Origin of the sequence: Devosia lucknowensis (genome assembly GCF_900177655.1) — a bacterium.
GTDB classification, from domain to species: Bacteria; Pseudomonadota; Alphaproteobacteria; order Rhizobiales; family Devosiaceae; genus Devosia; species Devosia lucknowensis.
This window is the reverse complement of record NZ_FXWK01000001.1, coordinates 452,820-681,200: the sequence shown is the minus strand read 5'-3', so window position 1 is coordinate 681,200 and position 228,381 is coordinate 452,820. Positions and strand designations below refer to the sequence as shown.

The following is a 228,381-nucleotide window of genomic DNA, read 5'->3' as shown; positions in this document are numbered from 1 at the left end:
GCCGGGATTGGCGATGGGCGTCGGCGGCAGCCGGTCAATCTGGTAGGTGTTGTAGGGCGTGGCCTGCTCGATCTCGGAGCGGCGAATGCCGCGGTCGAGCGTCGACTGGCCGTTGGTGATCCCGTAGATGATGGTCGGATCGGACTGCAGGCGCATGCCTTCGCGCAGGCGATTGACGAAGACCGCGGCCACCTGCGGGCGTTCGCTGGCGACGCCGGTTTCCTTTTCGACGATGGAGGCGAGGATCAGCATTTCGGCCGGCGATTCGAGCGGCAGATCGGGCTCACGGCCCTCCCAGACTTCGGCGAGCGCCTCGGTCATGGCGAGCTGCATCTTATCGAGCACGGACTGACGGGTATCGCCGGGCATGTAGTCGTAGCTGCCGGGCAGGATGGAGCCTTCGGGCGGGAGCTGGCCGATGGAGCCGGTCAGGCGGTCATCGGCATTGATGCGCTGGATGGCCTGCCAGACGGTCCAGCCCTCGGGGATGGTGACGGCGTAGCGCAGCGGATTGCCCTGGGTCAGCTCCTTGAGGATGTCGGACATGCTGGCGCCGGCGGGGATATTGAAATCGCCCGCCTTGACCACCGCGCGCTCTTCGACGCGGCTGCCGAACTGGCTGAAGATGAAGGAATTGCTGATGAAGCCCTGCTCTTCCAGGCGGCCCGCAGTGGTGGACAGGGTATTGCCCGATTCGACGCGGAAGACGCGGTCCTCGCGGGTCGGACCATCGCCGTAATATTGCGAGGCGACGAAGAAAACGCCGCCCCCAATGACGACGAGACCGATGACCAGAAGGGTCAGCAGGCCATTGAGAACGTCGATCAAGCCATTGCCCGAGCGGCGGCGGCGCTTGTTCCTGCGGTCGTTCATCTCATCCCTGTCAGTCGTCAGTGGCCCACTGGCCTACGCATCGACGCGCCGGCCGGGGCCTTGTTGTCATTGTTGTCGTGCCAAACTGTGGCGGGGCGCCGGCATTGTTCGCAATGGCAGCCGGCAAAAACAAGAGGCACATCGCATCGGTATGCGATGTGCCCCCTAGAATTTTCATCAAATGCTCAGCCGGGCCCATCGCTGACGCGACGGTCAGCTGACCTTGCGCATCACCAGCGTGGCATTGGTCCCGCCGAAGCCGAAGCTGTTGGAGAGGGCCACGTTGATTTCCTTTTCGAACGCCTTGTGGGGCACGAGATTGATCTCGGTTTCCACGGAGGGGTTGTCGAGGTTGAGCGTGGGCGGCGCGATATTGTCGCGCATGGCGAGCAGGCAGAAGATCGCTTCCACCGAGCCTGCGGCACCCAGGAGGTGACCGACGGCCGACTTGGTCGAGCTCATCACGGCCTTGGGGGCCGCATCGCCCAGAACGCGGGTGACCGCGCCCAGTTCGATCTCGTCGCCGAGGGGCGTCGAGGTGCCGTGGGCGTTGATATAGTCGATCTCGGACGCGGAAATGCCCGCACGCTTGATCGCCGCGCTCATGGCCCGGAAACCACCATCGCCATCGGGCGCGGGTGCGGTGATGTGATAGGCATCGCCCGAAAGGCCATAGCCGATCACTTCGCCATAGATCTTGGCGCCACGGGCCTTGGCCCGCTCGTAATCTTCGAGGACAACGATGCCAGCGCCCTCGCCCATGACGAAACCATCGCGGTCCTTGTCATAGGGACGGGAGGCGGCGACGGGATTGTCGTTGAAGCCGGTCGACATGGCGCGGGCTGCGGAGAAACCGGCCATGGACAGGCGGTTGATGCAGCTTTCTGAACCACCAGCCACCATCACGTCCGCGTCGCCCAGGGCGATGAGACGAGCCGCGTCACCGATGGCATGGGCGCCCGTGGAACAGGCGGTGACCACGGAGTGGTTCGGACCCTTGAGGCCGAAGCGGATCGAGACCTGGCCCGAGGCCAGGTTGATCAGCCGACCCGGAATGAAGAAGGGGCTGATGCGACGTGGCCCCTTTTCATGCAGGGTCACCGACGCATCGTAGATGCCGCCGACGCCGCCAATACCCGAACCGATCAGGACGCCAGTGCGCTCCTGTTCTTCCTGGGTCTTGGGTTCGACGCCCGCGTCCTGGATCGCCTGGGTAGCCGCAGCCATGGCGTAGACGATGAAAGGATCAACCTTGCGCTGCTCCTTCACCTCCATCCATTCGTCGGGGTTGTACTTGCCTTCGGCATAGTCCCCGAGCGGAATACGATGGGCGATCTGGCACGCAATATCGTCGATCTCGAAATCGTCGATACGCTTGGCGCCACTCTTGCCGGCAAGGATGTTTGCCCAGGTGGTTTCAACACCACAACCCAGGGGCGTGACTAGTCCCAGTCCGGTTACGACGACTCGGCGCAATTCCATGGTCAGCGGCCTAGCCCCCAGTCTTAGCTGGTGGCCTTGGTCAGGAAGGCGACCGCATCACCAAAGGTCTGGATCGACTCGGCGGCATCGTCGGGAATCTCGACCGAGAATTCTTCCTCGAAAGCCATGACCAGTTCGACCTGATCCAGGGAGTCAGCACCCAGATCGTCGATGAAGCTGGCCTTTTCAGTGACCTTCTCGGCATCCACATTGAGGTGTTCCACAACGATCTTGCGGACCCGATCAGCGACATCGCTCATATTTGACTTCCCTTTTTAGAAATCGAAGTTTCGTTTCGCTTCTTATTGGCGCAGAGCCAAATCATCAAGCGCAGTGTTGGTTTGTCCGGGCAATGTAAGCGGCCAGTTGGTCGCTCGCAAGGCAGCCCGGTCAGGTTAAACGCGGCGCGAGGTAACACGTTTCGTCACCGTTCGCCAAGGCGCTTTGCCCGGTTTCCAAGGCTTTTGCCCTGGCCTCGCCACTCGAGCACAGCTCTCGTGGCCTTCTCACCTCAAATCTCTCTACTGGAGAGATTCGCCCTACGGGACGGTTCGAAGTCAAATCATGGCCATACCGCCGTTGACGTTGAGGGTATGGCCCGTGATGTAGGCGGCGGCGTCGCTGGCAAGGAACACCGCGCAACCGGCGATCTCGCCCGCCGTTCCGAGGCGACCGGCAGGGACGGTGGAAAGGATCGACTCGCGCTGCTTGTCATTGAGTTCATCGGTCATGGCCGAGGAAATGAAGCCGGGCGCGATGGAATTGACCGTGATGTTGCGGCTGGCAACTTCATAGGCCAGGGCCTTGTTCATGCCGATCAGACCGGCCTTGGAGGCGGCGTAGTTGCCCTGCCCCGGATTGCCCATTACGCCAACGACCGAGGAAATACCGATGATGCGGCCCCAGCGGGCCTTCATCATGCCGCGCAGCACGGCACGATTGAGATGGAAGGCGGCGGTCAGGTTGACGGCGATGACCTCGTCCCATTCCTCATCCTTCATGCGCATGAAGAGATTGTCGCGCGTCATTCCGGCATTGTTCACGAGGATATCGACACCACCCATCGCGGCCTCGGCCGCCGGAACAAGCTTGTCGACTTCGTCGAGCCTGGAAAGATTGGCTGGCAGGATCGGACAATCCTTGCCGATTTCCCTGGCAGTATCCTCAAGGGCGGCGACGCGGGTACCCGAAAGCGCCACAGTGGCGCCGGCAGCGGCCAGTGCCTTGGCGATTTCGCGCCCGATGCCTCCGCTGGCACCCGTTACAAGGGCGCGTTTACCAGACAGATCAAACATTTAGGTCTCCTCCGGGGAGAAAGTGATTCAAGCGCTTAAGGTTCTGAATCAGGCGTTCAGTTGCGCGACGAAGGCGTCGATATCAGCGGGAGAGCCCACAGCCTGTGCGGATGCATCGGACGCAATGCGCTTGGCAAGCCCGGTCAGGACCTTGCCCGTCCCCAGCTCCACAAGATTGGTGACGCCGCCTGATGTGGTGAGCCAGGTGACGCTTTCAGTCCAGCGCACGACGCCGGTGACCTGCTCGACAAGGCGCTGGCGGATTTCGGCCGGCTCAGAGATCGGCGCGGCAAGGACATTGGCCACCAGCGGCACGACCGGAGCCTGCATCTGCACTTCCGCAAGGGCCGCGGCCATGGCATCGGCAGCAGGCTGCATGAGCGAGCAGTGGAAGGGCGCACTCACCGGGAGCAGCAGCGCGCGTTTGGCGCCCCTGCCCTTGGCAATCTCCACGGCGCGCTCGACGGCTGCGGTCGCCCCGGACACCACGACCTGCCCGGGCGCGTTATCATTGGCCACGTCGCAGACTTCACCCTGTCCGGCTTCCGCAGCAACGGCACGGGCGGTCTCGAGGTCGAGCCCCAGCAGCGCCGCCATGGTCCCGTGGCCCACAGGAACGGCCTTCTGCATGGCCTGACCACGGGTGCGCAACAGGCGCGCGGCGTCGGTGAGACTGAACGTACCTGCGGCACAGAGAGCCGAATATTCGCCGAGCGAATGGCCGGCCACGAACCCGGCGTGATCCTTGATCGATACGCCCCTGGCCTCGAGCACGCGGACAACGGCCACCGAGACGGCCATCAGGGCGGGCTGGGCGTTCTCGGTCAGGCGCAGGATGTCCTCGGGCCCTTCGAACATGGTGGCCGAGAGGCGCTCGCCCAAGGCTTCATCGACTTCCTGGAAGACCGCGCGCGCCTCGGGATAGGCGGACGCAAGGTCCTTGCCCATGCCGACGGCCTGGCTGCCCTGTCCGGGAAAGGTGAAAGCGAAATTGGACATGAGTGCCCCCTTTTCAAGCCAATGTGGCAAACCCGGAAGGGCGTGTCCACTTGCGGCGGGTTTGAGCGGGAGTGTGTGGCAGAGTCAAGGCGGGAGGGGCGCATCCTTGGGTCATGCGCCCCGTTTCCCAGACCTTATTGGAGGCCGAGTGCCTCCCTGGCGCGGCGTTCGGCATCGTCGCCAGCCTGCCGGACCTCGGCATCGGTGCGCCCCAGAACGCGCGCCGCTTCCTCGGCCACGGTGCGGGCGCTGGCCACGGCCTGGACCTTGGCGTCTTCGCTCATCTGACCGGCCTGCTGACGCAGGTTTTCAATGGCTGCATCGGGATTGGCGATAGCGTCCGCGGCCCCGGACATGGATTCGGGCACCTGGATCTGGAGCGTGGAGGAGCCATCGGGGTTGTTCTCCACCGTCACCGCATCATCGGGGGCGTCACCGCATGCGGCCAAGACAAATACAGGCAGAAGGGCCAGCGGGTAAAACAGGGTCTTGATGGTCATATCCGTTCCTCACGAGGTCGAGATCGCCATGTGGTGAGGAGATTGGGCAAAGATGTGGCGCGCGTTGAAAGGCGTCCTGCGCAGTGCGATATTTGGGGGACGTTGGAGGTCGAAATGCGGACAACTGTTACGCTGGATGACGAACTGCTCGCGCGGGCCAAGGAAACCACCGGCATAACCGAGACCAGCGCACTTTTGAAGGAGGCACTGAGGGAGCTTCTGCATCGTGAAGCGTCGCGGCGCCTCGCTCGACTGGGTGGTACGGAGCCTGATCTGAAAGCGTCGCCCCGTCGACGCTTCGAATGATCACGCTCGATACCTCTGTGTGGATTGACCACCTCAACAACGTCAATGAGCAGGTGTCAGAGTATCCGGACGCCAGCGAGGTCCTGATACCCCATGTCATTGGAGAAATCGCGTTGGGCACCATTCGTGACCGACGCAGGGTCCTGGATAGTCTGAACGGGCTCTCTCAGCTGATTGTCGCCAATACCGAGGAGGTCATGACGACAATAGAGAGGCATGGGCTTGCAGGATCGGGCATCGGATTCGTCGATGCCAATCTCATCGCTTCCTGCCTGCTTACTCAGGACTGCCTGCTGTGGACGAGAGACAGGCGCCTTGCTGCGGTTGCCGACAGGCTCGGGTTGGGTGTCAGGATGCACTAGCCTTGCCTTCCCGTGCCCTTTCCCCTATAGAGCCGCCAGCAATTCGTTTGGCCGGGGGCTGAACGGAGGGTTTTCCGTTTGGAAGATAGGGCTTTTCGAGTCCGGCCTCCCGTGTTCCCGCTCTTTGCAAGACTGCTTTGACGCCTTTCCGGCTTCGAAGGGGCTCCGCGCCAAGCATTGCTGAGTTGAACTCGAAAGGAAGGCGCATCCATGGCCCTTTACGAACACATCTACCTGGCCCGCCAGGACGTTTCCCAGCAGCAGGTCGAAGAACTGACTGCACAGCTGACCGAAGTTCTCGGCCAGGGCGGCGGCAAGGTCACCAAGAACGAATACTGGGGCCTCAAGGGTCTCTCCTACCGCATTCGCAAGAACCGCAAGGCTCACTACACCCTGCTCAACATCGACGCTTCCCCGGCAGCCGTTGCCGAAATGGAACGCCAGATGCGCATCAACGAAGACATCCTGCGCTTCATGACCGTGCGCGTCGACGAGCTGGAAGAAGGCCCATCGGCAATGATGCAGAAGCGCGATCGCGATGATCGCGATGGTGGCGGCCGTCCCGGCGGCGACCGTGGTGGCTTCTCCGGCGAACGCCGTCCGCGCCGCTTCTAAGAACAAGGAACGTTAGCAAATGGCAATCAAAGACCTTACCACTTCCCAGGCTCGCCGCCCGTTCCAGCGTCGTCGCAAGACCTGCCCGTTCTCGGGCGAAGGCGCACCAAAGATCGACTTCAAGGACGTTCGCCTGCTCTCGCGCTACGTCTCCGAGCGCGGCAAGATCGTGCCGAGCCGCATCACCGCCGTTTCGGCCAAGAAGCAGCGCGAACTGGCTCGTGCCATCAAGCGCGCCCGCTTCATCGGCCTCATGCCGTATGCCGTCCAGTAAGCTCGCTGGGCTGGCGATCTAGCGGCGGTCCGCTGCGCTTCCGGTGCTCACGTACTCATGTACGCTCCGCTCCGGTTCTATCGGACCACCACTATCTCATCCAGCTCAACGGCTTCCTGTTTGGCCTACTCGTGCCCGTCAAAGGCACACCCGCTGGGGTCGCGAATGGTTCGCGGCTCCTAACCGTCCGACAGGGCGGGACAGCCAAAGGATTAGAAATATGAAAGTCATTCTGCTCGAGCGCGTTGGTCGCACCGGCACCATCGGCGACGAAGTCAACGTCAAGGCAGGCTTTGCCCGCAACTTCCTCCTGCCCCAGGGCAAGGCGTTGCGCGCAACGGAAGCCAACCGCAAGAAGTTCGAGAACGAGCGCGCTCACATCGAACAGCGCAATGAAGAGCGCCGCAATGCCGCCGCCGGTATTGCCGAAGGCCTCAACGGCCACACCTTGACCATGATCCGCCAGGCGGGTGAAACCGGTCAGCTCTATGGTTCGGTCGCCTCGCGCGATATCGTGGAAGCCCTCGCTGCCGACGGTTTCACCGTGCAGCGCAATCAGGTCGACCTGCCCGACGCGATCAAGACCGTCGGCGTGCACACCGTGTCGCTGAACCTGCATGCCGAAGTCGCCGTCACGATCACCGTGAACGTCGCCCGCTCGCCGGACGAAGCCGAGCGCCAGGCTGCCGGTGAAGACGTCACCGTGCACACGTTCGAAGCCGACGAAGCTGGCGACTTTGCCGCCGGCCAGGCCGACGCTGCCCAGGACGACCGTTACGAAGAGTAGTCTTCGTACCGTTCCAGACTTACGAAAGGGCCGGGTTTTCCCGGCCCTTTTTGTTTGCGCCGAGGCCGAAGCAACCTGCAAACAGCGGTGGCCGCCGGGCGCGACTCGCCCATAATGCCACCACAAGAGCGCTGTAGCTCAATCCCCGTTGTCCACAGAGTTCACAAGGCGGTTAGGGCAATCTTCAGCTCCGCGCCGGTAGCTCAAGACTCACGCGCGAGATGCGTGATTAAGAAAGGTTAACCGCCTCAGGAACTGCCATGGCCCAGCTCGCACTCGTGCCTTCCCAAGACGACAAATCCTTCCGCGTCGCGCCGCACAATGTGGACGTGGAGCAGGCGCTGCTGGGCGCGATCCTGATCAACAACGACGCCTTCTACCGCGTCGCCGATTTCCTGATGCCCGAGCATTTCTACGAGCCGATCCACCGGGAAATCTACGAACTGGCGGGCAAGATCATCCGTGCCGGCAAGGCAGCGGAACCGGCGACGCTCAAGACCCACCTGCCCGACCAGCTGCTGCCCGAAGTCACGATGATGCAGTACCTGTCGCGGCTGGCGGCCGAAGCAACCACCGTGCTCAATGCCGCCGACTATGGGCAGGCCATCTATGACCTCGCCATTCGTCGCAACCTGATCCTCGTGGGCGAGGAAATGGTGTCGACGGCCTATGAATCCGATGTCGAGATGACGCCGGTCAAGCAGATCGAAAAGGTCGAGGGCGAGCTGTTCCAGCTGGCGGAAAAAGGCCGTTATGACGGCGGCTTCCAGGCCTTCGGCGCGGCGCTCAGTGCCTCGATCCAGATGGCGGGCGAAGCCTTCCAGCGCGATGGCGGGCTTTCGGGCGTCGCCACGGACCTGCATGACCTCGACCGGCAGATGGGCGGACTGCAGCGAAGCGACCTTATCGTGCTCGCCGGCCGTCCCGCCATGGGCAAGACCTCGCTCGTGACCAATATCGCCTACAATGTCGCCAAGAACTGGCGCGGCGAGGTGACGCCGGACGGGCACAACAAAACCGTCAACGGCGGCGTCGTGGGGTTCTTCAGCCTCGAAATGAGTTCCGAGCAGCTCGCCACCCGTATTCTGGCGGAGCAGGCGGAAATCTCCTCGTCCGACATCCGCCGCGGCCGCATCCACGACAATCAGTTCGCCAAGCTGGTCGACGTCTCGAACATGATGAGCAAGGTGCCGCTCTATATCGACGATACCGGCGGTATCTCGGTGGCGCAGCTGGCGGCGCGGGCACGGCGCCTGAAGCGGCAGAAGGGTTTGGATCTCCTCATCGTCGACTACCTGCAGCTGCTCTCGGGCTCGAGCAAGGCATCGAGCCAGAACCGCGTGCAGGAGCTGACGGAAATCACCACCACGCTCAAGGCGCTGGCCAAGGAACTGGAAGTGCCTGTCATTGCGCTCAGCCAGCTGTCGCGCCAGGTGGAACAGCGCGACGACAAGCATCCGCAACTGGCGGACCTTCGCGAATCGGGCTCTATCGAGCAGGACGCGGACGTGGTTCTGTTCGTTTATCGCGAAGAATATTATCTCAAGAACAAGGAACCCAAAGAGGGCACGCCCGAGCATCTGACCTGGCAGGGAGAGATGGAGCAAGTGCACGGCAAGGCGGAAGTCATCATCGCCAAGCAGCGTCACGGCCCCACCGGCACAGTGCAGCTGAGCTTCGAGGCGCAGTTTACCCGCTTTGGTAACCTTGCTCGGGCAGACTACCTGCCTGAACGCATGGAATAGGCATGGCGCTGACTTCAGGCCTGGGCGGCCAATTGAGTATCGATCTGGGGGCTCTCGCCCGCAACTGGCGCGCCCTGGACAAGGTGAGCGCCGGAGCGCTGACGGCCGCCGTGGTCAAGGCCGATGCCTATGGCACGGGCATCGAAATGGCATCGAAGGCCCTGCATGCCGCGGGCGCCCGGTTCTTCTTCGTGGCGACGCCCGACGAAGGCATGGCCGTCCGCGCGGCCCTACCCGACGCGCATATCTTCGTGCTCTACGGGCTATATCCCGGAGCGGCCAATCTCTACATCCGGCAAAACCTGATGCCGGTGCTGTCGTCGATGACGATGCTGGAAGAGTGGCTGGCCAAGTGCGTCGAGCGCAACGAGGCCTATCCCAGCGCCTTTCATTTCGACACCGGCATCAACCGCATCGGTTTCCGGCTCAATGAAGCGAGCCAGGTGCGCGAGCGTATCGAGCGCCTGGGATATGCGCCGCAGATGGTGATGAGCCACCTTGCCTGCGCCGATATCCCGAACCACGAGAAAAATCGCACGCAGCTGGCCCTGTTCGGATCGGTGATGGCGCAGTTTCCGGGCATTCCGGCGTCGCTGGCCAATTCGGCGGCGCTGATGAGCGGCCGGGATTATCATTTCCAGATGGTGCGGCCCGGCATCGCGCTTTATGGCGGGCGCGCCGTTTCCGGGCGCAAGAACCCGATGCAGCCGGTGGTGACGCTGCATGTGCCCATCCTGCAGGTGACGGAAGGGCGGACCGGCGAGACCGTGGGCTATGGCGCCACCTATACGCTCAACCGGAATTCCCGGCTGGCGATCCTCGGCTACGGTTATGCCGACGGGTATTTCCGCTCGATGTCGGGCACCAATGCGCGACCGGGCGGGAAAGTGGTGATCCGCGGCAAGGTCTGTCCGGTCATCGGCAAGATTTCGATGGACCTCACCGTGGTCGACGTCACCGAGCTGGGCGCTGACCTGCCCTCACCCGGCGAGGGCGCGGAAGTGCTCGGACCGCAGCTGGGCGTCGACGACCAGGCCGATGCCGGCGGCACGATCGGCTACGAGGTGCTGACCAGCCTCAAGGGCCGCTACAACCGCATCTATGTCGGGGACGGCCGCCTGCCGAAGTAGTGGCAGCTCCGACCTTATGGTCACAGTGCCTCCCCCATCCGAGTTCCGCGCTCGGGCTTGAAACGAGGGCCTGTCGAACCGACAGCGAACGTTGAGAGCGGTCCTCGGGTCAGGCCCGAGGACGGCACGGTGGGTGTTTTGAACAGCGCGCCCATCACCCCCCTTCTGGTTTTTATCGCGGCGGCGGTCTTTCTGCTAAGTTTCCTGGCGCTCATAGACGAGGAATCGCCATGGCCAATTCTCCTGACCTCTACGTTATCCTCCTTCGCGCCATCGGACCGGTGACGCACAAGCTGATGGGCATGGCGCAATGGCGCGAGGCGGCGGAGAAGGCCGGGTTCACGGAGCCGGTGACGGTGCTCAATACCGGCAACATGATTGCAGGCTTTCCGGGCAGCATGGGCGAGGCGACACGCGACATGACCGCGGTGCTGCGCCGCTTCGGGCTCGGCGAGAATGTCGTGCCCGTTCTGCGCAGTCCCGACCTGCTGCAACGGCTGCTGAAGGCCGACCCGGTTCCCGACGCCGCGCGGGAGCGCCCGAGCCAGACCGGCGTCTATTTTTTCGCCGACGCTTCCCCGGATTTTGGCTGGCTCGAGGGCTATGACGGGCCCGAGGATGTGCATGTGGTGGAAAAGCATCTGGTGGTGGATTTCACCCGTGACGTCGCGGAGTCTGGAAGACTGATCCGATTGATCGACAAGAGTTGCGGGACGAATACGTCCCGGAGCTGGAGCAGCGTGACGAAGATTGCAGCGGCGGCGGCTGAGCACCCCCACCCGGCCTCCCCCTGAAGAAGGGGGGGAGAGGAGCATCGGCGTTTGGCTCGATAGCGCGGCACGCACGGCGCATCCCTTCCCGGTCTTCGTGGGCAGGTGGAGAGTAGGCTGGTTCTCTTTTTGTTCTTGCCACATCCGCCCTGCCCCACTACATGTTTTCCGCTCAACACGGTGGATCTCTTGGCCAAGAATCGATCTCAATTCATCTGTCAGTCCTGCGGCGCGGTTTCGACACGCTGGACCGGACGCTGCGATGCTTGCGGCGAATGGAACACCATCGTCGAGGAGTTGGTCGATTCCGGCGTTGGCGCTGGGCCCAAGGCGGCAAAATCCAACGGACGGCCGGCCAATCTGGTGCCGCTGTCCGGCGAGACCGAGAGCGCGGCGCGGGTCGTGACTGGCATTGCCGAGCTCGATCGCGTGACCGGTGGCGGCTTCGTCAAGGGTTCGGCACTGCTGGTGGGCGGCGACCCCGGTATCGGCAAGTCGACGCTGCTGCTGCAATCGGCGGCGGCGCTGGCGGCAAAGGGCAAACGCGTCATCTATGTTTCGGGCGAAGAGGCGGTGGCGCAAGTGCGCCTGCGTGCGCAAAGGCTGGGGCTGGGGGATGCGGGGGTGCTTCTCGCCGCCGAAACCAATGTCGAGATCATTCTTGCGACGCTGGAAAGCGGGCCTCCGCCCGATCTCGTCATCATCGACTCCATCCAGACGCTCTGGACGGACCGCGTGGACTCGGCGCCCGGCACGGTGACGCAGGTGCGCACCTCGGCCCAGGCGCTCACGCGCCTTGCCAAGAAGAGCGGCGCGGCCATCGTGCTCGTCGGGCACGTCACCAAGGACGGGCAAATCGCCGGGCCGCGCGTGGTCGAACACATGGTCGACGCCGTGCTCTATTTCGAGGGCGACAGCAGCCATACGTTCCGCATCCTGCGCGGCGTGAAGAACCGCTACGGCGCGACCGACGAGATCGGCGTCTTCGCCATGACCGAGCGCGGGCTCGAACAGGTCGCCAATCCTTCGGCGCTGTTTCTCGACCAGCGCGACAAGGATGCGGCCGGCTCGGCGGTGTTCGCGGGCATGGAAGGCACGCGTCCGCTGCTCATCGAGATCCAGGCGCTGGTCGCCCCTTCCCCACTGGGCACGCCGCGGCGCGCGGTGGTCGGCTGGGACAGTTCGCGGCTATCCATGGTGCTCGCCGTGCTCGAGACGCGATGCGGGGTGCGGATCGGCGCCAACGATATCTACCTCAATGTGGCGGGCGGTCTGAAGATCAACGAGCCTGCGGCCGACCTCGCCGTTGCAGCGGCGCTGATTTCGTCGCTGACGGGGGCCGCGCTGCCCGCCGATGCGGTGTATTTCGGCGAAATATCGCTGGCAGGTGGCGTCCGTCCCGTGGTGCATGGCGCCCTGCGGTTGCGAGAGGCAGCCAAGCTGGGATTCGGTTCGGTGGTGACCGGCAAACTGGGGAGCGCGGATCGCAACGGCGAGCTCGAGGTTACCGAATATGCGCAGTTGACCGACATGGTCAGCCGTATCGCGGCCCAGGGCAAGCGAGCGATGCCCGAACCGGAGCCGGAAGGCTGGTAAACGAAGTGTTTCCGGGGAGATCGTGGCCCATGGGGCCGGCTAGGCTTGGCAGGGCGCGGCAAAGCCGCTAAAGGTCCAGCAAAAGTCAGGGAAGCTCCCAGGCCATCCGTGACGGAAAGACAAACAGGGCAAGACATATGCTGACTGCGTTCGACGTTGGTGTGGGTGTGCTGGTGCTGATCTCGGCAATCCTGGCCACAGCGCGAGGCTTGACCCGTGAAGTGCTGTCGCTGGCGACCTGGGCCGGTTCGGCAGCGATCGCTGTCTATATGTGGCAGTACCATCCCGAAATCGCCCGGCAATATGTCGCCGAGCCTGTTATCGCCGACATCGCGACCGTGGTCGTGACGTTCATCGTGTCGCTGATCGTGCTGCACCTGCTCACCATGCGCATCGCCGATTTCGTGGTCGACAGCCGCATCGGGCCGATCGACCGCACGCTCGGCTTCGTCTTCGGTGTCCTGCGCGGTGTGCTGATCGCCATCGTCGTGACCATTTTCGGCCTGTGGCTCTTGCCCAACAACCTGCCCGACTGGGCGGCCAACTCTCAGTCGCTGCCTTATCTGCGCGACATGGGCAACACGTTGATCTCCATGCTGCCGGAAGGTCTCGAGCAGCAGGTGACGGACATCCTGCAGGGCGGCGGCGCCAACCTGACGGATGATCCGCAGGCTCCGGAAGCACCTCTGGACGGCGCCACTGATCCCAATGACGGCACGGTGGATCCGACCGATCCGGTTGCGGACCCTGCCCCGGCCCCTGCGGTCTGACCCCTTAAGGGGCGGAGCCTAGCAGCCGCCTCAACCCTGCCGACCCCAGATGTCATTGGTGGCCGGCGGGAAAAAGCGCTATCTGGCAACCACGCGTTTCTCACACGGAGCCCCCCGGTGACCCATCCCAGCGATGATGCTTTCGATATCGATGGAGACACGCTGCATGAAGAGTGCGGCGTGTTTGGCATTTTAGGGCATGACGACGCCGCGACGTTGACGGCGCTCGGCCTGCATGCCCTGCAGCATCGTGGCCAGGAGGCAGCGGGTATCGTCAGCTTCGACGGCCGCCAGTTTCACCAGGAAAAGCGCATGGGCCTGGTGGGTGACCACTACACCGACCCCGCCGTGCTCGCGAAACTGCCGGGCAATATCGCCATCGGCCACACGCGGTATTCGACCACGGGCGAAGTGGCGCTGCGCAACGTGCAGCCGCTGTTCGCGGAGCTGGAGGCGGGCGGCATCGCCATCGCCCATAACGGTAATTTCACCAATGGCCTGACGCTGCGCCGCCAGATCATCGCCACCGGCGCCATCTGCCAGTCGACCTCGGACAGCGAGGTGGTGCTGCACCTGATCGCCCGGTCGCGCCACTCATCGACCACGGACCGCTTCATCGACGCCATCCGGCAGATGGAAGGCGGCTATGCGATGCTGGCGATGACCCGCACCAAGCTGATCGCGGCGCGCGATCCGGTGGGCATCCGCCCGCTGGTCATGGGTGAACTCGACGGCAAGCCGATCTTCTGCTCGGAAACCTGCGCGCTCGACATCGTCGGGGCCAAATATGTCCGCGACGTCGAAAACGGCGAAGTGATCATCTGCGAAATCCAGCCCGACGGATCGATTTCGATCGATGCGCGCAAGCCGGCGCGCAAGGTGGCCGAACGGCCGTGCCTGTTCGAATATGTCTACTTCGCCCGCCCCGACAGCGTCGTTTCGGGCCGCAGTGTCTACAAGGCGCGCAAGAACATGGGCATCAACCTGGCCAAGGAAGCGCCGGTGGAAGCGGACGTGGTGGTTCCGGTGCCCGATGGCGGCACGCCGGCGGCCATCGGCTATGCGCAACAGAGCGGCATTCCGTTCGAGCTGGGCATTATCCGCAACCACTATGTGGGCCGCACCTTCATCGAGCCGACCCAGCAAATCCGCGCCTTCGGCGTGCGCCTCAAGCATTCGGCCAACCGGGCCGAAATCGCCGGCAAGCGCGTGGTGCTGATCGACGATTCCATCGTGCGCGGCACGACGTCGGTCAAGATCGTACAGATGATCCGCGATGCCGGCGCGACCGAAGTCCATATCCGCGTCGCCAGCCCGATGATCTTCCACTCGGATTATTATGGGATCGACACACCCGACCCGGACAAGCTGCTGGCCAACCAGTATGGCGACCTCAAAGCCATGTGCGAGTTCATTGGCGCCGATTCCCTGGCCTTCCTGTCGATCGACGGGCTTTACGAAGCGGTGGGCGGCGAGAAGCGCAATGCGCAGTCGCCGCAGTTTACCGACCACTATTTCACCGGTGACTATCCGACGCAGTTGACCGATCTGCATGGCCGCCCCATGAGCGATCCCAAGCAGATTTCGCTGCTCAAGGAAGCGGGTTAATGACTGACACAACCGAACTGGCCGGCAAGGTCGTCCTCGTCACCGGCGCATCGCGCGGCATCGGCTATGCGGCCGGCATCGAGGCGGCGCGGCGCGGGGCGCATGTGATCGCGGTGGCCCGCACGGTGGGCGGGCTCGAAGAGCTCGACGACACGATCCAGGCCAATGGCGGTTCGGCCACTCTGGTGCCGCTCGACCTGCGCGATGGCGACGCCATCGACCGTCTCGGCGCAGCCATCTTCGAGCGTTGGGGACACCTGGACGGGCTCGTCGCCAATGCGGGGCAGCTGGGCGTCCTCAGCCCTGTCGCGCATATCAAGCCCGACGAGTTCGACAAGGTGCTGGCGGTGAACGTCACCGCCAACTATCGCCTACTCCGTTCGCTCGACGTGCTCCTGCGCCAGTCGGAAGCGGGACGCGCGGTGTTCGTGTCTTCGGGCGCGGCCCGCTCGGCACGGCCGTTCTGGGGCCTTTACGCGGCGAGCAAGGCGGCGCTCGACGCGCTGGTGAAATCCTATGCCGGCGAGATCGCTACCACCAAGGCGCGCGTCAACGTGTTCTATCCCGGCATCGTGCGCACGGCGATGCGGGCAAAGGCGATGCCCGGCGAGGATCCCGAGACGCTGCCGACGCCGGCCGAGGTCGCGCCCAAGCTGATCGACATGCTCAGCCCCAAGCTGCAGGAAAACGGCCGGCTGTTCGACGTCGACACCGGTGCATTCGAAGACATCTGAGCCATGGTGAGCTTGCGCCGGTATCGCCCCGCCGATCTCGATGCGCTCTATCGCATCTGTCTCGAGACCGGGCAGGCCGGCGCGGACGCCACGGCGCTGCACCATGACGGGCATCTGGTGGGCCATATCTACTCCGCACCATACGGCGTGCTGGAGCCGGACAAGGTGTTCGTGGCCGAGGACAGCGCTGGTGTCGCCGGCTATATCGTGGGCACGCATGACACGGACGGGTTCGACGAGCGGCTCGAGCGGGAGTGGTGGCCGGCGCTGCGCGAACGCTATGCGGATGCCGAGAACCTGACGGAGGCCGATCGCATCCGCGTGGCGGCGATCATGGAGCCGCACCATCCGCCGGCCGAACTCGTGGCCGCCTACCCTGCCCATATCCACATGAACCTGCTGCCGCGGCTGCGGGGGCAGCGCGTGGGGACGCGCCTGCTCGACATGTGGATCGAGGAGGCGCGCGCGGCCGGTGTCAGCGGCATCCACCTGGGGGCCAGCGCGACGAATACGGGCGGGATCGCCTTCTGGACGCGCAGCGGGTTCGCGCCCTTGATCGAGGCGCCGGGTGTGGTCTGGTTCGGGATGCCGCTTCGGGGTCGGAGCGCGTGACGTTTCACCACGCGATGCCGGTGGCGGTCGGACATTCCGTATCAGACAACCAAACAAATATCCCGGCCAATGGCCGGGATTTCAATTGGCGGGAATGTCAGCCGGGGCGTCAGCTCGGGACGACGACCGGCGAGATCAGCACCTTGTCGATGCGGTGGCCGTCGAGATCCACGACTTCGAAATGCCAGCCTTCATGCGTAAAGCTCTCGCCCACCGCGGGGACGCGATTGAGCTGGGAGAGGATGAAGCCGGCGAGGGTCTCGTAGCGCGCATCCTTGGGGACGGCCACCTTGAAACGCTCCGAGAAATCGTCGGCCGGCATCCAGCCAGCCACGAGCCAGGAACCGTCCTTGCGCTGGGTCACGGCCGGTTCGTCGCCCGGCTCCTCGTTGTAGACGCCAGTGATGACCTCGAGCACGTCGCCATAGGTGACGATACCTTCGAAGTGGCCGTATTCGTCGACGACGAGAGCCATCTGGGCGCGACCGCCGCGCATGGTCTCGACCACGCTCAGTGCATCGGCATGTTCCATGACAACCGGCACGGGCTTGACGAGGCTGCGCAGGTCGGGTTGCTGGCCGGCGACGAGGCTGGGCAACAGATCAGACTGCGACAGGACGCCGATGATGGAATCGGCGTCGCCATCCTGCACCAGCACCTTGGTGTGGGTGGTTTCGAGGATTGCCTTGAGGCTTTCCTCGTAGCTGTCCTGAAGATCGATGCTGATCACATCGGGACGCGGGGTCATGATGCCGCGAGCCGAACGGTCGGCAAGGCGCATCACGCCCGAGATCATCGAGTGTTCCTCGGTCTCGAAGATGCCGGCTGTGGTTGCCTCGGCAATGATGGTGCGGACTTCCTCCTCGGTCACCGATTCCTCGGACTGGCCGGACTGCCCCAGAACGCGCAGCACCAGCTTGCCGGAAATGTCGAGCACCCAGACGATGGGCGTGCCGACGCGGGCGAGGATGGCCATGGGCTGGGCGACGCGGGAAGCGACCGTCTCCGGATTGCGCAGCGCCACCTGCTTGGGCACGAGTTCGCCCAGGATCAGCGTCGCGTAGGTGATGGCAACGACGACGAGGCCAGTACCACCGATATCGGCAACATTGGCCGGGATACCGATTTCGCGCAGCCACTCCGACAGGCGCAGGCCCAGCGTGGCGCCGGAGAAGGCGCCGGACAGGACGCCGACGAGGGTGATACCGATCTGGACGGAGGAGAGGAACTTACCCGGATCCTCGGCCAGTTTCATGGCCGTGGCGGCACCCTTGTTGCCTTGGTCGGCAAGAACTTTCAAGCGGGCTGAGCGGGAAGAGACGACGGCCAGTTCGGACATGGCCAGGGCGCCGTTCACGAGGATCAGAACGACGACGATGATGATTTCTGTAAGCAACAAAGTGCAATGTTGGCACGCCGCGACCGATGGCGGGGTGTTACGACGCGCGCACTATAGGGGAAGTTTGCGACATTTGAATAGGCCAGCGGCCCGGAGCTCTCGATCCGGACGCGCCGCCAGAAGGTTTCCCACAGGCGCAGGCAGACAAAAAGGCGGGCGAGCCGCCGATCGCTACGACTTCTTGTCGGCGTAAGGATTTTTGCCGCCGCGCAGCCAGAGGCGGATTGGCGTGCCCTTGATGTCGAACGCTTCGCGCAGCCCGTTGACCAGGTAGCGCTGGTAGGAGGCAGGGACGGCATCGGGACGCGAGGCGAAGATGATGAAGCTGGGCGGCCGCGTCTTGGCCTGCGTCATGTAGCGCATCTTGAGGCGGCGGCCAGAGACAGCCGGAGGCGGATGGCTCTCGGTCATGCCGGCGAGCCAGCGGTTGAGCCGCGAAGTCGAGACGTGGGCGTTCCAGCTGCGCTCGATCTCGAAGATGGCCTCCATCAGGCGATCAATATTGCGCCCGGTGAGGCCGGACAGGGTAACGAGCGGAATACCCCGCAGCTGCGGCAGCAGACGCTCGCAGGCCTCGCGCAATTCAGAGAGAGTCTTGTTCTTGTCCTCGATCAGGTCCCACTTGTTGAGCGCGATGACCATGGCGCGGCCCTCGCGCTCGACCAGATCGGCCAAAGCGAGATCCTGCTTTTCGAACGGGATGGTGGCGTCGAGGAGAAGAACGACCACCTCGGCATACTGAAGCGAACGCAGGCTGTCGCCGACGGCCAGCTTCTCGAGCTTCTCGGTGACGCGCGAGCGGCGGCGAATGCCGGCTGTATCGACGAGGTTGATCGTCCGGCCTTCCCATTCCCAGGGCACGAGAATCGAGTCGCGGGTGATGCCGGCCTCGGGCCCGACGAGAACCCGGTCCTCGCCCACCATACGGTTCACCAGGGTGGACTTGCCGGCATTGGGACGGCCAACGATGGCGACGTTGAGATAGCGGCGCGGGTTCCAGCGGAGCGTGGCATCGTCACCCTCGCCTTCAAGCATGTCGGGCGTGATGTCGACATCGACTTCCGGCATCAGATCGAGGTCGCCGGACAAGGCGTCTTCCTCGGCCTGCTGCGCCTTCTTTTCCTCGGCCTTGTCGATAGCGGCGGAGACGATGGAATAGAGTTCGGAAAGGCCAAGTCCGTGTTCGGCCGACAGCGGTATCGGCTCGCCGAAGCCGAGCTTGAACGCTTCCACCAGGCCAGCCTCGGCCGAGCTGCTCTCGGCCTTGTTGCCGACGAGGTGTACATGCTTGCCAGCCTTGCGCAGGACCTGAGCAAAGCGCTGGTCGAGCGGGACAACACCGGCGCGGGCGTCGATCATGAACAGGATGATATCAGCTTCGCGGATCGCCAGCTCGGTCTGCTGGCGCATGCGATCCTCGAGCGAACCATCACGCACGTCTTCATAGCCGGCCGTGTCGAGCACCTTGAAGGTGAGGTCAGCAATGCGACCCTCTGCCTCGCGGCGGTCGCGGGTCACACCGGGCGTATCATCGACGAGCGCGATCTTGCGACCGACGAGGCGATTGAACAGGGTCGACTTGCCGACATTTGGACGGCCAACAATGGCCAGCGTGACCGTCATGGCGGTGTTCCTTCTCTTGCCGGCCTATTGCTCGGCGGCTGGCTCTGCTGCGGGCTCGGCGGCCGGGGTGGCAGCCGGCTCGGCGGCGGGAGCCGCATCACCCTCAACGATGCTGTCGATGGCTTCCGCAGCGGCCTGTGCCGGCTCGGCGGGCGTGGTGGCGCCTTCGGACAGCATCTGTGCGAGGTAATAGGCCATGCGATTGCGGATGCCCGACTGGGCCAGCGGATCGTTGAGAACGGCCTCGAAGCTGGCTTCGGCGGCGGCATAGTCGCCGGCCTTGTACTGAGCGAGACCGATCAGCTCGCGCGCAACACGGCGCAGCGGGGCGTCGTCGGTCGCGAGGGTCGAAATGCGCGCCTCGACATCGGCAAGCGTGCCGCTGTCGACGAGAATGTTTGCCGCGAGCAGCAAGGCCAGTTCGCGCAGGCGCGGATTGGACTGCGCATTGGCTAGAGCGTCATAGGCGGCAACGGCACCGGCGGCATCGCCTTCTTCGGCCAGCAGTGCGGCCTTGCGGAATTCGGCGAGCACCGGATAGCCGCCCGAGCCATCGGCCGCCAGCGTATCGAGCTGCGCCTGCGCACCGGCGAGGTCACCGGCTTCGGCAGCATCGAGTGCCGCGTAGAGCTCGGTAGACGAGGCGGAGGACTGGCTGTTGGAGTACCAGGACCAGCCTTCGTTGACCGCAACCAGCGCCACAATGGCGAAAGCCCCGCCAATGACGAAGGGCGCCAGACGGCGCCACAGGGCGCGCATGCGATCGGTGCGCAGTTCCTCGTCGATTTCCTTGAAGATATTCTCGTTGGACATGGCCGGCCTAGCGTCGAAAATCAGTTGGGGGGAGCATTATCACGCGTCCTCGCGAATGCAAACCGGCTCGCCTTGGCGAGCCGGAGATTGAGCGATCGTTCGGGAGGATGTCCGGCCGGAGACCGGTCGCCCCGCCCTGCGAGCATAGCTCTCATGGCATAGCTCTCCGGGCGTAGCCGCCTAAAATCGGTCCACTGGACCGATTTTGCCGCGCGACGCGCAGATCGTACCCGTTGATGAGCCGGGCCCTGCGAGCATAGCTCTCCGGGCGTAGCTGCCTAAAATCGGCCCACTGGACCGATTTTGCCGCGCGACGCGCGGCCCGGCAGCTACTCCCATTCAATCGTCCCGGGCGGCTTGGAGGTCACGTCATAAACGACCCGATTGATGCCACGCACTTCGTTGATGATGCGGGTGGCCGTCTTGCCCAGGAAGTTCATGTCGAACTGATAGAAATCGGCCGTCATGCCGTCGACCGAGGTGACGGCGCGCAGGGCGCAGACGAATTCATAGGTGCGGCCATCGCCCATGACGCCGACGGTCTGGACCGGAAGCAGCACGGCAAAGGCCTGCCAGATCTTGTCGTATTGGCCGGACTTGCGGATTTCATCGAGATAGATGGCATCGGCCTGGCGCAGGATATCGAGCTTTTCGGGCGTGATACCGCCCGGGCAGCGGATGGCAAGGCCGGGTCCCGGGAAGGGATGGCGACCGATGAAGCTTTCGGGAATACCAAGCTCGCGGCCGAGCACACGCACCTCGTCCTTGAACAGCTCGCGCAGAGGCTCGACAAGCTGCATGTTCATGCGCTCGGGCAAGCCGCCCACGTTGTGGTGCGACTTGATGGTGACGGAAGGACCGCCGGTGAAGGATACGCTTTCGATGACGTCCGGGTAAAGCGTACCCTGGGCCAGGAATTCGGCGCCGCCAAGCTTCTTTGCCTCCTCCTCGAACACTTCGATGAACAGGCGCCCGATGATCTTGCGCTTGGTTTCCGGATCGGACTGGCCTTCGAGCTCGCCCAGAAACAGCTTTGCGGCATCCACATGGACGAGGGGGATGTTGAACTGATCGCGGAACATGGTCACGACCTGCTCGCTCTCATTGAGGCGCATCAGGCCATGGTCGACATAGATGCAGGTCAGCTGGTCGCCGATGGCTTCGTGGATCAGCACGGCTGCCACGGATGAATCCACGCCACCGGAGAGACCGCAGATGACCCGGCCGGAGCCGACCTGGTCGCGGATCTTCTCGATCATCTTCTGCCGGTAGGCCGACATGGTCCAGTTGCTGGCGATGCCGCAGATCTGATGGACGAAGTTGGCGTAAAGCTTGCCGCCGTCGGGCGTGTGAACCACTTCGGGGTGGAACTGCACCGCCCAGATGCGGCGCGCCTCGTTGGCGATCATGGCGAAGGGCGCATTGGGCGAGGTGCCGACGACCTCGAAGCCTTCGGGCAGCGCGACGACCCGGTCCCCGTGGCTCATCCAGACCTGATGGTCAGTACCGATGCCCCAGACACCTTCGGACAGCGAGTTGGCTTTTTGCAGCGTCAGCTCGGCACGGCCGAATTCCCGGTGATGTCCCGCCTCGACCTTGCCGCCCAGCGCCATGCAAAGGGCCTGCTGGCCATAGCAGATGCCCAGGATCGGCACATCGGCGGACAGAATGGCCGGATCGATCGTGGGCGCATTGGCATCGAGCGTCGATGCCGGGCTGCCGGACAGCACCACGCCCTTGGGACGAAGCGCCAGCATCGCTGCGCCTGCCGACTGGAACGGGTGGATTTCGCAATAAACGCCGGTTTCACGGATGCGCCGGGCGATCAGCTGCGTAACCTGCGAGCCGAAATCGACGATCAGGATGGTGTCGTTGAGGGGGGCGGTATCTGGGTGCTGCATGGCGAGGCTTTAGCCTCGCCAACCGATTAACGCAAGCATGGCGTTCGGGATGAATGCCATGCTCCAGAGCGGGGGCTCGGGCCTCTGACGACGCTAGTTCAGCAGGGCGATCGACAGGTTCAGGTAAGTGGCAAAACTCACCCAAGCGAGATAGGGCACGAAGAGCCATGCCGAAAGGGCGTCGCGGTGGCGGACCGACATGATGAAGCCCACTATCGACAGCCAGAGCGCGATGATGATGGCGAAAGCGAGCCAGGGCATGTTGGCGCCGAACCAGACCGGGGACCAGGCCCAGTTCAGCAACATCTGCGCGCCCCAGAATTTCATGGCGGTCGACTTGGGCTCGTCAATCCAGACGCGCCAGCCAGCGACGGCGATCAACACATAAAGAGCGAACCAGACCGGGCCGAACACCCAGTTGGGGGGATTGAGCGGCGGCTTCTGGAGCTGTTCATACCAGGCGCCGGGTGCAGTCTGCGTGCCGATAAGGGCACCCACGCCGACCACGAGCGCCAGAAAGATGGCCAGGGTTATCCAGGATTGAGGGCTGCGGTATGCGCTTGTCGCCGCGGACATGTCGGGTCTCCGTTTCAACGGTGTCGAAAGGGAGAACGTGGGCGGCGCCCGGTGGTTCACCGAGGCGTCAAAATCCTCAGGGACAGGCGGCGCAATGCGCGCACTAGGCCTTGCGGAGCAAGTGGCAGTAAAACCCGTCGGTTCCGGTGCGATGGGGCGTCAGACAGATGCCACCACCTGGTGTGGCGAGGCCCGGCGGGATTTCGGTGATCAGCGCCTGGCGCCAGGCGGAAGTGATATCGACGCTGGAAAAGCCGGGCGTGGACGCGAGGAAAGCGGCGACCTGGTCATCGTTCTCCTCAGGCAAGATCGAGCACGTGATGTAGACGAGCGTTCCGCCGGACTTCAGGTAGCGCGCCGCTTCCACCAGAAGCGCGGCCTGCTCGGCCTGGCGTTGCGCAAGCAGTTCCGGGGTCAGCTTCCACTTGGTATCGGGGCGGCGACGCCAGGTGCCAGTACCTGTGCAGGGCGCATCGACGACCACGCGGTCGAGCTTGCCCACCAGATCGTCCAGTGCGCCCGGGTGTGGCGCGCGGACCTGGGCATTGCGGACGCCGTTGCGCTTCAGGCGATCGTAGATGGGCGCAAGACGCGACCGATCGCTGTCATAGGCGAAGATCTGGCCCTTGTTTCCCATGGTGGCGGCCAGCGCCAGGGTCTTGCCCCCTGCCCCGGCACAGAGGTCGAGCACCTGGTCGCCTTCACGCGCACCAGCAAGCGCGGCAACGATCTGGCTGCCCTGGTCCTGCACTTCAAACCAGCCCTTGAGGTATCCCTCATCGGTCGTGACATTGGGCGTTCGCGCATCGCGCGGGCCGGCCGGCATGGTCACGCCGAACGGGGCTATGGCGGCGGGCTGGGGCGAGAAGCGGGCGAGAGACTTCATGACCTTTTCAGGCGCGGCCTTCAGGGCATTGGCGCGCAGGTCGAGCGAGGGGCGACCGGCCATGGCCTGTCCCTCAGCGACCCAGTCGGCACCGAAGGCGCGCTGGAGCGAGGGCGCCAGCCAGTCGGGGAAATCGGACTGGACCACGGGCGACGCGCCGCCAAGGTCGGCGGTGGCGCCGGCGGCTTCTTCGGGCGACAGCGCGGCAGGCGCGTGGTTGTCTTCGGCGAAGGCGGCGTCGAGCGCTGCAGGCGTTTCGCCCCAGTCGCGCATGGCGACGCCGAGCACAAGCGCGCGCGGACTGTCGCTGCCCATGGCGAAGGCGTGCGAGGCCCGTCGGCGAAGGGCGTCATAGACGAGGTTGCCGATCGCAGCCCGGTCGCCAGCGCCGGCGAAACGGTTGTTCAACCCCCAGGATTTGAGGGCCTCCGACACCGGACGCTTGCGCTGCTTGACATCGGCGAGGACTTCAATGGCGGCGGCAAGTCGGCCGGGAAGGCGCATGGGTCAGATACTCGGGGCGAGGAGAATACGGATGAGCAGCCATAGCCAGAGAACGGCAAGGACTGCAAGGCCGGCTGCATAGGCTGCAAAACGGCGATGCACGCGATTGGTGGTGACGTGAATGCCGGCGTGGAGAATGCGGAGGCCGACGAAAAGCCAGGCCAGGACAACCTCGATCCAGCCGACGAGCCCGACATGAAGCGCCAGCAGTGCCGCCACGAAAAACAGCACAGGCAGCTGGAACTGGTTGTCGAAGCTGTTCGACAGAAGACGGGCTTTCAGCGGATAGGCGGTGCGTTCCACGGCAATGTCGGCCACGCGAATTTCGCCGCTCATGACCCGCGGCACGCGCTCGCGACCCATCAGAACCAGAATGACAAGCGTGAGCATGACCTGCGCGCCGATGGCGAGGATGAACAGCTTTTCGACCAGTGGCATCATATCCTCGCTCGAATGGCGCGCTCTGGACGCCTTATGGGCGCGTCAGGCCTTGTCAGACCCGGACCGCCACACCGTTTCGGTCGACGTTTCGGAGTCCTGGACGATCACCTCGGCCGAGGCATCGCCGGATTGGCGGGCTTCCTCGATAGCCGCCTCGATCGCCGTTTCCCGGCTGCTGAACGGCGCCGAAGTGGTGCCACGATTTGAATGCTGCCAGGACCCGTTGCGCAGATAAACCAGGAAGTGACTTTCGCTCATCCCGTCCTCCTCTATGCGACCTACAACGTGGCACCGGCGCGCCGCGTTGCAGGCCGCATGGAGCATGGGTCAGCGTCCGCTGCGGTAGTTGGGGGCTTCGCGGGTGATGGTCACGTCGTGCACGTGGCTTTCACTGAGCGCGGCGCCCGAGATTTTCACGAAGACCGAGTTCTCGCGGAAGTCCTTGAGGGTGTGCGCGCCGGTATAGCCCATGGAGGCGCGGAGGCCACCGGCGAGCTGGTGCAGCACGGCATTGACCGGGCCCTTGTAAGGCACCTGGCCCTCGATGCCCTCGGGCACGAGCTTCATCTGATCGCGCACGTCCTGCTGGAAATAGCGATCGGCCGAACCGGCGCCCATGGCCCCGACCGAGCCCATGCCGCGATACGACTTGTAGGAGCGACCCTGATAGAGGAAGACCTCGCCCGGCGCTTCGTCGGTGCCGGCCAGCAGCGAACCGACCATCACGCAGGAAGCGCCGCCCGCCAAGGCCTTAGCCATATCGCCTGAGAATTTGATTCCGCCGTCGGCGATGACCGGAATGCCCGACTTGGAGGCTTCCTCGGCGCATCCCATGACGGCAGCCAGCTGCGGAACGCCCACACCGGCGACGATACGTGTGGTGCAGATCGAGCCCGGGCCGATACCGACCTTGACCGCATCCGCACCGGCATCGATCAGGGCCCGGGTGGCTTCTGCGGTGGCGACATTGCCGGCAACGATGCGGGTGGAATTGCTTTCGCGCTTCACTCGCTCGACGGCCTCGGCGACGCGAACCGAGTGTCCGTGGGCGGTATCGATGACGAGGAGATCGACTCCGGCGTCGATCAGTGCCAGGGAACGCTCGAAGCCGTTGTCACCCACCGTCGACGCCGCCGCGACGCGAAGGCGCCCCTGCTCGTCCTTGACAGCATTGGGGTGCAACTGTGCCTTCTCGATATCCTTGACGGTGATGAGACCGATGCAGCGATAGTCCTCATCGACGACGAGGAGCTTCTCGATGCGATGCTTGTGCAGCAGCACCTTGGCCTCGTCCTTGCTGACGCCATCGCGCACGGTGATGAGGTTCTGGTGCGTCATCAGCTCGCGGATCGGCTGCGCGGGGTGGGAGGCGAAGCGCACGTCGCGGTTGGTGAGGATGCCGACCAGCTTGCCGATGGCGCGGCCGCCTGTGCCGCCGTTTTCGACCACGGGAATGCCGGAGATACGGCTCTTCTGCATGAGCGCCAGCGCGTCGGCCAGGGTGGCCTCGGGTCCGATGGTGATCGGATTGACGACCATGCCGCTTTCGAAGGACTTGACCATGCGGACCTGCTCGGCCTGTTCGGCGGAGGTCAGGTTCTTATGGATCACGCCCATGCCGCCGGCCTGGGCCATGGCGATGGCCATATTGGCTTCGGTGACGGTGTCCATGGCAGAAGACAGGATGGGAAGATTGAGCGCTATGTCCTTGGTGACATAGGTGGAAACATCGGTTTCGGTGGGCAGGATGTCGGAACGGGCCGGCTGCAGCAGCACGTCGTCGAATGTCAGTGCCGCGTCGCCGGTGATGGTAGTAATAATCTTCGCCAAGGCCAGACCCTTCCTGCCTTCTGATAAAATACAGAACTGTTGGAATGTGAACCGGCGCCGAGGAGTCGCGGGTTCAGGTTGGCGAGGGTCAATAGCACCGGCGCAGGGCTTTGCCTAGGGGCCGGATTGCGGCATGTTCGGCATGAGGAGATCGATGATGCAGCGACTGGCTTTTTCCGTGGCAGGCCTGATTTTGCTGGTCTCGCCAGTGTCGGCCCAGGACCCGTTCGAGCTGGTGCCACAGCAAGACGGCGCGACCGCCTGTTGGCAGCGGGTATACGACGAGGGGCATCTCGCCGCGCACCCCAGGCAGAGCGTCACCACCATGACCTTTGCCGCCGGCTTCTATGCGCACGATGAGCCGGAGCCGGAGGATGCGGGGCTTACCTTGTTCGGCATGACCGTCACGTTGCGCGACGGCACGAAGGGCTATACGTCCGGCGGGTGCTGGCCGGGCGAAGGCGGCCTCCTCAGATGCGGCGTCGACTGTGACGGTGGTGGCGTGGCTGTCAGTGCCGCGAGAAACGGTGGCTTGCTGATCGACCTCGAAGCCACTGGCTACATCCGCATGGAAGGAGAATGCGGCAGCGACGGCGAAGCAGAGAGTTTCTCCCTCGAACCGGGCGCGGACGATCGACAGTTCCGGCTACCGGTCGCAGACGCCAAGGCCTGCAAGGGACTGCTGCCCGTGTGGTAGCCGCATGCGTCTAAAGAACGGGCATTTTGGGGCTAGGCGTGGCGGAGCGAGGAGCCCATAGTGGTGGGGTCGCATCTCGCGGCCACACCCCGACTCATTCCGGTTCCTCGCCTTGATCCGCGTTACCCCGCTCATCCTGGCGGTCGCCCTGTTCATGGAACAGATGGATTCGACCGTCATCGCCACGTCGTTGCCGGCCATTGCGACCGATATCGGCACCGAGCCGATTGCGCTGAAGCTGGCGCTGACGGCCTATTTCGTGGCGTTGGCGATCTTTATTCCGATCAGCGGCTGGATGGCGGACCGGTTCGGCGCCAAGAACATCTTCCGGCTGGCGATCTTCGTGTTCATGCTGGGATCGCTCGCCTGCTCTTTCGCCTATTCGCTGGAGACGTTCGTAGCCTCGCGATTCTTCCAGGGGATCGGCAGTTCGATGATGACGCCGGTCGGGCGCCTCCTTCTGGTCCGCTCGACGCCGCGCAACGAGCTGGTTTCGGCCATGGCCTGGCTCACCGTCCCTGCCCTCGTCGCGCCCGTCACAGGACCGCTGATCGGCGGATTTCTCACGACTTATCTCAGCTGGCACTGGATTTTCTGGATCAACATCCCGATCGGCATTGCCGGCATCATCCTTTCCGGCATCTACCTGCAAGTGCCCGATGAACGCACGCCGAGACCCGTCGACCTCGTCGGCTTTTTCATTGCAGCGGTGGCCTTTTCGGGCACGGTTTTCGGCCTCTCGGTGGTCAGCTTGCCGGCGCTGCCGATCATTTACGGTTACATGACCCTGGCCATCGGCGTGACGGCGGCACTGCTCTATCTGCTGCACGCGCAGAAAGTGCCGTATCCGCTGCTCGATCCCAGATTGTTCCGGCATCCGCTGTTCCGCTCCTCGATCACCGGCGGTTCGCTGTTCCGCATCGGTGTCGGCGCGGTGCCGTTCCTGCTGCCATTGATGCTGCAACTGGGATTCGGCCTCAACCCGTTCCAGTCCGGCGCGATCACCTTCGTCTCGGCCCTCGGCGCCATCGGCAGCAAGTTCATCGCCGAGCGCGTGTTCGCGCGGTTCGGCTTCCCGCGCGTACTTGGTTTCGCGGCCATTTTCGGCGGCCTGCTGATCGCCGCCCAGGGCGCCTTTACGGCCGAGACATCGGTGCCGGTCATGATGACGGTGCTGATCGTGGGCGGCGTGCTGCGCTCGATGTTCTTCACCGGATCCAACGCCATCGGCTATGCCGATATTTCCGATGAAGAAGCCAGCCAGGCGACTGCCATCGTGGCCGTGGCCCAGCAATTGTCGGTGGCGTTCGGCGTTGCCGTCGCAGGCGGCATCCTCGAAGTCACGACCCATTTCAGTGGCGGCGAGCTGACCCTGTTCAATTTTCAACTCGCCTTTTTCGTGGTCGGCGGCCTCAGCGCGCTGGCCGGTTTCGTTTATTTCGTGCTTCCACCCGATGCGGGCAGCAATGTTTCAGGCCACAGGGCCATCAAAGAGTGAGCGGCCCGTTGGGGCCGGATGATATGTGTCGCGTACTGTTCCGCTGATCCTCGCCACCGCGCTGTTCATGGAAAACATGGACTCCACGGTCATCGCCACATCGCTGGCGGCCATTGCCGCCGATATCGGTACCGACCCGATTTCGCTCAAGCTGGCGCTGACGGCCTATCTCGTGGCGCTCGCCATCTTCATTCCCATTTCGAGCTGGATGGCAGACCGCTTCGGCGCCCGTCGCGTGTTTCGAATCGCCATGCTGGTGTTCATGGCCGGCTCCATCGCCTGTGCGTTCTCGGGCTCGCTGGCGCAGTTCGTGGGCGCCCGCTTCCTGCAGGGCATGGGCGGCGCCATGATGGGGCCGGTGGCGCGGCTGGTGCTGGTGCGCATGACGCCGCGTCACCAGCTGGTCGACGCCATGGCCTGGCTGACGATCCCCGCCCTGATCGGCCCGATCGTCGGACCGCCCTTCGGCGGCTTCCTGACGACGTATTTTTCCTGGCACTGGATTTTCATCATCAACGTCCCGATCGGCGTGCTGGGCATCGTGCTGGTCGGCTTCGCGCTGCCCAACGAACAGCGCAACCGGCCGCGCAGTATCGATGGCAAGGGCTTCGTGCTTGCGGGGCTGGCCTTTGCGCTCTTCGCCTTCGGCTGCTCGGTGGTGAGCCTGCCCGCCCTGCCCCCGGCAATCGGCATGGTCGCGGCGGTGGCCGGCATGGTGCTGGGTTATTTCTACACGCGGCACGCGCTGGCGAGCGAATATCCGCTGCTCGATCTGCGGTTGCTCCGGGTGCGGAATTTCCGCATCACCATCGTGGCCGGTACCTTCTTTCGACTGGGCCAGGGGGCGACGCCGTTCCTGTTTCCACTGATGCTGCAGCTCAGCTTCGGCCTGTCACCGTTCGAGAGCGGGATGGTGACCTTTGCCGGCGCCATCGGCGCGCTGGTCGCCAAGTTCGTCGCCAACTGGATGTTCGCGCATTGGGGCTTCAAGTATCCGCTGGTGATCTCGAGCGGCATCGGGGCGGCGGGCATCCTGGTCATGGGCTTTTATGACCCGTCGACGCCCATTCCGCTGATCCTCGCCATCCTGGTCTTCACCGGCTTCTGGCAATCGACATTCTGGACCGGCTCCAACGCCTTCACCTTCGCCGACGTGGAGGACAAGGACGCCGGACAGGCCAATGTGATGAGCCAGGTCTGGGGCCAGTTGATGTTCGCCATGGGCGTGGCGCTGGGCGGCGGCGTGCTGGAACTGGCGCACCGCCTGCGCGGCGGAGGCGAGCTGGCGCTGGCCGATTTCCATGTCGCCTTCTACGTGGTGGCCGCGGTCGGCTTCGTCGCGACCGTGCTGTTCGCGCGCCTGCCCCGCAATGCCGGACACCAGCTTCTGGGCGGGCCACACGTGCATTGAGTTTAACCACTAAAGCAGAGCGAGGCTTGTGACATCGCGGCTCAGATCGCAGATAAAGCGCATGACGATGCGACGAGCGATTTGGGTGGTGTTGTGCGCAGCCTGTGGTGCCGGTGCGGGCGCCTGGTTCGGCTTGCAGTACAATCTGGCCGGTGCCGCGATCCTCGGCAGTCTTGGCCTCGCCTTCGGCGCCGGCATCGGATTTTCCAATCGGTGCCAGTTGATCGACGGGGTACTACAATTCCTCAACTGACTCGGGCTGAACCGCCTTGAACCCCTTCGCCACAAGATAGGCCTCCGCCGAATCCTTCCGGCTCGAGGGCGGCTTGATGTGGAACGTGGTGTTGAAGTGGCGCTTGAGCATGTGCAGCAGCTCATGCTCGGTGCCGCCCTGGAACACCTTGGCGACGAAGGAACCGCCGGGATTGAGCACCTGGATGGCGAAATCTGCCGCGATTTCGATGAGGTGGACGATGCGCAGGTGATCGGTGGCGCGGTGGCCGGTTGTGGGCCAGGCCATGTCGCTCATCACCACATCGGCCTTGTGCCCGCCCAGCGCCTCGATCAGCAAGGCAGGGGCGTCGTCCTCGGTGAAATCCTTCTTGAACAGGATGACCCCCGGAATGGGGTCCATGTCGAGGTAGTCGATGCCCACGACCAGCGGATTCTCGATGGTCGAGCCGACCGCCTTGGCCGCCACCTGCGACCAACCACCGGGCGCAGCGCCCAGGTCGACGACCCGCATGCCCTTCTTGAAGAACTTCTGCTTTTCGTCCATCTCCTTGATCTTGAAGGCGGCGCGCGAGCGATATCCTTCGGCGCGGGCCCGCGCCACATAGGGATCGTTGAGCTGGCGCTCGAGCCACTTGGTCGAAGCGACCTTGCGACCCTTGGCGGTCTTCACCCGGATCTTGAGGTCCTTGTCGGACTTGCGGCCGCCGGTACCCAGTGCCTTGTTATTGGCCATTGCCCGGCCTCCTCGGATAGCGATTGGGACGCTTTTGCGCGCGATCGGCATCCATCAGCGAAATCAGGATGCCTTCGCGCAGGCCGCGATCGGCGACGCGCACGCGCTCGGTGGGCCATTCACGCCGGATCGCCTCGAAGATGGCGCAGCCGGGCAGGACCAGATCGGCGCGGTCCTTGCCGATGCAGGGGTGGGCGACGCGACGCTCGAACGGCATGCCAAGCAGAGCACGCATGGTCTCGTCGACCTGTTCGCGCCGCATCCAGAGCCCGTCGACCTTCTGGCGCTCGTAGCGTTCGAGACCGAGATGGAGGCCCGCCAGCGTCGTGACGGTGCCGGAGGTGCCGATCAGGTGGACGGGATGGGTGCCGATCATCTGCCGCAGCTTTTCACGCCCGCGGAACTGGCGAAGGTGGGTGCCGACGAAGTCCACCATGGCTTCGAAGACATCGGCGGTGACATCGACGCCGCCGAATTTCTCGGCGATCGAGACGACACCCACCGGCATGGATTGCCAGGAGCGGATCGAAGCCGACATGCGCCCCTGCGCCCGCGGCCGGCCGCCCCTGAAATCGAGCCAGGCCAGCTCCGATGAACCGCCGCCGATGTCGAACATCAGCGCGCCCTGGGCTTCGCCATCGATGAGGTCGGCGCAGCCGGTGACGGCGAGTTCGGCTTCCGTGCGGCGATCGACGATCTCAAGCTCGAGGCCGATCTCGTTCCGGACGCGATCGAGGAAGGCGGGACCATTCTCGGCGGCCCGGCAGGCCTCGGTGGCGATCAGCCGCATGCGCGTCGGCTGGTGGTCGCGCAGCTTGTTGCGGCACTGGCGCAGCGCATCCATGGTGCGCTCCATGGCGGCGTCGCCGAGCCGGCCGGTGACCGACACGCCCTCGCCCAGCCGGACGATGCGCGTAAAACCGTCGAGGACACGGAAACCGCGATCATGCGGGCGGGCGATGAGGAGACGGCAATTGTTGGTGCCCAGGTCGAGCGCCGCGTAGAGCGGACCGCGGCCGCGCCGCGGATGGGAGGGGGCATGCGTCCGCTGATCCGTCGCGTGAGCAGACGGCGGCGAACCGCCCCGCTCCTTCCGGCCATTGCCGGAAGATGCGCCAGACCCTGCCTCGTCCACGAGGGACGAAGCAGCGGCGGACCGAAGGGAATCGGTCACTGAAGGCTCCTTCGTGCGCGGTCGCAAAAGACCGGTCACCCGGCCGCGCCCGAACGCACATCATTGTTGCGTTGTCGGGGACGACGGTAGAGCAAGGGGGGCCAAAGCGCAATGGAGTGGTTGTCCCCCAAGTCGCTGCCGCCGCTCAAGGAGTTTTCGCCGCGGGCGTTGAGCCCGCGCGGCAGGGCGACACCCCTGCCCCAATTTTGCACCTCATGCCGGCAGTGGCACGGTGCCCGCCCGGCACTGAGACCCGACGCCGACCGATCTTTCCACATTTCCGCGGCGCACCCTGTCCCAGACGCTTGCAATCTCTCCAAGCTTTGTCTAATGGAGACCCCGCGCCGCCACCGCAGCCCCGCTGCACCGCGCCGCCAGCCAGCAGGCACCTGCTGGGGAATAGTTCAATGGTAGAACAGCGGACTCTGACTCCGTCGATCTTGGTTCGAATCCAGGTTCCCCAGCCAATTTTTCCACCGCAGCAAGCTCGCCCGCACCTCGCGGCTTTCGGCGGATGGCTGCGGCGGACGCTGGAACGGGTGCAATCGCGTTAAGTTCTGGCTACCCTGACCTAGCTTCAAACCTCAGGCCGCGGGACATTTCATTTTCAAACCAGCGACGGACGGTTTGCATCGTGCGGTGGGAGCGGTCTTCGCGCCAGGCCAGAAACCAGTGGCCTTGGCGGGTGACCATGCCGAGCGGCGCGATGAGTCGGTTCTGCTCAAGGGCGTCCCAGATGGCCGGGCCAGGGCCGATGGCTACGCCCTGCCCGGCTTCGGCGGCCTGCACGCTGAAGGAAAGGCTGTCATACCAGACGCTTTCCTTGGGCGGTAGGTCGATGCCGGCTTCGCGCGCCCAGTTGGTCCACATGTCAGGCGGCCAGCGGATATCGAGGCGCGGCATCTCCCAGAGGGCCGCTGCGCCGATTTGCCGCCCGCGGGCAATCATGGGGCTGATCACCGGCCCGAAGGTTTCCGGCGCCACCGGACTGACCACCATGCCCGGGATGTCGAGCAGCTTGCCGACGCCGACATAGATATCGATGGAGCGGTCGGCGGGATTGATCTCGCGCGACCAGGTGGTGATCCGCACCGACACTCCGCCCAGTGCCTTTTCGAGGCCCTGCAAGCGAGGCACAAGCCAGCGCAGCAGGAAGGTGTCGGGCGCCGTCAGCATGATCGTCGACTGGTCATGCAGGGCCTTGAGGTGCTCGGTGCCACGATTGATCGAGGCCAGGGCTTCGCTCAGCGTCGCGGCGAAGGTCGCGGCGGCGGGCGTCAAGCGCAGCGAACGATTGCCGCGTTCGAAGAGCGGCACGCCCAGTTCGTCCTCGAGGTTCTTGATATGGCGGCTGACGGCGCCGTCCGAAACGCGCAGCTCCTCGGCCGCGCGCTTGATGCTGCCGAGCCGGGCAGCGACCTCGAAAGCTCTCATGGCGTTGAGCAGATGCAGCACGGCTTGCCTCAGGAAAAGTCAACTGAAAGCCAAAATAGTCTGCTGTCGCACTTCTGTCATCTGGCCTAGCCTCACATGCATATTTCGAGGCGCCAAAGGGTTGGGCAGCGTTTCAAGCCTTGGCCCCCGCGCCTCAGCAAAACTGCGCCATGGAAAGAGTTTGCCGCCTTGAGTGACATTCACCGCATCATCATCGACTGCGACCCCGGCCACGACGACATGGCGGCGATCCTACTCGCGGCATGGCATCCCTCGATCAAGCTCGAAGCGATCACGACCGTGTGCGGCAACGCGCCGCTCAATCACACCACCAACAATGCCCTGCGGATCGTCGACGCATTCGGGCTCGACGTTCCGGTTTACGCAGGCGCCGAGCAGCCATTGCTGCATCGCTATGCTTTTCCCGCCGAGTTCCACGGCCCGAGCGGCCTCGACAGTGCCGGCGAAGACCTGCCGCCGGCCCGCGGCACGGTGCAGACGCAGCATGCGGTCGATACCATCATCGAACGTGTGGAAGCGGCCCCCGGCGAGATCACGCTCGTCGTAATCGGCCCGATGACCAATCTGGCGCTGGCGCTGGCCCTGCGACCGAGCCTGGCGCAAAAGCTCAGGCAAGTGGTGTTCATGGGTGGCTCGGCGACCGAGGGGAATGTCACCCCTGCGGCGGAATTCAATGTCTGGGCCGATGCGGAAGCGGCGCGGATCGTCTTCCGCTCGGGCGTGAGGCTCGTCATGTTCGGGCTCAACGCGACGCACCAGACTCTGATGCGTCGGGAAGACGTCGCCAAAATCCGCGCCGCGCAGCCGGGCAGCAATCCGGTGGCCGATATCATGGATTTCTATTGCGGCACCTATTTCCGGTTTGCCGGTGCGGACAAGCCGGGCGCGCCCATGCACGACCCCTGCGCCATCGCCTACCTGATCGAGCCAACGATCTTCGAGCTCACCGAGCGCCCCGGCGAGGTCCTGGTGAGTGCCGACGGCGGCTACGGCCAGACCCTGATCGACATGCGTCCGCAAGATCCCGCACACGACACGCGGGTCAAGAATGTCGCCGTGGCCATCAAGGCCGATCCAATTCGCTTTGCCGCGCTGGTCACAGAAGCCCTAAGCTGGGCGGCCGGCCGAATTTCCTCAACCAGATAAAGGGTGCCTAAGATGAAGACCATGACCTTCGCCATCGCTGCCGGCCTTGCCGCCAGCCTTCTCGCCGGCACCGCGCTGGCTCAGGACAAGACGCTCAACATGATCGTCATCGAGGGCGGCGACACCACCGCCATGCAGGCCGTGGTCGATGCCTACAAGGCCGACCATCCCGGCATCGCCATTAATCTGCAGTCCTACCCCTTCGCGCAGTTCTTCCAGGTTGCCGAACTGCGCCTGCGTTCGGCCGATACCGGCATCGACCTCGTCTATGTCGATGCCCCGCTGCTCGCGAGCTATGCCTCGCGCGGCTTCCTCTCGCCCATCGATCCGGCCATCAGCACGGGCGAGCTCGTGCCTGCCGCCGTACAGGCCGGCCAGTATGACGGCACCCAGTATGCGCTGCCGATCAACAACTCGGCCCAGGTGCTCTATTTCAACAAGGCGCTGTTCGAGGCCGCCGGCATCACCCCGCCAGCCGGCCTGACCAAGGGCGAAACCGCCACCCAGGCGGAAGTCGACACGCTCGCCTCGTCCGAACGCTGGACCTGGGAGCAGGTGGCCGACGCCGCGCAGAAGCTCACGGTCAAGGACAATGGCCGCACCACGACCTACGGCTTCACCGTCGAGCAGTTCGGCGAACTCTACCAGCTGCAGCCCTTCGGCGAGTCCCTCGGGAGCCCGGTGATCGGCCCGGATGGGTATACCGCCAAGGGCTATCTCGACAGCGAAGCCTGGACCAAGGCCGCCACGTTCTGGAGCGACCTCTACAACACATGGGCGGTGAGCCCGAAGAGCCTCGGCTATGGCGAGGCTGCCTCGCTCTTTGGCAATGGCCAGCTGGCCATGTTTGCCGGCGGCACCTGGAACCTGCCGATCCTGTCGGCCACCGACATCGACTTCGGCGTCGCGCCCTACCCCTATTTCGAAGGCGGCTCCGTCGTTACCCCGACAGGCTCCTGGTATGTCGGCGTCAATGCCGCCTCGGCCAATCAGGCCGAGGCCATGGATTTCGCCAGCTACCTGACCACAAGCGACGCGGGCACCAAGGCCTGGTTCGACAGTCTCCAGCAATTGCCGACCTATAAGCCGCTGCTCGATACCATCAGCACCTCTGCCGACTACGACGCTTTCCCGCAGAACGTCTTCCGCCTCGGCGTCTATGACTCGCTCAACACCGCGGTCGCGCGGCCGGTGACGGCTGCCTATGGCCAGTTGCAGGATGCGTTCCGCACAGCTTTCGTCGACATCGCCAATGGCGTGCCAGTTGCCGATGCGCTGGCGAGCGCCGTACAAAAGTTCGAGTCCGCCGCGGCGCGCGTGGCACAGTAAAGTCAAAGAGCGCCCGACCTCCCGCGGGCGCTCCGAGGGAAAACGACATGTCCAGATCGCGCACCCCGGTCCTGCTGATTGCAGCTCTCCTGGCCCCCGCAATCATCGGGCTTGTCGTTTTCCGCCTTTATCCCGTCGCCCTCGCCGTCAGCGACAGCTTCTTCAACATGGTGCGGGGCCAGCAGGTCTTTGTCGGACTCGACAACTACCTGTCCCTGCTCGCCGATCAAACGTTCTGGAAATCCATGCAGGTGACCTTCTGGTTCAACCTGCTGATCAATCCCATCCAGATCGCCCTGGCGCTTGGCCTTGCGCTGCTCTACGTGCAGAATTTCAAGGGCGTGACGCTCTATCGCGTCCTTTTCCTCATCCCCATCGGCGTATCGCTGCCGACAGCTGTCATCATCTGGCGCATCATGCTGACGCAGGACGGCCTCGTGAACGGCCTCATCGGCATTGCCGGCGTACCGGCGCAGCCCTGGCTCACCTCCGAGAGCCTGGCGCTCTATTCCATCATCGCCATCGCGACCTGGAAGGGCATTTCCTACTGGATGATCTTCATCATCGGCGGGCTGCAGACCATCTCTCCGGAGATATACGACGCCGCCCGCATCGATGGCGTCAAGGCGTGGCAGCGGCTGATTTTCATCACCATTCCCCTGCTCCGCCCGACCCTGCTGTTCGTTTTGGTCGCTGACGTCTCGATCAACTTCCTGCTGTTCGCACCGATCTTCATGCTGACCCAGGGCGGTCCTGCCGACAGCACCAATGTGCTGATGTACGAGGCCTACAAGTCCGGCTTCATCTTTGGCGACATGGGCCGCGCAATGGCCATCATCGTCGTGGTGGTGGCCATCCTCCTTGTCATCGTCGCCGCCCAGTTCAGGCTCCTCTCGGGCCGGGAGGCACGCTCATGACCGCGCGCACGGCAAAGCCCGGCAAGGTGCTCAGTTTTGGGCTGAAACACCTCGCCTATCTCCTCATCGCCTTCATCTTCGTGCTGCCGCTCTGGTGGGCGATCGTCTCATCGCTGCGCCCCAATGGCGCGATCTTTGCCGATATTTTTCCGTTCACGCCCAAGGCGCTTCTGCCGACGCCATTCACGACCGAGGCCTATACCGGCATTTTCGAGCGTGGCTTCGGCCTTATCATCGCCAACACCATGCTGGTGGCCTTCGTCACGATGATCGCGGGGCTAATCGTCAATGGCGCAGCCGGCTTTGCCTTCGCCATGTTTGATTTCAAGGGCAAGAAGATTGTGCTCTCGGCCATCATCATCAGCTTCATGCTGCCTTTCGAGGCCATCGCCCTGCCGCTCTACACGGTAACGCAGCAGCTCGGCTGGCTCGACAATATCGCGGCGCTGATCGTGCCGAGCATCGCCAACGGCCTTGCGGTTTTCCTGTTCTACCAATTCTTCAGCCAGGTGCCGAAAGACTATGCCGAAGCGGCCCGTCTCGATGGCGTCAGCTGGCTGAATATCCTCCTCCGCATCTACGTGCCGCTGTCGCTGCCGACCTGCATCAGCGCCGCGCTGCTGCTGTTCATCTTCCAGTGGGAAGCCTTCCTCTGGCCGCTGCTCACCATGCCGAGCCAGCAGTTCAAGGTGATCCAGGTCGGCATGGCCGCTTTCCAGCAGCAGTACCAAACCATCTGGAACCAGCTCTTTGCGGTTTCCGTCATCACTGCCCTGATCCCCATCGCCCTGCTGCTGCCGCTGCAACGCTATTACGTGCAGGGTCTCGCTGGCGCCGGCATCAAGGGCTGAAGGAGTTTTCCGTGGCGAGTCTCACGCTTTCAGATGTTCGCAAATCCTTCGGCGATACCGACATCATCCATGGTGTCGATCTTGCGATCGAGAACGGTGAGTTCGCGGTCTTCGTCGGGCCTTCGGGCTGTGGCAAGTCGACACTATTGCGCATGATCGCGGGCCTTGAGACTGTCAGCGCCGGCACAATCACGATCGGCGAGCGCGACGTGACCGATCTCGACCCATCCGATCGCCGCGTGGCGATGGTCTTTCAGTCCTACGCGCTTTATCCGCATATGAGCGTACGCGACAATATCGGCTTTGGCCTCCGCATGAATGGCGTGCCGCGCGCCGAAGTCGATCGCAAGGTCGCTGACGCCGCCGCGGCGCTGCACCTGACGGAACTGCTCGATCGCAAGCCCAAACAACTCTCGGGCGGCCAGCGCCAGCGTGTCGCCATTGGCCGCGCCATCGTCCGGCAGCCGGAAATCTTCCTCTTCGACGAACCCCTCAGCAATCTTGATGCCGAACTGCGCGTCCAGATGCGGCTTGAAATCGCCCGGCTGCATGCCGACCTTGCCGCTACCATGATCTACGTCACCCATGATCAGGTTGAGGCCATGACCCTTGCCGACAAGATTGTGGTTCTCCGCGCCGGCCGTGTCGAACAGGCCGGCACGCCGCTCAGCCTCTACGATGATCCGGCAAACCTGTTCGTCGCCGGTTTCATCGGCTCGCCGCGCATGAATTTCCTGCGTGCCGAACGCGGCGCCGATGGCCAGATCCGCTTGCCTGACCATGGCAATGTCGTCGTGCCCCTCGCGATCACTGCCGCGGCACAACAGGGTCAGGATCTGCTCATCGGCGTCCGTCCCGAACATTTCGGTCCCGACCTGCCGGTGCGCCTCTCGGTCACCGTCGATCTCGTCGAACATCTCGGCGGCGCTTCATACGCCTATATTGGCTCTGGCTCTGCTCATCCGCTGACCATCGAGATGCGCGACGCCCGCACTGTGGGCCGCGGCACCACGCTTGCGACCGGCTTCGACCCCGCCCGCGCCTTTCTCTTCGATGCGACGACTGGAGCACGCGTGCGATGACGGCCCCTGCTCCCTCCCCAGTCGCGGACCTGCCAAAGGTCGAGTTGCACCTGCATCTCGATTGCTCGACGAGCTTCCAATCCGTCAGCGCTCTCGTGCCCGGCATGACGCTGGAACGCTATCGCGCCGACTTTCTGGCACCGAAGAAGTGCGTCAATCTTGTTGACTACTTCCGTTACCTGGCGGCGCCGCTAGCCCTGTTACAGACAGAACGAGCTCTGCGCATCGCGACCATTGACCTCCTACGCCAGCTTGCCGACGACAATGTCGTCTATGCCGAAATCCGTTTCGCGCCGCACCTGCACCAGCTGGAGGGGCTGCGAACCGAACAGGTTGTCGAGATCGTTCTTGCCGCGCTCAACGAGGGAAAGCGGCTGCACCCCGTCGAAGCGCGGCTGATCCTTTGCACCCTGCGCCCGGACGACACCGCGCAAGGCTTCGAGATCCTGGCTTTGGCGGAAAAGTACGCTGAGCAAGGCGTGGGCGGCATCGACCTTGCCGGCGACGAGGCGGGCTACGGTCTTGCTCAGCACATCCCGGTTTTTCGCCGCGCAGCCGACCGGGGCATCCGGATGACGGCGCATGCTGGCGAGGCGACAGGCGCCCAGAGCGTCCGGGAAGTGATCAGCGAACTTGGCGTCCGCCGCGTTGGCCACGGCGTGCGCAGCATCGAAGATCCTGCCGTCATCGACCTGATCCTCGAACACGAAGTCCACCTCGAAGTCTGCCCATCGTGCAACATCCAGATCGACGTGTTTCCAACCTACCCCGATCACCCCATCGATCGCCTCCGCCGAGCCGGCGTCTCGCTCTCGGTCAACACCGACGCGCGCGGGCCGACAGACCTGACGTTGCGAGCAGAATACCAGCGCATGCACGGCGTCTTCGGCTGGGAGGCGGACGATTTCCGCAGCGCTAATCTGGACGCCCTTGCGGTCAGCTTTCTCGAGCCACCGCAGCGCCGGCAGATCGAAGGCTTCCTCAAGTAAAGAGGCCAGGTGCTTTGCAGCACACCCAGCCTCCTGCGTTACCTTATGGCCTCAAGGATTGAGGCGGAGGCCCTGGGCGTCGAACAGGTGGGCCTTGGTGGGGGCGAAACCGACTGACAGGGTTTGGCCGAGCGAGCATGGTGTGTCGCCGTCGAGTGCCACGATGAGCCCCTGTCCGTCGCTCAGCGTCAGATTGACGATGGTTTCATTGCCCAGATGTTCGACCAGCGAAACCTTGCCCGTGAAGGCGCCTTCCGGCAGGGGCTTGAGTTCGTGGGGACGGACACCGAGCGTGAGCGTCGAGCCGACCGAGGGAGGCTGACCATCGAGCGGCAGGGTCTGAGCCGCCATTGTCGGGCCGGAGACGCGAACCGAGGTCGCATCGCTTGCCTCGACGGTGACCGTCGCCAGGTTCATCTTGGGTGAACCGATGAAGCCGGCGACGAAAAGGTTGGCCGGGCGATGATAGAGATCGAGCGGCGAGCCGACCTGCTGCACGATGCCGCCGTTCAGCACGACGATCTTGTCGGCCAGGGTCATGGCCTCCACCTGGTCGTGCGTCACGTAGATCATGGTGGCGCCAAGGTCTTGATGAAGCTTGGAGATCTCCATTCGCATATCCATGCGCAGCGCCGCATCCAGGTTGGATAGCGGCTCATCGAACAGGAAAACTTCCGGCTGGCGCACGATGGCGCGACCGATGGCGACGCGCTGGCGCTGGCCGCCCGAGAGCTGGGCCGGCTTGCGTTCGAGCAGGTGTTCCATCTGCAGGATGCGCGCCGCCTCGCGGATCTTGGCATCGCGCTCGGCCTTGGGCGTGCGATTGATCCGAAGGCCGAAACCGACATTGTCGTAGACGGTCATATGCGGATAGAGCGCGTAGGACTGGAACACCATTGCCACGCGCCGGTCTCGCGGCTGCACGCCATTGACCACGCGATCGCCAATCCTGAGTTCGCCATCGGTGATGTCCTCGAGGCCCGCGATCATGCGCAAGAGCGTAGACTTGCCGCAGCCGGAAGGGCCGACGAAGACCACGAACTCGCCATGCTCGATTTCGAGATCGACGCCCTTGATGACCTCGACCTTGCCGTAGGTCTTTCGGATTTGGGACAGGCTCAGACCAGCCATGATGTTCTCCTCGATCCCTAGACTTTGGCGCCCGGGGGAAGCTTGTCGAGTTCGGTGTGCAACAGGCGTTCGGCATCCACCCGGACCGGAATGGGATCGGACACCTGGCCAATGAACGAGCCATCGGCGGCGTCATGGAGGAAGCCCATGAACATCAGCCCGGCATCGGTTTCGACGATCTTGCCGGCATAGCGACTGCCCTGAGCGCCGTCGAAAAACGGGCCGGGCGCGACGTCCCACGGGCCCTGCGGGTCATCGGCGATGAGATAGTGAGTGCCGCGAACCGGCTTTTCCGGATTGAAGCGCTTATACGCCTCGGACCAGTGAGAGCCATCTGTGCAGAACAGCATGTACCACTTGCCGTTCACTTCGAAGACCTGCGGCACTTCCATCTGGCCGAACATTTCGCCGGCATAGACCGGTGGCTGCAGCGTCCATGTATAGAGATCGGGCGAGGTGGCGAAGCCAACCGTGCCGCCGGCATTGGGCTCTGCGGTGCCGGGCTTGCGGGCGACCATATACATGATCCAGCCCTCGCCCTTCGGGTTCTTCATCACCCACGGATCGCGGAAGGCACGGTCGTGCCAGTGGCCGGGCGTGTATTCTTCGTAGTCCGGGCCCGAGATATCGAGCGCGAGGCCATTGCCGACGCGGGTCCAGTTGTGACCATCGGTCGAGGTGGCGTGGCCGATGCGCTGCTTCATGCCCTCTTCGGCATGTTCCGTGCCGGTATAGAAGAGGTGCCAGAGCCCGTCGTCGTCACGCAGGGTCGAGCCGGTCCAAGTGGTCCAGTCGTCCCAGGCGGTCGGGGCGGAAGGCGCAAAGGTCGTGCCGAGATGGGTCCAGTTGATCAGGTCTTTCGAGACCGCGTGGCCCTGGGTGACATTGCGATGGCGCATGTCGGGGTGAGCCAGGGTGTTGTCGGCCTGAAGGAAATAGATGTGGTAGTCATCGCCATCGCGATAAATCCAAAAATCCCAGATCCATTTGTCTTTAAGTGCGAGAACCAAAATCGTGTCTTTCTAGATGGAAACGCTCTAGCCCTTGATGCCCGTGGAGGCGATCGAGGTAATGAAGGCGCGCTGGAGGAAAAGGTAGAAGGCGAGGACCGGCAGGGTGATCATGGAAAGGTAGGCCATGACTTCGCCCCAGGCGGTGTTGAGCTGGAAGAAATATTGCAGGCCCACCATAACGGGCCGGAACTGCTCGGACTGCGTGACCATGAGCGGCCAGAGATACTGGTTGTACATGGCGAGGAATTTCAGGATCGCCGCGGTCGCAAAGACCGGGCCGGCGATCGGCACGATCACCATGCGATAGACCTGGAACCAGCTGGCGCCATCGAGGCGCGCGGCCTCGATCAGTTCCCTGGGCAGATCGCGGAAGAACTGGACGAAGAGGAAAATGGTGAGGGCATCGGCCAGGAACGGCACGATCTGCACGTGATAGGTGTTGAGCCAACCCCAGGTGATGCCGTTGCCCCCGATCCATGGCAGCGAATTGACCACCATCAGCATCGGCACGGCGATGGTTTCGAAGGGCACGATGAGCGTTGCGATGATGATCGAAAGCAGAACGCTCTTGCCCCGGAATTCCATGAATACGAACGCAAACGCTGCCATCGAGCACAGCAACAGCGAGCCGATCACCGTGATTACGGTGACGAAGATGGAGTTGAAGACGAACAGCCCGACCGGTGCGCGCCGAAATGCGGCGAAGTAGTTGTCGAGCGAAACGTCGCCAACCGGCAGGAAGGCGTTGAACGAGGAGGTGTCCCGCAGCAGCTGCGCGTCGGGCTTGAGTGAACTCATCACCATGAACACGATGGGGAACACGAAGACCAGCGCGACAAGGATCAGCAGCAGGTATTTGAGACCGGTCTTGAGGTTCTGATTTGGCGACATGACTGCAGCCATGATCAACGCTCCCTGGTGACGTAGCGCTGGAACAGCGAAATGACGAGGACGATGAGGAAGAGCAACACCGATATGGCAGAGCCGCCGGCAATGTTCTGTTGTTCGTAACCGCGCTGGACAGCCTGGAAAACGAGAGTCTGCGTGGAGTCGAGCGGACCGCCATTGGTCATGACGTCGATCTGCGCGAACAGCGCGAAGGCCTGCATGGTGATGACGACGAGGATGAGAACCGCCGTATTGCGCAGGCCCGGCCAGGTGACGAAGCGGAACTTCTGCCAGGTGCTTGCGCCCTCGATATCGGCCGCTTCGTAAAGCGAGGTCGGAATGTTCTGGAGGCCTGCGAGCCAGATCACCATGTGGAAACCCACCGCCTGCCAGATGGACATGACGATGATGGCCAGCATGGCCGTGTCGGGATTTCCGAGCCAGTCGACCGGCCTGAACTGACCGAACGAGATGAACTGCAGCAGGTTGTTGAGCAGGCCGCTACGGCCGTCATAGATGAAGCGCCAGAGCAGCGACACGACCACGATCGACACGACCACTGGCATGAAATAGACGGTGCGGAATATGTTTATGCCGCGCAGCTTCTGATTGATCATCAGAGCCAGGAGCAGAGCCAATGCCGACTGGACCGGCGCCACCACGGCAACGAAGAAAAGCGTATTTGTGAGCGCCTTGACGAAGACGAGGTCGCGCGCCAGCACCATCGTGCGGTTCTCCCCCCAGTCCCAGCTGAACCATTCGCGCATGCCGTTGAGATGGGGATAGTCTGGATTGTTGCGGGTGTAATCGCGGGTGCGCGGATAGGTCAGGGCGCCGTCGGCGCTCACGACCAGGCTGCCATCGTCGGCACGCTCCGGCTCAAGCGTCAGCACGCCGACGCCAAGGAGCTGCTCGTAATTGGTGAGGCCCACCAACTGCGTCGGATTGGGGGAAATCAGGCGCTGATTGGTGAAGGAGAACCAGAAGGCCAGGAGGAATGGCACGATCAGGAACAGGGTGATCAACGCAAAGGCGGGACCGCTCATCAGCCATCCGGCCAGCGTGTGCGATTCCAGAGATTTCGATTTCGTTTTGCGCATGACTGACCCGATTGGCTCGCACTGGTTCGGGCCGGTCCGAAGGTCATCCGGGCCGGCCCTGTTCGTCAGGGGAGGACGTTACCGCGCCGCGTAATTGTTGTTGCGGCTGATATCGTTATTGATGGCGTCGGTGGCCGCATCCAGCGCGTCGACGACGTCGGCACCATTGGCGATATCGGCCAGTGCCTTGCGGAATTCGAGCGCTTCGAACACGTAGCCAGGGGTCACCGGACGCAGCATGGCCTGGGCTTCCGAGAGACCGTAGAAGACTTCCAGAGCGCCGCCGGGCTTGTAGTTTTCGGTGAGCGCAGCGGCTTCGGCCGTGGCCGGAACGAGGCCAATCGCGTCGGAGAATGCGGCCAGGTATTCGGGCTTGAGCGCGAATTCGATAAAGGCGCTGGCGCCCTCAGGATGCTCGGAGGTTGCCGCAACGCCGAACTGCCAGGATGCGCCGCCGATCTTGGGACCGTTGCCGAAATCCGGTGCGGGCAGGAACAGCACGTCGTCACCCAGGGCTTCGAGCGTCTTCACGGCGACCCAGTTGCCATTCCACTGCAGGGCATACTTGCCGTCGATGAAGCCGGTCTCATGGTCAGCCATGTCCTGGCTGGTGCCCGGGGCATATTCGTTGGTGAACAAGCTCTGCCACCACTCGCCGAACGCTACCGCTGCATCGCCATTGAGCGCGCCCTCGGCGGTTTCGTAGGTGGTGCGATCCACCATGTCGCCACCGAAGCTCCAGAGGAACGGGCCAAAGGCATAGGGATACCATTCGCCCTGATCGGCCATGCCCAGGTTCAGCGGATATTCAAACTCGCCGGAATCCTTGAGCGTTGCCAGGATGTCGTCGAATTCCTCGCGGGTCCACGGCTCCTCAAGGGTCGGCACACGAATGTCGAACTTCTCGAGCGTCGACTTGCGGGCGTACATTGCGATCGCCGCGTCCCAGAGGCCCACCGAATAGACTTCGCCGTCATATTCGCCGATGGCGCCCGGCAGGAAACCGTCGAGAGCGCCTTCCGAGAGCTGCAGGGGCTGCATGTAGCCGGCCCAGGCCCAGTTCGGCATGTTGGGGCCGTCAACGTCGAGAATGTCGGGCAGATTGCCGGCGACAGCGGCGGCAACGACGGAATCGTTGTAGGCGGCCTGCGGGAATTCCTGCAGCACGACCTTCCACTCACTCTGCGAGGTGTTGAAGTCATCGATGATGCCGACGACGATGTCGCGCTCAACCGGCTGGCCGGCACCGTGGTACCAGAAGCTGAGCTCGGTCTGTGCGAATGCTGCCGTGCTCATCGCGGTGGTCAGGGTCAGGCTTGTGGCCAGAATGCGCAGGGACGTCATGGATCTTTCCTCCTTGAGTGTAATTGCGTGACGACGCCGTCACGTGTTTGGACGCTTTCGCGCCAGGCGACCGGAGCCGAGACCACTTCCCGGTTCGGCTCGTTTGGTTTGACGGTGCCGCCAATCAGACGCAGCAGCTTGTCCGCCGCGAGCGCGCCCATGGCGGCATAGGGCAGCTCGGCGCTGGTCAGGCGGGGATGGAGGTGTTCCGCAATCATGCGGTAGTCGTCGTAGCCGGCGACCGAAATCTGCTGTGGAATGGCGATGCCCCGCTCGCGCAACAGCCCGTAGACCCGCATCGCCATCTTGTCGTTGGCGCAGCAGATTACCGTAGGTTCGGCGCGCAACACGCGATCGAGAGCGTCCCAGAGCAGGTCGAATTCGTTGACGATGCTGGGCAGAGCGCCGATCTGTACGAGGCCTTCATCGTAGTCGATGCCATTCGCGGCCAGCGCGCGCGCATAGCCATCGACGCGAAGTCCGGAGGCGATCTGCGACTGGGGCAAGGTCAGATAGCCGATGCGCCGGTGCCCCCGCTTGACCAACCCGTCGACCAGCGCGAACTGACCGCCTTCGTCGTCCGGCAGGATGGCCGGAGTGTCTGCGGCGTCGAAGCAGTTCACCAGCACGACCGGCCGATCGCGCACATTGAGCGGAAGGCTGACTTCGCGGTGATACTCGGCAACGTAGAGGATACCCTCGACGCGATGCTCCAGAAAGGTCTGGAGCAGCGCCGGAATGCGTTCGGCGGAACCGCCGCTGTCGGCGATCAGCAAGGTACGGTTGCTCTGGTCGATGACGCGCTGGGCGCCCTGCACCAGGTAAATTTCCGGCAGGCCGGTATCTTCGAAATGATGGCTCGTGCTAATGGCGCCGGTGATCATGCCGATAAGACCGGAACGCTGCGAGCGCATAGTGCGCGCGGCACTGGAGGGGACATAATTGAGATCGAGCATGGCCCGCTCGACGGACTCGCGTGTCTGCTGGTTGACCGGCGCGTCGCCGTTCATCACCCGGCTGACCGTCTTGGGCGAAACGCCTGCGGCTTTGGCGACATCGTAAATCGTGGCCACTCATTCCTCCTCCGGATCGATCCGCGGCCACTATGCGATTCCGCTGCGGCTTCTGGGACCATCCGACATGCACAACCCGATGACATCGGTGTCATGACATCGGTGTCATTTATGAGACGGCGAACTGACATGTCAAGCGATGCAGTGGAAAACCTCGTCGGCGAGCGTGGTCGTTGCAGGCGAAAAACCGGAATTCGCAGTCAGTTCATACAAACTACAGCATGCCGGAAGGTCGGCTGCGCGTGGCGCTTGCTCCGGCCTGCGCACGATGCTAGACGGGCAGCGTCGCCGGTATAGCTCAGTTGGTAGAGCACCTGATTTGTAATCAGGGGGTCGCGGGTTCGAACCCTGCTGCCGGCACCAATGAATTCAAGGGCTTAGCAGTCTAATTGGCCGCTAAGCCCTTTCTTTTTGGTTGCAATGAATGCAATCAGACAAACTTATCTAAGTGGCTGTAAGTGCTTGCAAATCCCGGCTGTGGACCGCGAGGGACAGGCAGGGAGTTTCTGCCAATTGCAACGAAAAATGCAACTAAGAGACTCAAGCGCCCGATGCTAGAAATGCACTGTGTGCATCAAAAATGTTGGACCACGTATTCATGTTGCCATCCGAAGCGATAAATGGATTTTTCGCGGAGATTGCCCCGTTCTCTAGTGCATATGGATCGGCCACCGTATCCATGCTGTGTCGCACCAAATACGATGGCTCACTGGTGGTTCTTAAGGTCGTTGTGAGACTCGACCCTCTCGCGAAGCCGCCTGTTAAGGCTCCAATGCGTTTTGCCGGAAAACTCGCTGCAATTTTTTCCATTAATGACGTTGGAGCGTTTGTCCGGCATCTAGCCGAGGGCTCGCCCGTCCAAACTCCCTATGGAATGGCCGTTTTTGATCCCAGCGTCGGCGACGCAAATGCTGCTGAGATGCAAGCATTAGATAGCCGTGGCCTGACAAGCGCCAGTCGCTTGACCACCCTACGGCTACGGGGTTCGGGGTGGGCCAACATACATCAGCCAGACACTGATTGGGCACTAAGGGCACAGGAAATTCCCTACAGCGACTTAGCTGATCTTTCCAGCGAATATGGGTTCGGTGAAGTAATTGACGGGCCGAACGTCATGGAGGTGGAGGCGTATAATGTTGCCGTTGTTGACCCCACATCTACGGTGAAAGGGGAGCAATCGAACATTCGCGTCCGTATGGCCCGTGGCTTAGACCCTTCCAAAATCACCGTCGGTGTAAAGGTCATGGCTGATGGTCAGACATTCGAGCGATTGCTCTTCAAGGGAGGGTCTATGGATTGGTCTGTGGCCGAGGACAATCCGGACATTCGGGTTGGAAATGGGTATCACACAGTACCGGAAAACGCGCTGTTACATTGTTATGTCAGCTATGCCGGAGCCCCCCTTCACTCCTATTGGGTAAGAGATGAAGCGGTTATCCCGAACAGTTTGCGGCTCGTTATGGAAAGCTTTGATCCTGGCCTAGAAAAAACTAAGCGCGGATTTGCGACAGTCCCGATCACTAGTAGAAACAGCAAAGTTCAAGACGACTTAGAGCACGCTGTCGGTGCCATCCTTTGGATGCTGGGATTCGCTGTCTATCGGCTAGGCGCGAGCACGATGACTGACGCCGTCGATTTGATCGCCCGCTCACCGGCTGGCCATTATCTGATGATCGAATGCACAACTGGCCCGCTGAAAGCGGAGAAGCGTGCAAACCTGAAAAAGCGGACGGCTGAAGTTCAGGCGAGCTTGGCTCAAAGTTGGCATGGTTGGGCTAAGGCTATACCCGTCTTAGTAACGTCAGAGGCAACTGCTGTTGCTGATACAAGTGTGGCTGAAGCAAGAAAGGAGGGCATAGCGACGTTCACTGTAGAGGAAATGCAGTTTATTGTTGAGAATAGAACCCTGCTGCCACAAAGCGCCGACGCATTGATGCAAGAGTTGCAGGCGCAGATAGAGAAGGGTCGCTTGGCGATCCAGTGATAGCCACGGCGGGGGCCGCTGCTAATGATTGCGCGCTAGGCCAAGGACCGGCGGCGGTCCCACAACTTTGAGTCCCGGTGACTTTTCGAGCAAAAAATGCTCTGTTTTGGAGCAAAAATACCTAGTGAGAACGTGCCAGTTTCCTGCGGCTTTCTGCGATTTCTTCGGGAGTCATCCCGAATTCCCAAGGCTTTTCCTTGGTTTCAACCGTCTTGGGTCCGCCCCGATATCCGACTGTAGCGCTCGGGGTGGCCTTTAGCTTCACCAATAGGCTTGTCATGGTGGAAGTGCTGACCGATTGCGCCCGCAAAAACTTCAAAAGCTCGCCTGACTTGGTTGGATCAAGCTTAAGCTCTTCAATGCGGTCATTGAGATAGTCACTGTTGAGTTTTTCGCGGACGTACTGGACTAGCAGCGGCTCCACGGTTTTCGTCATGGCGTGAGCGCTTGGATTGTCGAGATAGAAAGTCCGGTAGAGGGCCTTTTCTCGCTCACTGGTTAGCTCGTGCGGGATATCAACGTGGATGTAGTCGCTTAAATCCCTCAACCGCTTTTCGGTATCCTCGTTGATGAAGGCTGACATGTCTTTTTCGGCCTGACTTTTTGGTCCTGATTTTCTAGGCATTAGTTTCCTCTGTTTCTGAATTGATAGTCTTCTCCGCGCTTGTTTTTTTGCGTTTGCGTTGACCCATGAGTGGCGCTTCTCGATCTGGGTTTTCGTCGTCTCTGGATCGCCGGAAAAAGTATGGTGCTGGCGTTATCGTCGCCCGGACGACTTCGGGGCTCCATGCTGGCAAAAGGCCAGCTAGGAGATAGGGCATGTCGTCCCTGTAGCGAACGTCGCCAAACCATTGGCCGGTGCGTTGATCGCGAACTTGACCGCCCGGATTGGCCTCAAGCCATGTGCCCGGAATTTCCATCCAGTCGCCAATTGGCGAGGCAATGAATCGGTAGATTTCTGGGGTCATAGGTCATGCCGCTTCTGCGCGGCGACGATCTGCCCATAGTACGCCGGGATTGTTGGTCCGCTGAATCACGCCTTTCATGGTGAAAGGCGTATGACCTTCAACTAGGCCGAGCAAATCGGCCTTATAGACAACCCGGCCATACCAGCCGGAGCCATCGGCATAGCGAATGCGGGCGAAGTTTGAGATTTCTAGCTCTGGGTTTTCGGGCAGAGGGCGAAAGACTTCCTTATCGCACTCGAAGAATTCTTTGATTTCCATTATAATTATTTCCTTTTTGATTATTACTTATCTTCCCCCTCTCCCTGCTTGTCCTCCCCCCCGCCGGGGAGAGCAAGAAGCCTGTTTTTCTTGGTCTTTTTTGTATCTCCCCCCTCTCCCCCCCTAAACTAGTAGGAGGAACAGACAGGGAAATGCGCTAGGCCAACGTTGGGCAGTTAAAGGGGCTCTGTATGATTGGGGGGGATTTGGGGGGAGAGGGGGGAGTTGGAGTATGAAACCCCTGTTTTCCGGGCTTTGCATTCTTCCCCCTCTCGAAATGTCCTCCCCCCTCGGTTCGGTTTAAAACGCGGCCTCTGCATCAATGACCGCTGAACTTTGACCGCGCTGATATCCCCAGCTTGTAGATTTGCCGAAGTAGAGTTTCTTCCGCTCAAATCCGAGTTGCCTCATGACCGAACCAAGCCTTGCATTTTGGTCTTGTGTTCGCCGTTCGACCTCGACACCCAAGGCACTCCACAAGTCGAGAGTGCGTATCTTGCCTTCTTGGTCGCCAAGGCGCTCTTGCAGAACTTCAACGAATGGATCGTCTATCCGTCGTTCTTCCTGCTCTGCCGCTGCGGCGTCCCAAAGCTTCTTTTCTAGACGGATGCTTTCGCCTGCCGCCTCGCGCTTGGAAGCTTCGGCCCAAAGCTGGTCAACGTCGCGGGTCAGGGCCACTAGGTCGAATTGCTCGATCCTAACAGGCCAGATGCGGCGATTGCCGGTGCTGTCTCTGAGATAGTTGCCGCTATTGTCAGTGCCTATGAAAACACACTGCCGGGGATGCTCTAGCGGAACCCTGCCATATGCCATTCTCGCCCGATCAATGCGCCGGGAGAGAAACGACTTCATGTGCTCCACTTCGCCTTTCCGCATGCCTGCCAATTCGGCGGCTTCCACGATCCAGCGCCCGGCGATACGCTCAATGACTTTCTGACTGTCAGCATTCAGCGGCAAATCGTCAGAGAACCAATCTTCACGCTTGGCGAGGATGGCTAGGGCGCTGGACTTGTTTTTGCCCTGGTCGCTTTCCAGCACCAGCATTTCATCAAACTTGCATCCCGGCTTCCTGATACGGCGCACGGCGGCAATGAGAACCAAAGCGCCAATGGCCTTGGTGTAGTCGTCGTCCTTTGCGCCGCCGTATCGATGAAGCCAGCCGTCGAGGCGGGGAACTCCATCCCAATCTAAGCCGTCGAGGTAGTCCCTCACCGGATGGAAGCTGTTCTGATGCGCAATGTCGAAAACAACATCAGTGAAGAAGTCTTTGGCCGCTGACAGATGATATTTTTCATCGATCTGCATACGCATCCGATTGAGCGCCGCATCAGATAGCGCCGGGCCGAAGCCTTCTAACCCTTCGATCAAGAGCCTGTCTTGAAACTCATCACGGCTGAGGCGGACACCTAGAAGGCCAATCGCCAATTTGATGTTGCGCTGGCTGGCAATCACCTTGCCATTCTTGTCCCGCTCAATCTCATCTGGCCGATAGGCCGGGCCGATCCTTGCAATCAACCCTTCTTTTGTGCCGCCAGCTTCAATAAAATCAGTGGCATCGGACTTGGGAGCCATGTCCTCAAATCTGACGACCTGGACACTTTTCGCCACCTTGCTAATGCTGCGCCGAATGACGCTAGTGCGGTGACGACTGGCGTCGTCATTGTCTTCCACGACGACAACTCGTTTATCCTTGAAGGCCTCAGCAAAGTCATCGCTCCAACCTTCATATCCGTTTGGGTTGGTGGTGGAGACTAAACCGAGTGCCGCCAGAGTATCTGAGTCCTTTTCGCCTTCAGGAACCCAAACCGCCTCATCCTTGGGGGCGGCTTTCAGCTGAGGGAGACGGTAGAGTAGTCGTCCAGAAGGGCCAAAACCATCTTCCCAACCGTCGCTTCCCGGCTCTGCATTGCCGAAGCCGACGAAGTGCTTAATTCGAAAAGCCTTGTCGTCACCCGTGCCCCATTTTTCGACCACATAGGCCGTGATGCCGGGCTCCGTCTCGTAATTATAAGTCTCGTCTGGCTCCGTATTCGCTGGTGGCCTTTTTGCCATCCTTTTGTATGATTTGATTGCGTCGATAGTCATTGTGTTCTGCCATAGAACCTTTCTTTTGTTTTGTTGCTGTGTTCCGTTTGTTTGTCTGAGGCCGTGGCCTCAGACAGTTTCGACCTTCACCGGTTTGGCGCGGGTCGCTTTCTTGATCTGGGACTTCTGAATGGTGCCGTCCCATCGCTCAATCATCAGCGTGTCACCCTCGAACCAGACCTTTTCGATGCCGTTGACCACCGGTCGCCACTTTTTTTCCGCTGTCCACTGCAAGAGGCTACCGCCTCCGACCGTACAAAGCTGACCAACGCGGTAATTGGTCTGATCCTCATCGAAGCCTTCCAACACTTTCACCCCGGCTAGGGCTTCTAGGTCGGCAAGCCGGTCGTTGAAGTCGGTCGCCATGGTTTCGAGCGTGTCTGTGATGTGATCGATCAGCATCGCTGAGCTATTTTCGTCTAACTGCATCTTTGATTTTTCCTAATTTATCTATTGTTTTAAAATACTTATCGACTGCCTCGGAACTGAGGGTGTCGTTATCATTGGTAGCTGCGCTGTTACCGAATGGGTCCGGGCCGTTGTCCCTACGCGACAGGGCGGCAACCGAATAATCCTGGTGCTGGAGGTAGACGCTCTCACCGCCCTCAATGGGCGGTAGGTTCAACACACGGCGTTGCTCATTGATCGTGAGTTTGCCTTTTGACCTGTCGAGCCATTCCATTTGGGCCAGTGGATCAAGCCGGTGGATCGCCTCAAGGTCGAACTCTGTACGCAGGAACGATGGAAGGCGTAGGCCCTCATCTAGGAGGGCTTCAATCGCTTCGACTTTGTGACCCACACAGGTCGAGTAAAAAAGTTGGTCTAGCGCCAGAACGTTTGCGTTGCTCTGCTTCTCGCCAATGCCAATCATGTGTGGCGGGACGCCCATGATCGAGCAAACTGTGGTCGAGGTCCAGCCTAGCTGCTCCAGCACTTGGCTATCGCCATGTGTGGCTTGAGGAATGGCCTGAAAAGTTAGCCCATCTGCCAGCACGGCCACCTTGCCACTATTATGACCTGAGTAGTTCTCAACCCAATATGAGCGAAGTTGCTCCACGGTAGAGTCTGCCACCGAGCCAACCGCCGTTAGCACCCCACCGGGCCTTGCCGAGTTGGCAAAGAACGACACCGAGTTATCCATGATCTTGCGCGACTGGAGGACAGGCAACGCCGCAGCAACGAGTGGCGAAATGCCAACCAGTGGATGGATACAATTTACCCGATCATGAATGATCTCGCTGGCTGGAACCGTGATGGTCTTATGAACGGTTGCTAGGTCATCGACCTGTAGTTCGTAAAAGACCTCACCACTTTCAGAAATCAGCGGACGAACCCGGCGAGGGTCTAAGACATACATTTCAACCACGATTGATCTGCGGTCACGGCGCTTGATCACGTAGGTATTTCCGTGATGCAGCAGGCTCAACACCCATCGAGATATGAACTGCTGGCGCGTCTCGAAACGGTTGGGCTTCTTCAGAACCGGCGAAAAGCTCGGATGGTTTTCAACCTTGGTCCAAACGCCGTCTTTCCGCTCATGCAGATTGATCGCCATTTTTGCGACGGTATTGCTGATCAAGCTGGTGCAAGCGAACACTGCCGGATGGTTCAAAAGGTCATCTGGCGACAGTTCCATGTTGCGCTGCCAAGCGCCTGCGAAGGGCTCCCGGACGACCATCCCAGCGGCGCTATAACCGCTGGGCGTGGATGGCGGGCTAAGCCGCTTTTTGATTTCTTGAATGAGGCCCATTATGAAAAGACCTCTTCACCCCAGGTCACGCCAGATAGGTAGGCGACAGCCTGCGGGCGGCGCTTTTCCCATGAAATATAGCGCTCTGCGCGGATACCGACTGAGTTGGTGGCCCATAGGCTCACTAGCTGGGCCGGAGTCGGTGTGGTGCTATTCCCAATTGGGGTATCCGACATTTCCAAGGAAGCTTCGCGGGAAACGTCAACTGTCGCCTGACCTTCATCCGCGACCATAATATCTTCGGCAGAGGCAAAAATAATGAGGCCGGGGTCTACGTGGTCCGAAACAATAACCGGTCGCTTGAAGAAAAATCCTCCATCGAGGTCTAAATCTGGGAATTCCAAATCGCCCATGACGTTGGTCATCATGGTCAGGCGCAGCACGGTCATGGAGTCCATTATCCATACGCCCTTCTTGGGGCTCAACTTGGCCGCAAGGAAGGTGCCCATGATGTTGGAAACATCCTGGCGGATCGCGCTGATATCGCCACCCACTGAAGGGATCGCGGTCACGCCCGATGTAATCGAAGCAGGGCGGACGCCTTCGATTGCCGTGCTAGCTGGATTCACGAATGACTCGTCAATCGTCTCGGCAATTGCAGCAACTAGCTGATCACGAATTAGCAAATCTGCGGCAGGATCGCTCCAGCGCAAAAGTTCCTCTGTAATTACAGCGATGTTCGCCACCTTGTTCCAGCCAAGGCTTGCAGTTCCAAAGTCGAATTTGGTTAGTGGCTTGGCCGCACCCTGACCGACCCAATAACCCTTGCCCCCTGACACCTGAGTCGGAACCTTGATATTGAAAGGTACGGCTCGTAGCGCCGGGATATTTCCAGTTCCGAAGCGGCCTAGAATGGTAGCGTCTCGCAAGTAGTCTACGAAGCCAGCGGCGTAATGCTCATAGGCAGGAACAAGGGGCGAGCCGTATGTTGGGTGGGTCGTTGTGCCAGCACCTACAGCCGCCTTGAAAAAAGTCTCAAACTCTTTTGGGTACTGGTTTTCGGCAATCTGCATGGCATGCGGAATATTGCCGCCAGCTAAACCAAGCACTCTGGCGAGACTGCCGAATTCCTTGCCGCGAGTATCAACCTTCTTTCGCGAAGTGATGAGTGAAACAGGCCGATTGCGGGCCTTTTCGCGCTGATTATGCTCTGCAATAGGCGCTAATTTGTCGTCGTGAAATGTCATTAAAAAATATTCTCCAGTAATTTTTGGTCAGTAGCGGCCTCCTGTTTTGTGAGCCGGTTGTGATCTTGAAATTGGGGATTTGACCGCTGTCAGGGGACAGCGAAAAGAGGGACGATAACGATGTTATCGACGGTGCAATTTGAGGGGTCTGTGTCACGAAAACGGAGGTCATGAACTGCCTTGTCATAGCTCTCGTCTATGAAGGTCTTTGCGACCATTTCCGAGAGCAAGACGCGCTTGCATCTGCCGTCTACGGTAATCGACAGGTACGGCCCGCGAGACTTGCGATAAAACCTAGCGCCGGTTCCCATGTGGACGGGCTTGAGGTGAATTTCTGGTCGTCGCCGTCCAGATTGGTCGATGTATGGGAGCCGCTTAACGCGTCCCGATGAGCTAACGTAATAGGGCGGGTAGCCAACCGCTTTTTTCCATACTTCTTCGGTCATCAGATGATTGTCTGGTCCTTTCTATATTTGTGATGGTTAGGGGCGAAAAGTTCGCGCTTGGATCGAGCCGGTAGCTTAGGGAGGCAAACCGGCCCGGTCGAAGCGCAAAAGCGCCCCCGCAAAGGCCTGTTAGGCAATATCGCGAGGGCTTGGGAAACACAGTAAAATTGAGAATAGAATACTAAAACTATTCAAGCTAAGTTGGCGAACAAAAGACAAAACCACTTGCTATGTTTGTAATACTATCACATTTATAGCCAAATGTCAAGCACAATCGACGGTTCGGCGCAATAATATTCTATTTATACTGTTTAGGGGTGGTTTGGGGTGTGGTTGGCTTGGAGCTAGAGGGGGACTTCATGCCGCTAGCCTCTGGTCTGCGTTATCATTCATAGCGGCAAGTTGCGCCTGCTCTTGCGCCTCAATGAACCCCAGCAAGGTTGAAACGCGCACGTATCGATTATTCCCCAGCTTAAAAGTCGGAATTCGTTTCCGCTGGATTAGCTTCTTTGTCCCCTCTACAGACATTCCTAGAAATTCTGCAATTTCCTTTGCCCCCTTGAGTAGTTCGGCTTCCTTCATAAATTCATTCTCCTAATTATTTTGAATAATGGCTTGACTTTCTATCGCTGATGCAATATTTTCACTTTAATAGCCGCTCACTGTGTCTATATGAATATTTTGACATGAGCGCGAATACTTTCACACTTCATTGAAAATTGCAAGGCCCTTCTGGGGTCTTTTGGCGCTCGTTCGGGACATTCGTAATTGCAGTCTAATTAGGTGATCGTTAGTCTGCTGCCAGACAAAGGAGTCTGGTCATGGAAAAGGTCCGTAAACTGAAGGCTGGTGAAGGCGGTCGCAAAACCGACAAATGGATCGCCGCCTATTACGATGCGAATGGCAAGCGTCGGCACAAGCAGTTCAACACTAGGGATGAGGCCGAAGACTTTCAGGGCGAAGTCAGAGGCGAGGTAAAGAAGGGCAAGCATGTTCCTGACAGTCAGAGCCTCACAGTCGAGGCTGCGAACACAGCTTGGCTCAAGGCGCACAAGTCGTCTTGGGAACCCGCGACCTATCAGGACTACGAGCGAACTATGAAACTTCATGTCCTGCCGTTTCTACAGGACAAGAAACTAACTCAGCTTGAGAACAAGGACGTTCTCGCCTTGGTCGCCTCTTTGCAGGAGGGTAAGCGCTCGACCTTTACAATCCGCCGCGCTCTGGTGACGCTCCGGTCAATGCTTTCTTTTTCAATGGACAGCGGCACAGTTAGCCGGAACGTGGTTTCGGAATCCTCGCGAGCTACTGGCAAAATCCTGTCTGGTAAGGCGCGGATGGACGGCGACGAAGAAGACGGAAATTCTGCCCTGATAGCTGGCGTTGATTTTCCTAGCACTGGCGAAATTGGTACCCTCGCCAAATGGCTCCGCGCCCCCATCGCTCCTGTTGGCGTCAAGTACGTTTCAATGACCGTTGCTGGCGTTGTCCGCTGGCGTCCGATGATCCTGACCATCATCGGCACCGGATTGCGTATTTCGGAGGCCCTTGGCCTGCGCTGGAAAGATTGCGAGCTAACCGGCGATCATCTGCAAATCCATGTTCGACAAAAGATCGACCGCTTTGGCAAAGCTGGTGCGGTTAAGTCAAAGGCGGGAAAGAGAACCATCCCGATCAATTCGGAGCTTGCCCGAACGCTTCTGGATCATAAGAAAGCTTGCCCAGCTAGCGAACTTGATCTTGTTTTTCCAACTGCCAGCGGTCAGCCGCAGAGCAAGAGCAACTTCCTAGCGCGAGGCCTAAAGCCTGCATGGAAATTGGCAGGGATCACCAATGGTGATGGCGAGGCAAAATACACCGGGGCGCATTGCCTACGGCATTTCTATGCGTCCTGGCTGATCAACCCGGTTGAGAATGGCGGAAGAGGGATGGAGCCGTTTATGGCAATCAAGCGGCTTGGTCATTCGGACGTTGCCATTCTTACCAAGGTCTATGGTCATGCTTTCGGCCAAACGAAAGCCAGCCGTAACGAGGAAGAAGAGGCGGCGGCAAGGCTCTTTGGCTAGTTGCAACTAGGCTGTCCCTTACCGCCCCTTGCAACGAAAAATGCAATTAATGTCATCTGACAGTTGCCAGTTGTCAGTATTTCCGGACCTCTTAAGGCGAACCGAAGACTGATTTGTAATCAGGGGGTCGCGGGTTCGAACCCTGCTGCCGGCACCACAGAACCCAGCAATGAGAATCGCTTGGCGCTCACCGCTGTGGTGACGATTCAACTTTGCGCTCAGTCTTGGTAGGCGACGCCGACTTCCTTGAGCGCACGCCAGACGACACGACAAAGCTGCGGGCGGTGACCGGGCGCGTTGAGCGTGAAACGGTCCGGCACGGCATTGACCTTGGCGACTTCAAGCTTGGCCCCCGAATCCGACACGTTGCGGATGATACAGGGCATTTTCGAGAAACCGATGGAGATCGTGGCTTCGATATACGTATCGCGACGCGGGGCGATTCGACGTTCCAGCAGGAGCGGCGATGCGTTGGCGCCGGGGGACTTTCCGAAAGGCATGTGCGGTCTTTTTGGTGGTCTTTGCTCGAGGCTAGTGCAGCGGCGTTGCGCTGGATTTAAAGCAATCGCGACAATGCAAGGCATTGCCGCCCTGCTCCCGCGTAAACCATCCGAAGGGAAGCTGTGGGACAAGGGCGTGTCGATCCGTTAAGGTTTCATCAACCATACGGAGGCGGCGATGCGCGTACCCAATGCAGGACAGGACCTGGTCGAGCGCCGCATCGTTCGCGAGGGCAAGCGCCTCGCCGAAATCATGCTGGCCAATTATCGCGATCCACCCCGGCTGACGCTCGCAGGAGCCACCGCCGCCGTGGCCTCTCTGGTGCAACGGACGGCGACGGTACTTCGTGGGCACCACGCGCGGTTCTGAGACGCAAAACCGTTTCCAGTTTCGCCGGGAGCGCTCTAGTGTCCCGGCGGAGGAGATCGCATGCGCATTCTGCTGGTTGAGGACAACGAAGACCTGGGCGAGGCGATAGAAAAGCGCCTGCGTTCGGCCGGTCATTCGGTTGAATGGGTTCGAGACGGCAATGACGTCGTGCCGGCGGCAGATGCAGAGCCGTTCGATGCGGTAGCCCTCGACCTGATGCTTCCCAACCGCGACGGCATCAGCCTCATTGCCGAATTGCGCAAGCGCAAGTTCAACGCGCCGATCCTCGTCATCACTGCGCGTTCAGAAATCGACGACAAGGTGAGTCTGCTCGATCTTGGGGCCGACGATTACCTCGTGAAGCCCTTCGACCTGCGCGAACTCGAGGCCCGGCTGCGAGCGCTGTTGCGGCGGACCGGAGGGCAAGCGTCGAATACGGTCAGCGTAGGCAATTTGGAACTGGACCTCACGGGCCTCAACGCAGCCGTGGATGGCAGAGCAATTGAACTCGGGCGACGGGAATTCCGGTTGCTCGAAATCCTCGTGGCCCATGCCGGAAGGGTCGTGGCCAAGGAACGGCTGATGAACCAGCTCTTCAATTTCGACGAGAGCGTTTCGGTCAACGCGCTGGAACTGCATATCTCGCGCCTCCGCAAGAAACTCGAACACGCCAATGTCGAGATTGGTACGGTGCGCGGCGTCGGCTATGTCGTGCGGGTAAGCGAGTAGCGGCGTGGGCGGCAAACCCTTTTCCATCCGCCGGCGCATCTTCGTGCTGGCGCTGGCGCTGCTGCTGGCGGCATCGGTCGTTCTGATCGTCTTCATCCGAGACTACGCGGAGCGCGCCTCGGACCGGGCCTTCGATCGCCTGCTTGCGGCGTCGGCACTGACCATCGCCGGTGCGGTGCAGGTCGAGGGCGATGCGGTGGTCGTGGAAATTCCCTTTGCCGCCTTCGCCATGTTCTCGGGGCAGGACCGGGTTTTCTATGCGGTCGAGGATCCCGATGCGCAAACCGTGACCGGATACCAGGACCTGGCCATGCAGATGGGGGAGACAGTTTCGGCCGAGCCGAGCTTTCTCGATACGGTTTATCGCGGTGAAACGGTGCGCGTGGCGAGCGTGGGACGCCTGATTTCGACACCCACCGACACGGGTTGGGTGACCATCCACGTGGCGGAGACGCAGAACCAGCGTGAGGCTTTGTCCGCGGAAATCCTCTCCAATGCTGTGCTTCCCGTGCTGGCGCTCACCGCGCTTGCCGTCGGTCTCGTCTGGTTCGGCATTTCCCGCATGTTCGCGCCATTGACGGAGCTGGAGCATGAACTGCGCGCGCGGGCACCCGATGACCTGTCGCCGATCACGGTCCCCGTCCCCGAAGAAGTCGGTCACCTGGTGATCGCACTCAACGGCTTCATGGCGCGGCTGCGCAATTCCATGGAGCGCGTGACCGGGCTCGTTGCTGAAGCGGCGCACGAGGTTCGCACGCCGCTCGCCTCGCTGCGGGCACAAGCCGAAGTGGCGATGGACGAACACGACCCCGAGGCGCTGCGCCGTCGCGTAGGTCGCATCCATACCGGGGCGGTGCAGGCCAGCCAGCTGGTCAGTCAGCTGCTGATGGAGGCCACCATCTCGCACCGCCTGGAAAACCGGGAAATCGACATGACGACAGTATCGGCGGCAATCGACGAGGTGCGACAACGCCTCGATCCGGAACAGGTTGGGCGCCTGCATGTGGATGTGAGCGATGAGGCTGCCGTCGCCACGATCCGCGGCGACCGCGTGGCTCTGCGCGAGATGATGCGCAATGTGGTGGACAATGCCCTCGTCTATTCGGACGGCATGGTCGACATATCCGGGCGGGTGCGGAACGGGATGCTCGTCGTGGCCGTCAGCGACCGTGGACCGGGCATCGACAACTCGGAAAAACCGCTGGTGATGGAGCGGTTCAAGCGCGGCAAGGCCAGCAGCGGCAAGGTGGGATCGGGCCTCGGCCTCTCCATCGTCGCCCGGGTGGCCGAGGCGCATGGCGGCACCATGGCGCTGGTCGACCGGGACGGCGGTGGGCTTACAGTGGCGATATCGCTCCCCCTACCCCGGCGCTCGGCACCCAACGGCACCGCGGCGCTTGTCGTCGCCACGATGCTGGCCGGGGTGATGCTCGCCCCCTCCCCCAGCGAGGCGGCAACGACGGTCTATCCGGCGCCCGATGGCGGTGAGGAACAAGTCCTCAATATTCTGGGCGTGACCGACACGCCGCTGTTCGCGCATTTCGTCGCCGCCTTCCAGGCGGAGCACGAAGGCGTCACGGTGGTCTATGAAGAAACCGATTCAAGACCCCTGTTCGAAGGTTTCCTCGACGGCACGCTCGAAATTCATCCGGACCTGTTGATCAGCTCGGCTTCGGATCTCCAGCTCAAGCTGGCCAATGATGGCCATGCCCTTGCCTATGAGAGCCCATACCTCGGCGACCTGCCGGATTGGGCGCATTGGCGCAACGAGGTTTTCGGTTTCACGTTCGAGCCGGCAGTCATCATCTACAACCGCGATCTGATCAGCGACGCCGAGGTGCCGCGCACCCATCTCACGCTGGCGGAAATGCTCGAGACCCAGACGGAGCGCTTCCGCGGCAAGATCGCCACGTATGACATCGGCATTTCAGGCGTCGGCTATCTGCTTGCGGCGCAGGACCAGACGATCTCCTCGACCTTCTGGCGGCTTGCCAGTGCCTTCGGACGCGTCAATGCCCGCTTCTCGGGGTCGAGCCCGGCCATTCTCAATGGCGTGGCCGACGGTAGCCTGGCTCTCGGCTACAATGTCCTGGGCTCCTACGCCTTTGCACGCCAGGCCGAGGGTGCGCCGATCGAAATCGTCGTGCCTGACGACTACGTGCTAGTGCTCACGCGCTCGATGCTGATCCCGAGGGATGCGCCGGATGCAGAACTGGCCAAGGCATTCGTGGACTTCGCGCTGTCACCAGCCGGACAGGAAGTGGCATCGGGCCCGACGGCCCTGGGCTCCGTGATCCCGGAAGGCTCGGGCGAGTGGACGAGCGAAGCCATAGCGGCGCGCGGGCGTGGCGTCATCCAGCCTATTCCCTTGGGTCCCGGGCTGCTCGTGGCGCTCGACACGCTTCGGCGGCAGAGGTTTCTGGACACTTGGCAGGAAATCGTCTCGCCCAAGCCCTGATCTCGCAACGCCGCAGGATGTAACTTTCGATTAACTCATGATTTCAGGGCAAGACCCGGTGAGCATTTGAGAAGATGTTCCGCAGGCGCATGGCTGGCGTGATCAATCAGGCTCTACCGAAGAGCGGGCACGAGGCCCATCTTCAGATCATGAAAACGAACCGGATCGTCCGGGTTCGACAGGAAGGATTGGAAAATGAGCACCCCCCGCAAGAACAAGTTCTTTGCGACCCTCGACACTTTCGTCACCGTATTCGGCAGCGCCGCTGCTGTTTCGACGGCGGTTGAGGCCGGACGGGCGCCCAAGGCCAAGCACCTGAACAACCTGGGTATCGACCCGGTCGCGTTTCGCAATATCGGCCGCATCTGAGCTCCGCTTCACGCGTCGTAGCGAGGCGGGCGTGGAACCAGCCCCCGGTTAAACGCCCGGATGCCGATAAGACAAAGCCCGGCTACCAGTGATTGGTAGCCGGGCTTTTGTTTGTCCTCTTGGGAAGGATCAATCCTCGTCTGTGGCCAGTTGGCCGAGGACGGCGCCCTTGCCGCGCATGCGCATGTAGAATGGCAGAGCCACGGCGATGATCGCCACCACATAGAGCACGATGGAAATCGGCGAGGTGAAGAGGATCATCGGATCGCCCTGGCTGATGGCCAAGGCGCGGCGCAGCTGCTGCTCAGCCATCGGGCCGAGGATCAGGCCCACGACCACGGGCGCGATCGGGTAGCCGAAGCGCCGCAGCAAGTAGCCCAGGATGCCGAAGGCCAGCAGCAAGACCAGTTCGAACGAGATCCGGACCGGACCAATGCCCGTCGACATGGCGCCATTTGCACCCAGAGTGCCGAGGGTGGCGAACACCAGGATACCGGCATAGAGCCACGGCTTGGGAATGGTCAGCAGTCGCACCCAGAGCCCGATCAGCGGCAGGTTGAGAACCAGCAGCATGAAATTGGCGACCAGCAGGCTGGCGATGAGGGCCCAGACCAGCGAGGCATTGTTGGTGAACAGCAGTGGCCCGGGCTGCAGGCCGAACTGCTGGAAACCGGCCAGCATGATCGCCGCCGTGGCCGTCGTGGGCAGGCCGAGCGTCAGCAGCGGCACCAGCGTGCCCGCAGCCGAAGCGTTGTTGGCAGCTTCAGGACCCGCAACGCCCTCGATGGCACCATGGCCGAATTCTTCGGGCCTCTTGGTGAAGCTGCGCTCGGCGCTATAGGAGAGGAAACTGGCGACGTCGGCACCGCCGGCGGGCATGGCGCCGATCGGGAAGCCGATGAACGTTCCGCGCAGCCACGCCGCCCAGGAGCGTTTCCAGTCCTCGATTGTCATCCACACCGATCCCTTCACGGCCACGACCTCGGCATTGGTCTGGTCGCGGTCGGACGCGGTCTTGAGAGTTTCGCCGATGGCGAAGAGCGCGACGGCCAGAGTGGTGACTTCGATGCCGTCGAGCAGATCCATGACGCCAAAGGCCAGACGGGTCTGACCGGTCTGGAGATCGATGCCGATGAGCCCCAGCCCGAGGCCGATGAACAGGGCGGTCAATCCACGCAGGGCGGAGTCGCCGAAGGCCGCCGAAACGGTGACGAAGGCGAGAACCATCAGCGCAAAGTAGTCCCACGGGCCGAAGGACAGCGCGAAGCGGACGACGAAGGGGGCGATGAAGGCGAGCCCGAGGGTCGCGATCAGTCCCGCAACGAAAGACCCGATGGCGGCAGTTGCGAGCGCCGGTCCGCCGCGCCCCTTGCGGGCCATCTTGTTGCCCTCGAGCGCCGTCACGATCGAGGCGCTTTCGCCGGGCGTGTTGAGCAGGATGGATGTGGTGGAGCCACCATACATGCCGCCGTAGTAGATGCCGGCGAACATGATCAGCGAGCCAGCCGGATCGAGCTTGTAGGTGACGGGCAGCAGGAGCGCCACGGTCAGCGCCGGACCGATGCCGGGCAAGACGCCCACGGCCGTGCCCAGGGTCACGCCAATCAGCGCATAGATGAGATTGTGGACCTGGAGAGCGGCGATGAGGCCCTGGCCGAGAAGTTCGAAGGTACCCATCACAAGCTCCCCGTGGTCAGGAGGCGCTCAAGCACGCCTGCCGGCAAGGACAGCTGCAAGCCCTTGGCGAAGATGAACCAGACGATGAAGGAGAAGACGACGCCGATGGGAATGGTCTGCCACAGCGGACCGCGGCCGAAGGCCTTTGCGGTGAAGGCGAAGAGCACGCCCGTCGCGATCGAGAAACCGGCGGTCGAGAGCAGCAGGATCTGCGCGACAAGGCCAGCGACGATCCAGAAAATGGGCCTGTAATCGTCCTTGGTGCGCTCTGGAAAGCCGTTGCGCAGGGCCGAAAAAACGGTGCCGATGGCGAGGAGCGCGAGGCCGGAGGCAATCACATAGGGAAACACGGTCGGGCCGACGCGCTGCTGCACGGGTGGCAGGCGCATCTGGCTGGTCTGCCAGAAAATGATGACGGCCAGGCCGGCGAGGATGGCCGCTATGACAAGCGCCGCCCCATCGGGGCGGCGCGAGCGGCTGGAGGAGCCAGTTGTCATTGGACGAGGCCGATGTCTTTCAGGATGGTCTGGGTCGCCTCGGTGTCAGCAGCAAGCTGAGCGGCAAAAGCGTCGCCATCGAGATAGGTGTCGACCCAACCCTTGGTCGCAAGGGCGGACTTCCAGGCTTCGGATTCGGCCATCTTTTTGATGTCGGCCGTAATCGCCGCCTTCTGCTCGTCGGTGATGCCGGGAGCAGCGGCGACCATGCGCCAGTTCTGCACGGCGACATCGACACCGGCTTCCTCGAGCGTCGGGGCATCGAAGCCTTCGACGCGCGCGTCGGTCGAAACCGCCAGAAGACGCAGTTCACCGGCCTGGATCTGGCTGGCGAATTCGGAAATGCCCGAAATGCCGACAGTGACCTGGCCGCCGAGGATGGCTGCGAGAGCTTCGCCGCCGCCCGAATAGGCAATGTAGTTGACCTGGGTCGGATCGACTCCGATCGCCTTGGCAACAAGGCCGGCCGTGATGTGGTCGACGCCGCCGGCCGAACCGCCGGCCCACGATACCGCACCGGTGTTCTCTTTGAGCTTGGCAACGAGATCATCCATCGTCTGGATGTCCGAAGCGGCCGGCACGACGATACCCACGGCTTCACCGGTGAGGCGAGCGATGGGCGTCACGTTGTCGAGGGTAACAGGCGACATGTTGGTGAGAATGGCGCCGACCATCACATAGCCGCCGACGATCAGGGCATTGGGATTGCCGTTTTCCTGAGTCGCGAACTGCGCGAGGCCGATCGTGCCGCCGGCGCCAGGGACATTGGTCACCTGGACGTTGCCGGAAATGCCGTCGGCCTGCAGGACTTCCTGCATGGTGCGCGCGGTCTGGTCCCAACCGCCGCCGGGGCCGGCAGGAGCCATGATGGTGTAATCCGCAGCCATGACGGGCGTGGAGAGGGCGCCGGCAACCAGCGCCGCGAGAAGCAGCTTGTTCATAGATCCTCCCTAGAACAAAACGCGGACGTCGTTGCATCCGTGCCGGGGAGTTTAGGCATGCTCCCTGTCACTGTCCTGTCACGAGGCTACGCCGCTGGCTGACGGCCGACAAGCGGCTGTCTCTTTCCGCCCGCAGCAAGAAATTGCGCGCATGGCCTCAAGAACGCATCACCACGCTTTGAGCCGAAACCGGCCAGGTGCTAGTGAGCGGCCATGAAGCTCTTTGCCCGTTTCTTCGCCCGTCTTGTGCCGAATATGGTGTCCGTCAGCCCTTTCGAGCGGTTGCGTGCGGCCGTTGGTGCATTCGTGGGCATATTGGCGACGGCGGGTGTTACCGCGTTGGCGCTGGGCCACGGCCTTGAATTCCCCCTGCTGATGGCGCCCATCGGCGCGTCAGCCGTGTTGCTGTTCGCCGTTCCCTCCAGCCCCCTGGCCCAGCCATGGTCGATCCTTGCGGGAAATTGCCTGGCGGCGCTGGTCGGGATCAGTTGCGCGCAGCTTATGGGGCCCACACCGGTTGCTGCGGCGCTGGCGGTGTCGGTCAGCATCGGATTGATGCTCACCTTCAAGTGCCTCCATCCGCCTAGCGGGGCGGTGGCGCTGACGGCAGTGGTCGGTGGACCGGTCATTGCCGATCTCGGCTATGCCTTCGTGGTCTGGCCGGTGGGGATCAATTCCGTCCTCCTGCTGCTTGCGGCCTTGCTGTTCAACCGGCTGACCGGCAAGCAATATCCGCACAAGCCGGCGCCTAGCGCGGCGATGGACGCAAAAGTGCTGCCGTTTTCGCCGCAGGTAAGCCTCGGCATTTCAGTAGATGACCTCAGGTCGGCCATGCGCGAGCGCGACGAGGTGCTGAGCGTCGATCCGGCCGATATCGAGGACGTGCTGGAACGTGCGGCGCTGGTGGCGTTTTCGCGCCGCTCGGGTGGCATCACGGCCGGCATGGTCATGAGCCGCGACGTCGCGCGGGTGCAGCCCGGAACATCATTGCGCGTGGCGCTGCGGACGCTTCGCAGCCAGGGGGTCAAGGCCCTGCCGGTTGTGGATGGGGCGAACCAGGTGGTCGGCATCCTGACCCAGACCGATCTTCTGGAAAAGGCGGAGTGGGGTCCCGTGCACGCATCGTCAGGCCTGGGCTGGCGCTTGCGGGCGCTGTCCAATTCGGACCGGCCGCTGCGCGGCAAGGTGCGCGATGTGATGACGACCAATGTGTCGACGGTGGCCGAGCCCATGCCGATCGCGCTGGTCATGCGGCTGATGCAGCATAGCGGCCATCATCACATCCCGGTCGCGTCGGATGATGGTCGGCTGGTGGGGATGGTGACGCAGTCGGACCTGATCGGCGCCCTGCTCGGCAGCGCGAGCGAGGACCTGGCCAGGATCGCCTGATCTAGATGGCGCGGCCGCTGTCCGCGTCGAACAGGTGCACGCGCCCCGGCTCGATGGCGAGCGCGATGCGATCCCCTGCCCTCAAGTCGCTGCGGCCCGTCAGAACGATGGTCAGTCCCGCGTCGCCTGCGGCGGTGATATAGGTCAGCGAACCGGTAGATTCGACGACTGCGACGTCGACGATGAGCGGGCTGTTCTCGTCCTCGGTGATCGAGAGATGTTCCGGACGCAGCCCGACCGTGACCCTGCGACCTGGCTCGACCTGGCGCCCGAGCTGGATGGTCCGCGATGCGGGCAGGTCGAGGGTGACGCTCGTGCCGTCCGCGCTGGTGGTCCCGTCGACGAAGTTCATGGCGGGAGAGCCGATAAAGCCCGCGACGAAGCGGGTCGCAGGCGTGTCGTAAAGCTCGAGCGGGGAGCCCTGTTGCTCGATGACACCGTCGCGCATGACGACCACATGATCGGCCATAGTCATAGCCTCGATCTGATCGTGGGTCACATACACAGATGTCGCGCCGAGCCGGTCGTGCAGCGCGCGGATTTCCTTGCGCATGTGGACGCGCAGGGCCGCGTCGAGATTGCTGAGCGGTTCGTCGAACAGGAACGCCTTTGGATTGCGAATGATGGCGCGACCCATGGCGACGCGCTGACGCTGGCCACCCGACAGCTCGCGCGGGTAGCGGTGCAACAGATGCGAGAGCCCAATGGTCTTGGCGACTTCTTCGGTGGCGCGCTTCATCTCGTCCTTGGACACGCGCTTGAGCCGGAGCGAGTAGGTGAGGTTCTGCTCGACCGTCATATGCGGATAAAGCGCGTAGGACTGGAAGACCATGGCCACGTCGCGCTTGCGCGGCGGCACGCCGTTCATCACGTCGCCACCGATTTTCATGGTGCCGCCGGTAATGGTCTCGAGCCCGGCCAGCGAGCGCAGGAGCGTGGACTTGCCGCAGCCCGAGGGGCCGACCAGCGCCACGAACTGACCCTTGGGAATGGTGAGGTTGATGTTCTTGAGCGCGTGGAAGCTGCCGTAATGCTTGTCGATCCCGACAAGTTCGATCTGCGGTTCTGCGCTCATTTGAGGGCTCCCGAGGTTAGGCCGGACACGATGCGGCGCTGCAGGACGACGAATACGGCGAGGATGGGCGTCACATAGATCGTGGCGTAGGCCATGATGTTGTTCCACTCGGTGGTATTGGGGCCCATGAAGGCATTGAGGCCTACCGAGGCCGGCTGCAGTTCGACGGCGGGAATCATCGACTTGGAGTAGACGAACTCACCGAAGGCCTGCATGAAAATGAGGATGGCCGAGACGAGAATGCCGTTGCGCGCCAGCGGCAGGACGATCGACCAGAACGCACCGACCCGCGAATTGCCGTCGACCAGTGCGGCCTCTTCCAGTTCGGCCGGTACGGCCATGAAGCTGGCGCGGACGAGAACCACGAAGAAAGGCATGGATTTCGCGGTGATCGCGAGGATTACCGCCCATTGCGGGTGCGCGAGCAGGCCGATCTGCGAGAAGCCGACGAAGATCGGCGTGATCATCAGCGAGGCCGGCAACACTTGGAGCATAAGCACCAGGAACAGGGCCACGTCGATCCAGATGTTGCGGTAGCGCGCCAGCACATAGGCGCAACCTGTGCCGAGCAAAGCCGTCAGCACCATGGTTCCGGAGGCGATGACCACAGAGTTCCAGAGGAACCGGCCCATGCCTCGCAGCTCCCAGACATAGGCGAAGACGCCCCATTGCGGATTGCTCGGCACCAGGCCCGGGGGCGTCGCAAAGATTTCCGACCCGGTCTTGAGACTCGTGACATACATCCAATAGAGCGGAAACAGGTAGAGTGCGGCCAGCAGCAGCGCGACGACAAGCAGGATACGGTTGGTCCAGGTCTCGGTCATCCGCGCACCTCGTGACGGGTCGAGCGCACATAGATGATCGAGGCGATCATCACGACGGCGATCATGACCACGGATATGGTGGAGCCCTTGGCGAAGTCGTATTGCCGGAAGGACTGCTCCCACGCCCAGTACTGGGCGACATTGGATGAATTGGCCGGTCCGCCCGACGTGATGGCGGCGAACAGATCGAACTGCTGCAGCGTGAAGATCAGGCCGAGCGAAATCACGGCGCCGATCGTGGACCGCATCATGGGCAGGGTAATGGTCCAGAAGCGCTGCCACGCGGTTGCACCGTCGAGAGCCGCTGCTTCGTAGAGGTCGCGCGGTATGCCAGCGAGACCCACGGCGAGCAGGATCATGTTGAAGGATATGCCGTTCCAGATATTGGCGATCACTACGCCCCAGAGCGACCATGCGGTATCTGAGCGCCAGAAGATGTTTTCGGAGATGATGCCGAGCGACTTGAGGGCATAGTTGAGCACGCCGAAATCGCCGGCCAGGATCCAGTTCCAGATGGCGCCTACAACCAGGCCCGGCATGACCCAGGAGGCGAGGAACAGGCCGCGGATATATGACGCGCCGGGAAAATTCTGGGTGAAGAACAGGGCGAGGCCAAAGCCGATGGCGAACTGCCCGGCGATAGAGCAGACGACGAACACGGCGGTGTTGCGCATGATGGGCCAGGTTTCCGGCGCGCTGAACACGGCGATGTAGTTCTTGAATCCGACCCAGGGGCGGGCAAAGGTCCCGAGGCTGAACATGTCGACCTCCTGGAAGCTCATCACCACGTTGTAGATCAGTGGCAGTCCGGAGAGCGCAATCAGGAACAGCAGCGGCACCGCGACCAGCACGATGTCGAAGCCCTTGCCGTCGCGCAGGCTGGAAAGCAGGCGGCTCAAGGCGCCCTCCCCTCAATTCGTCCCAGGCTGTAGAAGATGCTGCCCGGTTGCCCGGGCAGCCAGTCGTCGGGAGGAGGTCAGTTCCCCAGTATGCCGCTGATTGTTGCAGCGGCGGTGTCGAGTGCAGCCTGAGGCTCAGCCTGGCCGGTCAGGGCCTGCTGGATGGCGTCCTGGATAGCCTTCGAGATCTTGGGCCATTCCGGATGCGGGCCGCGAGCCTGGGCGTACTGAAGCTGCTCGAGGAAGACCTTGAGCGCCGCATCTTTCAGAGGCTCGCCGGTTTCAGGCAGTTCGATATCCGAACGGGCCGGAAGCTGGCCGAATTCGGGGAACAGGCGATCGTCCTGGCTGGCGAAGTATTCCAGCGCCTTGAAGGCTTCTTCGGGGTGCTGGGTCGAGGCGAAGATCGCCCAGTTGAAGTCGCCCATGGCCGATGAGCGCGTACCGCCCTCAGTTTCGGTCGGCAGCAGCGCCACGCCCCAGTCGAACTTGGCTTCTTCGAGCATGCGGTTGAGTTCCCACGGACCCGAAATGACCTGTGCGGCATTGCCGGAGTTGAAGGTGCCGGTGGAATCCCACTGGCCGCGGGTCAGCGTATCAGGCGAGGCCAGTTTCTCGTCCATGATGGTCTTCCAGATGCCAAGGGCCTTCACAGCGCCCGGGGCATTGATGTTGTCGTAGCCGCCGCCGCCCATCTGGGCCCAGGGCAGGAATTGGAAGGTGCCTTCTTCGCTGGCCTTGGCCGAAAAGGCGAGGCCGTAGACATTGTTGGCCGGGTCGGTGAGCTTGCGCGAGACCTCCACCAGTTCGTCCCAGGTCTGGGGCGGCTCGGTGATGCCGGCCTTGGCGTAGAGATCCTTGTTGTAATAGAGCGCGATGGTGTTGGTAGCCTTGGGCACGCCGAACAGCTTGCCATCCCAGGTGACGGAATTCAGCGGACCGGGGAAATAGTTGGCCGGATCGATGACCTCGGAATTGGCCACCATGTCGGTGATGTCGAGGAAAGCGCCCCGCGCAGCGAACAGGGCGTGCTCAGGATTGTCGACCGCGATGATGTCGGGCGCCTGGCCGGTGGCGAAGGCGCGCATGGCCTCGCTGACGACGTCGTCGAACTGGATTTCGCGGTATTCCACCTTGATGCCGGGCTCGAGCTCGTCGAATTCGCGCGCCAGGTTCAGCGCCGGCTGATTGGCATCGTCAAGCGACCAGATGGTGATGGTGACCTCGTCCTGGGCGATGGCGGGGGCCAGCGATACCAGCGCAGTGGATGCCAGGGCGATCGCGCCCAAAAGGCCGAAACGGTTAGTCATGGTTCTCTCCTCCCAATGGTGACGGGCATTTCGCCCGCCGTTCACATCCCATCCGGCGCCCTCCTCGACGCCGGATGGGAAACTCGTCAGTTGCGGTTGTCGACGTAGTCGCCGCCGCGGCAGTCCTTGAGGTAGTTGAGCGCCCGGACCTGCCCGGTCATTTCGAGCGCATCGCGATAGACCGGGTCATGCCAGCCCTCGATGTCGATGGAGCCGGACCAGCCGGCGAGCCGCAGCTCGGAGATGACGTCCGTCCAGTTGCTGTCGCCGAAGCCGGGCGTGCGCATGAAGACGAACTTCTCCTTGCCGAAGATGCCGTGCTCGCGGATCACGTCCCAGCGGATCGTGGCGTCCTTGCCGTGCACGTGGAAGATCTTCTTGGCCCACTTGCGGATCTGCGGGAGCGGGTCGATCAGGTAGACCATCTGGTGACAGGGCTCCCATTCGAGCCCGATATTGTCGTCCGGGGTTTCGTTGAACATCAGCTCCCAGGCGTCTGGATTGTGGGCGATGTTCCAGTCGCCGGTCTGCCAGTTGCCATCCATGGCACAATTCTCGAAAGCGATGCGGACGCCTTTGTCGGCGGCGCGCCGGGCCAGCTCGGACCACACTTTCTTGTATTGCGGAAGGCTATCGGTCAGCGGCTTGTTACGGATGCGACCCGTGAAGCCGGCCACCGTGTCGGCACCGAAATGATGGGCGTTGTCGATGCAGTCCTTCCAGCCCTGCAGGGTCTGGCGGTCCATGTCCTGGTCTTCCAGCGGATTGCCGAACATGCCGATGGTGGACATGGTGATGTCGCGCTCTCCGATAGCGTCCTTGCAGCGCTTGCCAAGCTCGGCAATGTCCTGACCGTTGGTGGTCTGCCAGAAGAAGGGCTCGAAGCTCTCGAATCCCATATCGGCAATGGTCGCAATGCGCTGCGCAGCCGTACCGCCCGAGGCGCTGATCATGGTGCCGATGCGGATGGCTTTTGCGGGGTCGGTCACGAAGAAAGTCCTTTAAACAGAAATGGTCACGCACTGATGGGTCTTGGCGCTGTCGATGGCGGCGAAGACCATGGCGAGGCTTTTGATGTTGTCGGTGCCGTCGGTCTCCGGGCGGCGGCCGGTCTCGATGGCGTCGAGGAACTCGGCGACGACGCTGGCATGGCCGTGCGTCTGGTCGAGACTGGGGAGTTCGGGAACCTCGATTTCCCGCAGCGGACGCAGGAAACCGTCGTCGCCATCGACGACGCGGGCCTCGAACCGGTCGGCACCGTCCCAGAGCACGGTGCCTTCCGTGCCGACGATGCGCCAAGCGCTTTCCCAGCTCGTCGTCGCCCCCTCGGCCGCCCACGATCCGCGATAGTTGAACACCACCTCGTCCTCGAATTCGAAGATGGCGTTGGCGGCAGCGCCATGCCGATACCAGGAGCCGGGCGGATTGGTCTCGAGGCAGTAGACGGCGCGTGCGGCCTTACCCGACATGAAGCGGGCGGCGTCGAGCGTATGGATCGCCATATCGAGAAGCAGGACATTGTCCATGTCCTCGCGGAAACCACCGAAGTGGGCGCCGATGAAGAAATCGCAGTTGAGGCTGGTCAGCCGTCCGATGGCGCCACTTTCAATCAGGGCGCGAAGCCGGCGCACGCCGGAAATGAAGCGGCGGTTCTGCACCACGGCGTGGACGCGCCCGGCCGCGCGGGCCTGTTCGATCATGGCTCTGCCCTCGGCGAGGCTCGTGGCCATCGGCTTTTCGCTGAGCACGTTGCAGCCGTGGCGAAGGCCGGCCTCGACGACCCCGGCGCGTGCTATCGGCACCACGACGTCGAACAGGAGGTCGGGCTTGGTCTGGGCCAGGACCGCGTCGAGATCGGTACCGATCACCGCGTCGGAAAGTCCGAACTCGGTGGCACGCGCTTCGGCGGTGGCGCGATCGAGATCGACGAGACCGACCACCTGCACCCTGCCCGACAGCAGTGGATGCGTGGTGATGGCCGTCAGCCAGCCTTTGGACATGCCGCCGCAACCGACGAGCACTGCCGTGAATGCCAAGGTAACCTCCCTATGGACTTTCGCTCGGTCGTACCGTCTTGTGCGGCATCGCTGAATACTGTCCCGTAAACGTTTACGACGCTATTATTGGGATGGGTTGGCTGTCAATGGGAAATCGTAAACGTTTCTGGCCGAAGCGTTGTGGGGTCTAGGAATACCGAAAAATGAATGGCATCAGGCGGTTGGCACAAGAGCTCAACGTCTCGATCGGAACCGTGTCGCGCGCCCTCAACGGCAAGCCCGACGTCAGTGAGGAGACTCGCAAGCGCGTGCTCGACGCTGCTGCGGCGATCGGCTACGTCCCGAACCAGGCCGGTCGTTCGCTGCGAAAAGGCTCGACCGGAGTCGTCGGGTTCATGATGCAGTCGGGCTCGGAAATCACCGGCGACGGCGACGTGTTCTTCATGAGCGTCTTTGACGGGGTGCAAACGGTGTGTGCGCGTCACCAGCTCGATCTCGTGGTGCTGCTGTGTTCATCCGAGGAAGATCCGGATGCCTACCTGCAGCGCGTCGTCGCGCGGGGCTTCGTGGATGGATTGATCATTTCCGCGACCAAGCGCCACGACCATCGCATCACCTACCTTGCCGATCGCAACATCCCGTTCATCGCGCTGGGCCGCAGCCTGACCGATGTCGGACACCCCTGGCTCGACCTCGACTTCGAGGGCATGGCGCATGAGGGTGTGGACAGGCTGGTAGCCAAGGGCCACCGGCGGATCGGTGTCTTTGCCCCCCTCGACGACATCAACCTGGGCCATGTGTTCGTGGACAGCTACCAGGAAGCATTGGCACGGAACGGCATCGCCTTCGATCCGGATCTGGTGTTCCGGGCCTATCCCAATGATCGGGGTGGGCACGAAATCGGCGAGCGGATCGCGGCCATGCCTGGTGACGAGCGACCTACGGGCTTCCTGCTCACCAACGAAATGCTGACCGTGGGCCTTTATCGCGGGCTCTATGACTGCGGCATCAAGCCGGGCGCCGACTGCGCCATCATCGGACGGCACAGCACCAACTCCCAGTATCTCAACCCCAAGCTGACCTGCTTCCACCTTTCCCTGCGCGACCTCGGGATCGAGCTGGCGGAGGGCCTGCTGGCCACCATGCCGGCCTATGCGGCGCATTATCCGCAGGGCGTCGTGCGGCGGGTCGTTCCGCTTGATCTCATCGAAGGCAATAGCGACCAGCCGCTTCGGGTCTAGGCGCGCGGATCGACAAGGACGCGCCCCTTCACCTCGCCCTTGAGGATGGCCTGGGCCTGCTCCGGCAAGGCAGCGAGGCCCACTTCCGAGACATTGCCCTCATAGGCGGGGAAGTCGAACACGTTTGTCAAACGCGTCCATGCGGCAACGCGGGCGTCGAATGGCTGCATCACGCTGTCGATGCCGGCCAGGGTCACCCCCCGCAATAGGAATGGCAGGACGTTGGTGGAGAGGCCGATGCCAGCAGCATTGCCTAGGCTGGCCACCGCCCCGCCGTAGGCGACCTGGCGCAGCACTTTCCCCAGGATGTCGCCGCCGACGCAATCGACCACGCCGGCGAAGCGCGCAGATTCGAGCGGCTTGTCGGGCTGAGCCAGGAACTCGGACCTGTCGATCACGCTCACCGCGCCGAGGGTCTTGAGCATGTCAGCATGCTGGGGACGACCAGAAAGTGCAGCGACTGCGTAACCCAACCGCTTGAGCAGGGCCACTGCGATGGAGCCGACACCGCCGGCTGCGCCCGTCACCAGTATCTCGCCGGTGGACGGGGTGATGCCGAGAAATTCGAGTTTGTTGATAGCCAGCATGGCCGTGAGCCCGGCGGTGCCCATCACCATGGCGTCGCGGGTTGAAAGATTGGCGGGAAGCGGCACGAGCCAATCTCCCTTGACCCGGGCGCGTTCGGCATAGCCGCCCCATTGCGTTTCGCCCACGCGCCAGCCCGTGAGCACCACCGGGTCCCCGATGCGGTAGCGAACATCGCTGCTTTCGCGGACGCGTCCCGAGAAATCTATGCCGGCGACATGGGGATAGGTCCGAACCAGCCCTCCCTGCCCCGTGAGGCACAATCCATCCTTGTAGTTGAGCCCGGCCCATTCCACATCGACCGTGACATCGCCTTCCGGCAGCCTGATCTCGTCGATCGCCTGGACGGTTGACGATACGGCCCCATCCTCGGCTTTCTCGGTCAGCAAGGCGCGGAAAGTCATGGGCTTTTCTCCTCGTTCGTTGATCACCCGAAGGGCAGTGGGGCCGTTTTGTTGTGGCCAGAGTGCCGACTTATCCGGGGCTGTGCAACAGCGGCCATGCCCTGTCCATCGCCGTCATCCACACGGCCCCAGATCGTTCCACTTGTATCGGACGGGCTGTTGGCCATTCGCGAGCCACCTACTCAGGACAAGCCCTCCTTAGCGGCCCGCTGGAAGGCTCAGCCCGCCGCTTCGGTCGCGGCAATCGCGGCCATGTTGACGATACCGCGGCTGGTGACCGAGGGCGCCAGGATATGTGCCGGCTTGGCCGTACCCATGAGGATGGGACCGATATGGAGACCGTTATTGAGTTCCTTGAGCAGGGTCATGGACAGGTTGGCCGCTTCGAGGTTCGGGAAGATCAGCAGATTGGCTTCACCCCTCAGCACAGAATCGGGGATGTAGCGCTCGCGCAATTCGGCATTGACGGCCAGATCGCCCTGCATTTCCCCCTCCACCACCAGGTCCGGGGCCACCGATTTGAGCTTTTCGTAGACGGCGCGCATCTTGATGGACGTGTCGCCATCGCGCGAGCCGAAGTTGGAATAGCTCAGAAGCGCGGCACGGGCATCGATGTTGAACCGCTTGAGGTGGTCGCGGGCCTGCAGCGCAATCGAGACCAGTTCGTCCTCGCTGGGATCGATGTTGGCGTAGGTGTCGGCCAGGAAGAACACGCCCCGGTTGAGGATCAACATGGACAGCGCCGACAGCTGCTGTGCGCCAGGGGCAACGCCGATTACCGAATGGATGTCGCGGGCGTGCTTGATGAAACGGCCCTGCAGCCCACAGATCAGTGCATCGGCCTCACCGCGCCGAACGGCCAGCGCCCCGATGACGGTTGTGTTGGTGCGGACGATGGTGCGCGCGGTGTCGGGCGTCACGCCCTTACGACCCACCAGGGCATGGAAATCGGCGACATAGTCACGATAACGCGGGTCGTCCTCGGGGTTGATGATTTCGAAATCGCTGCCGGCACGGATCGTTAGCCCGAAACGCTCCAAACGTGATTCAATGACCGACGGTCGCCCGATGAGGATCGGCTTGCCGATGCCGTCCTCGAGGATCACCTGGGCCGCGCGCAAAACGCGCTCGTCCTCGCCATCGGCGAAGGCTATACGCTGGGCTGCCGCCTGGGCGCGCTCGATCATCGGCTTCATCACCAGGCCGGACCGGAACACGAAGCGGCGCAGTTGGTCACGATAGGCATCGAAATCGACGATAGGCCGCTGGGCCACGCCGGACTCCATCGCGGCCTTTGCGACTGAAGGAGCGATGCGCAGGATCAGGCGCTGATCGAATGGGTTCGGGATCAGGTATTCGGGCCCAAAAATCGCCGGCACCCCGTGGGCAGTGGCTTCGAGGCCGGGCTCGTGCGCCAGCTTGGCGATGGCATGGGCGGCTGCAGCCTTCATCTCTTCGTTGATCGTGGTTGCACCGCAGTCGAGCGCCCCACGGAACAGGAAGGGAAAGCAGAGGACGTTGTTGACCTGGTTAGGGTAGTCGGATCGGCCGGTGCACACCAGGGCATCGGGGCGCGTGGCCTTGGCCAGTTCGGGCATGATTTCGGGAATGGGGTTGGACAGCGCCAGGATCAGCGGATTGGGCGCCATGTCCTTCATCATCTCGGGCTTAAGCGCGCCGGCCTTGGACAAACCGACATAGATATCCGCCCCCGCCATGACGTCGCCAAGCTCTGTCGCGTCGGTGTCCTGAGCGAAGGCGCCGCGCCAGCGATCAACGGAGTTGTCGCGCTTTTTCGTCACCAGACCCTTGGAGTCAGCAATCCAGATGTTCTCGCGTTTTGCACCGACGGCGATCAGCATGTTCATGCACGCAATGGCCGCGGCCCCCGCCCCCGAGGTCACGATCTTGACCGCGCCGATGTCCTTCTTGACGAGGCGCATGGCGTTGATGACCGCCGCGGCAACGATGATGGCAGTGCCGTGCTGGTCGTCGTGGAAGACCGGGATATTCATGCGTTCGCGCAGCGCTTCTTCGATCTCGAAGCACTCGGGCGCCTTGATGTCCTCGAGATTGATGCCGCCGAAGCTCGGCTCGAGCGGCGCCACGATCTCGATGAAGCGTTTAGGGTCCTGCTCGTTGACCTCGAGATCGATGCTGTCGATGCCGGCAAATTTCTTGAAGAGGACCGCCTTGCCTTCCATCACGGGCTTGGACGCCAGCGCGCCGATATTGCCCAGTCCGAGCACGGCCGTGCCGTTAGAAATCACCGCGACAAGGTTACCCTTGGACGTATATTTATAGGCCGCCTGAGGATCGGCCGCGATCTCCTCGCATGGAATGGCTACGCCCGGCGAATAGGCCAGCGACAGGTCTCGGGTATTGGCGAGCGGTTTCGTCGCCACAATCTCGAGCTTGCCTGGGCGCGGATGTTCATGGAAATGCAGCGCTGCGTCGCGCAGGCTCTGCGCCTTATCGTCGGACATGGTTCTCTCCCTTGCCGGTCTTCTTGAGCACCGGCCGAGCCTGTTCCTCAGCAGGTCGCGGCGGCAAGGGGAAGTTATGCCTTAGTCGAATTGCGCTCGGCGCCGTGCGGTCGTCACCGACGGAATCTGATTTTCAGTTTCAAACCCGACGACAGGCAAAAGCAGCGAGAATACCGGCATTTGACCAATTCAGTATTTCTGATACGTACGAATTGCAATCGATGTGGAGAATTGCGGTTTCATGAGCAAGAACTTCCTGGTGATTGATCCCGAAGAGGGCATCGAGGTGCTTAAGGGCCTTGCCTCCCCCGTGCGGGTCAAGATGCTGAAACTGCTGCATGTCGAAGGCCCGCTCAATGGCAACGACATCGCCGAGCGCCTGAGCTTGCCGCAATCGACCGTGTCGACCAACCTGCAGATCCTTGAGTCAGCAGGCCTTATCCGCACCGAGACGCAGAAAGCCCGTAAGGGTAACCAGAAGATCTGCCACTCGACGTTCGATGAAGTGCTGGTGATGTTCAAAGACGACATCAAGCCGCTCAAGTCGAACACGATCGAAGTCTCGATGCCGCTGGGGCTCTACACAAGTTGTGACGTCACGGCGCCCTGCGGGCTCTGCTCTACTGAAGGCATAATCGGCCTTCTGGACGTGCCGGACACTTTTCTCGACCCGGACCGCATGAAGGCCGGTCTGATCTGGTTCACGCGGGGATACCTCGAATACCAGTTTCCCAACAATGCGAAGCTGGCACAGCACACGATCGAGACCATGGAATTCGTCATGGAGCTCAGTTCGGAAGTACCGGGAACCTCGGCGGACTGGCCGAGCGACATCACCCTTTCGGTCAACGGCACCGAAATCGGCACCTGGCTTTCTACCGGAGATTATGGGGACAAGCGCGGCGTCTACACGCCGGACTGGTGGAAGCTCAAGGGCAGCCAATATGGCAAACTCAAGAGCTGGCGCGTCACGCCCGATGGCACTTACGTCGACGGGATGAAAATCTCGCCGGTGTCCCTGCACGACCTCGACCTAGCGAACCACCACTCTATCCGGCTGCGCATCGCGGTGAAGCCTGACGCGAAGCACCCTGGCGGGATCAATATTTTCGGACGCGGTTTTGGGAATTACGATCAGGACATTATCCTGCGCCTGCATACGGATCGCTGAATTGTTCATGCCATTTCCGTGACTTAAGCCGGAATGCGCGACAGGGATGGCATCACGGCAAAAATCATACAAAAGGCCTTGCGCGGTCAGCTCGTCACCGCTAAAACCGAAATAATGATATAAATCAGAATTTCGGAATAAGTGGAGGGGCCATGAAAGCGTCCGTTATCGCGAACAAGGATTTTACGATCGCCAAAATCGACGATCGTGTCTATGGGGCCTTTCTGGAGCATCTGGGCCGGGCGGTTTATGAGGGCATCTACGAGCCCGACCATCCGACGGCCGACAAGGACGGGATGCGGGGAGACGTCGCCAAGCTGGTGAAGGACCTCAACGTGCCGGTGGTGCGCTATCCAGGCGGCAATTTCGTGTCGGCGTATAACTGGGAAGACGGCATCGGGCCGCGCGAGGAGCGCCCCACCCGGCTCGACCTCGCCTGGCACACTTCCGAGAGCAACAAGGTCGGCATCCACGAATTCGCCGACTGGTGCGCCACCGTCGGCACGGAGATGATGCTGGCCGTGAACCTGGGGTCGCGCGGCGTCGACGATGCCCGCAACTTCCTCGAATATGTGAACCATCCAGGCGGTTCCTACTGGTCGGACCTACGCATCAAGAACGGTCGCAAGGAGCCCTGGAACGTCAAGCTCTGGTGCCTCGGCAACGAGATGGACGGCCCCTGGCAGGTCGGCCACAAGGATGCCGACGAGTATGGCAAGCTGGCCGCCAACACTGCACGCGCCATGCGCATGTTCGACAACAAGCTCGAACTGGTGGTCTGCGGCTCCTCGCACATGGACATGCCGACGTTCCCGGATTGGGAACGCATCGTGCTCGAACACACCTATGACCACGTGGACCATATCTCGCTCCACATGTACTTCGCCAATCGCGACGACAACACGCCTAACTACCTGGGCCTGAGCGAAAAACTCGATCGCTACATCGAGACCGTCGCGGCGACGATCAAGCAGGTGAAGGCCAAGAAGAAGAGCAAGAAGGACATCTACATCTCCTTCGACGAATGGAACGTCTGGTACCATTCCAACAAGAAGGATCGCGAAATCCTCGACGGCAATGGCGGCTGGCCGCACGCGCCGGGCCTCCTGGAAGACATCTACAATTTCGAAGACGTGCTGATGGTGGGCCTCATCCTCAACACCTTCATCCGCCGCTCGGACGTGGTGAAGATCGCCTGTATCGCCCAGCTCGTAAACGTGATCGCGCCGATCATGACCGAAAAGGGCGGCCCGGCATGGGCTCAGACCATCTACTACCCCTACTATTTTGCCTCGGTTTATGGCCGTGGCACGGCGCTGGACCTGGTTACCAGTTCACCGGACTATGAAACGACCCATTCGCCCAAGACTGCGTATGTGGACGTCTCGGGTGTCCGCAACGACGAGGATGGGACACTGACCTTCTTCCTGGTCAACCGGCATCCGACCGAAAGCATCGATTCCGAAGTGAGCCTGCAAGGCTTTGATAATGCATCGGTTATCGATCACCAGGTGATGACACACGCCGACCTCAAGGCCGTCAACACGGCACGGAAGCAGGACGAAGTGAAGCCGCGCGCAGGTTCGGGAGCAAAGGTCGCGGACGGCCGGCTGACGGTCTCGCTGCCGCCCTATTCGTATCAAATGATCCGCCTGAAGGCGTGACGGATCGTCCAATCGTAACGCCAGAACGCAATTCGCTAGCACATGGTTAGCATTTGCGATGACCATGGCGTGCAGCCCGGAGGCACATCGGAAGCGATGTGCCTCTTTCAATTTAATATCATAGTTTCGGATTTACATCAGAAAACACATTGACACCCCCATACCCCTGGTTAAGTATGACTTATCGCCCGGCAAAGCCGTGCAACAGGCCGCCCGAAGGGCGTAACCGCAAAGGGAGGAACTCAATGGACAGACGCAGTTTTCTGATCGGCTCGACCGCAATCGGCGCGCTGATGATCGCCGGCAAAGGCATGGCCTTCGCCCAGGATGCCGCCGCAGGGACGGCACCCGACCTGGCGCAGTTTCCGCGAAATGAGACGCTGATCATCCACAACCCCGAAGGGGTCATCCGCAATCCCGCCTGGTTCAACAACTGGGTCGTGGGCGCAGGTTCAGGTATCTCGAACGGCCTGCACCAGCTGACCACGGACACATTCTGGTTCATCGATCCCGATGCCGGTATCGAGGGCTCGAGCGAGAACGCCATCTACAATTCGCTGGCCGACGACCTGTGGCAGTACAACGAGGACTTCACGGAAATGACCGTGAAGCTCAAGCAGGGCATCTTCTGGAGCGACGGCAACGAGTTCACGGCTGATGACGTCGTCTTCACCGTCGAGAAGCACAAGGCAACACCCGGCCTGTCGCAGAACGGCGCCTTCAATGCGCAGGTCGAAACCGTCGAGGCCGTCGACCCCTATACCGTCAAGTTCACCCTCAAGGGCCCCAATTCGCGCTTCCACACGCTATTCTCGGTGCGCTGGACGGGTGCCTGGATCATGTCCAAGGCCCATTTCGAAGGCGTCGAGGATATCCTGAGCTTCCCGAACGATCCGCCGGTCAGCATCGGGCCCTATACGCTGCACTCCTATGACCCGAACGGCACCTGGTACATCTGGCAACGTCGAGAAGACTGGCAGCGCACCGCCCTGGGCATGATCGGCGAGCCGAAACCTAAGTTCATCATCTACCGCAACAATATCAACCCGGATAACCGCCTGATCGAGATGCGCAACGGCAATCTCGACATGGTGCACGACCTGTCACCGGAAGCGACCTTCTCGATCATCAAGGAAGATCCGCAAATCCAGGGCTGGTTCCCCGGCTTCCCCTATGCCCATCCCGATCCGACGCTGGTGATGGCGATCTTCAACCTGCAGAAGCCCCTGTTCCAGGACAAGCGCGTCCGCTGGGCCCTGGCGCTGATGCTGGACGCCCGCGCCATGTCGATGGCCTCGTACCGAGGCGCCGCAACGCTTTCGGCCATCTCGGTGCCCCCAACCGGCACGCATCCGCGCGACTACCATGCGCCGCTGCAGGAATTCCTGACCAATTACGAGATCACGGCCGGCGGCAACACGGTCAAGCCGTACGATCCGACCATCGGCATGCAGATCGCAGACATGGTGCGCGGCCAATTCCCCGACGCCCCGACCGACGAGGATGCCGTCCGCAACGCCTTCGGCTATGGCTGGTGGAAGCAGGATATCGCCACGGCAGAAGCCCTGCTCACCGAAGCCGGCTTCACCAAGAACGGCAACCAGTGGACGATGCCTGATGGCCAGCCATTCGCCTTCTCGGTGATGGTGCCCACCGACGGCGTGGTCAACCGCCTCGGCGGCATCATTGCCCAGACCTGGGCGCAGCACGGGATCGGCGCGGAGATGGAGGCGGCTTCCGACACCTGGGATCGCCAGCGCGTCGGCAATTTCGACGTCAACATCGCCTGGGCCGTGGAAACCTGGGGCGGTCACCCCGACCTCAGCTTCTTCCTCGACAGCTACCACTCCGAATACATCAAGCCGCTGGGCGAATCCCAACCGGACCGCAACTGGATGCGCTGGCAGGATCCACGGCTCGACGAGATCATCGAGAAGGTCCGCGCGAGCGACTTCAACGATCCCGTCGGCATCGAATACGGCCATGATTTCGTGAAGCTGCATCTCGAGGAGATGCCGAACATTCCGATCATGTCCTACAACGTGTTCTCCGTGCAGTCGAACCGCTTCTGGACCGGCTGGCCGAACATCGAAAAGCCCTATGCGAACCCGGTCACCAACTGGTCGAACGGTCGCTACATCTTCACCCAGATCACGCCTGTCGAAGGCGCTTCCTGACGAGGTCCTCCCAGGTGCCCGGCGCAAGCCGGGCGCCATGGAGGGGCGTGCCCTCCGGCACGCCCCTTCCCGTTCCGCCGGCGCTGCAGAACTGCAGCGTGGACGCAACGGGAAGGGTCCGGTTTCCTGCATGCCAGTGTCAGCTGCAGACGCGACCGGTAAGGTGAAGGAGTCCTGATGCAGGCCTATTTCTGGTTCGTCGGCAAAAGATTGCTGCAATTGTTCGCGGTGATCTTCTGCGCAATATCCGCCACGTTCCTCGTGACACACCTGTCGCCGATCGACCCGGTGGAACAGGTGCTGGGCCGTCTCTCCGCCCGGTCCAATCTTTCACCCGAGGCGATCGAGGCGACCCGCGTGGCGCTGTCCGAAATGTACGGCACGAACCAGCCCATCCTCGAGCAGTACTTCAACTTCTGGACCCGACTGTTGCGCGGCGACCTGGGCCCCTCGCTGCTGGCGTTTCCGACCCCTTCCATGGACCTCGTGGGCCGGGCCATGCCCTGGACGCTGGGGCTTCTGGTCACCTCCACCCTCTTCACCTTTGTGATCGGCAACCTGTTCGGCGCGCTGGCCGGCTATAACCCCAACAACCGGTTCCTCAAGGCCTTCGGCATCGTCGCCATGGGCATCCAGCCGATCCCCTACTATATCGTGGCCTTCATCCTCCTGATCATCTTCGGCTACTTCATTCCGCTGCTGCCGATTTCGGGTGGTTTTGCGATGGATGTCCGACCGGGCTGGAGCTGGGCCTTTGCCGGCTCGATCATCCAGCATTCCATTCTTCCGGCGGTGTCGCTGGTGCTGGTCGGTTTCGGCGGCTGGTTCCTCGGCATGCGGGCGCTGGTCAGCAATGTCATCAACGACGACTACGTGACCTATGCCGAACTGGCGGGCCTGAAACGCGAAACGATCGCGGGCAGCTACGTGATCCGCAACGCCGTCGTGCCGCAACTGACGGCCCTTGCAATGGCGCTGGGCGGGGTGTTTTCGGGGACGGTCATCACCGAGGAAGTGTTCAATTATCCGGGCCTTGGGTCACTGCTGATCGATGCGGTGAACTATGGCGATTACTCCCTGGTCCTGGCGGTATCCACCGTCTCCATCACCGCAGTGGCGGGCGCGATCTTCATCGTCGACATGCTGCACCCCCTGCTCGATCCTCGCGTGCGTGCGGAGTAGCGCCATGTTTGCCGTTTTCCGCGACCTCGTTCGCTACAACCTCGAATTCACCATCGGCCTGATCCTCGTCAGCATCGTGGTGATCTTCGCCCTCCTCAGCTTCGTGTCGCCGGTCGATCCGACACTGATCTACATGGCCGTCCCCGACCAGCCGCCCTCGGCGCAATACTGGTTCGGCACCAATTCGCGCGGGCAGGACCTGTTCTGGCAGCTTTCGGCTGCGTTCCGGAACAGCCTGATCTTCGGGGTGACGGTGGCGGTGCTGTCGCGCATCATTTCAATCACGGTGGGGCTGCTGTCGGGATATGTCGGTGGCTGGGTCGACCGGGTGCTGATGTTCATCAACGACATCTTCGTCGCCGTGCCGATTTTCCCGATCCTCGTGCTGTTCTATTTCGTCCTGCGCAACAGCATGGACAGCTTCACCCTGGCGCTGATCATGGCCTGCTTCGGCTGGCCGTTCGACGCGCGGCTGATCCGCTCGGTGGCGCTGGGCCTCAAGCATCGCGAGTTTACCCGCCATGCCGTGTTCGCCGGCATGAGTACCCGCAAGGTGCTGCTCGAGGAGCACCTGCCCTATGTGATGCCGATCGTGTTCTCCACCTTCATGAACAACATGCTGTGGTCGATCGGCCTCGAGGTGACGCTGGCCGTGCTCGGCTTTACCAACCTCAACAACCCCACCATCGGCACGGTGCTCTACTGGGCCAACTCGCATTCGGCGATCGTGGTGGGCGTGTGGTGGTGGCTGGCCATCCCCGTGGTGCTGATCGTCATGACCTTCCTCGGACTGTTCCTGCTGGCCGTGTCGATGAACGAATATATCGATCCGCGCAGCCGGCTGCGGAGGATGGGCGCATGAGGGGGATCGGCTATCAACGTGCCCCGCACGCCCCCCTCCGAGCGCCGCTAGGCGCTACGCGCCAAGCTATGCTTGCCTCCCCCGCGAGGGGGGAGGTGGCGCTCCGAGTTTGTGGAGAATCCAGCGAATGACCCTGGAAAACAACCCCGAAATTCTCAAGGTCGAGAACCTCAAGGCTTACTACCAGATGAACTATTTCGGCGTGAGCCGGGAAGTTCGGGCCGTCGACGACATCACCGTGACCATGCGCAAAAACGAGGTCTACGGCATTGCCGGGGAAAGCTCGTCGGGCAAGACAAGCTTCATCAAGGTGCTGGCCGCGGCCATCCGCCCGCCCCTGCGGGTGGTGAGCGGCACGGCCAAGTACAGTTTCGCCAACGGGCCGATCGACGTGGCGCATGCCAGCAAACAGGAGATCGAGGCGATCCGCTGGAAGCACCTCTCCTACATCATGCAGGGCTCGATGAGCGTGCTCAATCCGGTACGGCGGATCGGCAAGACCTTCAAGGATTTCGCGCAGCGTCCGCTGGGCCTCAAAGGCACGGCATTCGAAGAGCGCGTGGTCAACCACCTGGCGCGGCTCAAACTGCCGCCCGACGTACTGCGGGCCTATCCGCACGAGTTGTCCGGCGGCATGCGGCAACGCGTGACGATCGGGCTGGCGACCGTGTGTCATCCTGAATTCATCATCGCCGACGAGCCGACCACGGCCCTCGACGTCGTGGTGCAAAAGGAAGTGCTCAGCCTCATTCGCGACATCCAGACGGAAATGGGCGCCTCGGTGGTGTTCGTGACCCACGACATGAGCGTGCACGCCAATGTCGCCGACCGCGTGGGCATCATCTATGCGGGACGCCTCGTGGAAGAAGGGCGGACGCGCGACATGTTCTTCGCGCCCAAGCATCCCTATACGGCGCATCTGGTCGCGAGCCTGCCGCGCATAGGCGACACGCAGCAGCGCCCTGCCCTCGAGGGCCGGCCGCCGAACCTGGCCGATCCGCCGCAGGGCTGTCGTTTCAATCCCCGCTGCCCGCTGGCGATCGACAAGTGCCGAAAGGAGGTGCCGCCGATGGAAGTGGTGGGACCCGATCATCGCACGGCGTGCTGGCGCTGGCGCGACGTGGAGCCGCTGGTGAATGCGACCAAGCCTGCGGGAGTGATGGCATGACGACACTTCTCGACGTTCGCGACGTTTCCAAGCGCTTCACCATGGGGGGCCTGCTGGGCCGCAAGGTGGTGGAGGCCGTGTCGGATGCCAGCTTCTCGCTCTCGGCGGAAAAGCCCGAAATCTTCACGATCATCGGCGAGTCCGGATCGGGCAAGACCACGCTGGCGCGCATGATCCTCGGACTGGAGGACCCCAGTTCGGGCGAGATCCTGTTCCAGGGGCAGAAGGTGGACCGGCATGCCGGGCGGGAGGCGCGCCTCAAGTTCATGGCCAATGTGCAGCCGGTGTTCCAGAACCCGTTCGAGGCATTCAACCCGCTCAAGAAGATCGAGCGCTACCTGGAAAGCACGGCGCGGCGGTTTCTCGATACGTCCGACAGGGCGGCGATCGACAAGGCCATGGACGAAGCGCTGCAAAAGGTGGGGCTCAGCCTCAAGGAAGTCCGGGGCCGGTTTCCGCATGAGATGAGCGGTGGCCAGTTGCAGCGCTGCGCCATTGCGCGGGCGCTGATTCCGAGCCCGCCGCTGCTGATCGCCGACGAGCCGGTGTCGATGGTGGATGCGAGCCTGCGCATGAGCATCGTCAACCTGCTCAAGAGCCTGCGCGACGACCTCGGGGTTTCGGTGATCTACATCACGCACGACCTGGCGACGGCCTATTACATTTCGAACCGGCTGATCATCATGCAGCGCGGCCGGATCGTGGAGATGGGCGACGCGCGGACCGTGCTCGAGAGGCCCGAGCACCCCTATTCGCAGCTGCTCAAGGCATCGGTGCTGTCCACCGATGATGCGGGCGCGGGCAAGCTCGGGACCGACCCGGACATGCTGCGCAGGGCCAATGACAGCATGGGTCGGGCCGGACGGCTGGTTGCCCGGGCTGACGGACGCAGCGTTCGGGTCTATGAAGGAGCGTGAGCCGGTCGCGTGACCGGCGGCAGCGATTGACGAGACAATGAGCGCACCGATCTTTCGTGATCCGATCGAGGATGGCGCGGCGGACCCTGTCGTGGTGCGCCGCGAGGGCACCGACGAATGGTGGATGTTCTACACCAACCGGCGGGCCGGTGCGGAGGGGCCGAAATTCAGCTGGATCCACGGCTCGGCCATCGGGCTGGCGATGAGCATCGACGGCGGGGCGAGCTGGCACTATCGCGGCACGGTGGCGGGGCTCGACGATCCGGCCGACACGCCCGGCGGCAATACGCACTGGGCGCCGGAAATCCTGTTCGCCGAGGGACAGTATCACATGTTCCTGAGCTATATTTCCGGGGTGCCGGACGACTGGCGGGGCATCCCGCGGACGATGACGCATTTCACGAGCCCCGATCTGGTGCGCTGGACCCGGGTCGGGCCGATCAACCTGTCGAGCCGACGGGTGATCGACGCGTGCGTGTTCAAGTGCCCCGACGGGCGCTGGCGCATGTGGTACAAGGATGAGGCGGCGGGATCGAGCACCTGGAGTGCGTCGAGCGCGGATCTGTTCGACTGGCAGCTCGAGGGCCGCGTGCTTGCCGGCTCGCCCTATGGCGATCCGCATGAGGGGCCGAACGTTTTCGCTCTGGGCGGCTACTACTGGCTGATCGTGGACGAGTGGCACGGCCAGGGCGTGTTCCGTTCGGACGATACGCGGCTGTGGAAGCGGCAGGGCCTGATCGGGGCTGATCCCGGCGCACATGAAGCGGACCAGCGCTACATGCGGCATGCGGACGTGTTGGCCTTCAGGGACCACGCGGCGATGTTCTACTTCACGCATCCCGAATGGGACGAGCGCAGCCAGGCCGAAGGACCGCCCGATGTCGCGGCGCGCCGCACCGCCATCCACCAGGCGCGGCTGACGGTCGTGGACGGCGTGCTCCTTTGCGACCGCGACGTGCCCGCCGGCGTCGGGCTCCTGGGCTGACCCGGCGCACCCCGGGTGTCGAAAACGGACGTCGTTCTTCGTCGTGGTGGCGAACCCAGGAGGATGGATCGTGTTCCAGGACGACGCATTGTTCGACTTCGCCGCCAACGGACCGCCGGCACTGCCGCCTGATGGCGCTTACCTGGACCGTGACGGGGTTCGTGTGTGGTTCGGGGACTACGGGCGCGGACCGGCCGTGATCCTTGCGCATGGCGGCATGGGGAATGCAGGAAATTTCGGGCACCAGGTGCCCGCGCTCCTCGATGCCGGGTACCGGGTGATCGCGATCGACAGCCGCGGGCATGGCCGCAGCGACTGGGACGGGGGCGCCTTCTCCTACGCACAATTCGCGGACGATGCGCTGGCGATACTCGACCATCTGGGCATCGAGCGGGCAGCGCTGGTGGGCTGGAGCGACGGCGCCTGCACGGGACTGGCGCTGGCGAAAGCGCATCCGGAGCGGGTGGCGGGTGTGTTCTATTTCGCGTGCAATGTGGATGCGAGCGGGTCACGACCGTTCGTCATGACCGACACGATCGGTCGATGCCTCGAGCGGCACAAGAAGGACTATGCCGCCCTCTCGCCCTACCCGGCGCGGTTCGAGGCGATGAGCGCGGCGCTGCAGGTGATGCAGAGGACGCAGCCGGACTACTCAAGGGCTGACCTTGCGGCGATCGATGTTCCGGTCACCGTCGCATGGGCGGAAGCGGACGAGTTCATCCTGCCCGACCACGCGCGGTACATCGCCCGGACCATCCCCGGCGCACGGCTGGTGGAACTCCCCGACGTCACGCATTTCGCGCCCGTGCAGAGGCCCGCACAGTTCAATGCCGCGGTGCTCGACTTCCTGGACGCGCTAGCCTTCTAGACCCTTGCATCTGCGCGGCAAGAGCCTATACTGAACTACATGGTTCAGTATTTAGATGCCCGTTTCGATGCTTCCTTCGCTGCCCTTTCGGACGCGACCCGTCGTGGCGTGCTCGAACAGCTCGGCCGGTCGGACGCTTCGGTCAGCGACCTCGCCGAACGCTTCGATATGACCCTCACGGGCATGAAGAAGCATGTCGACGTGCTGGTGCGGGCGGGCCTCGTGACGACCGAGAAGGTGGGCCGCGTGCGCACCTGCCGGCTCGGCGCGGCCCGGCTCGAAGACGAAATGGCGTGGATCGAGAACTACCGGCAGCTCTGGGCTGCGCGCTTCGACGGGCTGGATGCGGTCATCGAGGACTTGAAACAACAGGAGAAATGCGATGGACGACAGAACGACCAATGACGTCGTGCAGGCACACGGGACCGATGTGGTCCGTCATTCGGACCGCGAATTGCGCATTACGAGAACCTTCGACAGTCCGGCGCGCCTGGTTTTCAGGGCCTGGAGCACCCCGGAATTGCTGATGCGCTGGTGGGCGCCAAAATCGTTCGGCATCACGTTCATCTCGTGCGAAGCCGACGTGCGGACCGGCGGTACGTATCGCTTCGTTTTTGGGCCCCCTCAATCCGAACAACCGATGGCGTTCTTCGGCAAGTATCTCGAGGTTGTCCAGGACGCCAGGATCGTCTGGACCAATGAAGAGGGCGAGGCGGGGTCCGTGACGACGATGACGCTCACGGAGAAGGACGGCAAGACGCACCTGGTGCTGTCCGACCTTTACCCAAGCAAGGAAGCGCTGGACGAGGCCATCGCCTCGGGCAGCACGGGCGCCTACCCTGAACAGTTTGATGAGCTGGACGGGTTGCTGGTGGAGCTCCACCAAGGCCAAGGGTGACCGGCTGCGGTTATTCGCAACCGGTCACGTCTGCTCAGTTCGGGCAGCGGCCATAGACCTCGGCACCGTGCTTGCTCACCATGGTCAGCACGTCCGGCGACACACGGTAGAAGTGGACGGTGCCGGAATATGCGTCCATGGCGTCAGCGCGCATCTTGACGCCGCTCTCCCCCTCGATCGCGTCGAACTTGAGCACGCTGAAGAGCTGCGCCGGATCAAAGCTTCGGTAGAACTCCGCACCGTCGATCCAATCGAAGCGGTAGCGCATTTCTCCTCGCGTGTTGGCGCCCAGCATTTCAAAGCTTGTGTCGTCGATGGCGGTGAAGACAGCGCCACGAATGGGATCGTTGCCACATATGCGCTCGAGCAGGCTGTCAATCAGCCCCGGGTCAGGATCGCCGCCGCGCAGGTTGGCCAATACGGTTAGCGGCAGCCATTCGCCATCGATACCGTCGGTAACCGCCGTGGCCGAAAGCTGGCCGAAAACCTTGTTGGCCAATGCGAAATCCTGCTCGACCTGGGCGTGAGCCGGCGCGGCGAGGAGGAGGGCGATCAGAGCAGCAATTTTCAGGCGCATGGTCCGTCCTTTCCATGTTGTGCAGATTGGACGGCGGCAACGGGACAGACCTTGGTGCGCAAGCACCCGATTTGTGGAATTCGCTTATGACTGAAGCAGAAGGTATTCCTGAAGCGAAACCAGAGCATAGGCCATGGCGGCGGCAAAGAGGACGAGACAGCACCAGATGAGCTGGATGAAGACGGCTTGTAGCGACCACCGCTGCCAGCGGCACACCAGCCAGCCGATGATCAGCACCTGATAACTGGCCGGGTAAAGGAAAAGCGCCGCCATGCCGACGCTGTAGCCTCGGGAGCCTGAGTCACCCTCGATGGCGGAGGCTCCCATGATCCACGGCAGCAGCAGCAGAGCCGCGCCCACAGCAATGACCAGGGGCACCCCATGCACAATGATCCCGCGCCACATGATCCAGTCCTTCCTTCATTTCCGAAGCTCGAACATTAGACGCCTGACATGAAGCAAAGCTTTGCGGGCGTCGCATGGCGCAGACAGAAGCAGGCGCCAAGGTCGGTCGGATCAAGGACGTCCTATAGACGATACTGTTTCGAACCAAGGACCACACCCATGTTCAAGGGCCTGATCGACCGCTTTGGCAAAAAACCTCCCCTGCCCGATATCGCGTCGCGCCAGGAGGACGCCGTGCGCCACGTCGTAGCCGACATCGTCGATCTGCAGGACGGCGAATGGGATGACCGGGACTGGGTGATGATCGGCGTCAATCACGAGATCCTTGCCGAGGAAGGCATGCGCTCAAGCACGCAGGCCAAGGTCATCGCCCATCGAGGGGATGCCGATCTCGAGGCGCTGGGGTTCCGCCTCAGCATGGAGACCAAGGCGAAGCTGCTCGCGCTGCGGGACGACATGACACTTCCGGGCGAGGGCCCGTGGACCATTGTCGACCTCATCATCGAGCGGAGCGGAACGTACAATTTCGCATTCAGCTATGGCCCGCCACCACGGCTGAATGGCGATCTGCTGCATAGCCCGCTGTCGGATCTGCTGGAGCGTTATCGGGCGCAACAGCGATAGGCTTACGGTGCGGCGAGGCGCCGTTCGACCTCTGCCACATCCGACGCATCAGAAACTGTCGCCGAAAGGTCTGCATCGCGCGTGTAGGTGCCGCTGGCCTGGGCGTAGATGCGCCAGAAGCGTTCGTCGTTGACCCGGAAGCGGACGGCGACGAGGTTACCCGCCGGGACGAGGGCGGCTTCAAGAATTTCGAGATCCTCGCCGGCGAAAACAGCCTGCGTGTCGATGACCGTCCGGCCAGAAAGATCGGGGAGATAAAGCTCGACCTGGGACGGGGTGGTGAGAACCCCGACCCGCACGCCATCGCCTTCGAATATCGTATCGACGGCTTGTGGCGCTGGCGCAGGCTGGCCCGGAAGCGGCCGTACACCCATGGACGACGTCCCGGACACGGCGTCGGACGCGGCCTCAGGGCTGCGCGACAGGGATGTGGAGGGCGCGGCCGACGGCATGGGCGTCGGCCGGTCGGCGACCAGGTCCGTTTCGCGGTTCGGCGCCGGTGCGTCGGGCATGAGACCGGGCACAACAAGAATGGCAACGACGAGGGCAACCGCGCCTGCTGTCGCCGGAATTATCCAGTTGAGAGACTTGCCGAACCACGTGCCCAAACCGGGCGATGCGACGGGACCGGCCTTGCCAGCGCGGCGCAGGAAAGCCTCCCGGCTCTGGGCGATGGTAGCGTTCATCACAACGGGATCTGGCTCGGGATCAACGAAGCGCGGCAGCAGTTCGAACGGGTCGCGATCCTGGCTCATAGCAGGTCCTTGAGCGACTTGCGCGCATTGTGGATGTGCCAGGACACGGTCACTTCCTTGCATCCCATGATGGCGGCGGCTTCCGCCTGAGAGAGTTGTTCGCCGAAGACCAGCAGCACGGCATCGCGCTGCTTGTCCGGCAATTGGCGCACTATACGCCAGATATCATTGACGCGCAGTTGGTCTTCCTGACTGGGCGCGATTTCTTCTCGTGCGACTGCGGCGACGGCATCGATCTGCCGGCCGCGCCGCTTGTGGCTGCGTTGAAGGTCCCGAACGGTATTGAGAGTGATTGTGTAGAGCCAGCTGGTGAACTTGGACCGTCCGTCAAAGCCGGAAATCGCGTCGGCAAGACGCATACATACCGACTGCGTGACATCTTCGGCGTCGCTCTTGTGTCCGAGCCAGCGGAACGCGGTCTTGTAGATGAAGAGATAATGTTCGGAGATCAGGCGTTCGAAGGCCCGGGCGTCGCCACTTTTGGCCAGCCTTATGAGCTGGGCCGTCGCGTCAGACGGCTCGGAAATCGTCCCTTCCACAAATCGCACTGCGCCATCAACTCCCCGCCTGCCCATGGCAATAATGCCAGAAAAGCAAAATGGTTGTGGCGAAAATGAGATTTCCTTGTTTGGCGCGAACCTCTTAGAGGAAAGATGCCGCGCAACTGCCCCGCTATTCATCGAAACACCGTCGATAGACTTCAGGGGCAAGGGCCAACAACGGCATCGACGGTCAGGACCTCCGCAGTAAACTGTCCCCTGACCACCAGACAGTCGCCGTTGTTCCACGCCTGGGAAATGCTGGCGACGTCGGCAGGGTCTCCGTCGACCTCGGGAAGAGCGTCACCGGACCAGATGAGCGCGTGAGGACCCGCCGCGCCGCCGGCAGGAGCGATGCCGCGCCAAGGACACGGCGCCTTGACGCAGAAGATATTGGTGCGACCGACCAGGAAGACAGTTTCCTCCGTGGCACCATCGGCGATCGCCGGTGCGACAGAAGCAATGACGGCCAGCGACGCGAGAACGAAAGCACGCATGGTTCTCTCCTCAGCGGTTTTCGAGACCATTGGCTTCGCGCTGGGCCGGGATTTCGGCGCGATTGGCTTCGACATCGGCCATCAGCCTTTCGAGACCGTCGCGAACATCCTTGAGGACGGCGGCATGTTGGGTCTTGGAGGTCAGGCCGTTGGCATTGGCCTCGTCCCAATCGAGCGCCCACTGCATGGCCGCAAGCCATTCGTCGACATTGCCGGCAATGTATTCGTTGACGGGTCGACCGACCTGCTCCGTCAGGGCACTGAAAAGCACGTTCTCGTCGCGCGCAGCGTCACCACCGGCTTCAATGAGAAAGCGGTAGCGCAACTGGCCCGCATACATCCAGTTGGCCGCCTCCTGCCCCCTGCCCTCGGCCAGAAGGCGCGCCGAGAGGATGTAGAGCGCCGCAGGATGGAGCGAGCTCGCCTGTTCCCGGATTTCGCTATTGCTCATGGCCTCGAGGTTCGGCTTGTCCATTGCAGGCGTTCCGGAGGCCATGGCGGTCACGATCAAAAGGGACATCATCAATCTTTTCACGGCGGTGATCCTTTCCGTTTGATCCATATGACGCCGCAGGCAGGTGGAAGCTTGGCCCACGAGACCAAATCTGCCGAGAAAAAGTTCTCCAATCGCACCAAGGTCATGCATTCGCAGGACGTCACAAAGCAAACGACACAGAAGAGGATTGCCCATGCGCCGCAGCGTTATCTCCATCGCCCTGATGCTGACCGCATCCGCCCCGGCCCTGGCCGCCAATGTCGATGCGTTGCGTGAGGGCCTCGATCACCTGCCCGAAAGCGTCTTCGTGCAGGAGAAAGGCGACGTGGCCTATTTCGCGGATGTTGACGTGATGTCGGCACAGGGTGAAAGCGGACCCGCCAATTCCTTCGTCCGGCTGTTTGCGGCAGCCGATTTCACGCCGCTGCAGAGCCTGGCATCCTCCGAGCAATCCGAGTGGGAAACGAAGGCGGGCACGACACGGGACAAGGTGCGCTATTTCACCAGCTTCGGCGTTCCACCCAATACGCACACATTCTGGGGACTGGTCGACGAAGCGTCGGCGACCGAACTGGTCAGCACGCTGGAGACCATCGGCTTCGAAAGTGCCGGCATGCCTGGCGTGGTCGGCAATGGCGAGCCGATGCAGTTCAACCCGCAGGACAGGGACCCGGCCAATCCATGGCGCACCCGGGTCGGCGCGGCGCAGTTCGCTGCGGCAACGGGCACCAATGTGGTGCAGGCGCAGACGCCGCAGGCAGCAATGACGGCGGCGAGCGATCAGCCGCGCCTCGGACAGAACCCGATCATCGCGACGGCGCTGGCCGGGCTGGAGCAGTCGGCTGGGGAGGCCCATGTGGTGCAGGCGGTGGTGATCTCGCCGCTATTCGGGCTTGCGGGCCTCGATCCGGCCGCGGTGCTGTCGCCGACCGCCGATATCGCGGAAACCCGGGCGAAGATCGAGGCGCAGATGGAAGCGCTCGGCAAGGGCATTCCGGCCTATATGGGCGGCATCGTCGCCGATATCCAGACAGACAAGATGGGGGCCGCCATCGCCCTCGCCTACCCCGATTGCACGGTCGCGCAGGCTGCAGCGGATGCCATTGCCGGCCGCTGGAGCGACATGGCGCCCGACACGGCCCAGGGCGAAATCGAGACCGGCACGGCCGAGGGCGTCGATGGCCTCTGCGCCGCGGTGGTGACGGTGCTGATCGACGAAAGCGAGACGGTCCAGAACCCGGCGTATGCGGCGGTGCTGAACGCCCATATGCGACGCGAGGCGAGTGTGCTGCAGATCGGCAGCGAGTGAGGCCCGGATGTCCGCGGGAACGGATGGCCTGAGAGGGGTGGTGCTGGCGGTGATGGTCACCGCCGGCCTTCCCATGACCGTCACGGCTGACGAGGTCGAGGAACTGAGCCAGCGCATCGGGCAGACCGTGGGTGCGTTCGAAGCGGCAGCGCTTTACCTCGATGCCTGCGCCGAACGCGACCCGGAGGGCGTGCAGGCGCGACGCGACCTCGTCGCGGCCTGGCGGCACGACAACGACTTCGGCGATTACTCCCGGGTGATGACGGGCATTGGTGCGCGCATTCCCGAACTGGAGGCACAGATCGGGCCGCAGCGGTCGGCGCTTGCCACAGAGATCGCGAGAGAACTCGATGCCGCGCCGCAGACCTGCGGGAAGTTTGCGGAGGTGCTGGCGGCGGACCAGTTCGACGTGAAATCGAGCGTGAGGCGGCTCATGTCGCTGACGCGGGCGCTCGACATCGCCGTGCCTGACGTGCCTGATATCGTGCCGGCGACACGGACGGTGGAGGAGACGCAGATCCTGCCGCTGGCGGCGCTTTCGGCGCGGATCGAGGCCAAGATGGCCGAGATCGGCAGCAAGGCGGGGGCGCGGGAGCTGCGCGGTTTGCGGGCGGCGCGCGAGGCGCATGCCGAGGACTGGCTCGAAGCCGATGGCGTGCAGGTGCTTTATGGCCGCGTCACCGGCGAGGACGAACTGCGCGAATGGCGCGAGGACATGCAATCGAGCTTTGCCGTGCGCTGCAGCTCCTTCAGCGAGGCGGCGCACGAGGCCCGCATGGAAAGCGCGATCGGCCGAGACATGGTGGTTGTCGGGACGTCGCGCAGCGTCAGCGACGGCATGGAGGGCGGTGTCGTCCGGCTCGATCGCTGCAGCCTCTTTACGGTCGCGGAAACCGCGCGGCCGATGGTGGAGGAAGAGGACAGCGCCGGTCTCATGATCCGGCCGCTCGAGTTTGACGAGGCCTTTGCCGGTCCCAATGCCGGGATCGCCCTCGATGACGTGGATCGCGTGATCTACGACGCCCGGTTCGACAATCGGCTCGATGGCTTCGGCAATGGCTATGTGGACCGGCAGGAGGACATCTACGTGTTGCTCGACGATGGCAGCGCGTACCTGCACGAGTGGAGCTTTCCGTTCACCGACCTCGACGTCGCGCTGTCGCGGCAGCGTGAGCCGGGACGCTGGTTCACCTGGCAGGCGGACGGCGACAGCGTGCGCCTGACCATGAGCGGCGGCTGGCAGGCGGGTACGGAAACGCTGGTCGAAGGGGCGCAGCGCCTCGTGCCGTTTACCCACGCGACGCTGGACGGAGCCTATGACTATCTCCAGATCGGGATGGGCGGGTCGCGACAGGACAGGCGGTATGCGTTTTCGCGTGATGGCGCCCTCACCTACAGCCGCAGCGGCTTTGTCGCGGGCAATGTGGGGACGAGCTACATCATCGTGAGCGGCTCCGAGGATCCCGCGACGGAAGCGCGCTACCGGATCGAGGACTTCGCGCTCATCATCGACGTGGACGGAACCAGCGAGCGACGGTTTTTCGCGCTTCCGGCGTCAGCGGACGATACCCAGCCAGACACGGTGCTGATCGAGGGCACCGCGTACTGGCTGGACGACTGATCGCGATCAGTCGAGCGCCGGCAGAGCGGCCGATGTCAGGGCCTCGAGCCGAGCTGCCTTGAAGTCCGCGAGGCCACGCAGAAACGGTTCGGCGGCGGCGTTGCCATAGCTGCGGTCGCTGACCGCGAAGAGGAGCACCCCTTCCTCGCCATCGAACTCGGCCTCGGCATAGCGATACCCGTTCCATTCGATGATGTATTCACCGGCCTCATCCTTGGCGGAGCGGAGAAAATCCAGCAGCACTTCGCCCGTATCGGGATTGCTGAACATGGCCATGTTGGCGATGGGGTCCGTCGCCTTGCGCTGGTCGATTGCGGCCGCCTGCCCGGCCACCACATCGGCGATCGGCGCATCGGTGGCGACGAACTCGACCATCACCATGCTGTTGTAGGTTTCGAGCGTGTCGCCCGCGGGGATGTATTCCTGCTTGATGTAGCCCGGTTGGGGGTTGGACGACCACGCAAGCACGTATTGCGTGTCGCCGAGTGAAATCGGCCCGGCCACGCCTAGGAAGTCGGTCGGCTCCTGGGCGGTGGCGGCGGTGGATAAGACCGCCAGAATGGCGGCGGCGGCGACTGAATGGCGGAACATGGCTGCACCTTTCGACAGGGATCATCTGGTCTTGTCCATCAGACGTGCGAACGCAGCCGAACCTTGGTCCCAAGGCAATTTTGACAAACCAAGGTGCGGCGCTCCCGGGTCGTCATATGGTCGAGCCTGATGGAGACCGTGATGCGCATACATTTCGTCCTTGCTGCCAGCCTCGTGCTGGTGAGCCTGCCGAGCACCGCCCAGGAGGGCGAGTGGAAGACCTCTGCAATCGAGAAGGCCATCTCCCATCATCAGGCAAACCGCCCGGAGGTGTGCGTTCCGGCGGAGGCCTCGCAATTGGAGCCAGCCAGTTTTGAGCTCCAGATCGGTGAGGACACGGCAGCGCGGCAAGCGCTGATCGTGGAATTCCCATGCCAGATCGGCGCCTACAATCAGACGTCGGTCTATCTCCTCTCGGATCAGCATGGGACGGTCTCGGAGATCCTCTTTCCTTCTCCGCAGGTTGACATCAGCTACCAGGGAGAAGGCGAAGGCGCGCCCGTCGACGACATCACCATCATCGACACTCCTGATTTGCGCGAGGTCGTGAACCCGCAATACGACCCATCAAGCCGCACAATGACCGAGCGCAACAAAATGCGGGGGCTCGACGATGCCTATGCGGAGACGCGGTGGGGATTCAAGAATGGCAAGTTCGAGATCACCTACTTCGCCGTGGACGCCACCTTCGACCGCGAGGACAACCCCGTTGTGCTGATCGAGCGCGAGATCTGGTAAAGTGAAGAAGCGCGCAGGCCGGACTTCTGCATCCGGCCTGCTGGTCCTGCATCAAACTCCGCCGCGCAATCCGACGGTGAAATGCATGTAGTCGAGGTAGCGCTCGCCCGTTGGCTCGTCGCTGGCAGCGACCACTTGCTGGCGGCCATCGTCGAGAGCCTCATGCTGCTCGGGGGTGAGAAGGTCGGAGCCGATCCGGGCCAGCGCGTCGTAACGCATGGCGCGGTAAGTTTCGGTGGCGCCCAGCTGCTCGAGGGCAGCATCCATGACGGCGTCGGCCTCGTCACCGCCGCACGCATCCGCGATCCGACCACGTTCCGCGTCCAGCGCAGCGACGAGCGTCCGGTCTGCGCTGCCGCCAAGGAAGGTGTCGAGATCGTCTTCCGCGACATCCAGCTCCGCCTCGCACGTGCCTGTGCCTGCGAGATGATCGCGTGGCTGACCCGGAACGGTTATGGCGTCGATCAAGGGCGAAATGGCGTCCCAATCGACCTCGGCTGCGCTGGTGGCGCAGGTGAGCAGGGCGTAACCCTGGGTGGTGGGAATAGCCGCGACCGCAAACGCGCCGCCCAGATCGTGACGGCCGAAGAAGATGTGGGACGAGGAGCCGCGATGGGTGAAATGCTCGCCGCTTTCCACCGTGCCCGGAACCGCCGTTTCCTCAGCCATGCGTTCGTAGAACCCGGTTCCGTCAGCGAGGCTATTCACCCATTGCTGATCGCCCTGCCCGAAGTTTGGATCGTAGTTGAAGGTGAGGTCGCAGAGATGATCGGCACCATCGAGCGGCGGTAAGTCCGGATCGTCGGCACTCACCTTGATCAGAACGTGGCCCTCGGGCATCTGCCCTAACAGTTGGGCGTCGAAACCTTCGGGCGTTTCAAGGGTGAGACCGAAATCGGCATCGACGAGCACACGCTCCGAACCAGCTTCAATATCCTGAGCCAGCGCTGCGCCGGTGGTCGATGCGGCCAGTGCCAGGGTCACCAAAAGTTTCATCGCAAATCTCCATTGTCTGGAGATTGGACGAACCAGACGCGGCAGACCTTGGTGTGACGATCGCCTGCCCTATTCCGGTTTCCAGGTCGGTGGCGCTTCGCGCTTGAGCGGCCCCATGAGCGTGATGTCGTCGCCGCGGCGCATGGAAATGTTCATGCGGAACGAATTGCCGATCCGCTCGGAGCGTTCGATGAAAAGTGCCGCTATATCAGGCGGGCAAAGTTCCTCGACGGTTTCACGGAACAAGCGCAGCCAGCGCATGAAATGCGCATCGCCAAGATTGGGGATTGCCATGTGCTTGGGCATCGGGCGGCCCGCATAGCGCCCGGAGCCGAGCAGCATGGAGCTCCAGAAATCGGAAATCTTGTCGAGATGGCCCGGCCACTCGGCGTCGGGAATAACGGAATTGAAGATGGGGCCGACAACATCGTCGCGCCTTGCACGGGTATAGAATTCGTCGACAACGGCACGGATCATGGTCTCGTCGAGACCCTCGGGCGTTTCCCAGCCGATACGATGCAGCTGCGTGCCGACAGGGGGACGATCAGACGGCGGCATCGGTCTGGGCCTTGATGACATAGGAGCAGCGGCGGCCGCCCGAGACGATATGTTCGGTGCGCTCGACGGTGACACCGGTGCCCAATACCGAACGGAAAACTTCCAGTTCGGCGCGACAGAAGCCCTGGCAGGCCGTTGCAGCGGCACAAATCGGACAGTGATTTTCGACTAGCAGGAAGGAGCCGTCCGCCTCCTTGCTCCAGGCGGCCATGTAGCCCTCCTGGCTGCGCATGGCTGCTAGGGTCGCAACACGCCCCTCGAGATCCGCGGCCGGGACCATGACCGCCTCATAGCTGTTGCGTGTATCGGCTTCGCGCACCGCGATGATGGCATCGAGCGCGTCATCGCCGAGCCGCGTGCGGACAATGTCGAGCAGCTGGACGGTGAGTGCGGCATGGGTATCGGGAAAACGCGCCTGTGCGGCTGGGGTGAGCGTCCAGAGCTGCGTCGGCCGACCCACGCCTGCCGAGGCGCTGCGCGCCTCCACCAGGCCCTCATCTGCAAGCCGAAGGAGCTGCTGCCGTGCAGCTTCGCTCGTCGTACCGAGCATGGCACCCAATGCAGTCGCCGAGAGCGCGCCATGCATCTTGAGCGCCATAAGGACACGCTCTGCCGGGTTGCGCGGAGACCACGCGGTGTTTTCCAAGCCTGAGCTTGACATATCACTGGAAAGGGTTTTCAAAGCCATTGCTTGGAAATTAACCCGGCCTGCAAAAACATGCAAGCCGAAGTGAACGGAGCTTCGACATGACCTTTACGCTTCCCGCCCTTCCCTATTCCCCGGCGGCCCTCGGCGAGCGCGGCATGAGCCAGGAAACGCTCGAGCTGCACCATGGCAAACATCACCAGGCCTACGTGACGGCGCTCAACGGTTTCGTCGAGAAGAACCCTGACCTGCAGGGCAAGTCGCTGGAAGAGATCGTCGCTTTCGCAAACGGCAAGGCCGACATGGCTCCGGTTTTCAACAATGCCGGTCAGCACTGGAATCACATCCATTTCTGGAATGCGCTGTCTCCCACTGGCGGCAAGCTGCCGGGCAAGCTGGAAGCCAAGATCGTCGAAGACTTCGGCTCGGTCGATGCCTTCAAGGAGAGCTTCAAGACCGCCGCCACGACCCAGTTCGGATCGGGCTGGGCCTGGCTGGTGCTTGGCCAGGACGGCAAGCTCAAGACCACCAAGACTCCGAACGGCTCCAACCCACTGGCGACCGGTGAGGGCAAGGTGCTGCTCGGTCTCGACGTGTGGGAGCACTCCTACTACGTGGACTTCCGCAATCGTCGTCCAGACTATGTCAGCAATTTCCTCGACAAGCTCGCGAACTACGAATTCGCGGAAGCCAACCTGGGCTGACCGGTCCGCGCAATCCCATATCGTCACCGCCGGGGTTGACCTGGCGGTGACAATGGCGGGAACCCGGCCGTTCCCCCAGCCTTCTTTCCGGGGCAGCCTCCCCTTGAAGGCCGAGGCCGCATTGCACTCATAGTGACTTTCCGCGATGACTATCCTCATGCCCGATTTCGAACTTCCCGACACCATGGCCCTGCGGCCGCTGCGCCGACCGACGGTGAGCGACGGGGAATTTCGCACGGCGATGTCCGGACTGGCGTCTGGCGTGACGGTGGTGACGGCACGGCGCGGCGACGAGCGTGTCGGGCGGACCGCCACATCGGTGATGTCGCTTTCGGCGCAGCCGCCAGCGCTGCTCGTTTCCATCGATATCGTCAGCCGGCTGGCCGACCTGATCGCCAAGACGGGCGGCTTCTCGCTGGCCATGCTGAGCACGGAGCAGACCGATGTCGCCGATGCGTTTGCCGGACAGGTTCCGGCGGAACAGCGGTTCGCAATCGGCGACTGGGGCGCATGGCCGTCAGGCCAACCGCAGCTGCGTGGAACCGTCACTTCGCTCGACTGCGAGGTGATTGGCGCGATGGAAACGGGAACACATGTGCTGTTCGCGGGCGCAATCGTGGAAGCGGAAAGCGACCCGGGCCGCGCGCCGCTGATCTGGCAGCGTCATGGATATCGTGAGCTTGCAGGGATCGACTGATCGCGTGTGACGTGACAGTCTTGCCGGTGACACGCCTGCGTCGGCAACGCGCGCGGGGTTCAAGCGTTGTCCCGGGCGACGGGAGAGACACATGCCGCGCTATTATTTCCACTATCGAACCGAGAGTGCGCTGATCCGCGACGAGGCGGGGAGCGAGCACGCGAGCCTGGAAGACGCCGAGCACATGGCGGCGGAAATGGGGCGCGCAATCATCGAAAAGATCGCCGGCGAAGGCGGGGAAATGGACGAGCCGCGTTCGATCGAGATTACCGATGCCAGCGGCGAAGACCTGCTCTACGTGGTGTTCTGGGCAGGGCCGCAGATCGACGACGGGTCGGCAACGCCGATAGTTCCGGCAACGGTGCACTGAGTCAGATTTGGCGCGTAAGCCATTGCAGAAACGGACAAAAGGCAGCTCTCGGGCTGCCTTTTTTTGTTTCACCATAGATGGCAGATCAGAAGTGGAAACCGACCATGACGGTCAGGGCAAAGCCCAATGCGGCGACGAGAGCGGCGTAGGACACGTAATGCGACAGCTTGGGCATCGGGCACCTGCGGTTGAACCGGGGCAAACACTACCAGCTTGATAGACTTTAACAAGATACTAACCCTGCCGATGCAGGCGAAAGCGGGAAACGCTTTGCCCAAATGTGACCGTTTTGTGAAACGGCTTGGCGCGCGATCGGAGGAATGGCCCGGCTGGCCTGAGCCAAACGGCCATGCAGACACTGTCATCTCCATTGCCTAAGGTGGGCGCGCGAGTCACCGGGGAGCACGGCATGTCGAATGCAATCGAAGCGCACATCCTAGCGCAGGCGAATTCGAGCGCGATCGACGATTCCAGTCTCAGGCTGATGCTGACACGGGCCATTGCGGCTATCGATCCCGATGACCTGGCGCGGCAGGACCCCACGACCCTGATCGGCGCGTTGACCACCACGCATGCCCGCCTCATCGCAGCGCCGGTGGAAACGACACGGGTGCTCGCCACGCGCCCGGCAACGCCGGGAGAGCCGCTGGTCATCGACATCATCGGGCCGGACATGCCCTTTATCGTCGACAGCGCCCTCGCCGCCCTGCGCGCGGCCGGCGGGGTGATCAGGCTTTTTGCCCATCCGGTGCTGCACGTTTCTCGCGGGCAGGTGGTCAGCGAAGGCGGCGCGGCCGTCAGCATGCTCCATATCCAGTCGGACCCGGTGGCCGACGTGGATGGCCTTGTCGCCGAACTCGAGGCGACCCTGCGCGACGTGGCGCGGGCCGTTGCCGACTGGCAGCCGATGCTGGAGCGGGTGAGAAAAGCGGTGTCCGGATTGGGCGTGCTGCGCCCGGCGCAGCGCGACGAAGCCGCCCACTTCGTGGAATGGCTGACAGAGCACAATTTCACCTTCCTGGGCATGCGCGAATATCGGCTCGCGGGGCACGCGCTGGAACCGGTCGCAGGCAGCGGGCTGGGAATCATGCGGAACGACGACCTGCGTGTCCTTCGGAGCGGCCCGGACTTCGTGGAAAGCACGCGGCAGCTGGTCGACTTCGTCGAAGGGCCCGATCCGGTGCTGGTAACAAAGGCGAACCTGCGCTCGCGAGTGCATCGTCGCGCGCACATGGACTATGTCGGCATCAAGCTGTTCGATGCAGCCGGCGAGGCCTGTGGCGAGTTGCGCGTGGTCGGCCTTTATACCGCCCAGGCGCTGGCAACGCCGCATACCGACGTACCGCTGATCCGGCGCAAGATCGCCGAAGTGATGCGGCAGTCCGGGGTCGATCCGCTGGGACATGCGGGGCGCACGCTGCTTGGGGCACTCGACAGCTATCCGCGCGACGAGCTGTTCCAAGTGGATACCGAGCAGCTGGCCGAATTTGCCGAGGCGATCGCCGGGCTCTACGATCGACCCCGGGTGCGGGTGCTGCCACGCATCGACCGGTTCGACAATTTCGTTTCCATCCTCGTCTATGTGCCGCGCGACCGCTATGACGGTGCGGTGCGCGCGCGTATCACGCGCTATCTCGCCGAGGCCTATGATGGCCGGGTTTCGGCCTTTTACCCGCATTTCCCGGAGGGAGAGCTCGTAAGGCTGCACGTGATCATCGGGCGCAATGGCGGACCGACGCCGCAGCCCGAGCGGAGAGAGCTGGAGGCCGGCGTCGAAACGCTGACGCATGATTTCTCGGACATGCTGCTGGCGGCATCGGATGAACCCGGGGCGGTCAGCGACTGGAAGCAGGCCTTCTCGGGCGCCTATCAGAGCCGCAACGGCACGGAGGACGCGCTGCGCGACATTGCCGTGTTCCAGGGACTGGGCGACGACGGGATCGCCATCCGGCTGGCACGGAGAAGCGGCACGGATGGGGCCCTGGGCCTCAAGTTCTACCACGAGGGAACGGCCATTCCGCTGAGCGACCGCGTGCCGATGCTGGAGCATTTCGGCTTCCGGGTGATCGACGAGCGCACGTATACGATCGTGCCACGCGACGGGGTGGAGCGTTATCTCCACGACATGGTGCTCGAGCTTGCGGACGACCGCGCGAGCGATCCACTGGCGCGCGCGCCGGCGATCGAGGCAGGGCTGCTGGCCGTCTGGGCCGGGGAAGCGGAGAGCGACCAGCTGAATTCACTGGTCACCCTGGCCGGGGTCGACTGGCGCGAGGCGGCGCTGCTGCGGGCACTCTCGCGCTATCTGCGGCAGGTGGGAACGTCCTATTCGCAGCGCTATATCGCGCAGGTGATGGTGACGCAGAGCGGCGCCGCGCGGGCGCTGACCGAACTTTTTGCGGCGCTGCACGCTCCCGGTCTCGAGAACCGCGAGGCGGCGGCTGAGGCTGCCCGGGCCGCCATTGCGTCGGAGCTCGAAACCATCTCCTCGCTCGACGAGGACACGATCGTCCGGCGGTTTCAGAACCTCATCGAAGCGTCGCTGCGCACAAATGCCTGGCAGCGTGACGCGGACGGACAGCGACGGCCGGCGCTGGCGATCAAGTTCGACAGTTCCAAGATCGAGGGCATGGTCGCGCCCCGCCCCTATCGCGAGATCTCGGTCTATTCGCCACGCGTCGAGGGCGTGCATCTGCGGTTCGGCGCCATCGCTCGCGGCGGCATCCGCTGGTCGGACCGGCCGGAAGATTTCCGTACCGAAGTGCTGGGACTGGTCAAGGCGCAGCAAGTCAAGAATGCCGTCATCGTGCCGGTCGGGGCCAAGGGCGGGTTCGTTCCCAAACGCCTGACCACAGGCATGGCCCGCGAGGCGTTCATGGCGGAAGGCACCGAAAGCTATCGCATCTTCATCGGTGCTCTGCTTGATGTGACCGACAACCTGGTCGAGGGCCAGGTAGTGCCGCCAGTCGATGTCGTGCGCCGCGATGGCGACGATCCCTATCTCGTTGTCGCTGCGGACAAGGGTACCGCGAGTTTCTCGGACATCGCCAACTCCATTGCCACGGCGCGCAACTTCTGGCTGGGCGATGCCTTCGCCTCAGGTGGGTCGGCGGGTTACGACCACAAGAAAATGGGCATTACGGCGCGCGGCGGCTGGGAGGCTGTCAAACGGCACTTCCGCGAACTCAACCGCGACATCCAGCGCGAGCCCTTCACCGTCGTGGGTGTCGGCGACATGAGCGGCGACGTGTTCGGCAACGGCATGCTGCTGTCGAAGGCAATCCGGCTCGTTGCGGCCTTCGACCATCGCGACATCTTCATCGATCCCGAACCGGACGCAGCCTCCAGTTTTGTCGAGCGGCAGCGGCTGTTTGCGCTGCCGCGGTCGAGCTGGCAGGACTATGACAAGGCGCTGATCTCGCGTGGCGGCGGGGTGTTCTCGCGCGCGCTCAAGTCCATCCCACTCAGCCCGGAGATGAAGGCGCTGCTGGGACTCGACGGGGACGCAGCCACGCCAAACGCCGTGATGCGGGCGATCCTGGGAGCGCAGGTAGACCTGCTCTGGTTCGGCGGCATCGGCACCTATATCAAGGCCGCCGACGAGGACGATGCACGGGTCGGCGACAGGGCCAATGACGCGATCCGATTGACCGCCGATCAGGTCAGGGCCCGCGTGGTCGGGGAAGGCGCGAACCTGGGCGTGACCCAGCGTGGTCGCATCGCCTACGCACTGGGCGGCGGCCGCATCAACACCGACGCTATCGACAATTCGGCAGGCGTCAATTCGTCGGACCTCGAGGTCAACATCAAAATCGCGCTGGCATCGGTCGTGGCATCAGGTCAACTCGACATGGAGCGACGAAACACCTTCCTCGCCTCGATGACCGACGAGGTGGCGGCCCTCTGCCTGCGGAACAACTACCTGCAGACGCTGGCGCTGTCGCTCGCCGAGCGCGCAGGCCTTGCCGACCTTCCCGATCATCGTGTGCTGATCGAGAGCCTCGAAGAGCGCGGCCTGCTCAACCGGGACGTCGAGTTTCTCCCCAGCGATGCGCAACTCGATGCGCGCAGCGCCGAGGGCACGGCGCTGACCCGTCCGGAACTGGCCGTGATCCTTGCCTATGCCAAGCTGACGCTGTTCGACGACCTCATGGATGGCACCGCAATCGACGAGCCATACCTGGCAGGTGAGCTGTTCCGCTATTTCCCCGAAACACTGCACCAGACGTATGGCGATGCGGTCCAGCACCACCGGCTGAAACGCGAGGTCATCGCGACGGTCCTCGCCAATGCGATGATCAATCGCGGCGGGCCGGCGTTTGTCTCGGAGCTGACGGCTGCGACCTCCGCCAGCGCGGGCGAAGTGGCCCTCGCCTATGCGGCAGTGCGCGACACCTATGGCCTGACCGCACTCAATACGGCCATCGACGCGCTGGACGGGTCGGTGCCTGGTGCGGTGCAACTGGCGCTCTATGCGCAGGTAGAGACGCTGTTGCGTCAGGAAACCCTGTGGTTCCTGCGCAATGGATCGGTCGCCGAGGGGCTTGCGGGCCTTGTCGAGCGTCATCGCGCAGGCGTAGTCGAACTGGCGGCTGCACAAGGGCTGCTTCCCGATGCGCAGCGCGTCGCGCTCGACGGACGGGTCAGCGGACTGGTGGCTCACGGCGTGCCCGAGGACCTGGCGCGGCGGATCGGCGAACTGCCGTTCATCAGCCATGCCAGCGATATCGTGCTGGTAGCCGAGCGAAGCGGTGTCGACGTTCCCGCTGCAGCGCGCGCCTTTTTCGGCGTTGCCGGATTGTTCGGACTGTTCCGCATCATCGAGGATGGACGCGCTATCGTGCTGGCCGACCGATTCGACCGCATGGCGCTGGACCGGGCGCTGGCAAACGTGATGCGCGCCTTGCGCGACCTCACCGGCGACGTGATCAAGGCAGGCAGCATCGACCTGTTCGTGGATCAGAAGCCGGTGGCCGTGGCGAGAACCGTCGCGTCGGTCAAGGACCTGACAGAAGGCGCGATAACGGTGTCCCGTCTCAGCGTGGCCGCCGGCCTTCTGGCGGATCTGGCGCGGGAGTAGCCGCTCTTCCGGCCCACGGCATGGTACCGCTCGCCACTTGTGGGAGAGGGTGGATCGGGCGCAGGCCGAGACGAGAGAGGGGTACGTTCACCACCTCACCCGAAAGTCGGCCTTGTCTGCCTGAGCCGATTGGGGATTGTGGGACCAGCAATGGAGATCGTGCATGACCGAGCTTGCCCAGTGGCTGACGACGCAGACGAGTGACCAGGCGCTTGCCGGCGCGATCCTTTCGATGGCGGCGGCGGGGGCGGAACTGGCTGCCGTGTTGCGGCAAGCTCCGATTGCCGGGCAAACCGGTCTGGCTGGATCGGAGAATGTGCAGGGCGAAGCGCAGAAGGCGCTCGACGTGATCTCGAACGATATTGTTTTGAATCACTTGCGGGCCAATCCGGCGATTTCGATTCTGATCTCGGAAGAGCTGGATGAAGCCGTTCATCTATCGAGTCAGGGCGCTTTCATAGTCGCCACCGATCCGCTGGACGGTTCGAGCAATCTCGACGTCAACGTGACCGTCGGCACGATTTTCTCGATCCTGGCGAAAGCCGGTGGCCTGCTGCAGAAGGGAACAGCGCAGCTCGCCGCCGGGTACGTTGCCTATGGCCCCGCAACCAGCCTCGTGGTGCGCGTCACTGGCGACACCAGCGTCTTTACCCTTGATGACAAGGGCGCGTGGCTGCTGACGGTGGCTGCCGCGAAGGTGCCCACAGCCAGTGGCGAATTCGCCATCAATACGGCGCGCGAGCGTTTCTGGGACGAAGCGACGACCGGGTATGTCCAAGAGAGCGTGGCCGGCGAAACCGGGCCGGCTGGCAAGCGCTACAACATGCGCTGGGTGGGCTCCATGGTCGCCGATATCCATCGCATCCTGATGCGGGGCGGCATCTTTCTCTATCCGCTCGATAGTGAGACCGTCAGCAAGGGCGGCCGGCTGCGCCTGCTTTACGAGGCCAACCCGATGGCATGGCTGGTGGAAGGCGCCGGTGGCCGGTCGACAACGGGGCACGAGGGCATTCTCGACGTCACGCCAACAGGCATTCACCAGCGTGTGCCGGTGATCCTGGGCTCGGCCGACGAAGTTCGACGTGTCGAAGACTGGTACGCCAGGAGCTGATTGCTTCGGTTTGCATCGTTTCCGCCCATTGGCTAAAACCCTGCCGAGACAGACCGGCGGGTTTGCCGGATGGGAGCCAGCATGACGATCGACGCCAATCACCTGCCTGCAACCAATCGGGGAGCGTGGCAGCAGCGCCAGTTCCACCGCCAGTATCTGATGACGCAGGCGAGCCGGCTGTTCGATTTCTTCGAGGCGGCCTCGATCAACCCCAAGGGGGGCTTTTTCGAGTTGAGCGACGAGGGTCAGCCGCTCTCCCCAGAGAATGGGTTGCGGCAGATCCATGTCACGACCCGCCTAATCCATTGCGCCACCATCGGCAGCCTGATCGGGCGGCCAGGGTCCGACGAAATCATCGACCACGGCATGCGCTACCTCTGGAACAAGCATCGTGACCAGCGCCATGGTGGCTATGTGTGGTCGCTGGACGACAACGGCCACGCGGATGCGAGCAAGCAGGCCTACGGGCATGCCTTTGTTCTGCTGGCGGGGGCGAGCGCCAAGCTGGTGGGTCATCCACTGGCCGACCAGGTCATCGCTGACGTTACCGAGATCATCGAGACGCGCTTTTGGGACAAGAAGATCGGCGCCGTGCGCGAAGAGTTCGGCAATGACTGGAGCCAGATCAGCTCGTATCGCGGCCAGAATTCCAACATGCACCTGACCGAAGCGCTCATGGCGGCCTACGAAGCCACGGGCGACCGGGAGTATCTCAAGAAGGCGACGCGCATCGCCGACCTCATCATCAATCGCAATGCCGCCAAGCTCGACTATCGCGTCGCCGAGCATTTCCACGAGGACTGGACGCTCGACAAGGAATTCGTCGGCTCGGAGATGTTCCGCCCATCCGGGACGACGCCCGGACACGCGCTCGAATGGTCGCGCCTGCTGTTCCAGCTGTTCGTGCTCGGCCGCAAGGAGCACAGCTGGATGACCGAGGGCGCACGCAACCTGTTCCGCCAGGCAGTCGAGCTCGGCTGGGACAAGCAGCATGGCGGCTTCTTCTACACGCTCGACTGGGACAACAAGCCGATCATGCGCGAAAAGCTGTGGTGGCCGGTGGCCGAAGCCATCGGCGCCGCCGCTTATATCGGCGGGCACGATCACGACGACTATTTCCAGATCTGGTATCGCCGGTTCTGGGATTTCGCCGAGAACCACCTGATCGACCACGATCGCGGCGGCTGGCACAGCGAACTGACCGAGCAGTTGGTGCCGACATCGCGCCTGTTCGTGGGTAAGCCCGATCTTTACCACGCGCTCCAGGCCTGCCTCATCCCGCTCTATCCGGTGACCGGGAGCCTGACGCACGGCATTATCGAGGCGGATCACCCCAAGCGGTACTGACGCCGGCGCCCATCAGGACAACCATTGCCCGTTTTCCGCGTTGCCGAAAGGAACGACACGGAGAACGAGCAATGGCATTTCTGGACGGCAAGGTCGCACTGGTTACCGGCGCAGGATCGGGTATCGGCAAGGCTACGGCACTGAAGCTGGCCCGTGAGGGCGCTGCAGTCGTGGTGATCAGCCGCACGAAAGAGGAAATCGATGCGACCGCAGCCGAAATCGAGAAGGCCGGCGGCAGGGCCCTGGCCATAGAAGGCGACACGACTGATGATGCCGGGATGAAGGCGGTGGTCGACACGGCGATCCAGACCTTCGGCAAGCTCGATATCGTCGTCGCCAATGCTGGCATCAACGGCGTCTGGGCCCCGATCGAAAAGCTCACGCCGGACGAGTGGGACAAGACCATCACCGTCAACCTCAAGGGGACTTATCTGACGTTGCATCACGCGGTGCCGGCGCTGGAAAAGGCCGGTGGCGGGGCTATCGTCGTGGTTTCATCCATCAACGGCACACGAACTTTCACCACGGCGGGCGCCAGCGCCTATTCGGTGACCAAGGCAGGACAGGTCGCGATGGTCCAGCAGCTGGCGCTGGAGCTGGGCCAGCGCAAGATCCGCATCAATGCGGTCTGTCCCGGTGCCATCGAAAGCGAAATCGACGACAATACCGACCGCCGCGCGGATGAGGTGGAAATCCCGGTCGAGTTTCCCGAGGGCGACATCCCCCTGACCGATGGCAAGCCCGGCAAGGCCGAGGACGTGGCCGATGTCATTGCCTTCCTCGTTTCCGATGCGTCCCGTCATGTGACCGGCACGCCGGTGTGGATCGACGGGGGGCAGAGTTTGCTGCGCTAGTCGGCACACGGACAAAACCATGCTCCGGGCCTCGGTTGCCAGGCCCGAGCATGCATCGTAAAGCACGGGGACGCTTCATCACCGGTGCCCACCATGACCGCCCTGCCCGCCCACCTGCCGCGCCTTCTGGTCGATCGAGCCGTCGCGGCGGCGCTGGAAGAGGATCTGGGGCTCGCCGGAGACCTGACGAGCCAGGCGACGCTGGCGCCAGACATGCATGCGACGGCGGTTCTCGCCGCGCGCGAAGCCGGGATCATTGCCGGCCTCGACCTCGCCGAGGCCGCGTTCCGGCTGATCGGCGATGGCGTGCGCTTCGAACGCCGGCTCGGGGACGGTGATCAAGTCGCGGCCGGCGGGATCATTGCCGAGATTTCGGGACCGGCGCGGCTGGTGATGTCGGGCGAACGGGTGGCGCTCAATTTTCTCAATCACCTCAGCGGCATCGCCACACTGACACGGACCTATGTGGATGCCATCGAGGGCACGGGCGCGCGCATCTGCGACACCCGCAAAACCACGCCGGGACTGCGGGCCTTCCAGAAATATGCTGTTCGTTGCGGCGGCGGCTCGAACCATCGCTACGCACTCGATGACGCCATCCTCATCAAGGACAATCATATCGCCGTGGCCGGCAGCGTAACGGCGGCCTACAAGACGGCCGTAGCCTTTGCGGGACATCTCGTTGCCATCGAGATCGAGGTGACCACCCTGGCCGAGCTCGAGGAAGCGCTTGCGGCCGGGGCGCGCGTCATCATGCTCGACAACATGGACAACGCTCTCCTGCGCCAGGCGGTGGCCATCAATGCCGGTCGCGCCAGGCTCGAGGCATCGGGAGGCGTCAAGCTCGAGCGCGTGCGATCCATCGCCGAGACGGGGGTCGACTACATCTCGACCAGCCAGATCACGATGGGCGCCAAGCCGCTGGACCTGGGACTAGACGTGACCCTGGGGGCTGCGCGATGAGCGTTTCCAGCGAGGTCGTCGCTGCCAGTCTCGTCGAGGTCATGGTCGAGGCCGCCATCGCTGCGGCCGAGGTGATCTGCTCAGTCTATCACCGCCCAATCCATGTGGTGACCAAGGACGATGGGTCGCCGGTCACCGAGGCCGATGCGGCTGCGGAGGCGGTGATCATCGCGCATCTCGAACCCACCGGCCTGCCGGTGCTGGGGGAGGAAAGCGTGGCAGCGGGCATCATCCCGCGGCTGGGCGCGCGATATTTCGTCGTCGATCCGCTCGATGGCACCAAGGAATTCATCAAGCGAAACGGCGAGTTCACGGTCAATATTGCATTGATCGAGGACGGTCGGCCGACGCTGGGCGTGGTCCTGGCGCCGGCCAGCGGCGAGATTTTCGTCGGCGACGAGACCGGCGCCTGGACCGGTAAGGTCGTGGGGAATTCCGTGACCGAGCGGCGGCCGATCAGCGTCGCGCTCCTTGCCCGGCCGCGGATCGTCGCCAGCCGCAGTCATGGGCACGCGGCGCTCGAACGGCTCTGCCGCACGCTCGATGTCGAGAGCGATGTCTCGGTCGGTTCGTCGCTGAAGTTCTGCCTCCTGGCCCGCGGCGATGCCCAGCTTTACCCGCGCTTTACCCCGACTTGCGAATGGGATACCGCCGCCGGGCAGGCCGTGCTTGAAGCAGCAGGCGGCGCGGTGCTGACGCTGGATGGCGCACCGATGCGCTACGGGAAGGGCGAGTTGCGGTTCCTCAACCCGTATTTCATCGCGGCGGCAACACGTGAACTGGCCGAGATCGGCGCTGCCGAAATGCGCCGGTTGCTGCCGGAGTGACGTTTGGTCACGTAGGCGTCGCAGACGGGGTAGACTCTACTGACACGGGCTGGCTTCGGCGCCTGTCATGCAAGTAGCGGTTAACTGATCTGCGGGCTACGGCACCCCGTAATGCTTGCGGTTCGGCATCAAGACATATATACGCCCGGCATATATCGGACCAGAATATGGTCACGGGACCGGAGACCCATGAACGTCAGAACCCTTTGCCTCTCGATTCTCTATGACAGTGAAGCGAGCGGATATGACATTCGCAGGATGTGCACGGAGGGCAATTTCGCCTATTTCGTGGAGGCCAGCTATGGCTCGATCTACCCTGCCCTGGCCAAGCTCGAGGACGATGGCCTGGTCGCCAGCCGCACCGAGTTGCAAGAGGGGAAGCCGGCCCGCAAGGTCTACTCCATCACCGACGCCGGACGCAGTGCCTTTGCTGCCGAACTGAGCGAACCACTGGGCGAGGACATGTTCCGCAGCCCTTTCCTGCTGTTCGCGCGGTTCGCGCATATCCTGCCGCGCGACCTGGTGGAGCAGCGGTGCAACGAATTCCTGCAGCGCAGCCAGGATGGGCTCAAGCAGCTCGACGGCGCGCCGGATGAACACAATTGTACACCCGCAGATATGTGGGTCATCAACTATGGACGTGCAGTATTGCAGGTTGCGGAACAACATTTCCGCACCCATATGCACGAACTGATCACAATGGCGCGAGCCGAGCCACAAAAAGACGCGGCTGAATAAGGGGCGAATTCGAATGCGTGCACTGTTTTCCTATGGTCTGGCCTTTGCGATCCTGCTTCTGGCAGGCGGCTGGCTTGCGACCGGAACTCTTGTCCAGGGTGGACAGGGTGCCGGCAATGGCGAGAAGCCGATCATTGCGGTGATCGAGGGCGAAGAGCATGGTCCGATCGCAACGACGCTGGGCAATGCAGGCCTTCTGGCCGAGCACCACCAGCCCGAAGTCGACCCTACCAAGACCATTGCACAGCGCAACGAGGAAACGACCGGCGCCAACGCACCGCTGCAGAGCGTGCGGGTCGAGCGCTTCACCGCGCAGGCCATGCCGTTGCAGGTACCGCTGCGTGGCCGCACCCAGGCCAAGGCCACGGTGACTGCCGTCGCCGAGACTGCAGGCACGGTCGACACCGTCCATGTGACCAAGGGGCAGCGCGTCAATGTGGGCGATGCCCTGTGCACGCTCGACCAGGGTACGCGCGCCGCTGCCGTCGCTCAGGCCGAAGCCGCCCTCGCCCAGGCGCAGCTTGCCTTCGACACCAATGCCGACCTCCGCAACCGTGGACTGGCTGCCGTCAACACGGCCACTGCTGCCGAGGTTGCCCTGGCGCAGGCCAAGGCCGGCCTCGACAATGCAAAGGCCGAACTCGACCGCACCGAAATCACCGCCAAGGTGGCCGGCCTCGTCCAGGATCCGCTGGCCGTAGCCGGTTCGATGCTGGCGGCGGGCGCCCCCTGCGCTACCATCGTTCAGCTCAATCCGATCGTCTTTACCGGTATGGTGCCCGAGGCCCATATTGGCCTCGCCCGCACCGGCCTCGAAGCCACGATCAAGACCGTGACCGGTCAGACCGTCGAGGGCACTGTGAGCTACATCTCGGCTGTCGCCGACAATGCCACCCGTTCCTTCCCCGCCGAAATCGAGATTCCGAACGAGGACTTCGCGATCCGTGACGGCGTCACCGCCGAAGCCACCGTCAATCTGGGCACCGCGCCCGGTCATCTGCTGCCGCAGTCCGTGCTGACGCTCGATGACGAGGGCGTGCTCGGCGTGCGGACTGTCGAGGACGGCAAGGTCGCTTTCCATCCGGTCACCATCGTGAGCGACACACGCGAGGGCGTTTGGGTAACGGGCCTTCCTGCCGTTGCCGATGTCATCACGGTCGGCCAGGAAAACGTGACTTCCGGACAGGCCGTACAGGCCAGCCCGGCGACTGAAGCCGCCGAAACAACCGCCAGCTGAGGACGCAGACCATGCTCGATTTCATCGAAAAAATCCTCAGGATGCCGCGTGTCGTCCTGACGATCATGGTTATCGTGCTGGCGGCAGGCGCCGGCGCCTATACCTCGATGCCGAAGGAAAGCTTCCCGGCCATCGACGTGCCCTATCTCTACGTGTCGATCAGCCAGACCGGCGTGTCGCCACGCGATGCCGAAAACCTGCTGGCCAAGCCGACCGAAGAAGAACTGGCCAACCTGCCGGGGCTGAACAACATCAGTTCGACCTCGACCACGGGCCATGCCTCGGTCTTCCTCGAGTTCGACATCAATACCGACAAGGACCAGGCCCTGGCCGACACCCGCGCCCGCATGGACGCGGTGAAGGCCAAGCTGCCGACGGATGCCAACGATCCGACGGTGAGCGAGATCGACCTGGTCGGCATGCCGATCATTTCGGTGGCCGTCTACGGCTCTGCCCCGGAGAAGGAACTCGTGCGCCGCGCCGAGTTGCTGCAGGACGCCATCGAGGGCATTCCCGAAGTCCGCGAGGCCACGCTCTCCGGCTCGCGCGATGAACAGCTCGAGGTTCGGGTCGATCTTCTGCGCCTCGAAGCCTACGGCCTCACCGCCAACCAGCTGTTCGACGCGCTTGCGCGCAACAACATGGTCGTGCCGGGCGGCACGCTCAATACCGGACAGGGCTCGTTCAACATCGAGGTGCCCGGCCTCATCACCACCGCGGAAGACGTCTACAGCCTGCCGCTCAAGACCGACGGCAATACGGTCGTCACCTTCGGCGATGTCGCGACCATCACCCGCACGCTTGCCGATGCGACCGAATATACCCAGGTCAATGGCTCCCCTGCCCTGATCCTCGGCGTCGCCAAGAAGCTCGGCACCAACATCATCGATGTGTCGGACAAAGTTCGGCAGGTGACCGAGGAGACGGCGAAGGACTGGCCTTCGGGCGTCACCTATTCGTTCTTCCTCGATCAGGCCGAAACCACGACCGCGCTGTTCCGCTCGCTGGAAGCTGCGGTGCTGACCGCCGTGGCACTGGTGCTGATCACCTGCGTGGCGACGCTCGGCGTTCGTCCCGCGATCATGATCGGCATGTCGATCCCGCTCTCGTTCATGATGGCCTTCCTCGTCGCGCAGGGCCTGGGCATGACCATCAACATGATGGTGATGTTCGGCCTCGTGATCGCGGTGGGCGTGCTCGTGGACGACCCTGTCGTGGTGGTCGAGTATGCCGAGCGAAAGCTGATGGAGGGCATTCCGAAAAAGGAAGCCTTCATCATGGCCATGCGCAAGATGTTCGTGCCCGTGGTCGGCGCCACTGCGACAACACTCGGCGCCTTCATCCCATTGCTGTTCTGGCCGGGCATCATCGGCAAGTTCATGAGCTATCTGCCGATGATCGTGATCATCGTCATGGTCGCCTCGTTCATCTCGGCCCTGATCTTCATGCCGGTCATCGGCTCCATCATCGCGTCCACGCATGTGGACGAGAAGGAGAAGGCCAAGGCTGACATCGTCATGTATCCCGACAAGTTCGACGTGAAGAAGGTCGGCGGACTGACCGGGCTTTATGTGCGGCTGATGGACAAGTTGCTGCACTGGCCGCTGCCGACGCTGGCCGTCGGTTTCGGCGCCATCGTCACCATCTTCGTGGCCTATGCAATGAACCCGACGGGCTCGGAGGCCTTCCCGGCGTCCGAACCGGAATTCGCCACCGTCGCCGTCGTGGGACGGGGCAATTACTCGCCCGAAGAAATCCGTGACATGCTCAGGGAGATCGAGAACGAGCTGATCCAGGTCCAGGGCGTCCAGGACGTGATCATGCAGTTCGGTTCGACCGGATCGTTCTCGACCACGCCACCGGACACGATCGGCAACTTCCAGCTGCAGCTCACCAACTGGAACCACCGCGTTCCGGCGTCGCAGATCTTTGCCGAAATCCGCGAGCGTGTCGCCGGCTTCGCCGGTCTCGATATCCAGGTGCTGGCGGCCGAAAACGGTCCGCCGGCGGGCAAGGACATCAACCTGCGCGTCGACAGCACCAATTACGACGATCTCGTGCCTGTGGTGACCGCGATCCGCAACCATATCGCGACCTGGCCTGAAGCCGTCGACATCGAAGACGGTCGCCCCTCGCCCGGTATCGACTGGCAGATCACCATCGATCGCGCCGAAGCGGGCAAATATGGCATCGGCGTGCGCGAGCTGGCGCCTTATGTCCAGCTCGTCACCTCGGGCGTGAAGCTGGGCACCTACCGCGATGCGCAGACCGGCGACGAACTCGACATCCGCGTTCGCCTGCCCAAGGAAGAGCGCAGCTTCGACGCGCTCGACAGCATGCGCATCGCCACCAGCCAAGGCCTGGTTCCGGTCTCCAACTTCATCGAGCGCACTGCCGTGCCGAAAGTGGCCAACATCCAGCGCCGCAACCAGGTCTACACCATGGCTGTGGCGGCCGGTCTCACCAACCTGCCCGAAGGCGTCTATGCCGCCGACAAGGTAGCGGAACTGCAGACCTGGATCGGCGAGCAGAACTTCCCCGACACCGTTTCGGTGGCATTCGGCGGTGCCGAAGAGCAGATGGGCGACGCCAATGCGTTCATCGGCCAGGCGCTGATCATGGCCATGGCCATCATCTTCTTCGTGCTGCTGCTCGAGTACAACAGCTTCTACCAGGTGATGGTGACGCTCACGACCGTGGTGATGTCGGTGGCCGGCGTGCTTTTGGGCATGCTGATCACCGGGATGACCTTCTCGGCGATCATGACCGGCCTCGGCATTGTGGCGCTGGCGGGTATCGTGGTGAAGAACGGCATCGTCCTGATCGACACCTATAACGACTACCATCGTCACCAGAACGTGGAAGCCGTGAAGGCCATGCTGCTGACCGTGAGCCAGCGCGTGCGTCCGGTGTTGCTGACCGCGTTCCTCACGGCGCTGGGCGTTATCCCGATGTGGGCGAATGTGGAGTTTGACTTCATCCGCCGTGAAATCGTCATCGGCGGCCTTGCCGGATCGTGGTTCATCCACCTCTCGGCAGCGCTGGTCTCGGGCCTGTTCTTCTCCACCGCCCTCACACTCATCATGGTGCCGGTCATGATCACCGCGCCGAGCGTGATGTGGAACCAGATCAAGTGGGTCGGCGGGCTCTTCGCGGCGCTGGGCGGCTGGATTGGCGGGCTCTTCGGTCGCAAGCCGGTGGCAGCGCCGGCCGGCTTCGACGGCATGGCCGTGGAAGTTCCCGACGATGCCGACAGCTCCAAGCGCTACATCGTCTCGAAGGACGTCGGCTTGCAGGAGAAGGAAGCCAACGGCGTCACGGTCGTTAGCCGCAGGGATGCGGCGGAGTAGAAACTCTGCAACCGAGTGAGTTGACAGGGGCCCGCGTAAACGCGGGCCTCTCTTGTTTCAATGCTCCTCACCTCGTCATTGCCGGGCTTGTCCCGGCAATCCACCTTGTGGATGTATCGCGTGGACCACCTGGACAAGCCCGGTGGTAACGAAGGGAACGTGAGATCGGCGCTCGCGGTCAGGACGCCTAGTCACTGCCAAACGCATAGAGCGCCCAATCATCCCCATCGAAATGGATGTCGCGGAGTGAGCTGGTACGGCTGGCCAGCGCCCTGCCCCAGAAGCCTTGCGCGGCGAGGTTGGCGTGGGGGACGGCGATGTGCCAGTCGCCGGGGTGGGCCTTGAGCGCTAATTCGAGCGCGGCCAAGCCCACTCCCCTCTTCCGATAGGCCTTCAGCACAAAGAACTCGGCCGTGAACCAGCAGGGCGCGCGGCTGGTCAGCGGGCATTCGTCCACGACCAGCGCGAAGCCGGCAATCTCGTCACCGCTCATGATGAGGTAGGGCGAACGCCAGAAGCGGTCGAGATAGCAGTATTCGAACAGGCCATCCGGCCCCACCGGAAACGGCATGAACTCGGTCATGTCGTAGAGGTAGAGCTGGACGAGACTGGCGATGGTGGGTTTGTCGGCTGGGGTAGCGGGTCGAAGGCGAATCTCGTTCATGAGGGAAGGTTACCCCTCATCCCAACCGAAATTCGCATTCGCGAATTCGGTGACCCTTCGGGCACCCCCGGGTCAAGCCCCAGGGCAGGCTCTTCTCCCGCAAGGGGAGAAGGCGAAGAGCAGCTTACTCCGCCGCGGGCGCACCGCGCTTGACGAAGCCGTCGGGGTCGTCCTGCGTCCGGGCCAGGAGCTCCGCCGCCTCGTTGGCCTCGCGCTGGCGGTTCCACATCTGGGCGTAGAGCCCGTCCTGGCGCAGCAGCTCCATATGGCTGCCGCGTTCGGCCACGAGCCCGTCGCGCAGCACGAGGATTTCATCGGCGTTGACCACCGTGGACAGGCGGTGAGCGATGACGACAGTGGTGCGGTTGCGGGACACTTCGTCCAGCGCCTGCTGGATGTCGCGTTCGGTCTTGGTGTCGAGCGCCGAAGTCGCCTCGTCGAGAATGAGGATCGATGGCGACTTGAGGATGGTGCGCGCGATGGCGACGCGCTGCTTCTCGCCACCCGACAGTTTGAGGCCACGCTCGCCCACCGGCGTTTCGTAACCCTTGGGCAGGGTGTCGATGAAGCCGGCGACCTGCGCCATGCTGGCAGCCTCGCGCACCGCTTCCATCGATGCGTCGGGGCGTCCGTACTGGATGTTGTAGCCGATGGTATCGTTGAACAGCACCGTATCCTGCGGAACCATGCCGATGGCCGAGCGCAGGCTTTCCTGGGTGACGTCGCGCAGGTCCTGTCCATCGATGGTGATGCGGCCGCCGGTGACATCGTAGAAGCGGAACAGCAGGCGCGAAATCGTGGACTTGCCCGCACCTGTTGGCCCGACGATGGCAACGGTCTTGCCGGCAGGCACCTCGAAGCTGACCCCCTTGAGGATCGGACGATCCGGATCGTAGTGGAAGGTGACGTCCTCGAAGCGCACAACCGGGCCGGTCACGGCCAGAGGCTTTGCGGTCGGGCTGTCTTCGATCTCGGGATTCTGGTCGAGCAGCTTGAACATTTCCTCGATGTCGGTCAGCCCCTGGCGCAGTTCGCGATAGACGAAACCGATGAAATTCAGCGGCCGGTAAATCTGCATCAGGAACGTGTTGAGCAGCACGAAGTCGCCCAGCGTCAGCGTGCGGTTCATCACCCCGACGATCGACATGATCGAGATGATCAGGAAACCGCCGTAGAAGATCAGCGCCTGACCGAAATTGAGGAAACCCAGCGAGGTCCATATGCGGATGGCGGAGCGCTCGTAGCCGGCCATCGCCGCATCGAAGCGCCTGGCTTCCATCGGCTCGTTGGCGAAATACTTCACCGTCTCGAAGTTGAGGAGGCTGTCGATCGCCTTGCCATTGGCATCGGTGTCGCTGTTGTTCATGTCGCGACGGATGGCAATGCGCCAGTTCGAGGCCTTGATGGTGAAATAGAGATAGGCCCAGATCATCACCACCAGAACGCCGAGGTAGCTGACGCCGAAAAGCCAGACGAAGATCACGGCGACGACCACGAACTCCACGAGCGTCGGCGCGATGTTGAGCATGGCGAAACGGACCACCGTTTCGATGCCCTTGGTGCCGCGCTCGATGACGCGCGACAGCCCGCCGGTGCGACGCTGCAGGTGGAAGCGCAGCGACAGGCGGTGCATGTGGTGGAAGGTTTGCAGCGCGAGCTTGCGCACGGCGTGCTGGCCGACGCTGGCGAACAGAACGTCGCGCAACTGCTGGAAACCGGCGTCGATGACATTGCCCAGCACATAGGCAATGACCAGCACGATGGGCACGGCAAGGCCCAGGATCAGGGTCTGATCCGGGCTGGTACCGTCGAGGCTGTCGATAATGCCCTTGTAGGCAAACGGCACGAGCGTGGTGGCGACCTTGCTGGCGAGCAGAGCCGCAATGGCCAGCACCACGCGCATTCTGAGGTCCGGCCGGTCCTCGGGCCACATATAGGACCACAGATTGCGGACCGTGGAGAATACCGATCCCTCGTCCGCGCTAACGGACGGGGATTTTCCAGCGTTGTTTTTTGCCATCAGGCGAGTTCCGTTTCCTTGTTGGCGGCGACCGGCGCCAGCCCCTTGAGGAGACCGCCGAAGGCGGTGCCGAGTTCGGCGAAGCGATCCTGACGGATGCAGTAGCGGTTGCGCGTGCCATGCGGCTTGCGCTCGATGAGGCCGGCATCGTGCAGCACCTTGATGTGCTGGCTGACGGTGGACTGGGCCAGCGGCAGGCTGTCGGTGACGTCACCGCAGCAGCACTGCCCTTCGCGCTGGGACGCCATGATGCGCAGGATTTCAAGCCTTACCGGGTGGCCCAGGGCGCGCATGATGTTGGCAATGTCGTCGTCATGCATGGGGCAAACTCTTCGCTCGTCACCGCTCCGGCACTGCCGGCATGCTCAACCATGTTTATCGGTGAATTGCGATGGAAGATGGGGCTTATGCAGGGGAAAATCAATAGGCGCAGCAAAACGGCGCCCGAAGGCGCCGTCCTTTGTTGTCATTGCGCGGCAGCATCCTCGGGCAGGTCGAAGACCTGGCCTGGATAGATGCGGTCCGGATCGCGGATCTGGCCGGTATTGGCCTGGTAGATCGTGGTGTAGCGCAGGCCCTCGCCATAGACGCGACGCGCGATCGTCCAGAGGTTGTCGCCCCGACGGATGATGGCCTTGCCCGATGCGAACCGTTGTGCCTCCGGATCGCCGAGCGATACGGCCACCATGGTCGGAACGGCAGGCTCTGCATCCGTCGTCGCTTCTGCCACTGCTGTCGGTTCGACCGCAGGAGCTGGTATGGCGGCCGGTGCCTGGGCAGCGGGCGCAGGCTCGGACGGCGTCGCTACCGGCGGTGTCGAGGGTGGCGGTGTGGAGGGTGCAGGCTGCGCAGGCGCTGCCGGAGCAGCTGGCTGGGCAGGCGTGGCGGGCGGGGCTGGGGTCGCGGCCGGCGCCGCAGGAGCCGGTGCGGATTGAGCCGGTGTGTCGGCCACCGGCTCGGCAGGCGGTGCTGCTGGCGTGGCTGGCGTTTCCAGCGACGGCTGCGCGGTCGGAGCAGCGGGCGCCGGTGCGGCTGGGGCCGCAGGCTCGGGAGCCTCCGCCACCGCGATCGGGGCATCGCCGGCGGGCATGTCGACAACGAAATCCACTTCGGCACGGGCCACCACATCGGCGGCTCCAGGCGTCAACAGGTCGGCGCGGACGCGCTGGCTGGGCTTGTCGAGTACGTCACCAGCCTCGATCAGCCAGCGACCACCCTCCACCGTCGTATCGGCCACGACTGTGTCGTCCACATAGAGGCGGATGATACCGCCATCGGGACCCGCGCCGGCAAAGAAGGTGCGGTCGTTTTCGATCTCGATGGCATCGATGCTGGGCGGAGCGTCCGCCACGGCCGGCGCGGATGTCGCAGGCGTCGCAGGTGTTGCGGGCACAGCAGGGGCGGCCTGGGATGGAGCCGCGGGCTGGGCGGGGACGGCCGATGGAACCGCAGTTGCCTCGTCCGCAGGCGCAGGCTCGGCGGGCTGTTCTGCGGGGACCGGGGTCGCCGGTGCCGCAGCAGTCGCCGTGGGTGCAGGCGCCGGTGTCGCCGGAGCCGGAGCGGAGGGAGCCGCGGCAGGAGCCGGTTGTGCGGAGGGTGCCGATGCTGGTGCACCACGCTCGGCGGCCGGGGCGGCAGTCTCGGGTGCGGAGGCCACATCCGTCGAAGGTTCTTCCGGAACAGCAGGTTCCGCCGCGGGTGCTGCGGGAGCGGGCGTACCTGACGGCACGGCTGGCGTGTCGGCGACAGGCGCGGTGGCAACCTGGGTCGGCGCCGTCAGGCCCTGAAGCACTTCGCTGGCTTCGCCGGGCTTGCTGGCCACGACGAGCGGCTGACTGGTCTTGTCCTCGTCGATCACGACGATGAAACTGTCCGGAGCGGTGCCGTCCTTGCCTTCTTCGCCGAGTGTGATTTCGAGCCCACCGGGCGACAGGGGCGCATCGGGCACGAAGACCCAATCGCCGCTCGGTTCGACCTCGACGCTGCCCAACAATTCGCCATTGGCGAAAACCTCGACCTTGCTTCCAGGTGTGCCCGAACCGGCGATGACCACCGATCCATCGGGCTCGGCGCGCAAGAGGCCGAAGGTGGCGGCGACAACGCCATCAACATCGGCAACATCGGCAACGGCATCGGCGGGCGGCGTGACATCGAGCGCGGGCTCGTCTGGAACAGCCTCCTCGACAGCAGCGGCGGTCGCCTCAGCGGCCGGCTGCTCGGCCTCGGCCGTCGCCACCGGCGGCGCGGCCGGCACGAGGCCGACATCGGCCATCTTGCCGCGCAGGCATTGTCCCATGCCGTCGCTGCTGTTGAAGCAGGATACGATCGACGGTCCGCTGAGGACGCCGAGAATAACGAGAAGAGTAGCTGCCGCTGCCCCGATTGTCAGAGCCAGAGGTCGTTTCGGAGCGGTTTCGGCCAGTTTGCCCTCCCGATGGTGTCGCTCAGCCGGTTGCCCGGCCATTGTTTGCCCCCAGTGTCGAATCCTGAGCCGCTTCAGTTTTCAACAGCTTGTATGTGATTGATTCATACAGAGCTTCAAACGAGGCATCAATGATATTGGGGGAGACGCCAATGGTAACCCAGCGCTCGCCGCTGGCGTCCCGGCTTTCGACCAGTACACGGGTGACCGCGCCCGTGCCGCCGTCCAGGATACGCACCTTGAAATCGGCCAGTTCAAGGTCTTCGATGCGGGACGAATACTTGCCCAGATCCTTGCGCAGTGCGGAATCGAGCGCGTTGACGGGACCATTGCCCTCGGCCACCGACATCAGCAATTCGCCGTCGACGCGGATCTTCACCACCGCTTCGGTGACGGTGATCTCCTCGCCCGAAGCGTTGTGGCGGCGCTCGACCATGGTGCGGTAGTGCTCGACGTCGAAATAGTCGGGCAGCGTGCCGAGCACGCGACGGGCGAGCACCCCGAAGGACGCATCGGCGCCATCATAGGAATAGCCCCGTGACTCGCGCTCCTTGACGGTGGCGAGCAGCCGTTCGAGGCGCGGATCATCCTTTTCGAGCCGGATGTCATGGCGCGCGAGGGCCGTCAGCAGGTTGGACTTGCCGGCCTGCTGGCTGACCATGATGGCGCGCTCGTTGCCGACGCTTTCAGGCGGCACGTGCTCGTAGGTCGAAAAGTCCTTGAGCAGCGCCGACGCGTGGATACCCGCCTTGGTGGCGAAGGCAGAGGCGCCGACATAGGGTGCCTGCCGGGCCGGCGCCCGGTTGAGGCGATCGTCGAAGGCCCGCGAGATGTGCGTGAGCCGCTCGAGCTGCTCCGCCGAAACGCCGGTTTCGAAGCGATCGGCGTAATACGGCTTGAGCACCAGCGTGGGGATAAGGGTGACGAGGTTGGCATTGCCACAGCGCTCGCCAAGGCCGTTGAGCGTGCCCTGGATCTGGCGCACCCCGGCCTCGATGGCCGCAAGTGCATTGGCCACAGCCTGGCCCGTATCGTCATGGGGGTGGATGCCCAGCCGGTCGCCCGGGGCCACGGTCATGACCTCGCCCACGATCTGCCGGATCTCCGAGGGCATGCTGCCGCCATTGGTGTCGCAGAGCACGATCCAGCGGGCGCCGGCCTCGAGCGCCGTCTCCACGCAGGCCAGCGCATAGTCGCGGTTGGCCTTGAAGCCATCGAAGAAATGCTCGAGATCGATCAGCACTTCCTTGCCGGCCGCGGCGGCGGTACGCACCGTATCGGCAAGGCCCTCGAGATGCTCCCCGGTGGTCGAGGACAGTGCCAGCTCGACCTGGTAGTCCCAGGCCTTGGCCACGAAACAGGTGGCGTCGGCGGCAGAATTGACCAGCCCCTGCACCCCGGGATCGTTGGCAGCTGAGCGCCCTGCCCGCTTGGTCATGCCAAAGGCCGTGAACGTCGCTTTGCGCGTCCGCCGGCTTTCGAAAAAGGTGGTGTCAACCGGATTGGCTCCGGGATAACCGCCCTCGATGTAGTCGACACCCAAATCGTCGAGCATGCGTGCGATCGCGATCTTGTCCTCAAGCGAGAATTCGATGCCGGCGGTCTGGGCACCATCGCGCAGGGTCGTGTCGAAGAGGTAGAGGCGTTCGCGGGACATGGCGTGACTTTACTCGGATGACGGCCCGGTGGGCCAGGCGTCGGTGTCGTGGTCGGGGTGCTGATGATTGGTGGCCCTGATGGCGCTCCACCACTCTTCGCGGGCCGGGTCCTCGGTCGGTCCGCCATCGTCGATGGTGACCAAGGTGCCGAACCAGGGCACCTGCCCTTCCGTGCCGGTATTGGCGCCGGGCGGGAACAGTTCGGGATGATCGAGCGACCCGATGGTGAAGTTGACGCGGTTGCCGGTGGTGTCCTCGTAGAACAGGGGCGTGCCGCACTGGGCGCAGAACCCGCGGTCGACATGGTCGGACGAGCGGAAGCGCGCCGGCGTCCCTCGCGTCCAGGTGATGGCTTCTCGCGGGGCGGCGACCAGTGCGGCGAAGATATTGCCCACCGCCTTCTGGCACATCCGGCAATGGCAGATATGCGAATTGTCGAACATTTCGGTGGCGTGGTAGCGCACGGCGCCGCATTGGCAGCCGCCACTCACCTCGAGGGCATAGCGGTCCATCAGGTTTCCTCCCGCGGCGGCCAGTCGGCGGTATCGTGGTCCGGGTGTTGGTTGGAATGGATGCCGGCCATGAAGTCGCGCCACTCGTCGCTGACTTCGCTGCGTTCGGGCAGGCTGGTCAAGCCGTCGAAAAACGGCTGCTTGTCGTGGAGGTTGACCTGGATTTCGGGCGCCGCGACCGCGGGATCGTCGAAGGTGCCGATGGCCAGTTCCAGCCCGAAGCGCGTTTCATAGGCAAGCGGGGTTCCGCATTCGCCGCAAAAGGCGCGACGCGCAGCATTGGAACTCTGAAACCACTTTGGCTCGCCGCGGGTCCAGACCGCGTTATGCGCCGTGACCAGGGGGCCGAAAAAGCCGCCGAAGGCCTTCTGACACATGCGGCAATGGCAGATGGATGGACGGCCGAGGCGTGTGACGCGGAAACGAACCGCGCCACACTGGCAGCCACCGGTATGAGCTTCAGCCTGGGGCATGACACACTGCTTCTACATTATTGCCATCGGGATCGATGACGAAGGCGCCGTAATAGTGCTCGTGATAGTGCGGACGCGGTCCTGGCCCGCCATTGTCCCTGCCGCCATTGGCCATCGCTGCAGCATAGAAAGCGTCAACCTCGGCCCGGTCGGCAGCAACAAAGGCGTAGTGACGGCCCGGTCCGGTCTGGACGGCTTCGGTGAGCCAAAAATCCGGCTTGCCCTTGCCATAGCCACCGACCTTCACTCCGCCGGTAAACTGCTCGGGGACAACGGCAAGAAGCGTGTAGCCCAGCGGCAAAAAAGCCGCGTCATAGAAGGCTTTGGACTTGTTCCAGTCCGCAACGAGAATTCCAACGTGATCAAGCATGGCAACGACTCCGGTTTGAGGAGTGGTCAGTTGGATGGGCTGATGTGACAGGGGATGGCAGGATGGTGTCGCAGAAGTCCCCCTCATCCGCCCTTCGGGCACCTTCTCCCACGAGGGGAGAAGGGTAACCCGAGTTTGCCTCAGTTTCGGGGAAAAACACGGACCTGCCCTTCTCCCCTTGTGGGAGAAGGTGGCGCGCAGCGCCGGATGAGGGGGGCAGCGGCGTCACGGCGACACTCCATGCAGATGCGCCCAGACGAGATCTGCGACCTGGGTCGGGCGAAGCAGGATGTCGGCGTTCCAGAGGCGCAGGAGGCGGAAACCGCGCCTGGTCAATTCTGCGTCCCTGGCCACATCTCGTGCATTGTCAGCGTGTTGCGAGCCGTCGGCCTCGATGATGAGCTTGGTCTCGTAGCAAACGAAGTCTGCAATGTACGGTCCAATCGGCACTTGGCGTCGAAACTTGAAACCGACGAAGCGGCGGTCTCGCAAGAGAGCCCAGAGCTTACGCTCGGCCAGCGTCGGCTCGCGCCGAATAGATCGGGCATGACCAAGAAGTCTGTCGCCATTCGGCATCCTGTCCCCCTCATCCGCCCTTCGGGCACCTTCTCCCACGAGGGGAGAAGGGTGGCATCGAGTTTGACCAGGATGCAAGGCAGACCACCGGCTCCCCTTCTCCCCTTTTGGGAGAAGGTGGCGCGGAGCGCCGGATGAGGGGTGTTGCGGTATCACCGCTTCACCTCCCACTTAGTTGCGCGCTGGCCGGACTCGTCCTTATAGTCCATCAGCACGATGCCCTTAGAGGCGAGTTCGCTGCGGATTTCGTCGGCCCGGGCGAAGTCCTTTGCGTTGAGCGCGGCGAGGCGGGCGGCGACTTGTTGTTCGGTTTGGGCCGTCTCGGTGGCGCCGACGCCGTTTTCCTCGAGCCACTGGGCAGCGTTGCGGTACTTGAAACCCAGCAGATCTAGGCCGAAACGCAGTTTTTGGCCGGCGAATGGTTCGGCTTCGTGCACGCTGGCGTTGCGGAGCGTCTGCAGGCGCTTGATTGCGGCGACCGAGTTGAGGTCGTCGGACAGGCAGGCGATCAGCTCGTCGTCCGGCACGCCAGTGTCATAGGGGATAGCGGCGGTCACCAGCGTATTCCAAATCGAGTGCGCCTCCTCCAGCCGCTTCACCGTAAAATCGATCGGCTCGCGATAATGCGTCATCAGCATGGCCAGGCGCAGGACTTCGCCGGGCCATTTGCGGCCGCCGAAATCCTCGGTTTCGAGCAATTGGTGGATAGTGAAGAAGTTGCCCAGGGACTTGGACATCTTCTGGCCTTCCACCTGCAGGAAGCCGTTGTGCATCCACACATTGGCCATGGCGTGCGAGCCGTGGGCGCAGCGGGACTGGGCAATCTCGTTTTCGTGGTGCGGGAAGATCAGGTCGAGACCGCCGCCGTGAATGTCGAAGGTTTCGCCCAGATAGCGCTCGGACATGGCCGAGCATTCGATATGCCAGCCCGGCCGACCGCGGCCCCAGGGGCTGTCCCAGCCCGGTTCGTCGTCGCTCGATTGCTTCCAGAGCACGAAATCGGCCGGATTGCGCTTGTGGCTGTCCACCGCGACGCGGGCGCCCGCAAGATTATCCTCGAGATTACGGCCTGAAAGCTGGCCATAATCGGCCATGGAATCCGTGGCGAACAGCACTTCGCCACCAGCTGCATAGGCATGACCATTGGCCAGGAGACGCTCGATCAGGCGCTGCATGCCATCGATATTGTCGGTGGCGCGCGGCTGGACCGAGGGCTCGAGGCAGCCGAGCGCGCTCACGTCCTTCTGGTACTGCGCAGCCGTGGTTTCGGTGACCTTGCGGATGGCCTCGTTGAGCGGCAGATCGGGATGATCGCGCAGGGCGCGGGCGTTGATCTTGTCGTCGACGTCGGTGATGTTGCGCACATAGGTGACGTGGCTCTCGCCGTAGACATGGCGCAGGACGCGGAACAGCAGATCGAAAACGATGGCGGCGCGGCCGTTGCCGATATGGGCAAAATCGTAGACCGTCGGGCCGCAGGCATAGAGACGCACATTAGCCGCATCCATGGGCTCGAAGGCCGCCTTGGAGCGGGTCAGCGTGTTGTAGAACGATAGATGCGGCTGTGCCGTCGTCATCGATAGGTCCTGTTGCCAGACATAAGGGTGCCCTGGCGGGGGAGCCTCTATCCGTTACAACCTGTCAGGATGAAGAAGACCGCTCCGCCAACGCTGGGTTAGCAGGTAATAATGCAGCAGGTAATGGTGCACGTTGGTCTCATGCCGCGGAGATTGACCGGGCGGCCAATGGAAATCAACCCCTCATCATCAGAATCGGTCAGCGCAAAAAAGAGGGCGACCCGAAGGCCGCCCCAATCGCTTTGGAGGCGATGAGAAATCTGCGTTCTTAAGAACGGAACTGCTGGTGGCACTGCCCGCAGGTGCCCATGACGGTCTGGAGGCCGGCGGCATAGCCCGCTGTGTCTCCGGCCTGGGCTGCGGTCAACGCGGACTCGGCACCGGCGCGACCGGTTTCGATGATGGCGGTGAAGGCTTCCCAGTTCTGCCAGATGGCCGGGAGGGCGTCACCGCCTTCCGAGCCTTCGGGGAACAGTTCGGGCATGTGGGTGTAGTTGTCGAGCAGGGTCTGGGCCGCGGCAACGGCCTCGTCGCCGGTCAGGTTGGCGGCGCCGCGCAGCAGGCCACCATTTTCCTTCATAACCGCCTCGCGCATGGCAATGGCTTCTTCCGGCGTGGCCGGAGGCGTGAAGGCATCCTGGGCGAAAACGCCGACAACGCCCGCAAGCAGCAGACCTGCGATGGCGACCGATGAGGCCTTGCGAATGTGCATCAAATACTTCCCTCGACGATGTACAATTGGTCCGGCCCCTCTTCCGATGAGGTCAACCTGACACGGGTTCGTGACATGCCCAACGGGCACACGCGAATGTTATCAATCAGTTGGACAAAATCGTGACTGTCTGGTCGATGTCGCCGAATACCGAGCGGCCATCGCGTCCGACAGCCCCGATGCGGACCTTGTCACCTGCCTTGAGGAAAGGTGTCCGGGCCCTGCCATACTTCGCCTTTTCCGCCGTTCGCGCCTCGGCGATGCAGGCAAAGCCGATGCCGTCGGCCCTGATCGGTAATGTCTGGTCGTGAGTGTTGGAGACGGTGCCGCCCCCGATGATCGTGCCGCCCGCCAGGTTGCGGGTGCGGGCTGCTTCGACGATGAGGTCGGCGAAGTCGAAATGCATGCCGATGCCGGCATTGGGCTGCCCGTAGAGCGTGCCGTTGACGCTGATGCGGATGGGCAGGTGCAGCCGATTTTCGGACCAGGCGGACCCCAGTTCGTCGACCGTCACGGCAACGGGCGCGAAACTGGTGGAGGGCTTGGCGTGGAAAAAGCCGAAGCCGTTCTGCAGGTCCTCGGCAACGAGCCGGCGCAGCGACACGTCATTGAGTACGGTGACGAGACGAATGGCTCGGGCCGCCGTGTCGCGTCCCGCGCCCATCGGCACCGGGCCAATGATGACGCCGACCTCGGCTTCGAAATCCACGGCAAGCTCATCGGAAGGCACGACAAGCGAGGCGGTGGGACCGGAAAGCGAATCGGATCCGCCCTGATAGAGCAGCGGCCGGATCGACTGCAGCTCCGCATCACGACTGCCCTTGAGGGACCGAACGCGCTCGAGATGGCTCATATAGGCGGCGCCGTCGATCCACTGATAGGCGCGCGGCAGGGGGGCATGGGCGGAGGCCGGATCGAAGGGCTGGGCGGCGATCGCGCCGGCATCGAGTTGGGCGGAGAGTTCGGCAAGAGCGGGCGCCGCACGGTCCCAATCGTCGAGCGCGGCCTGCAGGGTCGGCACCACCCGGCCGGCCGAAACGCATCGCGCCAGGTCGGCGGAAACCACGACCAGCTGACCATCCGGGCGGGCCGTGCGCAGGGTGGCGAGTTTCATGCCGTCGTCTCCTTGTGATGGGCCTTTGCCCGCTGGCGATGCCACTGGGCAAATCACGCGCTATAATGTTGCCATGAGCCCTAGCGATATCTTAAGGACCGAAGGGGCGGCGCGGTTGCGGCCGCGGGCCGATTTCGGTGCAGGCGTGGAACGTCCCGCCGCCGGAGGTCATTCAAACGGCAATCCGGAGCCATATCTGCCGGGCGCGTTCTAGACGGGAATTTGGTGTGACTCTGACGATGAACCGGCTGCGGCCCATTCTGCTCCTGCTCCTGGCGATGACCGTTTCGGTGCTGGATGTGCACGTGGCCCATGCCCAGGCGGCACAGTGTGCGCAACTGCAGGGGGCGCTGGCGCAGTTCGACAACAATCGCGAATTCCGTCAGGTCGGCAACAATTCCAATGCGGCGCGCCAGTTGCAGCGCCAGGTGCAGCAGGCCGAAAGCCGCTATATCCGCGAAGGCTGCAACGACGATGCCCGCGCCGGCCGCCAGCTCAGCCGCTCCTGCCAGTTGATTGCGCGCGACGTTCTCGACCTCCGCGATCAGTTTGCCCAGGTCAGCCAGACCGTCGAGACCGCCAATGCCGTCGCCCAGCAGCGCGAGGCGATCCTGCAGGAAATGGCCCGGTTTGGCTGCAATGCCGGCTCGAGCGCAACCTTCACCCAGGACCGCCAGAATGTCTTCGATCGCGTGTTCGGCACGACCACGGAAGGCGACTTCACTGATGGCGATTTTGTCGACGGCGGCGACTACTGGGGCTATCAGGGCTACAACACCGTCCGCACCGTCTGCGTGCGCCTCAGCGATGGGTATTTCTGGCCGATCAGCTACGCGACGCTACCGGACTATATCGGCAACGACGCCGCCACGTGCCAGCAGATGTGTCCGAACACGGCGGTTGATCTCTACTATTACGCCAATCCGGGCGAAGAGCCCGAGCAGATGCGCAACATGAACGGCACGCCCTATACGGCCCTTTCGAGCGCCTTCGCCTATCGCAACGCCTTTGACAAGAATGCGACGTGCAAGGCCACCCCGGTGAGCGCCGGTTCGGTGGCTCTGGTCGCCAGCCCGGATGGCAGCGGACGCACGACGCTCGACATCAACGGGCTCAAGGTGCCGATGCCGATCCGCGATCCGCGCGGCGTCGTTCCGGTTCAGGCGGCAGCGGTGGAACAGGTGACGACCGTGGCGCTGGCGGACGTGCCCTTGCCGCGTCCGCGCCCGGCAGGTCCGGGCGAAGTCGCGCGGCGGCCCGAGGCGCCGCCGGCGCAGGACCTGCGGATCGTTCAGATCGGCGAGCGTACCGTCAGGGTAGTCGGTCCAGACACGCCGTACGCCCAAGCAGGACAAGCAGGGACCTGAGCTCGGGGCCATCGTGCCGCCCGGTCAGGGCCATGCGCAACGGCAGGAACAGGGCCTTGCCCTTGCGTCCGGTCGTGTTCTTGAGAATGTCGGTCCACTGGCTCCACGTGGTTTCGTCCCAGGGCTCGAGCGGCAGCAGGGCCTTGGCAAGGGCCAGGAAGTCCCGATCCTCGTCTGATACCACTGGCTCGACAGGACCGGTCAGCAGCTTGGACCATTCGGCGATATCGGAGAATTTCGCGAGGTTTTCGCGCAGCAGCAGCCACATGGCTTCGCCCTCGAGGCCGAGAGCGGAGAGACGCGGCGCCGCTTCCGCATAGGGCATGGCATGCAGCAGTCGCGCATTGAGCGTATCGAGCTCGACCGGATCGAAGCGCGCCGATCCATGCGAGATCATCGAAAAATCCAGCTTTTCGGCAATGGCGTCGAGGTCAGCATAGGGCTCGACTGGCATGCCCGTGCCCGTCAGCGTCGCGACGATAGCGATGGCCAGCGGCTCATATCCCTCGGCGCGGAAGTCACTGATGGACTGGCTGCCCAACCGCTTGGAGAAACCCTGCCCCTGCGCATCGGTCAGAAGATTATGGTGCCCGAAGATGGGCACATTGCCGCCCAGCGCTTCGAAGATTTCGATCTGCGTCCCGGTATTGGAGACGTGGTCCTCGCCGCGGATCACATGGGTGATGCCCAGATCGATATCGTCGACCACCGATGGGAGCGTGTAGAGGTAGGAGCCATCGGCGCGGATCAGGACCGGATCGGACATCGATGCGGTGTTGACGGTCTGCGGCCCCTTGATCAGGTCGTCGAAATGCACCGGGCGTCCGTCCAGCCGGAAGCGCCAATGCGGTACCCGTCCTTCGGCTTCGAGCCGGGCGCGATCTTCTGCGCTCAGGTCCAGGGCCGCACGATCGTAGATCGGTGGCTTGCCCAGCAGGCGGGCACGGGCGCGCTTGCGATCAAGCTCTTCCTCGGTTTCGTAGCAGGGATAGAGCCGGCCCGATGCGATCAGCCGGTCACGCGCAGCGTCATAGAGCGCCGTCCGCTCGGACTGGCGCACGAGCAGGTCGGGCGCGATGCCGAACCAGGCGAGGTCCGCCTCGATGCCGTCGGCGGATTCGCGGGTCGATCGCGCGAGGTCGGTGTCGTCCATGCGCAGCACGTAGCGGCCGCCGTGACGGCGGGCGAAGAACCAGTTGAGCAATGCCGGTCGCGCATTGCCAAGGTGAATGCGGCCGGTGGGGGACGGCGCCCAGCGAACGGTTACGCTCATCCGACGGTCAGGTCCTTGTAGCCATTGGTGATGGGATATTTGCGGCCCTGCCCGAAGGCGCGCGGGGTCAGTTTGGGGCCCGGGGCGGACTGGCGGCGCTTGTACTCGGCGATATTGAGCAGCCGCTCTATGCGCTTGACCAGCGCGGCGTCATGGCCACGCGCCACGATGTCGCCCAGCGCCATTTCATCTTCCACGATGCAGGTCAGGATATCGTCGAGCACCGGATAGGGCGGGAGGCTGTCCTGATCGGTCTGATCTGGCCGCAATTCCGCGCTCGGCGCCTTGTCGATAATGGACTGGGGAATGACCTCCCCTGCCCGGCCGAGGCAATCTCCCGGCAGATGCGCGTTGCGCCATGACGCCAGGGCATAGACGTCCATCTTGAACATGTCCTTGAGCGGATTGTAGCCGCCGTTCATGTCGCCGTAGATGGTGGCGTAACCAACGCCCATCTCGCTCTTGTTGCCCGTGGTGAGCAACATGGAGCCGAGTTTGTTGGAAACGGCCATCAGGATCGTGCCGCGCATGCGGGACTGGATGTTTTCCTCGGCGGTGTCGAGCGGGCGATCGCCAAAGATCGGCTTGAGCCCTGCCAGCGCCCCATCCACCGGATCGCCTATAGCGACCACATCGTAGCGCAGGCCCATGCGATCGGCGCAGTCCTTGGCGTCGCGAAGGCTGGCCTCGGACGTGTAGCGATAGGGCAGCATGATGGCGTGGACCTTGTCGGGACCGAAGGCATCCGCCGCCATCGCCGCGACCACGGCGCTGTCGATGCCGCCTGAGAGACCGAGGACGACATGGCTGAAGCCGTTCTTGAGAACATAGTCGCGCAGGCCAAGCACGCAGGCGCGCCACGGGGCCTCCTCGACTGAGGTCAGGTCTTCCACGCGGCCATTCGCGCATGTCCATCGACCATCGGCGCGCACCCAGTCGGAGACGATGAAGTCGGTTTCGAAGGACTTGCCCTGAAGCACGAGCTTGTCGCCCGGCTCGATGGCGAAGGACGCGCCGTCGAATACCAGTTCGTCCTGGCCCCCGACCTGATTGAGATAGAGCATGGGCACGCCGTCTTCGGCGACGCGGGCACGTACCAGTTCCTTGCGGATATGCTGCTTGTCGGTCCAATAGGGCGACCCATTGGGGCAGAGCATGATTTCAGCGCCGCGCATGGCCAGATGTTCGCAAACCGAAGGGTGCCAGATGTCCTCGCAGATCGGGATGCCGACGGATACGCCCTTGATCGTCACCGGCAGCGCCAGCGGCCCCGGTTCGAAATAGCGTTTCTCGTAGAAAACGTCGGAGTTGGGCAGTTCGCGCTTGTAGCGGATGGCGGTGATTTCCCCATCCTCGCCGACCAGCACAGCATTATGGAGACGCCCCCCATCGAGCCAGATGGTGGGGAGGATAACCGCGACGCCCGCCCCCCTGGTCTCGGCGACCATGGCGCGCGCAGCCGCTATCGCATCGGTCAGGAACTGGTCCTTGAACAGCAGGTCATCCGGGAAATAACCGGTCAGGAACAACTCGGAAAACATCAGGATGTCGGCCCCGGCCGCTTTGGCATCGGCAAGTGCCTTGCGAGCGAGCGCCAGATTGCCGGGAAGATCTCCGACCTTGGGATTGAGCTGGGCGAGCGCGATACGGAGCTGGTCGGTCACTTGGTACTAGCCTGAGTGCGGGATTCTGGCTATTCAGCCGGGGAGCAAATGCGGGGCAAGACTTAGCTTCTCACCCCATTCAGAGCAAGCTGCCTCGCCGCGCACCACCAAACGGTTGTGGTGAATTTGGTAACTTGGTGCTGGCAGCTTGGTGATCACAATTGACGGATAGTACGAAAATCCGGCAACCTGAATCGATTGCATGAGTTGATGCTCATTATACTGGATTTACGAAACGAACTTGCTTGCCTGAAATGACCTATCGTGTGCTCATTGTGGAAGACGAATACATCGTCGCCACGGAGATCGAAGATTTAGTTTCCGACATGGGGCATGAACCCGTGGGCATTGCTGGGGACCAACGCTCGGCGCTTGCTCTGGCCAGCCAATGCGATATCGCCTTGGTCGATCTGAATCTGCGCGATGGCCCGACCGGGCAGACAATCGGCAGGATCCTGGCCCAGACCCACGGCGTCACCGTGGTGTTCATCACCGCCAACCCTTCGCAGTTGGGCGATGGTGTGCCGGGCACGGTCGGCGTGTTGCCGAAGCCGGCAACCGAGCGCGACCTGCGCGAAACCGTCGAATTCGCAGTTGCCAAGCGCATCGCTGCCGATGCGCAACCGCCGCGCCGCCTCAGACTTTTCGATTGGGATGGCGGCGGCCAGACCTTTGCCTGACCCCTGTACCTGGAGGATCAGCCAGCGTCCGGCGCAGCTGCCTCTGGGTCCTGACGCGACTGAAGACGCGATGATCGCGCGAGCGCACCGGGAGGCAGAAGGATATCGACCTCAAGGCCCTCGGGCGCCCATTTACGCGCGACAGTCCCACGCATCTGTCCTTCGACGGACATCCCCACAAGCCGTGTGCCAAATCCGTTGAGTGCAGAAGGCTCGGCCACTGCAGGCCCACCAGCCTCGCGCCATACCACCCTGTATCCGTCGTCCCGATGTTCGCCGGTCACTTCGACATGGCCGTCAGGGGTGGAGAGAGCACCGTACTTGGCGGCGTTGGTGGCAAGCTCGTGGAACAGCAAGGCCAGCGGAGTCGCCGCGGCATCGTCGATGACGACGTCATCGCCGCGGAACCGCACGCGGTCTTCGTAGCCGTCGCCGTCATTATAGGCGCGCATCAAGCGCGCGATGAATTCGGACAGCATGCCCTGCCCCGCCTGGCTGCGCGAGGCGTAGCTGTGTGGGCGGACGAAGTCGTGCGCTTCGCCAAGCGCGTAGATGCGCTGGCGCAGCTGCTCCGCGAAAGGCTTGGCTTCGGGATTGTTGCGAGCCGAGAGCCCGATGATCCCCGTGAGGACCGCGAAAATGTTCTTGATACGGTGGCTCAGCTCCTGGGCCACCAGTTCCCGTTCCTCCGCAGCGAGACGGGATTCGTGGATATCGGTACAAGTACCGATCCAGCGCACGATCTGGTCGTTCTGATCGCGGATCGGCAGCGCGCGGCCAAGCGTCCAGCGGTACTGGCCGGAATGATGCCTGAGCCGATATTCGATCTGGTATGGCTCTCCCGTCGCCAGTGAATGGCGCCAGGCCACCCAGGCGGCCTCCTGGTCTTCGGGATGGAAGACCCCGTTCCAACCCTCGCCGTCGGTCGATCCAACCGGCATCCCGGTGAATTCGTACCAGCGGGCGTTGTAGTAATCGTGGTAACCGTCCGGCAGCGTCGACCAGACCATTTGCGGCATGGTATCGGCCAGCGTCCGGAACTGCAGTTCGCTCTTGAACAGCGCCTCCTGGACGGAGTGCTGCTGGGTGACATCGATCGCAACGCCAGGGAAGCGATACACCTGCCCCTCGCTGTTAGCGCGCGGCCGGCCGGAAGCCACGACCCAGGTGAGCCGTCCGTCTGGAGCTACCAGGCGATATTCGGATTTGAACGGCTTGATGTCGCGCACCGCCGCAGAGATTTCCTCGGCAACGCGGTCAACATCGTCGGGGTGAATGGCGGCCAGGAAATCGTCCAGCGGCACCCCAAGCCCGACCCGCAGAGAGTCGAGGTTGTAGAGCGCAGCGAACTGATCGTCCGCCGTCACCAGGTTGCGCAACACATCCCAGTCCCAGGTGCCCACGAGATCGCTGCCGCTGATAGCCAGCGACATACGCTCTTCGCTGCGGGCCAGCGCCTGCTCGGCCAGCACACGGTCAGTCGTTTCGTGGACGACGCAGAGCGTGCCCATGGATTGACCGTCATCGCCCATGATCGGGCTGTAATGCAGGTCCATCCAGGCCGATTCCAGCTCGCCGTGACGGTTCAGCACCAGTTCCTGGTTGCGCAGGGTCCAAGACTCCCGCCGCAATCCCCGTTCCATGTTGCTGCGGTTGAAATCGGCAATTTCTGGCCAGGCCTCCAGGCACTTCATGCCGAAAATCTGGGGATGCCGCTTACCGGCGAACTCGGCATAGCCAGTGTTGTAGAGCAGGATCCCGTCCTGCCCGACGATCATCACCATGGGTGTGGACGCAGCCACCATCAGTCGCACCGCGCCCTTGAGGCTTTCGGGCCAGTCCGGGATGGGACCCAATGGATTGGACGACCAGTCAAACGCGTTGAAAAGCTTGAGCGTCGGGTCTTGTTCGAGAAGCTCGCGCGTCTCGGGGGCAGCATGAGGAAACAGGGTTCTAGGCATTGCCCACTCGTTAAACACGGCCAACGCTGCGCAGGACGCACATCAACGCAAACCCGATAACGCTCCGAAAAAGGTTTCGGTTCAAGAGCCGGAGAAGATTATTCTCCAGCTATGCGATCCTGCTGCGGTGGCTTCTGCGCGTGCACTTCCTCGGCGACGAGGAAGGCCAGTTCCAGCGCCTGGCTGGCATTGAGGCGCGGGTCGCAATAGGTGTTGTAGCGATCCGACAGCGTGGCCTCGGTCACCGCGGAGACGCCGCCAACGCACTCGGTCACGTCGTCGCCGGTCATCTCGATATGCACGCCGCCCGCATAGGTGCCCATGTCGCGATGCACGTCGAAGAAGTTGCGCACTTCGCCCAGCACCCGGTCGAACGGGCGCGTCTTGAAGCCGGTCGAGGCCTTGACGGTATTGCCGTGCATCGGGTCACAGCACCAGACGACGGTGCGGCCAGCCTTCTGGACCGTCTCGATGAGACGCGGCAGATGTTCGTGCACCTTGTCGACGCCGAAACGCGAGATCAGGGTGATGCGGCCGGCTTCATCCGTCGGGTTCAGGCGGTCGAGCAGGCGCAACAGGTCGTCATTGGCCAGGCTCGGTCCACACTTGATGCCGATTGGGTTGTTGATGCCGGCGAAGTATTCGACATGCGCCTCGTCAGGATTGCGCGTGCGATCGCCGATCCAGAGCATGTGCCCCGAGGTGGCGTACCAGTTGTTGGTGATGGAGTCGCGGCGGGTGAGCGCCTCCTCATATCCAAGCAGCAGCGCTTCGTGGCTGGTGTAGAAGCTGGTCTGCTTGAGGGCCGGCGTGTTTTCCGGATTGATGCCCAGGGCCGACATGAAGGTGATGGCGTCATCGATCCGGCGCGCGACTTCCTCGAAGCGGGCGTCCCAGCTGGAGCCCTTCATGAAGCCCATGGTCCATTCATGGATCCGGGTGAGTTCGGCATAACCACCCATGGAGAAGGCACGCAGCAGGTTCAACGTTGCCGCGGACTGGCGATAGGCCATCAGCAGGCGCTGCGGATCGGGTACGCGCGCCGCCTCGGTGAAGGCGATGTCGTTGATGATGTCCCCGCGATAGGACGGGAGCTCGACGCCGTCGATGACTTCGGTATCGGCAGACCGCGGCTTGGCGAATTGCCCGGCAACACGGCCGACCTTCACCACCGGCTTGGCGGCGCCATGGGTCAGGACCACCGCCATCTGCAGGAAGACGCGGAAGAAGTCGCGGATATGGTCCGCGCCATGTTCGGCAAAGCTTTCGGCGCAGTCGCCGCCTTGCAGCAGGAAGGCTTCGCCCCGTGCGACCGCCGCCAGGCGTGACTTCAGTTCACGCGCCTCGCCGGCGAAGACCAGCGGCGGGAACGTGCCGAGCTGGCGCTCTGCCTCCACAAGGGCCGCCGGATCGGGATAGGCCGGAACCTGCCTGATCGGCTTGTCACGCCAGGAGCTGGGGGTCCAGGTGGTCATTTCGGGCGCTCCTTGCGCAGGCTTGGTTCAGCGAGGGCGGAATACCAAGGCCGGACGGAGCAAACAAGGGCGAAAGGGCTAAACCCGTTCACCTCCGCGATAGACATAGGTCGGAGACTTGAAGGTCACCAGTTCCTCGGCTGCCGAGGGGTGAAGCGCGATGGTCCGGTCGAAGTCCGCCTTGGTCGCGCCCATGCCGACCGCAATGCCGACAAGCTGGATCATCTCGGCCGCTGCCGGTCCCAGGATGTGGACGCCAAGCACCTTGCCGCCGTCCTTTTCGGTGATCAGCTTGAGAACCATGCGCTCGGTGCGCGTGGAAAGCGTATTCTGCATCGGCCGGAACTTGGCCAGGTAGACGTCGATGTCTCCATGCGTGGCCGCTTCGGCTTCGGTCAAGCCGACGACGCCGATCTCCGGCTCGGAGAACACCGCCGTGGGAATGAGCGAGTGATCGACCTTGAGCCTGTTGTCGTTGAAGACCGTCTCGGCGAAATACCAGCCTTCGCGGATGGCCACAGGCGTCAGTTGCGCCCTGCCCGTCACGTCGCCTACGGCATAGATCGAGGCCGTCGACGTCCGCGAATATTCGTCCACGGCGATCGAGCCGCCATCGGTCAGGGTCACGCCCGCCGTCTCGAGTCCCAGGCCATCGACGTTGGGGCGGCGGCCGGTGGCGAACATCACCGCGCCGAAGGGCGCTGAAACGCCGTCGCTGAAGGTCGCGGTAATGTCGTCGCCTGCCTTGCTCAACGACTGGATGGTGGTCTGGTAGATGATGCGGACACCGCGATCGATCAGGCCTGCTTCGAGGCCGCGCCGCATGTCCTCGTCGAAGCCGCGCAGGATGCAGTCGCCGCGATAGATGATCGTGGTGTTGACACCCAGTCCCGCGAAGATTGTGGCGAACTCGACGGCAATGTAGCCTCCACCCTCGATGAGGATGGAATGGGGCAATGCCGGCAGGTCGAAGGCCTCGTTCGAGGTGATGCCCAGGTCCGCGCCGGGAATGTCGGGCACGAAGGGCCGCGCGCCGGTGGCGATGAGGATATACTTGCCGCTCAGGTCGCGGCCGTCGCCCAGGAGGCGCACGCCGTTGGGTCCGGTGACCACGGCACGGTCGCGGATGATTTCGACACCGGGCTTTTCGAGATTGCTTGAATAGGCATGCTCGAGCCGGGTGATTTCCTTTTCCTTGGCGGCGACGAGCGTCGGCCAGTCGAAACTGGCGTCGACCTGCCAGCCGAAGCTCTCGGCCACGTCGAACTGATCGCGGAAGCGCGCCGCGTAGACATAGAGCTTCTTGGGCACGCAACCGCGGATGACGCAGGTGCCGCCGACGCGGAATTCCTCGACGATGGCCACCTTGGCGCCGTAGGTCGCCGCCATGCGCGCTGCGCGCACGCCACCCGAGCCGGCACCAATGACGATCAAATCGTAGTCGAATTCCATTTCTCAGCCCCGCAAGCGAATTGGCGCATCACAGCACGTCGTCGCATTCATCGTCTAATACCGATGAATATGGTGTCGGCGTGACATAAAAAAAGACCCCGCACAAGGCGGGGTCTGAACCTGTCGTCGCGCTTCCTAGAGCTCGACGCCCTTGTCGCGCAGTCCGGCGCGGACCTTGGCGAAGAATTCGGTGCGCAGGTTGTTGGTGTAGACCTGCAGCACACGGCGGATGTCGGTGTTGAGTTCGGCATTGGCCTGGGCCAGCTTCTGGCCCGTGGGCGACTCGTAGAAGGCCACGATCGCCGTCAGTTCCTCGAGCGTGAAGTAGATGGCGTAGACGCGGGCGAACTGGTCGAGCAGCTCACCCTTGCGGCCATTGTAATCCTTGATGACGTCGCCGATGACTTCGTCGGTCTGTTCCTGGATTTCCGGGTTCTGCGTCACGATCTGGCGCATCGTGTCGATGCCGATCTCGACCACGGTGGTCTCGAAAACGGCGCCGCGATCGGTCAGGTCGATATATTTGCGTGCCAGGGCCAGCTGCTCGGGCGCCACTTCCTGCGCCTGCACGGCGGGAGCGACGGCGCCAGCGACCACTGCCAGCACGGCCATGATGCGGACGCCCTGCGCCCAGTTGCGAATATTCCAGAAAGCCATCTTGTCCCGTACCACCTGGTCAGTTGCCCTTGAGAAGTGTTTCTACGCCATTCGGCGTCGCCACATAAGCCTTGCGGCACATATTCAGGAACAAGCCGTGCTGGACAACGCCCGGGATGTTCAAAAGCTCGTTCGACAGCGCTTCTGGCTGCGAAATGCGGCCAAAAAAAGCATCGAGAATGAGATGTCCACCGTCGGTCTCGAACGGGGTGCCGGCCTCTTCCCCGCGCAGCTTCACCCAGCCGTCCGTGCCGTGGCCATCCACCAGACGCTGCACCAGGGCACGGGTGGCTCCGAGGCCGAAGCGATTGACCTCCACCGGTAGCGGAAAGCGGCCGCCCAGAGCCTCAACGACCTTGGTGTCGTCGGCAATGACGATCATTGCGTCGGATGCAGCGGCGACGATCTTCTCGCGCAGCAATGCGCCGCCTGCGCCCTTGATCAGGTTGAGATCACCATCGATCTCGTCGGCCCCGTCGACGGTGACGTCCAGCCGCGCCAGCGTGTCGAGATCGGAAAGCGGAATGCCGCATTCGCGCGCCTGGCTCGCCGTCGCCTCCGAGGTCGGTACGCCGACGATGTCCATGCCGGCGCGAACTTTTTCGCCGAGGAGGTCGACGAAATGCCGTGCCGTGGAGCCCGTTCCCAGCCCCACTTTCATGCCGGAGCGGATTTCGGCAACGGCCCTGCCGGCCGCTTCACGTTTCAAGGCTTCGCTCAAGGCACCCTCCCAAATGATCGAGCGGGGTTTGGCAGCCGCAAAGCTCTACTGTCAAGCCGACCTTTGGCTGACGATCACGGTTTGGTGAGCGACCAGTGTAACCGGCTGGCAACACAAATATGGCGATCATGTCGCAGATGCGGCCGGAAAGTGGCACGACGCTTCCGGGACAACCGTAATCAAAGTAAAGAGCGCAAGACGTCGCGGGCACGAATCATGCCAGCGCATTTAGAGGCCAAGTGAAAGCATGAGCATCCTTAAGACTGCACTGGCGATCGTTCTGTCGATCCTGCTCGCAGCAAGTGTCGCCGCGCCGGCAACCGCCGCCGTCTGGTACAACCCCGACACGAACCAGTTCGAAGAGCGCACCGCGACCGCCAATCCGCGTGGCGGCAGCCCGATCAAGAAGCAGGTTGTGGACTACGAAACCAACCAGCGCCCCGGCACCATCGTCATCGAAACCGGCGAGCGCCGCCTCTATCTCGTACTCGAAGACGGCAAGGCCATGAAGTACGGCATCGGCGTCGGCCGCGACGGCTTCACCTGGAGCGGCACGCATCGCATCACCCGCAAGGCCGAATGGCCCGGCTGGACCCCGCCCCCGGCTATGCGCAAGCGCGTTCCCGACCTGCCGGCCTATATGCCTGGCGGTCCGGAAAACCCACTCGGCGCCCGCGCCCTCTACATCGGCTCAACACTCTATCGCGTGCACGGCACGTCCGAACCCTGGTCCATCGGCCAGGCAGTCTCCTCGGGCTGCATCCGCCTCACCAATGAAGACGTCACCGACCTTTACGAGCGCGTCCAGGTCGGCGCCAAGATCATCGTCAATCACTGACCTGATCGCAAAGTTTTTGACGAAGGGCCGCCGATTTGGCGGCCCTTTGCTTTTCCGGCGCTTTGCTCTGCGACGATTGATGGCTAGATTAGGCGCATGACCGGCTCACCCGCCCCGCAACGTCCGCTGATCGACGGCTTTGGCCGGCGCATATCCTATTTGCGTATTTCCGTGACGGACCGGTGCGACTTCCGCTGCGTCTACTGCATGTCGGAGGACATGACGTTTCTTCCCAAGAAGGACGTACTCAGCTTCGAGGAGGTAGAGGCCATTGCCGGCGCCTTCATCGCCCGTGGCACGACCCGCATCCGCCTTACCGGCGGAGAGCCACTGGTCCGTCGCGACATCATGGCCCTCGTCGAAAGCCTGGGCAGCCGGATCGGACACGGGCTCGACGAACTCACCCTCACCACCAATGGCAGCCAATTGGGCAGGCATGCCCAGGGCCTTCACGCCGCGGGGGTGAGACGCATCAATGTATCGCTCGACACGCTCGATGCCGAGCGCTTCCGGCAGATCACGCGGCGCGGCCGCATCGAGGATGTCATGTCGGGCATCGGCGCTGCCCAGGCAGCCGGCCTCGAGATCAAGATCAACATGGTGGCGATGCGCGGCGTCAACGACCATGAAATCGAACCGATGATGGATTGGGCTCATGGACAGGGCATGGGACTGACCCTGATCGAGGGCATGCCGCTGGGCGATGTCGGCATGGACCGGGTTGACGCCCACCTCCCCCTCCGCGAACTGCATGATCGTCTCGCCCAGCGCTATACGTTCACCAGGCTCGCCAAGCGTACGGGCGGCCCGGCGCGCTACGTGCATGTGGCAGAAACCGGCGGCACGCTGGGCTTCATCACCCCGATGAGCCACAATTTCTGCGAGAGCTGCAATCGCGTGCGCCTCACCGCAACCGGCCAGCTCTATCTGTGCCTCGGGCAGGATGATCAGGTGAACCTGCGCGATGCATTGCGCAGCGGTGGGCCCGAAGCGCTCGACGCGGCGCTTGATCATGCCATGCTGATCAAGCCCAAGGGACACGATTTCGTGCTCGACCGAACTCATGCCGAGCCTGCAGTCGCCCGACACATGAGCGTCACTGGGGGTTAACCCAGGTTAAAGACAGCCGCTCCGAGGCAATCAAACGCCACGGACCTGATCATGGGACGCAAGACCCATTGCAGGTTTGGCGCGATACTATATCTACGGCGGGCTGGCGCCCCGTCCAGTCAGGTCCGCCAGCATGCCCAATACTATCTCTCCAAGAGTTTCCGCGATCCGGAAATCCGGATTGCTCGACCGTTCTGGCCGGGAACAGTTCCATCACCTGACAGAGCATGTGCGCGTGGCGCTGCAAGTACCGGTGGCGATCATCTCCATCGTCGACGAAGACCGTCAGGTTTTTGCCGGGCATTGCGGCCTGCCCTCGCCCTGGGATAGCCGCGGTGAGACGCCGATGACGCACTCGTTCTGCCAGCACGTGGTCGAACGGGAACAGCCGCTGGAAGTCGTCGACGCCAATCTCCACGAACTGGTCAGCACCAATCACGCGATCGCCGATCTCGGGGTTCGCGCCTATCTCGGCGTTCCGATCGCCCTTCCAACCGGGGAACTGGTCGGTGCGCTCGCCGCCATAGATACGGTCCCGCGCGTCTGGACCGAGCACGACCGAAGGGTGCTCGAAAGCCTCGCGCTGGTGGTCGAGCGCGAAATCGCCGTCGGCGTCTCCGAGCTCAAGTATCGGCGCCTGTTCGAGGACATGCAGGAAGGTTACTACATTGCCGAAGCGGTCCGGACGGATGCCGGCGAGGTCGCCGACATCCGCTTCGAAGAGGTCAATCCGGCCTTCGAGCGCCTCGTCGACCTCTCGCCCGATGCCATTCTCGGCCAGCGCCTGGGCGAGCTGATGCCCGACCTCAACCGTGAAATGCTGCCGGCCTTCCGCACCGTGCTCGAGACCGGGCAATCCCTGCTTCACGTCAATTCCGAAAAGGCAGGCGGGCGCTGGTTCGAAAATCGCATCCGTCCCCTGGGCGGCGACCGTATCGCGTCCGTCTTCACCGATGTCACGGAGCGCAAGCAGAACGAAGAGCAGCAGCGCGTGCTGCAGCAGGAGATGGTGCATCGCGTCAAGAACATCATGGCGGTCATCAGCGCCGTGGTCGCCGCGAGCCTGCGCAACGCCCCTTCCCTCGAAGACGCCGGTGAAATCGTCTCGGCCCGCATTCAGGCCATGGCGCGCGCGCAGGCACTGATCACGCAACAGGGTGGCGACACTGACTTCGCCGAGATCGTGCGCGAAGCGATCGATCCGCATATCGGCGACGAGGGCAAGATCAGCATCGAAGGCCCCTCAATCGTGATTTCAGCCCAGCAGGCGGTTGGGCTGTCGCTGGCCATCTACGAGCTGGCCACCAATGCGGCAAAGTATGGTGCGTTGAGCTCGATTGCTGGCCGCGTCGCCATCCGCTGGACGGCCGGACCTGATCGGACCTTCGACTTCGACTGGATCGAAAGCCACGGTCCTGCGGTCATCCCGCCATCGAGCGCGGGCTTCGGCTCGAAACTGACCGATCGCGTGGTCCCGTCCTATTTCGAAGGCATGGGAAAGACCCACTATCTGCCCGAAGGCGTGCGCTACCACCTGCAAGGCGTCACCCGCACGAACAGCACCGACGAACCGTCCAGCGACGGCTAGGCTGTTGAGGGACAACTAACGGCCCGGCGCGCGCTCGACCAGTTCGACCAGAATCCCGTCGGGATCACGCACGAAGGCGACGCGGCGGACCATTTCGGTGTTGTAGGCCTTGCGCGGGCGCTCGACGATTTCGATGCCCTCGGCTTCCAGCGTCTCGATCATGCCGTCGACGTCGTCGAAGGCGAAGGTCAGGTGGCGCATGCCCGCTTCGCTCATCGGCACGTCGCGGAAGCGCCCGGCGGCGGGAACCGGAGCCGCCACTTCCAGCATGCCGCCGCCAGCATCGAGAAATGCCAGCTCGCCGCCGGCGCTCGAGGTGCGCATCGCCAGCCGGAGCCCGAGAAGGCCGCAGTAAAAGCCGATGGCGCGATCCATGTCGCCCACCGTGATGCCGACATGTTCGAAGCCGATCAGCACCGCGCCCTACTTGTCGTCGTCGCTGATGATGGCGAAATCGAGCGGCAGCGCCGTCGTGTACTTGATCTGGCCCATGGCGAAGGCCGAGCTGACGTCGGTCAGGTTGATCTTGCCGATGAGACGTTTGTAGAACGTGTCGTAGGCGCCGATATCGGGCACGACCACGCGCATCAGGTAGTCGACGTCGCCGCTCATGCGGTAGAATTCCACGACCTCGGGGAACTCGTCGATGACCGAGGAGAACTTGCGCATCCAGGCGTCGTTGTGCTCGTTGGTCTTGACCGAGACGAACACCGTCACGCCGACATTGACCTTGGACGGATCGAGCACGGCGACGCGGCGCTGAATGACGCCGTCTTCTTCCATCTTCTGGATCCGGCGCCAGCAGGGTGTGGTGCTGAGCCCGACTTTGCGACCGATTTCCGCCACGGGCATGGTCGCATCCTTTTGCAGGAGCGTCAGAATTTTACGGTCGATCTTGTCCAACGCCATTCAGGCCTCTTGAAATCAGATTTCTCATGCGCCGAGAATTTGGACGGCGCGCGCCAGAAGCAGTGCCATATCGCGCAATTTGGCGCAATAAAATTGCCCAAGACATTCGTGGTGTCGTTTCAACGCAATCTTAACCATGTCTGCCCGTCGCTCGCCACACCTTTTCGGCGGAGACCCCGCGTTTGCGGGCTACGCGGGCAAAACCATTTCATCCCCTGTTAACCACGGCCCGCATAAGGTTTCGCCCTGAGCGTGGCGAGCGCGTTTTTGTTCGCATATTGAGTAACGAGTAAGAGTTCATGCCGGTCCCCGACGCCGACATCCGTGCCCTTTCGGGGCGCGACGGCAAGCGCGCAGCACAGAAAACCGTGCTTGAGGCTCGCCAGAGGCTGACCTCCAGTTCCGGCACGCGCGCCGATTTCGACTTCGAGCTGATGCACGACTATGCCGATGCGCGCATCGCCGCGGCCCTGCCGATGGCGGCAATCGTCAGCATTCTGGCCATCGTCGCGAGCTTCTGGGTGCCGGTGACCATCACGGCGCTCTGGGCCGGTCTCGTCATCGCCTGTCTCCTGATCGTGGTCATGACGGCGCGTCGCTTCAAGACGGCCGAGCCCGGCAAGTTCAACGCCGCCCGCTGGACCCGGCGGTTCGTGGCGGCCGAAAGCGTCGGCGGCGTCGCGCTGTCGCTGCTCGCACTGTTCGCCATGGTGGCCGACCCCGAGGCGCTGTCCGCCGTCATGTTCGCCATGGTGCTGGTGTCGATCGCGTCCAATGCTGTGGCGACCCATACGCTTCCGCCGGCGACGCTGATGAGCACCCTGCCCGTCACCGTCACCGTGTCGATCGCGTTGATCGCGCTGGGCGGCACTCTCAACTATACGCTGGCGGCGGTGGCCATCTGCGGCGAGATTTTCTTTCTGTTCCTTGCCCGGCAGCTGCACGCGTCCGAGCTCGAGACCATCTCGCATCAGGCCGAAAAGGACACGCTGATCTACGAGCTCGAGGAAGCGCGCAACATGTCCGACGAGGCCCGCCGGCATGCCGAGCAGGCCAATATCGCCAAGTCGCAGTTCCTCGCGACCATGAGCCACGAGCTGCGCACGCCGCTCAACGCCATCATCGGGTTTTCCGAGGTACTGAAGTCCGAGCTGCTGGGCGCCCACCAGGTGCCCCAGTACAAGGAATATGCCGGCGACATCCATTCGAGCGGCCAGCACCTGCTCAATCTCATAAACGAGCTGCTCGACCTCAGCCGCATCGAGGCAGGCAAGTACGAGCTCAACGAAGAGGTCGTTTCGCTGGTCGACATCGCCGCCGATTGCCGCCGCATGATGGAGCTGCGTGCCAAGTCCAAGGGCATCGAGCTGGTGTTCAGCTATGGCGACAATCTTCCCCGGCTCTGGGGCGACGAGCGCGCCATCCGGCAGGTGGTGCTGAACCTTCTCAGCAATGCCATCAAGTTCACCCCGCAGCAGGGCAAGGTCGTGCTCGTGGTGCAGCGCAGCGGCGATGGCGGACAGCTCATCTCGGTCAAGGACAACGGTCCGGGCATCCCCGAGAACGAGATCGAGACCGTCCTGTCGTCCTTTGGCCAGGGGTCGCTGGCGCAGAAGACCGCCGAGCAGGGCGCGGGGCTCGGGCTGCCCATAGTCCAGAAGATCATGGACCTGCACCAGGGCCGCTTCGACCTGTTCTCCAAGCTGCGTTTCGGCACCGAGGTTATCGCTACCTTCCCGCGCGCCCGCGTCATGGACGCGCTGGCCCCGGTGGTCGAAAAGCGCAACCGGCTGGAAATTTACTCGGAAGCCGGCTGAGGGCCTCTGCGGTCGAATTTCGGCCGCTTTGCCCGCCAAGATCGGCGGCCTGGAGTGCCGATGACCAAACGACCGATTCTGCTTGCCGCCTTCCTTGCGCTCATGACCCCGCCTGTCCTTGCTCAGGACGCCGCTCCCGCCCCCGCGGAGGCAGAGCAAACCGCTCCGGCGGAAGACCCTGCGCTTGCGGCAGCCGCAGAGTTCGATACCGGCTACCGGCCCTCCCCCACCGTATCGGCCCGCATCCAGCGGGACTTTCTCGAGCGCATCCGCTGGTCGGCAGGGCTCGAGGCGCGCGACCGGCTGGCAGCGGCCTTCGAGGAACGCTCACCGGTCGACATCTGGCTTGAACTGGTGGCCAGCGACGGGCTCGCCGCCAACAATGTCGCCGACGCGCTGACGTCCTACTGGGTGCTGAACTGGGTCGCCGCCAACGGCGCCTACGCGGCTAAGATCGACAACGCCTCGGTCCAGCGGCAATTGCGCATCGCCTTCGCCAACGACCCGAGCTTCAGCACGATGGGCGACATGCAGCGCCAGCAACTGGCGGAAGGCTACGTCCTCGATTTCCTGGTCGAGCACGCCGCCCTCAACACCGCCGTCGAAAACCGCGACGTGGCCATGCTCAACCGGCTCGCGGCGGCCGCGGTGCTGCGGTTCCGCCAGAGGATGAATGTCGACCTGCTGCAGGTCGTGCCGGGCCCCAACGGCTTCGGCATCCCGGCCGATCCGCCGCCGCCCGGCGGGCCATCGCTGGCCCCGCCCGCGAACTAGGCCGACTTGCCGCTGACAGCGGCGCTCTCGAACGTCGCCATGCTGTTGTGCAGGTGCAGCGCGGTCTTGGCCATCACGGCCGCCAGCGCTGCGCCGCTGCCTTCACCCAGCCGCATGCCCAGGTCGAGCAGCCCGGATTGCCCCATTTTCTCCAGTGCCCTGGCGTGCGCGGTCTCCGCCGAGACGTGCGCGAACAGGCAGTGGTTGATCGCAGCCGGGTTGACCGCGTGGGCGATGGCCGCCGCAGTCGTCGCCACATAGCCATCGATGATCACGGGCACTTTCTGGTGTCGGGCGGCGACCAGCGCGCCGAGCATGGCGCAGATTTCGCGGCCGCCGAGGCGCGCCAGGATCGATAGCGGGTGGTCGAGGCCATCCTTGTGCAATGCCAGCGCGCGGTCGACCGCATCGGCCTTGCGGGCGAGGCCGGCATCGTCGACGCCGGTGCCGCGGCCCACCCAGTCGGCGCCCGTACCGCCATAGAGCGCGGCATTGATGGCGGCTGCAATGGTGGTGTTGCCGATGCCCATTTCGCCCAGGCAAATCAGGTCGGGTTTGCCCGCTACCGCTTCCATGCCATAGGCGATGGTGGCGGCGCACATCTGGTCGTCGAGCGCGGGCTCCCGGGTAATGTCACCGGTGGGCAGCTCCAGTGCCAGTTCGAATACGCGCAGGTTGATCTCGTGCAGCGCGCAGATCTGCGAAATCGCGGCGCCGCCATTGGTGAAGTTGGCGACCATCTGCGCCGTCACCTCACGCGGAAAGCTCGATACGCCCTGGTCGGTCACACCGTGGTTGCCGGCGAAGATGGTGACCATGGGATTATCGAGACGCGGCTTGGCACGGTGCTGCCAGCGCGCCAGGAACTCCACCAGCTCCTCCAGCCTGCCGAGCGAGCCGGGTGGCTTGGTCAATTGTGCATCGCGCTCGCGGACCGCAGCCACCGCAGCATCGTCCCCTTCGGGAACGGCAACCAGGAGATCGACGATGTCGGCATAAGCGGGGTTCAGAGCGGGCATGGCAAATCCGGCATGCTATGGTAGGGAAAGGCGCGGTCTTGTTGCCCATTACGGAGCGAAAAGCAATTGACGGACGGCGCGGCGCCCCCTCCCCCTGATGACGGTATCGCCAGCGAAAGCCGTGACAGCTATCGCCCCGATCCGCCCCGTTCCGGCCTTGGGCTCAAGGACGACCTGATCATGGCGCTGCGCTTCTTTTCGCGCCTGCCGACCGGCGATTCCGCCCATGAGAAACCCGACCTCGGGCGCATCGCCATGGCGCTGCCGCTTGCAGCAGTGATCATGGCGGCAATTCCCATCGTCCTGCTGCTCAGCGTGTGGCTCGGCCTGCCGGGCTATTTCGCTGCGGCCCTTGCCGTCGCCGCAATGGTCGTCGTGGGTGGCGGCATGATGGAAGATTCGCTGGCCGACGCCGCCGATGGCCTCTTTGGCGGCTCCACCGTCGAGCGCCGTCTCGCCATTCTCAAGGATAGCCGGCACGGCACTTATGGCGTCGCCGCCCTCTGCCTCTTCCTCCTGCTGCGGGTCACGGCGCTCGGCAGCGTCGCCGTGGTCAATCCGCTGGCGGCGGCGGGTCTCTGGCTTGCAGCCAATATTGCCGGGCGCCAGGGCGCGCTGTGGGTCGCCGTTGCCCTGCCGCCTGCCCGCGCCCATGGCGCCTCGGCCAGCGCCGGGACGCTCCCGAAGTCCCGCTTCGCCGTTGGTGCAGCGTTGGCGATCCTTTTGGTCTTTGTCCTTGGTGCTCCGGCATCGAGCCTGCTCGGGGTGATCGCGGCCATCCTCGCGGTGGCCCTGGTCGCCCTCGGATGGACAGCGCTCTGCCGCCGCCTCGTCGGCGGCCAGACCGGGGACCTCATCGGCGCAGCCGCAGGTCTTGGCGAGATTGCCGCGCTCGCTGTTCTCCTGATCTTTGCGTGACGGCCTTGAAATCGCCGCCGCTGCATCCTTAATCGAAGCGATGCGGCGCCAAGGGACCAACCGGGTATGATGTTTATCGGAATTGCACTGCTCATTGCTGCAGGTCTCGTGCTGCTGATCAGCGCCGATACCGGCAGTCTCGTCGGCCTGACACAGATGCAGACCGCGCAGCTCATTCCGATGGTGCTGCTGCTCATCATCTTTGCCGGCGGCTTGTTCACCAGGCGGCACAAGGCATCCGAGCTTGTCGGCGGCGTGGTGCTCTGGGGCGGCCTCTTCGCCGTGGCGATGGTCACCTATGCCTATCGGGATGAGCTGATGGGTGTGGTCGGCCGCGTGGCAGGCGAATTTCAGCCGGGCGTTGCCCTGGTCGATGCCGAGGCCGGCACCGCCACGTTCCGGCGTGGCATGAACGGACATTTCGAGGTCAACGCCACCATCAATGGCCACACCACGCCGATGATCTTCGACACCGGCGCCAGCGCCGTGGTCCTGACCATCGCGGATGCGAAGGAAGCGGGGGTCGATGTCAACGACCTGCGCTATAGCGTGCGCGTTTCCACGGCCAACGGCGAAGGGCGCGCTGCCCGCACCCGTCTCGACAGCATCGAAGTCGGCGGCATCGTCAGGCGCAACATTACCGCCTTCGTCACCGAGGAGGGGGCGCTCGAGACCAGCCTTCTGGGCATGACCTTCCTCGAAACCCTCAACCGCTACAGCGTCACCCAGAATTCGCTCGAACTGGTGGACTGAGGTCGCTGCCGCGAGCATCGCACGAAAACACAAAGGGCCGGTCTTTCGACCGGCCCTTCGTCATTCCGGGAGGATGGCCTCAGCTCACGGGGAACTGGGTTGCCTGACCGGCCACGATATACCAGGTCACGAACAGCGCATTGATAAAGGCGCCCGGCAGGTAGCTGCCGGTCCGGCGATAGGTGAACGTCGACAGGAAGGCGATGATCGCCATCAGCGGCAGGAACTGGATTGCCACCACCGTCATCAGCGGATCGCTGAACATGAACAGGTGGCCGGCAAACAGCAGGTTTCCGTACTGGATGGCGAGGAACACCAGGAAGCCCAGGGCCAGTGCGCCGATATTGGACAGGTACTGCTTGGCGCGGCTGTCACCGGTGACCGACAGACCCTTGTGCAGGCCACGCAGGGCCAGCACGAAGAACAGGGTGAAGGGCACAAGATAGACGAGCGCGATCTTGGCCTGGACAAGGCTCATGGGCTTGAGCGCCACGACCCAGAAGCGGAAGTCGACCTTGAACAGGAAGTCCGCGGCCAGCACGAAGAGATAGCCGATGCCGACCGTCGCCAGGGCGATGAGCACGGAACCCAGCACATTGCCGCGGGCATCCAGCTTTTCACCCTTGAGAACGAAGCCGAGGCCGAAGACGATCATGCCGTTGAGTACCGCCCAGAAGGCGATCTGGCTGGTGATGGTCTGCGGCAGCAAGGCCGAGCCGGGCAGCAGCTGCGCGCCCCAGCCGAGGAACAGGAAGTAGGTCAGCACAGGCACGAAGGCGCTGAGGGCGAAGACCAGCCACCACTTGCCGTTGCGCGCGGCATGAGCGCCGGTGACCGGCTGCTTGCGCAGGTTGGCGAAGGCCTGGGTTCCGAGCAGCATTTCGAACGTGCCGGCCAGCAGCACCACGAAGCCGGCAAGCGCGATCAGCGTGCCGATTTCCTTCCAGAGCCAGATCTGATCGCCCGCCGGAATGGCCTGAGCGCCTTCGAGGGTCTGGGCCAACCAGTCGATCGAATAGCCGATGGCTTCGGGCGAGATATGGTCGCCGGGATGGGTGGTATTGGGCGTCTGCAGCAGGCGGGCAGTTCCGGCGGCGATATCGCCATAGACCTGGCCGGGGACCACGGCTTCGTTCGTGCCGAACACGGCCTGCAGCTTGGTGCTCTGCGCCACGTCCTGTGCGCGGTCGACGCCCCACATCAGCTGCGAGAACTCGTCATATTTGGAGAAGACGACTGCAAGATTGCGCGGCCACTCGGTCGAGCCTTCCTGCGCGAAAGGGGCACCCGTGCTCGAGCCCTCGAGAACCACTGCCTTATAGGCATCGGGCATGGTGGCGGCGGCCGCCAGCACGGTCCAGCCGCCCATGGAATGACCTTCGAGACCGATATTGTCGACATCGACGATGTCGAGCGAACGCAGGTAGCTCAGCCCTGCGGGACCACCGAAGCCGTTGGCAAAGGCGGGTGCGTCGGAATAGCCGTGGCCGGACTGGTCGAGTGCCAGGACGACATAGCCGCGGCGGGCATATTCGATGGCGAAGCCCGACTGGGTTTCGCGGCTGTTGATGTAGCCGTGCACGGCAAGGATGCCCGGTGCCTTGTTGTCGGCCGATACGCCAGGCGGAACGTAAAGCAAGCCGCTCAGCACCTGCCCATTGGTGCCGTTGAAGCGGATATCGCGGATGGAAATGCCGCCCGAAGTCTGGATGAAATGCGCCAGCAGGACGCCGACGAGAATGATCACCCATCCCAGATGGAACAGGCGTGTGGACTTGTTCATTTGAATGCTCCCCAGGGACCGCTCGTTGAAAAGGCGGTCAGTCGCCATCGCAGTATACCGATGGACGAAACAAAAGCGAAGCCAAACGAAAAAGATTTCCCAGCAAACGAAACAGCGGATTTGTCAGCGGAACCCGGTGGGGCGCGACCCGCGTGCAGAAGCTGAAACAGATGCTGATAGTGCGGTTCAGCTGGCCTCGGCCAGGCCGCGGTCTTCCACCGCTGCCAGCGCGCGCTCGAACACTTCGGGGCCGGTCTTGGGACGGCAGGCGTCGACGCTGAGGATCTGGCGGAACTGGCGCGCGCCGGGTCGGCCATTGGCAAGGCCGAGCATGTGGCGCGCGATATTGTTGAGCTTGTTGCCCTTGGCCAGCTCGGTTTCGGCATAGTCGGCCATGGCCGCCATGACGGCAGCCAGATCGGGCACTGCGTGCGTATCGCCGAAGAGGCGCGCATCGACGTCGGCCAGCATCATGGGAGTGTGGTAGGCCGCGCGGCCGAGCATGACGCCGGTCATGTGCTCGAGATGGGCCTCTGCCTGCTCGAGCGCCTCGATGCCACCGTTGATGACCATGGGCAATGGCGCCAGGCGCCGGGCCAATCGATGCACGCGCGGATAGTCCAGCGGCGGGATGGTGCGGTTTTCCTTGGGGCTCAGGCCCTGCAGCCAGGCCTTGCGCGCATGCACGTAAAGCGCGGCGACCCCGGCCGCGACCATGGCGTCGGCAAAGCGATCGAGGCTTTCCTCGGTGTCCTGGTCGTCGATGCCGATGCGACATTTCACGGTCACCGGCAGGTCCGTCGCATCGCGCATGGCGCGCACGCAGGCGGCGACGAGTTCGGGCTCAGCCATGAGGCAGGCGCCGAACTTGCCCGACTGCACCCGGTCCGACGGACACCCGACATTGAGGTTGATTTCGGCATACCCATATGGCGCGGCGATGCGGATCGCCTCGGCCAGTTCGCGCGGATCGGATCCGCCGAGCTGCAGGGCGACCAGCCCCTCATGCGCGCCAAACGCCAGATGCCGCTCCGCCCCGCCATGGATCACCGCCCCGGTCGTGATCATCTCGGTGAACAGCAGGGCATGCCGCGTCAACAGCCGATGCAGCGTACGACAGTGCCTGTCCGTCCAGTCGATCATCGGTGCCACACTGAAGCGGCGGGCGCGGTCGAGGGGGACGGCAATGTCGGGTTGGGCCTGCATTGTCTGGCCGTGGCTCCGGAGTGACGGGTTTCGCGCTCGACATAGACCAGATTGCCCCCGGCCCCAAGCCCCCGATGCTCACAACTGTGCCAGCTGATCTGGATCAAAGCCCGCTGCGATGCGTTGGCGTAAGGACCCGAGCGTCAAAAGGAGGTCGCCATGTATTCCAAAATCGTCTGCGCCATCGACGGATCCGAACTCAGCACCAAGGCCCTCGGCCATGCACTGGCCTTGGCCGCAACCACCGGCAGCAAGGTCACGGCCGTGACTGTCACCGAGACGTCGGTGATGATTTCACCTGGCACCGAAATGGCGATGATCGACACCAGTTCGATGATCGCCGAACTCGACGCGGCGAAGGCCACCTCGGCCAAATCCATCCTCGCCGAGGCCGATACCGCAGCACGGGCGTCCGGCGCATCGATCGCGACGCTCCATGTCGCCAACAGTCCGGCGGCCGAGGGCATTCTCAAGGCAGCGGGCGAGATCGGAGCCGATCTCGTGGTCATGGGATCGCACGGGCGCCGCGGCCTCGGCCGACTGCTGCTCGGCAGCCAGGCGTCCGAAGTTCTGGCGCATGCCACCATGCCGGTGCTGGTGATCAAATAGACTAACATGTCAGTTCTGGCGTGGCCGGCGGAAATCGGCTAAGCCCGGGGGAACAGTTCTCCGGGCAGGTCATGAGCCAAGCAACTCCCCGCCACGTCGCCGTCATCGATATCGGCAAGACCAATGCCAAGGTGGTGCTGATCGACACCCGCACCCAGGCGCAGCTGGCGGCCGAGTCGATGCCGAACACCGTCGTGCATGACGGGCCCTACCCGCATGCCGATGTCGAGCGCCTGTGGACGTTCATCAAGGCGGTGCTGACCCACCTGCAGGCGGCACATGGCGTCGACGGGATTTCCATCACCACCCACGGGGCGACCGGCGCATTGCTGTCGGAAAAGGGGCTCGTCCTGCCGGTGCTCGACTACGAAAGCGATGCGCCCGAGGCTTCGGCCGAGGCCTATGAGCGCGTCCGCCCGGGCTTTGCCGAAACGCTGTCGCCGCGGCTGCCGGCCGGGCTCAACTGGGGCGCCCAGATCTTCTGGCAGGCGCGCGCCTTTCCTGAGGATTTCGCGCAGGTCACCGCCATCGTGCCCTATCCGCAATACTGGGCCTGGCGACTGACCGGCATGCTGGCCAGCGAAGTGACGTCGCTGGGTTGCCACACCGATCTCTGGGCCCCGGACACGGGGGATTTCTCCAGCCTCGTTGCGAGCCAGCATTGGCAGCAGCTGTTTCCGCCGGTGCGGCCGGCGGCGTCGGTCATCGGCACGCTCCTGCCCGATATCGCGGCGGAAACCGGGCTGCCGTCCTCGACCCCCGTGACCACCGGCATCCACGATTCCAACGCCTCGCTGCTGCCGCATCTGGGCAATGCGGCGACGCCCTTCACCGTGGTCTCGGCCGGCACCTGGACCATTCTCATGACCGTGGGCGGCAGCACGGCGGCGCTCGATCCGGATCGCGACAGCCTCGCCAATGTGGACGCCCACGGGCGGCCCGTGCCCACCGCGCGCTTCATGGGCGGACGCGAATTCGATGCGCTGGTTCCGGAGATCGCCGAACCCACGCCTGATGACATCGCCCATGTCATTGCCAATGACGTCCAGGTTCTTCCCAGTTTCGCGCCCGGCGTCGGTCCCTTCGGCCGGCAAACCGGGCGATGGACCGTCGATCCCGACACCCTCACGCCGGGCCAGCGGACTGCGGCCGCCTCGGTCTATCTCGCGCTTGTGGCCAGCACCTGCCTCGATCTCTGCGGCCTGGGGCGGGCCATCACGCTCGAGGGCCCGCTCGGGCGCAACGGGCTCTTTGCGCGCTGCCTTGCCACCCTCACCGGCGTTCCCGTGCATGCGTCCGGCGACGCGACGGGAACGAGCCTGGGGGCCAGCCTGTTGTTCGGAGGCATGGAGACAAGGCAAACGTCTGGCAGCCATGCATTTCCGCCTCTCCAGGTGGACGGATTGGACGCCTATATTGCTCAATGGCGCCGTCGCACGGCAGGCTGATCAGCCCGAGGCCAGGCGAGCGCCCAACAGGAGACCGCCATGGCATCGCGCAAACATCGGGTCGTCATCGTCGGCGGGGGCTTTGGCGGCCTTGCCGCGGCAAAGGCCCTCGATGGAGCCGATGCAGAGGTCGTCCTCATCGACCGGCGCAACCATCACCTGTTCCAGCCCCTGCTCTATCAGGTGGCCACGGCGGCCCTCAGCCCGTCCGAGGTGGCGTGGCCGATACGGCATCTGCTGCGGCGCCAGAAGAATGTCCGCGTCCTGATGGCCACCGTTGTCGGCATCGACACCGCTGGTCGCGCGGTCCTGCTCGAAGACGGCACAAGCGAGCGCTATGACAGCCTCGTCCTCGCCACGGGGGCGCAGCACGCATATTTCGGTCACGACGCATGGGAGGCTTTCGCGCCCGGGCTCAAGACCGTGGAAGACGCCACCGCCATCCGCCGCAAGCTGTTGCTGGCACTCGAAGCCGCGGAACGCGAAACCGATGCGGAGAGGCGCAAGGCCCTCCTCACCTTTGCCATCATCGGCGCCGGCCCGACCGGGGTGGAGATGGCCGGCGCCATCATCGAGCTGGCCCATGCCAGTATTCGCGGGCAGTTCAACACGCTTTCGACGGGCGATCTGCGGGTCGTGCTCATCGAGGGTGGCGAGAGGGTCCTGGCCAATTTCGTGCCGGAACTGTCAGCCTACACGCTCGACGCGCTGCGCCGGAAGGGCGTCGAGGTCGAGTTGGGGCAGTCCGTCACCGATATCGACGGCGAAGGAGTTAGCTTCGGCGAGAGCCGCATCGAAACCAAAACCATCATCTGGGCGGCGGGTGTCGCGGCCTCGCCTGTCGCCAAATGGCTGGGCGTCGACGGCGATCGTGCCGGACGGGTCAAGGTCGAGCCCGATCTTTCCGTGCCCTCCCTGCCCGGCGTTTACGTCATCGGCGACGTCGCCAGCATTTCGAGGTATGACGGCAAGCCGGTGCCCGGCGTCGCCCCCGCCGCCAAGCAGGCCGGCCGCCACGTCGCCAAGGTCATTCGCGCCCGCATCGACGGCCGCAGCGAGGTCCTGCCCTTCCATTACAAGCATGACGGTGATCTCGCCACGATCGGCAAGAGCTCGGCGGTCATCGACTTCGGCTGGATCAAGCTCAAGGGCTGGTTCGCCTGGTGGATCTGGGGGCTCGCCCACATCTACTTTTTGGTGGAAACGCGCACCCGCATCTTCATCACCCTGAGCTGGCTCTGGATCTACCTTACGGGCCAGCGCGGCTCGCGCCTCATCACCCACGGCGACGCGCACAAGACGCGGCCCCTCGATGAAGTGAACGAGGAATAGCCGGGCACGCTTGCGCCGATCAGCGCTCGACCACCTCGACTGCCGTTTCCGCCTTGGCCAGCGCGCGTTCACGCAGCCAGATATAGAGCCCGCTGGCGACGATGATGCAGACGCCGAGGATGAACCACTCGTCGGGAGGCTGGTTGAAAATCAGCCAGCTGGCGATGGAGAGGTAGATCAGGCTCAGGTAGCTGAAGGGCGCGAGCGTTGCCGGGCTCGCAAAGCGATGCGCCACCGAGTTGAGATAGTGCCCCGCAAGACCGGCAGCACCCATGACGAAAAACGCTACCCAGGAAATGGGCATGCTTGGCCAGGTCCAGTCGGTGAAGGCAATGGGAAGCAGCAGCACGATGGGCGTCGCGCCGGCATAGAACTGCTGCGTCTGTGCCGTGTCCACGCCGGCGAGCTTGCGCGTCAGAATGGAAAAGAGCGCCAGGAAGAATGCGCAGCCGAGGCTGATCAGGGCCGCGGGCTGGAAGGCTTCCGTTCCGGGCCGCACGATAACCAGAATGCCGCAAAAGCCGACAGCAATGGCCAGCCATCGCCTCCAACCGACCGTTTCGCCCAGCAGTGGTCCTGAAAGCGCGCAGATGATCAGGGGCGAGGTAAACTGGATGGCGCTGGTGACCGTGAGCGGCAGGAATTTCATCGCCAGGAAGTTGAGACCGGTCGTCGCCAGCAGGCATGTTCCGCGCAACAGTTCCAGCGTCAGATTGTTGCTGACGAAGAGACGTCTGCCGCTGACCGGAAGGAACAGCAGGACCAGCAGCAGGAAATGCATGCTGTAACGCACGAATACGATTTCGCCGGTCGGCAATCCCTCGACGGACAGCCATTTGGCCGAGACGTCAAGCACGAGCAACACAAGCTGGGCGGCGAGCAGCAGCGCGATGCCGAGATTGGCCCGGCTTTCGATCGGGGAGACGGTGGTCATGCAAACTTCCGGCCGCAGGAGAACGCAGCAGGTTCACCGATGGCGGAGCCGGGCAGCATAGTCAACCGCTTGTATGGAAGAGGGTGCGCCGGATCCAACCTCGACGCAGCGGTGAAAATCGCGAGCAGCCCTTGGGCTTGACCCAAAGCATAGTCGCAGCGCTCACTGCATCATGGCTTGGGTCTACATCATGGCGAACAGACGCTTCGGGACGCTTTATGTCGGCGCGACCAGCAATCTCTTGCGGCGCGTATGGCAACACAAGAACGACGTGCTGCCAGGCTTCACGCGCAAAAACCAGTGCCACCTGCTGGTCTGGTTCGAAGAGCCCAGAACACGTACCGGGCGCTACAGCGCGAGCACACCATCAAGCATTGGATCCGGGACTGGAAAATCGCGCTGATCGAGAAAGAAAACCCGGAATGGGACGATCTCTACTTCGGCATCGCGGGCGGATAACCCGACAGTGCGGCGCAAGCTGCGAGAGGCCCTCGGGTCAAGCCCGAGGGCGGAGCCGTGGTCGTGGAACGACTGCGTACCAGTAACGGGCTCCTTTCCCGATTGCTTTCCAAATCCGCCCTCGGAGCTCTGCCCCTTCCCGAGTTTTGCCCCAGATACCCTCCCCACCCCGGTTCCGCCCTCGGGCTTGACCCGAGGGCCAGTTGCAGCGCCCACTGAACCAAAGGCCTGGACAACTAACGATCTCTCATTCGCCATCGCCGGCGGTAACCCCAGACCACCGTGCACGCTGACAGCAGCCCTCGGGTCAAGCCCCAGGGCGGAGCCGTGGTCGTGGAACCAGTGGTTATCAGTAACCCGCTCCTTCCCCGACGGCGCTCCAAAATCCGCCCTTCCCTTCACGAGTTTTGCCCCAGATACCCTTCCCACCCCGGTTCCGCCCTCGGGCTTGACCCGAGGGCCAGTTGCAGCGCCCACTGAACCAAAGGCTTGGACAACTAACCCGGAATGAGACGTTTCTCCTTCGCTATCGCCGCCGGCAACGCCATACCACCGTGCAAATTGCGAGCAGCCCTCGGGTCAAGCCCGAGGGCGGAGCGGCGGCCGCGAAAGCGGCCGAGCCCCCTCAGAAGGTTTCCGCCAGATGCCTCACCTTCAGCGATCCCGACAACTCTGCCGAAGTGACGCTCGCGCCATGCCTTGGGTGGAAGACCAGTTCCACCGGGCGGCCGGGCAGCAGGGTCAGCGCATTGTCGGAGAAGTAGCCGGGCGCGTCGACGGTTGCGGTCGTGAACAGGGCTGGCCTGTCGGCCTCGAGCTGCAGAACCGCCTTGCCGTCCCGGTCCGACCACTGCGCCGAAATCCGGACGTCTGACAGTTCGTAGGCCTTGTACGGCTTGGGGAAATAGTCGTTCTCGCCCAGCACCACGCCCTGCGCGTCCTTCCAGGCGAAGGCGAGGAACTCGTCGGCGGCAAGATCGCCCACCGAAGCGGTCGTTACCGTGATTGCCGCGTCCGGACCGACGGCGCTGTTGCCCGCGAACACGGTCCGGCTTTCGCCGGTAACCTTCACCGCCTTCACCTCGAGCGCGATAGAGACCGGCTTGCCCGTGTCATTGATCGCCTTGAGCGCGATTTGGGTATTGTCGGCATCGGGCACGGCGACGACATTGACCGGCAGGAAGAAGCGGCGCGCCATGTAGTGCATGAGCTTCCACTGCCCGCCATAGTCGAGGCTGGACCAGCTGGCCACAGGCCAGATGTCGTTGATCTGCCAGTAGAGCGTGCCCATGCAGCGCGGCTTGGTGGAGCGCCAGTATTCGATTGCGGTCTTGATGGCGAGGCCCTGCTGGATCTGGCTCAGGAAAACCATCTGGTCGAAATCGCGCGGGAAGCGGAAATAGCGGTTCATCGTTTCGATGATGCGCGCATTGCCGCCATTGTTGCGCTGGTGGTTCTCCATGACCGGCGAGGACGGATTGCGATCCCTGGGCTCGGCAAAAGTCTCGATGACGTTCATCGAGGTAAAGGACTGGAAGCCGAATTCGCTGGCGAAACGCGGGTTGACGCTGCGATAGGCGTCGAAGCTCTTGGCCGAGTGCCAGACATCCCAGTAGTGCAGGTCGCCGCGCGTGTCGGAATGCCAGCCGTCGGAGAAATCGAGGTAGCCGAGCGACGGCGAGGATGGCCAGAAGCGACGCGCCGGATCTTCATCCTCGACGATGCGGTGCAGCATGGAATTGAGGCGGTCGTAATTGGCGAGATAGCGGCCGGGATCGGCCTTGGTCTCGGGATACCAGCCGAGCGAGCCGATAACCTCGTTGTCGCCGCACCAGAGCGCGATCGAGGCGTGGTGGCTGAGGCGGCGCAGCTGCTGGGTGATTTCCGTCTCGACAGACGCCAGGAAGGTGCGATCCGAGGGGTAGCTCATGCACGAGAACATGAAGTCGTGCCAGATGAGGATGCCGAGCTCGTCGCAGAGATCGTAGAACCAGTCCGGTTCGTACTGCCCGCCGCCCCAGATGCGCAGCATGTTCATGTTGGCGGTCTTGGCGCTTTCAAGCAGGTCGCGGATCACATCGGGCGTGACGCGCGTCGGGATGGCGTCGGCCGGGATCCAGTTCGCCCCCATCATGGTGATGTCGCGGTCGTTGATGCGGCACTTGAAGCTGTGGTCGATCTCGTCCTTTTCGATCACCCAGTCGAGCTTGCGCAGGCCGATCTTGCGCGTAGTGATCTCACCTTCGAGATTGGTGACGAGGTCGTAGAGCGGCTGTTCGCCCTGCCCTGACGGCCACCAGATGCGCGGATTATGGATGGTAACGTTGTGGGTGACGACATTCTCGCCCTTCTGGACGGCGACCTTGTCGGAAATAACCTGTCCGTCGATCGTGTGCTCAAGTTCCACTTCACCGTGAGCAAACGCAAAAATGCGAGTCTTCAGAGTCAGTTCGACCGAAGTCTTGCCATGCGCCTGATCGACCTGCACGCTCTCCTGGCGGGCGAGCCGCGATTTGCGCAGGCTCATCGTGCCGTAGACGCCTATCGGCATCAGGCAGATGCCCCAATCCCACCCCGCATGGCACGCTGCCTTGCGGATGAAGTTCATGTGGATGCCCTTCAGTCCGTTGGTCTGGTAATTGTAGGTGAAGGGTATCGGAAAGGGGTGGGCTTCAGCGCGGGCCTTGGCCACGTCAGGCGCTATGCCGAATTCGATACGCAGCGTATTCTCGCCCACATGGACCTTGCCGGTCACGTCGATGTCGTTGCGCAGGAAGCTGTTGTCGGTGCGCGCCACCTCTTCGCCATTGAGGAAGATCGTCGCAATGCAGTCGACTTCGGCCAGCGTCAGGGTCAGGTAGCCATCGATATCGGCAGACGATGCCGTAAACAGACGCTCAACCGTCCACGCCGTCTCGTTGACCCACATCACCACCTTTTCGTTCTCCCCGTAATAGGGATCGGGGATCAGGTCAGCCGCCAGCAGCGCATGGTGCACGTCGCCCGGCAGATTGATGGTCGTCGCGATGTCGCGCGCGGATGCGGTCAGGGTGAATTGACCGCCCAGGTCGAGGGCGGAATTGTGGGCAGCGACGGCCATAGATGTTCCTCCGAGGTCGGTCGAGAGCCCGACACCACCCGCGAGATATCAGCCTCTGCAATCGATTTCAATTCAAGCTTGCCGCTCTTGTGGCGCTTGCGGTCTTGTTCGCCGGGAGCGCCGGATAGGCCGCGTTCTGTGGACATTTTTTCCGATAAATTAGGACTTGTGACGATAGTGTTTTGCGACGAGGGCCCCCATGTCCGTGTTGCGGCGCATTATTGCGAGTTTCTCAGAGCCGCCCGACGCACCTGAACTTGCGTTGGAGCAGTGGCGTGCGCTCAGCCGCCAGGTTCCTCTGATGTATGCGATGCTCGTGTCGAATACGGTCATCCTGGCCTGGACGCATCTGGGCGTCGCGCCGGCCTCCCTCACCCTCTACATTCCCGGCGTGCTGGTGGCCCTCAGCCTCCTGCGTACCCTGCTCTGGTGGCGGTTGCGCGGCAGGCCGCTGACCATCAGCAAGGCCCGCAGCAACCTGCGCGCGATGATCTGGGTCGGTGCCGCGCTCGCACTGGGTTTCACCACCTGGAGCTTCTCGCTCTTTCCCTACGGCGACGCCTATCTGCGCTCGCACATCGCCTTCTACATGGGCATCACCACCATCGGCTGCATGTTCTGCCTGATGCATGTCCGCGCGGCCGCACTGGCCGTCGGCATGTGCGTGCTCGTCCCGTTCACGGTCTTCTTCGTCATGTCGGGCCAGATGACGCTGATCGCGATCGCCATCAACATGGTGCTGGTCGTCTCGGTCCTCCTGATCATCCTCCTGGGCAACAACCGCGACTTTGCCGCGCTGGTGCAGTCGCGAACCGCCATTGCCACCAGACAGAACGAAACCCAGCGGCTGTCCGAAGAGAACAACCGCCTCGCCAATATCGACATCCTCACCGGCATCCCCAATCGCCGCAGCTTCGAGCGCATGCTGGGCGAGCATCTGGCCGTGGCCCAGGCGCGGGGCCAGACCATCGCGGTCGCCCGGATCGATCTCGACCATTTCCGCGCCGTCAACGAAGTCTATGGCCAGATCACCGGCGATCTGGTGCTGGCCGAAGTGGCCCGGCGCATCAATGCCATCAAGCGTCCGACTACGGTGCTGACCCGTCTCGACGGCGACAATTTCGCGCTGATCATGCACGAGCCCTGCGACGAGGCCGCTCAGCTTCGCTGCGCCGAGGCTGTCGCGAGCGTCTTCCGCCAGTCCTTCGACCTGCCGCTGGGCGTCGTGCGCGTAACGGCCTCGGTGGGCATTGCAGCATCCACGCCGGGCGATACGGCCGAAACACTCTTCGATCACGCCGACTATGCCACCTGGGTGGCCAAGCGCGACCAGCGCGGCAGTGCCGTGCTGTTCAACGCAACGCATCAGCAGGATCTGCGTCGTACCCGCTATATGGAGCACATGCTGCACACGGCCGATCTCGACGACGAGATCTATATCCTCCTGCAGCCGCAGTTCGATGTCGCCGTCGGCGAGACCACTGGCTTCGAAGTGCTCGCCCGCTGGCGCAATCCCGTCCTGGGTGAGGTCTCGCCGGTCGATTTCATTCCCATGGCCGAGCGCACCGGGCAGATCAACCGCGTCACCATGGCAGTCCTTCGCAAGGCCATCGCCGTCGCCGCCGAACTGCCGCGCAGCGTCCGGTTGTCGGTCAACCTGTCGGCCAACGATATCGGCTCGACCTCGGCCATCGAGCAGATCGTGGCGCTGATGGGCAGGAGCGCCACGCCATCGCGGATCGATTTCGAGATCACCGAAACGGCCGTCATGCGCGATCTCAAGCAGGCCAATCAGTCACTGCTGGCGCTGCTCGGGCTGGGCGCCCGCATTGCGCTGGACGATTTCGGCACCGGCCATTCGAGCCTCACCCATGTGCAGAAGCTGCCGCTCCATCGCATCAAGATCGACCGCAGCTTCGTGGCCGAGGTCAACGACGATCCGGCCAGCCGCGCCATCGTCAAGACCATGATCGACCTCTGCCGCAACCTCGGCATTTCCTGCGTCTTCGAAGGCATCGAGACCGAGGACCAGCTGCATACGCTGGTGGCCCTGGGCGGTTCGGTGATGCAGGGGTACCTGTTCGGCCGCCCGATGCAAGCGGCCCTGGTCACCGAATACCTCAAGCGCGAGCGCGGGCTTCGCCACGTCGAGGGACGCGTCGCCAGCTGAGACGAAACGGGCGGGACCGAAGCCCCGCCCATTCCCAGTTATTGTGACGCCTCGAGGTCGAGGAATCCGCCGGACTGCCGCTCCCAGAGCATGGCATAATGCCCGCCCGTGGCCAGCAGCTGGGCATGGGTGCCTTCCTCGATGATCTGCCCCTTTTCCAGCACCACCAGGCGGTCCATGGCGGCGATGGTGGAGAGGCGATGGGCGATGGCGATCACCGTCTTGCCGCGCATGAGCTGGGTCAGCTGCTCCTGGATCGCCGCCTCCACCTCGCTGTCGAGCGCCGAGGTCGCTTCGTCGAGCACCAGGATCGGCGCGTTCTTGAGCAGCACCCGTGCGATGGCGACGCGCTGGCGCTGCCCGCCCGAGAGCTTGACGCCCCGCTCGCCGACATGCGCGTCGTAGCCCTTGCGCCCCTGCGGATCGGACAGGCCCATGATCACGTCGTGAACATTGGCCTGTTCGGCAGCCCGGATCATGTCCTCGTCGGGCGCATCGTGGCGGCCGTATTTGAGGTTCTCCCGCACCGAGCGGTGCAGCAGCGAGGTATCCTGGCTGACGAGCCCGATGGCCGCCCGCAGGCTTTCCTGCGTCACCTCGCGCACATCGTGCCCGTCGATGCGGATCGCCCCCTCCTGCACGTCGAACATGCGCAGCGCCAGGTTGACCAGCGTCGACTTGCCCGAGCCCGAACGCCCGACAAGACCGATCTTCTCGCCGGGCGCGACCTTGAGGCTGAAGGCGTCGATGACCGAGCCTTCCTTGCCGCGCCAGTAGTTGAAGCTGACCTTGTCATAGTCGAGCCCACCCTGGGCCACCATCAGCGGTTTGGCGTCGGGCGCGTCGAGCATGGTCAGGGGCTGGGCGATGGTGTCCATCGAGTCCTTGGTCGTGCCGACCTGGCGGAAGATGTTGGATCCGATCTCGAGGATCCAGCCGCTCATGTTCATGATCTGCAAGGCGAAGGGGATGGCCGTCGCCACGGCCGCCGCGCTCAGCGTGCCCTGGTTCCAGCCGGCCAGCGCCAGCCAGGTCACCGACACCACGAGGCCGGCATTGAGCAGGAACAGCACGGACCACATGTAGGTAAAGACCCGCATGAGCTTGCGGAACTCGACCACGTGCCCCATGACGCTGTCGGCCACATACTGGTCTTCGTGCCCGCCGGTGGCGAAGGTCTTGAGCGTCTGGATGTTGGTGTAGCTGTCGACGATACGACCGGTCATCACCGACTTGGCCTCCGATAGGGTCTCGGAATAGCGGGCGATCAGCGGCATGGTGATGGTGAACAGCACCGCATAGAGCAGCAGCCAAACCCCGATCGGCACCAGCAGTACCGGATCGAGCTGGGCCAGCACCACCACGGCGACGACCACGAAGACCAGCGCATACCAGGCCGCGTCGATGGTGAGGTTTACCCCGATCTCGATGGCCTCGCCGAGCTGGATCACCTTGTTGGCGATACGGCCGGCAAAGTCGTTCTGGAAGAAGGTCCAGCTTTGCCGGATGACATGCCAGTGGCTCTGCCAGCGGATGAGATCGACCAGGTTTGGCACGATGCCGTGGTTGCGGATCAGCGTGTCCATCAGGAAGGCCAGTGGGCGCACCACGACCACCACGAACACCATCCACAGCAGGGTCTGGCCATGCTGGTCGAAGATTTCGCCCGGACTGGTCGTGGCCAGCATGCCGACCACCAGACCGACAAACACAGGCATGAGCGCATCGGCGACCGAGCCGATGGCAACCAGGATGATGCGAAGGATGAAAGCGACCCGGAACTGGGCGACGAAATAGGCTACGAAAGCCCGGAGGCCCATGGGCGGCTGGCGGTTTTCTGCCAGGGCGACGGGCGAATAGAGATTGTCGAAATAAGAAACGACGCGGTTGAACATTGTTCTGCTCTTTGCATGAGCCGCGCCTGACGCAATTGGAGGATCGTCAGGGTCGGTATCGGTCCGAATGGATGTGTTTTGCAACCGTGGCGGCCGCGGGTTCTCGGATCAGTCGAATGCTGTTGGTGTCACCCATCTGGGTTCTCCTCTTGGTTGGTTCTGTCTTTGCCTCTCCCTGTGGGGGAGAGGCAGGAAATCACTGCGCCGCTTCTTCCGGCTCGTCCAGTTCCAGGAAGCCGCCGGACTGGCGGTGCCAGAGCTGGCTGTAGATGCCGCCCGTATCCACCAGTTCCGAATGCGTGCCCTGCTCGACGATGCGGCCCTTATCGAGCACCACAAGCCGGTCCATCATGGCGATGGTCGACAGGCGGTGAGCGATGGCGATCACCGTCTTGCCCTGCATCAGCATCTGCAGCTGGCTCTGAATGGCCGCCTCGACTTCGGAGTCCAGCGCCGATGTCGCCTCGTCCAGCACCAGGATCGGGGCGTTCTTGAGCAGCACGCGGGCAATGGCGATACGCTGGCGCTGGCCGCCCGAGAGCTTCACGCCGCGCTCGCCGACATGGGCGTCGAACCCTTTGCGGCCCTGCAGGTCGGTCAGGGTCTGGATGAAATCTGAGCCTTCGGCCTGTTCGGCAGCCGCCAGCATCATCTCTTCGGTCGCATCGGGACGGCCATAGATGATGTTTTCGCGCACCGAGCGATGCAGCAGGGAGGTATCCTGCGTCACCACGCCGATATTGGCCCGCAGGCTGTCCTGGGTCACCTGGGCAATGTCGTGCCCGTCGATCAGGATCTTGCCATCGGCCCGGTCATAAAAGCGCAGCAGCAGGTTGACGATCGTCGACTTGCCGGCGCCCGAACGTCCCACGAGGCCGATCTTCTCGCCCGGCCGGATGTGCAGGTTCAGGCCTTCGATGACGCCCGATGTCTTGCCGTAGTGGAACGAGACGTTCTCGAACTTGATGTCGCCATTGACTGCCGGCAAGGTCTTGGCGTCGGGCTTGTCCGAAACGACACGCGGCAGCGAGAGCGAACTCATGCCGTCGCGCACCGTGCCGATATTCTCGAACAGCGACGACATTTCCCACATCACCCACTGGCTCATGCCCTGGAAGCGCATGACCAGGCCCAGCGACACGGCCAGCGAACCGGGTGTCATCAGACCCTGCATCCAGAGCCAGATGCCAGTTGCGCCCACGGCGAACAGCAGCAGCGAGTTCGACCATAGCACCAGCGTGTTGAGCACGGTGAACAGCCGCATCTGCCGGTAGGCCGTGTCGAGAAACTGGTCCATGGCCTCGCGGGCATAGGTTTCCTCGCGGTTGGAATGGCTGAACAGCTTCACCGTCGCGATATTGGTGTAGCTGTCCACGATGCGGCCCGTCATCATCGAGCGCGCGTCGGCCTGTTCCTGGGAGATCTTGCCCATGCGCGGGATGAAGTAGAACATCATCGCCACATAGGCGGCCAGCCAGACAAGGAACGGGATCGCGAGGCGCCAGTCGGCCGAGGCCGCCAGGATCACCGCGCCGGTGAAATAGACGACCACGTAGACGAGCATGTCGAGCAGCTTCATCACCACTTCGCGCACGGCGAGCGATGTCTGCATCAGCTTGGCGCCGATGCGCCCGGCAAACTCGTCCTGGAAATAGCTCATCGACTGGCGGATGAGGTAGCGATGACTCATCCAGCGAATGCGCTGCGGGAAATTGCCCAAAAGGGTCTGGTGCTGCACCAGCGTCGACAGCAAGGCCACGCCCGGCACGATGAAGACGATCATGGCGCCCATGAGGGCCAGCTTCCAGCCGTCGGTCTCGAGGAACGTGTCCGGATCGGCGCCCGCAAGCCAGTTCACCACATCGCCAATGAAGCCGAAGATGATGATTTCGCCGATCGCGACGGCAGCCGCGGCAGCCGCCATCAGCGCCAGCCAGCGCTTGGCGCCGTGGCTGTAGTGCAGGCAGAATTCAAGCAAGCCCTTGGGCGGCTCGACCGGGTCTCCCTTGGGGTATGGATCCAGGCGCGATTCGAACCAGCGCAGCATGATAGTGACCTCACTCAGTCGATAGGCGGCTCGCCTTGGCCCGGCCAGACCCTGCGCATCGGTGCAGGTGGCTCTCGTGGCCGTCGGTCAGCGCCGCACGGAAATTTTGGAACCAACGCTCGTGCAGACCCGTCTAGCCGCAGAGGAACGTCGTGCAGACAGCCACACAGCGTCTCCTCCGGTATGACGTCCAGTTGACGTCAAAGAGACATGCTATGCAGCCGAGAGCCGCGTAGGATACACGAGAGCGACGAGTCTACTGTCACCGGACAGACACAGGCGGGATGGATTGGTGCGGTATTTGTTTATCCTGGGCAAATTCCATGAACTCCATGCACTTGGCAGTCGCTCGGCTTGACCTGTCCATCCTCGCGATGGCGAGGTGACGAGGGGACCGCCCGGTCGAGCCGGGTGTTGACGAAAAAGGGCACGGTTCACGCAAGGAACGTGGCCCTGGTAAAAACCAGCGTCCGGCATCTGTTGTACGGACCAGAAAACGACTGGACTGCGGCATGCGTACCGAGACCGAACAAACCATCTACCTCAAGGACTATGCACCGACACCCTATCGGATCGTGTCAGTAGACCTCGATTTCAAGATTCTCGAAGACACGACGCGCGTCCGGGCACAGTTGACCATTGAGCCGCGCGAACAGACGCCGCCCGGCACGCCACTTGTGCTCAATGGCGATGAGCTCAAGCTCGATTCCGTCGCCGTGGACGGCGCGCCGCTGGTGCTTTCGGCCTATGTCAGCGATGCCAATGCACTGACGCTGGTCGAGCCGCCGCATCGGCGCTTTGTGCTCGAAACCGAAGTCACGCTCAATCCGGCTGCCAACACCAAGCTCATGGGCCTTTATCGCTCGAGCGGCACCTGGTGCACGCAGTGCGAGCCGGAAGGCTTTCGTCGCATCACCTACTATCTCGACCGCCCTGACGTATTGGCCCCGTTCAAGGTCCGCATGAGCGCGCCGAAGGCGCTGGCGCCGGTGCTGCTGGCCAACGGCAACCTCGTGGACCAGGGCGACTTGGGCGACGGCATGCATTATGCCGTGTGGGAAGATCCGTTCCTCAAGCCCGCCTATCTGTTCGCGCTGGTCGCCGGCGACCTCGGCTCGATCTCGGACAGCTTCACCACGATGAGCGGCCGCAAGGTATCGCTGGGCATCTATTGCACCCACGGCAAGGAAAACGAATGCCACTACGCCATGGACAGCCTCAAGCGCTCCATGGCCTGGGACGAACGTCGCTTCGGCCGCGAATATGATCTCGACGTCTTCAACATCGTCGCCGTCTCCGATTTCAATTTCGGCGCGATGGAGAACAAGGGTCTCAACATCTTCAACGACAAGCTGGTCTTCGCCCAGCCTGAGACCGCGACCGATGCCAACTACCATTCCATCGAGCGCGTCATCGCGCACGAATACTTCCACAACTGGACCGGCAACCGGATCACCTGCCGCGACTGGTTCCAGCTTTGCCTCAAGGAGGGCCTGACGGTCTTCCGCGATCAGGAATTCACCTCGGACGAGCGCAGCCGGCCCGTGCAGCGCATTCATGACGTGCAGAACCTGCGCACGTCGCAATTCCCCGAGGATGGCGGTCCACTCGCCCACCCGCCGCGGCCCGACAGCTTCCGCGAGATCAACAACTTCTACACGACCACAGTCTACGAAAAGGGCGCCGAGATCGTCCGCATGCTGGCCACCCTCCTGGGCGAGGCCGGTTTCCGCAAGGCCATGGACCTCTATTTCGAGCGCCATGACGGCGAGGCGACCACGATCGAAGCCTTCATCAAGGTGTTCGAGGATGCGAGCGGCCGTGACCTTTCCCAGTTCGCGACATGGTATCTCCAGGCCGGCACGCCGCAGGTCGGCGTTACCGACAGCTACGATCCTGCCAGCCAGACCTATACGCTCACGCTCACGCAGAAGGTGGAGCCGACCCCGGGCGAGCCGACCAAGAAGCCATTACTGATCCCGGTTCGCTTCGGCCTCATCGGCCCAAATGGCAGCCCGATGGGTTTTGGTTCGGTGTCCGGCGGCGCGGTCGAGGATGATCTGATCCTCCTCGACAGGGACAGCGTGACGCTGACCTTCACCGGTGTCGCCAACAAGCCGGTTCCGTCGCTGTTCCGTGGCTTCTCGGCGCCGGTCAAGATCGCCTCCAACCTGGGGCAGGAGGAGCTCCTGTTCCTCGCGCGGCACGACAGTGACCCGTTCAACCGCTGGGACGCCCTGCAGACCGCCACGACGACCCTTATCGCCAATGCCGCGACCGGCACCGCATGGTCCGGTACCGAAGTCGACGCCCTGCGTCAGGCGCTGGTCGACACGCTCGACAACCCGGAGCTCGATGACGCCTTCAAGGCCCAGGTCATCGACATACCGACCGAACCGGTCATTGGCCGCCATATCGGCAAGAACGTCGATCCGGATGCCATTGCCAGGGCACGCGCCGATCTCGTGCGCGCCCTTGTCGGTCCGGTCGCCGAGAAGCTAGAGAGCATCTATCGCGGCCTTGAGGTCACGGCGCCCTATAGCCCCGATGCCCGACAGGCCGGCCAGCGCTCGCTGCGCAATGGTCTGCTGAACCTTTTGACCACAGGATCGGATCGCGGATCGGATCTGGCGAGCCGCCAGTACGACAATGCCACCAACATGACCGATCGCTATGCCGCGATGGCCATATCGGCGCGCAACTGGACCGCAGGAGCCCCTGCCCTTCTCGGCGATTTCCGGACCCGCTTCGCCGGTGATCCGCTGGTCTTTGACAAATGGCTCACGGCGTCGGCCCAGGCTCCGGATGATGGTGCCATCGAGCGGATGCGCGCCACACTTACCGCGCCGGATTTCCCCAGGACCAACCCCAACCGCCTGCGGTCGCTTCTGGGCAGCTTCGTCATGGCCAATCCGGTGCAGTTCGCCCGAGCCGACGGCCTGGGCTTCCGTTTCGTCACCGAGGCGGTCGCCGAGATCGACAAGGTCAACCCGCAGGTCGCCTCGCGCATCCTGACCGGCTTCCGCATCCTGCCCACGCTCGAGACCCGGCGTCGCGATGTCGGTCTTGACGCGCTCCGGGCGCTCAAGGAGCAGCACACGCTCAGCCGCAATGTGAGTGAAATCCTCGACCGGATCATCGCCGGGTGAGGCATCTTTCGGGGGGCGGACGTGTTTGTCCCCCGATCCACGCCGACGGGACCCGCAAACGCTAGCGATGTGCTAACGAATTGCTGCGGACGCGCGAAATTCAGCGCAAAAAGTTGGAAGAATTTTTCTTCACCGCTAAGTGATTCAGCCGACTCCGCTTTTTCCGTTTGGTCCAGAATCGGCCTCCGGGGCACTCTGGACAATCACCATCGACCTGATTCATACCTTGTTAAGGGCAAGTTCGGCTTGGGGCTAAACCCTTTTCAAGGATGGAGAATTTCATGCGGTCGTCGGAAGTTTCCGGCGCCGGCGCACTCGGATTCCGCGTCGGCCAAAGAGATCAAAGACAGAGCCGTCGCCCGCAGAAGCCATCCGCCAGCGCCTGGCACTTTTCGCGCACCACCGCCGCCGTCGCCGGCACCGCCTTCCTCGCCGCGAGCCTGTTCGTCGCTTACGACGCGATCCAGGCACTGGTCGGATTTCAACAACAAATTCAATTCCTTGCTGAGCGCGCAAAGGATGAGTCCCTGCTCGCTCTGGCATCGGCAGACCCTCTGCTCGGCGGCCGGGCCGAGGCCAGCCTGGCGGGTGGCAGCACGCCGACCGTCGCGTGGAACGCCGAGCCCGATGCAGCGCTGGCCGGCATTGCCGGGCGCGGCGCCGCCGCCTTCGCCCTCGCCGGTCTCCTGACGCTCGCCACCTCGCGCCGCCGCCGGGATGGAATGCCCGATCCGGCGCGGCGGGAAAACTACATGCAGTTGGCCGCTGCCATCCCCATGGGCCTTGCATGCTGGACCGGCACCGGCCAACTCATTGTCTGCAATGATCAATATCGACGCCGTCTCAATCTCGAAGACACGCGCCTGACCTACCATCAGGCCGTCGGGCGCCTGATCGCGGGCGGCTACATGAAGCTGATCCGCGAGGATGACAACCTGCGCATCCTGGAACTTCATTGCGAGGATGGTACCTGCCTGCAGATCGACGAGCGTCCCCTCGGCGACGGCGACTTCATGACCCTGGTGTCAGACATCACCGAGACCAAACGGACGGATGCCCTGCTCAGCGCCATCAGGGACGAGCAGCGCCTGCTGGCACGGCGGTACCATGAGGAGAAGCTGAAGGCAGAGGCCGCCAGCCGCGCCAAGACCAACTTCCTCGCTCATCTCAGCCACGACATCCGGACGCCGCTCAATCACATCATCGGCTTTGCGGACCTCATGCAGCACCAGACGTATGGGCCATTGGGCGACGACCGTTACACGGACTACATCCACACGATCAAGAGCTCGGGCGAACACCTGCTGGCTTCCTTCGGCGCCATTCTCGATCTCACTGAATTGGAGAACGGAACCAAGCCTTTGCGGAATGATCCGGTGCTGCTGGACGAAGTCCTTGCTGCCGTCACCCAGCGCTTCCTTGGTCAGGCGCAGCGCGCTGGCATCGCTCTTGATGTTGGTCCGCTGACCGGCGCGGTCCTGCGCGGTGATCGGCTGGCGCTGATCCGCATGGTCGGCAATATCATGGACAACGCCATGCGTTTCACCCGTCCCGGCGGTCGGGTCACGCTGGCCGGTTTCGCGGCCGAGGATGGTGTGGTCATCGAGATCAGCGATACCGGCGTCGGCATGAGCGAGGAACGCCTCGCCACCCTGAGCCAGCCGTTCGCGCTGGGCGACGCCACTTTCACCCGCGAAGGCGCTGGCCCCGGGCTCGGCATTTCAATCGCGCGGGCCATTGCGGAGCTCAGCGGCGGCCGCATGGCCATCGATTCCAGCCCTGCTCTCGGGACGACCGTCGCCATCTCCCTGCCAACCGATCCTGCTGCCGCCGGCCTGATCGCGGCCTGAGGGCCAAGGATCAGGCCTGGCCAAGCTCCGGCCGGATCGATGGGCTAGAGAGCTGGCGCCTGCGCATACCAGGCCTCTGCGGCACTGGCGACTTCAGCCCGCATCTCCTGCACGTCTGCCTCCAGCCGCGCAAAGTCGGGATAATTGGCGAGGTGGGCCAGCAGGTCCTTGAATGCCGGGGTCCAGGCCTCTTCCTTGAACGGGCTGACCAGCGCCGAACTCATAACCTGCAACACGGTGGCGTAGACGCCGTGTATTGCCGCCAACCGTTCACCCGCCGGAACGAGGCCGACCTCTCCGAGCCGGGCGAGCACCCGCGCTGTCGGTGCCTGCGGAACACCAATCCGCGCTCCTGCCACGAGCTGCGCCGACTGCGCGATGAATTCGAGATCGACAAGCCCACCTGAAGCAAGCTTGAGATCGAAGGCATGGCGGGGCTTGCGTTCGCGCGCCATCAAGGCGCGCATCGAAACGACATCCTCGATGGTCTTGGCCCGATCGCGCGGGCGCTCCATGACCTCTGCGATGGCATCATCGACCTGTGCCCCGAGATTGCCTGTGGCAGCGATGACGCGCGCGCGGCTGAGTGCGAGATGTTCCCAAGTCCACGCATTGTCCTTGTGGTAAGCCCGGAATCCGGAAAGGCTGGTCGCCAGCGGGCCGGAATTTCCCGAAGGGCGAAGCCGCATGTCAGCCTCGTAGAGCACGCCTTCGGCCGTAGGGGCCGAGACGGCAGCGACCAGGCGCTGGGTCAGCCGGGCGAAATAGTGTGCCGTCGAGAGCGGTCTATCCCCATCGGATTCAACGTCGGGCGCATCGTATAAAAGGATGAAATCAAGGTCCGACGTGTAGGTCATTTCGCGGCTCGCCATCTTGCCGAAGGCCAGAAGCGCGATCTCAGAGCCGGCGATGCGGCCGTGACGGGTGGCGAACTCTTCCCGAACCTTGGCAAACAGCCGATTGAGCAGTGTTTCGGCCAATGCGGTGAACTGCTCCCCAGCGCCCTGCGCACTCACCGTGCCGGACAGCAGGCCGGCAGCCACCAGGAACTTCTGTTCCTGCCCGATGATGCGCGCGCGATCGATCAGTTCTTCGTAGGAGCGGGCGTCGGCGAGAAAAGCATCGACCTTGGCGACCAGCACATCGCGATGGGTGACGTCGTTGGCAAAGGCCGGGTCGATCAGCCCGTCCATGACATGGGCGCGGTGGATGACCGCTTCGGACATGCGGGGGGCGGAGGCCATGAACTGCACGAGAAGCGTGCGGAGCTGTTCATGATTGCGCAGCAGGGCGAACAATTGGACGCCGCCGGGGAGCCGCGACAGAAAATCATCGAAATGAGCCATGGCCGCATCGGCGTTTCCGGCCCGCCCGAATGTCAGCAGAAGCGCCGGCAGCAGTTCGGTCAGATGGGCACGCGCTGCGGACGTGCGGGTGGCGGCGTAGGAACCATAGTGCCACTTGCGCACGGTCTCGATGGCCTTGGACGGGTCGGTGAAACCCATCGACGTCAGCGTTTCCAGCGTTCCGGGATCGTCGTCACTGCCCGTGAAGACGAGATTGCCCTCGCCTGAACCCAGCGTTTCGCCTTCGGTGAAGAGTTCGGCATAGTAGCGCGCGACGCGTTCGAGGGCGGCGCGGTAGGCCTTCTCGAAGGCATGGAGATCCGTTTCACCCATCAACCGGCCGATGACCGCCACATCTTCGGCCGTATCGGGCATGATGTGGGTCTGCTCGTCGCGCAGCATTTGCAGCCGGTTCTCGACGGCCCGGAGAAACCAGTAGGTTTCGGTCAGTTCGCGGGCAGCCTTGTCGCTGATCCAGTTGGCTGTGGCGAGAGCGGCAAGAGCGTGCGACGTGGGTCTGACCCGCAGGGCCTTGTCGCGACCGCCGGCGATCAATTGCTGGGTCTGGGCAAAGAATTCGATCTCTCGAATTCCTCCGCGACCGAGTTTCACATTGTGTCCCTCGACGCGAATGTCGCCGACCTTCTTGGAGACGTTGATCTGGCGCTTCATCGCCTGGATATCGGCAATCGTGGCAAAGTCCAGATGCTTGCGCCAGACATAGGGCGCAAGGTCCTTGATGAAGGCCTCGCCCACTTGCTTGTCGCCGGCGCAGGGTCGCGCCTTGATCCACGCGGCACGCTCCCAGTTCTGGCCGCGTACCTCGTAATAGGCGAGCGCCGCATCGAACGAGATCGCTACCGGGGTCGATCCGGGATCGGGACGCAGTCGCAGGTCGGTGCGGAACACGTATCCGCCCACCTGCCGGTCCTCCATCAGACCGACCAGCTTCTGGACCATGCGCGAATAAATCTTGGTCGCCTCCGACGGATCCGCCAGCACCGGCTTTTGCGGATCGAAGAAGGCGACGATGTCGATGTCGGAAGAATAGTTGAGCTCACGGCCACCGTGCTTGCCAAGAGCAAAGATGGCGAGCCCGGAATTCGCCGCCGTCGCTTCTTCGCGCGAAAGGACCAGCTGGCCCTTTTCATGGGCCTGTCGCATCAGCAGGTCCATGGCCGCATCAAGGGCCGCGTCCGCCAGGTCGGACAACGCCTCGGTCGCCCTTTCGGTCGTCCAGGCGCGTCCAGTTTCCGCCACTGCCGCCAGCAGCGCCGTGCGACCCTTGGCCTGTCGCAGAACGAGCGCCACTTCGTTTTCCTCGGCGCTGCTCCCAGCTTCGGCCACCTCGGCGATCAGCGCCGAAAATGCAGCATCGGGGCCCGTATCCAGTGCCTTGCTCAGCCAAGCAGCATGAGTGCGCGTGATATCCATGAGGTAGGGCGCGGCCTCGAGCAGCGGCCCCAGCAGCGGCTCAGCCCTGCGCAAAACGTCGGGAAAACCCGCCTCTGCCAACATGGCATCGAATTGGGGATGATCGGCGGGCGGCAGCGGCGCGAGGGTGATGCTCATTTTCGAGCCATAGCGTGCGCTCCGCGCCCCTGCAAGATGCCGCGCCTAGGCGGCAGGCAGCACGATAACCGCCTTCACACCGGGTTGGTTGTCTTCGATGCTCAACGTGCCACCGTGCAGTCCGGCGACGGCATTGACGAGCGACAGGCCGAGACCGGAGCCAGGTTCTGAGCGACTCTTTTCGAGGCGGACGAAGCGCTCCAGCACCCGCCGTCGGTCGGCTTCAGGGATGCCGGGACCATTGTCGGCAACGCAGATCGTCACCTGCCCCGCATCGCGGCGCAGTTCGACGCTGATCTTGCCGGGCGTGTCGCCGTCGGGCTTGGCGTATTTCACTGCATTTTCCAGCAGGTTGACCATGGCTTGGCCAACCAGTTCGCGGTTGGCCTTGAGCATGACATTGGGCTCGATACGAGTTTCAACGGCGATACCCTCGTCTTCCGCGACTGGGCCATAAAGTTCGGCGACGTCGGCGACGATGTCGCTGACGTTGATGTCGGACAGCGCGCCCGAGGGTGCACCGGCCTCGGCCCGTGCGATCATCAGCAGAGCGTTGAAAGTCTTGATGAGGCGATCGCTCTCGACGATCACCGCTTCCAGCGCCTTCTCGCGATCCTCGACGCTTGCGGTATCGCGCAGCGCGCCCTCGGCCTGGTTTCGCAGCCGCGTCAACGGCGTTTTGAGGTCATGTGCGACATTGTCGGTGACCTCCTTGAGCCCCTGCAGCAGCTGCTCGATCCGGTCGAGCATGGCATTGAGGTTGATGGCCACCTGGTCGAATTCGTCGTTGCGGCGGGTCACCGGGACGCGCTCGCTGAGGTTGCCGGACATGATCTTGCTGGAGGTCTGCTGGATCGTGTCGATGCGCTTGAGCACGCGTCGCGCGGTGATGCCCCCTGCGATCAGCGAGAACAGGATGATGCCGACAACGCCGACAAGAAAACTCTGGAGGATGATTGCCGAATATCCCCGGCGCTCCACGACGTCGCGGCCGACCACGAGACGCATGCCATTGGCCAACTCGACGGACCGCACCACCGCCACGCCTTCGCGCTGGCGCGGCGGGCGCAAGTCGTCGCCCGGGCCGTCGCCCAGCGGATTGGGCCGCTCGTAGTCGAAACTATAGACGCCGGGATTGATCACGACCTCGACCGGCACGTCGGTGACATTGCCCAGAAGATAGAGGCCGGAGGCATCGCCGAGGTAGTAGATGCCCGGACCGGGTTGCGATGACAGGCGGTTCACCGCGAAAGCCAGGGCCCTGATGCCCTGCATTGCCTCGATGCGCTGGAACTGCCGGATTTCGCGATCGATATCGTCGGCCTGCTGGCGCTGGATCTGCACGCTCGACTGCCAGCCGATAAACGCCATCAGCAGAATGGCGAAGATGATGAAGATGGCAATGAAGGTGGCGGTGAGGCGAACCGTCGACGTCCGCCAGACCTGGGCAAATCGGCTCACGGCCTACTCCCGGATCATATAGCCGGCGCCGCGCACGGTGTGCAGCAGCGGATTGGCATGGCCCTTATCGATCTTGGAGCGCAGCCGCGACATGTGCACGTCGATGACATTGGTCTGCGGGTCGAAATGGTAGTCCCAGACGTTCTCAAGCAGCATGGTGCGGGTCACGACCTTGCCGGCATTTTTCATGAGGTATTCGAGCAGGCGGAATTCGCGCGGCTGCAGCAGGATGCTTTCGCCATCGCGCTCGACCTTGCGGCTGAGGCGGTCGAGCGTCAGGCCGCCGACGGCGTAGCTGGTCGCGGCCTCGGACGGGCTCGAGCGGCGGGCAAGGACTTCGACGCGGGCGAGGAGTTCGGTGAAGGCGTAGGGCTTGGTGAGATAATCGTCGCCCCCTGCACGCAGACCGGTGACACGGTCATCGACTTCACCGAGCGCAGAAAGGATCAGCACCGGCGTCTGGTCGTCCTCGGCTCGCAGGCTCTCGACGATGGAGAGGCCGTCGCGCCGGGGGAGCATGCGATCGACGATGAGAACGTCATAGTCCATGCCGGATGCCATGGCGTAGCCGGTTTCGCCGTCGGCGGCATGGTGCGTTACATGTCCGGCTTCATCGAGGGCCTGGACGAGATAGCTCGCCGCTTCGCGGTCATCTTCGATCAGCAGGATTTTCAACGGGACGCTCCGGATACAAGAGTGGCCCCGGGAGCAGGTCCCGGGGCCGGATCGTGTTACTCGATCGGCAGGCCGATGAAGCGGGCTTCACCGTCGCGGGCGATCTTGATCAGGGCGGTATTGAGACCCTTTTCCTTGACGCCGGCAATAGCCTGGTCGAACTCGCCGGGCGTGGTCACGGCCTGGTTGTCGACTTCCTGGATCACGTCGCCCGTCGAGATGCCGCGCTGGGCGGCCGTGCTGTCCTGGTCGACGTTCTGGATCAGGAGGCCACCCGAGCCGTCACCATTGGGGACGAGGGTCATGCCCAGGCTGGTCGCGGATTCGGGAACCGGAACTGGCGGCACCGGCTGATCCGGGTTCTGCGCGGCGGCAGTTTCGTCGAGCTGCTGGAGCTTGACCGAGACAGTGGTCTCGGCGCCATCGCGCCAGATGGTCAGCTCCACCGTGGAATCCGGAGCCTTGCTGGCGATGGTCCGGCTCAGATCCAGAGCATCGCTGATGTCGTCGCCATCCACCTTGGTGATGATGTCACCCGACTTGACGCCAGCGGCGCCGGCAGGGCCATCCTCGGTCGGCTCGCGTACGATCGCACCGCGGGCGCTGGGCAGGCCGACGCTGTCGGCGATGTCCTTGCTGACGTCCTGGATCGACACGCCCAGATAGCCGCGAGTCACGGTGCCATCGTTGATGAGCTGGTTGACGATCTGCTTGACCGTGTGGGCCGGGATGGCGAAGGCGATACCGACATTGCCGCCGTTGGGCGAGTAGATGGCGGTGTTGACGCCGACGACTTCACCATTGGTATTGAAGGCCGGGCCGCCCGAGTTGCCGGTGTTGACGGCAGCGTCGATCTGCAGGAAGTCGCCATAGTTCGAGCCGCCGATGTCGCGACCGGCGCCCGAGATGACGCCGACAGTCACGGTACCGCCGAGGCCGAACGGGTTACCCACGGCAACGACCCAGTCACCCACGCGGCTCGCCTGTTCCTCAAACGTCACGAAGGGGAGGTCTTCGCCTTCGATCTTGAGAACGGCGAGGTCGGTGCGCTCATCGGTGCCGACCACTTCGGCAACGTGCTCGGAGCCGTCGTCGAACACCACGGTCACCTTGGTGGCATCCTCGACCACGTGGTTATTGGTCACCACATAGCCGTCAGCGGAGATGATGAAGCCGGAACCAGCCGCCATGAAGTGGCGTGGACGTTCCTGGCCGCCGGGGCCTCCGGGGCCACCAGGGCCACCCTGTCCGCCGGGACCGAACTGGTCGAAGAAGTCACGGAAGGGATGGTCTTCCGGAAGATCCGGGAAATTGAACTCGAAATTGCGGCCACCGCTCTGGACCTGGCGGCTCGGCGCCTCGGCCTCGACCAGGATGGACACGACGGCGGGCTTCACGGCCTCGACGAGGTCGGCAAAACCCTGCTGCACGGTGGCCTGCGGGACCACGATCTGCGCGGCATTCTGGACCTGGGCATTGGCGGCCTGGCCGGTCAGCACAAAGGCGGTGGAAACGCCGCCGACACCGACCATCAGGGCAAGTGCCGAAGCGCCCAACCAGCGACGGGTGCGCGAAAGAACAGTCGAACGCATGGGAACGTATCTCCTTCGAAAAGCTCTCAACAGCTTGTGGGGATACATATGGAACGGCGCGCCTTTCTATGAAGTTGCGCGCACATTAAGCTTTGGCAATGTTGCTGGCGGGATTGTGGCGTCTCAGTCGCGCGGACGGCCGCTTTCGAGCGTGTCGAGCGCGGCCTGTTCCTCGCTGGATAGGCCCGTCGAAACGTTGGTGCCTGCCGACCTGCGCCGTGCCACGAACAGAGCGACCAGGCCCAGGATCAGCAGCGCGGGCGCAGCCACCCAGAGCAGGACGGTATGCGAATTCAGCCTTGGGTTGAGCAGCACGTATTCGCCGTAACGGTCGACGAGATACTGCTCCACCTCGGCATTGCTGTCCCCGGCAACGAGGCGCTCGCGCACGAGGATACGGAGGTCGCGGGCCAGTTCGGCATCGCTGTCGTCGATAGACTGGTTCTGGCAGACGAGGCATCGCAGGCCTGCGGAAATATCGCGGGCCCGCTGCTCGAGTGCGGCGTCAGGCAGCACTTCGTCGGGCCCGACGGCCAGGGCGACAGGCGACAGGAGCAGCAGAACGCACAGAATGAGGGGACGGAGCCTGGTCATGCCGCCGTCTCGCTGGCCTTGCGAGCGCGCTGCGGCGCACCGATGCGGAGGCGCCGGTCGGTCAGGGACAATACTCCTGCCCCGGACATCACCAGCGCGCCAATCCAGATCAGGAGAATGTAAGGCTTGTGCCACAGGCGGATAACATGGGTGTCCTGCAAGGGCTCACCCAGTTGCAGGTAAAGCTGCGAGAAGCCGTAGGTCTGGATCGCGGCCTCGGTTGTCGGCATGCCGCTCGCCACATAGGTCCGACGCTCGGCATGGAGCCGCGCCGTGCTGCCGTCGGGTGCGGTCACGGTGAAATTGCCGGTATCGGCCATGTAGTTGGCGCCCGGAAGCTGCTCGAAGTCATCAAAATGAATGACGTAGCCCGCCAGTTCGGCCGTCTCGCCGGGGTTGAGCGTCGTCACCAGCTCGGTTTCCCACGCCGACACCGCGACGATCCCGAGAACCGTCAACCCCAGTCCCATATGGCCGATCGCGGTTGACCAGATCGAGCGCGAGAGACCTGCCAGACGCCGGAAGCTTTCGCCCAGCGGAATGCGTCCAAGGCGGCTGCGTTCGATCAGTTCGGCGATCGAGCCGAAGGTCACCCAGAAGCCGAGCAGGAGGCCGATCGGCACCATGGAGATGGAGACGCCGCCAAGCGCGGAAATCAGGATCGCCAGAAATACGGCAAGAGCGGCAAAACCCATCAGGCGCTGGCCGGCTGCCACGAGGTCCGCCCGTTTCCAGGCCAGCAGCGGGCCAAAGGGCAGGACCAGCAACAAGGGCGCCATCAGGGCACCGAAGGTGAAGTTGAAGAACGGCGCGCCCACCGAGATCGTGGTGCCCGTCAATGCGTCCAGCAGCAGAGGATAGAGCGTGCCGACCAGCACCGCGCCAACGGCCGTTGCGAGGAAAAGGTTGTTGAGGATCAGCGCGCCTTCGCGGCTGATCGGCGCGAAGAGACCGCCCTGGCGTAGCGACGGCGAACGGATCGCAAACAGCAGGAAAGCTCCGCCGATCAGGATGGCGAGCATGGTGAGGATGACCAGCCCGCGGGTGGGGTCGCTGGCGAAGGTATGAACCGAGGTCAGGATGCCCGAACGCACCAGGAATGTGCCCAGCAGCGACAGCGAGAAGGTGATGATGGCAAGGAAGATCGTCCAGATCTTGAGCGCATTGCGCTTTTCCATCACCAGCGCGGAATGGAGCAGTGCGGTGCCCGATAGCCACGGCATGAAGCTGGCATTCTCCACCGGGTCCCAGAACCACCAACCGCCCCAGCCCAGTTCGTAATAGGCCCAGTACGATCCCATCGCGATGCCGAGGGTGAGGAAAATCCAGCTCAGCATGGTCCAGGGCCGGACCCAGCGTGCCCACGCCTGGTCGATCCGGCCCGATACCAGCGCCGCTATGGCGAAGGAAAAGCAGATCGAAAAGCCGACATAGCCTGCGTAAAGGAGCGGCGGGTGAATGGCGAGGCCGATGTCCTGGAGGATCGGATTGAGATCGTTGCCCTCGAGCGGGGCCGGCACCATGCGCTCGAAGGGGTTCGAGGTAATCAGCGTAAATCCAGCAAAGGCTGCCGTGAGCAGGCTCTGTGTTCCGAGCACCAGATTGCTCAGATCGGCTGGCAAACGGCGACCGAAAGCGGCCACCAGCGCGCCGAACAGCACTAGGATCAGGATCCAGAGCAGCAACGACCCTTCGTGGTTGCCCCAAACGCCGGAAATCTTGAAAATCAGGGGCTTGAGGGAATGCGAATGGTTGACCGCGAGCGCCAGGCTGAAGTCGGAGGACACAAAGGCCTGCACGACAGCGAGGAATGCGACCGACACCAGCACGAATTGCAGGATCGAGGCCTGTGCCATCACGGCCGCAAGCCGCTCGCCGCGCTGCCAGAGCAACAGGCCGCCCAGTGCCGAGACACAGGCGATGGCGAAGGCCAGGATGAGTGCGAAATGGCCGAGTTCGATACTCATGCGCCAGCCTCCACCCTCACTGCCCGGCCTCGGGGCGCCACTCGCCCTGCGCCTTCAAAGCCTCCACGACTTCCTTGGGGATATAGTTCTCGTCGTGCTTGGCCAGCACGGTGCTGGCTTCGAAACGTCCATCGGCACCCATGCTGCCCTCGGCAACAACGCCCTGCCCCTCACGGAACAGGTCGGGAAGGATGCCTGAATAATGGGCGACTATCTCGTGTCCGCCATCGGTGATGGTGAAGAGATTTTCCTGGCCTTCGCGCGTCCAGGTGCCATCCTTGACGAGACCACCGAGGCGGATGGGATGGCCGGCCTCGACCTCGCGCGCAGCCACGTCGCTCGGAGAGTAGAAGAAGACGATCTGGTCGCGCAAGGCGGTGAGCACAAGCGCCGTGGCGATCGCCAGGACCAGCGCCAGGCCGGCGATGATGGCCAGACGCTTCTGCTTGCGGGTCATTCCCTTGCGGCGGGTCGATGCCGGCATGGTCATGGACGATCTCCATTGAGCGTCAGGCCCGCGGCCAGCGCGAGCGTATCGAGTTCACCGCGATCGAACGCGGCGGGATAAGCGGCAACGGCGGCATCAAAAGCCTGCTGAGCACCGGCGCGATCATTGAGCACCAGATAGGAGCGTACCAGTTGTGTCCACTCCTCGACCGTGCCGCCATCGGCATAGAGTCTTTCGGAGAGGCTCGACACCATCCCCTGGATCATCGCTGCCTGCTCGGCGGCGGAACTGTCGACCCCGTCGTTCTGCGCCACGGCGAGGCCCTGTCGGGCGGCCGGAAGCCAGGCCTCGTCGCCCACGGACAAATCGATCGCCTGCTGCCAGTAGCGCGCGGCTTCATCATATTGTTCGGCCCGCATCAGCTCGGCCGCGAGATAGAGCCGCGAACGCCCATGGGCCGGGTCGAGGTCGGCAGCCTGCCGCAGGAGCTGCATGGCTTCGTCCGAGCCGGCGTCACCGGCCTCGAGCAGCAGCGTCTCGGCAAGATCGGTGAGCAATTCCGCCGAAGGGCCGGAAAGGGCGATGACCCGACGGTAGGCATTAGCTGCTTCCGCATAGCGTCCCTGCTCGACATAGGCCGGCGCGATGACCTGCCAACCCCTGACGTCATCGGGGGCCTCGGCGAGGCGCGCTTCGATGCGGGTGATCGCGTCGTCGAGATCCATGGCTTGTGCGACGAGTTCGGGCCGCTCCGCCAGCGGCTGGGTCGGCAGGTCAGGCCGGCCGATAACAGCGTAAAGGCCAAGGCTGATGGCCGCCACGGCCGCAAGGCCTGCTGCGATCGGGGCGCGACCCAGATCGGCGCTCTTGCGCGCCGTCGACTCACCGCGACTTTTGAGCAGTTCGCGCGCCAGTTCGCCCTTGGCGGCCAGCGCCTGCGACGCATCGAGCTTGCCCGATTGCTCGTCCAGCTCGATCCCACGAAGCAAAAGGCGGAAATGCTCATCCGGATCAGCCATTTCAGGCTTGGCCGCGTTGACCGTGCGACCCGCCGCCGCATAAAACAATGCGGCGCAGGTAATGGCGGTAACGGCTATGGCAATCGACCAGAAAATCATGGGCCCCAAACGCTTGTCTGCCAGACGCGGCAAGGCATGGTCCTCTATAAGCCGAATGCGGCGAAAAACCACCAAAACCGGACGCTGTTATCGGGACGCATTGCCACAGGGTCCTCTCGTCGCGGGCCTATTTGCCGCATGAAGCAACAGCCTTTCGATTTCGCGGTATTCGGCGCCACGCCGCTGGCGCAACTGCTTGCCGGGCTGCTGGCGAATGTACACGGCCGCAAGGTGCTGCTGGTGGGGCAAGGTCAGGCCCGCTATCGGCTGCTGCGCGGTATCGACCTCTCCGTGGCGCCAATGACCCGGCCCGAGAGCTGGGCCATGCTTGCACAAGGCGTCCCCGAGACGGCCAAACTTGTCTCCCGTATCGGCGGCCGCGGCGCCACCGGCCGCGTGGATCCGATCATGTTCGCCAGCGGAAAGCTGCATACCGAAGCGCTTTCGCACATCCGCAATATGGCGGTGGGCTTCGGCCTTGCGGCCGAAACCATATCGCCGTCGCTTCTGGGAGAAGGTCGTCAGGGGATCATCCTGCGCGACGCGATCAGGATCAACCGCCCCAGCCTCGAAAGCGGCCTTGAGCGATGGCTCGAGCGCGAAGGGGTCAGGCAGGTTGCGGCGCATAAGGTCGCGATCGCCGCAAACGGCGAGGCCGAAGTGGTCGCGGGAGACCAGACATTTGGGGCCACGCAGGCCGTCCTCGCCGATGACGATGCCATCATGTCGTGGTTGCCCGTTCGGCAGTGGCCAACCCTGTTGCGGCGACAGAACGGCACAAGCATCTTGACCACGTCTACCAAACCGATGGCTGCGTCCCTCATGCTGGAGCTCGACACCGCCTCGGTGCTGAGCCAGCAGGCCGAAGGTGGGATCGCGGCTTTTGGCCCGGGGGACATGGCGGGGTTCTCGACGCACCTGCAGACGCTTCTGGGTCGGGACCAGCAGGTCGAACAGGCCGGGCAAACGCGGTTCCAGGCGCTGGCAACGACCGATGGCGCGCCGGCGTTCGGGCGCGCGGCGGGGATAGGCGCCGATATCGTCGCGGGCCTCGGCTTCATCGGTGCATTCCTCGCGCCGGCGCTCGCGCGCTGGATCGCCGGGAGCGCGTCGCCCAGCGAGGCGCGGTGGTTCGAGGCGCGCCTCGTCAACCGCGTGGCCAAAGGCGCCCCGGTGGACGAATACGCTCCTGGACGTCAGGGTGAACCGGCATGAGATCGCAGCCCAACCGCCTCCCCGAGACTGCGCCCAAGGGCTTTGGCGGTGCCGCCATCGATCGGCAGAAACCGCTGCGTTTCCGGCTCGATGGCCGCATCATCTCCGGGTTCGCAGGAGACACCGTGCTCAGCGCAGCGCTGGCATCGGGCGTCGATACGCTGGGGACGCACCGCTCCAGCCCCATCGGACTGACGCTGCGGGCGGCCCCTGCCATCAGTCACGCGAGCCTGGCAAGCGATCCGCAGCGCGCCTTGCCGATGGCCCGTACGCCGGCCCAGGATGGCGCCGAATTCGTCACCCTTGCGGGAAAACACCGCGGGGGGCTGGCTCGGCTGTTTCAGCCCGGTCGTACGCTCGGCATGGTGCTTGATGATCAGCATGCCCTCGATCGCCCGTGGCGCGCCGTGGGCGCATCGGATGGACCGAATGCCGATCTGCTGGTCGTGGGCGCCGGCGTTGCCGGCATGGCGGCCGCACTGGCTGGTGCGCGCGCCGGCCTGTCGGTCATCCTCGCGGAAGCCAATCCGCATCTGGGCGGCCATTCGGGCCTTTTCGGAACGCTCGACGGCGAGGACAGCCCCGAGGAGAGCGTCGCGCGCCTCGCAGCTGAGGTAGGCGCGTCGCCCGCCATCACGGTTCTGCCCTCGACGCAGGTCTTTTCGCTGCGGACGGGGCTCGCGCGGGCGCATCGGATCGAGACTCAGTCCGGAGCGGTCCAGGGACGCGTCATCGACATTCGCGCGCCCCGCATCATTCTCGCCACCGGATCGCTCGAGCGCCTGCCGGTGTTTCCAGGAAACCGGCTGCCGGGCGTAGTCGCCACGCTCGATGCCTACGAGCTGGCGACGCGATATGGCGTCTGGGCGGGGCAGTCCGCGCTGGTGGCGACGTCGAGCAGCCCGGCCTATCGGCTCGCCATGCTGGCCAGCGATGCCGGCATCGCCATTGGACGCATTTTCGATAGCCGGCCCGGTCCGGCGTCGCGCTTCATCGAATTCTCGCGGGCCTATGGCATGGTGCAATCGACCGACGCGGTGCCGGAGCGCGCCGTTCTCGCGCGCGCCGGCGGAACGCTTGCAGTGCACACCAGGCGCTCGGAAACGCCGCACTCAGCCGAGCGTCTGCTCGTCTGCGGCGGCTGGCAGCCCGACCTCACGCTGTGGCATGTGGCGGGCGGCGCCAGCCATTGGCATCAGGGTCACGCGCGGCTCGAGGCTCTGGGCACGCTTGATGCCATTGTCCTGGCGGGCAGCGCCGCCGGTTATTTCTCGCGCCGTGGCTGTATTCAAAGCGGCTCCGACGCCATCGACCATCTGCTCGGCCGCGAACGCAGGCGCGTGGATGACCCCCGGATCGACCCTCTCTATGAAACCCCCGACGGCACGCCAGGGGTGACCGATGACGACGCCGAGGCGGCGCCGTCCTATCTCGACGGTGGCGACAGTCTGCTGCTGCGCCCGGCTCCGCCGCGTCGGCGCATGTCCCTGCCCTTCCGCCCGCGCCGACAGGCGGGTGTCTTTGCCCTTTCCGAAGCCGCGCATCCGCTGGCGGTCTGCGATGTGGCGGCCGGCGTCGATCTCGGGCTGATCCCGCCCGAGGCCGCGGGGATCGTCGCGCAGGAGCGGGTGGCCCTGGTGCCCCTCTCGTCCGCGGAGGAAGCCGTGGCACCGGAGCTGCCCGACACACGTCCGGATACCGACGTGCCGAACTATCTGCGTGGCCGCTTCGGCCCGGATGCCAGGCTGGTTCGCCTCAGGCCCGGCGAGCCGCGCAGTTTCGATCCCGGGGCACTGGTCTATCGCAGCTCCGACCTCGGCACGCCCACCGATGCGGTCGGCGTGGTGCTGCGGGAAACGCCGGAGGGCACTGTCGCACTGATCTCGGCTGCAGCCTCTGCCATCGCGCTGCCCGTCACGGTGCGCGACAAGGGCGTGGTTCAGGCGCGTATCGAGCCAATCTGAACGGGATCAGGCGCGCCGTTCGGCCGTGGCGCGGGCGCGCTTCAGCGTATCGGCATATTCGGGATTGAACCGGATCTCCGCCATCTTGATAGCGGCGTCCAGCCGGGCACCGGTCATCTGGTCGGCGGGGTTCTGGCGCAGCAGGTCGAGATTGCGCTGGATATGGAGCTCCAGCGCTTGCGCGGTCTGGCTCCAGGCCTGGTCGAACACGGCGTTCAGCGCCAGGGAATCCTTGCAGTCACGCACGGCCGACAGCAGGTAGACGCCGTTGATGGCGCCCAGCATCCGGTCATTGTCGATACGATCAGCACCCTCGCGCGGGCGGCGCATGGCCTGATTGAGATCGGTGACCACTTCCTTGAGGCGCGGCTCGACGCGATCGGACACCACCTTGGTGATGGTCGCGATAACCTGCGTGGTGCGGCTGCCGCGGGAGAATTCCACATAACCGGTCAGCGACCGCACCAGACGGTGGAAGCGGTCGAGGCTGCGGCAAACGAGATCGGTATCGGCAAAGGGACCGGACAGCTGCAGCGCATGCAGCTGGCCCTGTGCCTGACCGAGCACGGCGTCGATCAACGGCCCATAGCCATTGCGCACCAGCGCTGCCTCGGTCGCGTTGCCGCTGAGCTTGACGATGGTGGACATGACCCGCGACGGATTGATTACCTGGCCCATGGCCGAGTGGAACAGCAGCGCCGCCAGCTGGGGATCCTGCAGCGGCATGGATTGCAACGCCGCGCCCAGAGCGGCATCGTCGGTCATGCCATTGATGGCCCTGCCGAAGCCCTGCGCCTTCGGCAACAGCGCCCGGGCACGCAGGGCGGCTATGGTCGTGCGGATTTCCTCGCGAGCATGATCCCGGCCGAACTGGGCTCGCAGCCGTCGCAGGGCCTCGCCGTCATTGTCGACGCGATCGACGGCCGCCTTCATCGTCGCGAGCACTTCGGGCATCAGCGGTTCGATGTCGGCGGCGGTGACGTTGCCGCTGGCGACGCCTTCGGCAGAGATGAGGTTGGGGCAGAGGTCGCGGATCACCCAGGTCCAGGCGGCATTGGCCGCCGCGATGCTGACCGATCCGGGCTGGGCGAACAGCACCGGCTCATTGACCAGAACGGGGTCGATCAGGCCGCAAAACGGCTTGCGGGAGGCCACAGCGCCGCGGGCAGCAGGCCGCGCCGTGTTGGGCGCGGCAGCTTCGGTGCTGGGTGCGGGCTGGTTCATAAATACTTCAAGCCAGGGTCGACATGACCATCGACCCTATAGCGGCTTGGTAAACAATCCTTTTCCGCTGCTATCCGTGATCGTCAGGCGGCGCCCTGAACGACGTTCCAGTTGCCGTTCTGCTCGCGGCAAGCGGTACCCTTCTTCACGTAGTCCGTGCCGCCGACCTTGACGGTGTGGGTGAAGTCGCGACAGTCGAGGTTGTTTACCCGCACATAGGGACCGACGGCGACCGAGCCGGTGGTACCCTTGTCGCCGGCCCACTGGCGCGGAGCGCCGGGACGGCCGAACTGCAACGCGTAGAACTGGGCACTATTGGCTTCGTTGGAGTCCTTGGCTGTCATGGCTGCGAGTGCGGCCGGATCCACGAAACCGTTCGAAATGCTGGTGGTCAGCTTGGCCGTCTGCACATTCTGCGCCGAAGTGGGTACCATGGGCTGGGCGATCACCGGCTGCACCACCACGGGAGCCTGGGCCACCTGCGTCGTGCCGGTGCTCGAGCAACCTGCCAGAAGCAGAGCGAAAAGCGGAACGGCGATGAGCGAAGAGCGATTCATGGGTGTATTGGCCTCTGCATACAGTCGATCGGTTCTTGTGGTCGTATTACGGCGAAAGTGCGTCAGGCGCCTTCGGGACGAACCAGCCCGCCCAGCCGTGCGGTGGGAAGTCTGAGTTCCACCAACAGCCCGCCCAGCTGGGAACGCTTCAGTTCCAGGCTGCCGCCATAGACATCGACCAGTTCCTTGACAATATCCAGTCCCAAGCCGGTGCCCGGCGTCTTCTCGTCCAACCTGACGCCGCGGCGCAACACTTTTTGCGCGTCGGCCTCGCTCAGACCCGGTCCATTGTCGTCGATGCGCACCAGCAACTGCGCGCCCTTGTCCCCCCGTTCCGACGACAGGCGCACGCCCACCTGACCCTTCGACCACTTGCAGGCATTGTCGAGCAGGTTTCCCGCGATTTCCTCCAGATCGGCCTCGTCGCCCCGGAACCAGGGTAGCGAAGCATCCGGGCGCTGGAAGGCGATAGTCACGTCTGGGTGGATCTTCCGCATCACCCGCGTCAGGCGCAGCATCACCATGGTCGCGTCGGATTTCTTCCCGACCACCGAGGTGCGCGCTGCAAGGCGGGCGCGCTCGAGATAGGTCGAGACCATGTTGCTCATTTTCTCGGTTTCCGATGTCACCACATCGGCCAAAGCGCCCTTTTTTGCCGCAGCTTCATTGCGCAGCACCGCAATCGGCGTCTTGAGCCCGTGGGCCAGATTGCCGACCTGGTTTCGCGCGCGTTCGATGATCTGCGTGTTGGAGCGCAGGAGCTCGTTCACCTCCTCTGCGAGGGGGGCAATCTCGGTCGGGTACGTCCCGGACACCTCGGCGCTGTCTCCCTCGCGCACCGCTTCAACGGCGCGGCTCAAGCGGGCGATGGGGCGCAGGGCAATCCGCGCGACAAAGGCGCTCATGGCAGCCAGCATTACGCCGACGGCGCCCAGGACAATGAAGGTCTGGCCGCGAAAGCTCGAGACCAGTTCGAGGATTTCCGTAAGATTGCCCGCGACCGTGATCCGGTAGGTCGTGCCGTCAAGGGTCACGCTCCGCTCGACCATACGCAACTGCGTACCGAAGGGATCGTTGATGATTTCGGAACTGCGGCCAAGGGCGTCGGCGGCCGTGCCGACGCCGGGCAGATCGATGCCCACGACCGAGGTCGAGAGATTGACGAGGCGTCCATCATCTCCCCTGATGATCCAGTACCATCCCGAACGTGGCCGCTCGAACCGCGGGTCGGCCAGCGCCACCTCGGGTGATTGAGGGTCCCGCATTTCAAGGAGCGCGCCGGTCAGGCTCTCCACGTGAAAGTCCAGCGTCTCGGTGAGCGTCTGGTCCAGAGTACGTGAATAAAGGTCTGTCAGCAGGATGCCGGTGGTGACGAGGGCCAGCACCAGCCACGCAGCCGAAAGCCAGAACAGCGATGCAGCGATCGAGCCCTTACGCAGCATGTCAGCGCCCGTCGGTGTCGGTCGGAAACGGCGCCGGCATCAATCGCCGACGATCTGGTAACCGAGTCCGCGAACGGTCTGGATACAGTCATCGGGAAGCTTCTTGCGCAGCCGGCCGACGAACACTTCGATGGTGTTGCTGTCGCGGTCGAAGTCCTGATCGTAAAGATGCTCGGTGAGTTCGGTGCGCGAGATCACCTTGCCCTTGTGGTGCATCAGGTAGCTCAGGAGGCGGAGCTCGTGGCTGGTCAGCTTGACCGACTGGCCATCGACGGTGACCTTGCCCGATCTGGCATCGAGACGCACCGCGCCGCAGACGATCTCGTTGCTCGCGTGCCCGGCTGCGCGACGCACCAGCGCCCGTACGCGCGCCAGCACTTCTTCCATGTGAAAGGGCTTGGCGACGTAGTCGTCGGCACCGGCATCGATGCCCTGCACCTTGTCGCTCCAGCGATCGCGCGCGGTCAGCAGCAGCACCGGCGTCGTCCGCCCTGCCCGGCGCCATTCTTCAAGCACCGACAACCCGTCCATCTGCGGAAGTCCGATATCGAGGATGATCGTGTCATAGGGCTCGGTATCGCCGAGGAAGTGACCTTCCTCGCCGTCGAATGCCACGTCGACCGCATAGCCGGCCTCGGTCAGCGCTTCCTTGAGCTGCCGATTGAGATTGGAGTCGTCTTCAACAACCAGAACACGCATGGGCGCCCCCGCCAAGGTCCGAAGCTATTGAGCGCTCAGCGTCAGGTTTTGGGCCTGTCCGTCCGGGCTCAGCACGCCGATAACATATACCAGCGCTCCGCCTTCGTCACACACCTGCACGTTGAGAATTTCAGCATTCGGATCGACGCCGGCGGATGCCAGCACGGCATCGAGCGACATGATCTCGCCGGATGACACGGCCTCCTGGATCTGGCGCTTGTCGAGGCAGGCCTGCGCCTGGCTTGCACCGGTGCCGACGAGGGACAGTGCGAGGGCCAGGGCCAGGGCGATGGCAGCGGTGGGTTTGGGGGCGTTGGTTTTCATGACCCGATCAATAGCGTCTGCAAACTGAATGGGACATGAATGAGGCAGGCCATCACAAACGTCACCAGCGGCCGGCGCCGTGGGGAAGGCATCGGCCGCAGGTTCGTTTAACACAGGGTGCGAGAAAGTGGGATCACGCTTTCCCGATGTCACTCTTCAGTCCCCTGCGCAGGAAGAGAATGGCCAGGGCTTCGAGCATGAGGTTGCCCGCCGCGCCGCCATCCAGCGCCGGAAAGTCGACGCCGAGCATCTGCGCGACGCCGGCCAGCAGCATGAATGCCGCGACGATATAGGTCTTGTATCCGGCAAGAAGGTCCATTGTCGTTTCTCCTCGTGAGGTTGATGTCATGGCCGGCGCCGCCGAAAGCGAGGCAGCCCGGACCGTCGAAACCCGGCTTGTCCAGCCGCGACCGAAGACGGGAAAGGTCGATAGAGCCTTTAGAAAGCCGAGCCGCCGGTCGCAGATGACGTTGATGAGCCGTTTCCCGATTTTGCTTTTCAGCCATAGACTTAGTCCTCTTTGCGGAAAAGACGATTCAACGCGGCGATCTCGCGCACGAAGTCGTTGAAGTGTTGATTCACCTTGGCCATCTCTCGGAGCGTCCACACCAGCAGCGCGCTCGCGCCCGATGCCCAAAGAAACAGTGCCAGATGCGCCAGGTCGCCACGCTCGATAATGGTTTTCGTCAGGTCGTTCATGCTCTCACTCCCGTATCCACGCCCACCCCCACAAGCTCCCGCTTCTCCGCGTCCGATCGCGCCGATCCCGTCACCGGTGGATCGACCGCGACGATAACACGCCCGTCGATCGGCCCCTCCGGCGCGCGAAACATCGACCGCTGCCAGAGGGCGTCGGGCCTGTCCTCGATCAGTTCGCCGTTCAGTTCCTGCCGTCCCAGCACCGTGCCTTGGTAACGGGCCACCACCGCATCCAGAAAGGTCGGGGCCAGGTATCGATAATTGTCCTGCGTGGTCATCCGCACCACCCTGGTTCGCGCATCGGCTACGAGCCGCCGGATCAGCCTGGTCGGGCGCGGCGTCGTCGTCGCCAGCTGGCGGGGGCGATCGCCGAGCCGCAGGCCAAATTGCAGCATGTCCCATGCCTCTTCCGCATGCGGCCACTTGCCGACCTCGTCACACCAGGCAGCCGCGAATTGCGGCCCGCGAAACCGCTCCGGGTCGGAAGCGGGCAGGATCAACGCCTCCACACCATTGGGCCAGATCAGCCGGTTCCTGCCCATCAGTGTCGGCCGCTCGCGATCGGTATGAACGGCGAGGATGCCGCTTTCCCCGCGCACCATGATGTCGACCGCCTCGGTCATGGTCTCGCCGACCAGCGCCAGGGGGGACACCCCCTGTCGCGCCAGCCGCCGCACCCATTCGGCTCCGGCCCGCGTCTTGCCCGAACCGCGGCCACCCATCAGCAGCCATGTGGTCCAGTCGCCAGCGGGCTGGCGCTGCTCCCGCCGGGCCCAGCGAGGCCAGCAGAAATACATGCGCTCCACCTGTTTGGGGTCGAGGGCGGCGACCTTTTCAGCGTTGGGACTGATCAAGGCGCTTGACCAGCTTGGCGCGCAGATCGGTCATGTCGCGTTTGCTCGGCGGCTCGACATTCCGCTCCGCCGCGCCAAGCTCGATCAGCTTGTCCAGCGTTTTCACCTGGTCCGCCAGCATCTTGGCCCGCTTGTCTATCGCCATGTCCTCGGCCCTTTCCAGTTCCTTGATCTGCTCGTCGAGCACCCGCAGCATCCGCGCCACCAGGGCATTTCTGGTCGGCGGATGCGCCTTGATGTTGAGCCAGTCTTCCCGTTCCCGGCGGTAGCGCAGTCGTGCCGCGGTGATGCCATGCCTCTGGCAGATCACGTCAGGTGTGTAGAGACGGCCTTCATACTCGGCCCGGATTGTCGCCCAGTCCGGCGTTTGCTTAGTCCCAGCTGCCATGTCGTTGACTCAACTGTGAATCCAGCGAGGCGCTCGCTACGGAACCTCGAGGAATCGACGCGGATTCGTCCCTACGGAAGCCCACCGGGAGTAAGCCGATGTCTGCAGCGATCCGCCATCATCACTACAAGCCCGAGCTCAAGGAGCTCTCGCTCTGGTTCGGTCCGGATTTTCGGCACTACAAATATTTCGGCGTGCCGCAGCCCATCTACGTCGCGCTCGTCAATTCCGAGTCGATGGGCCGCTTCTTCAACGAGGCCATCAAGGGTCAGTATTCCTGCCGGCTCGTCGATCCATCGCGGATGCGCCAGCAGCGCTGGCAGGATATCCGCTCGGCTTCGTGACCCCATTTCTCGACTATGCCTGAACTATAGCGCAGCACCGTGACGCGGGGATAAGTCCTGCGAAAAAAGTGTCACGACCGTTTGGTGGCCCACGCGCTCAGCGTCTGCAGATCGGCCACGTCGCGTTCGTCGTCCATCGCTTTCATGGCGCGGGAAACCACGTTGCCGGCCGTTTCGCGCGCAGCGTCGGCCAGTATGGGCTTGCATGCGGCCACTGTTTCGAGGCTCTTGAGCATGCGGGACACCACTTCGATCACGTGGGCCCCGTCCCGCGCCAGCGGCCGGTAGAAATCGTCGAGCACGTCACGCGGAACCAGCGGCGCGACCAGGATCCGATCGTGCTCGCCCTCTCGATGCTCGTCGTCCCAGTCCAGCAGCAGGCGCGTTACGGTGTCGATCACGACGATCGCCGTGCCCGGATCATTGATGCTGGCCGACATGGCCTTGTCCGCGATTTCTCCCAGCACGATGAAGCCATAGCGCGGGTCGCTGTCATAAGCACGCTGATCGCCCAGCACGAAGCAGTCCTTGAGAGCGTCCCGCAATTCGTCGTCGAGGACACCCTTGACCATCATCAGCGGCCGCACCGGCGTGGCATAGGCGCCGGGCCGCGACAGTACCGTCACGATCAGGTCATGCTCTTTGGCAAGGTCCTGCAGCGCGCCGGCGTCGCAGTGCTGGACGTAGCCGGGGCGCTCCGGGGCGATGGGCTCGCCCTCCGGTTCGCCATCGAGGCGCCTGCAGTCGAGCAGCGGATGCTCCCGCATCACCTTGAGCGCGTCCCGGGTGGCGCCTTCCACGACGCCGATCGTGTGCGACACACGGCCGATCGCCGAAATCTGGCCGATCCAGCGGATCAGCGCCGCGACGACGAGAATCAGAACCCCGAGCGTGACGATGAACAGGAAGAGACGACCGGCCTCGCTGTAGAGCCCGGCCGAAAGACCGATAATGCCGACGATCGAGAACAGGAAGGCACCGATGAACACCGAAATCGATGTCTGGGCGCGCAGGTCACCTGCAATCAGCGGCACGGCCCGCGGTGTCGTGGAATTCGACGCAGCGGAAAAGGCGCCAACCACCGTCGACAGGGCAAAGACCGCCACAGTCAGCAGGCTCGATGCAAGAATCTGCAGGATGGACTGCACGGCGTTGGTCGGCATGACGAAGGGCAGCTCTTCTGGAGCGAAGCGCGCCAACACATAGGCGATGATCACCGTCAGCACGGCCACGGCAGAAAATGCGGCCGGCAAAAACCACATGCGCTGCATCAGTTGACGCAGTTTGAAACGAAGATAACTCATCAATGCCCTCACGACGCTTGCGAGCCTAACGTGCCGCGATGGCGGTTGGATGCAGGCCTACCGCGATCCGAAAACCCGGTTTGCCTCCAGCGCCAGCCCCAGGCCAACGCTGCCCAGCACATCGGTGCGGACAACTTCGGCCTCCGGAAACAGGGACTGAAGCCGCCCTGCCACCGCCGGCACCAGCGTCGAGCCTCCGGTCAGGATCAGGCTGTCGACGGCATCCGCGCCGATCCCGGCGAGGGTGAGCGTCTCGATAATGGTCGCTTCGAGCCGTGCGATGGACGCGGCCAGTGCTTCGGCGAGCTGATCGGCGGTGATGATCGTGCTGATGGTGCGATCGCGAACCGCGAAGGCAAAGTCGACAGCGTCGCTGTCCGAAAGCGCGATCTTGGCGTCTTCGACGGCGCCGATCAGGCGGTGCCCGAGCCGCTCCTCGACCAGCATCGCGAAGGTTTCGACCCTGTCTGCATCTTTCGCCTCGCGCACCGTCGAGCGCAGATCGCGCAGGGCCTTGGCATCGTAGAGCCGGTTGATGCGGTGCCAGGTCGAAAGATCGAAATAGGGTGCCACCGGCAGGTGCCGCTTGCCGTCGAGGGTCCGTGATCCGAGGCCCAGTTCGGGCATCACCCGGCTCATGGCCAGCAAGCGGTCGAAGTCCGTACCGCCGATATGGACGCCCGTGGTGGCCAGGATATCGTCCCCGCGATCGGCGCGCCCGGCCCTCTCGGGCGAAACGCGCACCAGGGAGAAGTCGGACGTGCCGCCGCCAAGGTCGACGATCAGCGCCAGTTTTTCGCCACCCGCCTGCCGCTCGTAGTCCAGCGCAGCGGCGATGGGCTCGTATTGAAAGGCGATATCGCGAAATCCCTGCGCCCGAACCGCAGCCTCGAGCTGCGCCTGCGCCTCGCGATCGGCCGCGGCGTCGTCGTCGACGAAGTGCACCGGCCGTCCCATGACCACCTGGGTCAGGTCGTCGCCCAGCTGCGCCTCCGCCCGGCGCTTGAGTTCGCCCACATAAGTGCCGATGATTTCTCCGAAGCCCAGCCGTCGTCCCTTGACGCGCGTGGTGTCGGCATAGAGTGCGGTGCCCAGCACGCTCTTGAGCGAGCGCATCAGTCGACCGTCGGCGCCGCTCACATATTCCGCGACGGCCGCCCGGCCGAAATGGATGCGGTCGTCCTCGAAGCCGAAGAACAGCACGCTGGGCATGGTGGGCTGGCCGGCCTCCAGCGCCAGCAGATGCGGCGCCCCATCGGGACCGATCCGGCCGAGGGTGGAATTGGACGTGCCGAAGTCGAGACCACAGAACTGTGTCATGGGAAGCCGTCCACCATGTCGAGATAGGGCGCCGAAAGCGCGGGGACGGCTCTCTTAGGGGGTTGGGTCGCCTATGGCAACCGCCAGCTAGGCGGCTTTGCGACGCTTCTCGTCACGACCGCGCAGATCGACCACTTCGAGCCGTGCAATGCCGCGGCGCTGCGCCTTTTTAACCGCGTCGTTGGCCTGTTCGAGCACGACCCGCTCGAACTTGCCCTGCGGATTGGTCACGGCGATGCCGGTGCTCATGGTCACCTGCCCGGCATGGCTTTCGCGATTGACGAGACCGAGCTGCCGGATGGCGGCAGCGATGCGGCTGGCCAGTTCGCGGGCCATCAGCGCCGGCATGTCGGGCATGACCAGCACGAACCCGGCCCGGCCGTGGCGCAGGCAGCGATAGCTGTCGCGCGGCAAAAGCGGTGTTACCGTACCTTCGAGCGCCCCGAGCGCCTGCTCTACGCTCTCCCGCCCATAGGCGGCGAAGTATGCGGCGTAGAGGTCGAATTCGAGCGTCATCACGCAGAGCGAGACATTGCGCTCGGCGCAATAGGTCCAGCCGCGGCGCAGCTCGTCGTCGATGCGCTGGGCATGGCGCGGTTTCTTGTTGGGATTCTGGGCGATGGCGGCCTGGCCATAGGCGGGCACATGCGCGTCCGGACGACCCAGGGCCGCGCGGATTCGCGCCCACAAACCGTCATTGCCGCTCATGGTCACTTTATTCATCAAGCCTGTCCTGGGCCAAGTCCGGATCGCCGGCATGAAGCCACAGGCATGGTTAACAGGTGGTAATCAATCGCCGCTCAGAGCGTCTCGGGCGGCTCGTATTCGGGCCAGTCGACGGCGTGTTCTTCCCAGTCCTCCGGGTCGATCTCGGTTTCGAGGAACGTCCGGCCCTGCACTGAAACGCCAACATCCACAACGGTTTGCGGGTCGCCCGAGACCAGCGGGTGCCACCAGGCCAGGCCCTTGCCCTCGGCCAGGCGGCGATAGGCGCAGGTGTTGGGGATCCAGGCAATCTCGGTCACATTTTCCGGCGTCAGCTTGATGCAGTCGGGCACGATCGCCTGGCGGTTGGGATAGTCGGTACAGCCGCACGTCTGGCCGTCGAGCAGCTTGCAGCGCACATCCGAGGTGATCAGCGTCCCGGTATCCTCGTCCTCGAGCTTAATCAGGCAGCAGCGGCCGCAGCCGTCGCACAGCGCTTCCCATTCGGCAGGCGACATTTGATCGAGCGTTTTTTCTTCCCAGAAGGCCATGTTTACCGTTTGCCGTTCATGCTGTTGCCGGTTTGCGCTTGCGGGCGGGCCAATGCAATCATATTCCAGCGATTGTATTGCCTTGTTCCAGAGCCTGAACAACTCTGCCCATAGCGGGGCGTCGGGGTTAACCGTGCAGGATCCATTCTACACCAAGGAAAAGAAGCCGCGGCGCAAGGGCAGCATGCTCGCGGCCGATGCCTGGCTCGATTCCTCGCTCTACGAGTTCTGGCAGGCCCTTGGCCGCGGCTACACGCGCTACCAGGATTTCATGTCCCGCTTTCACGTCACGGGCATAAAGCGGTTTTTCGTCGAAATTCTGTCCGACGCCTTCACCTTCGGCGCCATCGGTTGCGTGCTGATGGCGGCGCTGGCCCTGCCCGCCTTCGACATCATCGATCGCGGCAGCTTCAACAAGGCCGAGGACTATTCCGTCGTCTTCCTCGATCGTTTCGGCACCGAGATCGGCCGGCGCGGCATCCGCTCGGATGACAGCGTCGCGCTCGACCAGATGCCGGACTACCTGATCAAGGCCACCCTCGCCACCGAGGACCGGCGCTTCTACGAACATTTCGGCGTCGACGTCGTGGGCACACTGCGCGCGCTCGTCACCAATGCGACCGGCGAGTCGAGCCTGCATGGCGGCTCCTCGATCACCCAGCAGCTCGCCAAGCAGCTGTTTCTGTCATCCGAGCGCACCATCGAGCGCAAGATCGTCGAGGCCTTCCTGTCGGTCTGGCTCGAGTGGCACTATACCAAGGACGAAATCCTCAAGCTCTACCTCGACCGCGCCTATATGGGCGGCGGCAATTTCGGGGTCACCGCTGCGGCCGAATATTACTTCGGCAAGCGCGTGCAGGATATCAACCTCGCCGAAGCGGCCATGCTCTCGGGCCTCTACAAGGCGCCCGGCCGCTGGGCGCCGCATGTCGACCTTGCCGCCGCGCGCGGCCGCGCCAATGTGGTCCTCACCAATCTAGTCGCCTCGGGCTTCCTGACCGAGGGTCAGGTCACCGCCGCCCGCCGCCACCCGGCCACCCCGATCAGCCGCACCGCCGACGCCAATTCGCCCAACTATTTCCTCGACTATGCCTTCGAGGAGGCCAAGCGCCTCATCGAGGAGACGCGCGCGCCGGGCAACAATTTCGTCGTCCGCACCACCATCGACACCACGCTTCAGGCCTATGCCGAAGATGCCATCATCTCGGTCATCCGCGAGCAGGGCGAACAGTACCGCGTGCAGCAAGGGGCCATGGTGGTCACCGATACCCATGGCGCCATCCGCGCCATGGTCGGCGGCACCGACTATGCCAAGAGCCAGTTCAACCGCTCCATCGTCTCCAATCGGCAGCCCGGTTCGGCCTACAAGGTCTTCGTCTATGCCGAGGCGTTCGAGCAGCTCGGCCTCACGCCCGCCGATGCCATCACCGACAGGCCGGTCTGCATCGGCGACTGGTGCCCGCAGAACTACGGCCGCAGCTACAAGGGCACGGTCAGCCTGCAGAGCGCCTTCGCCCAGTCGCTCAATACCGTGCCGGTGACGCTCTCGATCAAGACCGGGCGAGATCCCATCGCCGCCCTCAGCCATCGCATGGGCCTGCGCGCCGAGTATCCGGTCACCCGTTCGCTCGCTCTCGGCGTGGCCTCGGTTTCGGTCATCGACATGACCAGCTCCTACGCCGTCTTCGCCAATGACGGATACAAGACGCCCGCCTTCGGCCTCACCCGCATGACGACGCTCAACGATCAGCTGGTCTGGGAAAAGGATCCCGATGCCCCGCAGGAGCGCATCCTGTCCGAGCAGACGGTCGCCTACATGAACCAGATGATGTACGCCGTCACCCAGAGCGGAACCGGCACTCGCGCCCGCATCGAGGGCGTGCCCACCTTGGGCAAGACCGGCACCACCACCTCCTATCGCGACGCCTGGTTTGCCGGCTTCACCGGCAATTACGTGGCAGCCGTCTGGTTCGGCAACGACGACTACAGCACCACCAACAATCTCACCGGCGGCACGCTGCCCACCATCGCCTGGCAGAAGTTCATGGCCTATGCGCACACCAATATCGATGTGCGACCGGTCTTCGGCATCGACTTCCAGCCCCCGCAGACCATCGTGGCCGAGACCGATGTCGAGGATGTCGAGGAGCAGGAAGCGCGCCCGCCCAGTCTCAAGCCGGCGGCAGCCCGCAAGCTGCTCGATCTGGCCGATCGGTTCGATGCGACCATCGCCGCGACTGCGACACCGCGGGATACGGCTCAGGCGTCGGTCAGCGCACCCACCGGCCTCTGACCCGCAGCAACCCTTTCGGCGGCGAACGAGGTCAGTCCCGCATTGCCTTCGAGGCTCGTCTCTCCGCTCGGCCGCTTTTCGTAGCGGCCGGTAAAAGTCACGTTGAGGCCGCCGCACATGCCGTTGTCGGTGACGACAATGAACTGGGCATCCCAGTCCAGCTGCAGCGAGAGCGTGCAGTCATAGTCGTCCGCCTCGTCCCTGGGCACGGCGGCTCCGTCGGCATTGACGGCGATGTCGATCGTATTGTCGGCGCCAATCCAGCGGCTCGGGACCCTTACCGAAAAATCGCCGACATTGACCGCGCCGATTTCCACCCGCTCGGGATCGGTCGCGCCATAGGTGGCGGCACCGTCGAACCGCAGGCCCTTCTTGTCGGGCAGCGTTATGAATATCCGTTGCTCGTCGCTGGCCTGCCATTCCCCGACCCAGGCGGACAGATCAAGGCGCGCGACGAGGCCGTGATGGTCCGCCACTGCCGGCGGCATCGCGGCAACGAGGATGGCAATCACGAGCGGCAGACCGATTCGAGGGGACATGGCGAGCTCCTTCTCCAGTGCTTGCCCTTTGTCACCGCTCCGAGCGTCAGGTGCAAGATGGCGGCCGCCGCGCCATAACGAATAGGGCGAGACATTCTGCTTCCGCCCTCGCCCGGCCATTGCTATAGCCTTGGGAATGATCCATTCGCCGGTCCAGCCATCCATGTCGCAAACGTCGAGACGCTGACCCGTGCGCTTCGTCCTCCGTCTGCTGATGAGCATCGTCGTGGCCCTCTGCGTGGGGTTCGGCCTGAGCTATTACGCCCTCACCGACGGGCGGCTTTTCGGCGCCGTGACCCTTGGGCCTTGGACGACCTGGCCCGATATCGGGGCCCCCGCTCCCAATCCCTATACCAACGGCCACATCGCGCGCGAGGCGGCGTTCCAGCTTGGGCGCAGCGAGGGCCTGCGCTTCGTGGCCACCACGGACAGTGATGGTGCGCCGCTCGATCTCAGCTGTTCCTATCGCCTCGATGGGCACGTTCCGGTGTCCACCTTCTGGACGCTCGTCGCCGTGGATGGCGACTGGGTCAATCTTGCCGCACCCGGCACGGACGCGGCCCTGCGCTCCAGCGAAGTGATCCGTACGGAAGACGGCGCCATGCGCGTCCATGTCGGTACGCAGCTGCGCCCCGGCACCTGGATGGAGCTGGCGGGCTCGGGTCCGTTCAGCCTCGCCCTCACGCTCTACGACACGACCGCCCTTTCAAGCTTTGCCTCGGCTAACACGACCATGCCCTCCATCGCCAGGGAGGCATGCTCATGATCCGCACCCTGCTCTGGCTGATCGGTGGCGTGCTGCTGGGCGGCGTCATCCATATCGTCACCATCCTCGCCTTACCCCTGCTTGCCGAGGAAACCACCTGGACGCGCGTCTCGGCCTATGAGGCGGCCAACCGCATCGTCATCCTGCCGCGCATCGAACCGGGCCAGCCCAATCCATTGCAGCTCGATCCGGAGCTCATCTATGGCTTGTGCCAGATCGATCTGGGCGAAGGCCCCGCCTATCTCAGCGGTGTCCTCCCAGACGCCTTCTGGTCGGTCGCCCTCTACAATCAGTCTGGTGTCGTCAGCTATTCCACGACCAATCGCGACGGCATCGGCCAGACGGTCGAAGTTGGCATATTCAACGCCGCGCAGACCCGCCTCCTGGCGCAGCAGCAGATCGACATTGCCGAGGGCCTGCTTGTCGTCGAGTCGACCACCGACGATCTCTTCGCCCTTGTGCGCCTGTCTCCGCCCCACGAAGCCATGCGCCCGCGCTTCGAGCAGGAATTGTCGGAAATCTCGTGCGGACCACGCACCTGATGTCAGAAGCATTTCCAACCAGGCTCTCCGCCACGGTGCAGCAGTATCTTTCCCAAGTCGCGGGCCCACGCGAGCATCTGTCGCTGCTGCGCTGGCAGATGGGCGAGGGCCATCGGCTCGATGAGCGGACCACTTATCCCGGCCATCTCACCACCAGCGCCGTCATCCTGTCGCCCGACCATCGGCAGACGCTGCTGATCGACCATGTGACCATCGGGAGATGGCTGCAACCCGGCGGCCACTACGAACCCTCGGACCACTTCTACCTGTCCGCCCAGCGTGAGGCCGAGGAGGAAACCGGCGTCACCGGTCTTCGCCTTCATCCGTGGCATGCCGGGTCGGACCGGCCCTTCGTCATCGACAGCCATGATGTGCCGGGTAAGCCATCGCGGAACGAACCGCCGCATGTGCACCACGACCTGCAATATCTTTTCATCGCCGATCCGGCCCTGCCGCTGATTCCGCAACTCGAAGAAGTCCATGCCGCCCAGTGGCAGGACGCTTCCATGCTGGGTGAGTTCGCACCCAAAGTGGTGGAGCGCCTTCGCACCGTCGCCTCGCCTGCCTGAACCTCTCAAGGGCGGGATGTGGCCGCCTGGCAATCGCTTTCCATTCCACCCATCGTCATTGCCCGGCTTGTCCGGGCAATCCACCTTTCGCCCACCGCAGACGCCGATGCCGGAGCCTGGGACACCTCACATCGCCCCGATCACGCCCCCCATTGCTCCCAGGGCCAGCACCACGATCCACGGCGGACATTTCCACGCCACCAGAGCGACAAACCCTGCCAGAGCCATCGCAAAATCCAGTGGCGTCAGGACGGCACTGAGAAAGACCGGATCGTAGAGGGCAGCAGCCAGGACGCCGACGACGGCCGCATTGGCGCCGCGCATGGCCGCCTGCGCCCAGGGCCAGCGGCGGAACTGGTCCCAGAAGGGCAATGCGCCGGCCACCAGCAACAGCCCGGGCAGGAAGATCGCCACCAGCGCGATGGCAGCGCCCGGAAGTCCGCCAGCAACGGTGCCGAGATAGGCCGCGAAGGTAAAGAGCGGTCCGGGCACGGCTTGCGCCGCGCCATAACCGGCAAGGAAGGCATCCGGCGTCACCCAGCCGCGTGCCACGGTTTCCGTCTCCAGCAGCGGCAGGACGACATGGCCGCCGCCGAACACCAGTGCCCCGGCGCGATAGAACGCATCGAAGATGGCCAGACCCTGCCCCCAACCGGCGATGAACGGCATTCCGACCAGCAGCAGCGCGAACATGGCCAGCAGGATTGCGCCCATGGTTCTGGAGCCGAAAAAGGGATGAACGGCACTGGTCACCAATGCGCTCCTGCAGGCCCGGAGCCCGACGAGCCCGCCCCACCCGATGGCCGCGACCTGTCCAAGCGTCCCACCCAGCAGCACCAGGATCAGAACCGCGACCGCAGCAATCGCTGCGCGTTCGCGATCCGGCGTGAGGCTCTTGGCCATGCCGAGCACCGCCTGCGCCACGATTGCCACGGCGACCAGTTTGAGCCCGTGCAATACGCCTGCGGCCACAGGGCCATCGAGCGACGCCGCTCCAAGGGCGAAGACGATCAGCAGCAAGGCGGATGGCAGGGTGAAGGCGGTCCATGCCGCCAACGCCCCGAGCCAGCCCGCCCGCATCATGCCAAGGGCAAATCCGACCTGGCTGGAGGCAGGACCGGGCAGAAACTGGCAAAGCGCGACGAGATCGGCATAGGCGGCTTCGTCGAGCCAGCGGCGACGCGTCACCAGCTCGTCGCGGAAATATCCGAGATGGGCGATGGGTCCGCCGAAGCTCGTGAGACCCAGTTTCAGGAAGGCGAGAAAGACCTCGCCAGGCGTTCCGCGCGCGGTGCCGTTTGGTTCTGCCACGCGGCCCCCACTTCGCCGCTACTTTTGCGGCACGACTTCTCGATCGTAGACCATGGTCTGGAAGCGTGACGGTATGGTGACACCGCCACCGGCGCCGCCCCCTGCCCCACCCGAACAGAAATCACCGCGATTGGCACGGTCGACCCAGGCCTTGAGCCGTCTGAGGTTTTCGTCCACCGCCATCGACTGCTCGTGCGGCGTTTCCACCAGCAGATGATCCAGCGCATAGGCATAGCTGTCGTATCGATAATTGAGCGCCCGGACGAACCAGTCGATATGCCACTGGTTCTCGGTGCGCCGCGCCGCGACATTGTCGGCAACGCTCTGCTCGATGCTGCCAAGTTCCGCCAGCGCGACCCGTCGCTGCCGATCGACTTCGAGAACGGCGCAAATCGACTGGAAGGTCTTGGGGACCGTATCGACATCGGCAAGGATGTGCCGCCCTACCGTGCTGTAGCGGGTCGTCGAGGACTGGTAAGTCGTGGTCCGCAGCCAGTTGTAATAGCGCTCGGTGGTGAACTGATGGTCGCGCGCCCGTCCGATGCGGGTGCGCTGCAGTTCCACCGAGGAATCGAACATCCAGTCGCGGCTGTGCGGGGCGACGAGGAAGCGCCAGGTGCGATCGTGCATCTCGCGCTCCTGGTCGGTCTGGTTGAGGTTGGAAACCGGTTCCTTGCGGCTCGTCGCGATCAGGTCGCCGGCATAGGGCATGACCTGGTCGTGCAGCACGCCCGGTTGGGCGCGGCCGAAATCGCCCACCGGCCGCGCGACGCAACCGGCGAGCAAAGCCGCCATCGTCACAAGCGCGACGGCCCCTGCCATCGACCTTAGGTATTTATCCACGCTTGCGCTTACGCCTTGTATCATTGTGAGTGGTGGGCGGCGGCGGTGAACCGCGCTCGTAACGCACTCCGGTAAAGATCAGGATCTGGGCGCCACCGGATACGATCGTACCGGCGTTGGCAGATTTCTTCCGCCCATCGAACTTCAGCAGCTTTCCCAAGCCGGCCTCCTTCAAGCGCCGCTCCTCCGTCCCTAGTGGAGGCAGCGGGTTCTATGATGTCATCTGCGCGACGCCCCTCGCGCTTTCACCCATTAAGAGATCGTCAAGGTTAACAGTCTGCTAACGAATTGCCGGCAAGAGTGAAACTCGCATCAAATTCGATGCAAATGAGTCGATGGTTCCGCCAGAAAATGCTTGGATTTCAGCCTTACGAGACCTTTCAGCTTCTGATCGAGACGGGTGGTGTTGATCGCACCAACACCCTTCTGATCGCGGCCTGCGACGCTTATGCCCGCCGCGGCAAGCCGACCGTTCCCGAAATGGAACAATTCGAGGTCCTGGCCGCAAGGCTGTTCCCCACCGCTGGTCCGCAGGCTCGCGCCAAGGGCGCCGCAATCCTCGGTCGCGCCGAGCTGCTGTCGCCAGCGCTTGAGCGCTTAGTCGTTGAAAACATTGGCGAAGATCTGATCCCGTTCCTCGAAGGCGCGGCGGATCTTTCCGACCAGACCATGCTCGACATCATCGCGCGCTATGACGTCCCGGCCTGCGCCACGCTCGCCAGCCGCCCTGATCTCTCCAACGTCGTCCTCGCCAAGCTCTTCCAGATGAATTCGCGCAAGGTCTATCGCGCCCTTGCCGCAAATATCCACATCACCCCGCGCGGCGCCTATCTCAGCGCCCTCGCCCGGTCGGCCCAGATGGACCATCTGGTCGCCGAAGCCCTTGGCCGGCGTGACGATTTCGACGCGGCCCTCCTGGCTCCGGCCTTCTTCGACCTGTCGGACGCGCACCGGGTCAAGGTCATCCAGGCCTTCGCCAACCGCACGACACCGACCGCTCCGATCTCGCGCACCATCGAGCAGCTCTCGGTGGCGAGCGGCGAGTTGACCAAGGCGCTGATGAAACTGTTCTCGGAGAACCGCCGGCCCGAGGTCACGCGGCTCCTGGCGCAGATCACCGGCCTCGACGAAGTGCGTTGCGGCCAGATCGCCCATGATGTCACCGGGGCATCGCTGTTCGTCATCCTGCGCGCCTTCGGCTCGACCGCCTATGACGGCCTCAAGGTCCTGATCCACGCCACCAGCCACGACAGCGAACGCTCGCGCACACTGGCCGACTTTGCCACCCTGTTCGGTGCTGTCTCTTCTGAATCAATGGCTTACCTGATGAGCGCGTGGCGCGGCGAGGTGAACCTGCTCGAGCTGTCCAAGCCGCAGCACCAGCCCTTTACCCAGACGAGCAAGCGGACGCCGGCGATGAGCCCGGCCCACAACCCGGTGGTCGAGCAGGCAATCGAGGCGCTGGCCAAGATCGGCGTTCGTCGGGCCGGCTAGGCTCTCGGCTCACGCACCAGATCGATGTCGAGATCGTCGCCGCGGCGATCGACGCTTAGCACCCAGAGATCGGGATCAAAGTCGATTTCCTGGGCGATGCGTTCGCGTACCCTGGCGGGATCGACTCTCGAAAAACGCAGCTGGAATACCGGTCCGACCTCGTCTCCCCTCGAGACCACCGGCGCCGGAGTGTAGAGCGAACGCGTCCCATCGAGGTGATCGACCTCGATGAAGACCTGTCCCGCAATGGGATCGCCGCGCCGCACGACCACGCACATGTCGCCCCGGTCATTATGACGCCGGACAAAGGCCATGCACCACAGGTCGCTGCGAAGGCTCGCCACGTCAGATCGTCGCGCCGGCCTTGACCAGGAGATCCACCAGGTCAGGCTGAACCTGGCCAGTCATCTTGTAGCGGTGGAAATTCTCGAATTCCCTGATGGCCCTGGCGGTTTCCGCGCCCGGACGACCGTCGATCGGGCCGCGGAAGAAGCCGAGGCTGGCAAGGCCCTTCTGGATCTGGGTCACCAGCGCCGCGTCGGTCGCGGGCGGCACGCTGGCCGGGGTCGTAACGGGCGCCGCACTGGCGACCTGAACCGTCTGAACGGGAGCGGGCTGCACGGGGGCCGGCATGGGCTGGGTCTGGACCGAAGACACCGTTTCGGGCAGCGACGCCCGTGGCGTGGGCGGATTGACGGTCTCCGGGGCGGAACCGCGCGAACCGCCGCCGTCCACCGCCGCCATGATGGTGTCGATCGTGCTGGCCGCGCTGTTGGCAACGCCGTCGAGCACCTGCTCGCCAGGGGACAGTGCCGGAAGGCGCGCAACGATCTGGTCCTGTTGCGCGGTCTGGGTCTCAACGACCGCAACAGGCTGCGCTACAGGCGCCGGCGCTGCGGCCTGCGGTTGCTGGGCTACCGGCGTCGCCGCGCGCCCGGCTGAATCGGAGCCGAGAATGACCTCGAACACCGTCGGATCATTGGCGCCGGTCGGCGTCATTCCATTGCGGGTTTCGAAGGCGCGGATGGCTTCGGCAGTCTTTGGTCCGTAGTAGCCGTCAACCTTGCCGCTGAAGAGCTGCAGCTCGAAGAGCTTTTTCTGGACCGCAAACATCTGCGCGTTGCCGACGGGCCCATCCGGAATTGCCGGAGCCGGTTCGACGCTACCCGTTGTCTCGGTGCTCATGACCGGTGTTTCAACGATCTCGGGCACCGATTGGACGGCCGCAGGTTCTGCCGCAGGCCGGTCGACGACCGGGGTCGGCAATGGCATGACCTCACCGCGCGCCGGTGCAAAGAAGGGCGAGGGATGGTGTGCGGTCTGGAAGAACAGGGCGTTGCTGCCGGCCAGGGCCGTCATCGTCACCATGGCCAGCAGCCCCGTCGAAGCGAGCGGCGCGCGCATATAGCGCGCGAAAGTCCAGTGCGTCGCCTTGCTCAAGGTGCCAAGCAGGGCGCCGCCGGCCATCAGGGGCAGCTGGGTGAGGGTCGAAGCCGTCATTGCGCTTTTCTTTTTTCGTTTGGCCATGAAGTGGAGGCTGCGGTAGCGGGCTCGGAAAAGAGATGAAGGATGTCGGCAGTTTCGCCGGGTTTGGTTGCCGGACCGTTTATAGGCAGCAAAACAGTGATGGTTGTCCCCGCCCCGATCTCGGACATGGCCCGGAGCGTGCCACCATGCAGTTCGACCAAGCCCTTGACGATCGAGAGCCCGAGCCCCGTGCCCTCGTATTTCCGGCTGAGGCCATCCTGAACTTGGAAGAAGGGCTCGCCGATTCTCGCCATGGCAGCGGGCGCCATTCCAATTCCGCGGTCACGTACGGAGAAGTTGATGGATTGTCCCTGCCGCTTGACGGTGGCCGTAACGATTCCATCGTCATGGCTGAACTTTATGGCATTGGAGAGCAGGTTGATCATGATCTGGCGGCAGACGCGCTCGTCCGCGGTCATCATCGGCAGGTCCGTTTCGATCTCAGAGACCAAACGGATGCCGCGTTCCTGAGCCAGCGACTCCACCATCGACAGGCAGGCTGGTGCGATTTCCGCAGGGTCCATGGGCTCGGCCTGGATTTCGAATTTGCCCGCTTCGATGCGCGACATGTCCAGCAGCATGCCAACGACTTCGAGCAGATGCTTGCCGCTCTGCTGGATCAGGCCAGCATATTCCCGGTGCGTGGTCGACAGTTCACCGCCAATGCCTGACGTCATCATGTCGGAAAAACCGACGACTGCGTTCAGTGGCGTGCGCAATTCGTGGCCGATGGTGGCAAGGAACCGCGACTTGGCCTGCGAGGCGTCTTCCGCCACCCGGCGCGCCTCGGTCATGGCTGCTTCAGCGTCCTTGCGGGCGCTGATATCGCGCACCAGTGCGATCACCTCGTAGCGCGCGCCTTCTGCGCTATCCTCGCGAATAGGCGAAAGCTGCATTTCGGCCCAGACGAAGCGCGGCACGCTGGAGCGCGCGCGGGGATCCTCCTGGCGGATGCGGAGTTCGATCGTGCGGCTCCGCCCATCCTCGGCGGCATCCGAAAATGCGGTCAGAAAGCTCGGACGATCCATGATGTGCAAGCGTTCGCTCAGCTTGCTGCCCGCGATCTGGTAGCGGGGGCAGCCGAAAAGTGTTTCCGAGGAGCGCGACGCCAGCATGATCGCCCCATCGGCCGAAAATCGCAGAACGGCGTCCTGCACGTGTTCGATGAGGTGGCGATAGGCGCTGATCTGGGCCTTGTCGTACACTTCGTATGCCGCATTGATCCGATGCGCGCTGTGCGCAACGACGACGAAGGCAATGACAAAGGCGGCGGAGGAACCGCTAAGGAGAATCAGTTCGTCCACGGGGGTGGACGGCAGGCCAAGGACGGATGCCACAAGGCCCAGGACGGCCACGGGCACGAGAGCGAGCCAGGTCAGGCGGCGCATGACGGGGCGGGCAATCAGGGCTGCAAGCACCGGCCCCATGACAGCCACGGCCAGGCCAGCATCGCCGAGCCTCGGATCCGCAAGCGTCAGAATAAGCCCCGAAGCCATCAACGCCGCGACCTGGGCGGACACGGCGACATCGATCTGACCACGGCGGTGCATGGCGAGACTAACCAGGCCTGCGGCCAGCACGACCGAGGCCAGCAGGAATGGCAGGAAGGCGCCCGAGGCCAGGAGATAGGTCGACGGGATGACACAGAGCGCTGCCGCAGCCACAAGGATGCGCGCATTGTTTGCGATGGTCTTGCGGCGCAGCAGTTCCGGGCGATTGCCGCTCATCGCTGATGCGGAATCGCTGGTCTGGCCGGCTCCGAAAACACTGAAGCTACGCATCCACAAATAACTCACTCAACGACGCCTGTTCTATCCAGTCTCGCCTGGATCGCCGCCCTTCCCCGGGCCGCGCTGCCCGGATGGATCCGGGTCTTCGGTGTCTCAAACCTCGGCCAGCAACAGCTAAGACGAGCTTAAGTTCGGACGTGCGAACGGCTACCTGAGGGGTCTGGCCGGTCGGTTTCGGGAGTTAGCGTAAACAAGGGGTTGCAGACCTTGATGCCAATGCCGGCATTTAATTCAAATTTTATCGAATTGCCGAAAACGCGCTTAAGGTGAGGCACTTAGGGTGATGGCACGGCCGGGAAATGGTCCCGCCGCGATGGACCCGAGACGATGTTTCTGCTTCGCTCTGCATTCTGGCTCACCCTCGCCTTCCTGGTCATCCGGCCAGGCATTGGCGCCGATGTCAGCGATTCGGCAGGAGAACTCTCCCGCGAGGCCATGGCGCGCGGCAGCCAGTTCGTCGCTCAACAGATACAGTCCATCGAATGCCAGGATATTACGTGCCTCGGCGGCAAGGCGCTTGCTACCGCGGCACTTCAGACAAACCCGCACGCCGGCGCTCCCATGCATGTCGAGCCGGCGCAGTTTCAGGTTCCGCTTCCAAGACCTCGGCCGGACCGCGCGGGCTGAAGGGTGCCCGCATGGGCACCATTTGAGACCCCAGGGGGCGTGTCACTTCCCCAAGCGACGCAACTCCATCGCCCCCTGGCGCCTGCCGCAGATGCTGCCCCGCATCTGCGGTTTTTCTTTTGCACCATCGACAGGCTGGCAAACGACGGGCCACTCCCCTAGATAGTGCGCATGACCGAGCCGCAGCCATTCCAGAACATCGCAGACAACCTATCCTTCCTCGATGACTGGGAAGACAGGCTCAATTACCTCATCGAACTGGGGCAATCGCTGCCGCCAATGGCTGATAGCGACAAGACCGACGAGACCAGGGTGAAGGGCTGCGTGTCCAACGTCTGGCTGATTTCGGAACAACATTCTTCGAACGGATCGCCCGTGCTGAGTTTTCGCGGCCAATCCGATGCCATCATCACCAAGGGTCTGGTGGCGGTGCTTCTCGCGCTCTATTCGAACCGTCCTGCATTGGAGATCGCGGAAACCGACGCGATCGAGTGGTTCAAGAAGCTGGGCCTCAGCGATCACCTGGGCATGCAGCGTTCAAACGGACTCGTGGCGATGGTCAATCGGATCCGCAGCGAGGCGCGGTCGGCGCTCGCCTAGATCAAACGCCTGAGACGTGCCATGAGCGGCTTCTCAACCAAGGCGTAGACCGCCCATCCTGCTATGATGCCGCCGCCCATGGCGATTGCTGCTATGCCCACAAAGGCAGCTACCGTCTGCGGCTCGAGCACACGCATGAGTACACCGGCGATGGCCGCCACGGCAAAGATGTGCACCAGGTAAATCGAGTAGGACGCATCGCCCAGTTGCTCAAGCGGTTTGAGGCTCGGCAGCTTGGAGTCGAAGCCAACAAAAAGGGTCACCGCTGCGGTGGCGAAAGCGAGGAAGCCAAGGAAGGCAGCAGCATCCTCGATGACGCCGCGATCGAACCAGAAGCCTTCGACAAGGCCTGCCAACCCAATTGCTGCCAAAACCAGCGCCGCGCTTCGTGGCAGCGCCTGCAACCTCTGCTCGATATGGGCGAGCCCAAGCCAGGCTCCGGCGACGAAAGCCAGCGGCATGTAGCTGGTATAGAAAGCCGGGATGGCACTTTCGGGGTGGGCGACCAGACCCACAAGGCTGAGACCCGAGAAGGCCAGCGTCAGCACCAGAACCCGCCGTCGAGCAGTCAGCACTGCCAGCATGGCGAACACGACGTAGAAGAACATTTCGTAGTTCAAGGTCCAGCCTAACTTGTAGAGTGGATGCAGGCCGTGGCTCGTGGGATTGTAGAACGGTATGAATGCCAGCGACATCGCAAGCTGCTGGCCATCGAACACGGTGGTCCTGAACAGGCTGGGTACGAGCAGCGCAAGCGCGGCGGCGGCCAGGGTAAAGGCCCAGTAGAGCGGCACGACACGCAATATGCGCCGCTGCAGAAACCCGCGGGCACCAAAACGGCCCTGCCCCGTCACCGCGACCATAATGAAACCCGAAACGACAAAAAACAGGATCACGCCCAGCCAACCGAGACGCCCGAACACCAGCGGCTGGTCCGCAATTGCATAGGGATAAAGCAAGGCGTGCGATGCCAGCACCATGATGGCGGCACCCGCTCTCAGCGATTGAATGGCATTGATCCTGGACGACATCGGTCGCACCGCAATTCGTAGGTGCCAACCATATCAGGCGCCGCCAACGGCCGAACCTTACCGATCATTACATCGTTAATGGCCTAGTCCGTGAACATTGCCGGGCGCTCCGGCAACCAGCTTCGAGTGGCCGCGTGGGAACGTCCTTCGGCACTTGCGTTCAATCCAAATGTCGCCGCCACCTGATCGAGGGCGATCCTCAGCACCAGTTTGGCCGCTCGCCTTGGCCAACCGCGTTCAGTCTCGATGTCCTGAAAACCCTTTTCGTACAGGCATACGTCCACGAGAATGCCCCAGCAGTCGGCTGGGAGCCTGGCGGCAATGGCCGTCAGCTTTCGCCGCGCGTCTGCAGCGCTGTCGGTCAAATCGGATTGCGCGGCCCCTTTGCCCGCCCCTACCCGCGTTGGGTCACAGCTCATGGTCACTCTCTGCCTGAGCTGCGCACGGTCCAGCAGCAGGCTCAGGCGCCGCGCCGCTTCGAGATGATGCGGCAGAAGAAACTTGCCCGAGCCGACCGCAGCCAGGCGTCCTGGGGCATCGAAACATGTTTTCGCTGCCGTCATCGTCAACCCTCACAGGTCTGAAGCTGGGCTTCGAGCGCGGTGAGTTCCGCGTCGAATACGGGATCATCGCGCATGTCCTCAATCAAGCCGCAGGCATATGAGACTGTTGTCCTATCCCTTCCGAACGCGATCCCGACAGCAGTGAGGCTCGATCCCAGGATGACGTGCGACAGGTACATGGCCAACTGCCGAGCGCGGGCCACGCTCAACCGGCAACGTGTCGCACTAAAAATGAGTGATGGAGGAACGTTGAATTCTCCAGCCACAAGGTCGACGACCTTTTGAATCGGCAACGGGTGGCCGATAACTACCGGGAAATGCGCAGCAGGATGGGAAACACTCGACTCGGCAGGCATGGTCAGCTCCAACGCAAATAAGATTATATTCCTATTTTTGCGCTGAGGCTATCGACCGGGGATAAGTCGGTGACGAAAATGAAAATGGCCGCCCTTTGGGGCGGCCATTCATCGAAGACGCTGAAACTCGAAAGTTTTAGTCGACCTTGCGGCCGAGGCCGTTGTCCTTGGCCAACTTGGAGCGGGTCGCGGAATAGCTGGGGGCGACCATCGGGTAGTCGGCGGGCAGGCCCCACTTCTCGCGGTATTCTTCCGGCGAGAGATTGTAGTGCGTGCGCAGGTGACGCTTGAGAGACTTGAACTTCTTTCCGTCTTCCAGGCAGATGATGTAGTCGTTGGCAACCGACTTGCGAACTGGCACTGCGGGCTTGAGCTCTTCCACAGGCGCAGGCACTTCGTTGGTCTGCAGGGCGCGCAGCGCCCCATGCACTTCGGCGATCAGTTTCGGCAGGTCACCAGGGCTGACTGCGTTATGGCTGACGTAGGCAGAGACAATTTCCGTGCTGAGTTCGATCAGATCGGCGTCAGCAGTTGCGAACGCGCCGGTCTCGTCGTTCATTTTTCAACCTTCCAATTTTATTATTGGGACGCAACAGGGGCCGTCACGTCCTGGTGATTTATTATGTCCGTTTACTAGGGCATGCAACCCCGGCGGGCCGTCTTACATGTAACTAGTGCGGCTGTTTTGCTACGGGATTTTGTCCGTTGTTTGGTGCGAGCTCATCGATCAACGTTTCACTGCTCGGCTTGTAGCCGGACAAATAACTGGCACGCGCCAAAAGATGAGCCGAAACAGGCGTGGTCAGCAACAGGAAAACTACGCCAATAATTGCGCGTACGGAGACTGCAGCATCCTGACTCAGTACGGCGACGGCCAAGAGAATCAGTCCGCCACCAACCGCGCCAGCCTTGGATGCTGCATGCATCCGCGTATACAGGTCGGGCAGACGGACCACGCCTATGGCGGCCAGCAGGGTGAACAGAGCGCCGACAACCAGCAGCGTGCCGCCGAGGTAGATCGCGATCGCATTCAGCATCAAGGCTTCTCCCTGCTGGGCGATTTGCCGTCTTCACCGCGCATGAGGATGTATCGTGACAGGGCCACGGTGGCGAGGAAGCCGAGGAGCGCCAGGGCCACCGCGATGTCGAGATAGAGCCAGAGGCCGGTCCGTACCGCCACAGCTCCGATGAAGCCCATAGCGACTACGGTAAGGAGATCGAGCGCCAGAACCCGGTCGGCCAAGGTCGGTCCGACTACGATCCGCACCATGGAGATCAGCAGCGACAATCCGAGCACAACCAGCGAAACGAGGGTCGCCCAGTCAATGAAGGTCTCAGGGGTCATTCGAACACCTCCCTGACCTTTTTCTCAAAGCCATTGGTGATGTCGGCGATCATGCCTTCCCGGTCGGCCATGTAGAGCGCGTGGACGTAGAGCACAGACCTGTCGTCGGAGAGGTCGACGGACAGCGTTCCGGGAGTGAGCGTGATCATGTTGGCGAGCAGCGTGATTTCCACATCGGACTTGAGCGCGATGGGGACGGCCACAATGGCCGGGCGTACCGCCCTCGACAGATCAGGACGTATGACCACGGCGGCCACGCGGACCGCGCTGACCACCAGTTCGTAGAGGAACAGCACCGCCAGAGAGAGAATACGCCCCAGGCGTTTTGGGGAGCGCGGACCTGCCATGGCATCGCGGAGCAGATAGACCGCAGCGGCGCCGATTAAACCGCCGAAAAGGAGATTAAGGCCGGAAAAGCTCCCGGTTATGCCGGCCCAGACCAGCGCCAGGATGACGACCAGAAAAGCGGTGTTCATGGGCCCTCTCCGGCAAGTCCGGTCGCCGCCACGTAGCGGGCCGGGTCCAGGATGTCGGCCGCGCCGACACTCACGGCACCCATCAGCGGCCCGGGCCAGAGGCCGATTGCCGCTATGCCCAATGTCAGCGCTGCGCTGGCGCCTAACGCCAGCCGCCCGCGACGGTCAAACGCTACCAGGTTCGGGCTGGCATGCTCGGTCCCCTCGCCTTCCGGCCCCGATCGCCAGAAGATGTGCGACCAGAGGCGCGAGCCGGCGATGAGTGTGAGCACGGCGTTGATCAGCAATGCAGTTACCAGGCCGATCCCGATCCATCCCTGCCCCGTTGTCGCCATGCCCTCTGCCACACCAGCCTCAATGAGGAGAAGCTTGGGCCAGAAACCAAGGAACGGCGGAACACCGGCGGATGCGAGAACCAGGACGAAGAACAGGATGGAGAGCGGCGTGCTTGCGGCATAGAGGCCGCCCATCTGCCTTGTATCGGTTGCAGCGGTTCGCTTTTCGATCAGACCCGCGACCATATAGAGCGCCGTCATGGTGAGGATGGCGTGGAAGATGTAGAGGCCAGATCCCGCCACACCGTCCAGCGAAGGCATGGCCAATCCTGCAAGCACAGCGCCGATGCCGCCGATGACAAGAAAGCCAACGGCGCGGCGCAGGTTGGTCTCGGCGATCGCCCCCAGGGGAGCGGTGACCAGCGTGGCGATGGCAATGACAGCCAGGGCGGGCTCAAGCAGGTCACGGCTGGCGGGCAGCAGGGCGACCAGTGAACGCAGCAGCGCATAGGCGCCGACCTTGGTGAGCAGCCCGGCAAAGAGCGCAGACACCGCTGCCGATGGCGTGTGATAGGACGCGGGGAGCCAGGCGTTGAGCGGGAATGCCGCCGCCTTCATGCCAAAAGCCAGCATGAGGAGCGCGGCAACTCCAGCCATCGACGCAGGATCGGCTAGCGGGGCGACCCGCATGATATCGGCCATGTTGAGCGTGCCGAGAAGGCCATAGAGAAGGCCAAGTGACAGCAGGAACAGCGTCGTCGCCAGAAAATTGAGAAACCCGTATTTCACCGCAGCATCAAGTTGCGCCGGTCGCCCGCCCTGCACGATCAGGCCAAAGGACGCGATCAGCGTCACCTCGAACCAGACATAGAGGTTGAAAAGGTCGCCGGTCAGGAACGCGCCGGTCACGCCCGCCAGCAATAACAGCACCATGGAATGGAAAGCGTCGCGTCCGTCTGCGTCTGCCCTGTCGATCTCGGCGTAGAGCAGCACGATGAGCGTCACGACCGCGGAAGCCAGCGCAAAACTGGCGCCGAACACGTCGGCAGTCAGGCTGATACCAAAGGGTGGCAGCCACTTCCCCATGGTCATGCTGACCGGCCCGTTGGCGATGACCTCCAACAGCAACGCGATTTCGCAGGCAATGATGCCGACCACAACGATCACCGCCCCGATCACTGGGGCGCCGTTGTTGCGGCGCAACATCAAAAGGCCGGCAGCGCCCATCAGGGCCAGGACGATAGGCAGGACGATGATCCAGGCCGAGGCAGGCGTCATAGTGTCGATCATCGCCCGAGGCAGATCCGCCATGGTTTCGTGATTTTCCATGGCCTCAGTAACTCAAAGGTGGGTTGGGCGAGCGTTCGGGCTCAGCCAGACGCATGGTGTCGGTATTGTCCGCATCGAGGCTCTGATAGGCCCGGAAAGCGAGCACGAGCAGGAAGGCGAACATCGAAAACCCGATAACGATGGCGGTCAGTATCAGCGCCTGCGGCAGCGGGTTGGCGATCGGCCCCTCCGGTGCGTCGAGACCCGGCGGCACGATCGGCGCGACCGACTGCGTAACGCGGCCGGCGGTGAAGATCAAAAGGTTCACGCCGTTACCGAAGATCGTCATGCCGATCAGCATGCGGATGACCGAGCGCGACAGCAGCAAATAGCAGCCGGTAGCGATGAAAAGGCCGACAAGCGCGGCAAGGACGTAGTCCATCCTCAGAGATCCTCCTCGCGGTCGCTTTCGAGTGAAAGGGCGATGGCCGACAACGTGCCGAAGACGACGCAGTAGACACCCAGATCGAAGAAAAGTGGCGTGGACAGCGGTATGTTGCTATCGCCGAGGGGTACGTAGAGCCAGATGCTGGTCATGAAGGGCGAGCCCGTAAAGAGGCTCAGCAAGCCCGAAAACCCGGCCAGAACCACGCCAAACCCGGCAATCGCGATTGGGTCGACGCGCAGCGCGCGGCGCACGGTCGCTACGCCAGAGGCCATGCCGAAAACCCCGATGGAGGCCGCTGCGATCAGCCCGCCGATGAAACCGCCACCCGGTTCATTGTGCCCGCGCAAACAAATATACATCGAAAAGACCAGCATGATCGCAACGATGAGCGGAGCCAGGGTCCGGAAGATCACGGTGTTCATGGTGCCGTCTTCCTCGCCTTGCGAACCAAAGCGACCTTCCTCACGTCGGGGTGCCTTCCGGCAGGCGTTTTCCTGGCGCGGCGCAGCAGCGCCAGGATCGCGATGCCAGCGCCCATGACCACTGCGATTTCGCCCAGAGTATCGAAACCGCGATAGTCGACGAGGATGACGTTGACGATGTTCGACCCGTGGGCAATCGGCACGCTCGTGGCGGTAAAGAAATCAGAGAGGCGCGTGTCGAGCGTTCCGTTGAGAACCAGCATGAGCAGGAGGCTCACCCCAAGCCCGCAAAGCACAGCGAGGCTGCCGTCGCGCGCCCAGTCCTCGAAACGCCGGTGATCGCGCTGGTCCAAACGTAGCCGCGTCATGACGAATGTCAGGATCACGACCGAGAGAATTTCCACCATGAGTTGGGTAAAGGCCAGGTCGGGCGCGCCGAACAAAAGGAAAATCAGGGCGACGGCCGTTCCCTGCACGCCCAAGGACAGGATCGCCACGAGACGTGAAGGCGCTGCGACCACTGCCACAAGCCCGAGCACCGCGAGCCCGATGACGCCCCACTCGTAGACCTGAAGCGGCGGCAGCTGCAGTCGCTGGCTCCAGTCACCCAGGTCGGACGTTGGCACGATCCAGTCGAGACCGCCGAAGAGCATCATCGGCCCGAAAATCGCAGCAGCCATCGCCGCGAAGACCACCACAAGGTAAAATTCAAGCTGGCCGTGATGCAGCAGGCGCGTCAGCGCACCGGAGAAACGGATGAGGCCGAACATGACGCTGTCGAAAACGGTATCGGCCGTCCATCCCAGCACTGCGTCGAAGCGGCGCAGCAGGGTGCGGATTGCGTCGACCTGGCGGTAGACCACGATGCCAAACGCCCAGGTCAGCGCCGAAAGCCAGAGAAGCGGCGAGGCAAAGTCGAGAGCGAGCGTCAGGTGACTTTCCACTGGCATACCCAGAATGGCGCTGGCACCCGGAACCAGAACATCATGGCCCAACCAGTCCGGCAACACCCCCGCGACAATACCCGCACTGCCCAGCACGATTGGGCCCGCGAGCATGGCGACCGGGGCTTCATGCGCCTTCCTGGGCGTCGATAAGGTCTCACCAAGGAACGGGCGGATCATGATCAAAAGCGCGACGCCGGCGAGCATGGCGTTTCCGGCGACGAGGACGACCAGAACCAGCCAGGCCATCCATTCGCCACCTAGAAGGCCGAGATACATTTCTTCCTTGGCGAAATAGCCGACGGTGAGCGGCAGACCAATCATCGACAGGGAAGCCAGCGATGCCGCGATGAAGGTCACCGGCATCTTGTCCGCAAGGCCGCCCAGCGCAGTGATTTCCCGCGTCCCTGCCTCGTGATCGACCGCACCGACCACCATGAAGAGGCCGGCCTTGTAGAAAGCGTGAGCCACAAAATAGACCACCATCGCCGCAATGGCGTATGTACTGCCCAGCCCAATGAGCAGAACGAGCAGACCGAGCGAAGCGATGGTCGTTTGCGCCAGCATCTGCTTGAGATCGGTCTGCTTGAGTGCGCCCAGAGCGGCCCAGATCAGCGTGATGCAGCCTGAAATCACGAGGATATTGGTCCAGACGTCGGTACCGCCAAGCGACGGGGTCATACGCGCGAGCAGATAAACGCCGGCCTGCACCATTGTTGCCGAGTGCAGAAAGGCCGAAACCGGCGTCGGCGCTTCCATGGCATTGGGAAGCCAGAAGTGCAGCGGGAACTGGGCCGACTTGGTGAAGGCGGCGCCCAGAAAACAGATCAGGATCAGCAGATAAGCGCTGCTTCCGCGAAGCACTTCGCCCAGTTCCCGGACGGCGCTCATCTCCCAGCTACCAGACACCTGCTGCACGAGGATGCCGCCGGCGAGCAGGAACATGCCCCCGATATTGGTGATGACCAGCGCCTGAATGGCGCCGCGACGGGCGGCCTGGCGGGCATGGTCGAACCCGATCAGCAGGAACGAGGTGACCGAGGTCAGTTCCCAGAATACGAAAAGAACCAGCAGGCTGTCTGCAAGGACCAGACCGAGCATCGCCCCCATGAAGGCGAGCATGAAGGCCAGAAATCGCCCCTGATGCCGGTGTCCCGCCAAGTAGGCGCCGGCGTAAAGGATGATCAGGCTGCCAACGCCCGATATGGTGAGGGCAAAGATCAGGCTCAAACCGTCAAGGAGAAACGACAGCCCTATGCCGTAAGCCGGAATCCAGTCGATGACGCTCGTCACCGTCTCGCCGCCTGCGATTTTGGGCGCAAATCCGAGAAGAAACGCAAAAATGCCAGCGGGCACCAAGGCCAGTATCCAGCCGCTGAAGCGGCCCGCAAACCGATGGATGATCGGTGCCAGGATTGCAGCCACGAACGGCGCGGCCACGGAAAGACCAATGCCTGCTTCAAGGGACTGCCCCAATGCTCCCCCTCCTCCCCGGCTCTATGCGATTCATCTCGATTGTTGCCAGCGACCTTAACGATTGAGTCCCTCGCGACAAGCGGAATCGGGCCGTGTGCGACCATTGACACATGCGTTTTCAACGGTTTCCGGGACTGGCAAAGCGGCGTTCGGGAGCCTATGTGCTGACATACCCTGCCATGGCGGCTCCCTGCCGTCGGTTTCGCGGAGACACCATGACGAAACTCACCCCGCCGGTCGCCAAGCGCGTGCCCCACAGCCATACGCACCACAACGTTACCCGTGACGATCCATATGCGTGGCTTCGCGCCGAAAACTGGCAAGAGGTGATGCAGAAACCCGAGTCGCTGGATCCGCAAATCCGCAGCTACCTCGATGACGAGAACAGCTTTTACGAGGCCGAATTCGGCAAGCCGACGGCGGACCTGCAGGAAAAGATTTACAGGGAAATCCGCGGGCGCATCAAAGAAGACGATAGCGGCGTGGCATTGCCCGATCGTGACTGGGCCTACAACACCCGCATGCTCGAGGGCAAGCAGTATCCCCTGATCGTCCGGACGCCCCGCGCGGGCGGCGACGAAACGGTGCTGCTCGATTGCAACCTCGAAGCGGGCGAGGGCTATTTCGGTTTCGGGGGCGCCAGCCACGACCCGTCGCATCGCACCCTGGCATGGGCAGCGGACCGGGCCGGATCCGAGTATTACGACATCGTGCTTCGCGACATCGCCAGCGGCGAGGACAGCTCCGACATCATCCGCAACACGGCGGGCTCCTATGTCTGGTCCAACGACAGCCGCGCACTTTATTATACCGAGTACGACGACAACCATCGTCCTTACCGGATCCGTCGCCATGACCTTGGCACCGACCAGGCTGTCGATCCCATCATTTATGAAGAAAAGGACCCGGGCTTCTTTGTGGGCGTCGGCAAGACGCTGTCGGACAAGTTCATCGTCATCGATGCCCATGATCACCAGACGTCGGAGGTCTGGCTCATCGATGCGCGACAAGGCGGCGAGCCGCGCCTTGTCGCGCCGCGCGTGGTCGATCGGGAATACGAAGTCGATGAGCGCGAGGGGGTGCTTTATATCCGCACCAATGCCGATGGCGCCGAGGACTACAAGATCGTCACCGTTGCGGCCGATGCGCCGGATGCCTCGAACTGGGTCGATCTCGTGCCGCACCGCGAAGGCATTCTGATCCTCGACGTTGCCCTGCTTCGCAACCACCTGCTCCGCCTCGAACGGCAGGATGGCCTGCCGCGCATTGTTGCCCGCGACTTGCGCAGCGGAAAGGAAGAAACCGTCGACTTCGCCGAGGAAGCGTATTCGCTTGGCATGTCGACCGGATACGAATTCGACACGTCGGTCTTCCGCCTCTCCTATTCATCTCCGACGACGCCGCAGCAACTCTTCGACGTCGACCTCGATACCGGAAAGCGCACCCTGCTCAAGACACAGGAAGTTCCGTCGGGTCATGATCCTGCCGACTATGAGACGCGCAGGCTTTTCGCCACCGCCGCAGATGGCGAACAGGTGCCGGTCACCGTGCTTTACCGCAAAGGAGCCGTGCTGGACGGGTCCAACCCTACTCTTCTTTATGGGTACGGCGCTTATGGCATGTCGATGCCGGCCAGCTTCTCGGTTTCGGTCCTGTCGCTGGTCGACCGCGGCTTCGTTTATGCCATCGCCCATATTCGCGGCGGTATGGAAAAGGGCTACCGCTGGTACAGGCAGGGCCGACGGGAGCACAAGACAAACACATTCACCGACTTCATCGCTGCGGCCGAGATGCTGATTGCCGAAGGCTTTACCCGAAAAGGCAAGATCATCGCGCAGGGTGGTTCGGCAGGTGGCATGCTGATGGGCGCCGTTGCCAACCTTCGGCCGGACCTCTGGGGCGGCGTTATCGCTCAGGTGCCTTTCGTCGATGTGCTCAACACTATGCTCGACGATACGCTGCCGCTGACGCCTCCCGAATGGCCGGAATGGGGCAATCCCATCACCTCTGCAGAGGACTACGAGCGCATCGCGGACTATGCACCCTACGAAGCCGTGTCGGCCCAGGCTTATCCACCAATCTTAGCACTCGCCGGCCTCACCGATCCACGCGTCACCTATTGGGAACCAGCCAAGTGGGTGGCCAAACTTCGGGCAACCAAGCTGGGCGACGCCCCATTGTATCTCAAGACGAACATGGGGGCCGGGCATGCCGGAGCTTCGGGCCGCTTCGACCGGCTCAAGGAAACCGCGCAGTGCTATGCCTTTGCGATAAAGTCTGCCGGATTGGACGGTTAGTTCCTCGCCCGACATTGTTGTGCCATGTGCATCCGCCTATAACATCTATGAATTTTGGCATCCGCCAGCGTCATCCACTTCCATCCAAGGAGGCTTTCCATGTCCACCAAGTTTACCCTGCCGCCCCTGCCCTATGCCTATGACGCGCTGGGCCCCTACATGTCGGCCGAGACGCTCGAATTCCACCACGACAAGCATCATCAGGCCTACGTCACGAACGGTGAGAAGCTGCTTGAAGGCTCGGGGCTGGAAATCCTGCCGCTTGAAGACATCGTCAAGGAGAGCTTCGGCAAGAATGCAGGCCTCTTCAACAATGCGGGTCAGCACTACAACCACGTCCATTTCTGGAACTGGATGAAGCCGAATGGCGGCGGCAAGTCGCTGCCGGGCAAGCTGGCCGCGAAGGTCGACGAAGATCTGGGCGGTTTCGACAAGTTCCGCGCTGATTTCATCCAGGCCGGCACAACGCAGTTTGGTTCGGGCTGGGCATGGCTGTCGCTCAACCAGAAGTCCGGCAAGCTCGAAGTCACCAAGACCGCCAATGGCGAGTCGCCGCTGGTCCATGGCGGCCACCCGCTGCTCGGCGTCGACGTTTGGGAACACTCCTATTACATCGACTACCGCAATGCGCGCCCGAAGTATCTCGAAGCCTGGTTCGATAACCTCGTGAACTGGGAACATGTCGAGCACATGTTCGAAGAAGCCAAGGCCTGATCCGACTGGAGCAGAAGTCAAAGAACGGCGGGAGCGATCCCGCCGTTTCCTTTTGACGAGCTGACCTCCAGCTTTAGCAGGCAAGCGCCGCAGTGCCCGGCGGGAGCGGCGGCTACTTTCGACGCGTATCCAAGTAGCATGCGCAGCAGCCAAGCGAACTCATTGCGTCATTTACCTTTTCCGCTATCTCTCTTGAGAACCCTGCGCTTTCGCTTCTTTCGACTTCATGGGCATGTTAACGAAGCGTTAACCGCCAGTTGGGGGAAGCGTGAGCGTCACGGGTAAAACTATCGCCGTTCTGGCCGCAAATCCGGCCCTCGGAGCCTTGCTGACAATGGTGCTGGCCGGCGACTCACGCCTGCGCGTTCGATGCTTCGACAGCGAAGCCGAGCTCTTCGCTTATATGCGCATCGCCGCCCTCGACATGCTGGTAGTGGATTTCGATCGCGATGGCCGGCCGGCCTATGAGATGGTCGAGGCCATCCGCCTCGACCCATCGTTCGTATCGCGCGATCTGCCGGTTATCGCGCTAACCCGAGCCATCACGCCGCCGATGCGCCAACAGGCGATCAGCGCCGGTATCGACGAGGTCGTCGTCAAGCCGATGTCACCCCGACATCTCCTGCAGCGCGTGCAGGCGCGGTTGTTGAGCCGCAGCGTGGTGGGGGCACTTGGTTTTGGTTATCGTGGGCCGGAGCGGCGCGACCGCGTTTTCACCGCGCGCCCCCAACCGCATCCTGGCCGCCGCTACACCGACAACGTCGTGCCGCTCTTCCCAGACCGCCGCGCCCGGCGTCCAGACTTGCGGCCGGTCCCCTAGCGCTTTTGTTCGCTGACCCAGACGACCTTGTTCCACAGATCATCGACGGTTTCGGCAAACTGGATGGTGCGGTCGTAATTTGAGACGGACGCCGCCAGCACATCGGTTGCAAAACCGCGGATCACATCAAACGCCTTATGCCGATTGAGCATGACCACCGGCCTGGAAGTGCCGGACGACCACGATCCGAACAGCGACGTCACGGACGCCAGCGAGCCGGGCAAGGCAACCAGCGCCACGCTCGCATTGGCGAGATAGCTGTGACGCTCCCGGGGGTCGGGCAAGACAGTGGTTGGCACACCGGACAAAGCGGGTGGCAGGACGATACTCGCATCCGCCACTACTTCCACCTGGCCGCCGGCCGTCCTGGCGGCGGTGATAAGCGGCACGGGGAGGACGCCCTGTTCCGCAAGGCACAGGACGCGCGCACCCTTGCGGGCGAAGACCCTTCCCACCTCGCTCATCAGGCTGGCGCGTTCGGGATCACCCGGTCCCTTGTCGGAAGCGAAGACTGCGACCGTGAGCCCGGCCTGCACCACGCCGACCATCAGCGCCGCCGCCCAGTCAGGCCGCCGAGGATGCCACGAACCAGCTCGCGGCCCAGCGTGTTGGCAACGGTGCGAGCAAACGAGTTCATCGCTGCTTCCGTGGGTGTCTGGCGCGATGAGCGGCGCGGCGCGGCAGCACGTTCGGCCTGTTCCCGCTCGCGGGCCAGTTGATTAGCCTCCGCCTGCCTTGCCGTCTCATACTGAGCACGTTCGGCATCCAGCTGCTTGTCGCGCGCCCGGCGTTGCAAAATTTCGAACGCCGACTCGCGGTCGATGATCGTGTCGTAGAGGCCTCCAACGGGAGATTTGGCAAGGCTGGCATCACGCTCTGCGGGCGAGATCGGTCCGACTTGCGCCGATGGCGGACGAATGAGCGTACGCCCGACCATGGAGGGGACGCCCTTTTCTTCGAGAACCGACACCAGCGCCTCGCCGATACCCAGCTGGGAAATTACCTCCTCGGTCGAGAAGGCCGGGTTGGGGCGGAACGTCTCGGCGGCGACCCGTACAGCCTTCTGTTCTCGTGGGGTGTAGGCGCGCAGCGCGTGCTGCACGCGGTTGGACAGCTGAGCAAGCACGCTTTCGGGGATGTCGACCGGATTCTGCGTCACGAAATACACGCCGACACCCTTCGAGCGGATGAGCTTGACCACCTGTTCGACCTTGTCGATCAAGGCCTTCGGCGCGCCATCGAACAGCAGATGGGCTTCGTCGAAAAAGAATACGAGCTTCGGCTTTTCGGGGTCGCCGACTTCCGGAAGCGCCTCGAACAGTTCGGAAAGCAGCCACAGCAGAAAGGTCGCGTAGAGCCGCGGGGATTGCATGAGCTGGTCGGCCGCCAGGATCGACACAAACCCACGACCATCGACATCGGTGCGCATCAGGTCCGGGATGTCGAGCGCTCGCTCACCAAAGAAGTTGTCAGCGCCCTGTTGTTCAAGCACGAGCAGTGCGCGCTGGATCGAGCCGATGGAAGCCGTAGTGACATTGCCGTATCGACCCGAAATCTCACGGGTGCGCTCCTGCATGTCCGTCAGCAGCGCCCTCAAATCCTTGAGATCGAGCAGCAAGAGGCCTTCCTCATCGGCCGCGCGGAAGGCGATGTTGAGCACGCCTTCCTGGGTGTCGTTGAGGTCGAGGATGCGGCTGAGCAAAACCGGCCCCATCTCGGAGATCGTGGCCCGCACCGGGTGCCCCTGCTTGCCGAACAGGTCCCAGAACATGACCGGAAAGACGTCGTCGGCATAATCGGTGAACCCGATGTCCTCGGCGCGCTTGGTCTGCCAGGCCTGAGCCTGACCGAGCTTCGAGATACCAGAGAGGTCGCCCTTGATGTCTGCGGCAAATACCGGGACGCCGGCGCGGGAAAAGCCTTCGGCGAGCACCTGGAGGCTCACGGTCTTGCCAGTTCCGGTTGCGCCGGTGATCAGGCCGTGACGGTTTGCATATTTGAGGCTGAGATATTCCGGCCGGTCACTCGTGCCCAAAAAGATCTTGCCGTCCACGAGCATGCCACACCGCCTCTTGGTCAATTCCCGTGTTGTTATAGCCGTCACCCGTGGCCGCGAACAAGCGATGTGGCATGTGTCTTGATTCACCACTTCGGCCGGATTGCCTCGCATGGTCAGGAATTCCTTGGCAAATTCGGGTCATGGAGCTTCTCGTGAACAATCGTCGCCAGGTTCTCGCCGGTCTTGTCGGGCTTGGTCTGGCCGGCCCTGCCCTTGCCCAGACCGATTCCCTTGTTGCGGACAGCGAAGCGGATCAGTCCTCAGCATTCCAGGCAGCGCTTCACGCGGCCTCGGGCACCGGATACCTGCGTCTGCCGGCGGGGCGGTTCCGGGTTTCGGGCATCCAGTTTCCGCGCAATCTGGTGGTTGAGGGCGTACCCGGCGCGACCTGGCTCGTTGGCATGGGAGCGCCAGTCGGCGCCATTTCGGGCCAGGCCAGCGTGGTGTTGCGCGACATCGGCTTTGCCGGCGATAGCGGTGCGGACGCACTTCTCAGACTACAGTCGAGCCAGGGCGTGGTGATCGAGCGGTGTCTGTTCCGCGATAGCCCAGATACGGCACTCAACATCTACGAATCCGACGCTGTTGTCCGCGACTGCGATTTCGCCAGTCATGGCGATGCCGCGATCCACGCCGTCGACAATCTCGGGCTACTGCTTTCGGGCAATCGCATCACGCGATGCGGCAATGCCGGAATTCGCGTCTGGCGCAGCGAAGCGGGCCCCGATGGTTCGATCGTGGTCAACAACCGCATCTCCAACATTGATTGGCGCGACGGCGGCAACGGCCAGAATGGCAATGGGATAAACGTTTACCTGGCCGATCAGGTCATTGTTGCCGACAACCATATCGCGGACTGCGCTTTCACCGCGGTGCGGCTGAACACGACCCGCAATACACAGGTGTCCGGAAATCAGTGTCTCAACTCGGGTGAGGTGGCGATCTTCTCCGAATTTGGGTTTTCTGGGTCCGTTATCGCGAACAACATCGTCGACGGTGCCGCGGGCGGCATCTCCATCACCAACATGGACTCCGGTGGCGAGGTGGCCGTCTGTAACGGCAATATCGTTCGCAACATCGCTGTGCGCTCGGAGGTCAATCCCGACACCACGCCGTTCGGAATATTCGCCGAGGCCGACGCAGCCATTACCGGCAATATGGTGGAGAACGTCCCGGGCATCGCAATCGGAGCCGGTTGGGGGCCCTATCTGCGGAACGTGGTCATTGCCAACAACGTGGTGACGGCCAGCCGCATCGGCATTGGCGTGAGCGTCGCAGAAGGCGCAGGGAACGTCTCTATTTCGGGGAACCGCGTCGACGCAAGCGAACACGCGATCGCTGGAATGGCGTGGTCCGATGTGGTCGCGCCGGACCTGCTGGCGTCGGCTGCCGACTATCCTAACGTGAGCGTCCGATAAATCTTGCCATTTGGCATAAATTCTCCTATTTATTGCCAAAGGAGAGTTCGATGCTGCACGAATTGCCGCGTACCGAAGCCATTCCGGAAAGTGCTGAACTGACCGACGCCGAGATTTCGGCAATGGCTCGCGCCGTCGTCCGCCTCTTTGAGCATTGGCAACTGAGCGATGCCGAGGCGCGGGACATACTCGGCGGAATCGCCCCGCGGACTTTTGCACGGTGGAAGACCGGCGAAGTCGGCCGGATCGATCGGGATCTCGCTTCGCGATTGTCGCTGCTCATGGGAATTCACAAGGGTCTGCGTTATCTCTTTAGCGATCCGGAGCGCGGCTATGCCTGGATCAAAAAGCCCAATGCAGATTTCGGCCAGCAAACCCCGGTTGCGATCATGGGACAGGGAAGTATCTTTTCCCTCGCGCGTGTACGTCATTACCTCGATGCAGAGCGCAGCGGCTGGTGATCGAGCCACACGTCACTCGTGTCGCGTGGCCCAGAGCGTTCCGTCTGATCCGCTCGATCCACCCGCCCATCGATCTGTTTGAAGACATCGCAGACCCGCGCGACTGGGACGCTCTTGCCTCGGCTGAGTCCAAGACCAACCCCCGCATCTGGGACCATTTGGGCCATCTGGACCTCGTCCCGCCCGAGCGCAGGGTGAATGGTCCCGGGGCCAGCTATCTCATGGCCCCGTTTGTTCATGTCAGTCGTGACCGCCCCGGCCGCTTCACCGATGGCAGTTACGGGGTCTACAGTGCCGGCAATGCTGAGGAAGTCGCCATCCGCGAAGTGGCGCATCACCACGGACGCACGATGCGCGCAAGCGCCGAAGATCCCGGCTGGACCTCGCAGTTCCGCATGCTCGTTAACAGCATAGACCTGGACCTGCATGACGCGCGCGGGCTCGACCATATACACGACCCGAGTGACTATACCGCTTCGCAGGCCCTGGGCCGTGACCTTCGCCGTGCGGGCAGCAACGGCATCCTCTATCGCAGCGTGCGCTGTCCGGCGGGAGAATGCGTCGGCATATTCTGGCCCGATCTCATGCCCGCCCCTGTTCAAGCCGATCACTTCGATTTTCACTGGGACGGACAGAGAGTCGACCGCATTCGCAATTGCGGCAGCGGCCGGATCTTCGCGCTCTAGAACGCGACAGCCCGCAATTCGCCAACGACGGTTCCGCGGACATTGCGCGCAGGCTGGCGCGTGAACTGCGCGAGAACGTCGGCCTGTGCGGCGTTTGGTTCGGCATATGTCAGCAGCAGTTGCGCCACCATGGCCTGGCTTGCGGCCATGTTGCCATCATCGCACTTGAGCGCGTAACCCCAACCCTTGTCGCGGATGGCGCCGCACTGCACGCCTTCGGCACCGCCCTTCTGCATCAAGCGCCCGCCAAATGCTTCCATGACCAGCGTGTCGAGATGGCCAGTCCCTGCAACGAGATGTGGGTGGCTGGTCGCTGCATCGAATAACTTCGTGGCACCCGCTGCGTGGCCCGCATCCAGACCCTCACCCGTCGACATGCGCGCGAAGCCATGAGCCCAGGCGCGCAAGGGAGCCGCCCAAGTGGGTATCGAACAGCCATCGGTGCCGCACCTGTCCTCGGTCAGATCCTCGCCGATGACATACTCCACTGCCGCGCGTACCGCCTTTTGAACGTCGTGCTCGCGGGTCACATAACCTGATGTCGGCACACCCATGGCCAGCGCGACGCTCAACATTCCGGAATGCTTGCCCGAGCAATTATTGTGAAGCGCGCTGGGCTCTGCGCCACGAGCTCTCAAGGCCTCACGAGCCTTGCCGTTGGTGGGCATATGGGCGCCGCATTCGAGATCGGAAACGGAGAGGCCCATGCGGTCGAGAAAATGCGAGACATTGTCCACATGCTCATCTTCGCCATGATGTGACGCACAGGCGAGCGCCAGTTCCTCGGCGGTATGATGGAAGCGATCAGCAGCGTGGCGGTCAAAAATCGCCAAAGCCTGCATGGACTTGATGGCGGATCGTGGGAACACCGGGCGCTCGACGTCGCCAGCCGAGGCGATCACCCGCCCGGTTGCGTCGACGATGATGAAGGCGCCGCGATGGCGGTTTTCGACCCAATTGCCGCGTACGGCTTCGGCAAGAATGGGATTCGCGTCCATGGAAAAACTCCGGCCCGTTTTGCTGCCACGAACAGCAAAAGGGCCGGGAAAGTCAACATGCATGGGAAGGAGGCACGCAGTACTAAAGTCTGGCGAACGGCGGGGCCGCTCGCAAATCACTCGGAAACGGCGGTCAGGTAGCGCGAATTGACCCAACCCTTGGTGTTGTTCCGATCAACGAGGCACCAATCAGCGCTGTTCTGAACCTCGATGCAGCGCTCGACCCAGACATGAACACCCGGCGCGAAGGATCCGACTTTCTGCGAATAGCTGGCTGGCCACTTGCGGACGTTCAGGCGATCCCACTGTGCGACGCCGGACACCTGTGCCAGCGTATCAACATGATACCCGGCGGCCACTGCTGGCTGAACGGCAAAGCCTGCTGCCGCGGTCACGACCAGACCGCAGAGGGTGGCGATGAGTACCTTTTCCTGAGCCTTGTTCATTTCTTTGTCCTCTGGACGAGTTCGAGCGTTGCATTACTCCTAATGCCAGCGATTTGAACCCACCCTGATAGGTGGGTTCAGATTGCGTTCATCTGCGCAGATGCGTTGGCAGCCCTGCCGTTCGCGGCTAGGGTTGTGGGGGGAAGAGGAGGTTCCGCATGAGCAAGGTTCTGGTCACAGGCGGCAGCGGCAAGCTGGGGCGCGCCGTGCTGCGCGATCTCGTCGAGCACGGCTATGACGTTCTCAATATCGATCAGCAGGCCCTGGCGGATCCGATCTGCCCGAGCGTCCGGGCTGACCTCAGCAATTTCGGCGAAGTGGCCAGTGCCATCATGGGTGGCGTCGATGAACGCGGCGGCCCCTTTGATGCCGTGGTGCACCTGGCGGCCATTCCAGCGCCGGGCCTTGCTCCCAATGCGCGCACGCTCTCGAACAACGTGTCATCAAGTTACAATGTCTTTGAAGCCTGTCGGCTTGCCGGCATCAAGAACGTGGTGTTCGCGTCGAGCGAAACGGTGCTGGGTCTGCCGTTTGACAATCCCCCGCCCTACGCGCCCGTGGATGAAGAGTACTTTCCGCGACCTGAAAGTGCCTACTCCCTCGGTAAACTGCTCGACGAGACCATGGCTGCGCAATTCTGCCGCTGGGATCCCGAGTTGCGCATGGTCGGCCTTCGTTTTTCCAATGTCATGTATCCTGAGGACTACAAGGCATTCCCGGGTTTCGACGGCGATCCACGCAAGCGCAAATGGAACCTCTGGGCCTACATCGACGCGCGCGATGGCGCACAGGCAGTTCGTCGTGCCATCCAGGCGGACTTCAAGGGCTTTGAAGCTTTCATCATCGCCAATGCCGACTCGGTCATGTCGCGGTCCAATATCTCGCTGCTAGCGGAGGTCTTTCCCGGCGTCGAGCAGCGCGGCAACATTTCGACCAATGGGACCCTTCTAGCCATCGACAAGGCAAAGCGCATGCTGGGGTACTCGCCGCAGTACAGTTGGCGCAACGAGGCCAAATAGAATCGGCCAGGTCGCTTTTGCATAC

At 63.1% G+C, this 228,381-nt stretch carries 216 protein-coding genes and 2 tRNA genes (1 of these 218 cut by a window edge); 93 read left to right on the top strand and 125 right to left on the bottom strand.

Going from position 1 to position 228,381, the window contains the following annotated elements; genetic code table 11:
• From mltG to CCK88_RS03175, 6 genes are all read right to left on the bottom strand, one after another.
• Positions 1-873 carry the 5' portion of an endolytic transglycosylase MltG gene (mltG, locus tag CCK88_RS03200; protein WP_086469088.1) on the bottom strand. The gene continues 252 nt to the left of window position 1, outside the view, so only the first 873 of its 1,125 coding nucleotides appear in the window; it begins with the start codon at positions 871-873; its stop codon lies beyond the left edge, outside the window.
• A gap of 213 nt (positions 874-1,086) precedes the next feature.
• A complete protein-coding gene (fabF, locus tag CCK88_RS03195) occupies positions 1,087-2,349 on the bottom strand; it encodes a beta-ketoacyl-ACP synthase II (protein WP_086470783.1) in 1,263 nt (420 codons plus the stop codon).
• 29 nt (positions 2,350-2,378) lie between these two features.
• The gene (locus CCK88_RS03190) at positions 2,379-2,615 is read right to left on the bottom strand and encodes an acyl carrier protein (RefSeq protein ID WP_046103861.1); all 237 of its coding nucleotides are present in this window, start codon (positions 2,613-2,615) and stop codon (positions 2,379-2,381) included.
• 297 nt (positions 2,616-2,912) lie between these two features.
• Positions 2,913-3,650, bottom strand: a complete 738-nt coding sequence (fabG, locus tag CCK88_RS03185) for a 3-oxoacyl-[acyl-carrier-protein] reductase (protein WP_086469087.1) — start codon at positions 3,648-3,650, stop codon at positions 2,913-2,915.
• A gap of 48 nt (positions 3,651-3,698) precedes the next feature.
• Entirely contained in the window at positions 3,699-4,649 is a 951-nt protein-coding gene (gene fabD, locus CCK88_RS03180; protein ID WP_086469086.1) for an ACP S-malonyltransferase, read from the bottom strand.
• A 134-nt stretch (positions 4,650-4,783) separates the two neighbouring features.
• Complete coding sequence (locus tag CCK88_RS03175) at positions 4,784-5,149, bottom strand: hypothetical protein (RefSeq protein WP_086469085.1); 366 nt, start codon at positions 5,147-5,149, stop codon at positions 4,784-4,786.
• 114 nt (positions 5,150-5,263) lie between these two features.
• Here CCK88_RS03175 and CCK88_RS03170 point away from each other — a divergent pair, with 114 nt between their 5' ends.
• The 13 genes from CCK88_RS03170 (at position 5,264) to CCK88_RS03110 (ending at position 16,458) form a co-directional block, all read left to right on the top strand.
• Positions 5,264-5,455, top strand: a complete 192-nt coding sequence (locus CCK88_RS03170) for a type II toxin-antitoxin system VapB family antitoxin (RefSeq protein ID WP_086470782.1) — start codon at positions 5,264-5,266, stop codon at positions 5,453-5,455.
• The gene (locus CCK88_RS03165; RefSeq protein ID WP_086469084.1) at positions 5,452-5,817 is read left to right on the top strand and encodes a type II toxin-antitoxin system VapC family toxin; all 366 of its coding nucleotides are present in this window, start codon (positions 5,452-5,454) and stop codon (positions 5,815-5,817) included. The genes CCK88_RS03170 and CCK88_RS03165 overlap by 4 nt, the downstream gene beginning before the upstream one ends.
• A 210-nt stretch (positions 5,818-6,027) precedes the next feature.
• Positions 6,028-6,432 (top strand): 30S ribosomal protein S6, encoded by a 405-nt coding sequence (gene rpsF / locus CCK88_RS03160; protein ID WP_086469083.1) that lies wholly within the window; start codon positions 6,028-6,030, stop codon positions 6,430-6,432.
• Positions 6,433-6,451: 19 nt separating this feature from the next.
• Positions 6,452-6,706 (top strand): 30S ribosomal protein S18, encoded by a 255-nt coding sequence (gene rpsR / locus CCK88_RS03155; RefSeq protein ID WP_046103856.1) that lies wholly within the window; start codon positions 6,452-6,454, stop codon positions 6,704-6,706.
• 220 nt (positions 6,707-6,926) lie between these two features.
• A complete protein-coding gene (rplI, locus tag CCK88_RS03150) occupies positions 6,927-7,493 on the top strand; it encodes a 50S ribosomal protein L9 (RefSeq protein ID WP_086469082.1) in 567 nt (188 codons plus the stop codon).
• Between the two features lie 260 nt (positions 7,494-7,753).
• Complete coding sequence (locus CCK88_RS03145) at positions 7,754-9,238, top strand: replicative DNA helicase (RefSeq protein WP_086469081.1); 1,485 nt, start codon at positions 7,754-7,756, stop codon at positions 9,236-9,238.
• 2 nt (positions 9,239-9,240) lie between these two features.
• Positions 9,241-10,368, top strand: coding sequence for an alanine racemase (gene alr, locus CCK88_RS03140; RefSeq protein ID WP_086469080.1), 1,128 nt, complete (start codon positions 9,241-9,243; stop codon positions 10,366-10,368).
• 230 nt (positions 10,369-10,598) lie between these two features.
• Positions 10,599-11,162 carry a DUF1697 domain-containing protein gene (locus CCK88_RS03135; RefSeq protein WP_086469079.1) on the top strand — a complete coding sequence of 188 codons (564 nt, stop codon included), beginning with the start codon at positions 10,599-10,601 and terminating at the stop codon, positions 11,160-11,162.
• 165 nt (positions 11,163-11,327) lie between these two features.
• A complete protein-coding gene (gene radA, locus CCK88_RS03130; protein ID WP_086470780.1) occupies positions 11,328-12,734 on the top strand; it encodes a DNA repair protein RadA in 1,407 nt (468 codons plus the stop codon).
• 137 nt (positions 12,735-12,871) lie between these two features.
• A complete protein-coding gene (locus CCK88_RS03125) occupies positions 12,872-13,504 on the top strand; it encodes a CvpA family protein (protein WP_086469078.1) in 633 nt (210 codons plus the stop codon).
• 117 nt (positions 13,505-13,621) lie between these two features.
• Positions 13,622-15,112, top strand: a complete 1,491-nt coding sequence (gene purF, locus CCK88_RS03120) for an amidophosphoribosyltransferase (RefSeq protein ID WP_086469077.1) — start codon at positions 13,622-13,624, stop codon at positions 15,110-15,112.
• Positions 15,112-15,846, top strand: a complete 735-nt coding sequence (locus CCK88_RS03115) for an SDR family NAD(P)-dependent oxidoreductase (protein ID WP_086469076.1) — start codon at positions 15,112-15,114, stop codon at positions 15,844-15,846. The genes purF and CCK88_RS03115 overlap by 1 nt, the downstream gene beginning before the upstream one ends.
• A gap of 3 nt (positions 15,847-15,849) precedes the next feature.
• Positions 15,850-16,458 (top strand): GNAT family N-acetyltransferase, encoded by a 609-nt coding sequence (locus CCK88_RS03110; RefSeq protein WP_086469075.1) that lies wholly within the window; start codon positions 15,850-15,852, stop codon positions 16,456-16,458.
• 109 nt (positions 16,459-16,567) lie between these two features.
• Here CCK88_RS03110 and CCK88_RS03105 read toward each other — a convergent pair whose 3' ends face one another.
• The 9 genes from CCK88_RS03105 to guaB form a co-directional block, all read right to left on the bottom strand.
• Positions 16,568-17,839: a hemolysin family protein gene (locus CCK88_RS03105; protein WP_170926465.1), complete on the bottom strand. Its 1,272-nt coding sequence runs from the start codon at positions 17,837-17,839 to the stop codon at positions 16,568-16,570.
• A gap of 189 nt (positions 17,840-18,028) precedes the next feature.
• Positions 18,029-19,480: a ribosome biogenesis GTPase Der gene (gene der / locus CCK88_RS03100; protein WP_086469073.1), complete on the bottom strand. Its 1,452-nt coding sequence runs from the start codon at positions 19,478-19,480 to the stop codon at positions 18,029-18,031.
• 24 nt (positions 19,481-19,504) lie between these two features.
• Entirely contained in the window at positions 19,505-20,293 is a 789-nt protein-coding gene (locus CCK88_RS03095) for a tetratricopeptide repeat protein (protein ID WP_086469072.1), read from the bottom strand.
• A gap of 329 nt (positions 20,294-20,622) precedes the next feature.
• Complete coding sequence (gene guaA / locus CCK88_RS03090) at positions 20,623-22,194, bottom strand: glutamine-hydrolyzing GMP synthase (protein WP_086469071.1); 1,572 nt, start codon at positions 22,192-22,194, stop codon at positions 20,623-20,625.
• A gap of 93 nt (positions 22,195-22,287) precedes the next feature.
• Complete coding sequence (locus CCK88_RS03085) at positions 22,288-22,770, bottom strand: TspO/MBR family protein (protein WP_086469070.1); 483 nt, start codon at positions 22,768-22,770, stop codon at positions 22,288-22,290.
• A 103-nt stretch (positions 22,771-22,873) separates the two neighbouring features.
• On the bottom strand, positions 22,874-24,160 hold the full coding sequence (locus tag CCK88_RS03080; RefSeq protein ID WP_086469069.1) for an RsmB/NOP family class I SAM-dependent RNA methyltransferase: 1,287 nt from the start codon (positions 24,158-24,160) through the stop codon (positions 22,874-22,876).
• A gap of 3 nt (positions 24,161-24,163) precedes the next feature.
• Entirely contained in the window at positions 24,164-24,601 is a 438-nt protein-coding gene (locus CCK88_RS03075) for an MAPEG family protein (RefSeq protein ID WP_086469068.1), read from the bottom strand.
• Between the two features lie 42 nt (positions 24,602-24,643).
• The gene (locus CCK88_RS03070; RefSeq protein ID WP_086469067.1) at positions 24,644-24,859 is read right to left on the bottom strand and encodes a DUF2188 domain-containing protein; all 216 of its coding nucleotides are present in this window, start codon (positions 24,857-24,859) and stop codon (positions 24,644-24,646) included.
• 69 nt (positions 24,860-24,928) lie between these two features.
• Positions 24,929-26,431, bottom strand: a complete 1,503-nt coding sequence (guaB, locus tag CCK88_RS03065; protein WP_086469066.1) for an IMP dehydrogenase — start codon at positions 26,429-26,431, stop codon at positions 24,929-24,931.
• 154 nt (positions 26,432-26,585) lie between these two features.
• Here guaB and CCK88_RS03060 point away from each other — a divergent pair, with 154 nt between their 5' ends.
• The 4 genes from CCK88_RS03060 to CCK88_RS03045 all read left to right on the top strand — a co-directional run bounded on the left by CCK88_RS03060 (position 26,586) and on the right by CCK88_RS03045 (position 30,290).
• A complete protein-coding gene (locus CCK88_RS03060; RefSeq protein ID WP_086469065.1) occupies positions 26,586-27,128 on the top strand; it encodes a hypothetical protein in 543 nt (180 codons plus the stop codon).
• A gap of 112 nt (positions 27,129-27,240) precedes the next feature.
• Positions 27,241-28,626, top strand: a complete 1,386-nt coding sequence (locus CCK88_RS03055; protein WP_086469064.1) for an MFS transporter — start codon at positions 27,241-27,243, stop codon at positions 28,624-28,626.
• A 25-nt stretch (positions 28,627-28,651) separates the two neighbouring features.
• Complete coding sequence (locus CCK88_RS03050) at positions 28,652-30,037, top strand: MFS transporter (protein WP_086469063.1); 1,386 nt, start codon at positions 28,652-28,654, stop codon at positions 30,035-30,037.
• 61 nt (positions 30,038-30,098) lie between these two features.
• Positions 30,099-30,290: a hypothetical protein gene (locus tag CCK88_RS03045; RefSeq protein WP_086469062.1), complete on the top strand. Its 192-nt coding sequence runs from the start codon at positions 30,099-30,101 to the stop codon at positions 30,288-30,290.
• On the opposite strand, the gene CCK88_RS03040 is transcribed toward CCK88_RS03045, so the two are convergent.
• Together CCK88_RS03040 and CCK88_RS03035 are read right to left on the bottom strand one after the other, a co-directional pair.
• Positions 30,273-31,004, bottom strand: a complete 732-nt coding sequence (locus CCK88_RS03040) for an RlmE family RNA methyltransferase (protein ID WP_086469061.1) — start codon at positions 31,002-31,004, stop codon at positions 30,273-30,275. The two genes, CCK88_RS03045 and CCK88_RS03040, sit on opposite strands and share 18 nt — an antisense overlap.
• Positions 30,994-32,178 carry a Ppx/GppA phosphatase family protein gene (locus CCK88_RS03035; protein WP_086469060.1) on the bottom strand — a complete coding sequence of 395 codons (1,185 nt, stop codon included), beginning with the start codon at positions 32,176-32,178 and terminating at the stop codon, positions 30,994-30,996. The genes CCK88_RS03040 and CCK88_RS03035 overlap by 11 nt, the downstream gene beginning before the upstream one ends.
• Before the next feature lie 393 nt (positions 32,179-32,571).
• Here CCK88_RS03035 and CCK88_RS03030 point away from each other — a divergent pair.
• Positions 32,572-32,645, top strand: a tRNA-Gln gene (locus CCK88_RS03030).
• Between the two features lie 94 nt (positions 32,646-32,739).
• On the opposite strand, the gene CCK88_RS03025 is transcribed toward CCK88_RS03030, so the two are convergent.
• Entirely contained in the window at positions 32,740-33,633 is an 894-nt protein-coding gene (locus tag CCK88_RS03025) for a LysR family transcriptional regulator (protein WP_086469059.1), read from the bottom strand.
• A 168-nt stretch (positions 33,634-33,801) separates the two neighbouring features.
• Here CCK88_RS03025 and CCK88_RS03020 point away from each other — a divergent pair, with 168 nt between their 5' ends.
• Genes CCK88_RS03020 through add form a run of 6 tightly spaced genes read left to right on the top strand, consistent with a single transcriptional unit; the run spans position 33,802 to position 39,947 of the window.
• Positions 33,802-34,779: a nucleoside hydrolase gene (locus CCK88_RS03020; protein WP_170926332.1), complete on the top strand. Its 978-nt coding sequence runs from the start codon at positions 33,802-33,804 to the stop codon at positions 34,777-34,779.
• Between the two features lie 12 nt (positions 34,780-34,791).
• Positions 34,792-36,108, top strand: a complete 1,317-nt coding sequence (locus tag CCK88_RS03015; RefSeq protein WP_086469057.1) for an extracellular solute-binding protein — start codon at positions 34,792-34,794, stop codon at positions 36,106-36,108.
• A 47-nt stretch (positions 36,109-36,155) separates the two neighbouring features.
• On the top strand, positions 36,156-37,025 hold the full coding sequence (locus CCK88_RS03010; protein WP_086469056.1) for a carbohydrate ABC transporter permease: 870 nt from the start codon (positions 36,156-36,158) through the stop codon (positions 37,023-37,025).
• Entirely contained in the window at positions 37,022-37,876 is an 855-nt protein-coding gene (locus tag CCK88_RS03005; RefSeq protein WP_086469055.1) for a carbohydrate ABC transporter permease, read from the top strand. The genes CCK88_RS03010 and CCK88_RS03005 overlap by 4 nt, the downstream gene beginning before the upstream one ends.
• An 11-nt stretch (positions 37,877-37,887) precedes the next feature.
• Positions 37,888-38,958 carry an ABC transporter ATP-binding protein gene (locus CCK88_RS03000; protein ID WP_086469054.1) on the top strand — a complete coding sequence of 357 codons (1,071 nt, stop codon included), beginning with the start codon at positions 37,888-37,890 and terminating at the stop codon, positions 38,956-38,958.
• The gene (gene add / locus CCK88_RS02995) at positions 38,955-39,947 is read left to right on the top strand and encodes an adenosine deaminase (RefSeq protein WP_086469053.1); all 993 of its coding nucleotides are present in this window, start codon (positions 38,955-38,957) and stop codon (positions 39,945-39,947) included. Before CCK88_RS03000 ends, add begins: the two co-directional genes overlap by 4 nt.
• A gap of 51 nt (positions 39,948-39,998) precedes the next feature.
• Here the strand turns inward: add and CCK88_RS02990 are convergent, their stop codons facing one another.
• The 6 genes from CCK88_RS02990 to CCK88_RS02965 form a co-directional block, all read right to left on the bottom strand.
• Positions 39,999-41,078 (bottom strand): ABC transporter ATP-binding protein, encoded by a 1,080-nt coding sequence (locus tag CCK88_RS02990; protein WP_086469052.1) that lies wholly within the window; start codon positions 41,076-41,078, stop codon positions 39,999-40,001.
• Positions 41,079-41,095: 17 nt separating this feature from the next.
• The gene (locus CCK88_RS02985) at positions 41,096-42,088 is read right to left on the bottom strand and encodes a glycoside hydrolase family protein (RefSeq protein WP_086469051.1); all 993 of its coding nucleotides are present in this window, start codon (positions 42,086-42,088) and stop codon (positions 41,096-41,098) included.
• A gap of 27 nt (positions 42,089-42,115) precedes the next feature.
• A complete protein-coding gene (locus tag CCK88_RS02980) occupies positions 42,116-42,994 on the bottom strand; it encodes a carbohydrate ABC transporter permease (RefSeq protein ID WP_086469050.1) in 879 nt (292 codons plus the stop codon).
• 2 nt (positions 42,995-42,996) lie between these two features.
• Positions 42,997-44,025: a carbohydrate ABC transporter permease gene (locus CCK88_RS02975; RefSeq protein WP_170926331.1), complete on the bottom strand. Its 1,029-nt coding sequence runs from the start codon at positions 44,023-44,025 to the stop codon at positions 42,997-42,999.
• Positions 44,026-44,157: 132 nt separating this feature from the next.
• Entirely contained in the window at positions 44,158-45,423 is a 1,266-nt protein-coding gene (locus CCK88_RS02970; protein WP_086469048.1) for a sugar ABC transporter substrate-binding protein, read from the bottom strand.
• A complete protein-coding gene (locus CCK88_RS02965) occupies positions 45,420-46,496 on the bottom strand; it encodes a LacI family DNA-binding transcriptional regulator (RefSeq protein ID WP_086469047.1) in 1,077 nt (358 codons plus the stop codon). Before CCK88_RS02965 ends, CCK88_RS02970 begins: the two co-directional genes overlap by 4 nt.
• A gap of 287 nt (positions 46,497-46,783) precedes the next feature.
• Between CCK88_RS02965 and CCK88_RS02960 the strand changes: the two genes are divergently transcribed.
• Positions 46,784-46,859, top strand: a tRNA-Thr gene (locus CCK88_RS02960).
• A 235-nt stretch (positions 46,860-47,094) separates the two neighbouring features.
• On the top strand, positions 47,095-48,480 hold the full coding sequence (locus tag CCK88_RS02955) for a hypothetical protein (RefSeq protein WP_140048869.1): 1,386 nt from the start codon (positions 47,095-47,097) through the stop codon (positions 48,478-48,480).
• A 121-nt stretch (positions 48,481-48,601) separates the two neighbouring features.
• Here the strand turns inward: CCK88_RS02955 and CCK88_RS02950 are convergent, their stop codons facing one another.
• The 9 genes from CCK88_RS02950 to CCK88_RS02915 form a co-directional block, all read right to left on the bottom strand.
• Positions 48,602-49,063 (bottom strand): hypothetical protein, encoded by a 462-nt coding sequence (locus tag CCK88_RS02950; RefSeq protein WP_086469045.1) that lies wholly within the window; start codon positions 49,061-49,063, stop codon positions 48,602-48,604.
• 34 nt (positions 49,064-49,097) lie between these two features.
• Complete coding sequence (locus tag CCK88_RS18195; RefSeq protein WP_140048868.1) at positions 49,098-49,448, bottom strand: hypothetical protein; 351 nt, start codon at positions 49,446-49,448, stop codon at positions 49,098-49,100.
• A 3-nt stretch (positions 49,449-49,451) separates the two neighbouring features.
• Positions 49,452-49,706, bottom strand: coding sequence for a hypothetical protein (locus tag CCK88_RS02945; protein ID WP_086469044.1), 255 nt, complete (start codon positions 49,704-49,706; stop codon positions 49,452-49,454).
• A gap of 300 nt (positions 49,707-50,006) precedes the next feature.
• On the bottom strand, positions 50,007-51,791 hold the full coding sequence (locus CCK88_RS02940; protein ID WP_086469043.1) for a virulence-associated E family protein: 1,785 nt from the start codon (positions 51,789-51,791) through the stop codon (positions 50,007-50,009).
• 69 nt (positions 51,792-51,860) lie between these two features.
• Positions 51,861-52,220 carry a hypothetical protein gene (locus CCK88_RS02935; protein WP_140048867.1) on the bottom strand — a complete coding sequence of 120 codons (360 nt, stop codon included), beginning with the start codon at positions 52,218-52,220 and terminating at the stop codon, positions 51,861-51,863.
• Positions 52,201-53,541, bottom strand: a complete 1,341-nt coding sequence (locus CCK88_RS02930; RefSeq protein WP_086469041.1) for a phage portal protein — start codon at positions 53,539-53,541, stop codon at positions 52,201-52,203. Before CCK88_RS02930 ends, CCK88_RS02935 begins: the two co-directional genes overlap by 20 nt.
• Positions 53,541-54,728 (bottom strand): phage major capsid protein, encoded by a 1,188-nt coding sequence (locus tag CCK88_RS02925; protein WP_086469040.1) that lies wholly within the window; start codon positions 54,726-54,728, stop codon positions 53,541-53,543. The genes CCK88_RS02930 and CCK88_RS02925 overlap by 1 nt, the downstream gene beginning before the upstream one ends.
• Positions 54,729-54,817: 89 nt before the next feature.
• On the bottom strand, positions 54,818-55,174 hold the full coding sequence (locus CCK88_RS18880) for an NUMOD4 domain-containing protein (protein ID WP_140048866.1): 357 nt from the start codon (positions 55,172-55,174) through the stop codon (positions 54,818-54,820).
• Between the two features lie 357 nt (positions 55,175-55,531).
• On the bottom strand, positions 55,532-55,756 hold the full coding sequence (locus tag CCK88_RS02915) for a helix-turn-helix domain-containing protein (protein ID WP_086469038.1): 225 nt from the start codon (positions 55,754-55,756) through the stop codon (positions 55,532-55,534).
• A 239-nt stretch (positions 55,757-55,995) separates the two neighbouring features.
• On the opposite strand from CCK88_RS02915, the gene CCK88_RS02910 reads away from it, so the two are divergent.
• The gene (locus tag CCK88_RS02910; RefSeq protein ID WP_086469037.1) at positions 55,996-57,240 is read left to right on the top strand and encodes a tyrosine-type recombinase/integrase; all 1,245 of its coding nucleotides are present in this window, start codon (positions 55,996-55,998) and stop codon (positions 57,238-57,240) included.
• A 218-nt stretch (positions 57,241-57,458) separates the two neighbouring features.
• Here CCK88_RS02910 and CCK88_RS02905 read toward each other — a convergent pair whose 3' ends face one another.
• Complete coding sequence (locus CCK88_RS02905) at positions 57,459-57,740, bottom strand: PilZ domain-containing protein (RefSeq protein ID WP_086469036.1); 282 nt, start codon at positions 57,738-57,740, stop codon at positions 57,459-57,461.
• Between the two features lie 178 nt (positions 57,741-57,918).
• On the opposite strand from CCK88_RS02905, the gene CCK88_RS02900 reads away from it, so the two are divergent.
• The 4 genes from CCK88_RS02900 (at position 57,919) to CCK88_RS18340 (ending at position 61,666) form a co-directional block, all read left to right on the top strand.
• A complete protein-coding gene (locus tag CCK88_RS02900) occupies positions 57,919-58,110 on the top strand; it encodes a hypothetical protein (protein WP_086469035.1) in 192 nt (63 codons plus the stop codon).
• Between the two features lie 60 nt (positions 58,111-58,170).
• The gene (locus tag CCK88_RS02895; protein WP_086469034.1) at positions 58,171-58,839 is read left to right on the top strand and encodes a response regulator transcription factor; all 669 of its coding nucleotides are present in this window, start codon (positions 58,171-58,173) and stop codon (positions 58,837-58,839) included.
• A 4-nt stretch (positions 58,840-58,843) separates the two neighbouring features.
• Complete coding sequence (locus tag CCK88_RS02890; RefSeq protein WP_086469033.1) at positions 58,844-61,297, top strand: sensor histidine kinase; 2,454 nt, start codon at positions 58,844-58,846, stop codon at positions 61,295-61,297.
• Positions 61,298-61,492: 195 nt separating this feature from the next.
• On the top strand, positions 61,493-61,666 hold the full coding sequence (locus CCK88_RS18340; protein WP_086469032.1) for a hypothetical protein: 174 nt from the start codon (positions 61,493-61,495) through the stop codon (positions 61,664-61,666).
• A gap of 129 nt (positions 61,667-61,795) precedes the next feature.
• On the opposite strand, the gene CCK88_RS02880 is transcribed toward CCK88_RS18340, so the two are convergent.
• Genes CCK88_RS02880 through CCK88_RS02870 form a run of 3 tightly spaced genes read right to left on the bottom strand, consistent with a single transcriptional unit; the run spans position 61,796 to position 64,781 of the window.
• Positions 61,796-63,343, bottom strand: coding sequence for a tripartite tricarboxylate transporter permease (locus CCK88_RS02880; protein ID WP_086469031.1), 1,548 nt, complete (start codon positions 63,341-63,343; stop codon positions 61,796-61,798).
• Complete coding sequence (locus CCK88_RS02875; RefSeq protein ID WP_086469030.1) at positions 63,343-63,840, bottom strand: tripartite tricarboxylate transporter TctB family protein; 498 nt, start codon at positions 63,838-63,840, stop codon at positions 63,343-63,345. Before CCK88_RS02875 ends, CCK88_RS02880 begins: the two co-directional genes overlap by 1 nt.
• Entirely contained in the window at positions 63,837-64,781 is a 945-nt protein-coding gene (locus tag CCK88_RS02870; RefSeq protein WP_086469029.1) for a Bug family tripartite tricarboxylate transporter substrate binding protein, read from the bottom strand. Before CCK88_RS02870 ends, CCK88_RS02875 begins: the two co-directional genes overlap by 4 nt.
• 213 nt (positions 64,782-64,994) lie before the next feature.
• On the opposite strand from CCK88_RS02870, the gene CCK88_RS02865 reads away from it, so the two are divergent.
• The gene (locus CCK88_RS02865; protein WP_086469028.1) at positions 64,995-66,170 is read left to right on the top strand and encodes an HPP family protein; all 1,176 of its coding nucleotides are present in this window, start codon (positions 64,995-64,997) and stop codon (positions 66,168-66,170) included.
• 1 nt (position 66,171) lies between these two features.
• On the opposite strand, the gene CCK88_RS02860 is transcribed toward CCK88_RS02865, so the two are convergent.
• The 6 genes from CCK88_RS02860 to CCK88_RS02835 form a co-directional block, all read right to left on the bottom strand.
• Positions 66,172-67,245 carry an ABC transporter ATP-binding protein gene (locus tag CCK88_RS02860; protein ID WP_086469027.1) on the bottom strand — a complete coding sequence of 358 codons (1,074 nt, stop codon included), beginning with the start codon at positions 67,243-67,245 and terminating at the stop codon, positions 66,172-66,174.
• Positions 67,242-68,069 (bottom strand): carbohydrate ABC transporter permease, encoded by an 828-nt coding sequence (locus tag CCK88_RS02855; protein WP_086469026.1) that lies wholly within the window; start codon positions 68,067-68,069, stop codon positions 67,242-67,244. The genes CCK88_RS02860 and CCK88_RS02855 overlap by 4 nt, the downstream gene beginning before the upstream one ends.
• Entirely contained in the window at positions 68,066-68,968 is a 903-nt protein-coding gene (locus tag CCK88_RS02850; protein ID WP_086469025.1) for a carbohydrate ABC transporter permease, read from the bottom strand. The genes CCK88_RS02855 and CCK88_RS02850 overlap by 4 nt, the downstream gene beginning before the upstream one ends.
• 77 nt (positions 68,969-69,045) lie before the next feature.
• Positions 69,046-70,278 carry an ABC transporter substrate-binding protein gene (locus tag CCK88_RS02845; RefSeq protein WP_086469024.1) on the bottom strand — a complete coding sequence of 411 codons (1,233 nt, stop codon included), beginning with the start codon at positions 70,276-70,278 and terminating at the stop codon, positions 69,046-69,048.
• 86 nt (positions 70,279-70,364) lie between these two features.
• Positions 70,365-71,267 carry a sugar phosphate isomerase/epimerase family protein gene (locus CCK88_RS02840; RefSeq protein ID WP_086469023.1) on the bottom strand — a complete coding sequence of 301 codons (903 nt, stop codon included), beginning with the start codon at positions 71,265-71,267 and terminating at the stop codon, positions 70,365-70,367.
• A gap of 12 nt (positions 71,268-71,279) precedes the next feature.
• Complete coding sequence (locus CCK88_RS02835; protein WP_086469022.1) at positions 71,280-72,314, bottom strand: Gfo/Idh/MocA family protein; 1,035 nt, start codon at positions 72,312-72,314, stop codon at positions 71,280-71,282.
• Positions 72,315-72,478: 164 nt separating this feature from the next.
• On the opposite strand from CCK88_RS02835, the gene CCK88_RS02830 reads away from it, so the two are divergent.
• Positions 72,479-73,516, top strand: a complete 1,038-nt coding sequence (locus tag CCK88_RS02830; protein WP_086469021.1) for a LacI family DNA-binding transcriptional regulator — start codon at positions 72,479-72,481, stop codon at positions 73,514-73,516.
• Here the strand turns inward: CCK88_RS02830 and CCK88_RS02825 are convergent.
• Positions 73,513-74,505, bottom strand: coding sequence for an MDR family oxidoreductase (locus CCK88_RS02825; protein ID WP_086469020.1), 993 nt, complete (start codon positions 74,503-74,505; stop codon positions 73,513-73,515). The genes CCK88_RS02830 and CCK88_RS02825 overlap by 4 nt on opposite strands.
• 218 nt (positions 74,506-74,723) lie before the next feature.
• The gene (locus CCK88_RS02820; RefSeq protein ID WP_086469019.1) at positions 74,724-76,991 is read right to left on the bottom strand and encodes an NADP-dependent malic enzyme; all 2,268 of its coding nucleotides are present in this window, start codon (positions 76,989-76,991) and stop codon (positions 74,724-74,726) included.
• Between the two features lie 241 nt (positions 76,992-77,232).
• On the opposite strand from CCK88_RS02820, the gene CCK88_RS02815 reads away from it, so the two are divergent.
• From CCK88_RS02815 to CCK88_RS02765, 11 genes are all read left to right on the top strand, one after another.
• Entirely contained in the window at positions 77,233-78,162 is a 930-nt protein-coding gene (locus tag CCK88_RS02815) for an ArsR/SmtB family transcription factor (protein ID WP_086469018.1), read from the top strand.
• A gap of 152 nt (positions 78,163-78,314) precedes the next feature.
• Positions 78,315-79,826 (top strand): arabinosylfuranosidase ArfA, encoded by a 1,512-nt coding sequence (gene arfA, locus CCK88_RS02810; RefSeq protein ID WP_086469017.1) that lies wholly within the window; start codon positions 78,315-78,317, stop codon positions 79,824-79,826.
• Positions 79,827-80,119: 293 nt separating this feature from the next.
• Positions 80,120-82,003 carry an ABC transporter substrate-binding protein gene (locus tag CCK88_RS02805; RefSeq protein WP_086470779.1) on the top strand — a complete coding sequence of 628 codons (1,884 nt, stop codon included), beginning with the start codon at positions 80,120-80,122 and terminating at the stop codon, positions 82,001-82,003.
• Positions 82,004-82,180: 177 nt separating this feature from the next.
• A complete protein-coding gene (locus CCK88_RS02800; RefSeq protein ID WP_086469016.1) occupies positions 82,181-83,185 on the top strand; it encodes an ABC transporter permease in 1,005 nt (334 codons plus the stop codon).
• A gap of 4 nt (positions 83,186-83,189) precedes the next feature.
• Positions 83,190-84,047: an ABC transporter permease gene (locus tag CCK88_RS02795; protein WP_086469015.1), complete on the top strand. Its 858-nt coding sequence runs from the start codon at positions 83,190-83,192 to the stop codon at positions 84,045-84,047.
• A gap of 127 nt (positions 84,048-84,174) precedes the next feature.
• A complete protein-coding gene (locus CCK88_RS02790; protein WP_086469014.1) occupies positions 84,175-85,215 on the top strand; it encodes an ABC transporter ATP-binding protein in 1,041 nt (346 codons plus the stop codon).
• A complete protein-coding gene (locus CCK88_RS02785; protein ID WP_086469013.1) occupies positions 85,212-86,132 on the top strand; it encodes an ABC transporter ATP-binding protein in 921 nt (306 codons plus the stop codon). Before CCK88_RS02790 ends, CCK88_RS02785 begins: the two co-directional genes overlap by 4 nt.
• A gap of 37 nt (positions 86,133-86,169) precedes the next feature.
• A complete protein-coding gene (locus CCK88_RS02780; RefSeq protein WP_086469012.1) occupies positions 86,170-87,117 on the top strand; it encodes a glycoside hydrolase family protein in 948 nt (315 codons plus the stop codon).
• A gap of 67 nt (positions 87,118-87,184) precedes the next feature.
• The gene (locus tag CCK88_RS02775) at positions 87,185-87,985 is read left to right on the top strand and encodes an alpha/beta fold hydrolase (RefSeq protein WP_086470778.1); all 801 of its coding nucleotides are present in this window, start codon (positions 87,185-87,187) and stop codon (positions 87,983-87,985) included.
• Positions 87,986-88,024: 39 nt separating this feature from the next.
• A complete protein-coding gene (locus CCK88_RS02770; protein ID WP_086469011.1) occupies positions 88,025-88,390 on the top strand; it encodes an ArsR/SmtB family transcription factor in 366 nt (121 codons plus the stop codon).
• Positions 88,368-88,883 (top strand): SRPBCC family protein, encoded by a 516-nt coding sequence (locus CCK88_RS02765; protein ID WP_086469010.1) that lies wholly within the window; start codon positions 88,368-88,370, stop codon positions 88,881-88,883. The genes CCK88_RS02770 and CCK88_RS02765 overlap by 23 nt, the downstream gene beginning before the upstream one ends.
• Before the next feature lie 34 nt (positions 88,884-88,917).
• Here CCK88_RS02765 and CCK88_RS02760 read toward each other — a convergent pair whose 3' ends face one another.
• Together CCK88_RS02760 and CCK88_RS02755 are read right to left on the bottom strand one after the other, a co-directional pair.
• Positions 88,918-89,460 carry a hypothetical protein gene (locus CCK88_RS02760; protein ID WP_086469009.1) on the bottom strand — a complete coding sequence of 181 codons (543 nt, stop codon included), beginning with the start codon at positions 89,458-89,460 and terminating at the stop codon, positions 88,918-88,920.
• A gap of 84 nt (positions 89,461-89,544) precedes the next feature.
• The gene (locus tag CCK88_RS02755) at positions 89,545-89,865 is read right to left on the bottom strand and encodes a hypothetical protein (protein ID WP_086469008.1); all 321 of its coding nucleotides are present in this window, start codon (positions 89,863-89,865) and stop codon (positions 89,545-89,547) included.
• Positions 89,866-90,024: 159 nt separating this feature from the next.
• On the opposite strand from CCK88_RS02755, the gene CCK88_RS02750 reads away from it, so the two are divergent.
• The gene (locus CCK88_RS02750) at positions 90,025-90,489 is read left to right on the top strand and encodes a hypothetical protein (protein ID WP_086469007.1); all 465 of its coding nucleotides are present in this window, start codon (positions 90,025-90,027) and stop codon (positions 90,487-90,489) included.
• 2 nt (positions 90,490-90,491) lie between these two features.
• Here CCK88_RS02750 and CCK88_RS02745 read toward each other — a convergent pair whose 3' ends face one another.
• The 4 genes from CCK88_RS02745 to CCK88_RS02730 all read right to left on the bottom strand — a co-directional run bounded on the left by CCK88_RS02745 (position 90,492) and on the right by CCK88_RS02730 (position 92,800).
• Positions 90,492-91,244 carry a hypothetical protein gene (locus CCK88_RS02745; protein WP_086469006.1) on the bottom strand — a complete coding sequence of 251 codons (753 nt, stop codon included), beginning with the start codon at positions 91,242-91,244 and terminating at the stop codon, positions 90,492-90,494.
• Positions 91,241-91,792, bottom strand: a complete 552-nt coding sequence (locus CCK88_RS02740; RefSeq protein ID WP_086470777.1) for an RNA polymerase sigma factor — start codon at positions 91,790-91,792, stop codon at positions 91,241-91,243. The genes CCK88_RS02745 and CCK88_RS02740 overlap by 4 nt, the downstream gene beginning before the upstream one ends.
• A 152-nt stretch (positions 91,793-91,944) precedes the next feature.
• Complete coding sequence (locus CCK88_RS02735; RefSeq protein ID WP_086469005.1) at positions 91,945-92,280, bottom strand: hypothetical protein; 336 nt, start codon at positions 92,278-92,280, stop codon at positions 91,945-91,947.
• 10 nt (positions 92,281-92,290) lie between these two features.
• The gene (locus tag CCK88_RS02730; RefSeq protein WP_140048864.1) at positions 92,291-92,800 is read right to left on the bottom strand and encodes a hypothetical protein; all 510 of its coding nucleotides are present in this window, start codon (positions 92,798-92,800) and stop codon (positions 92,291-92,293) included.
• A gap of 169 nt (positions 92,801-92,969) precedes the next feature.
• On the opposite strand from CCK88_RS02730, the gene CCK88_RS02725 reads away from it, so the two are divergent.
• Together CCK88_RS02725 and CCK88_RS02720 are read left to right on the top strand one after the other, a co-directional pair.
• Positions 92,970-94,085, top strand: coding sequence for a hypothetical protein (locus CCK88_RS02725; RefSeq protein ID WP_086469003.1), 1,116 nt, complete (start codon positions 92,970-92,972; stop codon positions 94,083-94,085).
• 7 nt (positions 94,086-94,092) lie between these two features.
• Positions 94,093-95,706 (top strand): hypothetical protein, encoded by a 1,614-nt coding sequence (locus CCK88_RS02720; RefSeq protein ID WP_086469002.1) that lies wholly within the window; start codon positions 94,093-94,095, stop codon positions 95,704-95,706.
• Between the two features lie 6 nt (positions 95,707-95,712).
• Here the strand turns inward: CCK88_RS02720 and CCK88_RS02715 are convergent, their stop codons facing one another.
• On the bottom strand, positions 95,713-96,297 hold the full coding sequence (locus tag CCK88_RS02715) for a hypothetical protein (RefSeq protein ID WP_086469001.1): 585 nt from the start codon (positions 96,295-96,297) through the stop codon (positions 95,713-95,715).
• Between the two features lie 141 nt (positions 96,298-96,438).
• On the opposite strand from CCK88_RS02715, the gene CCK88_RS02710 reads away from it, so the two are divergent.
• Positions 96,439-97,035, top strand: coding sequence for a DUF1176 domain-containing protein (locus CCK88_RS02710; protein WP_170926329.1), 597 nt, complete (start codon positions 96,439-96,441; stop codon positions 97,033-97,035).
• A 51-nt stretch (positions 97,036-97,086) separates the two neighbouring features.
• Here the strand turns inward: CCK88_RS02710 and CCK88_RS02705 are convergent, their stop codons facing one another.
• From CCK88_RS02705 to CCK88_RS02695, 3 genes are all read right to left on the bottom strand, one after another.
• The gene (locus tag CCK88_RS02705) at positions 97,087-98,031 is read right to left on the bottom strand and encodes a hypothetical protein (protein ID WP_086468999.1); all 945 of its coding nucleotides are present in this window, start codon (positions 98,029-98,031) and stop codon (positions 97,087-97,089) included.
• 69 nt (positions 98,032-98,100) lie between these two features.
• Complete coding sequence (locus CCK88_RS02700; protein WP_086468998.1) at positions 98,101-98,589, bottom strand: group III truncated hemoglobin; 489 nt, start codon at positions 98,587-98,589, stop codon at positions 98,101-98,103.
• Positions 98,576-99,187: a helix-turn-helix transcriptional regulator gene (locus tag CCK88_RS02695; protein WP_244557418.1), complete on the bottom strand. Its 612-nt coding sequence runs from the start codon at positions 99,185-99,187 to the stop codon at positions 98,576-98,578. The genes CCK88_RS02700 and CCK88_RS02695 overlap by 14 nt, the downstream gene beginning before the upstream one ends.
• A 149-nt stretch (positions 99,188-99,336) precedes the next feature.
• Between CCK88_RS02695 and CCK88_RS02690 the strand changes: the two genes are divergently transcribed.
• From CCK88_RS02690 to CCK88_RS02635, 12 genes are all read left to right on the top strand, one after another.
• Positions 99,337-99,939, top strand: coding sequence for a superoxide dismutase (locus CCK88_RS02690; protein WP_086468996.1), 603 nt, complete (start codon positions 99,337-99,339; stop codon positions 99,937-99,939).
• A 157-nt stretch (positions 99,940-100,096) separates the two neighbouring features.
• Positions 100,097-100,636, top strand: a complete 540-nt coding sequence (locus tag CCK88_RS02685) for a flavin reductase family protein (RefSeq protein WP_244557417.1) — start codon at positions 100,097-100,099, stop codon at positions 100,634-100,636.
• A gap of 91 nt (positions 100,637-100,727) precedes the next feature.
• Positions 100,728-101,006 (top strand): DUF6894 family protein, encoded by a 279-nt coding sequence (locus CCK88_RS02680; RefSeq protein ID WP_086468995.1) that lies wholly within the window; start codon positions 100,728-100,730, stop codon positions 101,004-101,006.
• A gap of 409 nt (positions 101,007-101,415) precedes the next feature.
• On the top strand, positions 101,416-106,086 hold the full coding sequence (locus CCK88_RS02675; protein WP_086468994.1) for an NAD-glutamate dehydrogenase: 4,671 nt from the start codon (positions 101,416-101,418) through the stop codon (positions 106,084-106,086).
• 163 nt (positions 106,087-106,249) lie between these two features.
• Complete coding sequence (locus CCK88_RS02670) at positions 106,250-107,197, top strand: class 1 fructose-bisphosphatase (protein WP_086468993.1); 948 nt, start codon at positions 106,250-106,252, stop codon at positions 107,195-107,197.
• 81 nt (positions 107,198-107,278) lie between these two features.
• Complete coding sequence (locus CCK88_RS02665; protein WP_086470775.1) at positions 107,279-108,544, top strand: AGE family epimerase/isomerase; 1,266 nt, start codon at positions 107,279-107,281, stop codon at positions 108,542-108,544.
• Between the two features lie 71 nt (positions 108,545-108,615).
• On the top strand, positions 108,616-109,398 hold the full coding sequence (locus tag CCK88_RS02660; protein WP_086468992.1) for an SDR family oxidoreductase: 783 nt from the start codon (positions 108,616-108,618) through the stop codon (positions 109,396-109,398).
• Between the two features lie 93 nt (positions 109,399-109,491).
• Positions 109,492-110,361, top strand: a complete 870-nt coding sequence (gene nadC / locus CCK88_RS02655; protein ID WP_086468991.1) for a carboxylating nicotinate-nucleotide diphosphorylase — start codon at positions 109,492-109,494, stop codon at positions 110,359-110,361.
• Positions 110,358-111,188, top strand: a complete 831-nt coding sequence (gene cysQ, locus CCK88_RS02650; protein ID WP_086468990.1) for a 3'(2'),5'-bisphosphate nucleotidase CysQ — start codon at positions 110,358-110,360, stop codon at positions 111,186-111,188. The genes nadC and cysQ overlap by 4 nt, the downstream gene beginning before the upstream one ends.
• A 189-nt stretch (positions 111,189-111,377) precedes the next feature.
• Positions 111,378-111,926 carry a PadR family transcriptional regulator gene (locus CCK88_RS02645; protein WP_086468989.1) on the top strand — a complete coding sequence of 183 codons (549 nt, stop codon included), beginning with the start codon at positions 111,378-111,380 and terminating at the stop codon, positions 111,924-111,926.
• Between the two features lie 13 nt (positions 111,927-111,939).
• Positions 111,940-113,163 (top strand): efflux RND transporter periplasmic adaptor subunit, encoded by a 1,224-nt coding sequence (locus CCK88_RS02640; protein WP_086468988.1) that lies wholly within the window; start codon positions 111,940-111,942, stop codon positions 113,161-113,163.
• Positions 113,164-113,174: 11 nt separating this feature from the next.
• A complete protein-coding gene (locus CCK88_RS02635; protein ID WP_086468987.1) occupies positions 113,175-116,513 on the top strand; it encodes an efflux RND transporter permease subunit in 3,339 nt (1,112 codons plus the stop codon).
• Positions 116,514-116,700: 187 nt separating this feature from the next.
• Here the strand turns inward: CCK88_RS02635 and CCK88_RS02630 are convergent, their stop codons facing one another.
• From CCK88_RS02630 to CCK88_RS02575, 12 genes are all read right to left on the bottom strand, one after another.
• Positions 116,701-117,177, bottom strand: a complete 477-nt coding sequence (locus CCK88_RS02630; RefSeq protein WP_086468986.1) for a GNAT family N-acetyltransferase — start codon at positions 117,175-117,177, stop codon at positions 116,701-116,703.
• Positions 117,178-117,301: 124 nt separating this feature from the next.
• On the bottom strand, positions 117,302-119,197 hold the full coding sequence (locus CCK88_RS02625; protein ID WP_086468985.1) for an ABCB family ABC transporter ATP-binding protein/permease: 1,896 nt from the start codon (positions 119,195-119,197) through the stop codon (positions 117,302-117,304).
• On the bottom strand, positions 119,197-119,517 hold the full coding sequence (locus CCK88_RS02620; RefSeq protein WP_086468984.1) for an ArsR/SmtB family transcription factor: 321 nt from the start codon (positions 119,515-119,517) through the stop codon (positions 119,197-119,199). The genes CCK88_RS02625 and CCK88_RS02620 overlap by 1 nt, the downstream gene beginning before the upstream one ends.
• 146 nt (positions 119,518-119,663) lie before the next feature.
• Positions 119,664-121,661 carry a LysM peptidoglycan-binding domain-containing protein gene (locus tag CCK88_RS18185; protein ID WP_140048863.1) on the bottom strand — a complete coding sequence of 666 codons (1,998 nt, stop codon included), beginning with the start codon at positions 121,659-121,661 and terminating at the stop codon, positions 119,664-119,666.
• A complete protein-coding gene (gene cimA / locus CCK88_RS02610; RefSeq protein ID WP_086468983.1) occupies positions 121,642-123,276 on the bottom strand; it encodes a citramalate synthase in 1,635 nt (544 codons plus the stop codon). Before cimA ends, CCK88_RS18185 begins: the two co-directional genes overlap by 20 nt.
• 9 nt (positions 123,277-123,285) lie before the next feature.
• A complete protein-coding gene (locus CCK88_RS02605; RefSeq protein WP_086468982.1) occupies positions 123,286-123,789 on the bottom strand; it encodes a GFA family protein in 504 nt (167 codons plus the stop codon).
• A complete protein-coding gene (locus tag CCK88_RS02600) occupies positions 123,789-124,262 on the bottom strand; it encodes a GFA family protein (RefSeq protein WP_086468981.1) in 474 nt (157 codons plus the stop codon). Before CCK88_RS02600 ends, CCK88_RS02605 begins: the two co-directional genes overlap by 1 nt.
• On the bottom strand, positions 124,249-124,632 hold the full coding sequence (locus CCK88_RS02595) for a VOC family protein (protein ID WP_086468980.1): 384 nt from the start codon (positions 124,630-124,632) through the stop codon (positions 124,249-124,251). Before CCK88_RS02595 ends, CCK88_RS02600 begins: the two co-directional genes overlap by 14 nt.
• Before the next feature lie 225 nt (positions 124,633-124,857).
• Positions 124,858-125,208 (bottom strand): endonuclease domain-containing protein, encoded by a 351-nt coding sequence (locus CCK88_RS02590; RefSeq protein ID WP_086468979.1) that lies wholly within the window; start codon positions 125,206-125,208, stop codon positions 124,858-124,860.
• A 152-nt stretch (positions 125,209-125,360) separates the two neighbouring features.
• Complete coding sequence (gene cysS, locus CCK88_RS02585; RefSeq protein ID WP_086468978.1) at positions 125,361-126,785, bottom strand: cysteine--tRNA ligase; 1,425 nt, start codon at positions 126,783-126,785, stop codon at positions 125,361-125,363.
• 268 nt (positions 126,786-127,053) lie between these two features.
• On the bottom strand, positions 127,054-127,497 hold the full coding sequence (locus tag CCK88_RS02580; protein WP_086468977.1) for a c-type cytochrome: 444 nt from the start codon (positions 127,495-127,497) through the stop codon (positions 127,054-127,056).
• Between the two features lie 106 nt (positions 127,498-127,603).
• Entirely contained in the window at positions 127,604-128,611 is a 1,008-nt protein-coding gene (locus CCK88_RS02575) for a fumarylacetoacetate hydrolase family protein (protein ID WP_086468976.1), read from the bottom strand.
• A 227-nt stretch (positions 128,612-128,838) separates the two neighbouring features.
• On the opposite strand from CCK88_RS02575, the gene CCK88_RS02570 reads away from it, so the two are divergent.
• A complete protein-coding gene (locus CCK88_RS02570) occupies positions 128,839-129,978 on the top strand; it encodes a DUF2865 domain-containing protein (RefSeq protein WP_140048862.1) in 1,140 nt (379 codons plus the stop codon).
• Here the strand turns inward: CCK88_RS02570 and gltX are convergent.
• Together gltX and CCK88_RS02560 are read right to left on the bottom strand one after the other, a co-directional pair.
• Positions 129,923-131,251 (bottom strand): glutamate--tRNA ligase, encoded by a 1,329-nt coding sequence (gene gltX, locus CCK88_RS02565; RefSeq protein WP_086468974.1) that lies wholly within the window; start codon positions 131,249-131,251, stop codon positions 129,923-129,925. The two genes, CCK88_RS02570 and gltX, sit on opposite strands and share 56 nt — an antisense overlap.
• Entirely contained in the window at positions 131,248-132,915 is a 1,668-nt protein-coding gene (locus CCK88_RS02560; protein ID WP_086468973.1) for an NAD+ synthase, read from the bottom strand. Before CCK88_RS02560 ends, gltX begins: the two co-directional genes overlap by 4 nt.
• A 254-nt stretch (positions 132,916-133,169) precedes the next feature.
• Between CCK88_RS02560 and CCK88_RS02555 the strand changes: the two genes are divergently transcribed.
• Complete coding sequence (locus tag CCK88_RS02555) at positions 133,170-133,595, top strand: response regulator (protein WP_086468972.1); 426 nt, start codon at positions 133,170-133,172, stop codon at positions 133,593-133,595.
• 17 nt (positions 133,596-133,612) lie between these two features.
• Here CCK88_RS02555 and CCK88_RS02550 read toward each other — a convergent pair whose 3' ends face one another.
• The 5 genes from CCK88_RS02550 to rpiA all read right to left on the bottom strand — a co-directional run bounded on the left by CCK88_RS02550 (position 133,613) and on the right by rpiA (position 139,801).
• Positions 133,613-135,556, bottom strand: a complete 1,944-nt coding sequence (locus CCK88_RS02550; RefSeq protein ID WP_086468971.1) for a PAS domain-containing protein — start codon at positions 135,554-135,556, stop codon at positions 133,613-133,615.
• Between the two features lie 98 nt (positions 135,557-135,654).
• Positions 135,655-137,031, bottom strand: coding sequence for a class II 3-deoxy-7-phosphoheptulonate synthase (locus CCK88_RS02545; protein ID WP_086468970.1), 1,377 nt, complete (start codon positions 137,029-137,031; stop codon positions 135,655-135,657).
• Positions 137,032-137,109: 78 nt separating this feature from the next.
• Positions 137,110-138,483, bottom strand: a complete 1,374-nt coding sequence (gene gor / locus CCK88_RS02540) for a glutathione-disulfide reductase (RefSeq protein ID WP_086468969.1) — start codon at positions 138,481-138,483, stop codon at positions 137,110-137,112.
• 135 nt (positions 138,484-138,618) lie between these two features.
• The gene (locus CCK88_RS02535; protein WP_086468968.1) at positions 138,619-139,140 is read right to left on the bottom strand and encodes a DUF2059 domain-containing protein; all 522 of its coding nucleotides are present in this window, start codon (positions 139,138-139,140) and stop codon (positions 138,619-138,621) included.
• A 19-nt stretch (positions 139,141-139,159) separates the two neighbouring features.
• Entirely contained in the window at positions 139,160-139,801 is a 642-nt protein-coding gene (gene rpiA / locus CCK88_RS02530; RefSeq protein ID WP_244557492.1) for a ribose-5-phosphate isomerase RpiA, read from the bottom strand.
• Between the two features lie 307 nt (positions 139,802-140,108).
• On the opposite strand from rpiA, the gene CCK88_RS02525 reads away from it, so the two are divergent.
• The 3 genes from CCK88_RS02525 (at position 140,109) to CCK88_RS02515 (ending at position 143,397) form a co-directional block, all read left to right on the top strand.
• A complete protein-coding gene (locus CCK88_RS02525; RefSeq protein ID WP_086468966.1) occupies positions 140,109-140,699 on the top strand; it encodes a L,D-transpeptidase in 591 nt (196 codons plus the stop codon).
• 96 nt (positions 140,700-140,795) lie between these two features.
• A complete protein-coding gene (moaA, locus tag CCK88_RS02520; protein WP_086468965.1) occupies positions 140,796-141,809 on the top strand; it encodes a GTP 3',8-cyclase MoaA in 1,014 nt (337 codons plus the stop codon).
• Between the two features lie 181 nt (positions 141,810-141,990).
• On the top strand, positions 141,991-143,397 hold the full coding sequence (locus CCK88_RS02515) for an HWE histidine kinase domain-containing protein (protein ID WP_170926328.1): 1,407 nt from the start codon (positions 141,991-141,993) through the stop codon (positions 143,395-143,397).
• Positions 143,398-143,412: 15 nt separating this feature from the next.
• Here CCK88_RS02515 and CCK88_RS02510 read toward each other — a convergent pair whose 3' ends face one another.
• Both CCK88_RS02510 and CCK88_RS02505 read right to left on the bottom strand, forming a co-directional pair.
• Positions 143,413-143,814 carry a VOC family protein gene (locus CCK88_RS02510; protein WP_086468963.1) on the bottom strand — a complete coding sequence of 134 codons (402 nt, stop codon included), beginning with the start codon at positions 143,812-143,814 and terminating at the stop codon, positions 143,413-143,415.
• 6 nt (positions 143,815-143,820) lie between these two features.
• Positions 143,821-144,300, bottom strand: coding sequence for an Lrp/AsnC family transcriptional regulator (locus CCK88_RS02505; RefSeq protein WP_086470773.1), 480 nt, complete (start codon positions 144,298-144,300; stop codon positions 143,821-143,823).
• A gap of 305 nt (positions 144,301-144,605) precedes the next feature.
• Between CCK88_RS02505 and CCK88_RS02500 the strand changes: the two genes are divergently transcribed.
• Both CCK88_RS02500 and CCK88_RS02495 read left to right on the top strand, forming a co-directional pair.
• A complete protein-coding gene (locus CCK88_RS02500; protein WP_086468962.1) occupies positions 144,606-146,123 on the top strand; it encodes an ATP-binding protein in 1,518 nt (505 codons plus the stop codon).
• Between the two features lie 60 nt (positions 146,124-146,183).
• Positions 146,184-146,897, top strand: coding sequence for a DUF6683 family protein (locus CCK88_RS02495; RefSeq protein ID WP_086468961.1), 714 nt, complete (start codon positions 146,184-146,186; stop codon positions 146,895-146,897).
• On the opposite strand, the gene cobT is transcribed toward CCK88_RS02495, so the two are convergent.
• On the bottom strand, positions 146,894-147,916 hold the full coding sequence (gene cobT / locus CCK88_RS02490; protein WP_086468960.1) for a nicotinate-nucleotide--dimethylbenzimidazole phosphoribosyltransferase: 1,023 nt from the start codon (positions 147,914-147,916) through the stop codon (positions 146,894-146,896). The genes CCK88_RS02495 and cobT overlap by 4 nt on opposite strands.
• Positions 147,917-147,982: 66 nt before the next feature.
• Between cobT and CCK88_RS02485 the strand changes: the two genes are divergently transcribed.
• A complete protein-coding gene (locus CCK88_RS02485; RefSeq protein WP_086468959.1) occupies positions 147,983-148,834 on the top strand; it encodes an adenosylcobinamide-GDP ribazoletransferase in 852 nt (283 codons plus the stop codon).
• 66 nt (positions 148,835-148,900) lie between these two features.
• Complete coding sequence (locus CCK88_RS02480; RefSeq protein WP_086468958.1) at positions 148,901-149,587, top strand: retropepsin-like aspartic protease family protein; 687 nt, start codon at positions 148,901-148,903, stop codon at positions 149,585-149,587.
• A gap of 79 nt (positions 149,588-149,666) precedes the next feature.
• Here CCK88_RS02480 and CCK88_RS02475 read toward each other — a convergent pair whose 3' ends face one another.
• Together CCK88_RS02475 and dusA are read right to left on the bottom strand one after the other, a co-directional pair.
• Positions 149,667-151,370 carry an alpha/beta hydrolase family protein gene (locus tag CCK88_RS02475; protein ID WP_086470772.1) on the bottom strand — a complete coding sequence of 568 codons (1,704 nt, stop codon included), beginning with the start codon at positions 151,368-151,370 and terminating at the stop codon, positions 149,667-149,669.
• 186 nt (positions 151,371-151,556) lie between these two features.
• On the bottom strand, positions 151,557-152,576 hold the full coding sequence (gene dusA / locus CCK88_RS02470; RefSeq protein WP_086468957.1) for a tRNA dihydrouridine(20/20a) synthase DusA: 1,020 nt from the start codon (positions 152,574-152,576) through the stop codon (positions 151,557-151,559).
• Positions 152,577-152,735: 159 nt separating this feature from the next.
• Between dusA and CCK88_RS02465 the strand changes: the two genes are divergently transcribed.
• The 3 genes from CCK88_RS02465 to CCK88_RS02455 all read left to right on the top strand — a co-directional run bounded on the left by CCK88_RS02465 (position 152,736) and on the right by CCK88_RS02455 (position 155,965).
• Positions 152,736-153,185, top strand: a complete 450-nt coding sequence (locus CCK88_RS02465; RefSeq protein ID WP_086468956.1) for a universal stress protein — start codon at positions 152,736-152,738, stop codon at positions 153,183-153,185.
• 71 nt (positions 153,186-153,256) lie between these two features.
• On the top strand, positions 153,257-154,633 hold the full coding sequence (locus tag CCK88_RS02460) for an FGGY-family carbohydrate kinase (protein ID WP_086468955.1): 1,377 nt from the start codon (positions 153,257-153,259) through the stop codon (positions 154,631-154,633).
• Positions 154,634-154,672: 39 nt separating this feature from the next.
• Entirely contained in the window at positions 154,673-155,965 is a 1,293-nt protein-coding gene (locus CCK88_RS02455) for an NAD(P)/FAD-dependent oxidoreductase (protein WP_086468954.1), read from the top strand.
• 19 nt (positions 155,966-155,984) lie between these two features.
• On the opposite strand, the gene CCK88_RS02450 is transcribed toward CCK88_RS02455, so the two are convergent.
• Positions 155,985-156,899 (bottom strand): DMT family transporter, encoded by a 915-nt coding sequence (locus CCK88_RS02450; RefSeq protein ID WP_086468953.1) that lies wholly within the window; start codon positions 156,897-156,899, stop codon positions 155,985-155,987.
• A 172-nt stretch (positions 156,900-157,071) separates the two neighbouring features.
• Between CCK88_RS02450 and CCK88_RS02445 the strand changes: the two genes are divergently transcribed.
• Positions 157,072-157,302: a GIY-YIG nuclease family protein gene (locus CCK88_RS02445; RefSeq protein WP_342068306.1), complete on the top strand. Its 231-nt coding sequence runs from the start codon at positions 157,072-157,074 to the stop codon at positions 157,300-157,302.
• A 681-nt stretch (positions 157,303-157,983) separates the two neighbouring features.
• On the opposite strand, the gene CCK88_RS02440 is transcribed toward CCK88_RS02445, so the two are convergent.
• Positions 157,984-160,458, bottom strand: coding sequence for a beta-mannosidase (locus CCK88_RS02440; RefSeq protein WP_086468952.1), 2,475 nt, complete (start codon positions 160,456-160,458; stop codon positions 157,984-157,986).
• 301 nt (positions 160,459-160,759) lie between these two features.
• On the opposite strand from CCK88_RS02440, the gene CCK88_RS02435 reads away from it, so the two are divergent.
• Positions 160,760-162,628, top strand: coding sequence for a putative bifunctional diguanylate cyclase/phosphodiesterase (locus CCK88_RS02435; protein ID WP_170926327.1), 1,869 nt, complete (start codon positions 160,760-160,762; stop codon positions 162,626-162,628).
• A 38-nt stretch (positions 162,629-162,666) separates the two neighbouring features.
• Here CCK88_RS02435 and CCK88_RS02430 read toward each other — a convergent pair whose 3' ends face one another.
• Positions 162,667-164,523, bottom strand: coding sequence for an ABC transporter ATP-binding protein (locus CCK88_RS02430; protein WP_086468950.1), 1,857 nt, complete (start codon positions 164,521-164,523; stop codon positions 162,667-162,669).
• A gap of 196 nt (positions 164,524-164,719) precedes the next feature.
• Positions 164,720-166,570, bottom strand: a complete 1,851-nt coding sequence (locus CCK88_RS02425) for an ABC transporter ATP-binding protein (protein ID WP_086468949.1) — start codon at positions 166,568-166,570, stop codon at positions 164,720-164,722.
• Positions 166,571-167,082: 512 nt separating this feature from the next.
• Between CCK88_RS02425 and pepN the strand changes: the two genes are divergently transcribed.
• Both pepN and CCK88_RS02415 read left to right on the top strand, forming a co-directional pair.
• Positions 167,083-169,719, top strand: a complete 2,637-nt coding sequence (gene pepN, locus CCK88_RS02420) for an aminopeptidase N (protein ID WP_086468948.1) — start codon at positions 167,083-167,085, stop codon at positions 169,717-169,719.
• A 281-nt stretch (positions 169,720-170,000) separates the two neighbouring features.
• Positions 170,001-171,569: a sensor histidine kinase gene (locus tag CCK88_RS02415; RefSeq protein ID WP_170926326.1), complete on the top strand. Its 1,569-nt coding sequence runs from the start codon at positions 170,001-170,003 to the stop codon at positions 171,567-171,569.
• A gap of 44 nt (positions 171,570-171,613) precedes the next feature.
• On the opposite strand, the gene CCK88_RS02410 is transcribed toward CCK88_RS02415, so the two are convergent.
• The 8 genes from CCK88_RS02410 to ccmI form a co-directional block, all read right to left on the bottom strand.
• On the bottom strand, positions 171,614-174,487 hold the full coding sequence (locus CCK88_RS02410) for a bifunctional [glutamine synthetase] adenylyltransferase/[glutamine synthetase]-adenylyl-L-tyrosine phosphorylase (protein ID WP_086468946.1): 2,874 nt from the start codon (positions 174,485-174,487) through the stop codon (positions 171,614-171,616).
• 45 nt (positions 174,488-174,532) lie between these two features.
• Entirely contained in the window at positions 174,533-175,948 is a 1,416-nt protein-coding gene (locus tag CCK88_RS02405; protein WP_086468945.1) for a HAMP domain-containing sensor histidine kinase, read from the bottom strand.
• Positions 175,949-175,951: 3 nt separating this feature from the next.
• Complete coding sequence (locus CCK88_RS02400) at positions 175,952-176,623, bottom strand: response regulator transcription factor (protein WP_086468944.1); 672 nt, start codon at positions 176,621-176,623, stop codon at positions 175,952-175,954.
• A gap of 56 nt (positions 176,624-176,679) precedes the next feature.
• Positions 176,680-178,215 (bottom strand): Do family serine endopeptidase, encoded by a 1,536-nt coding sequence (locus CCK88_RS02395; RefSeq protein WP_086468943.1) that lies wholly within the window; start codon positions 178,213-178,215, stop codon positions 176,680-176,682.
• 123 nt (positions 178,216-178,338) lie between these two features.
• A complete protein-coding gene (locus CCK88_RS02390) occupies positions 178,339-178,809 on the bottom strand; it encodes a cytochrome c-type biogenesis protein (RefSeq protein ID WP_086468942.1) in 471 nt (156 codons plus the stop codon).
• On the bottom strand, positions 178,806-180,776 hold the full coding sequence (locus CCK88_RS02385) for a heme lyase CcmF/NrfE family subunit (RefSeq protein WP_086468941.1): 1,971 nt from the start codon (positions 180,774-180,776) through the stop codon (positions 178,806-178,808). The genes CCK88_RS02390 and CCK88_RS02385 overlap by 4 nt, the downstream gene beginning before the upstream one ends.
• Before the next feature lie 16 nt (positions 180,777-180,792).
• Complete coding sequence (gene ccmE, locus CCK88_RS02380) at positions 180,793-181,266, bottom strand: cytochrome c maturation protein CcmE (protein WP_244557416.1); 474 nt, start codon at positions 181,264-181,266, stop codon at positions 180,793-180,795.
• A complete protein-coding gene (gene ccmI, locus CCK88_RS02375) occupies positions 181,263-182,375 on the bottom strand; it encodes a c-type cytochrome biogenesis protein CcmI (protein ID WP_140048860.1) in 1,113 nt (370 codons plus the stop codon). Before ccmI ends, ccmE begins: the two co-directional genes overlap by 4 nt.
• Positions 182,376-182,480: 105 nt before the next feature.
• Between ccmI and CCK88_RS02370 the strand changes: the two genes are divergently transcribed.
• A complete protein-coding gene (locus CCK88_RS02370) occupies positions 182,481-183,557 on the top strand; it encodes a hypothetical protein (RefSeq protein WP_086468939.1) in 1,077 nt (358 codons plus the stop codon).
• Positions 183,554-185,521, top strand: a complete 1,968-nt coding sequence (locus CCK88_RS02365; RefSeq protein WP_086468938.1) for an FAD-dependent oxidoreductase — start codon at positions 183,554-183,556, stop codon at positions 185,519-185,521. The genes CCK88_RS02370 and CCK88_RS02365 overlap by 4 nt, the downstream gene beginning before the upstream one ends.
• A gap of 6 nt (positions 185,522-185,527) precedes the next feature.
• On the opposite strand, the gene CCK88_RS02360 is transcribed toward CCK88_RS02365, so the two are convergent.
• The 9 genes from CCK88_RS02360 to CCK88_RS02320 form a co-directional block, all read right to left on the bottom strand.
• Positions 185,528-186,745, bottom strand: a complete 1,218-nt coding sequence (locus tag CCK88_RS02360) for a hypothetical protein (RefSeq protein WP_086468937.1) — start codon at positions 186,743-186,745, stop codon at positions 185,528-185,530.
• 83 nt (positions 186,746-186,828) lie between these two features.
• A complete protein-coding gene (locus tag CCK88_RS02355; protein WP_086468936.1) occupies positions 186,829-187,302 on the bottom strand; it encodes an RT0821/Lpp0805 family surface protein in 474 nt (157 codons plus the stop codon).
• 62 nt (positions 187,303-187,364) lie between these two features.
• On the bottom strand, positions 187,365-188,744 hold the full coding sequence (locus tag CCK88_RS02350) for a sensor histidine kinase (RefSeq protein WP_086468935.1): 1,380 nt from the start codon (positions 188,742-188,744) through the stop codon (positions 187,365-187,367).
• A 39-nt stretch (positions 188,745-188,783) separates the two neighbouring features.
• Entirely contained in the window at positions 188,784-189,443 is a 660-nt protein-coding gene (locus tag CCK88_RS02345; protein ID WP_086468934.1) for a response regulator transcription factor, read from the bottom strand.
• 24 nt (positions 189,444-189,467) lie between these two features.
• Positions 189,468-189,767, bottom strand: coding sequence for a hypothetical protein (locus tag CCK88_RS02340; protein WP_086468933.1), 300 nt, complete (start codon positions 189,765-189,767; stop codon positions 189,468-189,470).
• A gap of 133 nt (positions 189,768-189,900) precedes the next feature.
• Positions 189,901-190,086 (bottom strand): hypothetical protein, encoded by a 186-nt coding sequence (locus CCK88_RS02335; protein ID WP_086468932.1) that lies wholly within the window; start codon positions 190,084-190,086, stop codon positions 189,901-189,903.
• Positions 190,087-190,277: 191 nt separating this feature from the next.
• Positions 190,278-190,466 carry a hypothetical protein gene (locus CCK88_RS02330; protein ID WP_086468931.1) on the bottom strand — a complete coding sequence of 63 codons (189 nt, stop codon included), beginning with the start codon at positions 190,464-190,466 and terminating at the stop codon, positions 190,278-190,280.
• Entirely contained in the window at positions 190,463-191,320 is an 858-nt protein-coding gene (locus CCK88_RS02325) for a terminase large subunit domain-containing protein (protein WP_244557415.1), read from the bottom strand. The genes CCK88_RS02330 and CCK88_RS02325 overlap by 4 nt, the downstream gene beginning before the upstream one ends.
• The gene (locus tag CCK88_RS02320) at positions 191,301-191,708 is read right to left on the bottom strand and encodes a hypothetical protein (RefSeq protein WP_086468930.1); all 408 of its coding nucleotides are present in this window, start codon (positions 191,706-191,708) and stop codon (positions 191,301-191,303) included. Before CCK88_RS02320 ends, CCK88_RS02325 begins: the two co-directional genes overlap by 20 nt.
• A gap of 98 nt (positions 191,709-191,806) precedes the next feature.
• On the opposite strand from CCK88_RS02320, the gene CCK88_RS02315 reads away from it, so the two are divergent.
• On the top strand, positions 191,807-192,052 hold the full coding sequence (locus CCK88_RS02315; protein WP_086468929.1) for a KTSC domain-containing protein: 246 nt from the start codon (positions 191,807-191,809) through the stop codon (positions 192,050-192,052).
• Between the two features lie 71 nt (positions 192,053-192,123).
• On the opposite strand, the gene CCK88_RS02310 is transcribed toward CCK88_RS02315, so the two are convergent.
• From CCK88_RS02310 to CCK88_RS02295, 4 genes are all read right to left on the bottom strand, one after another.
• A complete protein-coding gene (locus CCK88_RS02310) occupies positions 192,124-193,356 on the bottom strand; it encodes a DUF2254 domain-containing protein (protein WP_086468928.1) in 1,233 nt (410 codons plus the stop codon).
• 57 nt (positions 193,357-193,413) lie between these two features.
• Positions 193,414-194,676 (bottom strand): Hsp70 family protein, encoded by a 1,263-nt coding sequence (locus CCK88_RS02305; protein WP_086468927.1) that lies wholly within the window; start codon positions 194,674-194,676, stop codon positions 193,414-193,416.
• An 87-nt stretch (positions 194,677-194,763) separates the two neighbouring features.
• Positions 194,764-195,399, bottom strand: coding sequence for a diguanylate cyclase domain-containing protein (locus tag CCK88_RS02300; RefSeq protein WP_170926325.1), 636 nt, complete (start codon positions 195,397-195,399; stop codon positions 194,764-194,766).
• Positions 195,400-195,476: 77 nt separating this feature from the next.
• On the bottom strand, positions 195,477-195,932 hold the full coding sequence (locus tag CCK88_RS02295) for a YcgN family cysteine cluster protein (protein WP_086468925.1): 456 nt from the start codon (positions 195,930-195,932) through the stop codon (positions 195,477-195,479).
• Positions 195,933-196,065: 133 nt separating this feature from the next.
• On the opposite strand from CCK88_RS02295, the gene CCK88_RS02290 reads away from it, so the two are divergent.
• Positions 196,066-198,225, top strand: a complete 2,160-nt coding sequence (locus CCK88_RS02290) for a transglycosylase domain-containing protein (protein ID WP_086468924.1) — start codon at positions 196,066-196,068, stop codon at positions 198,223-198,225.
• On the opposite strand, the gene CCK88_RS02285 is transcribed toward CCK88_RS02290, so the two are convergent.
• The gene (locus CCK88_RS02285; RefSeq protein ID WP_140048859.1) at positions 198,192-198,764 is read right to left on the bottom strand and encodes a hypothetical protein; all 573 of its coding nucleotides are present in this window, start codon (positions 198,762-198,764) and stop codon (positions 198,192-198,194) included. The genes CCK88_RS02290 and CCK88_RS02285 overlap by 34 nt on opposite strands.
• 190 nt (positions 198,765-198,954) lie before the next feature.
• Here CCK88_RS02285 and CCK88_RS02280 point away from each other — a divergent pair, with 190 nt between their 5' ends.
• From CCK88_RS02280 to CCK88_RS02270, 3 genes are read left to right on the top strand one after another with little or no spacing between them, the layout of a single operon-like run.
• A complete protein-coding gene (locus CCK88_RS02280; RefSeq protein ID WP_086468922.1) occupies positions 198,955-199,530 on the top strand; it encodes a DUF1214 domain-containing protein in 576 nt (191 codons plus the stop codon).
• On the top strand, positions 199,527-200,072 hold the full coding sequence (locus CCK88_RS02275; protein ID WP_140048858.1) for a DUF1254 domain-containing protein: 546 nt from the start codon (positions 199,527-199,529) through the stop codon (positions 200,070-200,072). The genes CCK88_RS02280 and CCK88_RS02275 overlap by 4 nt, the downstream gene beginning before the upstream one ends.
• A complete protein-coding gene (locus tag CCK88_RS02270) occupies positions 200,072-200,641 on the top strand; it encodes an NUDIX hydrolase (protein ID WP_086468920.1) in 570 nt (189 codons plus the stop codon). The genes CCK88_RS02275 and CCK88_RS02270 overlap by 1 nt, the downstream gene beginning before the upstream one ends.
• Before the next feature lie 126 nt (positions 200,642-200,767).
• Here the strand turns inward: CCK88_RS02270 and chrA are convergent, their stop codons facing one another.
• The gene (chrA, locus tag CCK88_RS02265; RefSeq protein ID WP_086468919.1) at positions 200,768-201,952 is read right to left on the bottom strand and encodes a chromate efflux transporter; all 1,185 of its coding nucleotides are present in this window, start codon (positions 201,950-201,952) and stop codon (positions 200,768-200,770) included.
• Positions 201,953-201,970: 18 nt separating this feature from the next.
• Positions 201,971-202,774: a hypothetical protein gene (locus CCK88_RS02260; RefSeq protein WP_140048857.1), complete on the bottom strand. Its 804-nt coding sequence runs from the start codon at positions 202,772-202,774 to the stop codon at positions 201,971-201,973.
• Positions 202,775-203,122: 348 nt separating this feature from the next.
• On the opposite strand from CCK88_RS02260, the gene CCK88_RS02255 reads away from it, so the two are divergent.
• Positions 203,123-204,289: a DUF2336 domain-containing protein gene (locus CCK88_RS02255; protein ID WP_170926324.1), complete on the top strand. Its 1,167-nt coding sequence runs from the start codon at positions 203,123-203,125 to the stop codon at positions 204,287-204,289.
• Here the strand turns inward: CCK88_RS02255 and CCK88_RS02250 are convergent.
• Genes CCK88_RS02250 through CCK88_RS02240 form a run of 3 tightly spaced genes read right to left on the bottom strand, consistent with a single transcriptional unit; the run spans position 204,286 to position 207,597 of the window.
• The gene (locus CCK88_RS02250; RefSeq protein WP_140048856.1) at positions 204,286-204,633 is read right to left on the bottom strand and encodes a DUF1491 family protein; all 348 of its coding nucleotides are present in this window, start codon (positions 204,631-204,633) and stop codon (positions 204,286-204,288) included. The genes CCK88_RS02255 and CCK88_RS02250 overlap by 4 nt on opposite strands.
• 1 nt (position 204,634) lies before the next feature.
• Positions 204,635-205,789 carry a peptidoglycan-binding domain-containing protein gene (locus tag CCK88_RS02245; protein WP_170926323.1) on the bottom strand — a complete coding sequence of 385 codons (1,155 nt, stop codon included), beginning with the start codon at positions 205,787-205,789 and terminating at the stop codon, positions 204,635-204,637.
• Positions 205,786-207,597, bottom strand: coding sequence for a PAS domain-containing sensor histidine kinase (locus tag CCK88_RS02240; protein ID WP_086468914.1), 1,812 nt, complete (start codon positions 207,595-207,597; stop codon positions 205,786-205,788). The genes CCK88_RS02245 and CCK88_RS02240 overlap by 4 nt, the downstream gene beginning before the upstream one ends.
• A 336-nt stretch (positions 207,598-207,933) precedes the next feature.
• On the opposite strand from CCK88_RS02240, the gene CCK88_RS02235 reads away from it, so the two are divergent.
• The gene (locus CCK88_RS02235; protein WP_086468913.1) at positions 207,934-208,233 is read left to right on the top strand and encodes a hypothetical protein; all 300 of its coding nucleotides are present in this window, start codon (positions 207,934-207,936) and stop codon (positions 208,231-208,233) included.
• A 171-nt stretch (positions 208,234-208,404) separates the two neighbouring features.
• The gene (locus CCK88_RS02230; protein ID WP_086468912.1) at positions 208,405-208,833 is read left to right on the top strand and encodes a SufE family protein; all 429 of its coding nucleotides are present in this window, start codon (positions 208,405-208,407) and stop codon (positions 208,831-208,833) included.
• Here the strand turns inward: CCK88_RS02230 and CCK88_RS02225 are convergent.
• The 11 genes from CCK88_RS02225 to CCK88_RS02175 all read right to left on the bottom strand — a co-directional run bounded on the left by CCK88_RS02225 (position 208,830) and on the right by CCK88_RS02175 (position 217,438).
• The gene (locus tag CCK88_RS02225) at positions 208,830-209,864 is read right to left on the bottom strand and encodes an acyltransferase family protein (RefSeq protein ID WP_086468911.1); all 1,035 of its coding nucleotides are present in this window, start codon (positions 209,862-209,864) and stop codon (positions 208,830-208,832) included. The two genes, CCK88_RS02230 and CCK88_RS02225, sit on opposite strands and share 4 nt — an antisense overlap.
• Before the next feature lie 83 nt (positions 209,865-209,947).
• Positions 209,948-210,427: a DUF6456 domain-containing protein gene (locus CCK88_RS02220; protein ID WP_086468910.1), complete on the bottom strand. Its 480-nt coding sequence runs from the start codon at positions 210,425-210,427 to the stop codon at positions 209,948-209,950.
• Between the two features lie 2 nt (positions 210,428-210,429).
• Positions 210,430-210,783 carry a helix-turn-helix domain-containing protein gene (locus CCK88_RS02215; protein ID WP_086470769.1) on the bottom strand — a complete coding sequence of 118 codons (354 nt, stop codon included), beginning with the start codon at positions 210,781-210,783 and terminating at the stop codon, positions 210,430-210,432.
• A gap of 136 nt (positions 210,784-210,919) precedes the next feature.
• Positions 210,920-211,342 (bottom strand): Ros/MucR family transcriptional regulator, encoded by a 423-nt coding sequence (locus tag CCK88_RS02210; RefSeq protein WP_086468909.1) that lies wholly within the window; start codon positions 211,340-211,342, stop codon positions 210,920-210,922.
• 112 nt (positions 211,343-211,454) lie between these two features.
• Entirely contained in the window at positions 211,455-211,820 is a 366-nt protein-coding gene (gene mnhG, locus CCK88_RS02205) for a monovalent cation/H(+) antiporter subunit G (protein ID WP_086468908.1), read from the bottom strand.
• Positions 211,820-212,128 carry a cation:proton antiporter gene (locus CCK88_RS02200; RefSeq protein ID WP_086468907.1) on the bottom strand — a complete coding sequence of 103 codons (309 nt, stop codon included), beginning with the start codon at positions 212,126-212,128 and terminating at the stop codon, positions 211,820-211,822. The genes mnhG and CCK88_RS02200 overlap by 1 nt, the downstream gene beginning before the upstream one ends.
• Positions 212,125-212,604, bottom strand: a complete 480-nt coding sequence (locus CCK88_RS02195) for a Na+/H+ antiporter subunit E (protein WP_086468906.1) — start codon at positions 212,602-212,604, stop codon at positions 212,125-212,127. Before CCK88_RS02195 ends, CCK88_RS02200 begins: the two co-directional genes overlap by 4 nt.
• Positions 212,601-214,190, bottom strand: coding sequence for a proton-conducting transporter transmembrane domain-containing protein (locus tag CCK88_RS02190; RefSeq protein WP_170926322.1), 1,590 nt, complete (start codon positions 214,188-214,190; stop codon positions 212,601-212,603). Before CCK88_RS02190 ends, CCK88_RS02195 begins: the two co-directional genes overlap by 4 nt.
• 22 nt (positions 214,191-214,212) lie before the next feature.
• Positions 214,213-214,590, bottom strand: coding sequence for a Na+/H+ antiporter subunit C (locus tag CCK88_RS02185; protein ID WP_086468904.1), 378 nt, complete (start codon positions 214,588-214,590; stop codon positions 214,213-214,215).
• A gap of 2 nt (positions 214,591-214,592) precedes the next feature.
• Entirely contained in the window at positions 214,593-215,018 is a 426-nt protein-coding gene (locus tag CCK88_RS02180) for a Na(+)/H(+) antiporter subunit B (RefSeq protein WP_086468903.1), read from the bottom strand.
• Positions 215,015-217,438, bottom strand: a complete 2,424-nt coding sequence (locus CCK88_RS02175; RefSeq protein ID WP_086468902.1) for a putative monovalent cation/H+ antiporter subunit A — start codon at positions 217,436-217,438, stop codon at positions 215,015-215,017. Before CCK88_RS02175 ends, CCK88_RS02180 begins: the two co-directional genes overlap by 4 nt.
• A 215-nt stretch (positions 217,439-217,653) precedes the next feature.
• Between CCK88_RS02175 and CCK88_RS02170 the strand changes: the two genes are divergently transcribed.
• The 3 genes from CCK88_RS02170 (at position 217,654) to CCK88_RS02160 (ending at position 221,269) form a co-directional block, all read left to right on the top strand.
• A complete protein-coding gene (locus CCK88_RS02170) occupies positions 217,654-219,735 on the top strand; it encodes a S9 family peptidase (protein ID WP_086468901.1) in 2,082 nt (693 codons plus the stop codon).
• 99 nt (positions 219,736-219,834) lie between these two features.
• On the top strand, positions 219,835-220,449 hold the full coding sequence (locus CCK88_RS02165; RefSeq protein WP_086468900.1) for a superoxide dismutase: 615 nt from the start codon (positions 219,835-219,837) through the stop codon (positions 220,447-220,449).
• A 268-nt stretch (positions 220,450-220,717) separates the two neighbouring features.
• Complete coding sequence (locus CCK88_RS02160; RefSeq protein ID WP_140048855.1) at positions 220,718-221,269, top strand: response regulator; 552 nt, start codon at positions 220,718-220,720, stop codon at positions 221,267-221,269.
• Here CCK88_RS02160 and CCK88_RS02155 read toward each other — a convergent pair.
• Together CCK88_RS02155 and CCK88_RS02150 are read right to left on the bottom strand one after the other, a co-directional pair.
• The gene (locus CCK88_RS02155) at positions 221,266-221,817 is read right to left on the bottom strand and encodes a hypothetical protein (RefSeq protein WP_086468898.1); all 552 of its coding nucleotides are present in this window, start codon (positions 221,815-221,817) and stop codon (positions 221,266-221,268) included. The genes CCK88_RS02160 and CCK88_RS02155 overlap by 4 nt on opposite strands.
• The gene (locus CCK88_RS02150; RefSeq protein WP_086468897.1) at positions 221,817-223,328 is read right to left on the bottom strand and encodes a helicase HerA-like domain-containing protein; all 1,512 of its coding nucleotides are present in this window, start codon (positions 223,326-223,328) and stop codon (positions 221,817-221,819) included. The genes CCK88_RS02155 and CCK88_RS02150 overlap by 1 nt, the downstream gene beginning before the upstream one ends.
• Positions 223,329-223,480: 152 nt before the next feature.
• Here CCK88_RS02150 and CCK88_RS02145 point away from each other — a divergent pair, with 152 nt between their 5' ends.
• The 3 genes from CCK88_RS02145 to CCK88_RS02135 are packed head-to-tail and all read left to right on the top strand — an operon-like array spanning position 223,481 to position 225,893.
• Entirely contained in the window at positions 223,481-224,746 is a 1,266-nt protein-coding gene (locus CCK88_RS02145) for a TIGR03808 family TAT-translocated repetitive protein (protein ID WP_170926321.1), read from the top strand.
• A gap of 50 nt (positions 224,747-224,796) precedes the next feature.
• Complete coding sequence (locus tag CCK88_RS02140; RefSeq protein ID WP_086468895.1) at positions 224,797-225,207, top strand: MbcA/ParS/Xre antitoxin family protein; 411 nt, start codon at positions 224,797-224,799, stop codon at positions 225,205-225,207.
• Positions 225,207-225,893, top strand: coding sequence for an RES family NAD+ phosphorylase (locus CCK88_RS02135; protein ID WP_210189931.1), 687 nt, complete (start codon positions 225,207-225,209; stop codon positions 225,891-225,893). Before CCK88_RS02140 ends, CCK88_RS02135 begins: the two co-directional genes overlap by 1 nt.
• Here CCK88_RS02135 and CCK88_RS02130 read toward each other — a convergent pair.
• Positions 225,890-226,891 (bottom strand): asparaginase, encoded by a 1,002-nt coding sequence (locus CCK88_RS02130; RefSeq protein WP_170926320.1) that lies wholly within the window; start codon positions 226,889-226,891, stop codon positions 225,890-225,892. The two genes, CCK88_RS02135 and CCK88_RS02130, sit on opposite strands and share 4 nt — an antisense overlap.
• A gap of 116 nt (positions 226,892-227,007) precedes the next feature.
• Entirely contained in the window at positions 227,008-227,337 is a 330-nt protein-coding gene (locus tag CCK88_RS02125; protein WP_086468892.1) for an SH3 domain-containing protein, read from the bottom strand.
• A 158-nt stretch (positions 227,338-227,495) separates the two neighbouring features.
• On the opposite strand from CCK88_RS02125, the gene CCK88_RS02120 reads away from it, so the two are divergent.
• A complete protein-coding gene (locus CCK88_RS02120) occupies positions 227,496-228,356 on the top strand; it encodes an NAD-dependent epimerase/dehydratase family protein (protein ID WP_086468891.1) in 861 nt (286 codons plus the stop codon).
• The last annotated feature ends 25 nt before the right edge of the window (positions 228,357-228,381 follow it).

Bases quoted from the DNA above. Each gene is read 5' to 3' on its own strand.
- CCK88_RS03190 (WP_046103861.1), bottom strand. From the start codon at position 2,615: ATGAGCGATGTCGCTGATCGGGTCCGCAAGATCGTTGTGGAACACCTC.
- fabG (WP_086469087.1), bottom strand. From the start codon at position 3,650: ATGTTTGATCTGTCTGGTAAACGCGCCCTTGTAACGGGTGCCAGCGGA.
- fabD (WP_086469086.1), bottom strand. From the start codon at position 4,649: ATGTCCAATTTCGCTTTCACCTTTCCCGGACAGGGCAGCCAGGCCGTC.
- CCK88_RS03175 (WP_086469085.1), bottom strand. From the start codon at position 5,149: ATGACCATCAAGACCCTGTTTTACCCGCTGGCCCTTCTGCCTGTATTT.
- CCK88_RS03170 (WP_086470782.1), top strand. From the start codon at position 5,264: ATGCGGACAACTGTTACGCTGGATGACGAACTGCTCGCGCGGGCCAAG.
- CCK88_RS03165 (WP_086469084.1), top strand. From the start codon at position 5,452: ATGATCACGCTCGATACCTCTGTGTGGATTGACCACCTCAACAACGTC.
- rpsF (WP_086469083.1), top strand. From the start codon at position 6,028: ATGGCCCTTTACGAACACATCTACCTGGCCCGCCAGGACGTTTCCCAG.
- rpsR (WP_046103856.1), top strand. From the start codon at position 6,452: ATGGCAATCAAAGACCTTACCACTTCCCAGGCTCGCCGCCCGTTCCAG.
- rplI (WP_086469082.1), top strand. From the start codon at position 6,927: ATGAAAGTCATTCTGCTCGAGCGCGTTGGTCGCACCGGCACCATCGGC.
- CCK88_RS03145 (WP_086469081.1), top strand. From the start codon at position 7,754: ATGGCCCAGCTCGCACTCGTGCCTTCCCAAGACGACAAATCCTTCCGC.
- alr (WP_086469080.1), top strand. From the start codon at position 9,241: ATGGCGCTGACTTCAGGCCTGGGCGGCCAATTGAGTATCGATCTGGGG.
- CCK88_RS03135 (WP_086469079.1), top strand. From the start codon at position 10,599: ATGGCCAATTCTCCTGACCTCTACGTTATCCTCCTTCGCGCCATCGGA.
- CCK88_RS03125 (WP_086469078.1), top strand. From the start codon at position 12,872: ATGCTGACTGCGTTCGACGTTGGTGTGGGTGTGCTGGTGCTGATCTCG.
- CCK88_RS03115 (WP_086469076.1), top strand. From the start codon at position 15,112: ATGACTGACACAACCGAACTGGCCGGCAAGGTCGTCCTCGTCACCGGC.
- CCK88_RS03110 (WP_086469075.1), top strand. From the start codon at position 15,850: ATGGTGAGCTTGCGCCGGTATCGCCCCGCCGATCTCGATGCGCTCTAT.
- der (WP_086469073.1), bottom strand. From the start codon at position 19,480: ATGACGGTCACGCTGGCCATTGTTGGCCGTCCAAATGTCGGCAAGTCG.
- CCK88_RS03095 (WP_086469072.1), bottom strand. From the start codon at position 20,293: ATGTCCAACGAGAATATCTTCAAGGAAATCGACGAGGAACTGCGCACC.
- guaA (WP_086469071.1), bottom strand. From the start codon at position 22,194: ATGCAGCACCCAGATACCGCCCCCCTCAACGACACCATCCTGATCGTC.
- CCK88_RS03085 (WP_086469070.1), bottom strand. From the start codon at position 22,770: ATGTCCGCGGCGACAAGCGCATACCGCAGCCCTCAATCCTGGATAACC.
- CCK88_RS03080 (WP_086469069.1), bottom strand. From the start codon at position 24,160: ATGCGCCTTCCCGGCCGACTTGCCGCCGCCATTGAAGTCCTCGCCGAT.
- CCK88_RS03075 (WP_086469068.1), bottom strand. From the start codon at position 24,601: ATGATGCCACTGGTCGAAAAGCTGTTCATCCTCGCCATCGGCGCGCAG.
- CCK88_RS03070 (WP_086469067.1), bottom strand. From the start codon at position 24,859: ATGAGCGAAAGTCACTTCCTGGTTTATCTGCGCAACGGGTCCTGGCAG.
- CCK88_RS03060 (WP_086469065.1), top strand. From the start codon at position 26,586: ATGATGCAGCGACTGGCTTTTTCCGTGGCAGGCCTGATTTTGCTGGTC.
- CCK88_RS03045 (WP_086469062.1), top strand. From the start codon at position 30,099: ATGACGATGCGACGAGCGATTTGGGTGGTGTTGTGCGCAGCCTGTGGT.
- CCK88_RS03040 (WP_086469061.1), bottom strand. From the start codon at position 31,004: ATGGCCAATAACAAGGCACTGGGTACCGGCGGCCGCAAGTCCGACAAG.
- CCK88_RS03015 (WP_086469057.1), top strand. From the start codon at position 34,792: ATGAAGACCATGACCTTCGCCATCGCTGCCGGCCTTGCCGCCAGCCTT.
- CCK88_RS03010 (WP_086469056.1), top strand. From the start codon at position 36,156: ATGTCCAGATCGCGCACCCCGGTCCTGCTGATTGCAGCTCTCCTGGCC.
- CCK88_RS03005 (WP_086469055.1), top strand. From the start codon at position 37,022: ATGACCGCGCGCACGGCAAAGCCCGGCAAGGTGCTCAGTTTTGGGCTG.
- add (WP_086469053.1), top strand. From the start codon at position 38,955: ATGACGGCCCCTGCTCCCTCCCCAGTCGCGGACCTGCCAAAGGTCGAG.
- CCK88_RS02990 (WP_086469052.1), bottom strand. From the start codon at position 41,078: ATGGCTGGTCTGAGCCTGTCCCAAATCCGAAAGACCTACGGCAAGGTC.
- CCK88_RS02980 (WP_086469050.1), bottom strand. From the start codon at position 42,994: ATGGCTGCAGTCATGTCGCCAAATCAGAACCTCAAGACCGGTCTCAAA.
- CCK88_RS02975 (WP_170926331.1), bottom strand. From the start codon at position 44,025: ATGAGCGGTCCCGCCTTTGCGTTGATCACCCTGTTCCTGATCGTGCCA.
- CCK88_RS02970 (WP_086469048.1), bottom strand. From the start codon at position 45,423: ATGACGTCCCTGCGCATTCTGGCCACAAGCCTGACCCTGACCACCGCG.
- CCK88_RS02955 (WP_140048869.1), top strand. From the start codon at position 47,095: ATGTTGCCATCCGAAGCGATAAATGGATTTTTCGCGGAGATTGCCCCG.
- CCK88_RS02950 (WP_086469045.1), bottom strand. From the start codon at position 49,063: ATGTCAGCCTTCATCAACGAGGATACCGAAAAGCGGTTGAGGGATTTA.
- CCK88_RS18195 (WP_140048868.1), bottom strand. From the start codon at position 49,448: ATGACCCCAGAAATCTACCGATTCATTGCCTCGCCAATTGGCGACTGG.
- CCK88_RS02945 (WP_086469044.1), bottom strand. From the start codon at position 49,706: ATGGAAATCAAAGAATTCTTCGAGTGCGATAAGGAAGTCTTTCGCCCT.
- CCK88_RS02940 (WP_086469043.1), bottom strand. From the start codon at position 51,791: ATGACTATCGACGCAATCAAATCATACAAAAGGATGGCAAAAAGGCCA.
- CCK88_RS02935 (WP_140048867.1), bottom strand. From the start codon at position 52,220: ATGCAGTTAGACGAAAATAGCTCAGCGATGCTGATCGATCACATCACA.
- CCK88_RS02930 (WP_086469041.1), bottom strand. From the start codon at position 53,541: ATGGGCCTCATTCAAGAAATCAAAAAGCGGCTTAGCCCGCCATCCACG.
- CCK88_RS02925 (WP_086469040.1), bottom strand. From the start codon at position 54,728: ATGACATTTCACGACGACAAATTAGCGCCTATTGCAGAGCATAATCAG.
- CCK88_RS18880 (WP_140048866.1), bottom strand. From the start codon at position 55,174: ATGACCGAAGAAGTATGGAAAAAAGCGGTTGGCTACCCGCCCTATTAC.
- CCK88_RS02915 (WP_086469038.1), bottom strand. From the start codon at position 55,756: ATGAAGGAAGCCGAACTACTCAAGGGGGCAAAGGAAATTGCAGAATTT.
- CCK88_RS02910 (WP_086469037.1), top strand. From the start codon at position 55,996: ATGGAAAAGGTCCGTAAACTGAAGGCTGGTGAAGGCGGTCGCAAAACC.
- CCK88_RS02905 (WP_086469036.1), bottom strand. From the start codon at position 57,740: ATGCCTTTCGGAAAGTCCCCCGGCGCCAACGCATCGCCGCTCCTGCTG.
- CCK88_RS02900 (WP_086469035.1), top strand. From the start codon at position 57,919: ATGCGCGTACCCAATGCAGGACAGGACCTGGTCGAGCGCCGCATCGTT.
- CCK88_RS02895 (WP_086469034.1), top strand. From the start codon at position 58,171: ATGCGCATTCTGCTGGTTGAGGACAACGAAGACCTGGGCGAGGCGATA.
- CCK88_RS18340 (WP_086469032.1), top strand. From the start codon at position 61,493: ATGAGCACCCCCCGCAAGAACAAGTTCTTTGCGACCCTCGACACTTTC.
- CCK88_RS02880 (WP_086469031.1), bottom strand. From the start codon at position 63,343: ATGGGTACCTTCGAACTTCTCGGCCAGGGCCTCATCGCCGCTCTCCAG.
- CCK88_RS02875 (WP_086469030.1), bottom strand. From the start codon at position 63,840: ATGACAACTGGCTCCTCCAGCCGCTCGCGCCGCCCCGATGGGGCGGCG.
- CCK88_RS02870 (WP_086469029.1), bottom strand. From the start codon at position 64,781: ATGAACAAGCTGCTTCTCGCGGCGCTGGTTGCCGGCGCCCTCTCCACG.
- CCK88_RS02865 (WP_086469028.1), top strand. From the start codon at position 64,995: ATGAAGCTCTTTGCCCGTTTCTTCGCCCGTCTTGTGCCGAATATGGTG.
- CCK88_RS02860 (WP_086469027.1), bottom strand. From the start codon at position 67,245: ATGAGCGCAGAACCGCAGATCGAACTTGTCGGGATCGACAAGCATTAC.
- CCK88_RS02855 (WP_086469026.1), bottom strand. From the start codon at position 68,069: ATGACCGAGACCTGGACCAACCGTATCCTGCTTGTCGTCGCGCTGCTG.
- CCK88_RS02845 (WP_086469024.1), bottom strand. From the start codon at position 70,278: ATGACTAACCGTTTCGGCCTTTTGGGCGCGATCGCCCTGGCATCCACT.
- CCK88_RS02830 (WP_086469021.1), top strand. From the start codon at position 72,479: ATGAATGGCATCAGGCGGTTGGCACAAGAGCTCAACGTCTCGATCGGA.
- CCK88_RS02825 (WP_086469020.1), bottom strand. From the start codon at position 74,505: ATGACTTTCCGCGCCTTGCTGACCGAGAAAGCCGAGGATGGGGCCGTA.
- CCK88_RS02820 (WP_086469019.1), bottom strand. From the start codon at position 76,991: ATGTCCGACGATAAGGCGCAGAGCCTGCGCGACGCAGCGCTGCATTTC.
- CCK88_RS02815 (WP_086469018.1), top strand. From the start codon at position 77,233: ATGAGCAAGAACTTCCTGGTGATTGATCCCGAAGAGGGCATCGAGGTG.
- arfA (WP_086469017.1), top strand. From the start codon at position 78,315: ATGAAAGCGTCCGTTATCGCGAACAAGGATTTTACGATCGCCAAAATC.
- CCK88_RS02805 (WP_086470779.1), top strand. From the start codon at position 80,120: ATGATCGCCGGCAAAGGCATGGCCTTCGCCCAGGATGCCGCCGCAGGG.
- CCK88_RS02800 (WP_086469016.1), top strand. From the start codon at position 82,181: ATGCAGGCCTATTTCTGGTTCGTCGGCAAAAGATTGCTGCAATTGTTC.
- CCK88_RS02795 (WP_086469015.1), top strand. From the start codon at position 83,190: ATGTTTGCCGTTTTCCGCGACCTCGTTCGCTACAACCTCGAATTCACC.
- CCK88_RS02790 (WP_086469014.1), top strand. From the start codon at position 84,175: ATGACCCTGGAAAACAACCCCGAAATTCTCAAGGTCGAGAACCTCAAG.
- CCK88_RS02785 (WP_086469013.1), top strand. From the start codon at position 85,212: ATGACGACACTTCTCGACGTTCGCGACGTTTCCAAGCGCTTCACCATG.
- CCK88_RS02780 (WP_086469012.1), top strand. From the start codon at position 86,170: ATGAGCGCACCGATCTTTCGTGATCCGATCGAGGATGGCGCGGCGGAC.
- CCK88_RS02770 (WP_086469011.1), top strand. From the start codon at position 88,025: ATGGTTCAGTATTTAGATGCCCGTTTCGATGCTTCCTTCGCTGCCCTT.
- CCK88_RS02765 (WP_086469010.1), top strand. From the start codon at position 88,368: ATGGACGACAGAACGACCAATGACGTCGTGCAGGCACACGGGACCGAT.
- CCK88_RS02760 (WP_086469009.1), bottom strand. From the start codon at position 89,460: ATGCGCCTGAAAATTGCTGCTCTGATCGCCCTCCTCCTCGCCGCGCCG.
- CCK88_RS02755 (WP_086469008.1), bottom strand. From the start codon at position 89,865: ATGTGGCGCGGGATCATTGTGCATGGGGTGCCCCTGGTCATTGCTGTG.
- CCK88_RS02750 (WP_086469007.1), top strand. From the start codon at position 90,025: ATGTTCAAGGGCCTGATCGACCGCTTTGGCAAAAAACCTCCCCTGCCC.
- CCK88_RS02745 (WP_086469006.1), bottom strand. From the start codon at position 91,244: ATGAGCCAGGATCGCGACCCGTTCGAACTGCTGCCGCGCTTCGTTGAT.
- CCK88_RS02735 (WP_086469005.1), bottom strand. From the start codon at position 92,280: ATGCGTGCTTTCGTTCTCGCGTCGCTGGCCGTCATTGCTTCTGTCGCA.
- CCK88_RS02730 (WP_140048864.1), bottom strand. From the start codon at position 92,800: ATGTCCCTTTTGATCGTGACCGCCATGGCCTCCGGAACGCCTGCAATG.
- CCK88_RS02725 (WP_086469003.1), top strand. From the start codon at position 92,970: ATGCGCCGCAGCGTTATCTCCATCGCCCTGATGCTGACCGCATCCGCC.
- CCK88_RS02720 (WP_086469002.1), top strand. From the start codon at position 94,093: ATGTCCGCGGGAACGGATGGCCTGAGAGGGGTGGTGCTGGCGGTGATG.
- CCK88_RS02715 (WP_086469001.1), bottom strand. From the start codon at position 96,297: ATGTTCCGCCATTCAGTCGCCGCCGCCGCCATTCTGGCGGTCTTATCC.
- CCK88_RS02710 (WP_170926329.1), top strand. From the start codon at position 96,439: ATGCGCATACATTTCGTCCTTGCTGCCAGCCTCGTGCTGGTGAGCCTG.
- CCK88_RS02705 (WP_086468999.1), bottom strand. From the start codon at position 98,031: ATGAAACTTTTGGTGACCCTGGCACTGGCCGCATCGACCACCGGCGCA.
- CCK88_RS02700 (WP_086468998.1), bottom strand. From the start codon at position 98,589: ATGCCGCCGTCTGATCGTCCCCCTGTCGGCACGCAGCTGCATCGTATC.
- CCK88_RS02695 (WP_244557418.1), bottom strand. From the start codon at position 99,187: ATGGCGCTCAAGATGCATGGCGCGCTCTCGGCGACTGCATTGGGTGCC.
- CCK88_RS02690 (WP_086468996.1), top strand. From the start codon at position 99,337: ATGACCTTTACGCTTCCCGCCCTTCCCTATTCCCCGGCGGCCCTCGGC.
- CCK88_RS02685 (WP_244557417.1), top strand. From the start codon at position 100,097: ATGCCCGATTTCGAACTTCCCGACACCATGGCCCTGCGGCCGCTGCGC.
- CCK88_RS02680 (WP_086468995.1), top strand. From the start codon at position 100,728: ATGCCGCGCTATTATTTCCACTATCGAACCGAGAGTGCGCTGATCCGC.
- CCK88_RS02675 (WP_086468994.1), top strand. From the start codon at position 101,416: ATGTCGAATGCAATCGAAGCGCACATCCTAGCGCAGGCGAATTCGAGC.
- CCK88_RS02670 (WP_086468993.1), top strand. From the start codon at position 106,250: ATGACCGAGCTTGCCCAGTGGCTGACGACGCAGACGAGTGACCAGGCG.
- CCK88_RS02665 (WP_086470775.1), top strand. From the start codon at position 107,279: ATGACGATCGACGCCAATCACCTGCCTGCAACCAATCGGGGAGCGTGG.
- CCK88_RS02660 (WP_086468992.1), top strand. From the start codon at position 108,616: ATGGCATTTCTGGACGGCAAGGTCGCACTGGTTACCGGCGCAGGATCG.
- nadC (WP_086468991.1), top strand. From the start codon at position 109,492: ATGACCGCCCTGCCCGCCCACCTGCCGCGCCTTCTGGTCGATCGAGCC.
- cysQ (WP_086468990.1), top strand. From the start codon at position 110,358: ATGAGCGTTTCCAGCGAGGTCGTCGCTGCCAGTCTCGTCGAGGTCATG.
- CCK88_RS02645 (WP_086468989.1), top strand. From the start codon at position 111,378: ATGAACGTCAGAACCCTTTGCCTCTCGATTCTCTATGACAGTGAAGCG.
- CCK88_RS02640 (WP_086468988.1), top strand. From the start codon at position 111,940: ATGCGTGCACTGTTTTCCTATGGTCTGGCCTTTGCGATCCTGCTTCTG.
- CCK88_RS02635 (WP_086468987.1), top strand. From the start codon at position 113,175: ATGCTCGATTTCATCGAAAAAATCCTCAGGATGCCGCGTGTCGTCCTG.
- CCK88_RS02630 (WP_086468986.1), bottom strand. From the start codon at position 117,177: ATGAACGAGATTCGCCTTCGACCCGCTACCCCAGCCGACAAACCCACC.
- CCK88_RS02625 (WP_086468985.1), bottom strand. From the start codon at position 119,197: ATGGCAAAAAACAACGCTGGAAAATCCCCGTCCGTTAGCGCGGACGAG.
- CCK88_RS02620 (WP_086468984.1), bottom strand. From the start codon at position 119,517: ATGCATGACGACGACATTGCCAACATCATGCGCGCCCTGGGCCACCCG.
- CCK88_RS18185 (WP_140048863.1), bottom strand. From the start codon at position 121,661: ATGGCCGGGCAACCGGCTGAGCGACACCATCGGGAGGGCAAACTGGCC.
- cimA (WP_086468983.1), bottom strand. From the start codon at position 123,276: ATGTCCCGCGAACGCCTCTACCTCTTCGACACGACCCTGCGCGATGGT.
- CCK88_RS02605 (WP_086468982.1), bottom strand. From the start codon at position 123,789: ATGGACCGCTATGCCCTCGAGGTGAGTGGCGGCTGCCAATGCGGCGCC.
- CCK88_RS02600 (WP_086468981.1), bottom strand. From the start codon at position 124,262: ATGCCCCAGGCTGAAGCTCATACCGGTGGCTGCCAGTGTGGCGCGGTT.
- CCK88_RS02595 (WP_086468980.1), bottom strand. From the start codon at position 124,632: ATGCTTGATCACGTTGGAATTCTCGTTGCGGACTGGAACAAGTCCAAA.
- CCK88_RS02590 (WP_086468979.1), bottom strand. From the start codon at position 125,208: ATGCCGAATGGCGACAGACTTCTTGGTCATGCCCGATCTATTCGGCGC.
- cysS (WP_086468978.1), bottom strand. From the start codon at position 126,785: ATGACGACGGCACAGCCGCATCTATCGTTCTACAACACGCTGACCCGC.
- CCK88_RS02580 (WP_086468977.1), bottom strand. From the start codon at position 127,497: ATGCACATTCGCAAGGCCTCATCGGTCGCCATCGCAGGTCTGCTGCTT.
- CCK88_RS02575 (WP_086468976.1), bottom strand. From the start codon at position 128,611: ATGAAACTCGCCACCCTGCGCACGGCCCGCCCGGATGGTCAGCTGGTC.
- gltX (WP_086468974.1), bottom strand. From the start codon at position 131,251: ATGAGCGTAACCGTTCGCTGGGCGCCGTCCCCCACCGGCCGCATTCAC.
- CCK88_RS02555 (WP_086468972.1), top strand. From the start codon at position 133,170: ATGACCTATCGTGTGCTCATTGTGGAAGACGAATACATCGTCGCCACG.
- CCK88_RS02550 (WP_086468971.1), bottom strand. From the start codon at position 135,556: ATGCCTAGAACCCTGTTTCCTCATGCTGCCCCCGAGACGCGCGAGCTT.
- CCK88_RS02545 (WP_086468970.1), bottom strand. From the start codon at position 137,031: ATGACCACCTGGACCCCCAGCTCCTGGCGTGACAAGCCGATCAGGCAG.
- gor (WP_086468969.1), bottom strand. From the start codon at position 138,483: ATGGAATTCGACTACGATTTGATCGTCATTGGTGCCGGCTCGGGTGGC.
- CCK88_RS02535 (WP_086468968.1), bottom strand. From the start codon at position 139,140: ATGGCTTTCTGGAATATTCGCAACTGGGCGCAGGGCGTCCGCATCATG.
- rpiA (WP_244557492.1), bottom strand. From the start codon at position 139,801: ATGAAAGTGGGGCTGGGAACGGGCTCCACGGCACGGCATTTCGTCGAC.
- CCK88_RS02525 (WP_086468966.1), top strand. From the start codon at position 140,109: ATGAGCATCCTTAAGACTGCACTGGCGATCGTTCTGTCGATCCTGCTC.
- moaA (WP_086468965.1), top strand. From the start codon at position 140,796: ATGACCGGCTCACCCGCCCCGCAACGTCCGCTGATCGACGGCTTTGGC.
- CCK88_RS02500 (WP_086468962.1), top strand. From the start codon at position 144,606: ATGCCGGTCCCCGACGCCGACATCCGTGCCCTTTCGGGGCGCGACGGC.
- CCK88_RS02495 (WP_086468961.1), top strand. From the start codon at position 146,184: ATGACCAAACGACCGATTCTGCTTGCCGCCTTCCTTGCGCTCATGACC.
- cobT (WP_086468960.1), bottom strand. From the start codon at position 147,916: ATGCCCGCTCTGAACCCCGCTTATGCCGACATCGTCGATCTCCTGGTT.
- CCK88_RS02480 (WP_086468958.1), top strand. From the start codon at position 148,901: ATGATGTTTATCGGAATTGCACTGCTCATTGCTGCAGGTCTCGTGCTG.
- CCK88_RS02475 (WP_086470772.1), bottom strand. From the start codon at position 151,370: ATGAACAAGTCCACACGCCTGTTCCATCTGGGATGGGTGATCATTCTC.
- dusA (WP_086468957.1), bottom strand. From the start codon at position 152,576: ATGCAGGCCCAACCCGACATTGCCGTCCCCCTCGACCGCGCCCGCCGC.
- CCK88_RS02465 (WP_086468956.1), top strand. From the start codon at position 152,736: ATGTATTCCAAAATCGTCTGCGCCATCGACGGATCCGAACTCAGCACC.
- CCK88_RS02460 (WP_086468955.1), top strand. From the start codon at position 153,257: ATGAGCCAAGCAACTCCCCGCCACGTCGCCGTCATCGATATCGGCAAG.
- CCK88_RS02455 (WP_086468954.1), top strand. From the start codon at position 154,673: ATGGCATCGCGCAAACATCGGGTCGTCATCGTCGGCGGGGGCTTTGGC.
- CCK88_RS02450 (WP_086468953.1), bottom strand. From the start codon at position 156,899: ATGACCACCGTCTCCCCGATCGAAAGCCGGGCCAATCTCGGCATCGCG.
- CCK88_RS02445 (WP_342068306.1), top strand. From the start codon at position 157,072: ATGGCTTGGGTCTACATCATGGCGAACAGACGCTTCGGGACGCTTTAT.
- CCK88_RS02440 (WP_086468952.1), bottom strand. From the start codon at position 160,458: ATGGCCGTCGCTGCCCACAATTCCGCCCTCGACCTGGGCGGTCAATTC.
- CCK88_RS02435 (WP_170926327.1), top strand. From the start codon at position 160,760: ATGTATGCGATGCTCGTGTCGAATACGGTCATCCTGGCCTGGACGCAT.
- CCK88_RS02430 (WP_086468950.1), bottom strand. From the start codon at position 164,523: ATGTTCAACCGCGTCGTTTCTTATTTCGACAATCTCTATTCGCCCGTC.
- CCK88_RS02425 (WP_086468949.1), bottom strand. From the start codon at position 166,570: ATGCTGCGCTGGTTCGAATCGCGCCTGGATCCATACCCCAAGGGAGAC.
- pepN (WP_086468948.1), top strand. From the start codon at position 167,083: ATGCGTACCGAGACCGAACAAACCATCTACCTCAAGGACTATGCACCG.
- CCK88_RS02415 (WP_170926326.1), top strand. From the start codon at position 170,001: ATGCGGTCGTCGGAAGTTTCCGGCGCCGGCGCACTCGGATTCCGCGTC.
- CCK88_RS02410 (WP_086468946.1), bottom strand. From the start codon at position 174,487: ATGAGCATCACCCTCGCGCCGCTGCCGCCCGCCGATCATCCCCAATTC.
- CCK88_RS02395 (WP_086468943.1), bottom strand. From the start codon at position 178,215: ATGCGTTCGACTGTTCTTTCGCGCACCCGTCGCTGGTTGGGCGCTTCG.
- CCK88_RS02390 (WP_086468942.1), bottom strand. From the start codon at position 178,809: ATGACCAGGCTCCGTCCCCTCATTCTGTGCGTTCTGCTGCTCCTGTCG.
- CCK88_RS02385 (WP_086468941.1), bottom strand. From the start codon at position 180,776: ATGAGTATCGAACTCGGCCATTTCGCACTCATCCTGGCCTTCGCCATC.
- ccmE (WP_244557416.1), bottom strand. From the start codon at position 181,266: ATGACCATGCCGGCATCGACCCGCCGCAAGGGAATGACCCGCAAGCAG.
- CCK88_RS02370 (WP_086468939.1), top strand. From the start codon at position 182,481: ATGAAGCAACAGCCTTTCGATTTCGCGGTATTCGGCGCCACGCCGCTG.
- CCK88_RS02365 (WP_086468938.1), top strand. From the start codon at position 183,554: ATGAGATCGCAGCCCAACCGCCTCCCCGAGACTGCGCCCAAGGGCTTT.
- CCK88_RS02360 (WP_086468937.1), bottom strand. From the start codon at position 186,745: ATGAACCAGCCCGCACCCAGCACCGAAGCTGCCGCGCCCAACACGGCG.
- CCK88_RS02355 (WP_086468936.1), bottom strand. From the start codon at position 187,302: ATGAATCGCTCTTCGCTCATCGCCGTTCCGCTTTTCGCTCTGCTTCTG.
- CCK88_RS02350 (WP_086468935.1), bottom strand. From the start codon at position 188,744: ATGCTGCGTAAGGGCTCGATCGCTGCATCGCTGTTCTGGCTTTCGGCT.
- CCK88_RS02345 (WP_086468934.1), bottom strand. From the start codon at position 189,443: ATGCGTGTTCTGGTTGTTGAAGACGACTCCAATCTCAATCGGCAGCTC.
- CCK88_RS02340 (WP_086468933.1), bottom strand. From the start codon at position 189,767: ATGAAAACCAACGCCCCCAAACCCACCGCTGCCATCGCCCTGGCCCTG.
- CCK88_RS02335 (WP_086468932.1), bottom strand. From the start codon at position 190,086: ATGGACCTTCTTGCCGGATACAAGACCTATATCGTCGCGGCATTCATG.
- CCK88_RS02330 (WP_086468931.1), bottom strand. From the start codon at position 190,466: ATGAACGACCTGACGAAAACCATTATCGAGCGTGGCGACCTGGCGCAT.
- CCK88_RS02320 (WP_086468930.1), bottom strand. From the start codon at position 191,708: ATGGCAGCTGGGACTAAGCAAACGCCGGACTGGGCGACAATCCGGGCC.
- CCK88_RS02315 (WP_086468929.1), top strand. From the start codon at position 191,807: ATGTCTGCAGCGATCCGCCATCATCACTACAAGCCCGAGCTCAAGGAG.
- CCK88_RS02310 (WP_086468928.1), bottom strand. From the start codon at position 193,356: ATGAGTTATCTTCGTTTCAAACTGCGTCAACTGATGCAGCGCATGTGG.
- CCK88_RS02305 (WP_086468927.1), bottom strand. From the start codon at position 194,676: ATGACACAGTTCTGTGGTCTCGACTTCGGCACGTCCAATTCCACCCTC.
- CCK88_RS02300 (WP_170926325.1), bottom strand. From the start codon at position 195,399: ATGAATAAAGTGACCATGAGCGGCAATGACGGTTTGTGGGCGCGAATC.
- CCK88_RS02295 (WP_086468925.1), bottom strand. From the start codon at position 195,932: ATGGCCTTCTGGGAAGAAAAAACGCTCGATCAAATGTCGCCTGCCGAA.
- CCK88_RS02285 (WP_140048859.1), bottom strand. From the start codon at position 198,764: ATGTCCCCTCGAATCGGTCTGCCGCTCGTGATTGCCATCCTCGTTGCC.
- CCK88_RS02275 (WP_140048858.1), top strand. From the start codon at position 199,527: ATGATCCGCACCCTGCTCTGGCTGATCGGTGGCGTGCTGCTGGGCGGC.
- CCK88_RS02270 (WP_086468920.1), top strand. From the start codon at position 200,072: ATGTCAGAAGCATTTCCAACCAGGCTCTCCGCCACGGTGCAGCAGTAT.
- CCK88_RS02260 (WP_140048857.1), bottom strand. From the start codon at position 202,774: ATGGCAGGGGCCGTCGCGCTTGTGACGATGGCGGCTTTGCTCGCCGGT.
- CCK88_RS02255 (WP_170926324.1), top strand. From the start codon at position 203,123: ATGAGTCGATGGTTCCGCCAGAAAATGCTTGGATTTCAGCCTTACGAG.
- CCK88_RS02245 (WP_170926323.1), bottom strand. From the start codon at position 205,789: ATGACGGCTTCGACCCTCACCCAGCTGCCCCTGATGGCCGGCGGCGCC.
- CCK88_RS02240 (WP_086468914.1), bottom strand. From the start codon at position 207,597: ATGCGTAGCTTCAGTGTTTTCGGAGCCGGCCAGACCAGCGATTCCGCA.
- CCK88_RS02235 (WP_086468913.1), top strand. From the start codon at position 207,934: ATGTTTCTGCTTCGCTCTGCATTCTGGCTCACCCTCGCCTTCCTGGTC.
- CCK88_RS02230 (WP_086468912.1), top strand. From the start codon at position 208,405: ATGACCGAGCCGCAGCCATTCCAGAACATCGCAGACAACCTATCCTTC.
- CCK88_RS02225 (WP_086468911.1), bottom strand. From the start codon at position 209,864: ATGTCGTCCAGGATCAATGCCATTCAATCGCTGAGAGCGGGTGCCGCC.
- CCK88_RS02220 (WP_086468910.1), bottom strand. From the start codon at position 210,427: ATGACGGCAGCGAAAACATGTTTCGATGCCCCAGGACGCCTGGCTGCG.
- CCK88_RS02215 (WP_086470769.1), bottom strand. From the start codon at position 210,783: ATGCCTGCCGAGTCGAGTGTTTCCCATCCTGCTGCGCATTTCCCGGTA.
- CCK88_RS02210 (WP_086468909.1), bottom strand. From the start codon at position 211,342: ATGAACGACGAGACCGGCGCGTTCGCAACTGCTGACGCCGATCTGATC.
- mnhG (WP_086468908.1), bottom strand. From the start codon at position 211,820: ATGCTGAATGCGATCGCGATCTACCTCGGCGGCACGCTGCTGGTTGTC.
- CCK88_RS02200 (WP_086468907.1), bottom strand. From the start codon at position 212,128: ATGACCCCTGAGACCTTCATTGACTGGGCGACCCTCGTTTCGCTGGTT.
- CCK88_RS02195 (WP_086468906.1), bottom strand. From the start codon at position 212,604: ATGAACACCGCTTTTCTGGTCGTCATCCTGGCGCTGGTCTGGGCCGGC.
- CCK88_RS02190 (WP_170926322.1), bottom strand. From the start codon at position 214,190: ATGGCGGATCTGCCTCGGGCGATGATCGACACTATGACGCCTGCCTCG.
- CCK88_RS02185 (WP_086468904.1), bottom strand. From the start codon at position 214,590: ATGGACTACGTCCTTGCCGCGCTTGTCGGCCTTTTCATCGCTACCGGC.
- CCK88_RS02180 (WP_086468903.1), bottom strand. From the start codon at position 215,018: ATGAACACCGTGATCTTCCGGACCCTGGCTCCGCTCATCGTTGCGATC.
- CCK88_RS02170 (WP_086468901.1), top strand. From the start codon at position 217,654: ATGACGAAACTCACCCCGCCGGTCGCCAAGCGCGTGCCCCACAGCCAT.
- CCK88_RS02165 (WP_086468900.1), top strand. From the start codon at position 219,835: ATGTCCACCAAGTTTACCCTGCCGCCCCTGCCCTATGCCTATGACGCG.
- CCK88_RS02155 (WP_086468898.1), bottom strand. From the start codon at position 221,817: ATGGTCGGCGTGGTGCAGGCCGGGCTCACGGTCGCAGTCTTCGCTTCC.
- CCK88_RS02150 (WP_086468897.1), bottom strand. From the start codon at position 223,328: ATGCTCGTGGACGGCAAGATCTTTTTGGGCACGAGTGACCGGCCGGAA.
- CCK88_RS02140 (WP_086468895.1), top strand. From the start codon at position 224,797: ATGCTGCACGAATTGCCGCGTACCGAAGCCATTCCGGAAAGTGCTGAA.
- CCK88_RS02130 (WP_170926320.1), bottom strand. From the start codon at position 226,891: ATGGACGCGAATCCCATTCTTGCCGAAGCCGTACGCGGCAATTGGGTC.
- CCK88_RS02125 (WP_086468892.1), bottom strand. From the start codon at position 227,337: ATGAACAAGGCTCAGGAAAAGGTACTCATCGCCACCCTCTGCGGTCTG.
- CCK88_RS02120 (WP_086468891.1), top strand. From the start codon at position 227,496: ATGAGCAAGGTTCTGGTCACAGGCGGCAGCGGCAAGCTGGGGCGCGCC.